Consider the following 230686-nt stretch of genomic DNA (forward strand, 5'->3'; position numbering starts at 1 on the left):
CCGTTTGATGGTTGGGATACGGTCGACGCATTTATGGCCGAACCTGCCATTGTTGGCGTGAGTGCCGAAGTCAGCAAGAAAGCGAAAGCATATTTAACTGTAGATAGCGCCTATTTTGAGCTAGATGCAGAGGTATTAGTTGAGCAGTCACGTGTACGTATACGGACGCTTTTCTATAGTAGTAATCGAGAAACAGTGACGGTAGTACGCCGTCGTTTTGGAGGAATCAGTGAGCGAGTTTCTGACCGTTCGACTGAGTAGCGAACCACAAAGCCCTGTGCAGTGGTTAGTTTGGTCGACAAGCCAACAAGAAGTGATAGCAAGTGGCGAACTGTCTAGCTGGGAACAGCTTGACGAGTTAACGCCTTACGCTGAAAAGCGCAGCTGTATCGCTTTATTGCCGGGAAATGAATGCTTAATTAAGCGTGTTGAGATCCCGAAAGGTGCTGCTCGCCAGTTCGACTCTATGTTGCCGTTTTTGTTAGAAGACGAAGTGGCACAAGATATCGAAGACTTACATCTGACTATTTTAGATAAAGACGCGAGTCACGCTACCGTGTGTGGTGTGGATCGTGAATGGCTAAAACACGCTTTAGAGCTGTTTCGCGAAGCCAATATTATCTTCCGTAAGGTGCTGCCAGATACACTAGCCGTGCCTTTTGAAGAACAGGGCATCAGTGCGTTGCAGATAGACCAGCATTGGTTATTGCGCCAAGGTCACTATCAAGCCGTATCGATTAGCGAAGCATGGTTACCGATGTTCCTGCAAAGTGACTGGGTTGTTGCTGGTGAGGAAGAGCAAGCGACGACAATTTTCAGCTACACCGCGATGCCGAGCGACGACGTTCAACAACAAAGTGGTGTGGAGTGGCAAGCTAAGCCTGCTGAATTGGTGATGTCTTTATTGAGTCAGCAAGCGATCACAAGCAGCGTGAATTTACTGACTGGCACCTTTAAAACCAAATCTTCATTCAGTAAATATTGGCGTGTTTGGCAGAAAGTGGCGATTGCTGCTTGTTTGCTGGTGGCCGTGATTGTGACTCAACAAGTATTGAAGGTTCAGCAGTATGAAGCGCAAGCCGAAGCTTACAGAGCCGAGAGTGAACGTATTTTTAGAGCTGTGCTGCCAGGTAAACAACGAATTCCGACAATAAGCTACCTTAAGCGTCAGATGAATGATGAAGCTAAGAAATACGGTGGCTCAGGCGAGGGTGACTCCTTACTCGGTTGGCTAGCATTGTTGCCTGAAACCTTAGGGCAAGTGAAGTCGATCGAAATTGAAAGCATTCGTTATGATGGTAACCGTTCTGAGGTTCGACTTCAGGCGAAAAGCTCTGACTTCCAACACTTTGAGACCGTAAGGGTGAAACTCGAAGAGAAGTTTGTCGTTGAGCAAGGGCCATTGAATCGCAATGGCGATGCCGTATTTGGCAGCTTTACTCTTAAACCCCATCAATAACCTGCGTAAGGAGATCAGTGATGAGAAATATGATTGAACCACTCCAAGCGTGGTGGACTTCAATAAGTCAAAGAGAGCAACGATTAGTTGTTGGTTGCTCAGTTTTATTGGTGTTGGGTGTCGTTTATTGGGGGTTATTACAGCCACTCAGTCAGCGAGCTGAACTTGCACAAAGTCGTATTCAAAGTGAGAAGCAGCTTCTTGCTTGGGTAACGGACAAAGCCAATCAAGTGGTTGAACTACGAGGCAGCGGTGGCATCAGTGCCAGTCAGCCTTTAAACCAATCAGTGCCTGCTTCTATGCGTCGGTTTAACATCGAGCTGATACGCGTGCAACCACGTGGTGAGATGCTGCAAGTATGGATTAAGCCTGTGCCATTTAATAAGTTCGTTGACTGGCTGACATACCTGAAAGAAAAGCAGGGTGTTGAGGTTGAGTTTATGGATATTGATCGCTCTGATAGCCCTGGGGTTATTGAGATCAACCGACTACAGTTTAAACGAGGTTAATGTGAAACGCGGTTTATCTTTCAAATATGGCCTGTTATTCAGCGTCATTTTTATCGTTTTTTTCTCGGTAAGCTTGTTGTTGCATTTGCCTGCCGCTTTTGCTCTCAAGCATGCGCCCGTCGTGCGTGGTTTAAGCATTGAAGGTGTTGAGGGTACAGTTTGGCAAGGTCGCGCTAACAATATTGCGTGGCAGCGTGTCAATTACGGCTCAGTGCAGTGGGACTTCCAGTTCTCTAAATTATTCCAAGCCAAAGCTGAGCTTGCGGTTCGCTTTGGCCGTAATAGCGACATGAATTTATCAGGTAAAGGACGCGTCGGGTACAGCATGAGCGGTGCTTACGCGGAAAACTTAGTCGCATCCATGCCAGCAAGAAACGTGATGAAATATGCGCCGGCTATCCCAGTGCCAGTGTCTATTGCAGGACAAGTTGAACTGACGATCAAACACGCAGTTCATGCTCAGCCTTGGTGCCAATCGGGCGAAGGTACGCTTGCTTGGTCTGGTGCAGCTGTCGACTCGCCAGTGGGTTCATTAGACCTCGGCCCTGTGATTGCGGATATTACCTGTGAAGACAACACTATTGCAGCTAAAGGCATCCAGAAGAGTGAGCAAGTGGACAGTGAGTTCTCTGCGAGCGTAACGCCAAATCAAAGCTACACCTCGGCGGCATGGTTTAAGCCAGGCGCTGAATTCCCATCAGCGATGCAGAGCCAGCTTAAGTGGTTGGGCAACCCTGACAGCCAGGGTAAATATCAGTTTACTTACCAAGGTCGTTTTTAACCCGGTATCGACTTCTGAGCTAGCATCCGCTGGTTATCAAATAACGAGATATAAAAAATGGGCACCTCAATGAGGTGCCCATTTTGTTTGAATGCTTAACTGGTTAACCACGATCAAAGCCGTCGAGTTTAGTCTTTACCTTGTAAGATATCTGCCCACGGCAAGTCGGCATCACCAAGAACAATGAAGTTTGGATTCTCTAGAGTATCCCTTTCATTGTAAGAGAGCGGCTCTAATTGAGTGCTCAGAATTCGACCGCCAGCTTCTTCAACAATGCACTGGGTTGCGGCGGTATCCCACTCTCCGGTTGGTCCAATACGTAGATAACAATCCACAGCGCCTTCTGCGACTAAACATGCCTTAAGCGCTGCTGAGCCAAGAGGAACCAAGTCGTAGTTCCAAGCAGAGCTCATACGACTAGTGATGCGGTTGATGTCTTGGCGACGGCTGATCGCCATTGCGATTGACTGGTTTGGCAGCTCGTGACGATGCGTTTTGATTTTCACGCTGTCATTAAGATCTGGGATCTTCCAAGCGCCTTTGCCACTGTAAGCATAATAGCTCACGCCTGAAACGGGTGCGTACACGACGCCCATTACCGGCTTGTTATGCTCAATTAAGGCAATAATTGTCGCGAAATCACCACTTCTTGCAATGAACTCCTGCGTACCATCCAGCGGGTCAACCAACCAGTAACGATCCCATTGAGAGCGTTGCTCTAGGCTGATGTCAGCGTCTTCTTCAGATAATACGGGAATATCAGGCGTCAATTCACTGAGTTTTTTTAATATCAGCTTATGTGCTGCAAGGTCAGCACTGGTTACGGGAGTGTCATCACTCTTGGTGAACTCTTCGTAATCCTTTTTCTCATAGATCTCTAAGATGAGCTGTCCAGCCGATCGAGCGATCTCAATGACTGGAGGGAGGAGGTGAGACAAATCTTTTGTTATTGGCATAAATATTCTCTTACTCTTCGAGCGAGCCTGAATGTTCTAATTATTGTTTAATACACGAAGGGCTAATAGTAGAGCTGTAATACTGCGAGCCTCACAGAAGTCGAGATGCGTTAACAGTTCTTCGGCTTGAGCAAGTGGCCAGCGGACAATGTCTAGTGGCTCTGGCTCATCACCTTCTAGCTTCTCTGGATAGAGTTCTTCTGCGATAAACAGCGTCATTTTGCTAGAGAAATAAGAGGGGGCGAGAATCACTTCTTTTAAAGGCGTGAGTTTATTAGCGCCAAAGCCAATCTCTTCTTTTAGTTCACGAACCGCGGCTTCATTTGGCTGTTCGCCGGGATCAATCAGTCCTTTTGGGAAGCCGAGCTCATAGCGTTCAGTACCCGCTGCGTATTCACGCACCAACAGAATATCGCCCTGCTCAGTAATCGGAACCATCATTACTGCGTTGCGGCCGCTAGGCTTCATGCGTTCGTAGGTACGCTCTACACCGTTGGAAAAGCGTAAATCGAGAGACTCGATAGAGAATAGTTTTGATTGAGCGACAGTTTGTTGAGCCAAAATTTCTGGCTTGGTCCTTTTTGTCATTGCGCTCGCTCCTTAGCTCATTGGAATTCTTTCTTATAAAGTCATTCTAATATAGGGGAAATAGAGTTGAGTTCCTAGATCCTAGTTTTCATATCCTGAAATTATTGAATCAGGAACCGATTGCGATCACTTGAATACCTTACTGCAAATGGTAACGGCTCGTTATTATTGGCATTGAATGAGAAATAGACGGTTCGGAAGTACTCTTGTTGTTTTAAACACAAAAAAAGGTTGATGCTTGCGCATCAACCTTTTCATTAAATCTTTAACTTTCTACTGGCTAAGACTGTATGAGTGCTTAGTCGTAAGGTGCTTAGTAGTAAGAATGCTCACCGCGATCGTGCTCAGTTGCATCACGAACGGCAGTCAATTCACCTTCGAATTGTTGAAGAAGTTCTTTCTCGATGCCTTCTTTAAGCGTTACATCAACCATAGAACAACCGTTACAACCGCCGCCGAATGCAACGATAGCTGCACCTTCTTCAGTGATCTCTACTAGGCTAACGTGACCGCCGTGGCCAGCAAGCTGTGGGTTCACTTGTGTTTGGATTGCATACTCAACACGTTCTATCAACGTTGCATCGTCTGATACTTTACGCATCTTCGCGTTTGGTGCTTTAAGTGTAAGTTGAGAGCCCATTTTGTCTGTAACGAAGTCAATTTCAGCTTCATCCAGGAATGGTAGGCTTAGCTCATCTACGTACGCAGAGAAAGCTTCAAAAGAAAGCTTTGTGTCAGACGCTTCGATAGCATCTGTTGGGCAGTAAGAAACACCACACTCAGCGTTTTGCGTACCTGGGTTTACCACGAACACACGAATGTTTGTACCTTCAGGCTGCTGTGACAGCAGATTGGCAAAATGAGTTTGAGCGGTTTCTGTAATAGTAATATTTGACACGACGAATACCTGAGTAGATTTGTAGGTTATTAGCGCCATTCTACTCCTGTCAGATTTGTAATTCAGCCCTTTTTTGTTGGATTGCTGTACAAGTAGTGATTCACACTATTTATCCAGAGGGCTCAGGAGTGCGGCAGATACAGTAAATATCAATCCTTTTCACGCCCACTTCAAGTAGTAATTGGCATAATTGATACACTGTACTGCCTGTGGTTACAACATCATCAATTATTGCAATATGAGGATAATCAGTCGCTTCAAAGTCGCGGTGAAGAAGCGTGAAAGCTCCGTTCAGGTTACGCAACCTTATAGATTTGGTTAACCCTTGTTGAGAAAGCGTGGCGCGATTTCGCCGAAACAATACATCACTTTTCACTCCTAATTCTTGAGCGGTATAGTTCGCCAATAACTGGCTTTGGTTAAAGCTGCGTTGAATGTATCGAGTCCAATGTAAAGGGACGCTGGCAATCAGCGGGGCTGGATGGTCAATGCGTGAGGCTAACAACTTCGACAGATCGCGAGCAAACCAAAACTTATCGGAATACTTCATCTGCTGAATATAGCGCGCGGTTGGGAAGGTGTAATCGCCCACACAATAAAGACGATGCCACGGTGGAGGTTTAGATAAACACTGACCACATTGTTCGACGGTAGTGAGAGTTTTTAAGCCACACCGCTGACAGCGCGGCACTGGCTCGAAGAGATTAAGACAATCATTACACCATCGCGGATGAGCATCATTGGGGGATTTATCCAATTTACACAGGTGACATTGAGGTGTGACCAGCCGTGGTGTGTGTTTTTGTAGCCAATCAGATAACATAGCTCGCAGTGCTTTTGGGTTGTGGTGTTCTTTTTACTCACCATACTGAAACGTACCCTTGATGGTGGATGAAATAAGTAGGGAATATTGAGAATGAGTGACACGTTATATTGGCATGTTTCAGGGCAAGGACCTGATTTGGTACTGGTTCACGGCTGGGGAATGAACGGTGCGGTATGGCAACAAACCGTGAATGCACTAGAAGCTGATTTTCGAGTACATGTGGTGGATTTGCCGGGGTATGGGCATAGCGCGCATTGTCACGCTCAAGATCTTGAAGATATTGCCCAACAACTTATCGCTGACGCACCTAAGCAGGCGATTTGGGTGGGTTGGTCGCTGGGGGGCTTGGTCGCGACACACATGGCTCTGCATCATTCCGATTACGTGAGCAAACTGGTGACTGTCGCCAGCTCCCCTAAATTCGCGGCCGAAAAAGAACCCGTATTATGGCGAGGTATTCAGCCAAACGTGTTAACCGCATTCACCGAGCAACTGGTTGAAGATTTTCAGACCACCATCGAACGCTTTATGGCGCTGCAAGCCATGGGCAGTCCTTCTGCAAGGCAAGATGTTAAACAACTCAAGCAAGCAGTGCTGTCTCGTCCGTTGCCGAACCCTGATTCTTTATTGGCTGGCTTAAAGATGCTGTCTGATGTCGACCTACGTGAACAATTACCGCAGATTTCAGTACCGATACTGCGTTTGTATGGTCGACTGGATGGTTTAGTGCCAATAAAAGTTGCCAAAGATTTGGGTGCTGCACTGCCTCATACCGAGCAATACATCTTTACTCAGTCCTCGCATGCGCCATTTATGACCGAAGCGGATGCCTTCTACAGTGAGTTGATTAGCTTCGCACAAAAATAATCGCTAAATTTATCGCTGACTTGGTCGATATATAACCTAATACCAATCACAGTAAGTAAGTGTTCAAAGATAGCGTAGGAAAAAGGTTTGAGAACAAGGCAGAGCTTTTTGATAAGTAGTTATTCTACAATCAAAAATTCTAACGCCGTTATCGAGCATTTTAACAAGCTAGGATGAGCAGTTATTTACTACGATTGGTATAACCAAAGCGTTGCATGATACTCAGACCTCACTCTCTCCTGAGCTGATTGCGGTAAGTTTTGGTCTATGCCTGTTGTGTAACTCAGCACAGCAGTGTTATGGCAATAGTGATGGGCGATTCTTGAGGAGAGTTCGCGATGATTGTGTCACCTGCAACTGCAGTAAGTGTGCCACTGATCGCCCCATCCGTTAATGTGCAAACAGAGCAAGTTGCGCGTGATAATAGAGTTCGAGAGCCTGTCGCTCCCGCAGTAGCATTGGCAAAAACCAATGCAGAACGAAAGGTAAAACCGGACGATAAACGAAGGCAGCAGTCGGCTTGGGATCCTTCAGACCATCCTGGTTATGAAATGGATAATGAGTCAGAAGCCAATTCGATTAGCCATGAAGAACCTCAAGATCCTTTTGATAGGTTATTCAGCTTGTTGGCACTGAAGACATACAGTGCCGACCAAGGAAAAGGCTATACCATGCGTTTTCGCCTGCCAAAGCATGTTTTAGATGCGGCGATCCAGGAGGGACAGATGGAGAAACGACGTAAGGTCATAAAATACCATTATGGTCATGCTGTTGCGCCTCATGCTCCATCAGAAATGCTGATTGTGTTGTAATTATACTCTTCATACTTGAAGCTGCAGCGTTGTTAAGTGCGTAAGTTCCCCCTAATCACATAGAACCCCTATGCTCATAGGGCTGAACTTACTTGTTGCCTAGCTGCAACTCCAATTATTTTGAGTATAAAATACTCAGAATACAGCTAAGCTTCGATGTCTCTTTTGAACACATAATAAAAAAACCTGCATACCCTAAGGGATGCAGGTTTTTTGTTTTAGGCGAATCAGTTTGCCAGATGCGCTAACGGATTATTTCTTCGCTTTAGCAAAGGCAGCAGCGAAAGCACCCCCCATCGCAGCGTTTTGTTGCGGCTCCTCACGACGGCGTTGTCCACCTTGTGAGTTTTGATTTGGTCGGTTTTGCGTACGAGGTGCACTTGAACGTTGCGCTCGATTATCTTGTCCAGGTTCATCTTTCATGCGCATGCTTAGTGCAATACGTTTACGCTGAACATCCACTTCCATCACTTTCACTTTCACGATATCACCGGCTTTCACCACTTCACGTGGGTCAGCGACAAAGCGATCGGTCAGTGCTGAAATGTGTACCAAGCCGTCTTGGTGAACACCAATATCTACGAACGCACCAAAGTTAGCCACGTTTGAAACCACACCTTCTAAGATCATGCCAGGTTCTAAGTCAGACATGCTATTTACGCCATCGGCGAACGTCGCAGTCTTGAACTCAGGACGAGGATCTCGACCCGGCTTATCCAGCTCTTTGATGATGTCGGTTACCGTCGGTACACCGAAGTTCTCATTGGTGTAATCAACCGCATGTAAACCACGTAAGAAGTCTGTATTGCCTACCAGAGACTTGATGTCTTTCTGGTTTTTCTCTGCGATGGTTTTTACCAATGGGTAAGCTTCTGGGTGAACCGATGATGCGTCTAGCGGGTTCTTACCATCCATGATACGCAGGAAGCCAGCACACTGTTCAAAGGCTTTTGGCCCTAAACGAGCGACTTTCTTCAAGGTAGTACGGGCTTCAAAGCGACCGTTTTCATCACGGAAATCCACGATGTTCTGAGCGATGGTGCTAGAAAGGCCTGCTACGCGAGTAAGTAGCGCGGCAGACGCGGTGTTCACATCAACACCTACGGCGTTTACACAGTCTTCGACAATCGCATCTAGGCGCTTAGCGAGCATAGTTTGGCTAACGTCGTGTTGGTATTGGCCCACACCGATCGATTTAGGGTCTATCTTCACTAGTTCTGCCAGTGGATCTTGTAGACGACGCGCAATAGACACCGCACCACGAATCGAGACATCCATATTCGGGAATTCTTTTGCCGCTAGCTCAGAAGCAGAATAAACCGATGCGCCCGCTTCGCTAACAATGATTTTCTGTGCTGTTAGGTTGCCACGCTTAATCACATCAGCAACAAAGCTGTCGGTTTCGCGTGAAGCCGTACCATTACCAATCGCAATCAAATCAACATTGAACTGGCGAACCATCTGCTCAACAACGTGTGCCGATTTGTCGTATTGCTTTTGAGGTGGGTGAGGGTAAATGGTCTCTGTTGCCAGAACCTTACCGGTTGAATCCACCACGGCGATTTTCGAACCAGTACGTAAACCTGGGTCCAAGCCCAAAGTTGCACGAGGACCAGCGGGTGCCGCCATCAGCAGGTCTTTAAGGTTGGTTGCGAACACTTCAATCGCTTCGATTTCACCGCGTTCTTTCATCGCGCCCATCAGCTCAGTTTCCATGTGCATAGAAACCTTGATACGCCACGCCCAGCTAATCACTTGCTTACGCCATGCATCTGCAGGTGCGCTGCTTAGGGTAATACCGTAGTGATCAGAGATGATGTTTTCGCAGTATGAACCGCGTACACCTTCTTCTTGTTCAGGGTCTGCATTCATTGCCAACGTTAAGAAGCCTTCATTACGGCCGCGCAACATGGCAAGGGCACGGTGAGAAGGCACTTTGTTGAGTGTTTCGTTGTGTTCGAAATAGTCTTTGAATTTCTCGCCTGCTTGCTCTTTTCCTGTCACGACACGTGAAACGAGTTCTGAGTTACGCGTTAGATGTTGGCGAATCTTTTCAAGTAGGTTTGCGTCTTCTGCAATACGCTCCATCACGATTGCACGTGCCCCATCGAGTGCGGCTTTAGTATCAGCAATGCCTTTATCGCTGCTGATGAAGTTAGCGGCTTCGGTTTCAGGATCGTGCTGTGGTTCATTCCATAGTGTATCGGCAAGTGGCTCTAAGCCTGCTTCGATTGCGATTTGACCTTTGGTACGACGCTTTGGTTTGTATGGCAGGTATAAATCTTCAAGGCGCGTCTTGCTGTCGGCTTGAGTGATATCACGCTCCAGTTCTGGCGTTAGCTTGCCTTGGTCTTGAATCGATTTCAGGATCGTTTGGCGACGATCGTCTAGTTCGCGAAGGTATGAAAGGCGACTATCAAGATTACGTAGTTGGGTATCGTCTAAGCCACCCGTGACTTCTTTACGGTAGCGGGCAATAAAGGGAACGGTATTACCGTCGTCAATTAGGTTTACTGCGGCGGTGACTTGCTCTGAACGAACATTCAGTTCTTCAGCAATCAGTCGACAGATAGCTTGGCTCATCCGATGAATCTCTTATTTAATATCATGACAAATACATGGGGGTGAGCGTACGCTTTTTCTAGCTTTGACTGTGTAATTATCCTGTCAGAAGTCCAATTTCCGTTTCTGATACCCACTTTGTGCGAGATCTCTCACACGTGGTGTGCGACTAAGTCACTTTAAATCGATGAAATCGTCTTAAAATAAACCTAAGTTGCTGATTTTATTTGGTTGTGTGTTTGTGGGCGTATTTCTTACCTGAAATGTTTTTTGAGACTGTCTAGGAAACCTGCCCAAATACCGTAATATTTAACTTGTCGACAGGGAGTTGGCAGGAACAGGAAAAGCCTAACGGACTAGGTATCTTCAGGATGAAGATTTGATTACTTAGGATGAGTGGTCAGCAAGGAAGTGATAATCTCTGGATGAGATTCGCCAGTCAGGATGACAGGCTAGAATGGACACCGCTAGGATGGCGATGAACAAAAAGGAAATTGGTTAAAGGATTTAGCCACTATCAAGGAAAGATGCAGGGAGCACCTTATCTCGAAGAGATAAACAGTAGCCGGATTGCTGCGATAGAGACTTAACCCCGTCAGGCGAAAGCCTAGCGGGGTTTTCTTTTATCTGGCGTTTGGTTTTGCTTGAACACTCAGCTCATCGCTAAGTGTTTATTAGGTTTGATTATTCGTCGTCTGCGTAGCGAATAGAGTTAATGAACCACTCTTTGTCGCCTTCCGGTGTGGTTACCGTAAACTCGTCATCTACTTCTTTCTTGAGCAGAGCTCTAGCCATTGGTGAGTCGATAGAGATATAGCCTTTGGCATCGCCGTAGATCTCTTCAGGGCCGACAATTCGAAACTTCTTTATTTCCCCATCATCATTCTCAATTTCGACCCAAGCACCGAAAAATACCTTACCTTCTTGTTGTGGCGAGTAATCCACGATAGTGACATCTGGTAGGAATTTGCGTAGGAAACGCACTCGGCGATCAATCTGACGAAGCAAACGCTTATTGAAGGTGTAATCTGCGTTTTCTGAACGATCTCCAAGGCTTGCAGCCCAAGTGACTATCTTAGTGATTTCAGGACGCTTCTCGTGCCATAAGTGGTCATGTTCTGCTTTGAGCTTGTTATAACCTTCACGGGTGATAAGTTTGGTTTTCATAAATCTGACTTAATGAAATGATGATCTAAGATAGAATATATAGAAAGGCAACATACGTTAACAATTATTTAGGCGACTTTTCCCTCAATAATGTTACATTTTTAATGTCTTATACCAATATACAATTTACCAAGAATGCTTAACCTTAGGTTTAAGCTTTAATAGGTGGAACCATTACATGCAAGAAAACTACAAAATTTTAGTGGTCGATGACGATGCTCGTTTACGTGCACTGCTAGAACGCTATCTGTCAGAGCAAGGCTTTCAAGTGCGTAGCGTGGCAAACAGTGAGCAGATGGACCGCCTGTTAACCCGTGAAAACTTTCACTTGATGGTATTGGATTTAATGTTGCCGGGCGAAGACGGTCTTTCTATCTGTCGTCGTCTACGAAACGCAAACAACTCGCTACCAATCCTGATGCTTACAGCAAAGGGTGACGAAGTGGATCGCATTGTGGGTTTGGAAGTGGGTGCTGATGATTACCTGCCAAAACCATTTAACCCACGTGAACTGCTTGCTCGTATCAAAGCGGTAATGCGTCGCCAAGTGATTGAAGCACCGGGCGCGCCAAGCACAGAAGAGTCTGTGGTTGAGTTTGGTGAGTTCCGCCTAAACCTAGGTACACGTGAAATGTTCCGCGGTGAAGAGCCTATGCCTCTTACCTCAGGTGAATTTGCGGTTCTGAAATCACTGGTCACTAACGCTCGTGAGCCAATGTCTCGCGATAAGCTGATGAACATGGCTCGTGGTCGTGAATATTCAGCAATGGAACGTTCTATCGATGTTCAGATTTCACGTCTGCGTCGTCTTGTTGAAGAAGATCCAAGCAAACCCCGTTATATCCAAACGGTGTGGGGCTTGGGTTATGTATTCGTTCCAGATGGCAAAGCTGTGTAATCTAGCTTTGCTTGTTCTGTGATTCAGAATTCTTTATTTACGGGTCATCTCATTAATATGCGATGGCCCGTTTTGTATTCAGCACAATGGTTTACAGCTATAGTTCCCACTATATCCCTTTATCATCCCTCACTTTAGGTCTCCTATGCGCATACGTAGCTCCTTTACTCAGTCGATAGTGCTCTTCTTAACCCTGTTGGTTGCTAGCCAAGTTTTTTCTTATTACGCCGTATTCAACTATGCCTTGATGCCGAGTTTGCAGCAGTTCAATAAGATTCTGGCTCACGAGTTAAACCTAGTATTGGATCAAGGCAGTGATATTGAAATCGATGCGCCACTGCGTCAGCGTGTGCTTGAGCAACTTGGGGTGACCGTTCACGCCAAAGACAGTGAAGCATCGGGCGAGTATTACCATGCGATGGCGATTGACCTAATGAGTGAGGAAATGACCAAAGAGCTAGGTTCTGAAACGGAAGTTCGGCTAATTCTAGGTAAAGAGAGTTACGTGCTGTGGATGGACATCGCTCAGTTACCTAACTCATTGATTCGCATACCTCTATCAGAACTTCAAGAAGAAGACTTCGCACCTCTATTTCGTAATAGCTTGATCATGGCGATGTTGATTGTTGCTGGTGGTTGGCTGTTTATCCGATTGCAAAATCGCCCGCTGATAGCGTTAGAAACAGCAGCTCAAGGCGTAGGGCGAGGTGATATTCCACCGCCACTGCCAGTGCAGGGGGCGCAAGAGATTCGCTCGGTGACTCGAGCCTTTAATCAGATGTCGAAAGGCATTCAAGAACTGGAAGAAGATAGAGCCCTGCTGATGGCGGGTATCAGTCATGACCTACGTACGCCACTGACCCGCATTCGCTTGGCCACTGAAATGATGTCGCCCGAAGACAGCTATTTAGCGGAAGGGATCATTAGTGATACTGAAGAGTGTAACGAGATCATCAGTCAGTTTATGGACTACCTAAAGCCCGTTGATCGAGAGTCATTCCAAGCGGTATTTGTCGATGATATTGCCCGTGAAGTGTCCAGTTCAGAAGGTGGCTACGAGATACAGATTGAAACCGACATTCCGGAAGCAATGAAACCCGCATTAGGTAACCCGATTGCGATGAAGCGTGCCGTGAGTAACTTGGTGGTGAATGCACTGCGTTACGGCAATGGTTGGGTGAAGGTTTCGACGGGGATGACGGCCGATAATAAACTGGCTTGGGTGACCGTTGAAGATAATGGCCCAGGGATCCCGCAAGACCAAGTGGGTAAGTTGTTTGAACCGTTTACGCGTGGTGATACTGCTCGTGGTAGTGAAGGTACTGGCTTAGGTTTAGCGATCGTCAAACGTATTGTCAGTCAGCACCAAGGTGCTGTTGTGGTCAATAACCGCAGTGAGGGTGGCTTAAAAGCGCAGATCAGTTTCCCTGTTAAGCTGTAAGCTAAGTTTAATGGTTTGGCGAGTCGGTTGGGTTTCGGCTTAGAGATCCCCGACTCGGTCATTCCTCCCTCTCGAGGATGACGGCGTTAAGGGCATTCTGAGTCATTCACCAAACAAATTGTGTTTACTCTCGAATTTGCTTCCTGTCATGCAGAAACAGAAACAGAAACAGAAACAGAAACAGAAACAGAAACAGAGGGTGGTGGCAGTAGTAGAGTGGCTCGAACACCCCTACCATCTTCCGTCATTCCCTATAGTGAGGAACGAACGAGTAGGGAATCTCGCTCTTGCTTGATGAAAGTTACGCACATTAAAAAGGCTTCCTTTAGAGAAGCCTTTTTACGTTTTGGATGACGTTAATTTTGCTCATTAAGCCTTAGAGTAAACATCGCGCTCACCCAACCAGCGGTTGATGATCGCCTTGGCATTGTCTGGGTAGCTATCGTGAATATGACGCGCAATACGCTGCACTTCAGGTATCAAACGTTGGTCTCGTACCAAATCAGCAATCTTGAAGTCAGCCAAGCCTGTTTGTTTGGTACCAAGTAGTTCACCGGGGCCACGAATCTCTAAATCACGCTGAGCAATAACAAAGCCATCGTTACTTTCACGAAGTACCCCTAAGCGCTTCTGAGCCGTTTTAGACAGCGGAGAGTGATACAGCAGTACACAATGGCTCGCGACCGAACCACGGCCAACACGGCCACGCAGTTGGTGCAGTTGCGCTAGACCAAGACGCTCTGGGTTCTCGATGATCATTAAGCTCGAATTCGGTACATCCACACCGACTTCAATCACGGTTGTAGCAACTAACAGGTGCAGTTTGTTCTCTTTGAATTCCTGCATCACCGCTTGTTTCTCAGCGGGTTTCATTCGGCCATGTACGAGACCAATCTTTACGTCGGGCAGTTTGCGTTGCAGCTCTTCTGCCGTATCCGCTGCAGCTTGAGCTTCCAGTACTTCCGATTCATCAATCAACGTACACACCCAATAGGCTTGTTTACCTTCATTGAGACACGCATTTTTCACACGTTCAACAATGTCATCGCGCTTGGTATCAGGAATCGCGACGGTTTGAATTGGTGTTCGCCCCGGTGGTAGTTCATCAATAATTGAGGTTTCGAGGTCGGCATAGGCCGTCATCGCCAGCGTTCGTGGAATCGGTGTTGCCGTCATCACCAGTTGGTGAGGGTAATAACCTTGCTTCGCGCCTTTTTCACGCAGCTCTAGTCGCTGGTGGACACCAAACCGGTGTTGCTCATCAATGATCACTAAACCAAGATTTTTGAACTCGACATGCTCTTGAAATAGCGCATGAGTTCCCACCACCATTTTTGCTTCGCCGCTGGCAATTCGTGCCAGTTCGGTTTCACGAGCCTTACCTTTGAGTTTACCTGCCAGCCAACCGACTTGAATGCCCATCGCCTCAAACCAGTTGGCAAAGTTAATCGCGTGTTGTTCTGCGAGTAGTTCGGTTGGTGCCATCAGTGCCACTTGCTGACCGTGTTCGAGTGCGCGAACAGCCGCGAGTGCAGCCACTAAGGTTTTACCAGAGCCCACATCACCTTGCACTAAACGCATCATAGGGTGCGGCTTTTCAAGGTCAGCTTCGATCTCTTTGGTTACTCGTGCTTGTGCGTTGGTTGGCGAGAATGGCAGCTGAGCTAACAGTTTATCTTTGAGGGTGTTCACCGGAGGAAAGGGCATTGCCTTGTCTTGCTGCCCTTTGCTACGAACAGACAACATCGACAGGTTTTGAGCCAGTAACTCTTCCATAATCAGGCGCAGTTGCGCAGGGTGTTTTCCTTCATCAAACAGCTCTAGGTCGATTCCTGGAGGAGGTCTGTGAATGGTGTGCAGTGCTTGTGCGAGGGTAATTTGGTGGTCGTATAAACCTGATGGGAGAAGCTCGTTAACTGCGGCCTTGTCGATTAGCTCTAAGGCTTGATCGGTAAGGTTACGCAGCGTGACTTGTCTTAGCCCTTCAGTGGTTGGGTACACCGGAGTTAGGTTGGCTTCAACGTCTGGTTGCTGCCTTGGTGCAAAGAATTTGTAATCCGGATGGACGATCTCAAGCCCCATATTACCGCGCTTGATCTCACCATAGGCGTGGACTTGTTTGCCTTCGGCAAAGTTATTCTTCATACCTGCGGTGAAGTTGAAAAAGCGTAGGGTAATGGTGCCGTTACCATCACTGATTTTTACCGCCAACATCTTACGTTTACCAAAAATAGTATCGACGTGCATTACCTTGCCTTGCACCGCAGCCCAAAGGCCAGCGTGCAGCTTTACGATTGGATAGATTCGAGTTCGATCTTCATAGCGCAAAGGCAGGTGAAACAGCAGGTCTTGTACATTGTTAAGCCCAACCTTTTCCAGTTTCTCTGCGACTTTTGCGCCGACTCCAGATAAAGAGTTGAGAGGGATAGCAGATAAAAGCTGTGACATAACAAGGCTCATAAACGTAAGAGAGATAATCTATTCAAGCATTTTACTGGATTTTTGTACAGGGTAAAGCTTAGAAGCAGATACGGGATGAGAGTGAACGAGATGCGAGAGATAAGAGCAGATACGGGATGCGAGTAAACGAGATGCGAAGGGATGAAGAGCAGATGCGGGATGAGAGTAAACGAGATGCGAAGGGATGAAGAGCAGGTGCGGGATGAGAGTAAACGAGATGCGAAGGGATGAAGAGCAGGTGCGGGATGCGGGTAAACGAGATTCGAAGAGATTAAGAGCAGATGCGAGATACGGGTAAACGAGATTCGAAAAGATTAAGGGCAGATGCAGGATATGGGTGAGCGAGCTAAGAAAAGAACAGAGCGGCACAAAAAATTAAAGCAGACTCGAAATACGAAGAGTTGAGTAGTGAAAAGCTTGTGCTCTTCGCATCTCGAGACTCGTATCTCTCATCTGCTTTATCTGTCTGCTTTTAGATCTAGTTCTTGCGACGTCTTACTTTCAGTGCGTGTGGCATCACACGTAGCTTTTTCATAATACTTGCAAGGTGAACACGATCTTTAGTGGTCAGCAAGATAGTCACTGTGTACAGGCGTCCGTCACGTTCTTCGGTTGAAATACCGTGAATGTTAGAGCCAGTCTTTGAGATAACGTTCGTTAACTCAGCCAGTGCACCTTGATGGTTCTGCAGTTCGACCTGAAGTTCAGCTGTGAACTCTTGGTCGTAATCGTCAGACCATTCAACCGCCATGTATTTGTCTGGTTCTTTCTGGTAACCACGAACGTTTGGACACGTTTCACGGTGAACCACAAGACCACGACCTGGAGATACATGGGCAATGATGTGATCGTCTGGAATCGGGTGACAACAGTTCGCGAATGTCAGTAGTAGACCTTCAGCACCACGGATAGGCAATTTCTTCCTCGGTGTGTCGCTGTTGTGTTCTACTTCCGTCAGTTCGTCTGCATCACCTAATAGGCGACGTGCAATCACGATACTCATCAGTTCACCAAGGCCAATCGATGCGAGTAAGTCTTCAACGCTGTTTAAGCGTAGGTCTGACAGTACATGCTCGAGATTTTCTTGGCCGATATCGGCAATAGAGTGTTCACCAAGTGCGTGATTCAGTAGACGGCGACCCAGCGTAATCGACTCTTCGCGGCGCATTGTTTTCAGAACCTGACGGATCTTAGTACGTGCGCGTGAGGTCACTACGTAGTTGAGCCATGCAGCATTCGGACGTGCGCCCGGAGCACTGATGATCTCAATCGTTTGACCGTTCTTAAGCGACTTGCTGAGTGGGTAAGGGTTCATGTCGACACGAGCACCTACACACATGTTGCCGACATCGGTATGTACCGCGTAAGCAAAATCGACCGCTGTTGCACCCGCAGGAAGTTCGACGATGCGACCTTTTGGCGTGAACACGAAGATCTCATCTGGGAACAGATCAGATTTAACGTTTTCAATGAATTCGAATGAGTTACCCGCGCTTTGTTGAAGCTCAAGTAAGCTCTGCATCCAACGCTGTGCTTTAACCTGTGCGGTTGTCCCATTGCTACTGCGTGAGCCACTGCCTTTATAAGACCAGTGCGCCGCGACACCTTTGTCGGCCATTTGCTCCATATCTTCGGTACGGATCTGAACCTCTACAGGTACCCCGTGAGGGCCGATCATTGACGTATGAAGAGATTGGTAGCCGTTGGCTTTTGGTACCGCAATGTAATCTTTCATGCGGCCCGGGCGTGGCTTGTACAAGCTGTGAGCCTGACCAAGTGCTCGATAACAAGTGTCTGGGGTATCAACCACTACGCGGAAAGCGTAGATGTCCATAATGGTGTGAAAGCGCTGTTCTTTGGTTTTCATCTTGTTATAGATTGAGAACAAGTTCTTTTCACGACCCACGACGCGAGCAGACAAACCGACTTCTTCGAGACGGCCTTCAATTTCGCTATGGATACGTTGGATCATTTCCTTACGGTTACCACGAGCAGCTTTCACTACATTTCTGAGTACGCGATAACGGTTAGGATAAAGGGCTTCAAAGCCCAACTCTTCTAGCTCAGTCTTGATGTTATGAATACCAAGGCGATGAGCGAGCGGAGAATAGATCTCTAGGGTTTCACGAGCGATACGACGCTTTTTATCAGGACGAAGTGCCCCAAGCGTACGCATGTTGTGAGTACGGTCAGCTAATTTGATCAAGATAACGCGGATGTCTTGCACCATGGCGAGAACCATCTTACGGAAGTTCTCTGCTTGCGCTTCTTTGCGATCACGAAATTTAAGCTTATCCAGCTTAGATACACCATCAACCAATTCAGCAACGGTATTGCCGAACTTTTCCTCGAGATCTTCTTTAGTGACATCACAATCTTCGATGACATCATGAAGCAAGGCTGCTTGTAGGGTTTCGATATCCAGACGCATTTCTGCCAGGATTCTTGAAACAGCTACAGGGTGGATAATGTATGGTTCACCGCTTGAACGGGTTTGCCCTTCATGGGCGTCTCTCGCTACCACATAAGATTGACGCAGAGCCTCTATTTGAGGCTCTGTTAGGTATTCTTGGGCAACGTCTTTGAGGCTATCGAATAGATACAAATTAAAGGCCCGGAAGGTTAATTAGTTCGAATGACGCTATTAGCGACGAATATGAGCTAACGAGTGTGAGCGATGCTGCTTACTGCTGCAAGTTCAGCCGCTTCTTGCTCTTGTTGCTCTTGACGCTCACGAGCATCTAGTACGTCTTTAGTGATAAGACCTTCTTCGATTTCGCGAAGAGCGATAACCGTTGGCTTATCGTTTTCTTCAGGCACTAGTGAATCTTTGCCGCCAGTTTGCATTTGACGTGCGCGGCGAGCCGCAATAAGAACTAGGTCGAAACGGTTGCCAACTTTTTCAACAGCGTCTTGAACAGTTACGCGTGCCATGAGGACTCCAAATAGTAATTAACTAATAAATTTTAGATGACGAGAAAGTATACAAGTTTAACTAGAGACTTTCTAGCTCACCGTATACTTATCTCAATGGAAAATCTAGTTCTAGATTATTCCGCTAGTAGTGCTGTAAGCATGCCGCTGTATTTAGCTGCTTGCTTATCTTCTTTTAAGCGCTCCGCACGAATGATTGCTCTGAAGTCCATTAAGGCTGCATCAAAGTCATCATTCACGATCACATAATCGTATTCTGCATAGTGAGAAATCTCAGATTTTGCTTCGCTCATGCGTTTCGCAATAACTTCGTCGCTATCTTGACCGCGAACATTCAAACGACGCTCTAGCTCACCATTTGATGGTGGAAGAATGAAGACACTCTTCGCTTGAGGCATTTGTTCACGGATCTGACGAGCACCTTGCCAGTCGATATCTAGGAATACATCGATACCGCGGTTTAGGTTTTCTTCAATCCAAACACGTGAAGTGCCGTAGTAGTTGCCGAATACTTCAGCATACTCTAGGAACTCACTCTTCTTGATGAGATCTTCAAAGTGATGTTTCTCTACAAAGTGGTAGTGAACACCATTTTCTTCACCAGGGCGCATACCGCGAGTGGTGTGTGAAACAGATACCTTCATTGCGTAGGTTGGATTGGTTTCCAGCATTGCTGAGATCAAGCTCGATTTACCTGCGCCACTAGGTGCAGATACGATGTAAAGAGTACCTATGCCCATCTGTATATTTCCACTGTTGGTTGGATTGAGTGAGGGCGATAAACCGACACTATAAAAGATAGCACTGACTCTAATTTTTGTTCCGATGGTTGCATCTATTAAGGGATAACAAGTAAAACTAATAGAGATAACTGGTGAAAATTAGGTCAGAAAAATGGAGGCGAAGAGTAGCATATTTAGATGATTGAGAACAACTGGCTTGATCGTTATTTATTCTCAAATGATCCTTTGTCTGATCTTCATATAAATGTAATGACCTATCATGTTCAGTTTTTTATGTGATCTGAACAAAATTTGTTGAAGTTTTAATCTCAACCCTTACAATCCGCGCAAACGATTAAATGCTGTATATATCTAGTGATATGGACTAGATGTTTCTACTACCGAGCCTACCTTGGTGACTACAGTTTTTAGTGTAGAGACCCCTCTATTCTCACAGCATTTGAATCTCAAATTTCTTAATTTATTACATAGGTTTTGTTGTGAATACCGACTCCACCCTGAAAGCCCAGAAAACGTCTGGCTCGCTTGACACCCTGTTCAAACTCTCAGAGAGAAAGACCACGATCAGCACTGAGCTATACGCAGGTTTTATCACCTTCTTAGCGATGAGTTATATCTTGGCGGTTAACCCAGCAATTTTGGGTGGTGTCCCGGGAATGGACAAAGGAGCTGTATTTACGGCAACCGCTCTTTCTGCGGCTATCGCAACGCTTATCATGGGCATTTGGGGTAACTATCCAGTGATGCTAGCACCTGGCATGAGCATGAACGGCTTCTTCAAAGGCTTACTGTTAAGTGGTTCGGTCGCAGTACTTTGGAATGAAGCGTTATTCGGCATCTTCCTATCGGGTATCCTTTATCTTGCTTTCTCATTGACTAATATTCGTAAGTCGATGATTGAATCTATTCCTGAAGATTTGAAGCTGGCGATTACTGTATCTCTCGGCTTATTCATTGCTTTCCTAGGCCTAAAGAATGCGGGCATCATCGTGTCTAACCCGTTCGTATTGGTTGGCTTAGGTGACATCTCCGATCCACAAGTGGTTATCGCTTATGTGAGTATCTTCATCGCACTGGGCTGTATGGTTCGTGACATTAAGCTGGCAACGTTTATCTCGTTTGTTTCGGCGATTGCATTGACGATTTTGGCTGATGTGTTCTTAGGTACATCAAACGCACCAATCCCAGACCAATTCATTTCTATGCCACCAAGCATGGCGGGCAGCTTCGGCGCGATCTTTGATTTCTCAGCTTTCACCCCTGAGAAAATGTTCGATCTATTGTTCATCGTCCTTATTTTTCTGATTGTCGACTTCTTCGACGGCTTAAGCACGATTGTTGGTGTAGGTCGTGATGCGGGTATCATCGACAAAGACGGTAAGGTGCCAAACGCAAAATCGGCGCTAGTGGCTGATGCGGGCGGTACGGTGATTGGTTCTATTTTAGGTACTACATCGATTACCGCTTTCTCTGAGTCGGGTATTGCTTCTTCTCAAGGTGCGAAAACGGGCTTGGCAGCAGTCATGGTGGCTGGCTTATTCCTAATTTCGCTCTTCCTATACCCAATCTTCTCTATCTTCTCGGCGGCAATGGTTGCGCCGGCGATGGTCGTGGTAGGTATCTACATGGTTGGCCGTCTTGGTCAGATTAACTGGGAAAAGAAAGAGTCACGCATTGCAGCTTTCTTCACCATCATGTTCACCGTTTTAAGCTTCTCACCAGCAAACGGCATGGCGATGGGCTTCATCAGCTACGCATTTACTATGGTTGTGGCAGGTAAGCGCAAAGAAGTTCACCCTCTTATCTACGGCCTGTGTGTGGTGTTCTTAACTTATCTGATTCTGCTATAAGCTTGATTAGTGGATTAAGTAGTCAGTAAGTAAAAGACAGATGGCTCTGCAGTGATTGTGGGGCCATTTTTGTCTCTGTTGCTTGGTTGGCTCACGTTTAATTGATGGCGCTATCTTAAACTTGAGAGTGCGCGACTTATATTGATGCATGCTATTGTAGAGATTGGATTAATTATTTTTGAAGAGTGACTATGCCTTCTCACTTACCTAAGTCTTTTAGTAAGCCTTTCCTTAAGGTTTTCCACATTCTTGAAGCCGTTCTATTGGTGGCGATCACACTGGCGACACTGTTTGCCATGATGGAAGAGTTTATGCACGTCTTTGCGGAACGTCGAGTGCAACTGACCGACATTCTTTTGATGTTCATTTACTTGGAAGTATTGGCGATGGTTCAGCAGTTCGTGATGAACGGTAAGATCCCGGTACGATACCCGATCTACATTGCGATGATGGCGATTGCTCGTTACATCACCTTAGGTATGAAAGAGTTAGATGCAGTACTTATCGTTTGGTTGTCTGTTGCTGCATTTATCTTAGCTGCAGCCACACTGCTGATTCGAGTAGGGCATCATTACTGGCCATATGTCGATCTTCGAACTAAGCAGCCGGATGAGTAACTCAATCAGGTAATAAGCTATTAAGAGCCCAGCCATGTTGCTGGGTTTTTTATTCTTCAAATTTGAGTTAATTAGACTCTAATGTGTCTTTTGTTGTGTGAGAGATTAAGTGTCAATATGACTATTAATGTTGTTTTTTCCTTGCTGAATAAGGGTTTGAGTCTTGGCATGAATGTTGATTGGTAAGTATTAGACTCATATAAGGAACACGCTATGCATTTTGAAAGCACTCATTATAAACCTGAAATTTTCTCCGAAAAGGTTGCACTTCTTGTTACTCGACTTCTCAAAAAAACACTTAACTTGTTTTATGGAAAACACTTAGCCAAACGAGCGATGTTGTTGGAAACCATAGCTGCTGTGCCGGGTATGGTGGCAGGAGTGTTCAATCACCTCAAAGCTCTGCGCCGCATGAAAGATGACGGTGGCTGGATCAAAGAGCTATTGGACGAAGCAGATAATGAACGGATGCATTTGATGATTTTCCTTACTGTTACTAAGCCGTCCATTATAGAACGTATTTTAGTGATGTTATTACAGTTCATCTTTCTACTTATCTATGGCGTGATCTATTTAGTCTCATCTAAAACGGCACATAGGATCGTTGGTTATTTTGAAGAGGAAGCTTGTAATAGTTATTCAGAATATATCTCGAAAATTCAAGATGGCACGTTGCCCAATCATCCTGCGCCTGAGATTGCGATTAAATACTATCGTTTACCCGAGAATGCCATGTTTTTGGATGTGCTTTTCTGCATAAGAGAAGATGAAGCTAAACATAGAGACAAGAACCACGACATTGCCAATCTCTATAAAACCCAGGACTTACCCGATCACCAGTGCTAATCATCAAAAGACCGATTTATGATAAATAAAGCTCAGCAACCAGAAAATAAAGTCGTCTTCATTGCCTTCAAACTCTGGGGTGTGGTTGAGCTTTTCTATGGACCCGAGAAATACGGTCTTACCTGATGGTGAGCGCTTTTGGGTGCGTATGATGAGTAAATTTTTTGAGATCAAAGTCTTATAAATTAAGCTCTGTGGCATAGCAGAGCTTTAATAAAAGCTAACCGAACAAAAAAACATCAATTTTTTCAAATAAAGCTTTACAACCCGGCCCAGATCACCAAGAATGGCGTCGCTCTGTTTTCAGAGTTATTAAATGAAACATCAGTTGTAAAGTAAAACCCTTAGTATTGCTTCATTGTTATTCTCAGTGTTTCCCTTGGCTTCATAGATACATTAAATAATTCAAGCTTTCAGCGCATCGCACTTTTGGCGATTAATTTTTTATTTTTATATAAGGGACACATCATGTCTAACAAAACAAACGGCGTAGTAAAATGGTTTAACGAAGAGAAAGGTTTCGGTTTCCTAACTCAAGACAACGGCGGCGCTGACGTATTCGTACACTTCCGTGCAATCGCTTCTGAAGGTTTCAAGACTCTTAAAGAAGGCCAACAAGTGTCTTTCGAAGTAGAGCAAGGCCAAAAAGGTCTTCAAGCTGCAAACGTTGTAGCTCTATAAGATTTTAAGTCGACGCAGGTTGCATTAGCAACTTGCGTCACTTTCTCCCTTAAATCTTTCCCCTCAGTTCCACCTGTAATATCCCCTCAAAATATTCTAAAATCCTTTGTTACATCCGCTTCTCTGTTTTATCTATAGCTGTATCTATCTCTTGCTCCAAACAAACCTCTTGCGTAACAACTTACTCATCCTGATTGGCATTATTGTATCCATAAAAAAAGCCCCTAAAACTAGGAGCTTGTCTTTAAGTTAATCAACACTGATTCAGCTAATGGCTATTCAGCGTGCTACTGACAAACTGTTATTCAATGTTCTGAATTTGCTCACGCATCTGTTCGATAAGAACTTTAAGCTCTACGCCTGATGCAGTGATGTCTGTGCTGATCGACTTAGATGCTAGCGTGTTTGATTCACGGTTGAATTCTTGCATCATGAAGTCAAGTTTACGGCCACAAGCGCCACCTTTCTTCAAGACTACATTCGCTTCTTTCACATGAGAGTCTAGGCGGTCTAGTTCTTCTGCTACGTCTGACTTCTGAGCCAGTAGGATAAGTTCTTGCTCAACACGAGAACCTTCAAGTTCAATTTTAGCATCTTCAAATTTGGTAAGAAGACGCTCACGTTGCCATTCTAAGATCTCAGGCATGCGTGCACGAACTTTAACTACTTCTTCAGTGATCGCATCTAAACGCTGAACGATTAGCGCTTTCATGTTTTCGCCTTCACGAGCACGAGCGTCAATGAACTCTGCGATTGCATCGTTGAATGCTTCAAGTAAATCTTTGTTGATGGCATCCATATCTTGCTCTGGCGTTTCCATCACGCCAGGCCAGTTCATGACTTGGAATGGGTTCAGACGGCTGTCTTCTCCTGTCATGGTCATAACTTGGTTAGCGGCATTGATCACTTGCTGAGCCAAACCTTCGTTAATGCTTAGCTCGCCTTTCGCGGCTGGGTTTGCTTCGAAGCGTAGGTTACATTCAACCTTGCCGCGAGCTAGACGTTTACGGAAACGCTCACGTAGGATTGGTTCTAAACCACGGAACTGTTCAGGCATACGGAAGTAAGTTTCTAGGTAGCGTTGGTTTACACTACGGATTTCCCATACTGCTGTACCCCAATCGCCTTTTACTTCTTTGCGTGCGTACGCGGTCATACTATAAATCATCGAATTTTCCTGTCTTTTATCATTCTGAAAATAACGCGCACGCATAGTATCACGATATGGTGTGCTCCCGAAGCTTGTGGCTTTTCACTATAAATAGCCTTTCATGATAAATAGCTTTGAACGGTAAATAGATTTGAAAGATAAACTGCTATATAATCTTGCCCCAATCAAAACTGTCTCACCCCTTTCTTAGGTGATGCACTCTTTCGATAGTAAATCACTTCAGACTGTTAATAAGGTAGATACCAATGCGTCCAAATGACCGCGCTGTAGATCAAATTCGTCCAATTAAAATTACTCGTAACTACACAGCTTATGCTGAAGGTTCTGTATTAGTTGAGTTCGGCAACACTAAAGTTCTATGTAATGCGACGGTAGAAGAAAACGTACCGCGTTGGTTAAAAGGCCAAGGAAAGGGTTGGGTAACGGCTGAATACGGCATGCTTCCACGTGCAACGCACACTCGTAACCGTCGTGAAGCGGCGAGCGGTAAGCAAGGTGGTCGTACGATGGAAATCCAACGTCTGATCGCGCGTAGCCTACGTGCTGTTGTTGATCTTAAAGTAATGGGTGAAATCATGATCACTGTCGATTGTGATGTTATCCAAGCAGACGGCGGTACTCGTACTGCTTCTATTTCAGGTGCAAGCGTTGCAATGGCGGATGCTATCAACAGCCTACTAGCAAGCGGTAAACTGAAAAAGAACCCGATGAAAGGCCATGTAGCGGCAGTTTCAGTGGGCATCGTGGGTGCACAAGCACTGTGTGACCTTGAGTACGTTGAAGACTCAGCAGCAGATACCGATATGAACGTTGTAATGACGGAAGACGGTAAGATGATTGAGATTCAGGGCACCGCAGAAGGCGAACCGTTCAGCCACGAAGAGCTGATGCAGCTTTTAGCTCTGGCGAATAAGGGCATTACCGATATCGTCGAAGCGCAGAAAGCTGCGTTGGCCGATTAGTTTCTAGATAGCTCCCAATTTGGGGGCTATTTTTTTGTCTGTAAAACTCGAAAGGGTAGTGCAGAGCGTAAGTTAAGTTTTATTGAATAAACGTAGAGGAAAAACATGAAAGCATATCAACGTGAATTTATTGAATTTGCACTAGAGAAAGAAGTACTTAAGTTTGGTGAGTTTACTTTAAAGTCTGGCCGTAAGAGCCCTTACTTCTTCAATGCTGGATTGTTTAATACAGGTCGTGATCTAGCGCGTTTAGGTCGCTTCTACGCAGCAGCCTTGGCAGATTCAGGTATTGAGTTCGATGTACTATTTGGCCCTGCATACAAAGGTATCCCAATCGCAACAACAACAGCGGTTGCACTAGCGGATCACCACGATGTGGACACGCCTTACTGTTTCAACCGTAAAGAAGCGAAGAACCACGGTGAAGGTGGCAACCTAGTGGGTAGCGAACTTGAAGGCCGCATCATGTTAGTTGATGACGTGATCACTGCAGGTACTGCGATCCGTGAATCGATGGAAATCATCCAAGCAAACGGCGCTGACTTAGCGGGTGTTCTTGTAGCAATTGACCGCCAAGAGAAGGGCAAAGGTGAGTTGTCTGCGATTCAAGAAGTAGAGCGTGACTTCGGTTGTGCGATTATCTCAATCGTTAGCCTGACTGACCTGGTGACTTTCCTTGAAGAGAAAGGCACCGACGCAGCACACCTAGAGTCAGTAAAAGCGTACCGCGCTCAATATGGTATCTAATGCCTGAAGTTCTGAACCTGATGGTTTAGATCCCTAGGTTTAGAATTTCAAAAACAGAAAGGCCCGAAAGATGAAATTCTTTCGGGCCTTTTTTGCTTTTTTATTGAGGTGAGCTGCTGTCTTATCTGAAGATAGGCGCTCTATTTGTAACGGCTACTCTATTTATAACGGCTACTTTATTTGTAACGAATGCCGCGTTCAACTTCTGGATCTTCCATAGTTTTGAAGCGTTTGTGCAGCCACATCCATTGCTCTGGCGCTCGTAAGATGATCTTCTCAAGGTAGCTGTTCATGTAGGCCGCGGCCGCTTTCTCATCTTTCTGCGGATAGTTTTCTTCGATTGACTCATCAGCCATAATCACATACTTACCATCGGCATTTCTAAAGCCTGAACCCGGAACAAGTGCACATCGGCTAGTGTATGCCAGAATACTAGTGCCTGTTGTGGTACACGCATCTTCTACTGCGAAGAAAGGTACAAACACCGACTTGTTACGGCCGTAATCATGATCCGGCAGGTAAAAAAGGATCTCACCCTGACGCAGGATTCGAATCATACGCTTCACGTCTTTACGGTGGATTAGACGGTTGCCGTTTTGAGTACGACCACGGTATTGAATGAATTCATAAGCTGGATTGTTGTGCGGGCGATAAACACCTAAACCTGAAATACCAAGTACCGCCATTGCTCGTGCGGTGATCTCTAGGTTCAAGGCATGTACACAACATAGAAGAACGCCTTTACCGTTGGCTTTGTGTGTACGTAGCGTTTGGGTATCTTTATCCACTAGGATTCTTTTGAAACGCCACGTCGGCCAAAACCAGGTAATACCGGTTTCGATCAGCGCCATACCAGTATTCTTAAAGTTTTCACTGACCATAGCCGCGACTTCGTCTGCAGGCTTATCTGGGAAGGCAAGTTCCAAGTTACGTGTTGCCACAGCGACACGCTTTTTGCCATAACGAGCGCCAAGAGAACCTAATGAACGGCCTAACAGCAGTAATACACGGTAAGGTAGAACGTTAACGAGAAACGCCAGTAACCCAAAACCGAACCAAACTCCCCAATGTTTAGGGTGGAGCAAAGCCAAGGTAAAAGGTGGCTTAGTAAGAACGTGTTGTGCGGTGCTGTTTTCCGGAGATGTTTTCGTCGTCATAACCATCACTTAAGGTTGGGTTTACTTAATTTGAGCGCTCAGTAGTGCCCAGTAAGCATCAAAATTTTCGGTTGGTTGATATTTGAAATCAGAGCGAACAAACCGATTCAGACTGCCTTCAACCTGACCGAGCAGTTGAGCCGCTAAGATTTTTTCGTCAACCGGGAACGATTTGCCTTCACGAAGTTTTCTTTCACGCAGGATTTGACGAAGCTGAGTTTCAATACGCTCAAAAAGCTGATTGATTCGTTCACGCAGGCGCTCATTTTCAAACATTAGAGCATGACCCGATAAAATACGAGTCAATCCAGGGTTACGCTCAGAAAAGACCAAAATAAGCTGCATGACTAAGCGGATACGCTCAAGTGTGTCTTTCTCTTCATCTAGAATGCGGTTGATTCGAGACATCAACGCTTCTTCAATGAACTCGATTAGGCCTTCAAACATGCGTGCTTTGCTTGGGAAGTGGCGGTAGAGCGCCGCTTCAGATACGCCGACTTGCTTGGCCAACTTTACCGTTGTGATACGAGAAGCACCTTCGGTCGATTCCAACATTTGTGCCAGTGCTTGCAGGATTTCTTCACGACGGTTTGATTTTCGAGTACCAGCCATCTATTTACTTCCTTTCCTAAAGATGAGGATTGAGTGAAGCAGGATTATAAACACCATTCAATTCTGTTCCTAGTTTTGTAAGACCTAGGTCAACAGAATCGAGAGGTGTCAGCACATTGTCAGCGCGAAATCGTGTATTTATTCGACAATAAGTTGTTGGATCTGATCGAGGATCTGGAAGCCAAGGGTATCTTTGCTATCAAGTGGCAAAGATTTATCACCGCCTTTCCAATAAAGGTGCAATTCATTGCTACTGCTATTGAAGCCTTGGCCTTCGACAGAAACGTCATTGGCGCAAATCATGTCGAGGTTCTTTCTTTCCAGTTTGCCACGAGCATATTTCTCAACATCTTGAGTTTCAGCTGCGAAGCCTACGGTAAATGGACGGCCTTCCGTCATTGAGGCAACAGAAGCGACAATGTCTGGGTTCTTAACCATTTGAATGGTCATGTCATCTTTACCATCCACTTTTTTAAGCTTCTGGTCTGCAATGGTCTCAGGGCGGTAATCGGCAACCGCAGCGCAGCTGATGAAAATATCGTGCTGAGCGGCGTTAGCGCTAACGGCATTAAACATCTGTTGTGCGCTGTCGACATCAATACGATTAACCTTGTTTGGCGTTGATAGTGATACAGGGCCGCTGATTAGAGTTACCGTTGCGCCTTGTTTAGCGGCCGCTTCAGCCAGTGCATAGCCCATCTTGCCTGAGCTGTGGTTGGTAATGTAACGGACAGGGTCGATGGCTTCACGAGTTGGACCTGCCGTAATCAATACAGAACGGCCAGTAAGCGGTTTAGGTTGGAAGAAGTCTTCACAACGGTGCACAAGTTGCATTGGCTCTAGCATGCGACCCATACCGACATCACCACAGGCTTGTTCGCCAGCAGCGGGCCCCCAGATCTCACAACCACGACGTTTTAGTGTGGCGATGTTCTCTTGAGTTGCAGGGTTGCTGTACATTTGTTGGTTCATTGCAGGAGATACCGCAACTGGCGCATCGGTTGCTAAAACCAAAGTGGTCAGTAGGTCGTTACCCATGCCTGCGGTCATGCGCGCAATAAGATCAGCGGTTGCGGGTGCTAATAAGACTAGGTCAGCCCATTTCGCCAGTTCGATGTGCCCCATGGAAGCTTCAGCAGCAGGATCAAGCAAACTATCAGACACTGGCCTTCCAGAGACGGCTTGCATGGTGAGAGGAGTAATGAACTCCTTGGCTGCATTCGTCATCACGACTTGTACCTGCGCCCCTCGTTCAATTAAGCGTCGAGTCAGTTCGGCACATTTATACGCAGCAATACCACCACTAATGCCAAGGAGGATTTTTTTTCCAGCTAGGCCTTGTTGGTCAGCGTTACTCAGTTGATTAACCAATGTTTGCATGATTCTGTTCCTTAATTTCTCTGGGACTTACGATATCAGAACAAAGGATTAGTGCCTAGAAGCAGAATTCGAACAGACTTGATGCTCATCAAATTGGTGTTATCAAACTTATCAATTGCACGGTTTTGCTAGCGACTCGTTTCCTTTTCTCTTTATCAAAGGATCTCTGGTGGCAAGCTCATTAAGCTGACGGGTCGTATTCATGATCCTAAATAGCCTTTATATGCCTATAAGTAAGATGCCTGTTGAGTCGATGCCAAGAGAAAAGCTACTGAGTCGAGGGCCTGACTCTTTAAGTGATGCGGAGTTGTTAGCGATATTTCTTCGAACCGGCACACAAGGGATGAACGTTTTAGAGTTATCTGACAAGTTGATCAAAGATTTTGGTTCGTTGCGCCAACTTTTTTCTGCAACCGAAACCGAGTTCTGTGCTCATAAAGGGATGGGACAGGCCAAATATGTCCAATTACAGGCAGTTTTGGAGATGACGCAACGTTATTTAGCAGAGACTTTATCTCGAGGGGACGCATTAACCAGCCCAAGCCATACCAAGTTGTATCTTTCGAGTATATTGCGCGACCGCCAGCGAGAAGCCTTCTATATATTGTTCCTAGATAATCAAAATAGGGTAATAAAGGATGAAGTTATGTTTGAAGGAACCATTGATGCAGCATCGGTATACCCGAGAGAAGTGGTTAAACGGGCACTCCATCATAATGCAGCCGCATTAATCCTAGCGCACAACCATCCTTCTGGTGTCGCAGAGCCAAGCCAAGCAGATAGGCGAATTACACGTAGATTAACCGATGCATTGTCGCTAGTAGACATCCGAATTCTCGACCATTTTGTCGTTGGAGATGGCGAAGTTATCTCTTTTGCAGAGCGTGGATGGATTTGAATCACATTTTAGGTTGTTAGTTGCGTTAAATCTGCTATCATTCCGCCCACATTTTAGAACCTTAAATCAGCTCTGATTACTCAAATAGCTGCCCTGTTCAAAAAAAGATCACGAAATCCTTAAAAAGGATCTGTTCGGGTCTTGAGCAATGCATGTCAAGTTAGTATAATACGCGACCTTTGATAGCCTTGAATGGATTTTCCATTATGGTTTTTACCTCTATTTTCAGAATTGATAGAGAGGTTCGGCCACCAAGGTTGATATCGAGCTGAAACGATTTGGAGAGACATTCATGTCCCGAGTATGTCAAGTAACTGGTAAGCGTCCAGTAACGGGTAACAACCGTTCACACGCACGCAATGCTACCAAGCGTCGTTTTCTGCCGAACCTACAAACTCACCGTTTCTGGGTAGAGAGCGAAAAACGTTTTGTTAAACTACGTCTAACTGCTAAAGGCATGCGTATTATTGATAAGAAAGGCATCGATGCTGTTCTTGTTGATATCCGTGCACGTGGCGAAAACGTTTAAGAGGAATTAAGCAATGGCTAAAGGCATTCGTGAGAAAATCCGTCTAGTATCTTCTGCTGGAACTGGTCACTTCTACACAACTGACAAGAACAAGCGTAACATGCCAGGCAAATTTGAGATCAAAAAGTTTGATCCAGTAGTTCGCCAGCACGTTATGTACAAAGAAGCTAAAATCAAGTAATTGATAGCCCCTTTGTCTCTTCTTTTATAGAAGAATAAATTAAAAACCCAGCTTATAGCTGGGTTTTTTTATGCCAAAAATTTAGGAAGCCCCAGTATTTTGAGAAGCTTAAGCTTTTTCGAGAAGACTCAGTGTTTTTGATAGACGTAAGTTTCATTGGCTCAATTTGGCACCTACTGCACAGACGTTACACTTGCCGATGGGCTTATGTGATAGAAAACCGCGCAACATAGAAAGTATCGCCTTTTTCACGATATACTGAACACTCAATAGGTTAGATGAGCAGAATCAGATGAGATATCGTGGACGTCGATGGAACAACATACTCATGTTAAGCGTAATCGCTTTTATTGGGGTGCTAAACCTTCCAACATTGATCAAAACGTACCTTATCGAACCTGAGCCTGAACTTCAGACAAGCAGCCCTTATCCTTACCTCTTAAACCCAACAGCAAAACTTCAAGCCTTACACTTCGCTAAGTGGTCGGTAGTACAAGAAGACGGTCATTGGGTTTATCAAATGAAAGAGTTTGCATCAGAGCAAAGTGTGAGTGCCCAAGAGTTATCGCAACGCTGGCAACAGCTAGTAGGCACGGAAGTCGACGCTAAAACTTATACCGACCTGACTCCCCAGCTTAATACGCCGCACACCATTGAAGTTTGGTATCAAGACCAAGAAGAGCCCCAGCGTATTACCTATTATCAACTTGCTGAGTTTTGGTTGCTAAAAAACTGGAATGATCAGTGGCTGGCGGTGTCTATTGAAGAGAGCTACTTGTTTCCAAGCTTGGGCTCAGAAGATGCATTTAAGTCAGACAAGCCATCTATATCAGACAAACCACCTAAATCGGACGACTAACTATGCCTGAATTACCCGAAGTTGAAGTAAGCCGCATGGGGATCTCGCCTCATTTAGTTGGCGAAACCATTAAAACCCTTACTTTTCGCACGCCTAAGCTACGTTGGGATATCCCACAAGAGCTTAAGCGATTAGAAGGGCAGGTGATTCGCTCTATTTCACGCCGAGCTAAGTACCTATTGATAGAAACCGATACCGGAACAGCCATTGTTCACCTTGGGATGTCTGGCTCACTGCGCGTGTTAGACGCAGATTTCCCGCCAGCAAAACACGATCACGTGGATCTTAAGTTAACCAATGGCAAGATATTGCGTTACAACGATCCGCGTCGCTTTGGTGCGTGGTTATGGTCGGCGCCTAATGAAATACATACAGTATTACTGGGTTCTGGTCCTGAGCCACTAACTGACGACTTCAACGCAGATTACATTGCTGAGAAAGCAGAAAAGCGTAAGGTTGCCGTCAAACAGTTCATTATGGACAACAAAGTAGTGGTCGGTGTGGGTAATATCTACGCCAATGAAGCGTTGTTTTCTTCACGAATTCATCCACTTCGCCCAGCAAGCAAAGTGACAAAAGAAGAGTGGGTCTTGTTAACCAAAGAGATCAAACAAGTACTCGCTACCGCCATCAAACAAGGCGGAACCACACTCAAAGACTTCGCCCAAGCGGATGGTAAGCCCGGATACTTCGCTCAAGAACTGCAAGTTTATGGGAAAGCCGGTGAAGAGTGCCCGAGTTGTGGTGAGAAACTTGAAGAGCAAAAAATCGGACAAAGGAATACGTTTTTTTGCTCTCAATGTCAGGTATAGAAAAACTGAACCTATGTTCACTTTTTTAAGCTAGTAGATATGCGGTCTAGTAGCTACAATTGCAATAATTATATGAATTGAGAATAGTAGAATGAAATATTTAGTAACTGGCGTTGCTGGCTTTATTGGCTCTGCGGTTTCAGAGCGACTATGTGCGGCAGGACATGAAGTTATCGGGATTGATAACTTAAATGACTACTACGAAGTCTCTTTAAAGCATGACCGTCTGAAACGTATCGAGCATGAAAACCTGACTTTTATCGAGCTGGATCTTGCTGATAGAGAAGGCATGGCGAAGCTGTTTGCTGAGCAAAAGTTTGACCGTGTCATTCATTTAGCAGCGCAGGCTGGCGTTCGTTACTCAATTGATAACCCAATGGCGTATGCCGATAGCAATCTTGTCGGTCACTTAGCTATTCTTGAGGGTTGTCGCCATAACAAGGTTGAACACCTCGTTTATGCATCATCAAGCTCTGTTTATGGCTTGAATCAAAAAATGCCATTCCATACAGCAGACAGTGTTGATCACCCGATCTCACTATACGCTGCGACCAAGAAGTCGAATGAGTTGATGGCGCATACCTATTCTCATTTATATGACGTACCAACGACCGGTCTACGTTTCTTTACGGTTTACGGCCCTTGGAGTCGCCCTGATATGGCAATGTTCAAGTTTGCGAACTTAATCGTAGCAGGCAAAGAAATCGACATTTATAACAACGGCGACATGATGCGCGACTTCACTTATATCGATGATATTGTTGAAGGTATTATTCGTGTTCAAGATCGTATTCCAGCTAAGCAGCCAGATTGGACTGTGGAGCAAGGCTCACCAGCAACCAGTTCAGCACCATATCGCGTATTTAACATTGGTCATGGTAGTCCGGTTAAATTAATGGACTACATTGAAGCATTAGAAGGTGCTTTAGGTATTGAAGCGAAAAAGAACTTCATGCCAATGCAGCCAGGTGATGTGTACGCGACTTACGCTGATACTGACGATCTGTTTGAAGCGGTTGGCTACAAGCCTCAAGTTAAGATCCAAGAGGGAGCGAAAGCTTTCGCAGATTGGTATCGTAGTTATTATCAAATTAGAGTGATTGATTAAAATATGAAAATCGTAGAGTCAATAGAGAGCTTTGATACAGACCACAAAGGGCGCTCCTTCATGTCCCTTTGGCTTCTAGCATTAAAGCAATGCTGTAGGCGCGGTTATGTGCTTTTTAAAGGTGTTGATGGTAATGATATATCTATTAAAAAGTTAACCTCTAAATCAAAGATATTGCTCGATATAAGGAAGCGTTCAAAAGGTAATAAAGTAATCTTTGAAGCAGGTTTTTCTGGAAGAGTAGATATAAAAATATCGGGTAACAATAATACACTCTATGTTGGCAAGAACACTATCTTAGATAACGTGAAGGTGGAAATCTTATCCAATAATGCGGTTATGGCCATCGGTGAGGACGTTACTATGGGGAAAGGGCGTTTAAATATTTCTGATGCGTCCGGACAGTTCTCTTCGATTGTTAGTGGCAAGGCTGACGTTCGTTCGGAAAACATGCCCAAGTCTGAGAGAATCAATTTGACCATCGGAGATGGTTCAATGATTGCTGAAGGTGTTACGATGATGACCGCTGATGGTCATCCAATTTTAAATTCTGACGGCATTAAAATCAGTAGCTATGGTGATATCAGATTGGGTAAGCACGTCTGGGTCGGTTCTAATGCAACGATATTGAAAGGTGTAACTGTAGGTCGTGGTTCGGTGATTGGTTTAAATAGTGTTGTGACGAAGCCAATACCTGACAATACGATAGCAGTTGGTATCCCTTGTAAGCCAATTAAGCAAGATTTTGGCTTTTGGGCAAGAAGTGTCTCTACTTCGAATATAGAAATTGCAAAGCAGAGACTCGATATTAGTTGATGTTTCGATGTGCCATGAGTAAAGCAACTTTGGGTGGCACAAACTGACTGATATCCCCACCGTGGATCGCGACTTCACGAACAATAGTTGAAGAGAGAAAAGCATACTCTTCTGAAGGGGTTAGAAATACGCTTTCAAGGCCGGGTAGGAGTTTGCGATACATGCTAGTTAGTCCAAACTCGTACTCGAAATCCATTGTTGTTCTCAGGCCACGCACCAACACGTTAGCTTTCTGTTGCTTCGCAAAATCGACCAGCAACCCAGAAAATCCTTTAACAGACACGTTAGATAAGTGAGACACGGCATCATGCAACAACTCTACTCGTTCATCTAATTCAAACATGGTCTTTTTACTTGGGCTCGCCGCTACTCCTACAGTGATGTGGTCAAACATGCTTGCAGCACGGACGATAATATCGAGGTGCCCATTGGTGACCGGATCGAAAGTTCCTGGGTAGATAACGTGTGTGGTCATATTAGCTGTCCTTGCTTAGTGTTTTAATGGAGCTTAAGGCTTTGTCGAGTTTCTGCTTTACCATCTCGATGGTGATGTCCTTCATCAGATCATCGCCTTTTGCGCGAGTTCCCCATGGAAGGTCTTCGACTGGCTTACCTTGTTGAGCTTCTACATGCTGTTGATAAACACTCACTACGATATCGATATCGTTGTAAGGGCCTGTTCTACGAGGGTCGCTGTGTGCGTACAAGCCGATTACAGGCGTTGACTGCGTAGTTGCCAAGTGGGCTGGGCCAGTATCAGGTGCCAATACCACCGTTGCATGTTTCAGTACGGCAGTCAGTTGCTTCAAGTTCGTTTTGCCAATCAAGTTGGTTACTGGCGACTGGCATAATTTTTCGATGTCGCTACCTAGGTTAACTTCTCTTGGTGCCGGAGAACCACATAACACCACTTGCATGCCTTGTTCGACAGCATAATCAGCAATAGCTGCATATCGCTCAGTTAACCAATTGCGTGAATCTTTGCTTGCAGCTGGGGAGATAACCAAGGTTGGCTTATCTACCATGGTGCTAATTGCTAGTTGTTCGTCTTCCGGCGTTAAAGGGATATCCCATTGAGGCTTATCGAAGGGTACACCAATGTAGCGAGCGAATTCGGCAAAGTTATCCAATACATGAAACTTGTCTGAAATAGGCAGATGGCGATTAGTAAAGAGTGATTGCATTTCACGAGTACGGTTTTTTCCAAATCCCACTTTGCACTTCGCCTTTATCCCCCATGATAGTAAGCTGGCTCTGAGTGCGGCTTGCATATGCAGAAGAGCATCAAATTTACGATCAGATAGCTGACGCCATAATTCACGCATTCCTTTGAAGCCTTGTTTCTTATCGAAAACAATAACCTCAATACCGGGTAGATCGCCGATCAGCATGGCTTCTATTTTGCCCGTTATCCAAGTGATTTTCGTTTCAGGCCACTGCTTCTGTATGGCTTGAACCACAGAAATAGCATGGCAAACATCGCCAATCGCGGAGAGGCGAAGTATGCAAAGAGATTGAGGTGCAGTTGAGAACAGTGACATAAAGTGCCCGAAAAAAGTGAATAACATCAGAATTATGCAGATACTCGCATTAGTTGTAAAATAGCAATGACGAAAAGCGACCCAAAGGCCTCATAGATGGAAACGATTAACGCTAAGAACCAAACAATTTGGTATGACCCTGAACTTCTGGCTCAAGTGCCGGAGGATGAAATGGTTCAGATCTTTGAGGCACAATACTGGCAGCAACAAGACGCCATTTCAGGCAGTGCTCAAGGACGTGGTACCACATGGTTCATTCAGCTTGATGGAATACAGGCCGCATTGCGCCATTATCGCCGTGGCGGATTGTTTGGGAAGCTAGTCGAAGATCAATATCGTTTTTCTGATTGGGAGAGTACACGCTGTGCGATGGAGCTTAATGTTCTCAAGGCATTGGCAAACGCAGGCGTGAATGTACCGAAGCCCATTGCTGCTAGAGCCATTAAAAGCGGACTACTTTATCGAGCGGACTTAATGTCTGAACGAATTCCCAATGCCAAAGATCTGGTTGATGTCTTGGTCAATGGCCCGATAGATGCGGATATTTATCGTCGAATTGGCCAAGAGGTACGCAAGATGCATGATGCTGGGGTTAATCATACCGATCTCAACATTCATAATATCCTGCTTGATGATTCGCAAAATGTTTGGATTATTGACTTTGATAAGTGTGGTCAGCAAGCGGGTGATGACTGGAAAGAAGGTAACTTGAATCGCTTAAAGCGCTCGTTCCTAAAAGAAGTGAACAAGCGCCAGATTGAATGGCAAGAGTCGGATTGGGAGCCGATGTTAAAGGGCTACCAAGGCTAATTTGGTCAAATAGTTGTTAGCTAAGAATGTATTCCAAGGTTTTATCCAACGCCCCTCGGTTCTGTTCAACTACTTGATAAGCCGCTAAGCCTTTATCTTTACGTAATTTAGGTTGGGTGAATAGCTCTCTGAGTTGGCTTGCAATGTCACTGCTATCTTGACAAATAACCACGGCATTGGCCTCCAGTAGCTTGTCTGTGATCTCGCTGAAGTTAAAATAGCTAGGGCCATTGAGTAAAGGTAACTGCAGGGCCGCCGGCTCTAGAAGATTGTGGCCACCTACCTTATCGCCCACAAGACTTCCTCCCATAAAGCACACATCAGATCCGCCGAGTAATACCAACATTTCTCCCATCGTATCCGCAATATATACTTCAACATCAGAGGTGATTGGTTGTTGACTCGTTCGAGTGAGGGTGTTGAATTCGTGTTGTCTAGCCAGTTCCGTCACTTGGTTAAATCGTTCTGGGTGACGAGGCACAATCATCAGCAAGGTATTAGGATTATCTTTAAGGAGCTGTTTATGAGCGTCTAAGACAATTTCATCTTCGCCTTGATGAGTGCTGGCTGCTATCCACACACAACGTTCAAAGCCAATTTGTTCACGTAACGCTTTGCCTTTTGATACTTGTTCAGCTGAAACTTCAATATCAAACTTGATCGACCCAGTCACATGCACAGATGCTTTATCTAACCCTAATCGTATAAAACGCTCAGCATCACTTGGGTATTGGCAAAGTACTTGAGAGAGATTTTTGGCTAAGAGGTCAAAAACGGCTTGGAATTTAGCATAACGCTGGCACGAGCGTTCAGATAGGCGAGCGTTAAGTACCGAAATTGGGATCCCAGCTTTTGCGACGCAGTGCAGTGTGTTTGGCCATAACTCGGTTTCCATGATTAACATCTGTTTAGGCTGAACAGTCTTCAAAAAACCTCTAATACACCAAGAAAAATCAATCGGCATGTAGCGATGCTCGACTAAATCACCGAGTTTTTCTATCTGCTCTGCACCCGTGCTGGTCGTTGTGGTAACGATTATGGCTTGGTTTGGATTTCGTCGTTTCAGTTGCTTGATGATCGGTACGGCGGCAATAGATTCACCCACCGAGACTGCGTGAATCCAGATAGGATTTTCACCTTGAGTCTTTGGTGTGATGCCGAAATGTTCTTTCCAACGCTGACCAAAACTTGGCTTTCCGGGTTTGCTCTTATAAAGCCCATACAGCAGTAGCGGAGAAGCCAATGACAATATGAGAGTATAGATAAGTCGTATAAGCATAAGAACAGTGACACCAGAAGGTAAAATCAATATTCAGAAGAGTATTTTCTTCAATCTCGAAAGTAAAGAGCGTTATAATTAAATGCTTAGTTGCGCTTTCAAACGGACATGGTGAATTTTATCTCATCGCTTATGCAAACCGATCAAACCTATCGTTTCTTGCTCTATGTCGAGCAAAATTATTCATTTGCTATTCTTCGCCCATTCTATGATTACGCGAAGCAACTCGGTCATGAGGTTAAGTGGCTGCTTGTTGGTGACGACGCTTCTGAACATCTATTACTGGATCAAGAGCAGAGCGTCTCTTTGACAGAAGCTGTTGCCTTTAATCCTTCAGCTGTTCTAGTGCCCGGCGATCGTGTTCCAGCGTTTATTCCAGGGTTGAAGGTGCAAGTGTTTCACGGTTTGAATGAGAGCAAACGAGGGAACTTATACCCTGAGCGTGGTCTATTTGATTTGTATTGCACTGAAGGCCATGAAAGAACGAGCTCATTGGAACCACTAGCTAAGCAGCGCGGCTATTTTCAAGTAAAAGAGACCGGGTGGCTGAAGCTCGATAGCTTGTTTAATTATCAAGCTAGTGAGAATCGTCATGAGAGACCTCAAATTCTGTTCGCTTCCACTTTTTCGCCAAGCTTATCGTGTGCAGAGTTGGTTTATGAAGAGCTTAAGCGCCTCAGTCAACTGAGCCAGTGGCAATGGTTAGTGACTCTTCATCCGAAAATGAATCAAGAGACACGAACGAAATATCAAGCATTGGAAGGGGATAACCTTCTCTTTTTCGATAATGACCGAGTGATTGAAATGCAACATCGAGCTGATGTTATGGTGTGTGACAACTCATCGATATTTCAGGAATTCTTGCTGCTCAATAAGCCTGTTGTCACGGTAAATAATCGAGACCCTCAAGCAAGTTTTATTAATATTGCTCAGGCTGAACAGTTAGAATCAGCTATTGAGCAAGCAATGCTAGCTGATGGAGCTAGAGATAACGCTATCGCTAATTACGGCCCGTCAATTACTCCATATCTAGATGGGCAATCGTCGGCTAGGGTCCTGAACGCTATTACCGATGTGTTGGAAAGCGGCTGGCAAGATAACAAGCCAAAAAATTGGATTCGTAACTTTAAAATCCGTAAATCATTAAACTATTGGAAATTCTAGGGCTGAATAATGAAAATCTTAGTTTGTGCATCGTATCTACATGCTTGGAATAGTATTCGCCCTGAAGCGGAAATATTTGTAGAACTTGCAAATCAAGGTCACTCCGTGACTGTGATGACCCAAGGGGAGTCTGAGTACGTCGACAGGCTTCGAAAAAGTGGTATCAAGGTTATCGATTGCTACCCCAAAAGAAAGATTTGCTTTGATACGATTAAGAGAATTAGAAGCGAACTAAAGAGTGGGGCATATGACATATGTTACGCCTTTAACTCAAAGACTATACCTAATGCCGCATTTGCATGTATTGGTCTCAAGGTGAAGCTGATTGCGTACCGAGGAACAACTGGCGGCTTGTATAGACATGATCCAAGTGCTTATCTGACGCAACTGCACCCTCGCGTAGATGGCGTAGTCTGTGTGTCGGAGGCTGTTCGACAGGATGTCATCAAGCGAGTTTGGAAAAACAAAGATAATGTTGTGACTATTTATAAAGGCCATCAATTAGAGTGGTATCAAGTCGACCCAACTTCTAGGGAGTCGCTTGAGTTGAATCAGACAGATGTTGTTGCCTTTTGTGCTGCACACGTTCGCCCTAGTAAGGGTATTTCTACCCTCCTCGAGGCGACTAAGTATATTACAACCCCCAATTTTCACCTAGTGCTTGCAGGCAGTGGCTATGAGCCTCACTTTGATGAGATGAAAAATAGCCCGATCTCAGATAGAATTCACTATATTGGTCATCGAAAAGACATTCCGTCATTAATGGCCATGGCTGATATTCAGGTACAGCCATCCGTTAGTGGGGAGGGGCTGCCTCGTACAATTATTGAAGCGATGGCTAATGGAACAGCATCAGTTGTTACCACTACAGGCGGAGCACCAGAGCTTGTCGATGATGGAAAAACAGGTTTTATTGTTCCCACTGCTGATGCTCAGGCGCTAGGTGAAGCGATTAATAAAATCGCTCAGGATAAACAACAATGCTCAGATATGGGGCTTGCTGCTAAAGAGAGACTAGCACGCTACTTTAGCTCTAAAGTGACAGTGGCTGAACACTTAAAGTATTTTGAACGTTTACTAGGCCATTCAAACTAGCTCAATGAAAAAGGTATATTGATTCAATGAGAACATTATCAGCGTTAATTATTTGTAAAAACGAAGAAGACCGCATTCGACCTTGTTTCGAATCGCTAAAAGGTTTTGCTGATGAAATAATTGTTTATGATTCTGGTAGTACGGACAAAACAGTTGAAATAGCACGAGAATACACAGATAAAATCTGGGTTACAGAAGATTGGCCTGGAGATGGTTATCAAAAAGCTAGGGCTTTTGAGCAGGCTACGTGTGATTGGGCTTTAATAATCGATGCTGATGAGTACTTAGATGAAGAGATGAAATCAGAGATAACGCATCAATTAAGTGATCCCAAACTAGAAGAAGTTGCTTTTAAACTCCCTTGGGGCAATCTGATTCTAGGGAAACAAATGCGCTTTGGTCGATCGTCTAGAGCTCCTAAACGTCTTTTTAAGTGTGATGGAGCTTCGATCACTAAAGTGGTTGTGCATGCCAATGTAGAAACTGAAGGGAAGGTATCTACACTGAAAAAAGGCTTTTTGATGCATAACTCGTTACGCGGCTTTGATCATTTGATGGAGAAAAGTCGAGTATATGGTTGGGAAACTACGAAAAAATATTACAGTAAAGGTAAGCCAAGTTTAGGGATTCCCATCGCTATTGTACGATCAGTTTGGACATTTTTCCTAATTTATATTATCCGATTAGGATTTTTAGACGGTAGTCGTGGTCTATTGATGGCAATGAACTTTGCCCAATCGTCATTTAACAAATATGCGGGCCTGTGGTACTTAGAGCAAGAAGCTAAGCTTAAAGAAACCAGAAAATAAATGAATATCTACCTTTGCTCTACACTGCGACATTTTTTGTTTGCAACACTAAAATCTTTGAGTGTTCGGGATGAATTGAGTCATATTATTGTTATTACAGATCAACAAGGACTTGACCCGAATCGCTTCGAATTATCTGTTTTGCCAAGCACTATTTCTGTGAAGTTTGTAGAACGAAAACAAATTTTGGATAATGTGTATGGTGGGAAGTTAGGTTTTGTTCATAAGTTATTCGCCACTGCAAATATATCGAGTAAGTTTTTCCAAGAGAGAACATTAAAGAAACTTGATGAATGTGACTTGTTGAGTTCAGAATATGGTTTAAAGGGCACCACTTTATATTTGTTTAATGACCGTAACAGGTTAGCTAGGCTCATGCGCCTAGCCTTTATTGAGTACGAAGTCATCGAAGATGGGTTGTCTAATTATACAGGTTCAGAACTGAGCCTTGCAGAGCGGTATGTCTTAAGTAAAAAAGGCCGTCGCTTTATTGGTGATGATAAACGTTGTAGTGCTATTCATTTGCTGACTCCTAAGCTAGCTGCTAGCCAGCTTGCCCCCAAAGTTAAGCCAATAAATTTCATTAGCTACATCAATGTGAATTCATTTATTTACCCGTTATTTAAAGTGGATAAATCTAAGGTTTCTATTCCTGAGGTCATAATAGCTACACAGCCTATATCTATCGGTAACATGATTGAGTCTGAGTGTGATATTGCTGTTTTTCAAAAGATAGTCGATTATCTTAAATTTAAAGATTATTCATACGCCTTCAAAGTTCACCCACGTGAAAATGAAATGAAATACAGGATAGAATTTCCAGATACAGACTTTATTGAAAGTAAAATACCATTAGAGTTACTAGCTTTCTCTTCATGTGAATCTCCAATAGTACTATCAATATACTCTAGCGCAGGTATGGGCTTTGAGGAACATTGTCGTAGAGCCACTTTAATCAAAGATGAGGAGGCAGAGTATCAAGCTGATATTTATGCTCAATGGCAAAAAGATCTTATAGATGTAGATAAAAGATTAGAGAGAATATTATGATTAAGAAAATGGTTTTTGTAATATCAGCACTAAGAGGTGGTGGGGCAGAGAAATTTGTTCTAAATCTCTATAAAGCTATGGAGAAATATCAAGGATATGAGTGCCATATTGTTTCAATTGAAAAAGCTGTAGATCATAAAATTTCAGGATATCGAGTACATTTTGTAAGTGATTTTTGTAATGTATCTAAAAAAGGTATACGCCGCCTTTGGTACAAGAAAAATGTAGCTAGTGCTATTGATAAGTTTGTGAAAGATAACATTAGTAAAGATGCATTGATATTATCTAATATGCTGCTTGCTGATAAAATAATGTCTGAAAGTAAGCTTAAAACTTTTCATGTTATCCATAGTCCATATAATGATGTATTTCTTCATGGAGTTTCGAAAATTAAGAAAGCACTAATTAAGAGAAAGGTGAATGGTTGGTATCAGAACCACCCTTTAATTTTTGTTTCTGAACATGCAAAAGATAGTTTTGATTTGTCATTTAACATATGTAAAGAAAGTTATGTCATACATAATCCAGTTAATGTGGTTATTGATAGTTCAGATAATTTAGATATTACTGATGATTATATTATTCATGTTGGGAGGTTTAATCGAGAGAAAAGACATGATCGATTAATTGAGATATTTAGCAAGATAAAAGATACTAAAGTCAAGTTATTGTTGATTGGTGATGGTAAATTAAAATCGGCGATAGAGGCTGATGTAGAAAGAAGAGGTCTAAAAGATAGAGTTGTTTTTTACGGTTTTAAATGTAACCCTTATCAATATATTAGAAAATCAAAAGGCCTTTTACTCACGTCTGATTTCGAAGGACTATCGATGGTTCTTTTGGAGGCGATAAGTCTTGGGGTTCCTGTATTATCAACAGATTGTAGTCAAGCCATTAGAAATGTTGTAATTGATAATGAATCTAGCTTAGTTCCGCTTGATGATACGAATTTGTTCGCTAAAAAAGTTGATGAGTTATTGATTTCACCAGAAAGATTTATTTCTAAAGAAAATGAAATATTTCATCCTAAATTTGTAGCTCAACAATATCATAGTTTGTTCAAGCGCCAATAAGTTTCTGTTTTGTAGAAGGTTACTTGTTTCTAAACTGTATATGTATTTCAATTGTTATTTCCCCACTTCGATTGGAGCACGTAGCTGAAAATAATTCAGTATTAGAAATGGGAATAAGAAAAAGCTCTGATTCATAGGTACTTCTGTTAATGAGCATATTGTTACGCTCATTGCCAAAGAAGTGATTATTATTCGACTTTCTTTACTAATGAAGTTTCTTTTTTTCCAGCATTGGTATAAAGGAAAGTAAATCGTAAGAAGACACAAAATCAAACCTATTATTCCGCTTCTTACAGCTTTGTCTATATATTGATTGTGAAAATGACTAGGTGAAAAACTTGCGATTGTTTTAAAGAAAGAATCTCTCTTGCTGATTTTATTTAACTCATTCTTAAATTTATTACCTACACCAAAAAAAGGTTTTTCCGCTATAATATATGGAGCTGACATCCACATTTGTAAACGAAGACCTATTGAGGTTTTGTAATTACCAGTACTTAGCGTGGTTATTTCATTTCTAGTTGACTCTATTCGTTCAATTAAAGGCTTATGAGTGAAAGTCGTAATGGCTAAGATGAATGTTATTATTAGTAGAAATGTTTTTCTGATGTTTTTTTGTGTCAATGTCGTCATTGCGATCAATAGTAACGATGTAATTAAAAGTGAAAGAATTGGTCCCCTAGACTCTGTTAGGAAAATCGATATAGTAAATAAAAAATAGGAAAAAATATAAATGTAACGTTTGGTTTTTAGGCCATAATATAAACTGTATGAAGCAAAAAGACATAATGACATTGAGTAAGTTATTGGGTTAAAAGGCCATGTCGCTCTATCGATGTTTAAAAAGTATTTTGAATAAATTACAAATAAAAAAGAGGCAATAGAAGCGATAACTATCAATGCGGGGAATGAAGATACGGTTATTTTATCTTTTGGAAAAAAAAGGAAAAACAAGCAACAGGCGATGAGAGTTCTTATTTCACCAGAACCGTAACCAATAGTTTTGTATAATACTGAACCATATAATGTTGATAGTATTAAAATAACTATATATGGGTCTTTAATATTTTCTCTTATGGCGTGTGTCTTATATTTGAAAATGCAAGAAATAATCGAAATTAAGAATAAAGAAATAACAGCCTTATCCCAGCCAAAATAAAATAAACCAACACTAAAGATGCTAAAAATAGGTAGATAAATGAGAAATGTGAAAAAGTTATCTGAGGTAGAGTTGGTCATTTTAGATCTTATAAGGGTTTATATTGCTGTCCGGACGAGTCTTAAGCAGCCTTAAGATCCACATATATTGCTCAGGCTTTTTGCTTACGTAGTCTTCAATGCATTGATTCATCATACGCGCGTCCTCCTCTTCACTGCCTGTTGGGAAAGGTAGGGCAGGATAAAAATCCAACGTGTATTGACCAGTATTACTATCGTATTGAGCAAACAAGGGCACAATTTTAGCTTTGCTTAGTTTTGATAGGCGACCAAGGCCTGAGATAGTTGCTTTTTGAGTCGCGAAAAAGTCAACGAAGACACTGTGCTCACGGCCAAGATCTTCATCAGGGAGATAGTAACCCAGGTACCCATCACGCACTGACTTGATGAAAGGTTTGATACCACCACTGCGATCATAAACACGACCACCATATTGCACGCGCTGTCGGTGCATCAACCAGTCACTGAGTTTGTTTTTCTGAGCTTTCGCCATCGCAGATACCGGAAGGTCACGTGATGCTAATAATACCGCTGGGATATCGATAGCCCATGTGTGTGGTACCAGCAAGATCACATTCTCGCCGCTGTCCGTAATATCGGTTAGGTTACTCAGGCCGTTTATCGAAGTGTTGTTCTCTAGCCAAGTTTTACTCTTGAGTGTCAGTGAAGCAAATCCCATCAAAAATGAGATGGAAGTAACGTATGACTGATAGAGAGTTTCTTCGCGCTGTTCTACAGACTGTTCCGGGAAACACATCTCAAGGTTTACGCGAGCTCGGCGGTTAGCCTTATTCTTGATTTTTACAGCTTGTTTAGCCATAAACTTAGCGAGTGCTAAACGAATGCTATTAGGTAAGAAGCAGACTAAAGACGATAACAGAACAGCAATCCAAGTGCCCCAGTATTTAGGTGCTAGAAATCCCCATTCAAACTCAGGATTGTAAGCTTTTGGATCAAAATCATTACGTTGTGTGGTCATTCGTTCACTACATTATTTAAATCAGAGAGTTAACTTTATATCGGTCACTCAGGGAATGATTATGTTTACTAGATTCTCCAATAATTCCCCCTAAAAGTAGGGGCACTATTAGTCTTAATCTGAAATATAAAGCTTACAACTATGCGTTTACGAGCTTCATGTACTCAGCGACACCATCTGCCACTGTTCTAAACTCGATATCGCAACCAGTACTGCGAAGTTTCGTTAAGTCAGCTTGAGTGAATTCTTGGTAAGCGCCTTTCAAATGCTCAGGGAAAGGAATCGTTTCGATTTCTCCTTTACCATGGTGCTTGATTACGGCTTTTGCGACTTCTTCAAAAGACTCTGCGTTGCCTGTACCTAGGTTGAAAATACCTGAAACACCGTTTTCTAGGAACCATAGGTTTACTGCTGCTACATCACCGACATACACAAAATCACGCTTGAAGGTTTCGCTGCCTGCGAACAACTTAGGGTTTTCACCGGCATTCATTTGGTTGTTTAAGTGAAATGCTACTGAGGCCATGCTGCCTTTGTGTTGCTCGCGTGGACCATAAACATTGAAGTAACGGAAGCCAACGATTTGTGGAAGCGTTTCGTTATGCGCTACGGCATCCGCGGTTAGGCGACGAACGTAGTTATCAAACTGCTGTTTTGAGTAGCCGTAGATATTTAATGCACCTTCATATTCTCGCTCTTCAATGAAAGTATCGGTTTCACCATAAGTCGCAGCTGAAGAGGCATACAAGAAAGGAATTTCACGCTCAACACAGTAATGAAGTAGCTCTTTTGAGTATTCATAGTTGTTGAGCATCATGTATTTGCCATCCCACTCAGTGGTAGCAGAGCATGCTCCTTCATGGAAAACAGCTTCAATATGACCAAAATCATCACCGGCCATAACTTGAGTTAGGAAGTCATCACGATCCATGTAATCCGTAATGTCTAGGTCTACAAGGTTCTTAAATTTCTTACCATCTTTTAAGTTGTCGACGACCAGGATATCGTTGTGGCCCGCTTCATTTAGCGCCTTAACAATATTGCTGCCAATCATGCCAGCACCACCCGTTACGATAATCATAATTTCTAACTCTTTTGAATACAAAACTGTCACGAGTATAGCAAGGAATGGATAAAGCGGGCTAGTGGAATAATTCCCCAACCAGAGTATGATACGGCAAGCTAAGTTATAAATTATGTTGAGTTAATGACTCAAAACTATAGGTATTATCATGAAGATTGCAGTAGCCGGTACTGGGTATGTGGGTCTATCAAACGCAATGCTGTTAGCACAACATCATGAAGTAGTCGCGGTAGATATCATTGATGAAAAAGTGACAATGCTGAATAATAAGCAGTCACCGATTGTAGATAATGAGATTGAGCACTTTCTATCAAATAAGACTCTGAATTTCAGGGCGACAACAGATAAGTCGGCTTACAAAGATGCTGAGTTTGTCATTATTGCTACTCCAACTGATTATGATCCAAAAAACAATTATTTTGATACCAGCTCTGTAGAATCGGTCATTAAAGACGTCATGGATATCAATCCAAATGCCGTCATGGTGATCAAATCAACGGTGCCTGTTGGTTATACTGAGCGCGTTAAGCAAGAGCTGAACTGTGAAAACGTTATGTTCTCACCAGAGTTTTTACGTGAAGGTAAGGCTCTGTACGATAACCTACACCCATCACGAATTATCGTAGGTGAGTGTTCTGAGCGAGCTAAAGTGTTTGCTAATCTCCTAGTTGAAGGCGCTGAAAAAGAAAATATAGATGTGCTATTTACTCACTCAACAGAAGCAGAAGCAGTAAAGTTATTCTCAAATACTTATCTAGCGATGCGAGTTTCTTATTTCAATGAGCTTGATTCTTACGCCGAAGCGCACGGCTTGGATTCTCGTCAGATCATCGAAGGCGTTGGTTTAGACCCTCGTATTGGTAATCACTATAACAACCCTTCATTTGGTTACGGTGGTTACTGCTTACCTAAAGACACCAAACAGCTGTTAGCTAACTATCAAGATGTACCAAACAACATTGTTGGTGCTATTGTCGATGCTAACCGCACTCGTAAGGACTTCATTGCGGATTCAATTATTAAGCGCTCGCCTAAAATTGTAGGTATTTATCGTTTGATCATGAAGGCCGGGTCGGACAACTTCCGTGCGTCGTCGATTCAAGGGATTATGAAGCGCTTGAAAGCTAAAGGTATTGAAGTGGTCGTATTCGAACCTGTGTTAGAGGAAGAGCATTTCTTTAACTCGAAGGTTTATTCTGACCTAGAAGAATTCAAAGCCGTATCAGATGTGATTGTTTCTAACAGAATGGTAGAAGAGATCGCAGACGTTGCAGATAAGGTGTACACGCGAGACCTCTTTGGCAGTGATTGATCTAGTTTTATTTTAGCTAATGCTAATTAGACCAGATGTTAACAGCTCGATCTATCCGTTTAGTGGCGATATACTGAACCACTAAACGGATAGGGATACTAATAACTAATGAAAACACGTGACAAGATTGTTTACGCTGCTCTAGAGCTTTTTAATGAGCACGGTGAGCGCAGTATTACGACCAATCATATTGCCGAGCATATCGAGATTAGCCCTGGTAACCTCTACTATCACTTCCGTAACAAACAAGAAATTGTCCGTGACATCTTTACTCTCTATTCAACAGAGTTGCTTGAAAGGTTCACGCCGATTCAAGGCCAACAAGAAAGCCTGACGCTACTAAAGACCTACTTAGATTCTATCTTCACACTGATGTGGAAGTACCGATTCTTCTATGCGAATCTGCCTGAAATATTGTCACGCGATGAAAAACTGCACCTTGATTACATGGCTGTGCAAGAAAGATTGCAAACGAACCTTGTTGATATCATGAGAGCCTTTGTTGAGTTGAACTTGCTAAAAGCAACGGATGCGGAAATGAAGTCGATGGTTACTTCCCTTCACTTGATCGCATCGGGTTGGTTAGCTTATCAGTCTGCGATGTCTCCAAAAGCCCAAATTACAGAGCAAGTGGTACATCAAGGGATGCTACAGATGATAGCGACTGTGAAGCCTATTGCGACTGCCCAAGGTTTTGAGCAGCTGACATTATTGGAAGATGGTGTGAGAGCGTTGAACTCTAAGTAGAAAGAGACGAGTAAACGAAAAGCAGGATATAGCGGCGACTAGGCTAGCGTTTTTCATGCAACGTTTTACTCTAACGTTGCATCTGCTTTTAAGCTCTTCGCATTTCGTTTACTCGAATCCCTCATCTGCCCTTATCTGACTAACCAACTCTTTGGATTCTGAGCTTGGCTGTTTCTGCGAATCTCAAAATACAGTGATGGGCGCGTTTGGCCGCCAGTGTCACCAGCAAGCGCGATGGCTTCACCTGCTTTAACCTTATCACCTTCCTTCTTCAATAGTGCTTGGTTAAAGCCATAGAGCGTCATGTCGCCTTTGCCGTGGTCAAGTAGTACCACTAATCCATAACCTCGTAAGTACTCGGCAAAAACTACCGTTCCTGAGTAAACCGATTTTACCTGCTGACCGTACTTAGCGTTGATCACCATGCCTTTCCAGTTAATTTGGCCCGTTTGGCGTGAGCCGTAGTTATGCAGAACTTTGTCTTTGATTGGCCAAGGCAGCTTGCCTTTGCGCTTGGCTAACCCATCCATAGGGACGGCATTACGTCTTTCTCGAGCCGCTTTCTCTGCTTTCGCTATTTCAGCTTTTAGGCGAGTTTCATTGCGTTGAAGCTCCGCCAAGTAATTCTTATCACCCGAGATGTTTTTCTTGATGCTGCCAACGGTTTTCTTACGCTGCGTTTGAGTCTGAGATAACTTATCGCGCTTGGTGGTTTGCTGTTTTAGCAGGGTCGTAATTTGTTCCTGCTCGAGTTGACGCTGTTTATGGCTCTCTTCTAATTCAAGTTGTGTCTGTTCAATCGTTTTGATTGTTGCGGAGCGAGCTTTGGCAAGGTGTTGGTAGTAGTGACTGATACGATCTTCTTCCACACCTGTATTGAGGATGTGAGAAGACGCTTTAGCTCGACTTGTCATGTAGTAAGTCTGAATCAGTTGTTCTAATTTGTCGGTGTGGACTTTTTTCTGAGCAGTAAGCGCTTTAATCTTGGTGTCTAAGTTGGCAATATTTGCATTGGCCGTATTGAGTTGCTTTTTACTGTCTAGAATCGCTTTTTCAAGCGAAGCGATGGATAGCTCTTGTTTCTTGAGGTTTGCTTGTAAGCTGTCGAGTTTTTTCTGCTGTGAGGACAGGTTTTTTTGTTGGCGAGATATTTCGCTCGATACGCCTCTCAGTTCCCCCTGAGAGGCGGCAAATGACGATGTAGATAAAAGAGCAGCACAAAGGCTGGTAGATATCAGAAGAGTCCGGCTAATGGCTCGAATTTGTTTCATCATTATCGTCATTTAGTTGTATTCATCTGCTCTTAATTTTTCGAATTTCGCTGAATCGAATCCCGCATCTGCTTTTAAGCTCTTCGCATCTCGATACTCGTATCCCGTTACTGCTGTTTTATATCCCATCACCATGGATGAAGTTTTGCGAGCGACCATTGAACCCTTGGTCCATATCTAAAGATGGTTTGTCTGTTTTCGGTTTTCCCACAATTTTTGCAGGAACGCCAGCGACTGTTGTGTGAGGGGGTACGGCTTGTAGCACAACAGAGCAAGAACCGATCTTAGCGCCTTCGCCCACTTCGATGTTGCCAAGGATTTTAGCGCCAGCACCAATCATTACGCCTTCGCGGATCTTAGGATGACGATCGCCGCCTTCTTTACCGGTACCACCAAGGGTCACGTCTTGAAGGATAGATACATCATTTTCAACGACGGCTGTTTCACCGATCACAATGCCTGTTGCGTGGTCGAGCATGATTGCTTTGCCGATGCGTGCTGCTGGGTGAATATCAACTTGGCAAGCAACCGAGATTTGGTTTTGTAGGTAAGTGGCAAGTGCAATACGACCTTGTTTCCACAGCCAATTAGCCACTCGGTAGCCTTGTAGAGCATGGTAGCCTTTCAGATAAAGCAGAGGCATCGAGTACATCTCGACCGCAGGATCTCGATTTACCGTCGCGCAAATATCACAAGCGGCCGCATCGATAATAGATTGATCTTGCTTAAATGCTTGTTCAACCACTTCACGCACTGCCATTGCAGGCATTGAAGCCGTCTTTAGCTTGTTTGCTAGGATGTAGCTAAGGGCTGCGCCTAAACTTTCATGGTTGATAATGGTGGCATGATAAAAACTCGCAAGCATAGGTTCTTGCTCCGACTGCTGTCGAGCTTCCTTCACAATGCATTGCCAAACTTTTTGTTGTTCACAGTGTTTCATTTTACCATCCATTATTTTTAAGGGGCAGATGCGAGTGAGCTTAGAAGAACAGATTAGAGTCGCGAGATGCGAGTAACGAAAAGCATATCCGTCGAACTTTGAATGTGCTCTTAATCTTTCGTATCTCGTTTATCCGAATCTCTCTACTGTTCTTGCGTTACCCATATCCCGTATCTGCTCTTATTATCTTTCTGACTTTTTGTCTCGAGCAAGTAAGTCTTGTGCTGCTAAGTGTGCATCTTTCCCTTGATACAGCACTTGATAAATTTGTTCAACAATTGGCATCTCGACGCCCATGCGTTCTGATAATAACCAAACTTCTTTGGTGTTGCGATAACCTTCAACGACTTGGCCAATTTCTTCTTGTGCGGTATCTACATCTTTGCCTGCGCCAAGCGCCAAACCAAAGCGACGGTTACGTGATTGGTTATCAGTACACGTTAGTACTAGGTCGCCTAATCCAGCCATACCCATGAAGGTTTCTGGTTGCGCGCCAAGAGCAGCACCTAATCGGCTCATTTCAGCCAAGCCGCGAGTGATAAGTGCGGTACGAGCATTAGCACCAAAGCCAATACCATCCGACATGCCTGCGCCAATTGCGATAACATTCTTCACTGCGCCGCCAAGCTGCATACCAATGAAATCTGAGTTTGCATACACGCGGAATGTTTTACCGCAGTGGATTTTTTCTTGAAGCTCTTCTAGGAAAACTTCATCAGGTGAAGCTACAGAGATAGCCGTTGGCATGCCCATCGCTAACTCTTTGGCGAAGGTCGGCCCTGATAGAACCGCTAACGAGTACCCATCACCAAGCACATCGTGCGCGACATCTTTAAGCAGGCGACCTGTTTCTGGCTCTAGGCCTTTGGTCGCCCAACAGATGCGAGAGTCTGAGGCTAAGTAAGGTTTAACGCTGTTAAGCACGACGCCGAATACGTGGCTCGGTACAACAAGCAAAAGGTCTCGGCTTGAAGTTATTGCTTTTTCTAAGTCAGATTCAATGATCAGACTTTCTGGGAATTCTATATTTGGTAGAAACTCGTTGTTCGCACGCTCTGATTCAAGGCGATTCATATGAACAGGATCATGTCCCCAAAGAACAACATTGGCACCGTTACGCGCTAGAGATATCGCTAAAGATGTCCCGTAAGAGCCTGCGCCAATTACAGTCATAGTGATCTCTTTGCCGTAAGCGCTGTCTTTACCGTAAGCATCTGTCGTGTTCGTCGGGCGAGTTGTTTCTGTCATGCTTCCACCTAAAAATAATGAGGGAAATCGAAGAGTTCTGAAAAAGCTATCCACTAAAATAGGAAGAGCTTTCAATCTTAGTACAGTGTAAAGAAAAAATGCACATCGCAGAAGTTACGATGTGCATTTAAAAGCTAACTAGCGCTTGAAACGTTAGAGTTAAGTTCTACTTTGAGACTTAAGCCTGTTCGCCTTCAGCTTGTTGAGCTTGGTTTTGTAGGTAGTTCATGAACAAAGCATCGAAGTTTACTGGAGCTAGGTTCAGTTGTGGGAACGTACCTTTAACTACTAGGCTAGAAATTGTTTCACGAGCGTATGGGAACAGGATGTTCGGGCAGAATGCGCCTAGGCAATGAGCCAGTTGACCAGCTTCCATTTCGCTTGCAGAGAAGATGCCGCCTTGTTGAACTTCACAAAGGAATGCAGTGTCTTCTGCGTTCTTAACCGTAACCGTTAGACGTAGGATTACTTCGTAAACGCCTTCGCCAAGTTCACGGCTTTGAGTGTCTAGGTCCAGTTTTACATCTGGGTTCCACTCTTTCTGAAACATGTCTGGAGAGTTTGGCGCTTCGAAAGATACGTCTTTTAGGAAGATCCGTTGGATTGCGAAGTTTTGTTGTGCGTCTTGTTGTGCTGCTTCAGCCATTTTCTTGTCCTTAAAAATTTATAATTAGGTTTTGTTCGCCATATCTGCCGGACAAAACCTTAAAGTCATATTCGTGTAATCAGGTCAGTCTGCTTCTTGTCTTTAATGGTTTGTTACCTTTAACGACTTCTTACCTTTAACCTATTTTTTACCTTTAACCAAAGGTAGGTTAGCTTCGTTCCAAGCTACTAAGCCGCTTTTCAGTATGCTTACGTTTTCGAAACCTGCTTTAACCAGCAAGTTCGCGCTTTCTTGAGCTGTTTGACCTGTCTTGCATACTACGATGATTGGGTCTGCTTTGTGGCTTTCAAGGCTACCAAAGCTATTTGCTTTGATATCTGATGGCAAAATGTGAACTGCGTCCGTAATATGACCCTTTTTGAACTCATCTTTAGTACGAATATCAACCACAACACCGTTTTCACGGTTAATCATGTGTGTGGTTTGCGCTGCCGTGATCTCTTTGTAGGCTGCGTTTGATGTCTTGATAACGTTCGCAATGATGGCAACAACCAAGCCGATCCATACGATGGCTAAAATCATATTCTCTTGAACAAATGGAACTAACTCTTGCATATCTTGAACTCTTATTCGTTATTGGGCGAAAATTTATAGGCAAAGAGTATAGCGAGAAAGGGTCGGAGAATACAGAGGAAGGCGTTGTGGAACTCAGTGTTACCTCTCTTTCTTAGTACATCGCGTCTCGTTCACTCGAATCCCACATTCACACTTCAAATTATTCAACAATCCTAGCTTTTGGTTCTCCCCCTTAAACACCGGACTATAGTGAGTGGTGATGTCAATAAAAGGGGGAGTTAGAGGGGGTTGCTAGCGATGCTTAACCAACCCTTCCCAGCCTCCCCTTATATTGATATTTTTTGCCAAGTAACAGTCGTGATAAAAGGGAGGAGCTAAAAGCACCGCTCGTATCTGCTTCTAGCTCTTCGCATCCCGTTTACTTGTATCTTATCTCTTCACCTAATAGTAAAAAATAACGGCGTCATTCCCTACAGTGAGGCTCGAGCGTGATAGGGAATCTCTTTTCGTCGTGAGTACCAAACATGTAAATTGGACGTGACATTGAGATTCCAGATATTTCGTCCCTCAATTCTGGAATGACGGAGTTTAATAGAGGGGCGAATCCCGCTTACCCGTTACTCGTATCTGCTCTTGAACACCCGCATCTACTTCTTCACCACGCCACCCGTTAAATACAATCCAATCGCTGCTAACACTGGATAACCAAACGCTTCATTGGTCATTTCCCCCCAAGGGTTTCCAATCGTAGCCGTGCATGCAGCCCAAAATCACCATCACATGCAGTGCCACATAAGGAATGGTGAACAACAACACGATGTAGCGCTGTACCAACTTAAAAGGTTCATACGCTTTAAGCAATGCCAGCTTGTGCTTCGCTTTTTCTTCATCAGTAAAAAACATCGCATCTCCTGTGTTGGTGATTGCATCTAACGCTTTGCTAATGGAAGACTGGCTCCCAAATATTCTTCCGAACAATGTCATACTGCTCCTTGGTTTATTGATTGGCTTGGGCCGCATGTATACTTTGACTGTATAACTTTCTGATTCGACAACCTTAGCGAGACCTCTCCTCCGCCATTTGTGCGTTGAATTAGATTCCCTATCACGTTCGTCCCTCACTGTAGGGAATGACGACTTTTTGATTTAATTAATACCCTCTAGCAGCATCGTTTAACTTACCCATACCACCATATTGTCATTCCAGAACTGAGGAACGAAGTATCTGGAATCTGCTTTTAGTCTCTTCGCTACTCGTTCTCGCGCCACCCTCACCTGCTCCTCTAGCTTTTCGCATCCCGCATCTGCCTCTAGGCTCTTAAAGCCATAACCGGACACGCCTTATTCACACCCCAATCTTTATGCCCCTTAACATTCTCATCTGAAATCAAAAACTGCTCTTGTAGCGCAGCCATCAAATCAAACAATGCCTTACGCTGAGCAAGCGTGAAGTTATCTTCTGGTTGCAGCTCGGCATTACAGCCACCGACCATACAAACCCCAATATTGCCTTTGTTGTGGCCTTTCACATGCGCGCCAGTTTGCGACAACGGCCTGCCCACTTGGACATCCCCATTGCGACGAATCACAAAGTGATACCCCACATCACGCCAGCCTCTCTTTTTATGCCATCGGCGAATCTCGGCTACGTCTAAATCTTGCTTTGCCGGCGTGGCGCTGCAATGCACCGTAATAAAAGAGTAGGGCGGGCAATGAGGTAGGCGGAGTAAAACCGAAACCAGACTGAAAGCATACGGAGTTAACAGAAAAGGGGGATGCTGATGGTAAACAAGGCTCTAACGAAGGGATGAGCTCTACCTGGCTAGCCTGTTCTTGCGAACAATCCCGCTCTTGTAAAACAGAAGCCTCTAAAGGCTGGTGTGGAACTCGATCAGTTGCTGGTGGAGTGTTTGACAAAATAAATCCTCTTGTTGTTGTAACCAGGTGACTAAAGGCGTAGATAACGATTCTTTTAAATTAGGGTGCAATGCGATGTGTTGTCGCAAACTGGTGGCTACGGTTTTGGCATAACAAGAGTGGTGGCTGACATAACGTAAATACATCACGCAATAACCCAGTGGCTGCCTGCGCCGTGCTCGGCTGATCATCCAACAAATATCGTCATAGCTAGGATGTTCAAAGCGAGTATCTTCAAAGAGCAGATTTTTACAACGAGCACCTTCAAAATCAGGCTCTTCGAAGCGCTGGTCTTCGAAATGCTTACCTTCATAGCACTTGTCCTCATAAGCCTTTTCCTTATAAACCCCAGCCTCACTGCTCTCGAAGCCATATTGGTCATCACATAACAATGTGTGGTGTGACTGAGTGAGGGAGTTAGCACGGCACTCGATGCTCGCCATTCCGGGTTGGTACGCTAAAATAAAAAGAGAAACTATCGCCTTCATTAAGCACCTTATTGCTGCATGGAGAGGGCAATGTACTTCAAGATTTGTGATTGGGGTTGGCGGTAATGACGCGAAAACGGAGGAACACAAAAAAGTGAGAGGTGCTTCGAAGGCTATCAGTCTAGATGGCTGTGTTGTTGCATATCGATGAGAGCAAGCAGGATAAACACTTTTTGTTACTTTTTATCTCGCCTTACCTTTGCCCCTAATACTTAAAAAAGTGGTGTTAATAACTTGTTATGCAAACGAATGGCTCTAGCCAGATCAAAGGTAATAGTTAGACCAAGACAAGCGCTAGACCAAGGCCAATATCAACTAACAACGAGCGTTAATCATGTGTGTTTCTCTTATTCTTTCTTGTATCCCATTAAAAACCGGCTCGCCCATCAGCAAGTTGGTGTTATTAAAATTAGCCGACAATGCAGACGCGCGCGGCGTGTGTTTTCCTTCCCTAAATTACTTAGCGCAATATTGCGAAGTGTCGGTAAGAACCGTGAAACGACACGTTAACGAGCTCGAAAAACAAGGCTTTGTGAAGCGAATAAAGCGCTTTGATGATTCAGGACGCCAGCGCAGCAATATCTATCAGCTGCGCCTACCCAGCGACAGCCACATTCAACAGGCCGATTTAAACCAAGCAGATAGAGGTTTAGACCAAACCGACCATTCAGACACTCCCCTGGGTGACTCAAGATCCAACACGGAGAGTGATCATCCTGCACACATAATCTTTCATAAAGAACATAAAACAGAGTTGAGCTTGAAAAGCGATATCTTAGATGACACCGATGTGCTTGATCTCCCAAGCGGTTCTGAACAACATGAGCTATCGACACCTAAAACCAAAAATGAAGCCGTGATTCACCTGCTCACCAAAGAGGGCAGCGCGCCATTTATCATGAGTTCACCACCATACTAGAGCGCACCTACCCAAAGTTAGATGTGCTGCAAGAACTGCATGCCATGCAAGCGTGGTTGTACATCAACCCGGATAAGCGCAAACCCTTTGAGCACATTGGCCACTTTGTGAATGGCTGGCTAAGAAGAAGCGCCCAAGCCAAAACGAAGCAGAGCTCGTCATCATTTTTCCATCAAACAAGAGCGGCTAAGCAAACAAAAGCGGTGAAACCCTCAAAGAAAGCTAAATCAATAAAAGCCGTAGGATCAAGAAAAGCAGATGCGCCCTCAACAGCTTCAAACCAAGCGCAGCCAGTCAAAAGCAATCAAGTCGAAAGCAAATCTCAAAACCCTACACCTGTCTCTCAGGCCCTAGCGGACTACAACGCCAAAAGCACCACCAACCCGTTCGAAGCTCGAATCAAGGCTCTAGTTCAATCCAAATCGGCGAGCACAGACTCCAAGCAGTGACCATTCGATGATTCACAGACTAAGCGCTTATTCACATAGCCAAAAGCTAAGGAAAACCAAAGGCTAAGGCAGACCAAATGCGAGTGCAGACAAAAACGGCAAGAAACAAAAAGTAGAATTAGGGAGAGGGCAAATGGACGAGAGCAGCCTAAGAAAACTGACAACGGAAGAAAAAGTCACCATTTTAGAAAAAGAGATAGCGCGAGTGGAAGGACGTATTGGAGAGTTCTTGAAACTGCTGGTTAACCACTACCCACAAGGGCTAACACGCACCGAGATCAAAGCGTTATTGGTTGTGAACAACAACCCAAGCTTCGTGTCTCTGTACCGAAAGGGCAATATTTTCATTGATATAGAAAAGCGCTACTGCGATGCTGCACAAGAAAACCGCTACCACATAGGAACCCAGTACCTGCAAGACGTACAATGCTGCCGGTGGTTAAATACGTGGTAACAAGCTGACTAATCAAGGTATTATTTTCACTAGTTAATATACGCCTGTTTTGCTAGAATTCTCGCTAATTAGAACCGTGTGAACTCCATAGAAGTGGTTTACCTTGCCTTTAGGAGCCAAACCTAAGGGCGGTAGCGTATCTAAAGTAGAATGGGTCTCAACGAAATAGCACTAAAAGCTGTTGAGTGACAGGGTAGGGAGAAATCATCAACATGCCCTTGTTTTAAGGCTTCGTGGCTTGTTAGGCACTCTATTTTTCAATATGGTTAGCTAGTACCATCACATAATTGACAATTAACCGATGATCAATTTGTAGATCATTTTCAGTGTTTTCTAATACCTCCATAGAAAAATTGGAGGTCCAACAGTGAGTAACCAACACCCATTTATGCATTTTGATGTCATCCCAGATTACCGCCAACAAGGCAAAGTCGAACTGATATTATTTTGTTAACAATTTGCGCCGTACTTGCCGGTCAAGATGATTGGAAAGCCATTCATCTTTACGGCTAAGCACAGTTAGCTTTTTTAAAGCGGTTTGGTGATTTTAGTCATGGTGTACCTTCTACATCGACAATAGCAAGAGCGATGGGAATGATTAATGCCACTCGCCTACAGAAGTGTTTTATCGAATGGATGAAGGATTGTACTGAGCTGACTAAGGGTGAAGTGATTGCCATTGATGGTAAAACCGTTAGGGGCTCTTATGATGACTCTCGCGGTCTTGGTGCTATTCACATGGTAAACGCTTTTGCGACTGAAAATGGTGTTAGTCTCGGACAACATAAAGTTTACGAGAAATCGAACGAGATCACTGCTATCCCAGAGTTACTCGAACTGCTTGATATATCAGGTTGTTTGGTCACTATTGATGCAATGGGATGCCAAAAGAAAATTGCTCAGAAAATACTTAATAAGAATGCCGATTACTTACTGGCGGTTAAAGGTAATCAGGGGCGTTTAGAGCAAGCGTTTAATGATTATTTCGATATGAGTATGCTGCAAAATCATGATGGTGATTCGTATAGCACGCAGGAAAAGTCTCGTGGCCGCCAGGAAACAAGACTGGCCTTAACGAATACTGATTTGAGTGTTTTAGGTGATGTTGGACTTGAATGGCCAGAGCTAAAAACAATGGGTATCGTTGTTTCTTTGCGACAAAAGGAAGAGGTCGCGAAAGAGTCAGAATTCACGGTTAGATACTACATTAGCTCGAAGGAATTAAGTGCTAAAGAATTGTTAAATGCCATACGTTCACATTGGTTGGTTGAGTCGATGCACTGGTCGTTAGATACCGCTTTCGGTGAAGATGCCAGCCGAAAACGAGTAGATGAAGGTGCAGAAAATTTTGCAAGGATCAGGCAAATGTGCTTAAACATGCTGAAGAGTGAAACGACTCTCAAAGCGAGTATTAAACACAAAAGAGCCATGTGTGCGATGAATTGTGAGTATCTTTTAAAGGTTCTGGCAAGCCTTTATTGACGGGAATGTTCATGATTTTTCCGTGCGTTAAATACTGAGTTCCGAGAGAGAGTTTTGTTTGGGATTTAAGGTGTTTTAATAAATTTGCAACTCATGCGGGAACCCTGAGGGTTCTGGCAAGCCTTTATTGACGGGGATGTATATGATTTTTCCGTGTACAAGGGACTGTCAAAAATAGGCTGTCTCAAAATGAATAAAAAGTGTCTCAGCATGTTTTTATGACTGAGGTTGAAGTGTCGAAAATTTCATAAATAGAACTTAAAATATGCAATATAATATCGAAATTCAGCCAGCAGGCGTTAAGTATACAAGTAAAGATAACCTACTTGATGATGCTTTATTACAATCAATACCACTAGAACATAGCTGTAAAACAGGCGACTGTGGTGCTTGTAGCGCTGAAATAATTACAGGAAATGTGGAAAATGAGCATGGTAACATAGTTACCCAAGGTGAAATTCTCACTTGCCAATCCAAAGCAAAATCAGATGTTGTTCTAAAAGCTAATTATTATCCAGAGCTTGTTCATATAAAACAGCAGACAATACCATGTAAAGTTGCAAGTTTTGAATATGTTACTGAAGATATTATATCGATTAAGTTCCGATTTCCACCAACAGCCAAATTTGATTACTTGCCAGGTCAATATGTGGATTTAAGTTTTAAAGGTGTTAAGCGAAGCTACTCAATCGCAAATGCTAAATCTGAATCAAAAGAGCTAGAGCTTCATATTCGAAAAGTACCAAATGGACAAATGTCAGAATTATTGTTTGGCGAGCTGAAAGAAAATCAATTAATGCGTATAGAAGGGCCGAAAGGAACTTTCTTTGTGAAAGATAATGTTAAGCCATTAATTTTAATAGCGACAGGTACCGGTATTGCCCCAATACAAGCTATAGTAGAAGAACTCATAGCAAAAGAAGATAAGCGTGATGTTCATATTTACTGGGGAATGCAATATCAGAAAGAATTATATTGCAATGAGTTAGTTGTATTAGCTAATCAAAATCAGAACATATCATTTACAGCAGTATTATCGCGCGAACTTGAACCATTACCTAATTATAAACAAGGTTATGTTCAAAATGCAGTTGTTCGAGATTTTGATTCATTAGTAAATGTCGAAGTTTATGCGTGCGGTTCTATTCGTATGATAGAAGACTCAAAAACTTTGTTCTTACAATATCAATTACCGGTTGATGCATTTTTTTCAGATGCATTTACACCGGCAAAATAATTTAAAAGTTAGTTGGAGTATATAATGAAAGCAGTCATCTTAGCTGGTGGTTTAGGAACACGCTTAAGTGAAGAAACATCAGTAAAGCCAAAACCAATGGTGGAAATCGGTGGTAAACCTATTTTATGGCATATAATGAAGCAATACTCAGCGCATGGTGTAAATGATTTCATTATTTGTTGTGGTTATAAAGGCTATGTAATTAAAGAATACTTCGCTAACTATTTCTTGCACATGTCAGATGTAACATTTGATATGAAAAATAACGAAATGAAGGTACACAGAAAACGGGCTGAGCCATGGACAGTAACGTTAGTAGACACTGGTGATAACTCGATGACTGGTGGCCGCTTAGGGCGTGTTGCTGATTACTTAAAAGATGAAGAAGCATTTTGCTTTACTTATGGTGATGGCGTAGGTGATGTAGATATTACAAAAACGATCGAATTCCATAAGTCTCACGGTAAAAACGCAACATTAACAGCAACGTTCCCTCCTGGTCGATTCGGTGCGTTAGATATTACTGCTGGTCAAGTAAAAAGTTTCAAAGAAAAGCCTAAAGGTGATGGAGCAATGATCAATGGTGGCTTCTTTGTATTGTCGCCAGAAGTGTTAGATCTGATTGACGGTGATAGCTGTACTTGGGAGCAATACCCGCTAAACAAATTAGCAGAAGATGGCGAATTGATGGCGTATGAGCACCATGGCTTCTGGCAACCAATGGATACGTTAAGAGATAAAGTGTATTTAGAAGAGCTTTGGCAAGATGGCAAGGCACCTTGGAAAATTTGGGAGTAAATGATGAATCCTAGTTTTTGGCAGGGAAAAAAAGTATTTATTACCGGACATACTGGGTTTAAAGGTGGCTGGTTGTCATTGTGGCTTCAGGAAATGGGAGCAATAGTAAAAGGGTATTCATTACCTGCACCAACTACACCTAGCTTGTTTGAAGAAGCAAAAGTGTGGTCTGGTATGTCGACTGAAGAAGGTGATATTCGAGATTTCCCACACCTTAGAGAAGTGATTTCTGAATTTAAACCTGAAATAGTGTTCCACATGGCAGCACAACCATTAGTACGTTTATCTTATGATGAACCGATGGAAACTTATTCGACTAACGTGATGGGAACTGTTTATTTGCTTGAGGCTGTGAAACAAGTTGGTGGTGTTAAAGCAGTTGTAAATATTACTTCAGATAAATGCTATGAAAATAGAGAATGGGTTTGGGGTTACCGTGAAGATGAAGCTATGGGGGGGTATGACCCATACAGTAACAGTAAAGGCTGTGCTGAGTTAGTTGCTTCTTCATACCGACAATCTTTCTTTAATAAAGATAAATATGAACAGCATGGTTGTGCGTTAGCTTCAGTTCGTGCAGGTAACGTTATTGGCGGTGGTGATTGGGCTGACGATAGACTGATTCCTGATATGCTGAATGCTTTTTCTAATAATGAAAAAGTAGAAATCCGCAGCCCTCACGCAATTAGACCTTGGCAACATGTTTTAGAACCGCTTTCTGGTTATATAACCATAGCTGAGCATCTATATGAGAAAGGTCCTGATTTTGCAGAAGGTTGGAACTTTGGGCCAAAAGAAGAAGATGCAAAACCTGTTGAATGGATTGTTGAGCGATTAACTCAACAATGGGGAGAAGGTGCTGAGTGGTATTTAAGTGAGGGAGAGCACCCTCATGAGGCTCATTACTTGAAACTCGATTGTTCAAAAGCAAAAATGCGTTTGGATTGGCAACCCGTTTGGGACTTAAGTACCACATTAGATAAAATCGTTAATTGGCAAAAAGCATGGCTTAATAAAGAAGACATGAAACAATATACGATTAACGAAATTAACGAATATATGACAGCAAGAGTAGGTAAATAAAATGTCTAAAGAGCAACTAAGAAGTCAAATAGCTGAACTTGTTGAGCAATATGCAGCGTTAGAGTACGCACCAAAAGAATTTGTTGGTGGTAAGAGTATTGTACCGCCGTCAGGAAAAGTATTAGGAGCGAAAGAGCTTCAGTTAATGGTTGAAGCGTCTTTAGATGGTTGGCTAACTACAGGTCGTTTTAATGATGCATTTGAAAAGCGTCTAGGTGAATACCTTGGCGTACCGTATGTATTAACGACAACGTCAGGCTCTTCAGCAAACCTTTTGGCATTAACAGCACTAACATCACCAAAACTTGGTGATCGCCAGTTAAAACCCGGTGACGAGGTGATTACGGTAGCCGCTGGTTTCCCAACGACTGTAAACCCAACTATTCAAAATGGTTTAATTCCAGTGTTTGTAGATGTTGATATCCCTACATACCAGATTAAATCAGAAATGATCGAAGCAGCTGTAACTGATAAAACTAAAGCTATTATGGTTGCTCATACACTTGGCAATGTCTTTGACTTAACCGAGGCTCGCCGTGTAGCGGATAAGTATAACTTATGGTTAATTGAAGATTGCTGTGATGCATTAGGTTCGACTTACAACGGTCAAATGGTTGGTACATTTGGTGATATTTCGACACTTAGCTTTTATCCTGCTCACCATATCACAATGGGTGAGGGAGGCGCTGTATTTACGAAAGATAAAGAACTTCGTAAATTAATTGAATCATTCCGTGATTGGGGCCGTGATTGTTATTGCGCTCCAGGTTGTGATAATACATGTAAGAAACGGTTTGATATGCAGCTAGGTTCTCTACCTCAAGGTTACGATCATAAATACACTTACTCACATTTAGGCTACAACTTAAAAATTACAGATATGCAAGCTGCTTGTGGATTAGCTCAAATGGATCGAGTTGAAGATCTAGTACAAGCACGTAAAGATAATTACACATATCTAAAAGAAGGATTAGCTTCTTGTGAAGAGTTTATTATTCTTCCAGAAGCAACCGATAATTCTGATCCATCTTGGTTTGGTTTCCCTATCACTATTAAACCTGAAAGTGGTATTGACCGTGTTGAATTATTGAAATTCATGGATCAGCACAAAATTGGTACGCGTTTACTATTTGCAGGCAACTTAACGCGTCAACCTTACTTTAAAGATGTTGACTATCGTGTTGTTGGTGAATTAACTAATACTGATTTAATTATGAATAATACGTTCTGGATTGGAGTGTATCCTGGTTTAACCAATGATCATTTAGATTTTATTATTGAAAAGTTTGAAGAGTTTTTTGGTTTAAGTTTCTAATATAAAGAAGGAAGGCTAACGCAGATGTTAGCCTTTAATACGCATGAATATTAAAGAATTAGAAATACCTGGCTGCTATCAGATCACTCCGAACATATTTACTGATGATCGAGGTTTATTTATCAAGACCTTTCACAGTGAAACGCTCTGTGAATATGGGCTTGATTTAAATCTGAAAGAAGAGTTTTATTCAATATCAAAAAAAAATGTTCTGCGTGGGCTTCACTTTCAAACTCCACCGTCAGCACACAATAAGTTGGTGTATTGTCCCAAAGGTGCTGTATTAGACTTTTTTGTTGATGTACGTATTGGTTCTCCCACTTATGGTCAGCATTTGTCTATTGAATTAAATGAAAAAAATGGAGTGATTCTATATTTACCTGTCGGTATTGCTCATGGTTTCTTAAGTTTAGAAGATGATTCATTAATGGTATACAAAACCGACAGCAGTTATGATCCTGAGGCTGACGGCGGGTTATTGTTTAGCTCATGTAATATAAAGCTCCCTCTTAATGCTCAGCAACTCATCACTTCAGAAAGAGACCTTAATCTGGCTTCTTTCCATGAATACAAAAGTGAGTTTGTATATGAGTAAAGTAGTTATTACGGGGGCAAATGGCTTCCTAGGGCGAAATTTAGTTCAGAATTTTTTAAATTTAGGCGATGAAGTTGTTTCAATTGTCAGAGTAAATGGATCTAGAGAGCATTTAGTTAATTTAAATACTCAAATTATTGAGTATGATGGAACCATAGCTTCCCTTGAGTGCTGTCTTGATGAAGAATCAATTGTTATACACACAGCTGCTTATTATGTTGCAGAGCATCAGATAAAAGACTTGCCAATATTAATTCAATCTAATCTAGAATATGGTTTAAATTTGCTAGAAGCTATGCGAATAACTGGTGCGCATAAAATAATTAATATTGGAACTGCATGGCAAGGTTATAAAGGTGATAAACGAAGAGCTGTAAATTTGTATGCTGCAACGAAGCAGGCTTTTGAAGATTTTATAGCATATTATTGCGATGCAGAAGGATTTTCTTCGATTTCACTAAGGTTAAATGATACCTATGGCGAAGAAGATGAGCGAATGAAATTAGTGAAACTGCTGATTAATGCAGGAGTTACAAAAACAGCGCTTAACATGAGCGCTGGAGATCAAAAAGTAAATTTAACGCATATTAGTGATGTATGTGCCGCCATCTTAGTTTCAGTATCTAATTTACCTAGCGCTAACAAACTGGATGTTTATAACTTAATTAATCAAGATGAATATTCCCTAAAAGAGTTAGTTAAAATTATTGAAGATGAACTAAACATGACTATTCCGGTTAATTTTGGCGTAAGAGAATATAGATCTAGAGAGGTGATGGAGCCAATAAAATCAAACAATTTTAACTTTTATTCTCCAGTGGTCACGCTTCGATCAGGAATTAAAAAAATATATAATCAATCAAATGATAAATAAAGCATCGAAAAAAGATATAATTTGGGGTTATTTAGCTCAGTTTTTGAATATTGGTTCAGGCATAATAATACTACCAGTAGCCATTAAACTTCTTAGTGCAGAAGATATGGGGCTCTGGTATTTGTTTATGGCGATTGCAGGTTTTGTGCAATTGCTTGAGTTTGGTATTCAGCCAACAATTAGTAGAATGACGTCCTATATATATGCTGGTGCACTAGAGTTACTATCGGAAGGCTTACCTAAAATATCAAATAATATTGATTATCAATTGTTGTACGACCTAATTTCCGCAGCAAAGAAAATGTATCTATACGTGTCAGTTGTTGCTGCTTTTATTTTATTGTTATTAGGGACTTTATATTTAGACTCGTTTAAAGAATTTAAGCAGTCACAAATGATCGCATGGTGTATTTTCTCATCATCAACTGTAATAAATTTGTATTTTACATACTTTAACGGCTTGCTCTCTGGGAGAGGAAACCAGACAGATAGTTATAGGATAATAGCGATTTCAAAATTGCTTATGTTAATTATAACAATTCCTTTGCTGTGGTTTGACTGGGGACTGTTATCGATGTCTGTAGGCACTCTTGCATCAGTGGTTTTATCTAGAATTTTATACCATCGTACTTTTTATAATAGTGACCGTGATGACATCAGGGAGTTAAATAAACTTAAAGGTGTAGCTGAAAATTTAGTAAATACAATATGGTTGTCCGCTTGGAAGTTGGGTGTCACTAGCTTTGGTGGATTTATGATTTTAAAGGTTAATACATTTGTAGCATCAAGTTATCTCGGCTTAAAAGTTGCGGCAAGCTATGGGTTGACGATTCAGGTTGTTGGTTTAATCTATGCAGTTAGTAATATGTTATTTGTGTTGAGCTTACCAAAGATGAACGTTCTTCAAAGCCAAAATAAAAAAAGTGAATTAAAACGTTTTTTTGTTAAGATAAACATATATACCCAGGTAATGTTTTTAGTTGGAAGCCTTTTATTACTAACTTTTGGAAGTTATTTTTTAAGTATACTCTCTCCAAATATAACTTTACTAGCAACCCCTATTCTATTATTGATTTTAGCTACATATCAATTGGAGTTGAACCATGCAGTATGTGCTACATATTTAACTACGCTTAATAAAGTGCCATTTTTGAATGCATCTTTAATTTCTGGTTTTTCGATTTTCGGATCGAGTGTATATTTAATGAATAATACCAATTTAGGTATTCTTGGGTTGGTTGTGTCACAATTTCTCGTACAAGCTTTATATAATAACTGGTATTGGCCTAGAGAGGTGTATAAGAGTCTTTATGGTAAATGATAGATTTGAAAAGTATAGCCACGTTGTATCTCATCTAATTCTCGATTTCTCTGTCGGATTTCAGGAGCCTGAAATTTCAATAATGATTCCAACATATAAAAGGCATCATTTATTAAATCGCGCTATTAATTCCATATCAAATCAAGTTACAGGAGTTAATTATGAAATAGTCATTGTTGACAATGATGGTGATGGCGAGTTTAATACTGAGTTGATGGAAGTGATTTCAGGATTTAATAATGAAAACATTAAGTATTACAGGAATGCCGAGAATATAGGAATGTTTGGCAATTGGAATAGGTGTATTCAATTAGCTAGAGGTAATTTAATTTGCATACTCAACGATGATGATTATTTAAAACCTGACTTTATTGAAAGTGCTTGTAATATAATTTATTCCAAGCAGGTCCGGTGTGTCAGTTTTGATATTGACTATAATGATTTGAGGCTTGGAAATGAGCATGTGTCAAATAATGATGTTGTAGAAAAAATCAATGCCAATAAAATTTTGACTAAAAATCATTTGTTTTTCAAGAACTATATCAATGGTAGCTTAGGTGTTGTTTTCGAAAAAAATATTGCGGTTGAATTGGGTGGTTTTGACGAGGAACTTTTTCCAATATCCGATTGGGATTTCTGGTTTCGTTGGGTGGCCAAGGGGAATCTAATTTTAAAAATTAATCAAATTGGTGCGACTTACACAATAGGATTTAATGAAAGCTTGAAGCCAGAAGTTATATCGAAATTTTCAACGATGGCGACTAAATGCAGAAAGACATGGGTGTTAGAAAGACAAGTTTCAAACTTATATGGCCTACTTGTAAAACCGATGGGTTTTTTTGATAATTATTCGGCACATAATTCTTTTGACCAGAATTTTAAGGTTAAAAAGTTAGATAAAGCTAGAGTGATGTGTATGTACTTTTTTATTAATTATATACTCAATCCAATATTTGATATTATGTCAAGAGTAAGAAAATGACGATCTTATACGCAATTTTACTTTTCTTATGTGGTTTTTTACCTAATGGTTTAATTTTTGGCATACCGTTAATGAAAATTGTTTTGTTATTAGCGGTACTGACGATTGCGATAAGATTTTTTATTTATAGAGAACGATTGAACGCTAATGTTGTATTGATGACATTATTTATTTTGATTGTAATGTTATTCTCGTATTTAAAAGGGATTTCTTTTAATCAAGAACAAGCTTCATTTCAGTTTAATAATATACTAATGTTTGTTGTTTTTTATTTTTGTTTGTTTTCAATTGTTCGTTCGAATGCAGGTTATAACTCAAGTTGGATTTTTAGAGGGTATTTTCTGTTGATTGCTTTCAAGTTGGTATTTTTTTCTTTTATTTTTTTTGATTTTGTTTCAATAAAGGAATTTCAAGATTTTTCAGTTAAATTTTTCGGTGTTGAACCGATTATGATGATTATCTCAGATGGTATGGTGAGAATTCAATATCAAGTCGATATATTAATCATCCCATCAATGTATTTTGTATGGTGTAGATTAAGAGAAAAGATTGGAATGGCACAAGTGATGATGGCACTTATGCTTGTTGTAAACATATGTATCACTTATAGTAAATTTTATTTCATTTTTGCTTTGTTTTTTGTTTTTGTAGCTTTTTGTTTTACTAGTGTTAGGGGGGCGGGGATTTGTTTTTCTCTGGTTTTCTTGTTTTTATTTTTATTTTCAGGTGAGGTTGAGGGTTTCTTATATAATAGATTCTTTAGTCCGGAGAATTCTTATTCTGACGCTGTTAGATATGAACAGTTTAGTTATTTATTAGACCATGTTGCTATAAATCCATTATTCGGTCAAGGATTAGGGTATTACATTTCAAATTACTTACGGTCAAATGTTGAAATGTATTCATATGAAATACAGTGGTTGTCTTTGATTATGCAAGTTGGATTTGTTGGTATCGTTGTGTTTGTATTTTTTATTTTATCTGGACTTGTGTCAAATGTTAGGCTTAAGTTTACTAAAAATAGTTTGTTGTGGGCGTTTGCTGTGTTTTTTTTAATGTTGGTATCATTTACAAATCCAATGTTAACAACGCCTGCAATGGCTGCGTCGTTATATAGTTTTAAGGTTGTTACTGATGGAAAAAAATGTTGATGTGGTGCTCGCTTCTTATAATGGTTCTAGTTTTATTCAAGAACAAATTAGAAGCATGATTGAAAGTGATGGTTTTCATCGCTATGTCAATAGACTTATTGTTTCAGATGATAATTCGACGGACAATACGGTTTCATTGATTAATTCATTTAACTCTGAAGTGGTTGATTTGTACTCTAACGAGCATGATGGTGGTGTGATCGGAAATTTTGAATCTGCATTATCAAAATCAAAATCAGATTATATTATATTATCAGACCAGGATGATGTTTGGTGTCACAATAAAATTAATGTATTATTGAATGGTATTAAAAAAACTGAAGTCAACCGTGAGACGCCAGCATTGTTTTTTACAGATTTGAAAGTGGTTGATGAAAATCTAAATGTGATAAATGAATCTTTTTGGAATCATCAACAAATTAATCCAGAGCTAGGTTTGTCATTGAAAGGTGTTTTAATGCAAAACGTATCTCCCGGATGCGCAATGATAATTAATAGAGCTTTGCTTTTGAAAGCTCTTCCATTCGGCGGTGATATCTTGATGCATGATTGGTGGTTGTTGTTAATTGCAAATGAATTCGGAAACGTGGGGTATTCTCGAGATGCTACATTTTTATATCGACAACATGGTGCTAATGTTGTTGGTGCTGGTTCCATGACATTCAGAGAAAAGGTAACTAGGTTTATAAATGGCAAATCAGACACGTTTAATCGTGTTTTGATTCAATCTAAAAAGCTATATAATCTGTTACCTAAAGATTCTTCGAATAGAGGAATCGTTCGGTCTCTTATTGAAGTCAATGATATGACAATATGGGCTAGAGTTGGGTTAGCTCTTTCTCTCTATGATTCAAGACGTTGCTTTCAACGCAATTTGGCGATAATTATTAGAATTATCTTTTTCAAAAAGGATTAGTTATGCATATTTTGGTCACTGGTGGAGCAGGTTTTATTGGTTCAGCAGTTGTTCGTAACATTATAAATAACACAAATAATAGTGTTATTAATTTAGATAAATTAACTTATGCGGGTAATTTAGAATCATTATTGGATATTGAATCGAATGAACGCTATGCGTTCGAGCAAGTTGATATTTGTGATAGGGTTGAGCTAGAAAGGGTGTTTTTAGAACATAAACCAGAAGCGGTAATGCATCTAGCGGCAGAGTCCCATGTTGACCGCTCAATTGATGGTCCTGCAGACTTTATGCAAACTAACATTATGGGGACATTCACTCTATTAGAAGCAGCGCGTACTTATTGGTCTACTTTACCTGAAGACAAAAAGCAAGCTTTCCGCTTCCATCACATTAGTACCGATGAGGTGTACGGTGATTTGGAAGGAACTGATGACTTATTTACGGAAGAAACATCTTATGAGCCAAGCTCTCCATATTCGGCTTCTAAAGCATCAAGCGATCATTTAGTGAGGGCATGGAATCGTACCTACGGTCTGCCAGTGATTGTGACAAACTGCTCAAATAATTATGGCCCTTATCACTTTCCTGAGAAGTTAATACCGCATGTTATTTTAAATGCACTAGATGCTAAACCTTTGCCTATTTATGGTGATGGTAGCCAAATTCGGGATTGGCTATATGTAGAAGACCATGCACGTGCACTTTATAAAGTGGTAATAGAAGGTGTTGTGGGTGAAACCTACAACATTGGTGGGCACAATGAAAAGAAAAATATCGAAGTGGTAGAAACGCTTTGTACTATTCTTGATGAATTAAAGCCTATCTCTGATAACCCTGCTTTTTCTTCATCGAAAATAACTAATTACAAAGAACTCATTACCTTTGTTAAAGACCGACCAGGTCACGATGTCCGCTATGCAATCGACGCATCAAAAATTGAAAAAGAGCTAGGTTGGGTACCTAAAGAAAGTTTCGAAACAGGTATTAGAAAGACAGTTGAATGGTATTTAAATAATGAAAACTGGTGGAAGCGTGTATTAAACGGTGAATACCAACTTGAACGTATCGGAGATAAGTAATTATGACTAACGCTTCAGTTTCAAAGTATAAAGGTATTATTTTAGCTGGTGGTTCAGGCAGTCGTTTGCATCCTATTACGTTAGGCACTTCTAAACAGTTATTACCTATCTATGACAAACCAATGATTTTCTACCCGCTTTCAGTTTTAATGCTCGCGGGTATTAAAGAGATTCTTATTATCTCAACACCAGAAGATTTACCTAATTTTGAGCGTATGTTGGGTAATGGTAGTCAATTTGGTGTTCAAATCAGCTACAAAGAGCAACCAACTCCTGATGGGTTAGCACAGGCATTTATTCTCGGTGAAGAGTTTATTGGTGATGCTAATGTTGCTTTAGTATTAGGTGATAACATCTTCTATGGTCAACACTTTTCAGACAAACTATTAGCTGCTGCACAAGTTGAAAAAGGTGCCTCAGTATTTGGCTATCATGTTTCTGACCCCGAGCGTTTCGGTGTGGTTGAGTTTGATAAAAGAGGTAAGGCGTTAAGTCTTGAAGAGAAGCCTGAGCACCCTAAATCTAACTATGCAGTCACTGGTTTATATTTCTATGATAATGATGTGGTTGAAATTGCTAAAAACATTAAACCATCACATCGTGGTGAGTTAGAAATTACCGATGTGAATATTGCTTACTTAGAGCGTGGTGATTTGAATGTTGAGTTATTAGGCCGTGGTTTTGCTTGGCTTGATACAGGTACGCATGACTCATTACTTGAAGCGAGTCAATTTGTACAAACCGTTGAAAATCGTCAAGGCTTTAAGGTCGCTTGTTTAGAAGAGATTGCTTATATGCAAGGCTGGTTATCTAAAGATGAACTGCTTGATCAGGCAGAAAAACTGAAGAAAACAGGATACGGTCAGTACTTATTTAATATCGCTAATGGAATGATTTAATGAAATTTATTGATACTGCTATTTCTGATGTAAAAATTGTTGAAGTCAATGTCTTTGGCGATGAACGCGGTTTCTTTATGGAAACTTTTCGTGCAGATGAGTTTATGAAACAAACAGGTGCTAAACCATTTGTTCAAGACAACCACAGTAAGTCAACGAAAGGTACTTTGCGAGGTCTGCATTTCCAGGAAGAACAAACACAGGGTAAGTTAGTGCGCGTTACCTCGGGTGCTGTTTACGATGTTGCTGTAGATATGCGCCAATCTTCGCCAACGTTTGGTAATGCAGTAGGGGTGGAACTTTCGGCTGAAAATAAGCGTCAATTGTGGGTGCCAGAAGGTTTTGCACACGGTTTCTATGTAATGACTGATTCTGCTGAATTTGTTTATAAGTGTACGGATTATTATCACCCTGAATCTGAAGTGTCTGTTCGTTGGGATGATATTGAACTTGCTATTGAATGGCCATTAGTTGATGGCGAATTGCCTAAGCTGTCTGCAAAAGACGCAGATGGTTTTTCTTTTCAAGATGCTCCAAAATTTGATTAATAGGTAAAAGTCAGTATGAAAGTTGTTATTACAGGGAAAGGCGGTCAGCTTGCTTGGGAATTAGATCAGCTAGCACCACAAGGTGTTGAAGTTATTAGTGTCGGTATTAATGAGCTTGATATTACCAATGAGATATTGGTTACTGAGTTTCTAACCAACACTAAACCTGATTTAGTAATTAATGCAGCGGCTTATACTGCGGTAGATAAGGCTGAAGAAGATACAGAGATTGCTTATGCAGTGAATGAGTTTGGTACTAAATACTTAGCTAATACCTGTAAGCAAATTAATGCGCGTATCTTACACGTATCTACTGACTTTGTATTTGATGGCTCTAGTACTACGCCTTATAAAACGGATTCAAAGCCTAACCCTATCAATGTTTATGGTGCTTCAAAGCTTGCTGGAGATATAGCTTTACAAGAGATATTACCTGATGCGAGTGTTATTGTACGAACTGCTTGGGTATATTCAGTAAACGGTAACAATTTCGTTAAAAGCATGCTTCGCTTGATGCAAGAGAAGCCACAGCTTGGTATTATCTGTGACCAAGTGGGTACGCCTACTTGGGCTAAAGGTCTCGCGCAATGGTTGTGGGCTATCGCAGATAAACCTGAAGTAACTGGTACCTATCACTGGACCGACGCTGGTGTTGCTTCATGGTATGATTTTGCTATTGCGATTCAAGAGTTAGGTATTGAGAAAGGGCTACTAAAAGAGACAATTCCTATTTTACCTATCTCAACTTCAGCATACCCAACCCCCGCTAAACGTCCAGCTTTCTCTGTGATTGATAAATCAAGTTCAGAAGAAGTATCTGACATAAAAACAACACACTGGCGTAAGCAATTATCAGAAATGATGGATAGTTTGTAATTATATAGTTGCTCGACACTCTGAAGTATAAGATATAAATAGCATTCTAGTAGTATAGGAGAAATTTTGAAACATAATAAACCTTCAGTTGTAGTGTTGTTAGCTGCATATAATGGAGAGCAATATATTGCAGAACAGCTAAACACCATAATAGCGCAGAAAGGTGTAAAACTGTCCATACTAATTAGTGTAGATAAGAGTACGGACTCTACGCTGATGATTGCTCAAGATTATGAGTCTAAATATCCTGATATTGTAACAGTATTGCCCTATGGCGATAAGTATGGTTCTGCGGGGCAAAATTTTACACGGTTATTATGTGATGTTGATTTTAGTGGCTATCAATATATTTCATTTGCAGACCAAGATGATATATGGCTTCCTGATAAGTTACAGAGAGCTATTGTTGAACTGGAGTTTAACGGTGTAGATGGTTACTCTGCAAATGTTACGGCATTTTGGGAAACCGGCAGGGAAGCATTAATAAAGAAAGATTACAAACAAGTTGAATTTGATTATTTATTTGAATCCCCAGGCCCAGGGTGTACCTTTGTATTTAATCGACGGTTAGCTTTATCATTAAAAAAACACTTACTCTCTAAAAAAGATGATCTTAACAAGTTGTGGTTACATGATTGGTACTGCTACTCTTTTGCTCGTTTTAATGAGTTTAAATGGTTCATTGATAGTGTCCCATTGATGAAGTACAGGCAGCATAGTAGTAATGAAGTTGGAGCTAATGACGGTTGGGCAAGCTTTAAAAATCGATTAAAAGTTATCCTGAGCGGTGACGGTTTTTCAAAGGTACTAACTCAAGCATATTTTATTGGGCAGTCGGAATTAGAGCCAATTAAGTTAATAAAGAACAGAAGTCGCTTTTCAATGTTTAGGTTATTGTTTGTGTCTTGGAAGTGTCGCCGTCAATTTTCACATAAAATGATGCTATCAGTAGCATGTTTATTATTTATTATTATAGGTTGCTCTTATCGTGACTCAGAATAAACGAGTATTAGTTACAGGGGCTAGTGGTTTCATTGGTAGTAATGTTTTAGCTTCACTATCAACTAAATACTGTATGATTTCCCAATATCGTAAAAGTGCTTCTATTGTAAGCGAGCCTAATCGACACTTTAAATTGGATATTAACATTCATACAAATTGGTCTAATCACTTGAAAAATATAGACACGATCGTTCATTTAGCAGCAGTTGCCCATAATAACTCCACTGATTCTAACTATATTGATGAGGTGAATGTTCATGGCACTGTTAACCTTGCACAGCAAGCGATTGATCATGGAGTAAAGCGATTTGTGTTTATTAGCTCGATTGGAGTCTTGGGTAATAGTACAACTAAGGGAAAAGTTTTTAATGAGGATTCTGAACCGGCACCTCATTCACAATACGCCCAATCAAAACTTGATGCAGAAAATGCATTATTGAAAATCGCAGAAGAAACAGGTCTCGAAGTCGTTATTCTTCGTCCTGTACTTGTTTATGGTGTGGGAGCTCCTGGTAATTTCGGTAAATTAGTTAATTTGGTTAGCAAAGTGCCTATGCTACCTTTCGCTTTATGTGGTAATAAACGCAGTTTTATTTCGGTTGAAAATTTAGCTAATTTTATCTCTGTGTGTATTGAACATCCAAAAGCTAAGAATGAGATATTCTGTATTTCAGATGGCGTGGATGTTTCTATCAAAGAGTTTACGAATGGTATTGCTAAAGGATTAGGAAAACCTTTAATTCAGCTTCCTATACCAAATTTTATTTTTTTTATATTGGGAAAATTGACAGGCAGGCATGAGCAGATTGAACAGTTAACAGGAAACTTACAGGTTAACTCTAATAAAGCTAGAGAACGGTTAGGTTGGAAACCACCATATACGATGGCTGATACATTTGACCGTTTAATAAATAAACAAGGTAAAAGGTAACATGATCCGTTTAATTGACTTTCTAGCTGCTTTCTTTGGTTTACTATTTTTATGGCCGATATTATTAATTGTTACGATTATTGGCTTATTTGATACAGGCTCTCCAATCTTCATTCAAGAACGATTAGGAAGGCATAAAAAGCCATTTAAATTGATTAAGTTCCGTACCATGTCAATTGAAACTAAATCAGTGGCTAGTCACTTAGCGAGTAATGCTTCAATTACAAGGTTAGGTAACTTTCTACGTAAAACTAAAATTGATGAACTGCCACAACTAATTAATGTTGTTAAAGGTGAAATGAGCTTAGTTGGTCCGCGTCCAAATTTATTCAATCAAGAAGAGTTGATCCAAGAACGTGATGCATTAGGGGTTTACGATGTATTACCGGGTGTTACGGGTTTGGCTCAGGTGCAAAACATCGATATGTCAACGCCTGCTTTATTAGCTAAAACTGACAAGCAGATGATTGATACCTTAACCATTAAAGATTACTTTAAGTATATTCTGATGACTGCGACGGGCAGTGGTTCGGGCGATGCTGTCAAAAAGTAAGACTAATAGTCTAGGGGAAAATCATCAACATGCTCATGTTTAAAGGTTTGGTGGCTTATTAGGTACTCGATTTTTCAATATGGTTAGCTCGTACTATCACATAATTGACAATTAACTGATGACCAATTTGTAGATCATTTCCAGTGTGTTTCCTAATACCTTCAAGAAAAAATACAGGACATCCATGTAATTGACAGGTTTAAAATCGCCGATTAGCCTTACTTTATCTCTTTAGATTTTGTTCGCTGGTTTTCAGGACAACTCAAGCACGTTCAACTCAGTTTCCCTCATGGCAAGATCATGAAAGTCCCTTATGAAATAAGGGATGACGTGAAGTAGTGCTTTCATTAATTAGTACACCGAAATCACAATAATCTTAATACATCCAAGATCGATTTGATTTAGGTGTGATCATATACTTTTTTTAACAGCAGATATTTAGCCTAGGGTTCCCGCATGTTATTTGTCAGCTCAATGAACTCAACCCCTCAACGTTTTATGCTAAGCGCCAGCAACTCAAAAAGGCGGATGTCTCTCAAGGCTTTGTACGAGCAGAGGTCGTCGAAAAGACAACGAAATATCAAGCTCAAATAGCCACGGCTAACATGACACTTCTCATCAATGATGTGGAGCTGAGTATTCCTCAAGGCACGCCCGCTGCCTACCTGGCAGAACTCATTGGAGCGTTGTCATGAAACGCATGCTCAGCGCACCAGAGATTTATCTGTATCGTGAGAGTGTCGACTTTAGGAAGTCCATCAATGGCCTCGCAGCGATTATCGAAAGTGACACCGATTTACCTCTAGGAAGTGGTGCACTGTTCCTGTTCACCAATAAACAGGCCAAGATCATGAAAACCCCTTATGGAATAAGGGATGACGTGAAGTAATATTTTCACTAATTAGACACTGAAGTCACAATAATCTCAATACATCCAAGCTCGATTTGATGATCAGCTTTAGGTGTGATCATATACTGTTTTTTAGCAGCAGATATTTAGCCTAATGAACGGATTAAGCCTTTTGGACTAGGGAGAAATCATCAACATGCCCATGTTTTAAGGCTTCGTGGCTTGTTAGGCACTCTATTTTTCAATATGGTTAGCTATTACCATCACATAATTGACAATTAACCGATGATCAATTTGTAGATCATTTTCAGTGTTTTCTAATACCTCCATAGAAAAATTGGAGGTCCAACAGTGAGTAACCAACACCCATTTATGCATTTTGATGTCATCCCAGATTACCGCCAACAAGGCAAAGTCGAACATAAGTTAACTGATATCATTTTGTTAACAATTTGCGCCGTACTTGCCGGTCAAGATGATTGGAAAGCCATTCATCTTTACGGCTAAGCACAGTTAGCTTTTTAAAGCGGTTTGGTGATTTTAGTCATGGTGTACCTTCTACATCGACAATAGCAAGAGCGATGGGAATGATTAATGCCACTCGCCTACAGAAGTGTTTTATCGAATAGATGAAGGATTGTACTGAGCTGACTAAGGGTGAAGTGATTGCCATTGATGGTAAAACCGTTAGGGGCTCTTATGATGACTCTCGCGGTCTTGGTGCTATTCACATGGTAAACGCTTTTGCGACTGAAAATGGTGTTAGTCTCGGACAACATAAAGTTTACGAGAAATCGAACGAGATCACTGCCATCCCAGAGTTACTCGAACTGCCTGATATATCAGGTTGTTTGGTCACTATTGATGCAATGGGATGCCAAAAGAAAATTGCTCAGAAAATACTTGATAAGAATGCCGATTACTTACTGGCGGTTAAAGGTAATCAGGGGCGTTTAGAGCAAGCGTTTAATGATTATTTCGATATGAGTATGCTGCAAAATCATGATGGTGATTCGTATAGCACGCAGGAAAAGTCTCGTGGCCGCCAGGAAACAAGACTGGCCTTAACGAATACTGATTTGAGTGTTTTAGGTGATGTTGGACTTGAATGGCCAGAGCTAAAAACAATGGGTATCGTTGTTTCTTTGCGACAAAAGGAAGAGGTCGCGAAAGAGTCAGAATTCACGGTTAGATACTACATTAGCTCGAAGGAATTAAGTGCTAAAGAATTGTTAAATGCCATACGTTCACATTGGTTGGTTGAGTCGATGCACTGGTCGTTAGATACCGCTTTCGGTGAAGATGCCAGCCGAAAACGAGTAGATGAAGGTCAGAAAATTTTGCAAGGATCAGGCAAATGTGCTTAAACATGCTGAAGAGTGAAACGACTCTCAAAGCGAGTATTAAACACAAAAGAGCCATGTGTGCGATGAATTGTGAGTATCTTTTAAAGGTTCTGGCAAGCCTTTATTGACGGGGATGTTCATGATTTTTCCGTGCGTTAAATACTGAGTTCCGAGAGAGAGTTTTGTTTGGGATTTAAGGTGTTTTAATAAATTTGCAACTCATGCGGGAACCCTGGTGGGTAAACCTATCGGTTTACTTCAAATATCCTGAATATGTTCGAAAGGCAATTTACACAACAAATGCTATTGAGGCCGTTCATCGTCAGTTCCGCAAACTGACCAAAACGAAAGGTGGGTTCCTGAATGAAAATAGCTTGCTAAAACTCTTATATGCGGGGATATTGAATTCTTCTAAGAAATGGACAATACCAATCCAGAACTGGAATATGACATTATCTCAATTAGCGATTCACTATGAAGGTCGGTTGGATGACTTCTTAGATACCTAGCTAAAATTAGCTGACACAGAATTCTGAACGCCCTCTGATTTTTCCGTGAGTGTCAAAACTAGTAATAGCCCATTTCTTTGATATATGCCTCAATATTTTTCACTGGCTTTATAAATAACTATTAATAATAAGAATCATTTTATGCAACGTCTAAACTTTATATGGCAACTCTCTCGTGTGAAAAAGCGGGTGATCAGTGTACTGATCGATACTTTGTTCATCTTGATGGCTTTGCATGCGGCATTGTGGACAAGGCTGGGTGAAGTCAAATTGTTGGTTAACAATGATGATTTTTTTTTCGTGGGATTAGTTGTTTTATCGACGATTTTAATTTTTACCAAAATGGGGCTTTATCGAGCGATTCTTCGCTATTTAACCTTCCATGCCCTCTTTGTTTTGTCTGTAGGGACGTTCCTCTCTGCACTGGCGTTGGCGGTATTTGCGTATTATTTTCAAGAGCCTATCCCTCGTACAGTGCCGTTTATCTATTGTTCTTATCTCGTGCTCCTTTGTGGTGGCAGTCGTCTTATAGTGAGGAACCTAGTGGCGGTTATTAACAAGGAATCTCGTCAGCAAGTATTGATTTATGGTGCAGGCTCGGGAGGGAGGCAGCTTGCTGTGGCGTTACGTGCCTCTGAAATATATCAAGTTAGAGCATTTATTGACGATGATAAAACCTTAACCGACACCTTGATTTTAGGGTTGCCTGTCATAAAAGTTGAGCAAGCCGAGGCGCTTATTCAAAAATACGCTGTAAGCAAAATATTTTTAGCCGTCCCAAGTGCTTCTCGCTCTCGTCGTAAACAAATCTTAGGCTTATTGGCCCCTCTTCCGGTAGAGATTCAAACGGTACCCGATATGGCGGATATCGTATCAGGTAAAGCAAAGATCGATGAGCTTATCGATGTGCCTATCGAAGATTTGCTCGGTCGTGATGCGGTTGCGCCTCAGCAAGTACTGATGGAAGCCAATATCAAAGGTAAAGTGGTGATGGTGACCGGTGCTGGTGGCTCTATTGGCTCTGAGTTGTGTCGTCAAATATTAAAACAACAACCTAAAGCCTTAGTGCTGCTTGAGGTCTCCGAGTTTGGCTTGTATCAAATTGACCGTGAGCTTTCCCTAGTAAAAGAAACGAACGGTTACGATGTTGAAATCGTGCCGTTATTAGGCTCCGTTCAGCGCTCACATCGCTTGTTGACCTCAATGCAGTCTTTTGGTGTCCAAACGGTTTATCATGCAGCAGCTTATAAGCATGTTCCTCTTGTTGAATACAATGTAGTGGAAGGCGTACGTAATAACGTATACGGCACTTACTATACGGCTAAGGCGGCGATTGAAGCCGGTGTTGAATCATTTGTACTGATCTCAACAGACAAAGCGGTGCGCCCTACTAACGTGATGGGCACCACCAAGCGCATGGCGGAATTAGGATTACAAGCCTTAGCGCAGCAAGAAAACCAAAAAGAGAACGGTACTCGTTTTTGTATGGTGCGCTTTGGCAACGTACTTGGTTCTTCAGGTTCCGTAATTCCATTGTTTAAGAAGCAAATTAAAGCCGGTGGGCCGCTTACTGTGACTCACCCAGATATCACCCGCTTCTTTATGACGATTCCTGAGGCTGCTCAACTGGTGATTCAAGCTGGTGCGATGGGCAAGGGCGGAGATGTTTTCGTACTTGATATGGGTGAGTCGGTGAAAATTACCGACCTTGCGGAAAACTTGATTAAGTTATCCGGCCTGTCAGTTAAGAACGAAGAGAATCAGCATGGGGATATCGAGATTCAATTCTCAGGCTTACGTCCGGGAGAAAAGCTGTATGAAGAACTATTGATTGGCGATAATGTTGCGCGTACTGCTCACGAACGTATCATGACTGCGCAAGAGGTGTTCTTACCAATTGATGAGTATGACACGCTGATCGAGTCTTTAGATTTTGCTTGTCACAACTTAAAGCATGATACTATTCGACAATTGCTTCTTGATGCACCAACCGGTTTTAATCCAACCGATGGAATTGGGGATTTAGTTTGGAATGCGAGTCAAGTGCAAGAAGCGCCAAATTCAGCCAGTGCTTAGTGTGAAGCCAATGCTTAGTGAAAGCCAGTGTATAGCGAAAGGCGATGATAACGGTGAAAGTTAATAGTTAATAAAGAGCCTCGTAATGTGATTACGGGGCTCTTTTTGATTGTGTCGAATGCGTAGCGAGTACTTAATCTTCTAAGTGATTAGAACAGTCAGCTAAAGACAAAATGACATTTTTTTTCACATCCGATCCGCCTACCTACGACGTTTCTTGATCTTCCACTACAGTTTTGACTGTAAACTGTAGTAAAATTACGCTAATTTGTTTTTATACCGATTTATTTTGAATTGAACGAGGTCAGTCCTATGTCAGCTAAGAAGCCAATGGCTCTAGTGATCCTTGACGGTTACGGTTACCGTGAAGACAACCAAGACAACGCTATCGCGAACGCTAATACACCTGTATTAGACGGTCTTATTGCTAACCAACCTAACACGCTAATCTCGGCTTCTGGCTTAGATGTAGGCCTACCAGATGGTCAAATGGGTAACTCAGAAGTGGGTCACACCAACATCGGTGCGGGTCGCGTGGTATACCAAGATTTAACGCGCATTACTAAATCAATCGCAGACGGTGAGTTCGGTCAAACGGAAGCGCTAGTGAATGCTGTTGATAAAGCGGTTAAAGCAGACAAAGCGGTTCACATCATGGGCCTTATGTCTCCAGGTGGCGTTCACTCTCATGAAGATCACATCTACGCGGCTGTTGAAATGGCAGCAGAGCGTGGCGCAGAGAAAATCTACCTACACGCATTCCTAGACGGCCGTGATACGCCGCCACGTAGCGCTGAAAACACACTTGCACGCTTCCAAGCGTTGTTCGCTAAGCTAGGTAAAGGCCGTGTGGCTTCGCTTATTGGTCGTTATTACGCAATGGACCGTGATAACAACTGGGATCGCGTTCAAGAATCTTACGACCTGCTGACTGAAGCAAAAGCGGAATTCACATTCGACACGGCGGTTGCAGGCCTAGAAGCGGCTTACGCTCGTGACGAAAACGATGAGTTCGTGAAAGCGACTGAAATTAAAGCAGAAGGCGAAGAGTCTGCCGCTATCGTTGATGGCGATGCGGTTATCTTCATGAACTACCGTGCTGACCGTGCTCGTGAAATCACACGCGCATTCGTGCCTGATTTCGACGGCTTTGCTCGTAACGTATTTCCAGCAATCGATTTCGTGATGCTAACTCAATACGCAGCAGACATTCCACTGCTATGTGCATTCCCACCGGCTTCTCTAGAGAACACCTACGGCGAATGGTTATCGAAAGAAGGCAAAACGCAGCTACGTATCTCTGAAACAGAGAAATACGCGCACGTGACGTTCTTCTTCAACGGCGGTAAAGAAGACGAGTTTGAAGGCGAAGAGCGTCAGCTTGTTGCGTCTCCAAAAGTAGCGACTTACGACCTACAGCCAGAAATGAGCGCACCAGAGCTAACTGAAAAGCTCGTTGCTGCAATCAAAGGCGGCAAATACGACGCGATCGTTTGTAACTTTCCTAACTGTGACATGGTTGGCCACACTGGTGTTTACGATGCAGCGGTTAAAGCAGTCGAATCGTTAGACGAATGTCTTGGCAAAGTGGTTGAAGCAATCAAAGAAGCCGATGGCCAACTGCTTATCACTGCTGACCACGGTAACGCGGAAATGATGGTAAACCCAGAAACGGGCGGCATCCACACAGCGCACACTAACCTACCGGTTCCACTTATCTACGTAGGCAGTAAAGACGTTGAGTTCAAAGAAGGCGGTAAGCTGTCTGACCTAGCACCAACGATGCTTTCTCTATCTGGTATTGATATCCCAGCTGAAATGTCAGGTGACGTGATCGTTAAGTAATCACTTTACTTTCATCGAATACTAGAACGGCTGCACGCGAGTGTAGCCTTTTTTGTATCTGGAGTAAGGGGAATAGATGCGAGTAAACGAGATACGAAGAGCTTTAAGGGCAGGTACGGGATGCGAGTAAACGGGATGCGAAGAGCTTAAGTGCAGATACGGGATACGAAGAGCTTAAGGGCTGGTGCATGATGCGAGTAAGCGAGTCACGAACAGCACGAGAGCTGTTACATATTTTCGCATCTCGAATCTCGTTACTCTCATCTGCTCTAGACTGTCATTCCAGAATTGAGGAACGAAATATCTGGAATATCATGCCATGTATTACTTGTCATATTCGGTGCTCTACATAAAGAGAGATTCCCTATCACGCTCGTGCCTCGCTGTAGGGAATGACGTAATGATAAAGGGTAGGTACATCATTCGAGCAATGTGCTTTACGCATCTCGTTACTCGCTCTCATCCTTCTCTATAGCCGAAAGCTCAAAATCCAACAACCACTTTTTGCGGTTCATACCGCCGGTGTAGCCGGTTAATGTTCCATTCGCACCGATGACTCTATGGCAGGGAACAACGACGCTAAACGGGTTCTTGCCGTTCGCACCACCTACCGCTCTTACGGCTTTTGGGTTATCCATTCTCTTTGCTTGTTCGCCATAACTGATGGTTTCGCCATAAGGAATGGTTGTTAAAGCCTGCCAAGCTGCTTTTTGAAAGTCCGTGCCTTTTATCACTCTTAATGGCAAATCGAATTTTGTTCGTTGACCTGCGAAGTACTCATCTAACTGTTTTGCCGCCAGTTGGCATAGCTGATCTGGGTTGCTAGTCATTAGCTCTTCGTGATTTATATGGTCAATTTCAATAATAGATATACCATTACTCACAATGATCATCTTGCCAATCGGTGCGTTATAGAGCATTTTGTAAGTACTGTCTTCCATGTCTTCTTCCTTCTTTCTAGTCTTTAGTATCTCGTACCTGCTTTTCAAGCTCTTCGCATCTCGATACTCGTATCTCGCATCTGATTTTTAGGCTCTTCGCATCTCGTTTACTCTCATCTCGCATCTTTTTTTATGCGAAGCGCAAAGCAATACCCTGAAATACCGCCCATGATGTTCCCCAAGGCTAAGCCGATAAACAACCCTTCAACACCATCAATTTGGCTACCTATCCAAGCGAAAGGCAATGTGAATATAAACAAGCGCATGAAGCTCCACTGGAAGGCTTTGAGTGGTTGATGCATCGCATTCATCGCACTAATCAGCATCATCACAATACCTTGGAATCCATAGCTAAATGGGACTACTAATAGGTAATGCCACAATATGCCTCGCACAGACTCTTCTTGAGAAAATAGGGCGGCTAGAGGGATGCTCAATGGCACCATCATTAAGAAAATCAAGCCCTGAAATAGCACAGCAAAACGCATGCTTAAGAACAGCGCTTTGAAACTGCGCTGCGGGTTATCAGCGCCAAAGTTTTGCGCCATGAAAGGCGTAAGGGCAGAAGTTAAAGACATCAACACGATGATCAAAATCGATTCAATACGCTGGGCAGCTCCGTAAGCCGCCACGGCTTCTGTCCCTTGTTTGGCTAGCATCATCATGATAATGGCGCCAGCTAGTGGGTTCAGGGCATTGGAGAGTGCAGCGGGTGTGCCGATGGATAAGATCTGTTTCCAGTCATCGATGATGTTTTTTAGTTTGGGCGGAGCCAGCAGCTTTTCTCGTAGGATTAATACATACAGTGAGCCACATAACGCACCAAACCAACTGAATCCACTAGCAATCGCAGCGCCTTGAATCCCTAGCTCAGGGAAAGGCCCATAACCGAAGATCAGCAGTGGGTCGAGAATGCCGTTAATCAGGCCAGCCAGCATCATGATCTTGGCGGGTGTTTTTGTATCGCCACTCGCTCGTATTGCGCTGTTGCCTGCCATTGGAATCACAAGTAGTGGTATCGCTAAATACCAGACCGACATGTATTCGGATATCAGTGGCAGTAACTCAGGTTCTGCGCCTAACAGAGTAAACATGGGTTCTAGCGTTACGAGCCCCAGTGTTGATGCAAAACCAACAAGAAGCACCGCAAGTAATAAACCGTGGCAGGTAAAGCGAGCTGCATTTTGCGCGCAGCCTTGGCCAAGTAACCGCCCGATACACGTCGACAAGCCAATGCCTATGCCCATGGTAATGCAATTGATGGCGAAGGTGACAGGGAAGGTAAAACTTACCGCTGCAAGGGCTTGCGTGCCGAGCAATGAGATAAAGAATGTATCGACAAGGTTAAACATCAAGATCGCCACCATGCCGAATATTGTCGGTATGGTCATAGTGCGTAAAGTCTGTGCTATCGGGGCAGTGAGAAGCCCATGCTTATCTTGCATGTAAAACGCCGTTGGAACTAGAATATGAGTAGAATACAGTGAATTGTGAGTAGTCTGAAGATCGCTTTCATAAAGTTTACAAATCACACAATACTAACAGCATACGGTGTGATAGCATTCTGCCGTTATTAATTTAGATGTTTTGAGAGAATTACAGTGAAGCAGCAGAACCAAACGCAACCATATTCCCAAGAAAATCCGCCAAGATTCCACTCAAGTGACGAAATTGATCTGCGAGAGCTTATTAGAGCTCTATGGGACGGTAAACTAATCATTATATTGGTCACAGCTTTATTTATCATTGGCAGTATTGGTTTTGCATTGTTAGCTCAAGAATGGTGGTCATCTGAAGCGAAAGTTACAAAAGCACAATCACAAGATATTGCTGCATATCAGCAGCAAGTGAGACAGTTTCAACCAGTTTTTGATATTTATCAAGAAGATGGTACTGTTCTTGTTAGCAAGGAGTTGAATCATTTGGTGAGTTCTGATGTGTTATTTCAACGTTTTGTGAATAAATTTAATTCAACTAATAACAAAAGAGAGTTCTTAGATAATAGTGTTGAGTTTCAAGAATATAAAGATTCTGCATTTAGCAGTAATGTTGACATGACTGCTGACGAAGTCAGAGTTTTATCTACTAAGTGGTTTAATAGAATCTCCGCTACTAAAGTTGATAACAAGGATGCAAGCTTATCGTATACCGTTAGCTTTCAGACAACGACCAAGGATAGTAGCTTTGACTTACTATCCGCGTATATTAAGGCTACTGAGTTCAGTGTTCACCAAGATGCATTTAACAACTTACGAGCTGTAGTTGATGGCAAGAGAAATGAACTTATTCAGCAAAAAAGAATTTTAGAGAGCCAGGCAATTAATCAATTATTAGTTGAAACTGAGCGAACAAAATACGCAGCTCAAATTGCTAATTCTGCAGGCGTAGATAGACCGATTCAAACAGGTAATGAAAAAGAGTTGTTTAGTATACATTTAGGCTCTAAGGGGTTAGAAGCTAAAGTTAAAGCTTTAGAATCTGTTAAAAACTTAAGCGTTATAGAGCCACGTCTTCAACAAATAAATGCAAAGCTGCAAATGCTTGATGATCTCGAGATAGATAGAGCAGTTCGGTTTCAAACCTTTCGTTTCCTAGAAAATGTTGAACAACCAATAACTCGTGATAAACCTAAGCGTGCTTTGATTGTCGTCCTAGGCGCATTGTTAGGTGGAGCGCTAGGTTTTGTGATAGTTCTAATTCGTTTTGTGTTTAGAAAAGAAGATTAAGTTTAAATGGCCAGTGTGATTCACTGGCCATTCTTCTTTCTACAGATGTGTTGTTTGAGTTTCCTCACAAAAAGTATCTCTTCCCCCTTGGGATCTTTCACTTCGCCCCAACATACTGATTAACCCATGCCAATCGTGGCAACTATCATATTAAATGGAAATTATCAGGAGATACGACCGATGAATATCCGTCCTCTACACGACCGAGTTATCGTTGAGCGCCAAGAAGTTGAATCTAAATCTGCTGGTGGCATCGTTCTAACTGGTTCTGCCGCTGAAAAATCAACGCGCGGTACTATTCTAGCTGTTGGCAAAGGCCGCATTCTAGAAAATGGTTCAGTACAACCATTGGACGTTAAAGTTGGCGATACCGTTATCTTCTCTGAAGGCTACGGCACTAAAACTGAAAAGATCGACGGCAAAGAAGTTCTGATCATGTCTGAAAACGACATCATGGCGATCGTTGAGTAATCCGACCCATAAAATTGAACTGATTGAACAAAGAATTTAAAGGAAATAAAGATGGCTGCTAAAGACGTTAAATTTGGTAACGACGCACGTATTAAAATGCTAGAAGGTGTAAACGTTCTGGCTGACGCAGTAAAAGTAACGCTAGGTCCTAAAGGCCGTAACGTTGTTCTAGATAAATCATTTGGCGCACCAACGATCACTAAAGATGGTGTTTCAGTTGCACGTGAAATCGAACTTGAAGACAAGTTCCAAAACATGGGCGCACAAATGGTTAAAGAAGTGGCTTCGCAAGCGAATGACGCGGCGGGCGACGGAACAACAACAGCTACAGTATTGGCTCAGTCTATTATCGCTGAAGGCCTAAAAGCGGTTGCTGCTGGCATGAACCCAATGGATCTTAAGCGCGGCATCGACAAAGCGGTTATCGCGGCTGTTGAAGAGCTGAAGAACCTTTCTGTTCCTTGTTCAGACACGAAAGCTATCGCGCAAGTAGGTACTATCTCTGCGAACTCTGATTCGACAGTAGGTAACATCATTGCTGAAGCGATGGAAAAAGTAGGTCGTGATGGCGTAATCACGGTTGAAGAAGGTCAGGCTCTGCAAGACGAGTTAGACGTAGTGGAAGGTATGCAGTTCGACCGCGGTTACCTATCTCCTTACTTCATCAACAACCAAGAAGCAGGTTCTGTTGATCTAGAAAGCCCATTCATTCTTCTTATCGACAAGAAAGTTTCGAACATCCGTGAACTTCTTCCGACTCTAGAAGCAGTTGCTAAGGCATCTCGTCCACTTCTTATCATCGCTGAAGACGTAGAAGGCGAAGCGCTAGCAACTCTTGTTGTGAACAACATGCGTGGCATCGTTAAAGTGGCTGCGGTTAAAGCACCTGGTTTCGGCGACCGTCGTAAATCTATGCTGCAAGACATCGCTATCCTAACGGGCGGCACGGTAATCTCTGAAGAGATCGGCTTAGACCTTGAGAAAGTAACGCTAGAAGACCTAGGTCAAGCTAAGCGCATTACGATCACTAAAGAAAACTCAACCATCATCGATGGTGCGGGTAATGAAGAGATGATTAAAGGTCGCGTTTCTCAAATTCGTCAACAAATCGAAGATGCAACGTCTGACTACGATAAAGAAAAACTTCAAGAGCGCGTAGCTAAGCTAGCTGGCGGTGTTGCAGTAATCAAAGTAGGCGCAGCAACTGAAGTTGAGATGAAAGAGAAGAAAGACCGCGTTGAAGATGCACTTCACGCAACTCGCGCTGCTGTTGAAGAAGGTGTGGTTGCTGGTGGTGGTGTTGCACTTATCCGCGCTGCGTCTAAAGTTGCTGGCCTTGAAGGCGACAACGAAGAGCAAAATGTAGGTATCCGCGTTGCATTACGTGCAATGGAAGCTCCTATTCGTCAAATCACTAAGAACGCAGGTGATGAAGAGTCTGTTGTTGCTAACAACGTTCGTGCTGGCGAAGGTAACTACGGTTACAACGCGGCTACGGGTGAATACGGTGACATGATTGCAATGGGTATCCTAGATCCAACTAAGGTAACTCGTTCTGCACTTCAGTTCGCAGCATCAGTTGCTGGTCTTATGATCACAACAGAAGCTATGATCACTGACAAGCCACAAGATTCTGGCCCTGCAATGCCTGATATGGGTGGCATGGGCGGTATGGGTGGCATGGGCGGCATGATGTAATCATCCCCCTTTCTCGTAACAGAGAAAGCCATACATAAGCTTTAGAACGGAGACCTCGGTCTCCGTTTTTGTTTTTGAAGAGCAGATACTTAAGAGCAGATACTTAAGAGCAGATACGAGATGCGAGTAATCGGGATACGAAGAGCTTTAAAGACAGATGATAGGTGCGAGTAAGCGAAATTTGAGAAGATAAAAGCATAGAATCTGAACTATCTCTAACTTGGTTCTTTATTAATACTTTTCTACGATGTTCTTTTGAGATGATTAGGTTTTCGGTCTTTAGGTAGAAATTGTGCTTTACAGAAAACTTGATGTTTGGCAGCGCAGTCGTCTGCTGTCGATCTCTGTTTACAGGGAAATGGTTCTATGTTGTGATTTTGGTTTTAAAGATCAGATTACTCGCAGTGCTTTATCTGTACCTAGTAATATCGCTGAAGGTTGTGAGCGAAAGTCTCTTAAAGAGCGTAAGCACTTCTTTGCAATCGCTAAGGGCTCAATCGGTGAGTTTGCAACACAAGCTGACATAGGCTCTGAGGTTGGGTTCATTTCCAAGAACGTTGGTGATAAATGGCAATCTGAAGCACTTCAAATCTCACGCATGTTAGGAGCTTTAATCAAGTCACTAGAACAGTAAACCTCTTTGCCTTTCGCATCCCGTGCACTCGAATCCCACATCTGCTTTTATCTCAGCTCTTTGCTTTTCGTATCTCGTTCACTCGAATCCCGCATCTGCTCTTAAGCTTCTCGCATCTCGTTCACTCGAATCCCACATCTGCTCTTAAGCTTTTCGCATCTCGTTTACTCGCATCCCGTATCTGCTCTTAACCATTGCTCTTTATGACTTAGCGGCTTATATTCAACAGTACAGTTATGACATCAATTTAACATGGCTAACTGTTTAATTAAGGATAATAAATGCTTGATTGAAAATGGATTATCAAGTTAACAATAAGTCAGTGGAGACTTCCCCAATGAAAAAATTACTTTCAGTACTTGCTGTGTCTGCAGCAGTAATGGCACCGGCTGCATTCGCTTCTTCGCCTGTTATGTTCTCAACCATTAACGGCTTCAACGCACCTGACTCAGATGCGGTTGGCGGTGTGCGCTTGGCTCTGCTTCACGGACAAGTGAACGACCTTAAAGGCCTTGATCTTGCTGTTGTTGGTATGTCAGAGACGCAAACCACGACGGGTGTAAACTTGGGCATTTTTGGTGCATCAAAAGTAAATCAAGAGATGACTGGTGCTTCACTTGGTTTCTTCAACTGGAATACAGGTAAAACGACGGGTCTAAACCTAGGTGCTGTAAACATTACTAATGATGTGAAAGGCGTGAACGTGAGCTTCGTAAACTACTCTGAAGGCGACACCATGGTTGATGTTGGCGCAGCTAACCTTTCTGAAGTATCAACGGTTCAAGTAGGCATCTTCAACAAAACAACGAAGATCGAAGGCGTACAGATTGGCTTGATCAACTGTGCTGATAACGGTTTCTTCCCGTGCTTCCCTATTGTGAACTTTGCTAAGTAAATTGTAGTGAGCCTTTCAACTCCCTATTGGCGAGTTACTTTTTTTAGTAAGGCTTAAAGCTTTCAATGTTTAAACCTATTAACGCCTAAGCCCTTGAGCTTAGGCGTCATTGCTTTCCATTCCTAACGCACATATCTCAAATGACTCAATAAGCATTCTGTTTTATATTTGCTATTGCAGTATTTTTACTTATAAGTACAATGTGCGATAAATTTCCAACGATGATTTATATGCTTTGATTAATACCCATACCGTCGATTTTAAAAAGGCTTTTTTAAGTCTGACCGCCAGTTTTTTAGTAGTTTTGGGCTTGTTGCTCGTTGATTCAGCGGAAGAATCAGATAAACAGTATGGAATCGAAAACCAAGGCGTGACACGCTCTTTAGCGGAGCTCACACAGATCATAAATGCGCTTGAGTACAACATTACGGCGCTCTATCCACTGCATGGGGATACCTATGTATTCTCGCATGAGAAAAAGATCGAAGATGAAACGTGCTATTTCACCAGTGAAGAGCAGCATGCCCCTCGCTTTGACTTTATGTTCTCTGGCCCTAGCGAGATGTGCGACCCTAAGTCGGATCTTCATACCGAAGCCGGTAAGCGTCTGTTTATCGCGCCAACCATGGCTTATTTCGCCAATACCATAGAGACCATCTCTGCGATCTACTTTATTTCAAAAGAGAAGTTTATTATCTCTTCCCCCTCCGATATTGCCCAATATATGAAAGGCGATACGTTCGACTCTGTCGTAAATAGCCGACCATATTGGATTAATACGATTCGCTTTGGCTTAGCTCAAGGCCAAGGGCAAGACCAAGTGGTGTACACCGGTCAATACGATGACTATTTAACGGGTAAGAAAGTCGTGACTCTCACCAAGGGCATCTACGTTAATGGTAAGTTTAAAGGTGTATTGGGTGTCGATGGTTATGTCTCTAACCTAGTATCGAACCCTACCCATGGCTATAAAGTCACGAGTACTCGAGGCGTAAACAAGTACGGGTTTATGGACTTTACCTATTCCAAGCCTCTGTATGTTGATGGCATTAATACCCAGCTATACCTGAGTATTGAAGAAGATAAGATCGAGCACTTTCTACATGTTTTGGAGATGGAAAGAGTCCAGCTTGTCATCTTATTAGTGTTGTATTTCATCTTATCTTTATGGCTGTGGCGTGTATATGTCAAACAAGAGCACAAGCGGTTGAATGATTTAGCGATGCTTGACCCCATGACGGGGCTAATGAATCGACGCGGCTTTGAAGCTAAATTGTTAGCACAAGAAGAAGCATCGATTATTGGCTTCGGTGTGTTCGATATTGACGACTTTAAAAAGGTGAATGATCAATATGGGCACAAAGTCGGAGACGAAGTAATTTGCCATGTTGCTCAGTTGATGATGAACAGCATTAGACAGCAAGATATTGTCGCCAGATTTGGCGGGGAGGAGTTTGTCGTGGCTATTACTGGCGAATCATCGGAGTTGCTTACGTCGATTTTTGAGCGCATACAAAACGACATTAGTTTACAAAGTTACCGTTGTGCGAATGGTGACAAGATTGATATATCGGTTTCAGGGGGAGCGACGCTTTATTCGTTGTATAAGTTCGATAGTGTCGGGCACTTGTGGGAAAACCAGAGTATTCGCGCTTCCGACGAGCAGCTTTATAAGGCTAAAGCTTCGGGCAAGAATCAGGTGCTGATTCACGTTTACTAAGAGTTGTGCTTTGGTTTGGAATACGTTTCTAAACGAATAAGTGAACAAGCGAGTAGCCTAGTTGTTTTCCAACTAGGCTTTTTGATTTGATTTGATTTGATTTGATGAAGAGGGGGAGTTGTTACTTTTTCATTCGCCCTTTGTTCATCCATTTCTGGTGAACACCACGGCGTAAACTTTGGAAGCTGTTCTCGACCTTGTCGACCCCAAGTAGAATCACTAGAGCCATTAGCGTGATAATGACCGACTGCGAAAGGTGCCCTAACGCAATCATCATCCCCAACGCCGCCAACACCCAAATAATGGCCGCTGACGTGACACCATGAATCTTTCCATCCAATGTCATCATTACACCGGCACCAAGAAAACCCACCCCAGTAATGATCTGGCCAAGCACACGAGCTTGATCGAGAGTGTTGGGGGATAGGCTAATCGCCATGGTGAGGAAGAAATAGGTACCGCTGATGATCAGAATCGACGTTCGGATTCCGACGGGTTTACCGCGTGTTTGTCTTTCGATTCCGATTAAAGAACCACATAACATGCATGCTGCAAGGCCTGCCCAGCTAAAGGGGGCAAGGTTGAGAGTTTGTTCTATAAATTGTGACATATCACCCCTCCTAAGAATTTAGAATAGAGCCGAGTATGCTAATAATAGACCGGACGATCGAACAAAAAATTTTTGTCTTAACGGTTGGTGCTAATGATGAAGCGCTAGCAGCCTGTCGTGGTTAGAGTGAATACTGGTGTTGTCGTCTCGGTCGCTTCTTGATACTCAAGATAGCAGTTATCCCCTACCTTTTTACGATTTGCTGGAGCGTAGATAATTTTTCCATCTTTGTCATTACTGTTCGTAAAGTACCAATCTGCATTACCGACTCCCCACTCAGCATCAAGAAAGGTTGATTCGATGAGCATTGACCAAGCGTCGCTGTTGATTGCTGCTGGGTAGCCGTAGACGACTGAGATATCGTCGCCCTCAACATTAACGGATGCGCTAGCTGCTTTATCTAAGCCTAATGCTGATGTCTTACCATAAAGCATAGCACTTGCACCTTCCATTCCGCCCTTCAGGCCATTTAATGTTGAGATGCGAGCATCGGTTTGAAGGTTGAGGAACTTAGAAGCTGCAGTCACCGAAACAATACCCAGAATCACGATGACCACAACCAGTTCGATAATGGTGAAGCCTTTCTGTTGAGTCTGTGATTGTGAGCAAGCGCTTAAGGCATTGGGATTCATTGATACAACTTCTTTATTCAATGTGTAGATCGAGTGGCGTCTTGCTGCTGCGGCCGCCAATCTCGCGAGTGAGTTTTGGTACTAGGTAGCCAGAAACTTCAGAGATCAGACCTTTGAAGTGGTACTTGGCCTCTTCATCAGAAATATAGAAATGAGCGGCGCCCTGAACTTTATCAAGCACATGCATATAGTAAGGTAAAACACCGGCGTCGAATAGCTTCTCACTCAATTCTTTCAATGAGTTAGCGCTATCATTGACCCCTTTTAGCATCACGCCTTGATTAAGCAGAGTTGCACCACTTAGTTTCAATTTATGGAAGGCTTGTTTGAGCTCTAAGTTGATTTCATTGGCATGATTAATATGGCTGACCATCACCACGTTTAGACGAGTATTAGCCAATGTTTGGCACAGTTCGTCAGTCACGCGAGCGGGGATTACAACCGGTAAACGGCTATGGATTCGAACGGTTTTCACATGCGGAATCTGTTCGATGGCATTGATCAGCCAATCTAGTTCGCTGTCCTTTGCCATCAGTGGGTCACCTCCCGACAAGATTACTTCGTTGATCTCAGGGTGTTGAGCTACATACTCTAAGCTGAATTGCCAAACTGACTTTGAGCCTTTGTTGTCTTGATAAGGGAAGTGACGGCGGAAGCAGTAGCGACAGTTGATAGCGCAACCGCCTTTTACGATCATTAGCGCGCGACTTTTATATTTATGCAGCAACCCTGGGATCGCGTTGTCTTGTTCTTCCAGTGGATCAGCCGAATAACCTTGGTGTACTTCGAACTCTTCGCTTAAAGGTAATACCTGACGCAGTAATGGATCGTGAGGGTTGCCTTTTTCCATTCGCTCGACAAAGCTAAGAGGTACCCGAAGTGCAAATAACTCACGAGCAGCGAAGCCTGCTTGCCAAGGTGTTGGGTCTATTTCCAATGCTTCAAGCAGTTTTGTCGGGTCAGAGATCGCATTCGATAGTTGTTTGAGCCAGTTTTGCTCAACAGATTCGACTTTTCGGGTTATGATATGCGGCATTGAAATTAACTCAAAGATGTGGAAGAGAAAATCATGGCGTCAGTAAGCACCAATGAATTCAAAGGCGGTTTAAAATTCATGTTAGATAACGAGCCTTGCGCAATTATCGACAATGAATACGTTAAGCCAGGTAAAGGCCAAGCGTTTAACCGTGTAAAACTTCGTAAACTGCTGTCAGGCAAAGTGTTAGAGAAAACATTCAAGTCAGGCGAAAGCTTCGAGCTTGCAGATGTTGTTGACGTTGAACTAGGCTACCTATACAACGATGGCGAATTCTACCACTTCATGAACAACGAAACATTTGAGCAAATCGCAGCAGACGTAAAAGCAGTCGCTGATTCAGCAAAATGGTTAGTTGAAAATGACGTTTGTACTCTAACGTTGTGGAATGATAACCCTATCACTGTTACTCCGCCAAACTTTGTTGAGATCGAAGTAACTGAAACTGATCCTGGCCTGAAAGGCGATACACAGGGTACGGGTGGTAAACCTGCAACTCTAGCAACTGGCGCGGTAGTTCGTGTTCCTCTATTCATCGCTATCGGTGAAGTTGTTAAAGTTGATACTCGTACTGGCGAATACGTTGGTCGTGTAAAATAATTTGATTGTACCCATCTTGTTTAGGATGGCTCAGTGAAATAGAAAAGGTCGCTTGTGAGCGGCCTTTTTTGTATCTGGCGATCAGGAAAAGCAGAAGGGCAGATGCGAGTATACGGGATGCGAGATACGAAGAGCGGTAAGGGCAGATTAGAGTAAGCGAGATACGGGATACGAAAAGCAGGAAGAGCAAGAGTGAGTGAGCTAGATGTGTGATATTCGACAAACAATAAAAAAGCAGAGCTGGATAACCTAGCTCTGCTTTTGTTTTTCTGCTCTTAAGCTCTTCGATACTCGTTTACTCGAATCCCGAATCTGCTCTTAACTGTTAAATCATGAAGATAAAGATAACAGACAATGCGCTGATTAGGCCGGCAACGAAGTAGCACCCCACTTTACCTGCAACGCCGACGTGGAACTTAAGGTCGTGCATGCCGTGGTGAAGGCGGTGCATTGCGTGCCACATTGGCAGTGCTAGCGTACCGATGATGAATAGCGCACCGATAATGCTGGTGGCGAATTCAGAGACACGCTCGTAGCTCATTGCATCTGCATCAATAATGCCCATTGGCACTAAGATACCCAGCACTAAGATAGTGATTGGTGTGATCATCGCGAACCAAGTACCGCCAGCGCCGAATAGGCCCCACCAGATTGGCTCATCAGAACGTTGCGGATTGTGGTTAACATTGTAATTTGTGTTCATAACGAAGCTCCTTACACCACCATCAGAACGATTAAAGAAATAAATGCCACCGCTGCCCACTGGGTCAGTACGATGATTCTTTTATCTACCAATTTACCTTTAAGACGGATTGGCATTACTTGAGGCATCATGCTGAAGAAGGTCTGAGCGTGCAGTAAGCTGCCTAGCAGTGCCACGATGTTGATACCAACAACGATAGGGTTAGCCATAAAGCTCAACCAACCAGCCCAAGCTTCAGGACCTTTCACTAGTGCACCCAAACCAAAGGTTAGGAACAGAGTGAATAGAATCAAAGGCAGTACAGTCGCTTCACGTAGCATGTAGAAGCGGTAGAACGGATGGTTGCTCCACCACGTTCTCTTCATCTCACGAACATAAGGCTTACGATTGCTCATATTATGCCTCCTCTGCTGTTTTTACTTGCGATCCATCAGGCTTGAACATCGAGATAACGAAGTCCATTGAAGACTCAACTTTGCCTTGGTTAACTGCCGCTGCTGGGTCTACTTTCTTCGGACATACGTCAGAACAGTAACCTACAAACGTACAGCCCCAAGCGCCGTTGTCGCCATTGATAAGCTTCATACGTTCAGCTTTACCATTGTCACGGCTATCTAGGTTGTAGCGGTGAGCAAGAGCAAGTGCCGCAGGGCCAATGAACTCAGGGTTTAGACCAAACTGAGGACACGCTGCGTAACACAAACCACAGTTGATGCAGCCAGCGAACTGTTTGTACTTCGCCATTTGCTCTGGAGTTTGGATGTTAGTGCCGTCTTCTGGCTTGCGATCATTACCGATGATGTAAGGCTTGATTGCTTCAAGGCGCTCGATGAACGGCGTCATGTCGACAATCAAATCTTTCTCGATTGGGAAGTTAGCCAAAGGCTCAATCTTGAAGCCATTCGGGTAATCACGTAAGAAGCTCTTACACGCCAGTTTTGGCACGCCATCAACCATGATGCCGCAAGAACCACAAATCGCCATACGACAAGACCAACGGTAAGACAGGTCTTTATCTAGGTTATCTTTGATGTAACCGATCGCATCAAGTACTGACATGGTTTCATCAAACGGAACTTCAAAGGTTTGAAAGTGAGGTTCTGCATCGTGCTCAGGGTCATAACGCAGAATTTCAATTTTTTGGATTCGATTCGCTGACATTATGCTTGCTCCTCTTCGCTCTTCTTCGCATTCTCTTCTGCTGCTTTTTCAGCGGCAGCGGCTTTCTCGGCTGCTTCACCGTATAGACGAGCTTTAGGTTGAGATTTAGTAATCTTAACGCCGCTGTAGTCGATGGTTGGTGCTGCATCTTCGTTGTAGAAAGAGAGAGAGTGTTTCAGGAAGTTCACATCATCACGTTCTGTGCAGTTGTCGTCTAGACGTTGGTGTGCACCGCGAGATTCCTTACGAAGGATCGCTGAGTGAACCATCGCTTCGGCAACTTCAAGGCCGTAACCTACTTCGATAGCGTAAAGTAGGTCAGTGTTGAACACTTTGCCTTTGTCTTTAATGCTGATCTTCTTGTAGCGAGCTTTCAGTTCTGTGATTTTGTTGATGGTTTCTTGCATCAAGTCTTCTTGACGGTAGATACCACAACCCGCTTCCATGGTGTGACCCATTTCAGTGCGGATGTCAGCCCAGTTCTCATCGCCTTCTTGAGCTAAGATGCCTGCGATGCGATCTTCAACCGCTTTAATTTGCTTAGCGATGGCGTCTTCATTCCAGCCTTTGAATTCAGCAGCGCGTTTCACGGCTTGCTCACCGGCTACGCGGCCAAATACCACGAACTCAGCCAGAGAGTTAGAACCTAGGCGGTTTGCACCGTGTAGGCCAACTGAAGCACATTCACCAACGGCGAATAGGCCTTTAATGCGAGTTTCACACGTACCGTTAGTTTCAATACCACCCATGGTGTAGTGAACGGTTGGACGAATTGGGATTGGCTCTTTTGCTGGGTCAACGTTTACGTACGCTTTTGCAAGCTCACAGATGAACGGTAGACGTTCTTGCAGGTACTCTTCACCAAGGTGGCGAAGGTCAAGGTGTACTACATCACCAAGTGGGTGCTTGATGGTGTTGCCTTTCTGCTGCTCGTGCCAGAATGCTTGAGAAACTTTGTCACGAGGACCCAGTTCCATGTATTTGTTTTTCGGCTCGCCCACTGGAGTTTCAGGGCCCATGCCGTAATCTTGCAGGTAACGGTAGCCGTTCTTGTTGACGATGATACCGCCTTCACCACGACAACCTTCGGTCATCAAGATGCCAGTGCCCGGTAGGCCTGTTGGGTGGTATTGAACGAACTCCATGTCACGCAGTGGTACACCGTGGCGATAAGCCATTGCCATACCGTCGCCAGTTACGATGCCGCCGTTGGTATTACAGTGGTAAACACGACCTGCGCCACCGGTTGCTAACACAACAGATTTCGCTTTAATCGTAACAAGCTCACCTTCAGACATATGAATCGCGATTAGGCCTTGTACTTCGCCATCTTCAACGATCAAATCCACCACAAAGTACTCATCAAATCGTTTGATTGTGTCGTACTTCATCGAAGTCTGGAACAGAGTATGAAGCATGTGGAAGCCGGTTTTATCCGCTGCGAACCACGTTCTTTCTACCTTCATACCGCCGAATCGGCGTACGTTTACTTCACCGTTTTCTTTACGACTCCATGGGCAGCCCCATTGTTCCATTTGGATCATTTCGCGAGTCGAGTTTTCAACAAAGTATTCAACAACATCCTGTTCACATAGCCAGTCGCCACCGCCAACAGTATCGTTGAAGTGGTTATCTAGGCTATCTTCGTCTTTAATTACTGCTGCTGAACCGCCTTCTGCCGCTACCGTGTGCGAACGCATTGGGTAAACTTTAGAAATCAGTGCTACTTCCAATTCAGGATTAGCTTCAGCCGCAGCGATAGCTGTACGAAGACCAGCGCCGCCTGCGCCGATGACTGCGATATCTGTGGTAATTGTCTTCACAGTTATTCTCCAGTGTGATGCGGAGTATTCCGCTTGTTATTATAAAAAGTTAGAGAGCAGTAAACGGCATCAACCGATCATCACCCCTAAGCCTTAAGTGGTAGGTTCAGTGTAAGAGAGGAGGGCGTTTCAAAAATTGATGTATTTAGGTTTTTGCTCCAGTAATGCATATGGAGGCATAGAATTTATAGGTTATGTGACTGCAATCACGGCAATCAATTGTTGATAACGATTAACCCACAGGACTGGTGTTAACGGCTTGTTGAGTATGATTTTCGTTATCAATGTTGATGCGGAAGCTGTATTGATAATTGTATTGTAGAACGTAATTTTCTGGCTTCATTAAAACAACATTTTGCTTTCATCAATAGACAGATAGATGCTTACAAAAGAGACGAAAGGTGGTAATTTTCGTCGCCTAGAATTCAGTGATATGGAACTTGATAATGCACTCCACATGGCAACCCGCCGCAACCATTAAGCAGTTAAAGCAACGTGCTGATATCCTTAATCAAATTCGCCAGTTCTTTACAGAGCGAAACGTGTTGGAAGTGGATACACCAGCCATGAGTCATGCCACGGTGACGGATGTGCATTTGCATACGTTCAAAACTGAATTCGTAGGGCCGGGTTATGCGCACGGCCAGCCATTGTTCTTTATGACGAGCCCAGAGTTTCATATGAAACGGCTGTTAGCGGCGGGCAGTGGCTGTATTTACCAAATTTGTAAGTCTTTTCGTAATGAAGAAAACGGCCGTTACCATAACCCTGAGTTCACCATGTTGGAGTGGTATCGCGTTGGATTTGATCATCATGACCTGATGGATGAAATGGATTTGCTGTTACAGCAGGCTCTAAAATCCGGTGTTGCGGAGCGAATGACTTACCAGCAAGCCTTTATTGATGTACTGGGTGTGTGTCCATTAGAAGATTCGATGGATACCTTAAAGCAGGCTGCCGCGAAACTAGGGCTCAGAGACATTGCAGATCCAGAACAAGATCGCGATACCTTATTGCAACTCCTGTTTAGTATTGGTGTTGAGGCGAAAATAGGCCAGCAGGTGCCTGCGTTTGTGTATGACTTCCCAGCATCACAAGCGGCGTTAGCCAAGATCAATCCAAACGATTCACGGGTCGCCGATCGCTTTGAGGTGTATTTCAAAGGTATCGAGCTAGCTAACGGCTTTCATGAGTTAGATAAACCACAAGAACAACTGCAGCGTTTTGAAGATGATAATGCCAAGCGTATTGAGATGGGATTATCACCTCAACCGATTGATCATCATTTGATTGAGGCATTAAAAGCGGGCTTACCAGACTGTGCCGGTGTTGCTTTAGGTATCGACCGTCTGATCATGCTAGCGTTAGGTTATGACCATATTGATGATGTGATGGCTTTCCCGTTTCCGCGTTCTTAGTTTATTGCTTTTGTTTTTACTGAGAGTTAGTGGTCCTTAGCTATTCACGGTTAACTATTAACTCTCAGTTTCCAATCAGCTTCCAGTTTACTTCACTAGCTAGCTGACCAAGATACCGGTGCCCAACACAGCAACAATGGCACCTATCCAAGCGTAGGAATTTGGTCTCTGCTTGGTATAAAGCCAGAGTATTGGTAACAACATGATTGGCGTGGTTGAAGATAACAGAGCGACCATGCCGACATTGCCTTCCTGCAACGCATACAAGATCAGCGTCATTCCCACCGCCATTGCTAAAAAGCCGTTAACTGCGGTAATCGCGAATATCTGCTTATTCATTGGGTTAAGTGCGCGTGAAAGTTTAGCGCCCGTTAAGCGAAACAGTGAGTGAGCCACAAAGGCGGTGATCATTCGAATGGCTGAGGCGGCTATTGGGTCAATGCTGGTTTGCATCACGGGTTTGGCAATAATGCCGCCCAATGCTTGGCAAATCGCCGCTGTGATTCCCAGAGCAACACCAATCCACACTGTGCCTTTGATGGTTTCAAGTTGGTTATTCGATTGCCCTCGACGGCCAAAGAATATCGCAGTTAATACACCACTAAATACCAATGCAGAACCGATCAGCTCCACCGAAGTCATGCTTTCGCTAAACAGGAAATAACCGAGAATCGCCGAGAACACGGCATGGCAAGAGAACAGTAAGCCAGCTTGGCGCGGTCCCATGCGATTCAAACAAGCAAATAGGGCAGTATCACCAATGAAGATACCAATCAGGCCTGACAGCATCATAGGCGTCACCAGATCGGCTTCCACACTTGACCAACCACCAGTAAACCAAGCCATGCTCGATAAGATGATCGCGGTACAACCCATTCTCCAACGACTATAGGCGAAAGAACCTAAGTGTTGAGCAGGCTTTACTGACATTAGGCTCGCAATCGCCCAAAGAAAAGCGGCAGCAAGAGCCAACCATTCGAATCCCATCTGAATAACATCCTTGTGTCTGGGATAAATTAGCTCATCAATATGCATCAAACCGAACCGAGAACAAAGTGATTCTTAATAAAAGCACCGCTTTGCTGCTCAGTTACCGCCTTGATCCTCAGTTACTGTTTTGTTCCGGTTATCCGTTTCGCTTGTCTGACTAGCGAGGCTTTATACTTTAAAGCGTTCCACATCTTGGCGCATCGATTCAGCAGCGCTGCTCATTTCATTTGAGCTATTGCGACTGCTTTCCGCCTGTTGTGCCAAATCGTCAGAGGCATCTTTGATTCCTTGCGTATTACGGCTGATGTCTTCGCTCACCGCGCGTTGCTCTTCTGCAGCGCTGGCTATTTGCAGCGCCATGTCGTTGATTTCAGTGATCGCTTGCGTGATTTTAGTCAGGCTGCCATGGGCTTGCTCAGCGAAGCCAACACTGTTCTCTGCCAGTTGAGTGCTGGTGGTCATGCTTTCAACAGCATGTTCGGTATTTTTCTGCAGCGTATCAATCATCACGCGAATTTCTTCGGTCGAGCCATGCGTTCTCTGACTTAACACGCGCACTTCATCGGCCACAACCGCAAATCCACGACCTTGTTCACCTGCTCGAGCGGCTTCAATCGCAGCATTTAATGCCAACAGGTTGGTCTGTTCGGCAATGCCTTGAATGGTGGAGAGGATCTGGTTAATGCTTTGAGCATTGCTCTCTAATTCACGAATAACATTGGCTGCATCTTCAACTTGTGTTGCTAGGCCAGTAATCGCATCGCGGTTTTGTTGGATTACCTCTTGGCCTTCGTTACAAGCGGTAGCGGATGCCTGAGAAGCGGATGCCGTTAATTCGGCATGGCTAGCCACTTCGGCTGCGGTGGCGGACATCTCATGAATCGCGGTCGCAATTTGGTTGATATCGTTTTGTTGATTCTCAACGCTAATCGAAGATTGGGTCGCCAGCTGATTGGCTTTCTCTGCATGATTGTTGAGATCGTGGCTGTGTTCTATCACGCCCTTCAACATGCTTTGCATTTGGCTTAAGAACTGGTTCACAAGCTCGGCAAGTTTACCAATCTCATCCATACGTGTGATATCAATACGCTGAGTGAGATCGCCTCTGCCTTGAGCCAATTGAGTCAGCGCTGTAGACAGTGTTTGTAATGGAGAAAGCAGGCGGTTGATCACCATTGTGCTCGCAATTGAAATGATGATGTACAAAACCAAAGAGGTCAGCGTGATGAATTGAATGGCATCGGATACTGCAGAAAACGCCATCTCTTTATCGATAACAATGCCTAGCGACCAATCGGTATTCGGAACATTGGCAATATAGACCAGCTTATCGCCTTGACCAGGCCAAGTGAGAGTGGTGATCATCTGGTCTTGGAGTAGTTGTGAAACCTTGTTGGTTGTTAGCTCTGGATTCAAACTGGTCAATGGTTTTTGACTCAGTTCTTCATCACTGTAGGCAACGATGTTGTTGTTGCCATCGACTAAAAACGCAAAGCCATCGTTATCCAGTTTTACATTGAGCACGGTATCAATAATGCTGGTTACGGTTAGATCGGCCGCGAGAACACCTTGTCTATCGCCACTGAATGCTTTCGCAAAGCTGATGACAATGCTGCCGTCAAAGTCTTGATAAGGTTCGGTAATGATGAGGTCTGATGTTGCGTTGGCGTCCTTATACCAAGGGCGAGTGCGTGGGTCATAGCCTGCTGGCCAATCTTCACCTTTGTCGCCATAGGCGATAGTGCCATCGCTGAATCCTGCATAAACAGATAGGAATTGCCCGGCTTGTTTGGTGATCAATAACTCGCGATCAGAGTTACTATTGCTTGAAATAGTCGATTCATTGGCAAGCATCATATCGCTGCGGATAGAGAGCCAATCGGCAATGTAATTGGTGGTGCCAACACTGACATTTTTCATTTCTTGGTTGATCGCGACTTCAGTCTCTTGAGTTAGCTGATTGACCGATATCCAAGCTTGAGCGCCACTTACGACGGCAATAATGACCGCAATTGCGATCTGAATTTTAAACTTAATAGTATGTCTCAAGGTCCATTCCTCTCTTATTAGACAAAAACCTAACTACGGTGACGTACTTGATATTGAAGTGGTGTGTTTCTTATGGGGGTATATTGCCGTTGTCTTAGGCAGAATGAATGTGTTTAAAATCATAAATTCTAAATATATTTACTCTGATTTTTGTAAAACAGTGAAGTAAAGTCACAGTTATTTATTGAGTTAAATTTCAATCACTTGTTGTGGTCATTGTGCGTGAGATAGCGTTAATAGGCGCTAAATTTACATTTAGCGCCTTAGTCGGAATAAAAGTGATCGTTGAACGTCTATTAGGTGATGATGAACAACGCGAGGTAGACCATTAACAAGCCGACAATACCTAAGATGATGCCCATCTTCGCCATGTCTTTGCTTTCGATGAGGCCAGTTGAGTAAGCCAGTGAGTTGGGTGGTGTCGATACTGGAAGAATCATACCGAGTGATGCGGAGAAGGCGACCACAACTAACAAGCCTTGTAAGCCGCCAATCGCGACCAAACTTTCCATGGACGCGCCAATTGCAGCGGCTATCGGCATCAACAAGTTGGCAGTCGCGGTGTTCGACATGAAGTTCGCCATTAACCAACACACGATAGATAGAGTTAGTACCACAGCAGCAGGAGAGAGCGATTCATAATCAATCGCGTGCGCTAATGCGGCAGCTAGTCCTGTTTTGTCTAAGCCAATACCAATCGCAATACCACCCGCGACTAACCACAACACATCCCAGTTAATCAGCTTGAGCTCTTCTTTGCCCATGATGCCGGTCAGAGTGAACACCGCCAGTGGAATGATCGAGACCACATAAGTGTTCATGCCGTGCAGTTTGGTGGTCATCCACAACAGGATAGTGGCAGCGAAGGTGACGTAAACGACAATCGCTCTCCAACTTTTTCTAAATTGACCATCAAGCTTGAGAACCATGTTTCTTTCTTTAGAAGGGAAGAGTTTTTGTAGAAGGAACCAAGCGATGGTCAGTTGGATGATCACAAAGGGTAAGCCCATCATCATCCAGCTAAGGAAGTCGATACTGTTCTCGCCAGTTAGGTATTGCAGTGCGATCGCATTGGGTGGCGTACCGATTGGTGTCGCGATACCGCCAGTATTGGCAGCAATTGGAATACATAACACGAGCGCTTTAATCCCCATGTCGCCTTTTGGCGCAGAGGCTACGATCGGACCTAGCAGCGCAAGCATCATTACCGTTGTGGCGGTATTCGACATGAACATCGAGAACACTGCAGTGATCAGCATTAAACCGAGCATGATGAAGCGCGGCTCTGTGCCAAACGGCTTAAGCAGCACTCGAGCTAGGTTGTTGTCGAGTTCGTACTTAGATGCGGAGATGGCGAGAGCAAAACCACCCATGAAAAGGATGATGATTGGTGACGAAAATGCACCGAAGATGTCGGTATATTTGATTAACTCACCGAGATCGTGTCCCGCTGGTGGATTTCTAAATAAGTGTAGGCCTTTGTCGGAGATCATCACCAGTTCAAGTGCAATGATCAGAATTGAGGTGGCGAATACCGGAACGGGCTCTAGTACCCAAAGCAGTGCAGCTAAGAGGAATATGGCCAGTAAGCGGTGTTGAATCAGCGTGAGATCATCGATTGGTATTGAATCTATCGGCATGAATAACACGCCTAAGGGAATCGCAAAACAAATCAACAGCTTGACCAGAACGCCAATATTGAGTTTAGGCATGTACAAAGACCCTATAAAAAATATCTTCAAATAGAGTAAGTTATCTGGATTTTTGGTACTTGGAGACGGGTTGTAAAATCGAAAAGTTGTTTAAGGTTTCGACAGTTGTTTTGTTTTTGGTCAATCTTTTGTCTGGGCAATTCGACGTCCTGCTCGTTGGGAGTAAGGTTGTCGGTAGTTAGACTTGTTGAAATCTTGGAGGGAAGTGTCTGGAGCTAGATAAGAAAAAGGCGCGTTCTTCTCTAAATATAGAAAAATAACGCGCCTTTAAAACTAAATGAGCTAACTCAAACCGTTAAGCTTGGTCAGTGTTCTCTGCTGAATCAACAGCTTCAGTCTCAACTTCTTTACCCGCAATGTGCGCGAAAGGGGTGCCTAGAACGGTCTTCTCACCATTCTGCATCGTTTCGTCAAACTTGATTGCATCTTTAGCAAATAGGTTGATAACCGTTGAACCAAGCTTGAAGCGACCCATCTCTTCGCCTTTCTTCAAGATGATAGATTTATCACCTTGTGCCGGGTAATCCCACTTGTAAACTGAGTTACCGCGAGGTGGCGTGATGGTGCCAGCCCATACTTGCTCGATGCTACCTACGATAGTTGCACCAACCAGCACTTGTGCCATTGGGCCAAATTCAGTATCAAAGATACAAACCACACGCTCGTTACGTGCGAATAGGTTTGGAACGTTCTCTGCCGTTAGCGGGTTTACTGAGAAAAGGTCTCCTGGAACGTAGATCATCTGACGCAGTGTGCCATCGCATGGCATGTGCACGCGGTGATAATCACTTGGCGACAAGTAAAGCGTTGCGAATTCGCCGTCTTTAAATTCATCGGCTAGAGCAGCATCACCACCCAATAGCTCACGAGCTGAGTAGTTATGGTTTTTAGCTTGAATCAGTTGACCATCAGTAATTGGGCCAAATTGGCTTACGCGAGCATCAGCAGGGTGAACAATAACAGAGTCACCTTCTGCGATAGGGCGCATGCCTTCTTTCAATTCACGTACGAAGAATTCATTGAATGTTTTAAAGTGTTTTGGATCGCTATGCAGAGCTTCATCCATGTTTACTTTGTATTGCTTGATGAACCAGTTGATGATCGCTGTCGTTAAACCACCCGCTTTAGCAGACGCCAGTTTACCAACTAAACGAGTCAGGCCATGTTGTGGGATCCAGTACTGCAATCCAACTTTAATCTTATCCATTGTATTAATTTTCCAATGCTAATTGTTTTTCAATTAAATCTGTCGATGACGGTTTAGGGCGCGAGATGTTACTTAAATTCGCGCCAATTGTCAGTAAATGCACACATTTGTTCACAAAAACGCGATTAGAGATCGGCTTTCTTGCTTCGTGAGTACTGACGGTTATCTTTGTTGTCAGCCATTGTTTCAATAATACGGTGGTAGCTAGCAAAGCGTAAGCGGCTAATTTTTCCGTCTTCAACGGCTTCACGCAGAAGACATCCTGGGTCGTCATTGTGTTTACAATCGCGGAACTTACAGCCACCTAGGTATGGCTTGAATTCAATGAAAGCATCTGTGACTTCATCGGGTTCTAAATGCCATAGGCCGAATTCACGTACCCCAGGGGAATCGATAAGATCACCACCAGAAGGGAAGTGATACAAACGCGCTGCTGTGGTGGTGTGTTGACCCAGCCCTGAGTTTTCAGAAACTGCACCTTCTTCAATGTCCAGTGTTGGCATCAGTGCATTCACTACGCTGGATTTACCTACGCCAGATTGACCAACGAAAATGTTGATACGATCTTTCAGTTCAGCTTCTAACTCTTTGATGCCGTAACCCGACTCTTTACTCACGAACATGACTTTATAGCCGATTTTCTCGTATATCTTCAGTGTTTCGCGGTATTCGCTAATTTGTTGCTCTGTCAGCAAGTCGACTTTATTGAGTACAACTAAAGGAGCAATATTCACCGTTTCAGAGGCGATCAAGTAACGGTCGATGATATTAAGTGATAGCTCTGGTAGTACAGCTGAAACGATAACCATTTGGTCTACGTTTGCGGCAACCGGTTTTAGGCCGTCATAGTAGTCAGGACGAGTTAGCATTGATGTTCTAGGCTCAACGGCTTCGACAACACCAGAGATGCCAGCCATTGATTCAAGCCCTGCGCGCCAAGTTACTTTGTCTCCGGAAACTAACGTTTCGATACTACGACGTAAGTTACAACGGTGAACTTCGTTGGTTTCAAGATCTTCGATATCAGCATGTTGACCAAAGCGCGTAATCACGAGTCCGCTTTTTGTTCCGCCAAGCATGTTCTCATCCCACTGGATAGAATCTTCTTTCTTGAGTCGCTTGTTCTGGTTGCTACGTACGCGACGTACCTGACCTTTGGTTAACTTCTTTTTTTTAGCCACAATTTTTCACTTAACACATCTAACTTGATGATTGAGGACTCAAACAGGATGTTATTGGTGCCACTGATTTCGATGGCCCTAAAGCTAGTTTGAGTATAGTTATTTGGGTATAGTACCTCTTTTACACATAAACAAATAGGCGACGCCTTATGTCCTTTAGCGATCAGAACCTTATTTGGGTTGATCTAGAGATGACAGGACTTGATCCTGAAACTCATAAAATTATTGAAATTGCTTCTATCGTTACAGATAGTGAGCTCAACATTCTGGCTGAAGGGCCTGTTTTGGCCATTCACCAACCTCAGAGTGAACTGGATAAGATGGATGAGTGGTGTACGACGACTCATACTGGCAGCGGTTTAGTAAAGAGAATTCAAGAAAGCACCGTTTCAGAGCAAGACGCAATCAAACAAACGATTGAGTTTCTTGAAAAGTGGGTACCGAAAGGTAAATCGCCTATTTGTGGTAACAGCATTGGCCAAGATCGCCGTTTCCTATACAAGCACATGCCAGAGTTGGAAGAGTACTTCCACTACCGCTATGTCGACGTAAGCACTTTGAAAGAGCTTGCGCGTCGTTGGAAACCTGAAGTACTCGATGGTTTTTCTAAATCAGGAAGCCACCTTGCATTAGACGATATTCGAGAGTCGATTGCAGAGCTACAGTACTACCGAAAAACAATCATTAGCATCTAATCTGATTGAATGATCACGTTTATCTAACTTTTCAGGTACATACAGGGCATTTTTTTTGCAAATTTGTGTGCTTTTTCAGCAGTTGAGTAAAAACTTGCTGATTTTTGCATTAAGGACTTGCATCACAAAAAAATGCTCTTATAATTCGCAGCCCTGAACGGCGAAAGACGTTTTCAGATTGCGATACTAGCTCAGTTGGTAGAGCGCAACCTTGCCAAGGTTGAGGTCATCGGTTCGAACCCGATGTATCGCTCCAAATTCTCTCTTTTTTAGAGAACAGTTTCATTGTCTTAAACAATGCATCCGGACGCGGGATGGAGCAGTTTGGTAGCTCGTCGGGCTCATAACCCGAAGGTCGTCGGTTCAAATCCGGCTCCCGCAACCACATTACAGTTGAACGTTGGTTTGATGCTTCTTAGCAGACAAGATGAACGGTTAGCTTATGCGATACTAGCTCAGTTGGTAGAGCGCAACCTTGCCAAGGTTGAGGTCATCGGTTCGAACCCGATGTATCGCTCCAAATTCTCTCTTTTTAGAGAACAGTTTCATTGTCTTAAACAATGCATCCGGACGCGGGATGGAGCAGTTTGGTAGCTCGTCGGGCTCATAACCCGAAGGTCGTCGGTTCAAATCCGGCTCCCGCAACCACATTACAGTTGAACGTTGATTTGAAGCTTCTTAGCAGAAAGATGGACGGTTAGCTTATGCGATACTAGCTCAGTTGGTAGAGCGCAACCTTGCCAAGGTTGAGGTCATCGGTTCGAACCCGATGTATCGCTCCAAATTCTATTCTTAGAAGCTGTCTCTTTGAGAAAGTGCTCAGAATGAAAATGGTTTAGTCTCATTGTCTTAAACAATGCATCCGGACGCGGGATGGAGCAGTTTGGTAGCTCGTCGGGCTCATAACCCGAAGGTCGTCGGTTCAAATCCGGCTCCCGCAACCACATTACAGTTAAACGTTGGTTTGATGCTTCTTAGCAGACAAGATGAACGGTTAGCTTATGCGATACTAGCTCAGTTGGTAGAGCGCAACCTTGCCAAGGTTGAGGTCATCGGTTCGAACCCGATGTATCGCTCCAATTTAAAGCCTCATTGTCTTAAACAATGCATCCGGACGCGGGATGGAGCAGTTTGGTAGCTCGTCGGGCTCATAACCCGAAGGTCGTCGGTTCAAATCCGGCTCCCGCAACCACATTACAGTTGAACGTTGATTTGATGCTTCTTAGCAGACAAGATGGACGGTTAGCTTATGCGATACTAGCTCAGTTGGTAGAGCGCAACCTTGCCAAGGTTGAGGTCATCGGTTCGAACCCGATGTATCGCTCCAAATTCTATTCTTAGAGCCTTGCTCAGAATGAAAATGGTTTAGTCTCATTGTCTTAAACAATGCATCCGGACGCGGGATGGAGCAGTTTGGTAGCTCGTCGGGCTCATAACCCGAAGGTCGTCGGTTCAAATCCGGCTCCCGCAACCACATTACAGTTAAACGTTGATTTGATGCTTCTTAGCAGACAAGATGAACGGTTAGCTCATGCGATACTAGCTCAGTTGGTAGAGCGCAACCTTGCCAAGGTTGAGGTCATCGGTTCGAACCCGATGTATCGCTCCAAATTCTCTCTTTTTAGAGAACAGTTTCATTGTCTTAAACAATGCATCCGGACGCGGGATGGAGCAGTTTGGTAGCTCGTCGGGCTCATAACCCGAAGGTCGTCGGTTCAAATCCGGCTCCCGCAACCACATTACAGTTGAACGTTGATTTGATGCTTCTTAGCAGACAAGATGGACGGTTAGCTTATGCGATACTAGCTCAGTTGGTAGAGCGCAACCTTGCCAAGGTTGAGGTCATCGGTTCGAACCCGATGTATCGCTCCAAATTCTATTGTTAGAGCCTTGCTCAGAATGAAAATGGTTTAGTCTCATTGTCTTAAACGGTAATGATGCGAAAAGAGAAACATCCGGACGCGGGATGGAGCAGTTTGGTAGCTCGTCGGGCTCATAACCCGAAGGTCGTCGGTTCAAATCCGGCTCCCGCAACCACATTACAGTTAAACGTTAATTTGCTGCTTCTTAGCAGAAAAGATGAACGGTTAGCTTATGCGATACTAGCTCAGTTGGTAGAGCGCAACCTTGCCAAGGTTGAGGTCATCGGTTCGAACCCGATGTATCGCTCCAGTTTACTCTTCATGGTAAACAAAACTCTTTAAACCACAGCGTTTAAAGACGACCTTACCGGTCACGCTCTTTCTTTAATGCTGCGAAGCATAATCCCCCAAAAAAGAAAATAATCCTCCATCATGGTGGATATTTTTTTGTCTTAAATTTTTCTTAGCAACTGGAATGCTAGCAAACATCAGGTCTCTGAAGCAGATACTTGAGGTTTTTCACATCTATAAACAGACTTATCCACAAAGTGTTAGGTGTGGATAACTTGGTTGATAAAGTTATTTCAGACTTAATTCTTTACATATCTCAAAAAGATCTTTCTTTATTTCAATGCGTTAGCAAAACGCAACTCTCTGTAACTTGTTGTTTTATATTGGATTGTCACTTGGCTTGTGATTGAGCTAAAGATCGTTAACTTGTTGTTTTTTGATCTTAATCATTTATGGGCTTTGTGTTTAACTTTATGCGGGTGTTGGAAGTTTACGAAATATTTTAATTTTTTCCACATTGCCAAAATTGAGAACAAGGTCAAACATTGTTCTAATATTATGTGCAACGGGTTGTCTTAAATATTGGACTATTTAGGCAGGTTAATTAGCCAATCGTTGGTGCTTAAAGGGCTAGGCGTCTCTTGGCAGGCCTTTCTCAACAATGCGTATTAGTCGGTGCTTTTTGGTGGAGATTTTGCTGCTATTTTTTTGCACGCCATTAGCGTTGGGTAACTGTTGTAGTTGTTTATTCAAAGCCCACTCAATATGCACATCCAACATGTCGTTTTTGCCTTGATGAGATTCTAGTGTTTCAATAATGCGTTGTTGAAATGGCGCATTGCCCATAGCAACAAAGATATTGCGCAACCATTGGGTGTGTCCGATACGCCTTATTGCTGAGCCTTCCATTTTCTTTAGGAAGGTGGCTTCGTCCCAACTTGAAAGTGAAACGAGATCGGCCTCTTGGAAATCTTCTCTACGATGAAAGTCTGTTTGCTCTGTGAGTTCGGCATGACGATTCCACGGGCAAACTAACTGACAGTCATCACAACCATAAATACGGTTACCAATTGCGTCTCTAAATTCTTCCGGGATCACACCATCGTATTCAATGGTTAAGTACGAAATACACTTACGCGCATCGACAACACCGTCGGCGATAATGGCACCCGTTGGGCAGGATGTGATACATGCGGTACATTTCCCACACTCATCGACACTCGGTGTATCGACTGGCAGAGGAATGTTAACCAACAGTTCGCCTAGGAAGAACCAAGACCCTGCGTCTTTATCCAGAATTAACGAGTGTTTACCAGTCCAGCCTAATCCAGCTTTTTGAGCTAATGGCCTTTCTAAAATAGGCGCTGAATCCACAAAAGGACGTGAGTCAAATCCCTCAACTTCTTTTTCAATTCTTTGTCCCAGCTTTTTCAACTGGTTACGGAACAATTTGTGATAATCGCGGCCTAAAGAATAACGGCTGATATAGCCCTGAGTGGTATCGTTTAGGTTGGATGCAAACTGAGCTTCTGGTGGTAGGTAATTCATTCTAGCGCTGATTACTCGAATGGTCCCTGGGTGAAGTTCATCTGGACGCGCACGCATCATTCCATGCCGAGCCATCCAATCCATCTCGCCGTGATTGCCAGCATCTAGCCATGCTTGAAGAGGGGCTTCGTGTTCACTCAAATCGACATCGCAGATGCCAACTTTTTGAAAGCCGAGCTCTTTTCCCCAGATTTTAATTTGTTCAGCAAGATGGTCTAGATTCATGGCTTAATTCTTATTTTCTCTGTTTTACAATTAGAGATAAGGCTAATTAAAATTAGGTTCGGCAAAAATGGGGGCGGATCTTAACGGATCTTTACGATATTAACCAGAACAGACGTGTTTTGAGCAGTATTTTTCATAGAACTTACACTTGAGTGCTTGTCTCCCAAAAGCATCACGGTTTACTATTCTTGTTCTTTTGATTTTTATATAGTCAACGATCGATTTTTAGAGAACGTATTCATGAGCACGAAACAATTTACTTTGAAAGATGAACAAGCAACGATTCAACTAGGAACGGAGCTTTCTAATCTTTGCTCACAGCAGACGACTATTTATCTGCATGGTGATCTTGGCGCAGGAAAAACGACGTTCAGTCGTGGCTTTGTAAAAGCACTTGGCCATCAAGGAAATGTAAAGAGCCCAACGTATACTCTAGTTGAACCTTATCAACTTGCAGATTGGCAGGTGTACCACTTTGACCTTTATCGTTTGGCCGATCCTGAAGAGTTAGAGTTCATGGGTATCCGTGATTACTTTACTCCAGACGCTATTTGTTTGGTTGAATGGCCTGAGAAAGGTTATGGGATGCTACCTGAAGCAGATTTGGATATTGATATTCGTTACCAAGACGATCACCGTATTGTTTCTTTAACCGCTAATAGTGAATACGGACAGCGCTTACTTAGTCAGTTGGAGTTATGTTGATTTCTAAACGCCTTTTATCATCAGTAGCCGTAATGGCTGCTGTTTTTTCTTTACTGTTTTCTTCACTTGTTTCTGCAAACTCACTGAAAGGGTTGAGGGTTTGGCCTTCACCTGAAGAAACTCGTGTGGTTATCGACCTTAAATCAGAAGCGGATTTTAGCTATTTTACTTTGAGTAGCCCAAGTCGTTTAGTTGTCGATTTAAAACATACCAATCTTGCGACCAAGTTACCTGTTGTGGTGAAGGATAGCCCCGTTCTGTCGAAAGTTCGTAAGAGCTCCCCGCCAGACAAAAATACCTATCGCTTGGTTTTCGAGTTGAAGAAATCCTCTAAAGCCGATTTGTTTAAATTGAGCCCGACTCCTGGTGGTCAGTATGGGCATCGTTTGGTGATTGACTTCCCTCATGGTGCGACAAGTAAGGGAGCAACATCGAAGCCGAGTAAGCCAACAGTTAGCAAAAATATTAATCAGGTTAAACGTCAGAAAGACATTCTGATTGTGATAGACCCTGGTCATGGTGGTGAAGATCCTGGCTCTATTGGTCCAAGTCGTAAGTATGAAAAGAATGCGACTCTGAGTATTTCTCGCAAGCTTGCTGCACAGTTGAATGCGGTCCCGGGGATCAAAACTCGCATGACTCGCAATGCCGACTACTTTGTAAACCTTAACCGACGTGTTGCGATTGCTCGTGAAAATGAAGCTCACTTGTTTATCTCTATTCACGCGGATGCGTTTACGACTCCTCAACCACGAGGTGGTTCGGTGTTTGTGTTGAATACTCGACGCGCCAATACGGAGATCTCGCGCTGGATCGAGAACAAAGAGAAACAGTCTGAATTGCTCGGTGGTAGCGGTGCAGCTTTCACTGGCAACATTGATGATAAAAACGTAAACCAAACTCTGCTTGATTTGCAGTTCAGCCACTCTCAAAAAGAGGGCTATAAGCTTGCAACAACGATTCTGTCTGAGATGGGTAAGGTCGCTAAGCTTCATAACAGCAAACCAATCAATACCAGTTTGGCGGTATTGCGTTCACCACAGATACCATCGGTATTGGTAGAAACAGGCTTTATTTCAAACCCGACGGAAGAGAAGCTTCTTTTCCAACGCTCGCATCAAGATAAATTAGCACGAGCAGTGACTAAAGCGGTCGTTAAGTATTTGAAGGCTAACCCGCCTGAAGGGATTATCTTGTCTAATGCAACGTCATCAACCGGTGGTGTGAGCCAACATAAAGTCTCTCGTGGCGAGTCTTTATCGGTGATTGCGAGTAAATATGGCACGTCGACGCAGACCTTGATGAAACTCAACAATCTGAAATCGAGCAGCCTAGCGATCGGTCAAGTACTTAAGATCCCAAGTAGTGCTTCAGGTTCGTCATCAAGCAGTGCAGTGAAAACTAAGACCATCACTCACACGGTTAAGTCTGGAGAGTATCTAGGCAAGATAGCCAGCCGTTATAAAGTTCGAGTTGCAGATATCAAACGTGAGAACCGCTTGAAGTCTGAAACCGTGAGAGTCGGCCAGAAGCTACGCATTACGATTGAAGTTAAAGATGTCCCTCTGCGCAAACATAAAGTCGCAAGAGGTGACTACCTAGGTAAGATTGCTTCTAAATACGGCGTGAGCGTCAACAGCATTCGCCAAGCGAATAAGCTACGATCTGACAGCCTAGCAGTGGGTCAGGTGTTGATTATTCCGCACAAATAAGCTTTTAACGCAGACATGTTTCCATCAGTGGCAGTAAGGTAGCTATAAATATGACGATCAAAATACTGCCAGCTCGGTTAGCGAACCAAATCGCAGCGGGTGAAGTGGTAGAAAGACCAGCTTCTGTTGTGAAAGAGTTGGTTGAGAACAGTTTGGATTCAGGTGCCACACGTATCGATATTGATATCGAGAAAGGTGGCGCCAAGATGATCCGCGTTCGTGACAACGGCAAGGGCATCGTTAAAGATGAGCTTGCCTTGGCGCTGAGTCGTCATGCTACCTCCAAGATCCATACCCTTGATGACCTTGAGGCGATCGTCAGCCTTGGTTTTCGTGGTGAAGCGCTCGCGAGTATCAGCTCTGTTGCGCGCTTAACCATGACTTCACGCCCTGCGACTCAAGATCAAGCTTGGGCAGCACACAGTGAAGGCCGTGATATGCAGGTGAAATTGCAGCCTGCCGCGCATCCTATTGGTACTTCGGTTGAAGTGTTGGACCTGTTCTTCAACACACCAGCACGCCGCAAGTTTTTGCGTACTGAGAAAACCGAATTCACGCATATTGATGAGCTGCTTAAACGTATCGCATTGAGTCGCTTTGATGTGACGATCAACCTTCGTCATAACGGTAAGATGATTCGTCAGTACCGCGCTGCAAAAACACAAGTTCAAGCAGAAAAGCGTATCGCTGCGGTATGCGGCAATCCTTTTGTTCGTCATATGCTTAAGATTGAGCTAGAACATCAAGGTCTAAAACTTCATGGTTGGATCACCACGCCTGAAGGGGCAAGACAACAAAGCGATCTACAATACTGCTATGTGAACGGTCGTATGATGCGAGACAAGCTGATCAATCATGCGATTCGTCAAAGCTATGAGACCAGCCTGCGCCCAGATCAGTTTGCAACTTATGTGTTGTTCATTGAGCTAGACCCGCATCAAGTCGATGTGAATGTTCACCCTGCCAAACATGAAGTGCGCTTCCATCAAGCCCGCCTTGTGCACGACTTTATTTACCAAGCATTGAGTGATGGCTTAGCACAAAGTAAACAAATTGATGCTGCGCCAATCAATCAATCGGCTTTTCATCAGTCAGAAGCCCCTAATTATCAGCAAGATAGTTCGATGTCTGAAACGGGGGATGTTGCGAGTTTTTCTGAGCCAGAAAGTATAACGCCGACTCATTCGGATCAAACACAGATCTCTGAGAGGCTGCGACACGCCATTGAGCAGACGCCAGCCTACCCAAGAAAAGCCGAATCTGAGCAGGTTTATGATAACCCTCAGCACAGCGTTAATGATGCTGGGCAGCACTATAGCTCACCAGAAAACAGAGGTTCATCGTCTAGCAGAGGCTCTTCAACCAACTTAGATTCGTCAACTAACATGAGTTCAGCTAGCACAGGCTCGTCGGCTCGTGAAACCAGCTTTACAGGTTCTCCTCGTCAAGAGTGGATAGAGTCTCGACCTGCTCCGAGAAAAGAAAAAGAACCCAACCAACATCATGCTGAGCCCGCGCCTTCAAAGCGCGAAGTGAAAGCCTATAAAGAGCTGTTGAAAACGCCAGATTTTGATGATCAAGTTGTACAGCCTTCACTTTCTCAAGAGCATGTAGCACCAGTAGAAACCAGAGACAACATAGAAAACAAAGAAGCTAAGCCTGCTCAACAGAATCCTGTTCATTTAAAGCCAAGAGCACCTGTGACGGACTTAGGCAAAGCAGTCTCGGTAGTGGAACGTCAGTATCTTGTGATGGGGAACAAAAACGGCAGCGTATTGGTGTCTCTAGCCAAAGCGGAATTGCTACGTGTGATTGGCCAACTTGACACTCGAGAAGGGGCGTTAAAAAGCCAGCCGCTGTTGGTGCCTTTATCAATCAAATTAGGTGCTGATTTAGTCGGTGTCGCTAAGGCGCTAAGCCCAATGCTGTCCGTGCTTGGTATCGAGCTTAAAGCTAGGAATAACGAAGCGATAATGGTGATGGGAGTGCCTTCTCCTTTGAGGCAGCAAAACTTACAAATTTTGATCCCAGATCTGTTATCGTACGCGGCTTCAATAAACGCTCAGGCCTCGGAGATTCAAGGTCACAGCTTTTCTAACGATACGTTGCTATTACTGGTTAACTGGATCGGGATTCAGACAGCACAAGTAAAAAACGACTACACTTTATCTGAAGCGGTTCAACTAGTTGGGGAACTTGAGCAACTTTGGCATGGTCTACTTCCATTAGATGATCCCGAATTTGTTAATCCTATCGACTTTTCAGCGACCATCGCAGCTTTTATGGCTTAGTTGTTTATCGATTTAAAGACTCAAGTTTATTGACGGTTTAACTTTTTGCGACGACATTTATCTTCGCAACGATACGTATTTTTGCGACAAGAAAGCCCTTTGCTATAAAGCGCTATAACAGAGAAACCAATACAAAATATCATGACTGAAAAATTACCTTTAGCGTTGTTTTTAATGGGCCCAACGGCATCAGGAAAAACAGACTTAGCTATCCGCTTACGTCAGAAGTATCCGGTAGAGATCATCAGTGTCGATTCGGCATTGATCTATAAAGACATGGATATCGGCACCGCTAAACCGGATGCAGAAGAGCTTGCGCTCGCGCCTCATCGCTTGATTGATATTCTTGATCCAAGCGAAGCGTATTCTGCGGCAGATTTTCGTCGTGATGCGATCAATGAAATGAATGCCATTGTAGCGGAAGGTAAAATCCCGTTACTTGTTGGTGGCACAATGCTTTACTACAAGGCATTGTTGGAAGGTTTATCGCCACTACCAGCAGCGGATCAAGAGATTCGTAAGCAGATTGAAGCGGAGTCTATTGAACAGGGTTGGCAGGCATTGCACGATCAATTAAGAGAGATAGATCCCGTATCCGCTGAAAGAATACACCCAAATGATCCACAAAGGCTTTCAAGGGCATTGGAAGTTTATCGAATTTCGGGTAAAACATTAACAGAGCTAACTCAAACGAAAGGCGATAGCCTGCCATTTCGTGTAAAACAATTTGCAATAGCTCCCAAGGAAAGGAAAGAACTCCATCGCCGCATTGAGCTGCGTTTCGAGAAGATGATAGAAGCGGGTTTTGAAGATGAAATGAAGGCGTTGTACGCCAGAGAAGATCTTCATCCTGAACTGCCATCGATTCGATGCGTTGGTTATAGGCAGATGTGGGATTATTTAGATGGGAATTGTGATTTAGACGAAGCGGTTTTCCGTGGTGTCTGTGCAACCCGTCAATTGGCCAAGCGACAAATCACCTGGTTACGCAGTTGGGATGATTTAACTTGGTTAGATAGCGAAAACATTGAACACGCGTTAGAAACTCTTTCAGATGCAATAGCATCTGATTAGTATTGCTGTGTATAATGTGATCGCTTTTGCGTGAATATACTCTGGAAAGGATCAGTTATTGAGGCTTTTAAAAATCACAGCCTTTCAATAACAACGGAGTTTTTTTATTCGTTTAGCTCAGATGCAAAGGCCGCACCTTTTTGTGCACCACTAGCTAAATAATTACAACAAAATATAAATAAGGAAAATAAAATGGCTAAGGGGCAATCGCTACAAGACCCATTCCTAAATGCACTCCGTCGTGAGCGCATTCCAGTCTCTATCTATTTTGTTAACGGCATTAAGCTGCAAGGTCAGATCGAGTCTTTCGATCAATTCGTGATCTTATTGAAGAACACAGTAAACCAAATGGTTTACAAGCATGCGATTTCTACTGTGGTTCCTGCTCGTGCAGTTAGTCACCACAGCGGCGAGCAACGTGCGCCATCTGATCGTCCAGAGAAGACTGAAGATTAATCGTTCAAATAATACAGCTTGCGCTGTAATAAGGAGTTGGTTGCTTGTTTGACCGTTATGAATCCGGCGAGCGAGCCGTACTTGTTCATATCAACTTCACGCAAGAGGGAGAATGGGAAGACCTGAGCGAATGTGAAATGCTGGTCTCCTCAGCGGGGGTAGAAACGCTACAAGTGATTACTGGTAGCCGACAATCCCCACTCCCTAAATACTACGTTGGAGAAGGTAAAGCCCTAGAAATCGCACAAGCTGTTCAGCTAACCGGTGCTGAAATTGTGATTTTTAACCACTCCCTCTCTCCTGCCCAAGAGCGCAACCTCGAGCAATTGTGTAAATGTCGTGTGATTGATCGCACGGGTTTGATCTTAGATATCTTTGCACAACGTGCGCGAACTCATGAAGGTAAGCTACAAGTTGAGCTCGCTCAGCTTCGTCATATCTCTACTCGATTGATTCGTGGTTGGACTCACCTTGAAAGGCAGAAAGGTGGTATTGGTCTTCGTGGTCCAGGTGAAACTCAACTGGAAACCGATCGACGTTTGTTGCGTGACCGTATAAAAGCGATATTACGTCGTTTAGCGAAAGTGGCTAAGCAGCGTGAACAAGGACGACGTGCTCGTAATCGAGCTGAAATCCCAACAATTTCTTTGGTTGGTTATACCAACGCAGGGAAATCAACACTTTTCAATCGAATCACTAGTGCAGGTGTTTATGCAGCAGACCAACTGTTTGCAACCCTAGACCCAACACTACGTAAGATTGAATTGGCAGATGTCGGGCCTGCAATTCTCGCAGATACCGTAGGTTTTATCCGTCATCTACCGCACGATCTGGTCGCTGCGTTCAAGGCTACGTTACAAGAGACGCAGGAAGCTGACATTTTGTTACATGTTGTTGATGCCAGTGATGACCGCTTTCGTGAGAACATTCAGGCTGTTCATGAAGTATTAGAAGAAATCGATGCTCATGAAGTGCCAACCCTTGTAGTCATGAACAAAATTGACTGCATGGAAGACCAAAAACCTCGAATTGAAAGAGACGAAGAGGGCGCACCTCGCGCTGTTTGGGTTTCTGCAATGGAAGGAGAAGGTATTGAACTGCTGTTTGAAGCTTTAACTGAGCGTTTAGCGAGTCAGATGGTTCAATTCCGGTTGTGTATTCCACATCAACATCAGGGCCGTATTCGCAGCTTATTCTTCGAGATGAAATGTATTCAACAGGAAGAGTATGATGAAAATGGTAACTTGTTGATAGATATCCGAATGCAACAAATAGATTGGTCTAAACTTGAAAAAAGAGAAGGGGCGCTCTTAGGTGACTTTATCGTTACCAAAGAGACTGCTACAGTATAACGTCATATCAAATGATGGAGCTTTCTAATGGCGTGGAATGAGCCTGGAAATAACAACAACGGCGATAATAACGGCCGCGATAATGACCCTTGGGGTAAGAACAATAATCGCGGCGGCCGAGATCAAGGACCGCCAGACTTAGACGAAGTGTTTAGTAAACTAAGTCAAAAGTTAGGTGGCAAGTTTGGTAAAAAAGGTGGCAACGGTAACGGGCCATCTATCGGTGGTGGCGGTGCGATTGGCTTTGGTGTCATTGCTGTCATTGCGATTGCTATCTGGTTCTTCGCTGGTTTCTACACCGTTGGCGAAGCAGAAAGAGCAGTAGTACTTCGATTGGGTCAGTTCGACCGTATCGAAGAGCCTGGTCTTAACTGGCACCCACGCTTCATCGATGAAATCAAAGATGAGCAACTAGTAAACGTTCAAGCGATTCGTTCTCTACGTGCTGCTGGCACGATGCTAACGAAAGATGAAAACGTTGTGACCGTTGAAATGGGTGTTCAATACCGTGTTTCTGACCCATACAAGTACTTGTATCGTGTAACGAATGCAGACGACAGTTTACGCCAAGCAACCGATTCTGCGCTTCGTGCGGTAATTGGTGACTCTCTAATGGATAGTATCCTAACAAGTGGTCGTCAGCAGATTCGTCAAAGCACTCAAGAAACGTTGAACCGTATTATTGATAGCTACGACATGGGTATTCTGATTGTTGACGTGAACTTCCAGTCAGCACGTCCACCTGAGCAAGTGAAAGATGCATTTGATGATGCTATCGCGGCTCGTGAGGATGAAGAGCGTTTCGAGCGTGAAGCTGAAGCTTACCGAAATGACATTCTTCCAAAAGCAACAGGTCGTGCTGAGCGTTTGAAGAAAGAAGCGGTGGGTTACTCAGAGCGCACAGTTAATGGTGCTCTAGGTCAAGTGGCTCAGTTCGAGAAACTGCTACCTGAATACCAAGCAGCTCCTGAAGTAACACGTAACCGTATGTACCTTGATACAATGGAAAAAGTGTATTCAAGCACATCGAAAGTCCTGATTGATTCTGAATCAAGCGGTAATTTGCTATACCTACCAATTGATAAGCTAGGCGCACAAGGTGGTTCTCAGTCGGGCACTCGCCCTGCAAAAGCATCATCAACTTACGATCAAATTGAGTTAGAAACTCAAGCGGATCCTAAGCCTAGCACTCAAACTCGTTCAGACAGTTCACGCCAAGGGAGATACTAATAATGCGTAAATTAATGATCCCTGTATTAGTTGTGACGATTGCCCTTCTATTGATGTCACTGTTTGTGATTCAAGAAGGCGAACGTGGCATGGTAATTCGTTTTGGTCGAGTTCTCGATGACAACGGCGTATCACGAATCTATGAACCAGGCCTGCACTTTAAACTGCCTATGTTTGATCGCGTAAAAGTACTTGATGCTCGTATTCAAACGATGGATGGTCGTTCTGACCGTTTCGTAACATCAGAGAAAAAAGACGTTCTAATTGATACCTACGCAAAATGGCGTATTGCTGATTTTGGACGTTTTTACCTGAGTACCGGCGGCGGTAATATCATGACGGCAGAAGCACTTCTTGAGCGTAAAGTGACAGATGTTCTTCGTTCTGAAATTGGTTCTCGTGAAATTAAGCAGATCGTGTCAGGCCCTCGTAATAAGGACATCCTGCCAGACTCTGCTGATAGCGAAGTTGTCACAACGGTAGCGGCTGCAGAAGCACTAGAAGTTGATGGCGAACGCGATAAGATCATGGAAAACGTTTTGTCTGGAACGGCAGAAAGTGCGATGGCTGATTTAGGTGTTGAAGTTGTTGATTTCCGAATGAAGAAGATTAACCTTCCTGACGAAATCAGTGAATCTATCTACCGCCGTATGCGTGCAGAACGTGAGTCGGTTGCTCGTAGACACCGTTCACAAGGTCGTGAGAAAGCGGAAGTTATCCGTGCTCAAGCTGAGCTAGAAGTGGCAACAGTTCTTGCTGAAGCTGACCGTACAGCTCGAATCACTCGTGGTGATGCTGATGCAGAAGCAGCGAAGATCTACTCTGATGCATTTAGCAAAGACCCTGAGTTTTATGGCTTCATGCGTTCATTGCAAGCTTATGAGACATCATTTAGCGATAAGAGCGACATTCTAGTTCTGGATCCGAAGACTGACTTCTTCCAATACATGAATCAAGCAAGTGGCGCTCCAGCAAAATAATCTGATGCGTTAGCGAATGCTTAGCTCAATAAGCAAAATACGTTAAAATTTAAAAGGCTCCCATTGTGGGAGCCTTTTTGTTTTCTATGACTTATTTCAGGAGGAGACATGTTTGTGGATTCACTATTGGGCGCGAGGGAAGGCACTTAATAGCATTCTACTTACAGAAACCTAGCGGTAGGTCATGAAAGCGATAACCGCGCCAGCCACCACAAGACAGCCTCCAATGCGGCGCAGTTGCGTGTCTGGTTGCTCGCTCAGTTGCGCGACCATGTTTCTCCAGCCATTGGGTGCAATCAAGGGGCCGAGCCCTTCAACAATAAGTACGAGCCCAATAGCGAGCCAAATTGATTGAGACATGGTTCTGCCTTTTATCTGTAAAAAAGCAATGATATCAGTATCTTTACACATCTGCCCCCAGTTATGGCTGGTTTATTTTTGTACAGCGTTAACGTTTATGAACAAAAAGTGACTGCAAGAAGTGTGATTCAGTGCTAGAATCCATTTTTAATTAGCAACAGAAATTGGAAAGATGGGAAATAACGTAGTCGTTCTAGGCACCCAATGGGGTGATGAAGGTAAAGGTAAAATCGTTGACCTTTTAACTGAAGATGCAAAATACGTGGTTCGCTACCAAGGCGGTCACAATGCAGGTCACACACTTGTAATTGACGGTGAAAAAACCGTTCTTCACTTAATTCCATCAGGTATCCTACGCAATAACGTTAAATGTGTTATTGGTAATGGTGTAGTATTATCGCCTGACGCACTTCTTAAAGAAATGAAACCTCTTGAAGATCGCGGTATCCCAGTACGTGAGCGTCTTTTCATCTCTGAAGCTTGTCCTCTAATTCTTCCGTACCACATTGCAATCGACAACGCGCGTGAAATCGCTCGTGGCGCTAAAGCTATCGGTACAACGGGTCGTGGTATCGGTCCTGCTTACGAAGATAAAGTTGCTCGTCGCGGTCTACGCGTTGGTGACCTTTTCGATAAAGAAGCATTTGCTGAGAAGCTAAAAGAAGTTATGGAATTCCACAACTTCCAACTAGAGCACTTCTACAAAGCTGAAACAGTAAGCTACGAAGAAGTTCTTGAGCAAGCGATGAGCTACGCAGACATGTTAACTGCGATGGTTATCGACGTAACTGACGAACTAGACGCAGCACGTAAGCGCGGCGACAAGATCATGTTCGAAGGTGCTCAAGGTACGCTACTAGATATCGACCACGGTACTTACCCATACGTAACGTCTTCTAACACGACTGCTGGTGGTGTTGCTGCAGGTTCTGGTTTCGGTCCTCGTCATATCGGTTACATCCTTGGTATTACTAAGGCTTACTGTACTCGTGTTGGTTCAGGTCCATTCCCAACTGAGCTATACGATGGCCTTGAGAAGCAAGACCCAGTTGGTAAGCACCTAGGCGATGTTGGTCACGAGTTTGGCGCAACAACTGGTCGTCTACGTCGTACTGGTTGGTTCGATGCTGTCGCTATGCGTCGTGCAATCCAAATCAACTCTCTATCAGGTATCTGTCTAACTAAACTAGACGTTCTAGATGGCCTAGAAGAACTAAAAATCTGTACTGGTTACAAGATGAAAGATGGTTCTATCCTAGAAGTTTCTCCAATGGCTGCTGAGTCATTCGAAGAAGCGACGCCAATCTACGAAACAATGCCTGGTTGGTCTGAAAACACATTTGGTGCTAAATCTATCGACGCGCTTCCACAAGCTGCTCTAGATTACATCAAGCGTATCGAAGACCTAACTGGTGTTCCAATTGATATCGTATCAACTGGCCCAGATCGTAACGAAACTATCATCAAGGTTCACCCATACGGCGCATAATGCCTACTGAGTGATTACCACAGCACTAACAGTGCTTTGATAATTAAATCGTTTCTAAAAGCCGACTTTCTTAAGTCGGCTTTTTAATACCTGCAATTTAGCCACTCACTCTTTGATGGTGATCTTTTAAGCGTCATCAGGCAAAATATTGCCCATTAGCGGCAAGTTTTGTCTAAAGCCATCAAGGTTGTTGCCGATACAGATATCATGGAAAGTGAAGTTCACCCTATTTTTGGTCGTCTACCTCGGTAGCCAATAAAAAATAGATAACTTTAGCGACAGATAATTGAGTGCAGGTATGAAGCTACGAATTGTGGCAGCTTCATTAATAATGGCGCTGAGCTCACCCTTGAGTCATGCAAATTTGGCTGATGTGGGAGAGCCCGTTCCAATATATACAGAAGCTGAACTGATTAAATTAATCGAAAATAATCGACATCTAGAGCGTGTGAAAGCGGATAAGTGCCAGCTGGTAGAAGATATCGTTGCTCGTGCAACGCGTATTAGCTTGCCTTCTTATGAGTTTTTATACGGTGATATGCTGGCGTGGGGTGTGTGTGTTCCACAAGATGTAGAGCTTGGTCTTTACTATATGGAAAACGCAGCGCATCAAGGTTTACCCGCAGCACTAGAGCAACTGGGTCGTTATTATTCTCGTGGAACCTTGGTTCAACAAGACAAAGAGCGTGCAATTCCGTACCTACGTGAAGCGGCCTCTATGGGTAACCTAAGTGCAAGCATTCACTTAGCCGAACTTTTACTTCGTGATTACGGTAGCCCGTTAGATTATGAAGATGCTTACCGCTGGTTATACAACTCGGTGACAGCAGATGATAGGCAACACAAACGTATTACTGTGCTTCGAAGCGGTTTGGAGCGGAGAATGCCAGACAATATTATTGCTCGAGCAAAACGCCGAGATGTGTTCTGGTAATTACGAATGTAAATTAAGGTTGATGGCTAACGACTGCACTCGTTAATCATCTATCTTGAACTAGAAAGATATCGATATGAAAAGGCCTCGTAGGTAAATACCTATGAGGCCTTTTTTGATCTGAACGGAAAACCGTTTATCTCATTCGGTGACGTTATTGAACAACTTCACCAGATTCAATTACCGTTTTACGAACGACTTTGGTGAAATCGAGTGCTTCTTGACGAATCTTGTCTTCATCGACGGTTAGCATGTCGCGATCTTGCATGATGACCTTACCATCGACGATGGTGTGGCGAACGTTACCAGAGTTAGCTGAGTAAACTAAAGCTGAGTATGGGTTGTAGACCGGAATCATGTTTGGCGCTTTAGTATCGATCACTATGATGTCGGCAAGCTTGCCTGCCTCAAGAGAACCGATCTTATCTTCCATGTGTAGCGCTTTTGCTGCGCCCATTGTCGCCATGTCGATCACTTTGATCGGTGGCATTGCTGCACGATCTTTGTGGACTAGCTTGTGAACTTTAGCCACTTGGTTGAATTCATCAATGGTGCTCAGGGTGTTACCAGACATTGGGCCATCGGTACCTAAACCAATACGAACGTTTTCGTCGTACATCTTAAGCGCAGGGGATACGCCTTTCGCGGATTTGATATTGGCACTCATGTTATGCGCTACGCCCATATCTGACTTTTTCACCAGTTCGATATCATGATCGTCTACTAGGATCATGTGTGCACCCACCAAGTTTTTGTTTAATGCACCGATGCTGTCCATGTATTGAACTGGAGAAAGTCCTTCTGAACGCTCTGCGATTTTCTCTTCTTCACGGTGTGATTCTGCAAGGTGAATCATTACTGGTACATCTAACTCTAGAGAGAGCTTAGATATTTTCTGCAGGACTTCAGTGGTATTGGTGTAAGGCGCATGTGGGGCAAACGCAGGTGTGATTCGCGGGTGATCTTTGTATTCTTCAATGAAGTTCAATGCGTACTTAATGCCTTCTTCGGCGTTAGCTGCATCGGCTACAGGGAACTTAATCACTGTTTCACCTAAGATGGCACGCATGCCGATCTTATCGACGGTTTTCGCTACTTCATCTTCGAAATAGTACATGTCGGCGTAAGTGGTCACACCGCCTTTTACCATTTCGACGTTACCTAGGTTGGCACCAATACGTACCATGTCTCGTGACACCAACTTCTTCTCTAGAGGGAAGATATAACGGTGAAGTCGGTCTGGCACATCATCGGCTAATGAACGAAACACCGTCATCGATACGTGAGTGTGAGTATTGATGAGACCCGGCATCACGATATCACCATCAACATCTAAAACTTGCTTAGCTTGGTATTGCTTCTCTAGTGAAGCATCACCAACCGCAATGATTTTGTTGTCTTTGACGACAACAGTACCGCTTTCATAAACCGTTTTGTCTTGGTTCATGGTCAGAACCATCGCATCGGTAATCATCAGGTCAGCTTTTTCCATTGCCGAGCTAGCAAATGGAAATAGAGCTAGGCTTGCCATTGCTGAAGCCAATAAGGTGCGTTTTAGTTTCATATCATACTCAGAACAGGAGTTGGTAAAGTGCGTGGATAATAGTGTATTTCATTCATGGCGCAAACGTTTGTTTTATCGTTTGCTTAAAATTTTGATGATAGTCCACGTCTATGAAGCGATGTTTCACAAAGTGAAGATATGTATCAATCTGAGGTTATTTGAGGGTTTTCCAAAGCATATCTGTAGGTTACCCCTAGCATCAGATATACTAGGGGTATATACCTTCCTTGCTTAAGCAGGCCCGCCTATGTCAAAAAACACACCAACGTCAGAAAACACGACAGCGACAACCACTGTTGATCCTTTTGCCGACCGAGAGTCGAAAAATTACGAAAACCCAGTACCAAGCCGAGAGTTCATTATTTCGTTTCTAACTGAAGCGAATATTCCAATGAACCGTAACGATCTATTCGAAGCTTTGGGTCTGGCTGGAGAGGAACAATACGAAGGGCTGCGTCGTCGTTTACGTGCAATGGAGCGTGATGGACAGCTTATCTTTACTCGTCGTCAGTGCTACGCATTGCCTGAGAAGATGGAACTGATTAAAGGCTATGTGATTGGTCATAAAGACGGTCATGGTTGGGTTCGCCCAGATGGAAGCGTTGGTAAAGATAACGATATCTTGTTGCCACACCATCAGATGAAAACCATCATGCACGGTGATTACGTACTGGCTCAGCCTACTGACAACAGTAAGCGTGGTCGTCGTGAAGGTCGTTTGGTTCGTGTTCTTGAAGAGCGCACAACCCCACTTGTTGGTCGTTTCTTCTTAGAATATGGCCATTCTTACGTGGTTGCTGATGATTCGCGTATTAGTCACGACATCCAGATCCCTACTGAGCATAAAGGCGGTGCTCGAATGGGTAATGTGGTTGTGATTGAAATTACGGATCGCGGTGGTCGTTCTCGTAACATGATGGGTAAAGTGACCGAAGTTCTTGGTGAAAACATGGCTCCGGGTATGGAAACGCAGATTGCTATCCGTACTCACCAGATCCCACAAGAGTGGCCTGAAGCGGTAGATAAGCAAATCGAAAATCTTGGTGAACATGTTCCTGAAGAAGCAAAAGAAGGACGTGTTGATCTACGCAAACTGCCATTGGTTACGATTGATGGCGAAGATGCGCGTGACTTCGATGATGCGGTTTATTGTGAAGCGAAGAAAGGCGGTGGCTGGCGTTTATGGGTAGCGATCGCTGACGTAAGTTACTACGTTCGCCCAGATACGGCGCTAGACAAAGAAGCGATTAACCGTGGTAACTCGGTATACTTCCCGTCACAAGTTGTCCCAATGCTGCCAGAAGTACTTTCAAATGGTTTGTGTTCATTGAACCCTCAAGTCGACCGTTTGTGTATGGTGTGTGAGATGACTATCTCAGACAAAGGTAAACTGTCGGGTTACAAGCACTACGAAGCGGTAATGAATTCTCATGCTCGTCTTACTTATAACAAAGTAGGCGCGATCTTAGATGGCAATGAAGAATTACGTGAACGTTACGAACCAGAAGTACCACATCTTGAAGAGCTTCATAAGATGTACAAGGTGCTTAAGAAAACGCGTGACGAACGTGGTGCGATTGAATTTGAAACGGTAGAAACTAAGTTTATCTTCAATGCGGATCGTAAGATTGACCGTATTGAGCCAGTAATTCGTAACGATGCACACAAGATCATCGAAGAATGTATGATTCTTGCGAATATCGCATCGGCATCTTACGTAGAAAAAGCCAAAGAGCCTGCGCTGTACCGTGTTCACGATACTCCGGGTGAAGAGCGCTTAATGGGCTTTAAGAGCTTCTTAAGTGAATTAGGTTTAACGCTAGAAGGTGGCTTGTCGCCATCTCCGGTAGATTATGCACAACTGATGCAACAGATTAACGAACGTGAAGATCGTGAATTAATCCAAACTATGCTGTTGCGCTCAATGAAGCAAGCGGTATACAACGCGGATAACGCGGGTCACTTTGGTCTAGCTCTTAAACGCTATGCTCACTTTACCTCGCCAATTCGTCGTTACCCAGATTTGCTATTGCACCGTGCGATTAAGTACCTTATTGCGAAAGAAGAAGGCCGTAACAGCGAACGTTGGACGCCAACTGGTGGTTACCACTACACTTTCGATGATATGGACTTCTACGGCGAGCAGTGTTCAATGACTGAGCGTCGTGCTGATGATGCTACACGTGAAGTGAACGACTGGCTGAAATGTGAATACATGCAAGACCATGTCGGTGAAGTGATGGATGGCGTGATTGCCAACGTGACTGGCTTCGGTTTCTTTGTGCGTCTAACTGAACTGCACATCGATGGTCTGGTACATATTTCTGCGCTAGCGAATGACTACTATCAATTTGATGCTGTTGGTCAGCGTTTGGTTGGTGAAAGCTCTGGTAATATCTACCGCTTGGGTGATTCGGTTAAAGTGAAGGTTTCGGCGGTTAACTTAGAAACTCGTCAAATCGACTTTGATTTAGAAGACACCGACCGTCAGCCGCGTGGTAAAGGTAAAACAGCCAAGAAGCGTGCAGCTGAAGCGATGAAAAAGGCGAAAAGCAAGAAGCGTTCAGCGGTGAAGAGCAATAAGCCGGGCGTACCTGCAACGCCTTTGGTTGAACCAACTAAACGACCAGATGGAAGTAGCGAAAGCTCAGCTAAGAAGAAAAAGCCAGCGAATAAAACCGGTGCTGCTAAAGCTCGTGCTAAGAAAAAGCGCGCAGCAAGCCGTAAGCCAAAGGCTGATAAGTCTTAAGCTATCGTCATCACAGTGACTAGTAGGGCTTAAACGTCTAACGAATTTAAATGCGAGAGTATCAGGCGGAAGATGCATGCTCTCGAAATAAACAACACAGAGATGGGTGCATCGGGTTTGATGCCTTCACCTCTGAGCAATAAGAGTAACCAGAGACAATGAGTAACGAATTTATTTACGGTATTCACGCGGTGAAAGCCGTACTAGAAAAAGATCCAGCGCGCTTTATTGAAGCGTACGTGCTTAAAGGTCGTCAAGACGATCGCCTTCTTCCATTATTGAATCAACTGCAGCAATTTGGCGTGTCGATTCAACAAATGGGCCGCAAGCCACTTGATGAAAAAGCACAAGGTGCAAATCACCAAGGTCTTATTGCTAAGGTGAAGCCTGCTAAGCAGCTTAATGAAACCCACCTAGACGATATCCTTGCGCAGCACGAACAGCCTCTGCTGTTGGTTCTAGACGGCGTAACAGACCCTCACAACCTAGGTGCTTGCTTACGTAATGCAGATGCCGCAGGTGTGGCCGCTGTTATCGTTCCTAAAGACCGCTCTTCGCCGCTAACGGCAACAGTAAGTAAGGTTGCTTGTGGCGCTGCAGAAACGGTTCCGCTAGTACGAGTGACTAACCTGGCTCGCACAATGCGAGCACTGCAAGAGCAAGGTGTATGGTTTGTCGGTACCGCAGGTGAAGCAACGCATGATATCTATCAAGCGAAGTTGACTGGTCCGCTTGCTGTTGTGATGGGTGCTGAAGGTGACGGCATGCGTCGTTTAACGCGTGAAACGTGTGATGACCTGATTAAGATTCCAATGTCAGGCAGCGTGTCGAGCCTAAACGTTTCAGTGGCTTCTGGTATTTGTTTATTTGAAGCGGTACGTCAGCGTCTAGCTCAGTAACGTTCGACTTAACAAAGCCTAAACGACTTAAGTCTATGAATTTATTAACGCTCACTACTTGCTGTTGGGCGTTTCTTTTTAGGTAATTATGACGGAGCCTATTGGTTTGTCAGATGGCTAGATGGCGAAAGAAAAACTGTTTCATTATTCACCAAATACCACTTGCCAATACCGGGTTCTTTCTATAATATTTGCCGTCCTTAAAACTCGGTCATTTTTCTTTAGTTCCTTGCTTCCCTTGGACGACCGAGCCTTTCGTGGAAGCTAATAATCCGTAAGGAGCAACCAAATGCGTCATTATGAAATCGTATTCATGGTTCACCCTGATCAAAGCGAGCAAGTTGCTGGCATGATCGAGCGTTACACTGGTTCAATCACTGAAGCTGGTGGTACTATCCACCGTCTAGAAGACTGGGGCCGCCGTCAAATGGCTTACCCAATCAACAAACTTCACAAAGCTCACTACGTTCTTATGAACGTTGAAGCTGGCCAAGAAGTGATGGACGAGCTAGAAACTGCTTTCCGTTTTAACGATGCAGTTCTACGTAACATGATCATGCGCACTAAAGGCGCTGTGACTGAGCAATCTATCATGCTTAAGCAAAAAGAAGAGCGTGCAGAGCGTGCTCCTCGTCGTGATGACCGTGAAGAACGTGCACCACGTCGTGAAGAAGAAGCTAAGCCAGAAGCTGCTGCTGAGTAATTCTTTTTTGGCCTTTTAGGTCATTAAATTTTATTCAACTCGTTTAGGTATTTCCACTACAAGCATTTGCTTACGCTTATTTATAAGCCTGTGTGAATACCGCATTATTAAATTTAGATCAGGAGATAGCCCATGGCTCGTTTCTTCCGTCGTCGTAAATTCTGCCGTTTTACTGCAGAAGGCGTACAAGAGATTGACTACAAAGACGTAGCAACTCTAAAAAACTACATCACTGAAGCTGGTAAAATTGTACCTAGCCGTATCACTGGTACAAGTGCTAAATACCAACGTCAGCTAGCTCGCGCTATCAAGCGTTCTCGTTACCTAGCTCTACTACCGTACACTGACAAGCATCAGTAATCGGTAATAGTTAATAATAGTTTAAGAGGACTAAGATAATGCAAGTTATTCTACTTGATAAAATCGGTAACCTAGGTGGCCTTGGCGACCAAGTAAACGTTAAATCTGGTTACGCTCGTAACTTCCTTATCCCACAGGGTAAAGTAGTTATGGCAACTAAAGAAAACGTTGCTATGTTCGAAACTCGTCGTGCTGAACTAGAAGCTAAAGTTGCTGAGCAACTAGCTGCTTGTGAAGCTCGTGCAGAGACAGTTAACACTCTAGAAGGCGTTACAATCGCTTCTAAAGCTGGTGACGAAGGCAAACTATTCGGTTCTATCGGTACTCGTGACATCGCTGACGCTATTACAGCGGCAGGTGTTGCAGTAGCTAAGAGCGAAGTACGCCTACCTGAAGGCGCTCTACGTAACATCGGTGAATTCGAAGTAAGCATCCAACTTCACTCTGAAGTTTTTGCTACTGCGAAAATCACGATCGTTGCTGAGTAATTTCAGTACCAAGACGAATTCTTTCTTTTGAAAGTTTTAAACACCAGCTTCGGCTGGTGTTTTTTTATGTCTGAAATATAGGAAAACATAAGGGATGGTTGCAGTAGGTAAAAAGCTTACAGTGATCCATAAGCTCTTATTGCTGAACAGGTCGTTCTCAAGGTTAGAAGTGGCCTTAAGATTAGAACTGCTCCTGAGACTAGAATTGAAAGAGCAGGTTAATCGACAGCACAGAGTCTTCTTTGCTTAATCCATTAGGTACCTTATCGTGGTACTGACGAGAATGAGCAATCTTCAGTGCAATATTGTCAGTAATATCGTTGATCGCTTCTAATTCAGTATCAAATTTCAGGTTACTGTGACCAGATACTAACGTCACATCGGCTTTGAGCTGTAAATTCTTCAATACTTGCCATGATGTGTTCACATTGCCACGGAAAATGGCTTCCTCAACAATCTCAGGAAAGATGATGTCATCGTCGTCTAATTCATCGAGATTCGGTTCTTGGTAACGAAAACCAGGGCCCACTTCGACTTCCAACACAAATTCTTCTGTATTTGAAAATTGGTAACCCAAACCACTAGAAACGGTATAGTCCTTAAAATAAGCGCTATAACGTGAGTCGACACCTTTGAAGCTGCCGTAGAGGTAGGTTTTTGGACTTAACTTATAGTCACTCTGAGCCGAGTAAGTCGATTGCCTTTTGTCTTCTTCACCATCTTTGTAGAGGTTGTAGTATTTCCATTCGCCACTGGTTCTATGACGGCCAGTCGTATACTCACCATTTAGGCGGGCATTTAACGATCGAGAATCAGAATTACCAGTATGCGACTGATATCCAAATTCGACTTCAGTCTTTAACGGGTTAGGCAGTTCTGTGTCACTCGTATCACTCGGTGCGATATCCATATCTTTTTCAGGTGTCGGTGCAACAACGATCGGCTCAGCAGCAGGTTCTGGTACTACTATCGAGTCGAGGATTGCATCAACAGAGGCTTTAGCATCATCCGCTAAGGCCAAAGGAGTGCTCAAGAGACCAATACTTAAAATACCAGTGCTCAGAGCCAATGATTTGGACACACATACCTCTAGTTATACAGTGAATGAATGGAAGGATCGTAATGCTACCCTTGGTTAATTCCGTCAGCAATAGGTAAATTCTTACTGAAGAATAAAACAATCCCCGAGGATTGCATTACAAATGCATGTTCTTGGGTATAATGAACGATCATTATTAGTTATTGAGTGTAGTCATAGTGGATACCAGAAGTCAGAAATCAGCCAACGATCAGGTGGACGCCATCAAAGTCCCACCACATTCATTAGAAGCTGAGCAATCTGTTATCGGCGGTTTGTTGCTGGACAACGAACGCTGGGATACGGTTTCAGAAAAAGTCGTGAGCAAGGACTTTTACAGTCGCCCTCACCGTCTGATCTTCGAAGCAGTAAAAGATATCCTTGAAGAAAGTTCTCCTCTGGATCTTATTACACTCTCTGAACATTTAGAGTTGCGTGAGCAGCTCGAAGAAGTTGGCGGTTTTGCATACCTTGCCGACCTTGCTAAAAATACCCCAAGTGCGGCGAATATAAACGCTTACGCAGATATCGTGGCGCAACGTGCATTGGTACGTAGCCTGATTGGTGTGGCGAATGAGATTGCCGATTCAGGGTACGATCCTCAAGGCCGTACATCGGAAGAGCTTGTTGATCTGGCTGAGAGTAAGGTCTTTGCGATTGCAGAAGGCCGAGCAAGTGAAAACGAAGGTCCACAAAACGTTGATAGCATTCTAGAGAAGACTCTGGAACGTATCGAAATCCTATATAAAACGCCACAAGATGGTGTGACTGGTGTCGATACTGGCTTCAACGACCTCAACAAGAAAACGGCAGGCCTACAGGGTTCTGACTTAATTATTGTTGCTGCGCGTCCATCGATGGGTAAAACCACCTTTGCGATGAACTTATGTGAAAACGCGGCGATGAAACAAGACAAGCCGGTTCTGATCTTCTCTCTTGAGATGCCAGCCGAACAGCTGATGATGCGTATGCTTGCGTCACTTTCTCGTGTCGACCAAACCAAGATTCGTACTGGTCAATTGGATGATGAAGATTGGGCGCGTATTTCATCGAGTATGGGTATTCTGATGGATAAGAAGAATATGTATATCGATGATAGCTCAGGCTTAACACCTACAGAGGTGCGTTCGCGTGCTCGACGTATCGCTCGTGAGCATGATGGTATCTCTATGATCATGATAGATTACCTTCAATTGATGCGTGTACCTTCACTATCTGAAAACCGTACCTTAGAGATCGCTGAAATTTCGCGTTCCCTAAAAGCCCTTGCGAAAGAGTTGAACGTGCCGGTTGTAGCACTTTCTCAGCTTAACCGTTCCCTAGAGCAACGTGCTGATAAGCGCCCAGTAAACTCGGATTTGCGTGAATCAGGTTCTATCGAGCAAGATGCCGATTTGATCATGTTTATCTATCGTGATGAGGTTTATAACCCAGACAGTTCACTGAAAGGCATCGCAGAGATCATCCTTGGTAAGCAACGTAACGGTCCTATCGGTTCGGTTCGTTTGACATTCCAAGGTCAACACTCCCGATTTGATAACTATGCAGGACCTGCATTTGATGATGAGTAAGTTAATGACTTATATGAAAGCAGCGACAGCGAGCATTGATCTCGGTGCATTGGAACACAACCTTCAACTGATTAAGTCAAAAGCACCTAACTGTAAAGTTATGTCGGTTGTGAAGGCGAATGGCTACGGCCATGGTTTATTGCACATCGCCAAGCACTCGAAAAACTCAGATGCCTTCGGTGTTGCTCGTATTGAAGAAGCATTGCAACTTCGTGCTGGTGGCATAGTTAAACCTATTCTATTGTTGGAAGGTTTTTACTCGTCAGGTGATTTACCAATATTAGTGACCAATAACATCCAAACTGTGGTGCATTGTGAAGAGCAATTAAGTGCGTTAGAGAATGCGGAATTAGAAACACCAGTCGTGGTATGGCTAAAAGTAGACAGCGGCATGCATCGTTTAGGTGCCCGTCCTGAGCAATACCAAAACTTTGTTGAGCGTTTGCATCAATGTGCGAATGTAGCGAAACCTCTTCGTTACATGAGCCACTTTGGTTGCGCTGATGAACTGGATAGAACAACCACCGTTGAACAGACTGAGCTTTTCTTATCTCTCACTGACGGTTGTGAAGGTGAGCGCTCACTTGCTGCCTCTGCTGGTCTATTAGCTTGGCCTGACAGCCACCTTGATTGGGTTCGTCCGGGAATCATCTCTTACGGTGTTTCGCCTTTTGCTGATAAATCAGCAAAAGATCTAGGCTTTAAGCCTGTGATGACCCTGACGTCACACCTGATTGCTGTTCGTGATGTCAAAGCCGGTGAGAGCGTTGGCTATGGCGGAAACTGGACCAGTGAGCGTGATACCAAGGTTGGTGTTATCGCTATCGGGTACGGTGATGGCTATCCACGCATGGCCCCTAATGGAACGCCAGTGTTTGTAAATGGTAGAAAAGCACCGATTGCAGGCCGTGTTTCCATGGACATGCTAACGGTTGACCTAGGCCCTGATGCTGTAGATCAAGTCGGTGATGAAGCGACTCTGTGGGGGAAAGGTTTACCTTCAGAAGAAGTGGCGGAACATATCGGCACTATTGCGTATGAGCTGGTCACTAAGCTGACTTCGCGCGTTGCGATGGAGTATGTGAAGTAGCTATGGACCTTGTAAAGTAAATGGTGTTCATGCGAACGACACGACGCTGGCTAATTTCAGCTATGGCATTGCTCGGTGTCAGCTTTTCTTCTTACGCGGTGAGTGAAGAAAAAGATACGGCCTTTGTCCCTTTCTATTTCAGCACCGAAACCATGGGTAACACCTTTGGGGTTGCTGGTGTCGCAAGGGGTGTTTGGCAACCTCAAGCCGCGCTGTTTGGGATGGCACTCTATTCGGATAAAGACAGCTATGTTGGCTTTTTGTCCGCTTTCAACTTTGCACTTTCTGAGAATGTTCTATTCAGTACTCAGATGTACCAAGCACGCTTCAACGACAATCCTTACTACATTGGCTCTCAAGGCGATAACGATTCATCCATTGATGATAAAACCATTGCCGATGGTTTAGAGCAAAATTATCAGTTTGAATTTAAGTATTTGCTACCTTGGGGCAATGTTGTAGAACATGGCTTGTTAGGGGCTTTTCAGCCAATTAAGGATGTTAGCTTTGCCTCACCTGTTGATTCGGGTGTCAGCTCGATTATCTTCACACCTTTTTATACCGCTCGTGAGCTAGAAGGTTTAAACAACGCGGAAGAGGCGACAGGCTTTAGTCTGGCTTTGGATTGGGATAACCGTGATAGCACACGTAACCCAACTAAAGGTTCTCATACTAACCTTGAGTTCACTACCGGTGCCGATAGTTGGTCTAACGATGACTTGTGGTTGAAGTGGACGTTCCAAAACAGTCAGTATTTCGCATTAGGCCCTTTAGGCGACTTGTTTGACCAACAAGTCGTGGCACTCGATTTCTATACCGCTGATACACCAACTTGGGATAACTGTTCTGGGCAGGATTGCGCGCGTCCACCCGAGACAGAACAAGCTCGACTTGGTGGATTGTATCGATTGAGAGGCTATACCGGTGGGCGTTACCACGGGCGTTCTGCAGTTCATTATTCAGCGGAATATCGAGTCATCCCTGATTGGCAACCGCTAGGTGATATTCCTTTAATTAACTACTACGATTTGCCTTGGTGGCAATGGGTGGCGTTTGCTGAAGTAGGGCGTGTTGCGGACGAGTACGATATCAAAACACTGCACACAGACATGAAATGGAGCCTCGGTGGCGCGGTTCGTTTCCAAGTGGAAGGCATTGTTGTTCGTGCAGAATTAGCCCGAGGCGGTGATGAAGGGACCTTTCGGGTTATGATAAACCAGCCTTTCTAAAGCTTTCGGCCTATGGTAGGCCAAATGCTATTTTTATAAGAGTGGTCGTGGAAACACACCACTCTTTTTTATTAAGAAGAGACTGTTTTTATTAAAAAGATCTAGCTTTCAAGCCGTCTACTCACCTTGAATCGTAGCAATCACAGTTCTACTACCACCACAATCTCGGTGCTCACCTAAGTAAATGCCCTGCCATGTTCCCAAAGTTAGACGACCATTAGTGATGGGTATTGTCACACTGGAGCCAAGTGTTGATGCTTTAATGTGAGCCGGCATATCATCATCACCTTCATAAGTGTGTCTGTAGTAGGGCGCTCGCTCGGGTACAAACTTATTAAAGTGCGATTCCATATCGGAACGAACGGTAGGATCCGCGTTCTCATTTAACGTGAGACTGGCTGAGGTATGTTGAATAAAGAGATGTAATAAACCAACAGATAGAGAGTTGATACCGTGTATCTGTTGTTCAATTTCATCAGTAATGAGATGGAATCCACGCTTTCGTGCATTTAGGTGTATAGTCTTCTGAATCCACATACGCCATCCTTTATAATGTATTTGGAAAAAAAGTGGTTTAACGCTATCTTTTGAACTTGAATTTATCAGGTATCGCTCACATTTAATTATGTTAGAGCTAGAGTCTGTACCGATTCTGCTATCAGGAAATCTAATCCTGATTTATCTCAAGGTACAGCTCTTCATATACGGCATAATACGTCGTGAAAAAAAATTACAAAGAATCTTTCAGTGCTGACGCGGTTTGGTCATCACAGAAAAATATAAACTTTCGCCTAATCGGGGGTTCTATTCATCACTTAAGTGACGTTTAGAATAAAACCTACAGTAACATCGGGATAGATACCATGTTGAAAAATATCAACCCAACGCAAACACAAGCGTGGAAAGCGCTAACGGCACATTTTGAGTCTGCTCAAGATATGGATATGAAAGAGCTGTTTGCTCAAGATGCAAAGCGTTTCGAGAGCTTTTCTACTCGTTTCGGTTCTGACATCTTAGTGGATTACTCTAAGAACCTAGTTGACGCTGAAACTATGCAGCACCTATTTGCTCTTGCAAACGAGACTGAAGTTAAGTCTGCAATTGAAGCGATGTTCGGTGGTGATGCAATCAACAAAACTGAAGGTCGTTCAGTTCTTCACACGGCTCTACGTAACCGTAGCGACAACCCAGTAATGGTTGATGGCAAAGACGTAATGCCTGCTGTTAACGCTGTACTAGCAAAAATGGAACTGTTCACACACCGCATCGTTTCTGGTGAGTGGAAAGGTTACACAGGTAAAGAGATCACTGATGTAGTCAACATCGGTATCGGCGGTTCGGACCTTGGTCCATACATGGTGACTGAAGCTTTAACACCATACAAAACTCGCCTAAATATGCACTTTGTTTCTAACGTAGATGGCACTCACATTGTTGAGACGCTTAAGCCGTTGAACCCAGAAACTACGTTGTTCCTAGTGGCATCTAAAACATTCACCACTCAAGAAACAATGACGAATGCACACTCTGCACGTGATTGGTTCTTGGCTGAAGCGGGTGATTCTGCACACGTTGCTAAACACTTCGCAGCACTATCAACAAACGCAGCTTCAGTGGCTGAGTTTGGTATTGATACTGACAACATGTTTGAATTCTGGGATTGGGTTGGTGGTCGTTACTCACTATGGTCTGCGATCGGCCTTTCTATCTCACTGTCTGTTGGCTTCGATAACTTCGTAGAGCTATTAGATGGCGCTCACGAGATGGATAACCACTTTGCTTCAACTGAGTTTGAAAGCAACATCCCAGTTATCCTTGCGCTTATCGGCATTTGGTACAATAACTTCCACGGTGCTGAGTCAGAAGCAATCCTACCTTACGATCAATACATGCACCGTTTTGCTGCTTACTTCCAGCAAGGTAACATGGAATCGAACGGTAAGTTTGTAGACCGCGAAGGCAACCCGGTAGAGTACCAAACAGGTCCTATCATCTGGGGTGAACCTGGTACAAACGGCCAGCACGCTTTCTACCAACTGATTCACCAAGGCACTAAGCTGATCCCATCAGACTTCATCGCGCCTGCAATCAGCCATAACCCAGCATCTGATCACCACCAGAAGCTGATGTCTAACTTCTTTGCTCAAACTGAAGCATTAGCATTCGGTAAGACAAAAGAGACAGTAGAAGCTGAATTCCTAGCGGCTGGTAAAACAGCAGAAGAAGCAGCGGAACTTGCTCCTTTCAAAGTATTTGAAGGCAACCGTCCAACGAACTCAATTCTTGTTAAGCAAATGACTCCTCGCACTTTAGGTAACCTAATCGCGATGTACGAGCACAAGATTTTTGTTCAAGGCGTTATCTGGAACATCTTCAGTTTCGACCAATGGGGCGTAGAACTTGGTAAGCAACTAGCAAACCAAATTCTTCCTGAGCTTGCTGATGATGCTCAAGTAACATCTCACGACAGCTCAACTAACGGTCTAATCAACGCATTTAAAGCGCTGAAAGCTTAAGACTGTTTAAGTAATAACTGTAAACGCCAACCTTTCGGTTGGCGTTTTTTATGTCCGTTGATTTTACGGCAATAAAAAAGGCTGACGTATGTACGTCAGCCTTTCGTTTTTTTATTTACTCGATTGTCTCTATTCGAAACAGATCTCGATGAAGGCATTACCCCATTGAGATGAGAAAGGCATGATGATGATTGCTCCGTCACACTTGTGACGAATAGTGTGGCCTTTACCTGAAACAACGATAGGCGTTGCCATATCGAAATCAAATCCGCTTTCTGCAAGAATACGTTTTGCGCCGCCAGTCACCATGTTAGTGATTTCACCCACCATATCGGTCACTTCTTCGTTCAAGCCGTTCGGGCGCTCACCCAGCATGTTTTCCATGATTTCTAGGGCAAGACCTTCATCAAAGGTGATCGACATTGAACCACGAGATTGTGTACCCACCATACCAATCAGGCCGGATACATCACCACGAGCTATTTCGTCTTTCTTAACTCTCGGTTTTTGTGGCTTCAATTCTAGAGAAGCCATCGTTTTTAATACATTCATTAAAGAAGCTAAAAACGGGTTTACAAATTCAGCGCGCATAATGTTCTTCTATAATCTTATTCTTTCATATCAGAGGAGCAAGTTTGGCATACACCATGAGATTCAATAACATGATTCGTTAATTGAAAACCGTGCTTCTCCGCGTTGTTAGCGAGTTGAGTGATAAGAGCATCGTCTTGTAGCTCTATTACTGTCCCACATTTATCGCAGATTAATAGCTGCGAAAAGTGTTGGTTTGCATTGCATGAACAGCAACATATGAAGCTGTTGGTTGACTCAACTCGATGAATGAAACCTTGTTCCAACAAAAAATCTAAAGCGCGATAAACTGTAGGAGGTTTGGCTTGCGGTTCACTCTGCTTTAATTGCTCTAACAATTCATAAGCACTGGAGGCTTTTTTATTAGAGAGGATGAGCTCAAACACACGCTTTCGTTGGGGAGTTAGTCTAACTCCTCGTGATGCGCATATCCCTTCAACTTGCTCTATCAATGTGTGGTCCAAATTTTTCACCATTCAATCGGACATCCCTAATCAAACACTATTTCTAGGTTACTTTATTTTGGGAGCCAATGATTTCTATTAAAGTCAGGTACAGAGCGTATTGTGACCCACGACTTTGAATAAGACAAGGTAACTCAAAATGACATTGTGACTCAAGGCATAACTGATTAATGAGGCTGAATTAGAGATCTGGTGAATAGGTTTATAAAAAAGTGTGAGGTAAAGTTCATATAGCACAAACAAGGCATAGCATTTACAATAGCCGACCTTGCTTTTGCTGGGTATTCCAGCATATTTTTTTGACTCGCTACTAGGGTACTTTGCCATGACACATTCATGTAGGTTGTCCGTCGCTCCAATGCTCGATTGGACTCACTTTTAAGTAATAGCAGTGGTTAAAAGCAAGTCATACGTACTATATCCGTACTACTCCGGTCTCCATTTCTGATTTAACTCTATTATTAATCACATTTACTCGACTTAAAGCGTAGTTAATTAATTCCTTTCTCGATAAATTATGACGAGTTTCTATCTCAAGGTCGTCATTTAGAGACGATACTTTTAAAAGGGTTGATGCATCAATCGAGGTTATTACTCGTCCATCACGTAAAGGGAGGATCGTTAGGCTACTTACTTCAAAGTAATGGTGGATAGCACTACCTGCGTACGAACTATCAAACTTCGCACATTGAGAGAAGACTTCTAAAACAATCTGTGCTCGATATAGAATGTCTATTATCTTGTATGCATAACAAGCGCTCCTCAAATTTTTTAGGTTATTGTTCTCACTTGCCTGTAGGTTGTGATATGTATCAGCGTCCTTAGATTTTTCGTTGTATTGTATCGTGGTGAATTGACTCATAGACAATTCATTATCAGCGAGAAGATCAAGTAGCTGACCATAATAAGTCTCAGCATGGGCCATTATTGTGAGCATTGTTTGGTCAGTATCCACACCAGAAACAATACCAGAGCACGCTTTTTCTAGGGATAGTATGAATTGTTGATCGACAAAGTAGTCACCACTTTCAATCAAGTTTGGAAATAAAACTTTATGGAGATGACGAATGTTTAGGTTGTAGATAGTTGATTGCCTATCATGTTGAGCTGCTATATTAGTAATTTGCTCTTTTGCATACTTTTCAAACTCCTCTAGATGTTTGTAATAGTTGGTAAAGAGGTTTTGTTTGTTAGTTAGCACTATTTGCTTTTTTGTTTGTTCGGAACGATGGTTTGCCGCAAATACGGCACCAGTAGGAATTGATAGAGCTAGAAAGCCTAAAGGCACCTTGAAGTATTCGAGAAAGTTGTTGAACCCTACGTACGTCCAGTCCCAATCTCCCAATAGTTTAGAGTTATGAATGATCACAAAGCACATAATCAAAAAGGTAACAATAAAGCCAAAGGCTGTGAACCTAACGATTTTTAGTCCAAAGAAACTAGTATCCGGATCGAAGTAAGTCTTTTGCTCTTTCATTTACATTCTCTGCCCTGACCAAACCACCTCACCGATGATCTCGAAGTCGTTGCCTTTAATCTCTTCTTTTCCTAGTTCCCATGCTTCATACGCACTATTGTCACTGACTACCTTGATACCGTTTGGTAGGAATTGAAGTCTCTTCACCATCAATCGATTGTCATATCTGAATACGTAAATCCCATCAGTAGAAAAACCATCAACACGGTTCACCATTACAACGCTTTGATTCTTAAGAGTTGGGATCATGCTGTCACCGCGAACGGGCATCAGGAAGATATTGTTTGGGTTAAAGCCAAGCTCTTGCCTAATGAACTTCTCACTAAAAACCATTGCGCTAGATTCTTCTTCTTTCTCAACAAGCGCACCTTGTCCTGCACTCACTTCGATATCGAAAAACTTCAACGCAATGTAGCCAGTCGGCAAACTGACGGCTTTTTGTGATAGCTGTCTAGCTTTGAGGAATATTTTTTCAGGGATATTCTGACGCTCTCTCCATGTGTAAATAGTCTTCGGAGATATCTCCAAAACCTTTGCTAGCTCTGCGTTCGTAGAGGTATTTGTAACCTCTTTAAGCTTCCTCAAACTTAACTCAAATTCGCTCATTGTTGCCTCGATTCTTCAAAAATGTGTTGAAATCCAAAAGTAATGCCTCATAATTGACTCAAATCGACTTTGAGGAGTTATGAGGAATTGTGAATTAGTTGCAATTACCTCAAGTGTACTACATGGAGGAATTATGAACACAAGATTTGCTTTGCTTGCGCGATTTGAAAACCCAACTGTTGAACTTAAACAAATCAGCCAAGAGTTTTTTGGCATCACTCCCAAGACGGCAGAACAGAAAGCCAAAGGCTGTGATTTTCCCGTTCCTACTTTTAAGTTGCGCGATTCAGAGCGCAGCCCCTCGTTGGTCAAGATTGAAGACTTGGCGGCATACATCGATAAGCGTCATGCAGAGGCTAAGCAAGATTGGCTATCAGTAAACGGATAAGAGGATTGAATATGAATAACGTAACGACACCGGTTCATAGCATTAACGTAGATTTTTCTCATTCAAGTGAAGCTAAAGAGCTTTTCATGATTGTTAAAGGTCGTTTGTCTTGGTTAAGCCCATCCTCACCTGAATTTGAGTTTCTACACCCGATTTATGATCAGCTAGTCGAAGCTGCAACTTTATTGGAAAGTTTGGAGGAATAGGCATGCAGGTATCTGACCCTATCCACTTACCTTGTCCCGATATGCTTGGCATGGTTGACCCAAAACCGGAACTACGTGAGCGCTCTATTCATTTGATAGAGCAACTACGTGAGAAGCACGGTTTGGCGAAGCGTTCAAAGCGCAAAGCTAGACCGATGAATTACCAATGTTCAACAAGTCGTTGTTCAGGGTGGTAACTGAATGAATCACTTATATGAGCCGCAAGGCGATCGTGAAATAACGAATATCTTGAGCCCACACGATGTGGGCTATGTAACTGCCTTGGCGCAAGATGTTGCGACAACTGAAAAAAATATAGCCGCTATCGAGAGCGGTTTTTTTAGTGCTCCAAATTCTGATTGGATGGAAAGTGAGCAAAACAAGCTGCATGCAATGGAGCAAGTTCATTTTCATAGAACGAAAGAATCAGCGGAAACTTGGCAGTTAGTTCAAGACGGGAAACTAACGTTAATCACCCCTGAGTATTTCAAGAAAACTAAGCGCGGAGCGCACGCCGTAGGCGTGGAAACACTAGGCTTGTCAAAGGGCGGCAAAGTCCGACACGACAAAAGACGCCACTTGGATCGCTTTACTACCCGCTCACGCCGCCTAAAACCGCGCTCAAAGAGCCAAAGTGTTCATGTTGAGTCACAGCACTACGGAATTGAACAAAACGCGCCACAAGTCGGATGGGTGCGAGATAAAGACCGAAATTGTCTTGATTACATCCCCAAAGGGCAAAGTCGAGCTTACTTGCTTAAGCGAGAGTGGGCTCAACAGGTGAAACTGCAAGTCACTTACCACCCAAGCCCAAGCGATGCGCCGCAATCACCAACTGGTGAGCGTTTCACTGAAAAGTTGAGTTCAAACGCAGTTAAGAAAATCTTTGAGGCGGGTGCGTATGTCGCTACTTGCCATGGCGGTTTTACTACGTTTCTGACCTTAACTTTTACCGAAGAACAGCGAAAGCATTTGTTCGGCGGTGAAGCGCTGACCGATGAGGGTTTAGCGTATTGCCCCATTCAAACCACCATAGGCAAAGAAGTATCTCGTTTTCTAGATGGCCTTAAAAAAATGTATCAGCGAGGTTTTGAATATCAACCATCAGAGGTGGGTGAGCTTTCACTTACTGACAAAGTGGTTGTGCAGGGTAATCAAGGGCGACCATTGAAAGCTATCTGGAGAACGAAAGACGAAAACAAGCAGATTCGAACGCATACCCAAGAGCTACACGGAGCAACTAAAAAGCCTTTCGACTTTCATTATGTTTGGGTTGCTGAATGCCCCGCGAATGAAAACGGTGAGCCGAATCCACACGTTCATATTTTATTGAATTACCACGTACCAAAAGAACATTTTCAAGGGTGGGCAAAACGTGTTGAACGGCTTTGGGGTCATGGCATGGCAAATCTTCAACGCATTCAGCATAAAGACGCGGCGGCGGGTTACCTGATCAAGGCGATCGGTTATGCCGCGAAAGGTAGCAACGCTGACCAAGGTTTAATTAAAGGTAATCGCTATAACATCGCCCGTTGTAGTCGCGCCCCTGAGTGGGAGGCTCTAGCGAGTTTCGATGTTTCTAACATGACGGGAATTATCAAAGAGTGCGGGTATCGATTAGAGCAATGGAAAGCACCGATTAAGCGGGATATTGCTCGAAAGCAACTCAAATTAAATGAGGCTAAAAAGGCCGCAGATATAAATAAAAAACAACGCAAGTTTGATGCCGTTGGCAAGCTCAATCGGTTAATGAAAAAACTCGGTAGCGAAGTTAGACAAGAGAAAGAGCGCTTGAGCAGTCGCGGCGTATTTGCCAGTTCGGATAATCAATTTTCTATCAGTTTTGAGGGGGAGACTTGTGAGCAAAAGGCCAATCAATTTTTAGAGTGGGCGGCAGGGGCTCGCGGTTGGAGTATGACGACCGAGGATGCGTATTTAGATGATATACGCCTTGAAGCAAAAGACCGCTACCGCCAAGCCTTTCAACGTTGGCAAGTCAATCAGGCCAATTGGTTAAGTCTGCTTAATCAGGATTTGCCACCAATACCACCTTACGAAATTCAACAAGAGCTACTCGGTCAGGCCATGAACGAAGTAGAGCAATATTATCAACAACAGGTAATCCAATGACGGAAAAAACACTGCAAAGCGAAACAACCCGTTTGCTTAATGAAATGGATTCGGAATCGCAAGCATATAAGCCCCCAATGGGATTTGGTTTTATCAAACCTTGGTTAGTGAAAACTATCTGGCTTTTTAAAGCCTTTAATCAACGTCTAGACGCATTAGAAAAGGAAAACGGCTAATGGAAAATGAAACCCAAATATTAGGTTATGTGCAATGCCGAACTTGCTCACAACCAAAAGCGATTAAGCAAGGCAAAGGAAAACGAGCTGCGTTTGTTCATGGCCGTTGTGAATGTGGGCCTGATACGCGAACAGGTAAAGCGGCTCAAGCCGAAATGAAAGCGTTTAAATCCTTGGAAGAGGTTCAAGCAGATATCGAAACAATCAATAACCCAGTTGTGGAAGCACAACCAATGGCAATTGAACCGGAAAAAGAAAAGGAATCTAAACCAAAAAATGAGAGTGAGCCAAAGCCAATCACAACCGTTAAATGCGTTGGTATTGGTGCAGTGCTTGGCTTGTTCTTCGGTGGTGTAATCAAAACAATCAAAGTGGTGGCGTAAATGGAACAAACAGAACAACTAGACCAAATCGAAATTGAAGAACTAGAGCAGCATGACGAAAGTGAAGAGCTTGCTTTGTTGGCCGAACTTGGCGAAGAAGATTTCGACCCTTCCCAATCCGAACAAAAAAACGATGCTAAACAAGCAGCACTGTTGGCAGGTGAAGCAACAGCGAGTGCGGTTCTTGGCGTGACAGAGCAAATGCTAAAACAATTCGGTCACCAAGAATTTGCTTTTGATGCTGAACAAGCTCAAAGCGTTGCAAGTGCAGCCGCGCCGTTGTTCGTTAAATATGGTGGTGAACTTCCACCGTGGTTGGCTCATTACAAAGAAGAACTGTCATTTGTGATCGCAGCTGGTGCACTCGGTTTTACTTCGTTTAACCAAATCCGAACCCTTAAAGCGATTGATGAAGCGAAAGAGGTAAACCCTCAAGAGACGGAATCAGAGGGAAAAGAGGAAGTGCAATAAATGCAACCAATTAACCCAAATAATGCCCTTAAGAATGGTCACGTGTTTGCGGTTGGTATGAGCGGCAGCGGTAAAACCTCTGCCGCTAAAAAGCTGTTTATCAAATCTACCGACCAAGTAGCCATGTTTGATCCAATGGGCGACTACAGCGGAAAACTAGCAGGGCGAGTGGTGCGCGGTTACTCCAGTATTAAGGAGTTTGCCGCCGCACTGATTGCAGGGCGTAAAACAAAGCAGGGCTTTAAGATTGCGTATCAACCGACTCATGAAACCACATCAAAGGACTTCGATAGGTTTTGTCAGGTCGTTTGGGCTATGGGGAACGGAAAGCATACCAAACCATTAAAAATTATTTGTGAAGAGGTAGCCGAGCACAGTGAAAATGCGGGTAAAGCGGTTGGCTACCATGGGAAAATATTGCGCTTAGGCAGGAAATTTAACCTACACACTATCAACCTGTTTCAACGTGGTCAGGAAGTATCGAAGACCATTATTGATAACTGTCAGCATGCTTGTGTGATGATGCAAAAGACCAAAGCCAGTGCGACCTATTTGGAAAAAATGACCGGAATCTCTGCTGATGCGATCGAGCAACTCGACCCGCTTGAGTATCTACTTCAAGACGGGAAAGCATTCAAAAAGGGCGTTATCCGGTGGTAGTTTGTGATTCAAGTCTCATTTAAACCAAACCTAAACCAAATAAGTATTAGGAATCCAAACCAAATCATTTGTTTAAGTAAAGGCCGTCCAATGTTGGGCGGTCTTTTTTATAGGAAAACAAATGGCAGGTTTTACACCAAAAAAATTAGCAGTCATTGCTGTGCTAGCAGGCATTGTGGCAGCGGGTGTTGTTTGGGCTTCAAACAACGTTGATGCTGTTGAAGACCAAATCGGTTAAGGGAGTTAGTTATTATGTCTACTCCAACCAAACTGAACTCTTTTACGGGTACGGGCTACGGTGAGAAAGCTACGTTAACCATTCCGATTGGTCCTACGTACGATGAGATTTTTCTCGAAACCAATCTAAGTGCGGCTCAACTTCGACGCGTAACCATCAGCTTGAATGCGGATGAAATTATCGTTCTTGATGGTGAGCTGATTAAAAAGATTGAAGCGTACAAAGGTCTTGCTCAAACGGATGGTTTTTTCACTATTCCATTAGCTGATATTTCTGCAAAAACTAAGAACGGGGTTCGTTACACGGGTCTTGTGACTGAAGCAGGTGACAATATCACTCTGGAAGTTGAGATTGCAGATTCTGCTCAAGACAACGCGCCTGCTATCAAGCTTCAAGCGTGGGCAACAGTGTCAGCGCGTCAGCCTGCTCGTGTTGTTATCCCACAAATCAAAAAGCAGACGATGCAAGCAAGCTCAACAGAAAATGAGTTTCTTGATCTCGTTTCTGGCCCTCTTCATTTAGTGCGCCGCATGCACTTCATGAGTGATCAAATCCACTCTCTACAAATCTATCGTGATTTCGTGAAAGTGCATGATTCAAGCCGTGCGCTTGAAGATATGCGCGCCAAACGAAACCGCCGTTTTTGGCAGTCGGGTTGTTACCACTTTGACCCAATCATGCGCGGCTTTTATATCGATGAGCTGTTTCCTACGGCGCACGGTTCAGAGCTGAAATTCACCGTGAAAACTCATAAGCCTGTTGGCTCAATTCCAATCATTGTTGAGTCGGTGCTCGTTGTTCGCCCTGACTTAGTGTAGGGGGTGACTATTGGCTTTTTGGGATGACTTAACGGACTTCGGTTCTGGTCTGCTTGATGACGTTGGCGAGGGGATGGGCAACTTGATTGATGTCGCGACCAAAGACGACTCATCGAAAAATGCAGCCACAACGCAACAGCCACAACAAACAGTGAAAGATAACCACGGCAACGCGGTTACGGGTTCCTCTTTACAGAGTAACGACAAAACCCTTTTGTATGTGGGAGGTGGTATTGGTGCTGCGGTGCTTTTACTTGGTCTTATCGTTGTTTTGAAAAACTAACAGGGGGAAGAGTTATGCCATTAATCGTGGTTCTTCCTCTATTAGCGGGTGGTCTTGGTTTTGGTGCGGGTTTCTGGTCTGGAAGTAGCGCAACCAAGCTATTAAAAATCGGTGCCGTTGGTGGCGGTTGCTATGTGACTTATCGAGTCATTAAGGGGAACAAATGATACCAGGTATCGGTGGTGGCTTGAGTGCAGGCGGTTCTATGCCAATCAGTGCCGGAGGCGGCGCAGCAGGACCAAGTGAAGCAACGGGCACCAATTCAATTGGCGGTATTCGAAATGGAGCGATCAACTTTGGTGGTAGTGCGGGGCAAAAGCTCGCGCAAAACATACCGTTTGTGTTGTTAGCTGTTGGAATTGCGTGGGTGGCATTTAAGAAATGAATTTTATGTTGATTAGACCCACTCGCGCAGATATTGCCGCTCAATTTTCGCTAATTAAATCCGCATTCAATGGAGTGTCACAAGCTAAGGCTGAATTTGATTTTTGCTGTGATGCGGTGAAAACCAAACGAGCCAGTTTTTATCACTTGAAAGGGGGAGGCGTTTCGGTTCGCTTTGTGGGCTTTGTCACCAGTGACAATGATTATTTGATTCTAGCAATGACAGGTAAGGGGCTTGTGAAAGCAGCGCCTTGCATCATTGAAGCTGTGAAATCCCAAGGGTATCGCTCAATCAAATATCACACGGTTCGCCGTGGCATGGTGCGAATACTTGAGCGTTTCGGTTTTTCGGTTTCGGGTAAATCAGGCCGCGAGTCTGTTTTATCCCTTGTTTTGGAGAATGACTAATGGGCGGAGGTGGTAGCAGTTCAAGTAAGAACGTAACCAACACCACGAACACGAGCGGCACCAGTGCCATTAGTGGGGATAACCTTGGTGTCGTTCTCTCTGGCATAAATGGCAACGTTGGCAATATCTCTATGACTGATCACGGCTCAGTAAAAGCCGCGTCAGAAATAGCGAAACGGGCGATGGATAGCAATAGTGCCGCAATGGATAAAGCAGCGCGTTTAGGTTCGGATGCACTCCGCGCCAATGAACATGCGGTAGATGAGTCGTTTGATTTTGGTCGTGATGCGATCAAGTCAAACGAGAACGTCAGCAAAGAGGCTCTTAAACTAAACGGCCAAATTGCTTCTGATTCGATTAAGGCAAATAAAGACTCATTAAGAGCGGCACTAGATAACGGTCAGGAATCAATATCTAAGGCATTCGTATTTGGTGAGAAAGCGTTAGAAAACAGCCGCCGAACTAGTGAAAAGGCGTTAGACAATATGCGCTCGAACAGCGCGGATACAACGTCAGCTATTAAGTCTATGGCAGCACAATCGGGAGAAAACGCCCGAGCTGCTTTGGCCATGGCAGAAAACACCGCATCACGCAGTCAAACGGGTAGCTCTGGTGATATCAGTAAGGTGGCAATTGCTGTTGCCATTTCTTTTGCTATCGCAGGCGTTGCTCTTGCGTTCAAGGGGGACTAGATGAAAGCGATAACTTTAGAACCTAGTGCAGTAAAGCGCTTTGGTGTCGGTTCGGCTCGTTTACTGATCGTCCGTGAAGCTCAGGAATATTTGTATGTCCGAAGCGATAACGGCGAAAAAATCCGTGTAGATGCAGGCGATACGTTAGACGTTTCAAGCTTTAAAGAGCTAGAGATATCTAACCCACATGCCGCATCTATTCGTGTTGTGTATCAGCTTACTAAGCAGAACCTGAAAACAACGCCGCCTGCTAACGTGAAATTTGCTGAGTCTATGGCTATCAGTGAAGTGCGCTCGGTTGTCACGACCCGACAAGAGATTGCACAGCGCTTTATTAGTCGCGACCACATTCTGATTCAGCCAAACAACAAAGTTCGTTTAGTTAATGCTTCGGTTACACGACTAGAAGCGATTATTCAGAACATTAGTGATGCAGAAGCCGAGGCGATGCTCGGTGACTCGCATGTTTCTGCTGTAGTGGGTTTACCCGTTTTGGGTGACCGCACAGCACCCGCAGGAATCACACTGACGGGAGGCGGCGAACTGTGGGCGTATAACAACAGCAATACACCATTAAAACTGGCACTGATGGAGGTTCACCGATGAGCCACTTCATGCCACGCCGAGCGGTCGTGAAATACGACCCGCTCACCGAACACTTAAAGAACCTACAACCTGAACAGGTAGACGCGTTGGAAATGATGCGCGGCGTATACAGCAATCAGGTATCACTAAGCTCGGCGGTAGTTTCATTACAACGCCACGCTTTCAATTCAGATAATGACGTTCACGAACTGGCCGACAGTGTCGCAGCTAATACGTTGCCACGACTACAGGACGTAGCGGAAGAAATGGAGAAAGAACTCAATGAGTGATTTTACGGCAATCGGGCAATTGGTGACCGAAGCCCGAAACCTACTAGATAGCATCAAGGGTGGTGCTATCCGAACCATGCAAACGCAGTTTGATGCGTTGAAGCAAGTGATTACGACTGATGGTGCAAAGGTTGTTTCTGATGTTGATTCACTTGGGCGCAGTAAGTTGCAACAGCTTGATTCTGAGCTCGCCCGAGTTAAACAAGGTGTTGATATTCAAACGCTAGGAGGCCAAGGACGTTACGTCACTGAAATTACAGTGAATGGCGATAAGGATACTTTCTACCCTGTTAGTTTTCGAATGGACAAAAACGGTGAAACTGAGATCCAGATTTATCGTAATTACGCTTGGAACCGCAAAGGTTCATCAGATGAAAGTGACTTTAATACGAGCCATGTAGCTGGTGTTTTAGTTTCTTTACGTGGTCAAACTTATGCATGGGATGGGAACGCAAACTACCTTCGAACTGTTGTTAACTATCAACGTTATCGTCAATGCGTTGCAGCGGTCGGCTTTCAAGCTTATTGCCAAGCTGAAAAGTTAGATCCTTTAGGGCCTGACACTGCCTATAACAAAGCGGGTTTGGGATATGTGGCTAAGATTGATTCTGGTTTTATGTTGCGTGGCGGTAAGCTGAAATATCAAATTATTTCAAACAAACCAATCCAATTTTCTTTGTTGAGTGACGGGGATGTTATAGCGAGCAGCGCAGCATCAAATACCAATGTTAAGTGGGTAGCAAAAACATTACCACTAGCCTCTGCAGAGACTGGTGATCGATCAAACAAACACTCAACAACTTATATAGGCTACGACAAACCAGAGGTTAGCGCATGATTAAACAGTTAATTGTTAACTCCGAAACCCTTATTAACGTTCCTGCTGATAAAGCGATCCTTATTGAGCTTGGCTTATCAGAGTTGGAAGCCGACAGCGTATTAGCAGAGCATGAAAGTGCTCAGGAGTTAGTTGCTATTCGAGAGCATCGTGCCCCGCTATTGGTTGAAGCCGATCACTTAGTCAACCTTGCATTGGATAGTGAAGTCGAGATCACACCATTTCGCCAGTATCGCCAACAACTTCGCGATATTACTCAAACCTACAAGACGCTTAAGGATGTGGTATGGCCTCAAAAACCATCATTGCCGCAAGCGTCTGCATAATTGGGGGGCTAGCTTACATGACATATAGAAAAACTCTGCCGCGTGGTGTGCGTAACAACAACCCGCTAAATATTCGTGAGTCCAAAGGTGATCGCACTCAGTGGGATGGTGAGCATCTACTCGACCTCGATAAAAGCTTCGAAGAGTTCAAGCATCCGGTTTATGGCTTTCGAGCAGGGGCGCGTGTTCTTCGTAGCTACTCACGACAAGGCTTTCAAACCTTAAGCGAAATGATAAACCGCTTCGCTCCGTCAGTGGAGAACGACACCGAGCTATACATTAAACACGTTAGCGAGTGGACGGGCATCGGTCGTAATCAGGTTGTCGATGTGAACAACAACGAACAACTAGCAAAGCTATTACATGCAATGAGTCGTAAAGAAGTCGGGAGTTATTACGGTTTAAGCATGGCGCGTGAAGGAGTTGCCATGGCATGACCAAAGAAGACTACAAAAAAATAGCTATTACCGTAGTAGGTGGCGTACTCGCCGCCTACACCATTAAGTATTTACGACAGAGCAAATTACTATGAAAAGCTTACTAGAAAAAATCGGTATCGACCTTGACCAACCATCGACTAAAAAGGGTTTAGCGCTACTTGGCGCGGGAGCTGCTTTGGTATCCGGTCACCCTGAACTTATCACCGCTAGCGTATCGGCAGACGGTGTTCAATTCGGTGGCATTATTGGGGCAAGTGCTCCAATAGTATTTGGCCTATGGGAAACCCTACGCAATGAGTTTAAATGATGGAAGTATATCAAGCTCTAATTATTGCTGCTGTGACTGGTGGTATATCAAGTGTCGCAACAGTAGCTGCAATCAAAGTAGATATTACTTGGATTAAAGAAAAGCAGAGGGAACACTCACAAAGAATTATTAAGTTGGAAAGTATATCGACCAAATTACACCTGTAGGCAAGTGCCTACAGGCTGTTAGAGAATTTTTTGAAATCTCTCCAAGTCATAAAAAACTCTTTGAAGGCAATAATTAGGACGCCGACTCCAACCTGAGCAATGATACAGGCATATAAATACTCTTTTTTATCGCTCTCTTCGCCATAACTGAAAGTTAAGCTGTCGGGGATAAACATCGTTATAAGGAATATCACACAAACACCCAATAACCACCCCATGGTGCTATGAAGGTTGGATGTGAGTACTTTTAGGTATCCAGTTCTCTTTGTGTTTTCAATCAAAGTGTGGGACGACGATGTAAGTAAAGTAATAGAGCCCATAGCAAAGCCGAATAAAATGCCAGCGAATGTCGAAACAGTCGATGCTATTGGCTGTAAGTGAGCCATTTTTAACTGACTGATCACGGGCCAAGTTAGATACATAATAAAAAGCGTAAGAGGGTACGCACTTAAATTGATTAAGTGTTTAATGTTTACCCCTCTTGTTGTTGCTTTTTTATCTATCATCTCTACGCTAATCTATTGTTGGGTTCACCAAAAAAGCTTAAAAGCTCTGCATTTTTAGCTTCTCTAGCATCTTCTAGTTTAGTCCACATATCGAACCCGTTCGGATATCTTCCATTCATATCTACACTGTCGTAGTGCGTTACTCGATCAGTAACCATATCAATAGGGTGTTCGATGCCGGTTTGGTCATGCTCTGTTAATAAGTCTAACTTTTTAACCTCTAAAGTTTCTTGTAACTCTCTGAATGCTCTCTTTAAGCTATTGTCTAAGTATCTTTCTTGGGGATCATCTGAGCGAGCATCACCTCGAAAAACAAGATTCATACTTGCTGATCTTGTTCCGTTGAGAGCTGCAATTATTGAATTGTTAAAGTCGTGATTAACATTCCTAAGTAGCTCAGGGTTAAGTGGTCTTGCAATAGTGATCTTCGCTGACCTTACTTGTACGTGGCCATTGGCAAGCCACTCTAGATTAGCGGGTTCAATTATAGGATTAAGTGCGGTTACGTAGTTTGTTGGTGATAAGTAACCCCCTAAATTTTGCCAGTTTACACACAATCTATTTCTTTGAAGTATTAGAAGAGAGTAGTCGCTATAGTAAACGAAGTGCGTTTTTTCTAATAGGTTTTCGTTTTCTTCTAAAGGCAGTTCTCTTTCTTCGCCTCCCGCAATTGCTGCGTGCGGTAGGTTATTTTTCCTGTGTCTACCTATAACACCGCGGAAACCGTAGGCTGTTTCCCTAATATCTCGCAGTTCCATAAGGTGTTTCCCAACAGTTCTCACTGTATTTTGTCGTCCAGCTTGATACTGCTCAAAGAGACCTCTGAATACACTGGTTGTGTCTAGAGGTAGAGCATTTGCTTGTGAGGACTGAGTTTCACATGCATAGAAATCAAAAAGAAATTTTTAGTTGCCATTAATAACCTACTAAAGAGCTGAAGCAAATATTGCTTGTTTGGCTTATATTACATCGCATATGAATGTCTGTGAATTGCTTGTGATTGATTATTGTGACGTTAAGTTTTTTTGGTGTGTAGTTTGTGTGGAAATAGCTGAGTATAAACCTGCCATAAGATATTCAAGTTCCTATGACCGGTAACTTGAGCCACCTCTTCAATCGAATATCCTTTTTCAAATAACCGACTGGCTCCCTCTCTTCGTAAGTCGTGATACCTTAAATCCTCAATACCTAATTCGTTTCTCACTCTTTGAAACCCTGCGCTAACACTTCGTGAGTTGTATGGGAAAATGAGTTCGCCTTTGTTCGGTTGTTTCAGTGCGATCTCAAATGACTCACCAAGTAGTGGAACAATCATGTGGTTACCTTCTTTTTTCCTTGGGTCTTTTCTGTCTCTGACAAGAATTGTTTTATGTTCTTGGTTGAGGTCTTCCCAACGAAGCTTGCAGACTTCGCCAATTCGCATGCAAGTGAGAATGCTAAACTCAAGAATGTCGGTGAACGGGATTCGAGTTTTGCCGTTTGGCCGGAAAGACTCACGTTGTTCTAATCCAAGCTTTAAGCGTTTTAGTTCTTCGGAAGTTGGGCGGCGTGTTCGTTTCTGGCTTTTACCTATTAGTGCCATATCAATGAGAACCGGAATTGCTTCATCAAATATCTGAAAGTTGGCCGCGATATTGAACACAGGCTTTGCTTTTTTCATCACAGAACGGAGATAAGCAACATCGTGATAGACCGTTGCACCGCCAGCTCCTCCACCTTTTCTATTTTTACAGTGTTGGATTAAGTCGCTAGTTCTTAGCTTGTCGCTTTCAATCTTGGATATGTCACAGTCACGAAGAAGCTTAATTACGTATTGCTTCGTTCGTCCTGTTTTATCCCATAAATCAGGCTCTTCCATAAACTTGTCCAGAAGTACGTACAACGGTACGGATTTCTGTCCGGATTCGTCAGGGTTTTCTAGCTCAAGAACCCGCTTGTTTGCATAGGTTCTAGCGAGTTCTTTTTTCCTGAATGTTTTCGATTCCCTGTGTATAATCGCCGAATTCTTTTTGACTACAATGTCCACTGTGAAGCGTGATTCACCGCTTTTTAGTGTTCTTTTTTTAATGCTAAATGATGCCATTCGTCCTACTCCATCGATACGTACTATATGCGTACTGAAAGGGTGAGTTTGGGGCAACTCTAGCAAACTGCTGTATATATATACAGTATATAGATTTCGAGTAACACCTTATGAAACCTGACAATACTAGTAAATACGCGGCTAACCGCTTATCCGTTGCACCCATGCTCGATTGGACTGACCGCCACTGTCGTTACTTTCACCGTTTGCTTTCTCAGCAGACTCTTCTGTACACGGAAATGGTAACCACAGGTGCGATCTTACATGGTAAGGGTGACTTTCTAGAATATAACGAGCAAGAACATCCTCTTGCTCTTCAACTTGGCGGCTCAAACCCTGTTGATTTAGCAGCTTGTGCCAAGCTTGCTGGTGAGCGTGGCTATGATGAAGTAAACCTAAATGTAGGTTGTCCTTCAGACCGAGTTCAGAATGGTCGTTTTGGTGCATGCTTGATGGCTGAACCTGAGCTGGTGGCAGATTGCGTATCGGCGATGAAAGAAGTGACTGATATTCCAATTACTGTGAAAACGCGAATTGGTATCGATGACCAAGACTCTTATGAGTTTCTGACTAAGTTTGTTTCGACGGTTTCTGAAAAAGGTGGCTGTGAGCAATTTACTATTCATGCTCGTAAAGCATGGTTGAGTGGCCTTAGCCCGAAAGAGAACCGCGAGATCCCACCGCTAGATTACGATCGTGCATACCAAATCAAGAAAGACTTCTCTGATCTGGTGATTGCTGTGAATGGTGGCATTACTACTCTTGAGCAAACTAAAGAGCACTTGCAACACCTTGATGGTGTGATGATCGGTCGTGAGGCTTATCATAGCCCGTTTATCTTGGCTGAAGTTGATCAACAGATTTTTGGTTTGGATACGCCAATTAAGAAGCGCTCACAAGTAGTTGAAGAGATGTATCCGTACATCGAACGTGAACTTTCAAACGGTGCAAGCCTAGGGCACATCTCTCGTCATATGCTTGGTTTATTCCAAAGCATGCCGGGCGCAAGACAATGGCGTCGTTACATCAGTGAGAATGCGCATAAGAAAGGCGCGGGCATTGAGGTGGTGCAGACAGCATTGGCTAAGATCCCTAAAGAGCTAAACGTATAACCTCCCTCTAGGTTAAAAGTTCGAGCTTAAAAGCCCAAGATTTAAATCTAAGGTTAAATTCGCCATTAGAGGCTAAATTTACCATTGATGGTTTCTTTAAAAGCCACGCATTAAGATGTGTGGCTTTTTATTTACCTGATAAATAAGGGTTTTATTGTTTTTACTAACTTGGTATGGAAGCTGCAATGTTAGAAAGTAGGAAAGATAGGTCATTAACTCATTAGGGAGACCATTATGTTTGAATTAATCTTTGTTCTTATTTTCGTCGCAACTCTACTTGTCACTGGTATCACGTTTATGACGGTATTGGCTGCAACCGGAGTCGCGTTAGCAGTCATGTTGGTTTTAGGTATGATGGGCGTCGTGTTTAAGTTGCTGCCTTGGTTAATCGTAATTGCATTGGGTATCTGGTTTTTCAAAAACTTTGTACACAGTTCTAACCAAAGACGTTACTAAGGTCATGGTGTCGTCAAATCTTTGAACGTCAGCGGTTTATCGTTTGAGAATTTAAGATGTGTGATAGAATTTTCCCCAATAATCTATGAATGTGCATACAATTAGCACAACGATATGGAATTGGAGCTATCTCAAATGAATAAAATGCCATTAATTGCTTTAGTGGGAATGCTATCTTTAAGCTCGGCAGTATCTGCTGAAGAAGAGTTTTCTTACACGGCTAAAGTCGGTGCCGATATGTGGTGGGGAAGTACAAAGCTAAACGAAGTTAGACAAGATGATGATTCTAACTCTCCTTCGTTGTATTTCGCATTTGAGCATAATGCCCCGATGCTACCAAACGCTAGTTTTCGCTATACTTCTGTCGATGCGGATTCATTGGCCTTCGATAAGTACGACTACACCTTCTATTACACATTGTTAGATCACAAGCTGATGAACTTTGATGCAGGTGTGACGTTTACTCAGTATTCAAACTCGAATTACATCGAACCGAAAACAGGTGGCGCTCAAACAAGCTTTGATGAATTTACTTGGAGCTTCTACGGTAACGCAGAGATCAACGTTCCTGACACCAACTTCGATATCATTGGTACGATGGAGTTTGGTGATAGCAGTGGTATTAAGAGCACTGACTTGATGGCGGGTGTTCAGTACCGAATTCCAGTATCAGAATCTGAAATTGCCCTGCGTGGTGGTTACCGTGTTATCGATCTAGATTCGGATGAGTTCTTTAGCTCTGATCTAGGCAAGAGCTTTGTCATGGTAGATGGTTGGTTTGCTGGCGCTGAAGTGCGCTTCTAGGCTATTCAAGTTCATTTAGAACAAATTTTAAGAACGCCACTTTATTAAGTGGCGTTTTTTATATCTATTGATTATATCTTTCTGGAATTAGTTAGCACATTCATCACTTTCGACCATCCTTAATACAGAGAGCTAATTAGCGTCTATTCTTAAAAGGGCTATGTTGTGAGGTCAAAGCAAGGGATGGAATATGACACTCAATGAATTACGAAATTTATATCGAGAAAATCTGTTGGTTGAAGCGATCATAGAGCCCTCAATTCAAGAGGGGTCTTGGGTTGTGGAGTTTCGCCATATGGGAGGCGGCTTTGTTTTGCTTACTGATGTTCATGGTGAAGAGTGTCATTACGCGGATTTAGACCTAGCATCTAAGTCGGCAATGGCGGTTGGCTTTCAACAAGTTCGTATTGAAAACCAGTAACTCAATTGACGTTTCAATCGGTTTTTACTTCCAAAAAGTTATAAAACATACTTTTCTATTCTTTCTTGTTATTAAAAGGAGTGGTTAATCTATCGTCACGCAATGATTAGGGATGTCGTGACCATGTCTTTAAATAAGAAAGAGTCTTCACAAAATAATAATGCACAGTCTGGGGCTAATGAGTTACCTGGGCTAGCAGCACCACTTAATGACCAACAATTGGGTCATCTTCAGCAAACTGTTTCTGAATTATCTTCTCAACAACTGGCATGGGTCAGTGGTTACCTTTGGGGTGTGAGCCAAACTCAGCCTGTGGGTGCCGCCGCGCCAATCGCTCAAGCAGCCGCTGCAGTAGCCGCAAAACCTGCGGGTAAGCTCAGCATTATCTTCGCATCCCAAACCGGTAATGCGAAAGGTGTCGCTGAATCGCTTGAGGCAGAAGCGAAAGCCTTAGGGATTGCTGTCGAGCTTTTCGATGCAAGTGATTATAAAGGTAAGAACCTAGCCAAAGAGACACACGTCATTTTTGTGGCTTCAACCAATGGTGAGGGCGAAGCCCCTGATAACGCTATTGAGTTGCATGAATTCCTTCAATCGAAGAAAGCGCCAAAATTATCAAACCTACAATACGGTGTGATCGGTTTAGGTGACTCAAGCTATGAGTTCTTCTGCCAAACGGCTAAAGACTTCGATAACTTCCTCGCTAAGCTTGGTGCTAAATCGTTTGTCGACCGTCTTGATTGTGATGTTGATTACGAAGAGTCAGCAACGGAATGGCGCGCTAAAGCATTAGAGCAAGTAAAAGAGACGCTATCGACAGGTACTGAAGCCGATGTGGTTCAATTACCAGTAGGTCAAGCGGCTGCCGGTCATTCGCAATACACCAAACAAAACCCATACACCGCGACATTATTGACGAGCCAAAAGATCACCGGTCGTGATTCGGGTAAAGATGTTCGTCATATCGAGATTGATCTTGATGAGTCGGGTATTACTTACCAACCAGGTGATGCGCTAGGCGTATGGTTTGAAAACAGTTCAGAACTCGCAAATCAGATTCTTTCTAAGGTTGGGTTGTCTGGTATCGAAAGTGTCGATGTCGATGGTGACAACTTATCTGTCCACAGTGCACTCGTCAGTAAATTCGAGATTACATCTTCAAACCCTCAACTTGTGACTAAGTTTGCTGAGCTATCGGGCAGCAAGAAGTTAATCAAGCTAGTGGAAGATAAAGACAAGCTTCGTGAATACGCGGGTAATACTCAAGTTGTCGATGTTTTAGCTGAGAAGAAAACTAAGCTATCGGCTGATGAATTGATTGGTCTACTACGTAAGCTGACTCCGCGCCTTTACTCTATTGCATCAAGCCAAGCAGAAGTGGATGAAGAAGTTCACTTAACGGTTGGTCTGGTTGAATACCAAAAGGGCGATGAATCTCGTTTAGGCGGAGCTTCTAGCTTCTTAGCTCAACGACTTGAAGAAGGTGGTGAAGTGAAGGTGTTCGTTGAGAACAACAATAACTTCAAACTACCACAAGACGATAATACGCCAATCATCATGGTCGGCCCGGGTACCGGTATCGCACCATTCCGCAGTTTTGTTCAAGAGCGTGAAAACAATGACGCTCAAGGTAAGAGCTGGCTGTTCTTTGGTGACCGAACCTTTACGCAAGATTTCTTATATCAAGTTGAATGGCAGAAGTACCTTAAATCTGGTGCGCTAACCAAGCTTGATGTTGCCTTTAGTCGTGACCAAAAAGAAAAGGTTTATGTTCAAGATCGCTTAATCGAACAAGCAGAGCAGGTTTGGCAATGGCTGCAAGAGGGCGCGTACCTCTATGTATGTGGCGATGCAACTCGAATGGCAAAAGATGTTCATGAAGCGTTAGTTACGATAGCGGAAAAACATGGCAATCAGAGCCGCGAACAAGCTGAACAATATATTAATGATTTACGTAAAGCGAAACGTTACCAAAGGGATGTGTACTAATGAGCAAGCAAGTAATAGAGCAAGAAGTGCTAGGTCAAGTACTGGGACCTTTGGCTGACAATGAACGTCTGAAGCGTGAAAGTAAAAATCTTCGCGGTACAATTGAACAAGATCTTCAAGACCGTATCACTGGTGGTTTTACCGCAGATAACTTTCAACTGATCCGTTTCCACGGTATGTACCAGCAAGATGACCGTGATATTCGTAACGAACGTACCAAGCAAAAGTTAGAACCTTTACATAATGTAATGCTGCGTGCTCGTATGCCAGGCGGCATCATCACTCCGAAGCAATGGTTAGCGATTGATAAATTCGCAGATGAAAGCACCTCTTATGGTTCTATCCGTCTCACAACTCGTCAAACTTTCCAGTTTCACGGTGTGTTGAAGCCGAACATTAAGTTAATGCACCAAACACTAAACAGTATTGGTATTGATTCAATCGCGACTGCGGGTGACGTAAACCGAAATGTTCTATGTACGACAAACCCAGTTGAGTCTGAGCTTCACCAAGAAGCTTACGAGTGGGCGAAAAAGATCAGTGAGCATCTATTACCTAAGACACGTGCTTATGCTGAGATCTGGTTAGATGGTGAAAAGCTAGCAACAACGGATGAAGAACCTATCTTAGGTAGCAACTACCTACCGCGTAAGTTCAAGACTACGGTTGTCATTCCTCCGCAAAATGACGTAGATGTTCATGCTAACGATCTTAACTTTATCGCGATTGCTAAAGACGGAAAGCTGGTGGGCTTTAACGTATTAGTTGGCGGTGGTCTTGCAATGACGCACGGCGATACTTCTACTTATGCACGTAAAGCTGACGACTTTGGTTTTGTTCCATTGGAAAAAACGTTAGATGTCGCCGCAGCGGTGGTAACGACTCAGCGTGATTGGGGTAACCGTTCGAACCGTAAGAACGCCAAAACCAAATACACACTCGATCGTGTTGGTATTGATGTATTCAAAGCAGAAGTAGAAAAACGTGCAGGCGTTGAGTTTTCTGAAAGTCGTCCTTATGAGTTTACTGGCCGTGGCGACCGTATCGGTTGGGCGGAAGGCATTGATGGTAAGCACCACTTAGCGTTATTCATCGAGAATGGTCGTTTACTTGATTTCCCGGATAAAGCCCTGAAAACAGGTGTTGCTGAAATAGCGAAGATCCACAAAGGTGACTTCCGCATGACAGCGAACCAAAACCTAATTGTTGCAGGTGTACCTAAGAGCCAAAAGGCAAAAATTGAAAAGCTGGCACGTCAATACGGGCTGATGGATGATGCCGTTTCCGAGCAGCGCAAGAACTCAATGGCCTGTGTGGCATTCCCAACATGTCCTTTAGCAATGGCAGAAGCTGAGCGTTTTCTTCCCGAGTTTGTAACGGATGTTGAAGACATTCTGAAGAAACATGGATTACCAGAAGAAGACAACATCATCCTTCGTATCACGGGTTGTCCAAACGGTTGTGGTCGTGCAATGTTGGCTGAACTGGGTTTAGTCGGCAAGGCACCGGGGCGTTACAACATGCACTTAGGTGGCAACAAAGCCGGAACTCGTATCCCGAAGATGTATAAAGAGAACATCACGTCAGCTCAGATTTTAGAAGAGATTGATTCGCTGGTGGGACGTTGGGCTACGGAACGTAACGACAATGAAGGGTTTGGTGATTTTACTATCCGAGCTGGCATCATCGAAGAGGTGATCATTTCAAAGAGGGATCTGCATGCATAATTCTGTCGCTTCAAAATTGAAGTTAGCAGAACTACTCGCATTGACTAAGACGGAGCAGATACTTCGTCTTGGACAAATTAATGCTGAGTTAGAACAGCTAACTGCATTAGAAAGAGTGAAGTGGGCTCTAGAAAACTTAGAAGGAACACATGTGGTGTCTTCTAGTTTCGGAATCCAAGCGGCGTTGATGCTGCACTTAGTGACTCAAGCAAAACCCGATATTCCAGTTATTCTTACGGACACTGGGTATCTATTCCCGGAAACGTATCGATTTATCGATGAGTTGAGTCAGAAGTTGACTCTAAACCTTCAAGTCTTTCGTTCTCAGCAGAGCCCTAATTGGCAAGAAGCGCAATATGGCAAACTTTGGGATCAAGGTATAGAAGGGATAGAGAAGTACAACAAGCTTAATAAAGTTGAACCGATGAGAAGAGCGCTGGATGAGCTCGAGGCTGGCACTTGGTTTTCTGGGTTGAGAAGAGAGCAATCTCAATCGCGTGCAAACTTACCGATCTTATCTATCCAAAATGGTGTGTTTAAGTTCTTGCCAGTAATTGATTGGACAAATAAAGACGTTCATTATTACTTAGAAGAGCATGGTCTCAGTTACCACCCACTTCGCGAGCAGGGGTACCTTTCTGTTGGAGATACTCATACGACTAAGAAATGGGAACCGGGTATGACCGAAGAAGAAACCCGTTTCAATGGTCTAAAACGAGAATGTGGTCTCCATGAAGACGATGGAGAGCAATATGGCTCTGGGATTTAGACTCATTGCCATTTAAAAAGCTGCCATAAGGCAGCTTTTTTAGTTTCTAGGGGATGAAATTAAAGTAATTGTGGATAAGTCTGTGGTTATTTTGTAGGTACTTTGTAGTTAAACTTGCATAAATAAGGCTTTGGGTGTTTATTCATCACCTAATTGTTATTTTTGCAACTTTTGCTAATAAACACTTGCCAATGTGAGGAACATCTCTATAATGCCGCCTCACTGACACGGTAGATGCCACAAGGCTTCAGCGAAGAATGTTAGTAAGGCAACTAGCTTTAAGCGATAATTCGCTTCTACTTTTAGAAAGTAGAAATTAATTTTCAAAAGTGTTTGACACTGAGAATTAAAACGCTAGAATAGCCGCCTGTTCCGAAGTGATGTAAGTCACAACGAAGAGAAGCTCTTTAACAATTTAAACCTATCAATCTGTGTGGGCACTCGTTGATGAATATCAAAACGTTATTGGTTCTTTTTCGAAAGAGCGTAATAACAGTTACTTCGGTAACAAACTTGATTTCAATGAACTGAGTGACCAATACGTTTAACTACTTGTAGTTATTCGGCACAGTCAATTCATTACCATTCTGTTGGAATGGTAATAGCTTTAGAATTACATGTTCATTTTCGAATGAATATTAGTTTTGAAGTCAGTATTCGTTGAGTCACAAAATCTTAAATTGAAGAGTTTGATCATGGCTCAGATTGAACGCTGGCGGCAGGCCTAACACATGCAAGTCGAGCGGAAACGACAACATTGAATCTTCGGAGGATTTGTTGGGCGTCGAGCGGCGGACGGGTGAGTAATGCCTAGGAAATTGCCTTGATGTGGGGGATAACCATTGGAAACGATGGCTAATACCGCATAATGCCTACGGGCCAAAGAGGGGGACCTTCGGGCCTCTCGCGTCAAGATATGCCTAGGTGGGATTAGCTAGTTGGTGAGGTAATGGCTCACCAAGGCGACGATCCCTAGCTGGTCTGAGAGGATGATCAGCCACACTGGAACTGAGACACGGTCCAGACTCCTACGGGAGGCAGCAGTGGGGAATATTGCACAATGGGCGAAAGCCTGATGCAGCCATGCCGCGTGTATGAAGAAGGCCTTCGGGTTGTAAAGTACTTTCAGTTGTGAGGAAGGGTGTGTAGTTAATAGCTGCGCATCTTGACGTTAGCAACAGAAGAAGCACCGGCTAACTCCGTGCCAGCAGCCGCGGTAATACGGAGGGTGCGAGCGTTAATCGGAATTACTGGGCGTAAAGCGCATGCAGGTGGTTCATTAAGTCAGATGTGAAAGCCCGGGGCTCAACCTCGGAACTGCATTTGAAACTGGTGAACTAGAGTGCTGTAGAGGGGGGTAGAATTTCAGGTGTAGCGGTGAAATGCGTAGAGATCTGAAGGAATACCAGTGGCGAAGGCGGCCCCCTGGACAGACACTGACACTCAGATGCGAAAGCGTGGGGAGCAAACAGGATTAGATACCCTGGTAGTCCACGCCGTAAACGATGTCTACTTGGAGGTTGTGGCCTTGAGCCGTGGCTTTCGGAGCTAACGCGTTAAGTAGACCGCCTGGGGAGTACGGTCGCAAGATTAAAACTCAAATGAATTGACGGGGGCCCGCACAAGCGGTGGAGCATGTGGTTTAATTCGATGCAACGCGAAGAACCTTACCTACTCTTGACATCCAGAGAAGCCAGCGGAGACGCAGGTGTGCCTTCGGGAGCTCTGAGACAGGTGCTGCATGGCTGTCGTCAGCTCGTGTTGTGAAATGTTGGGTTAAGTCCCGCAACGAGCGCAACCCTTATCCTTGTTTGCCAGCGAGTAATGTCGGGAACTCCAGGGAGACTGCCGGTGATAAACCGGAGGAAGGTGGGGACGACGTCAAGTCATCATGGCCCTTACGAGTAGGGCTACACACGTGCTACAATGGCGCATACAGAGGGCAGCAAGCTAGCGATAGTGAGCGAATCCCAAAAAGTGCGTCGTAGTCCGGATTGGAGTCTGCAACTCGACTCCATGAAGTCGGAATCGCTAGTAATCGTGAATCAGAATGTCACGGTGAATACGTTCCCGGGCCTTGTACACACCGCCCGTCACACCATGGGAGTGGGCTGCAAAAGAAGTGGGTAGTTTAACCTTTCGGGGAGGACGCTCACCACTTTGTGGTTCATGACTGGGGTGAAGTCGTAACAAGGTAGCCCTAGGGGAACCTGGGGCTGGATCACCTCCTTATACGAAGATAGTCACGATGAGTGTCCACACAGATTGATGGTTTAGATTTAGTTAAAGCCAGAGCTTTAATTAATAACGTAAGTTATTGATTAAAGCTTTTTGCTTTATGCTCTTTAACAATTTGGAAAGCTGACTGATTGATTTACTTACGAGTAATTCAATCAAATTTAAAAGTTCTCAATGTTTATCTTTATTGATAAACACAACAAACACATTCAAGTGTCTTGTATTCGAATCAAACGTTAGTTTGATTCACAATTGAGTCCGGCAAACAGTTATCAAGAATTAACCCTTCTTGATGACAACCAAAAACCTTGGTTAGTTGCCATACACTAAGACCCTTTCGGGTTGTATGGTTAAGTGACTAAGCGTACACGGTGGATGCCTTGGCAGTCAGAGGCGATGAAAGACGTAATAACTTGCGATAAGCCCAGATTAGGTAGTAATAACCTTTTGAGTCTGGGATTTCTGAATGGGGAAACCCACGTGCATAAGCACGTATCCTGTTGTGAATACATAGCAACAGGAGGCAAACCGGGGGAACTGAAACATCTAAGTACCCCGAGGAAGAGAAATCAACCGAGATTCCGAAAGTAGCGGCGAGCGAAATTGGATTAGCCCTTAAGCTTTTAATGATGCAGGTGAAGAGTCTGGAAAGTCTCGCAATAAAGGGTGATAGCCCCGTAACCGACACATCATAATCAGTGAAATCGAGTAGGGCGGGACACGTGATATCCTGTCTGAATATGGGGGGACCATCCTCCAAGGCTAAATACTACTGACTGACCGATAGTGAACCAGTACCGTGAGGGAAAGGCGAAAAGAACCCCTGTGAGGGGAGTGAAATAGAACCTGAAACCGTGTACGTACAAGCAGTAGGAGCACCTTCGTGGTGTGACTGCGTACCTTTTGTATAATGGGTCAGCGACTTAATTTTAGTAGCAAGGTTAACCGTTTAGGGGAGCCGTAGGGAAACCGAGTCTTAACTGGGCGTACAGTTGCTAGGATTAGACCCGAAACCAGGTGATCTAGCCATGGGCAGGTTGAAGGTTGAGTAACATCAACTGGAGGACCGAACCGACTAATGTTGAAAAATTAGCGGATGACTTGTGGCTAGGGGTGAAAGGCCAATCAAACCTGGAGATAGCTGGTTCTCCCCGAAAGCTATTTAGGTAGCGCCTCGGACGAATACTACTGGGGGTAGAGCACTGTTAAGGCTAGGGGGTCATCCCGACTTACCAACCCTTTGCAAACTCCGAATACCAGTAAGTACTATCCGGGAGACACACGGCGGGTGCTAACGTCCGTCGTGGAGAGGGAAACAACCCAGACCGCCAGCTAAGGTCCCAAAGTATAGCTAAGTGGGAAACGATGTGGGAAGGCTCAGACAGCCAGGATGTTGGCTTAGAAGCAGCCATCATTTAAAGAAAGCGTAATAGCTCACTGGTCGAGTCGGCCTGCGCGGAAGATGTAACGGGGCTAAGCTATACACCGAAGCTGCGGCTACGTACCTTAGGGTATGTGGGGTAGGGGAGCGTTCTGTAAGCCGTTGAAGGTGGTCTGTAAGGGCTGCTGGAGGTATCAGAAGTGCGAATGCTGACATGAGTAACGATAAAGGGAGTGAAAAACTCCCTCGCCGGAAGACCAAGGGTTCCTGTCCAACGTTAATCGGGGCAGGGTAAGTCGACTCCTAAGGCGAGGCCGAAAGGCGTAGTCGATGGGAAACGGGTTAATATTCCCGTACTTCTTACAATTGCGATGGGGGGACGGAGAAGGCTAGGTGGGCCTGGCGACGGTTGTCCAGGTTCAAGTATGTAGGCGGAAAGTTTAGGTAAATCCGGACTTTCTTAACGCTGAGATACGATGTCGAGCTACTACGGTAGTGAAGTCATTGATGCCATGCTTCCAGGAAAAGCCTCTAAGCTTCAGATTGTAAGGAATCGTACCCCAAACCGACACAGGTGGTCGGGTAGAGAATACCAAGGCGCTTGAGAGAACTCGGGTGAAGGAACTAGGCAAAATGGTACCGTAACTTCGGGAGAAGGTACGCTCTTATCAGTGAAGTCCCTTGCGGATGGAGCAGACGAGAGTCGCAGATACCAGGTGGCTGCAACTGTTTATTAAAAACACAGCACTGTGCAAAATCGTAAGATGACGTATACGGTGTGACGCCTGCCCGGTGCCGGAAGGTTAATTGATGGGGTTAGACTTCGGTCGAAGCTCTTGATCGAAGCCCCGGTAAACGGCGGCCGTAACTATAACGGTCCTAAGGTAGCGAAATTCCTTGTCGGGTAAGTTCCGACCTGCACGAATGGCGTAATGATGGCCACGCTGTCTCCACCCGAGACTCAGTGAAATTGAAATCGCTGTGAAGATGCAGTGTACCCGCGGCTAGACGGAAAGACCCCGTGAACCTTTACTACAGCTTGGCACTGAACATTGAACCTACATGTGTAGGATAGGTGGGAGACTATGAAACCGCGTCGCTAGATGTGGTGGAGTCGTCCTTGAAATACCACCCTTGTAGTTTTGATGTTCTAACGTTGGTCCCTGAATCGGGATTACGGACAGTGCCTGGTGGGTAGTTTGACTGGGGCGGTCTCCTCCCAAAGAGTAACGGAGGAGCACGAAGGTGGGCTAAACACGGTTGGACATCGTGTGGTTAGTGCAATGGCATAAGCCCGCTTGACTGCGAGAATGACAATTCGAGCAGGTGCGAAAGCAGGTCATAGTGATCCGGTGGTTCTGAATGGAAGGGCCATCGCTCAACGGATAAAAGGTACTCCGGGGATAACAGGCTGATACCGCCCAAGAGTTCATATCGACGGCGGTGTTTGGCACCTCGATGTCGGCTCATCACATCCTGGGGCTGAAGTCGGTCCCAAGGGTATGGCTGTTCGCCATTTAAAGTGGTACGCGAGCTGGGTTTAGAACGTCGTGAGACAGTTCGGTCCCTATCTGCCGTGGGCGTTGGAAAATTGAAAGGGGCTGCTCCTAGTACGAGAGGACCGGAGTGGACGAACCTCTGGTGTTCGGGTTGTCATGCCAATGGCATTGCCCGGTAGCTAAGTTCGGAATCGATAACCGCTGAAAGCATCTAAGCGGGAAGCGAGCCTTGAGATGAGTTTTCCCTGGCGCTATAAGCGTCCTAAAGGGTTGTCGTAGACTACGACGTTGATAGGCAGGGTGTGTAAGTGCTGCGAGGCATTGAGCTAACCTGTACTAATTGCCCGTGAGGCTTAACCATACAACACCCAAGGGGTTTTGTGGACTCAAAGAAATACCAAACGCTTGAATGAGTTTGAAGAGATACTTTTAAATCAGTTTTCCGAATTTTAAAATTTGCTTGGCGACCATAGCATTGTGGACCCACCTGATTCCATGCCGAACTCAGAAGTGAAACACAATAGCGCCGATGGTAGTGTGGGGCTTCCCCATGTGAGAGTAGGACATCGCCAGGCTTTAATTTCGACTTTGTCTATTTAATAGACAAGTCACCATAGAGTTCTAAGTTTTCTTAGAGTTTTATGTTGACTTTCAAAGTGGAAAGCGTATTATACGCGTCCTGCTTACGTGCTAAGGCACTGAAAGCAAAGCTCTTTAACAATTTAAACCTATCAATCTGTGTGGGCACTCGTTGATGAATATCAAAACGTTATTACTTAGGTAATAGCAGTTACTTCGGTAACACAATGATTTCAATGAACTGAGTGACCAATACGTTTAACTACTTGTAGTTATTCGGCACAGTCAATTCATTACCATTCTGTTGGAATGGTAATAGCTTTAGAATTACATGTTTACTTCGGTAAATATTAGTTTTGAAGTCAGTATTCGTTGAGTCACAAAATCTTAAATTGAAGAGTTTGATCATGGCTCAGATTGAACGCTGGCGGCAGGCCTAACACATGCAAGTCGAGCGGAAACGACATTATTGATTCTTCGGAGGATTTAATGGGCGTCGAGCGGCGGACGGGTGAGTAATGCCTAGGAAATTGCCTTGATGTGGGGGATAACCATTGGAAACGATGGCTAATACCGCATAATGCCTACGGGCCAAAGAGGGGGATCTTCGGACCTCTCGCGTCAAGATATGCCTAGGTGGGATTAGCTAGTTGGTGAGGTAATGGCTCACCAAGGCGACGATCCCTAGCTGGTCTGAGAGGATGATCAGCCACACTGGAACTGAGACACGGTCCAGACTCCTACGGGAGGCAGCAGTGGGGAATATTGCACAATGGGCGAAAGCCTGATGCAGCCATGCCGCGTGTATGAAGAAGGCCTTCGGGTTGTAAAGTACTTTCAGTTGTGAGGAAGGGTGTGTAGTTAATAGCTGCATATCTTGACGTTAGCAACAGAAGAAGCACCGGCTAACTCCGTGCCAGCAGCCGCGGTAATACGGAGGGTGCGAGCGTTAATCGGAATTACTGGGCGTAAAGCGCATGCAGGTGGTTCATTAAGTCAGATGTGAAAGCCCGGGGCTCAACCTCGGAACTGCATTTGAAACTGGTGAACTAGAGTGCTGTAGAGGGGGGTAGAATTTCAGGTGTAGCGGTGAAATGCGTAGAGATCTGAAGGAATACCAGTGGCGAAGGCGGCCCCCTGGACAGACACTGACACTCAGATGCGAAAGCGTGGGGAGCAAACAGGATTAGATACCCTGGTAGTCCACGCCGTAAACGATGTCTACTTGGAGGTTGTGGCCTTGAGCCGTGGCTTTCGGAGCTAACGCGTTAAGTAGACCGCCTGGGGAGTACGGTCGCAAGATTAAAACTCAAATGAATTGACGGGGGCCCGCACAAGCGGTGGAGCATGTGGTTTAATTCGATGCAACGCGAAGAACCTTACCTACTCTTGACATCCAGAGAAGCCAGCGGAGACGCAGGTGTGCCTTCGGGAGCTCTGAGACAGGTGCTGCATGGCTGTCGTCAGCTCGTGTTGTGAAATGTTGGGTTAAGTCCCGCAACGAGCGCAACCCTTATCCTTGTTTGCCAGCGAGTAATGTCGGGAACTCCAGGGAGACTGCCGGTGATAAACCGGAGGAAGGTGGGGACGACGTCAAGTCATCATGGCCCTTACGAGTAGGGCTACACACGTGCTACAATGGCGCATACAGAGGGCAGCAAGCTAGCGATAGTGAGCGAATCCCAAAAAGTGCGTCGTAGTCCGGATTGGAGTCTGCAACTCGACTCCATGAAGTCGGAATCGCTAGTAATCGTGAATCAGAATGTCACGGTGAATACGTTCCCGGGCCTTGTACACACCGCCCGTCACACCATGGGAGTGGGCTGCAAAAGAAGTGGGTAGTTTAACCTTTCGGGGAGGACGCTCACCACTTTGTGGTTCATGACTGGGGTGAAGTCGTAACAAGGTAGCCCTAGGGGAACCTGGGGCTGGATCACCTCCTTATACGAAGATAGTCACGATGAGTGTCCACACAGATTGATGGTTTAGAAAAGTTAAGAGATACTAGTGTCCCGTTCGTCTAGAGGCCTAGGACACCGCCCTTTCACGGCGGTAACAGGGGTTCGACTCCCCTACGGGATACCATCTTTAAGTATTCTCTTCTATCAGAGTATTTAAAAATGGTTCATTAGTTTGAATCAAGCTCTTTAACAATTTGGAAAGCTGACTGATTTGATTACTTACGAGTAATTCAAATCAAATTTAAAAGTTCTCAATGTTTATCTTTATTGATAAACACAACAAACACATTCAAGTGTCTTGTATTCGAATCAATGTTTACATTGATTCACAATTGAGTCCGGCAAACAGTCATCAGGAATTAACCCTTCTTGATGACAACCAAAAACCTTGGTTAGTTGCCATACACTAAGACCCTTTCGGGTTGTATGGTTAAGTGACTAAGCGTACACGGTGGATGCCTTGGCAGTCAGAGGCGATGAAAGACGTAATAACTTGCGATAAGCCCAGATTAGGTAGTAATAACCTTTTGAGTCTGGGATTTCTGAATGGGGAAACCCACGTGCATAAGCACGTATCCTGTTGTGAATACATAGCAACAGGAGGCAAACCGGGGGAACTGAAACATCTAAGTACCCCGAGGAAGAGAAATCAACCGAGATTCCGAAAGTAGCGGCGAGCGAAATTGGATTAGCCCTTAAGCTTTTAATGATGCAGGTGAAGAGTCTGGAAAGTCTCGCAATAAAGGGTGATAGCCCCGTAACCGACACATCATAATCAGTGAAATCGAGTAGGGCGGGACACGTGATATCCTGTCTGAATATGGGGGGACCATCCTCCAAGGCTAAATACTACTGACTGACCGATAGTGAACCAGTACCGTGAGGGAAAGGCGAAAAGAACCCCTGTGAGGGGAGTGAAATAGAACCTGAAACCGTGTACGTACAAGCAGTAGGAGCACCTTCGTGGTGTGACTGCGTACCTTTTGTATAATGGGTCAGCGACTTAATTTTAGTAGCAAGGTTAACCGTTTAGGGGAGCCGTAGGGAAACCGAGTCTTAACTGGGCGTACAGTTGCTAGGATTAGACCCGAAACCAGGTGATCTAGCCATGGGCAGGTTGAAGGTTGAGTAACATCAACTGGAGGACCGAACCGACTAATGTTGAAAAATTAGCGGATGACTTGTGGCTAGGGGTGAAAGGCCAATCAAACCTGGAGATAGCTGGTTCTCCCCGAAAGCTATTTAGGTAGCGCCTCGGACGAATACTACTGGGGGTAGAGCACTGTTAAGGCTAGGGGGTCATCCCGACTTACCAACCCTTTGCAAACTCCGAATACCAGTAAGTACTATCCGGGAGACACACGGCGGGTGCTAACGTCCGTCGTGGAGAGGGAAACAACCCAGACCGCCAGCTAAGGTCCCAAAGTATAGCTAAGTGGGAAACGATGTGGGAAGGCTCAGACAGCCAGGATGTTGGCTTAGAAGCAGCCATCATTTAAAGAAAGCGTAATAGCTCACTGGTCGAGTCGGCCTGCGCGGAAGATGTAACGGGGCTAAGCTATACACCGAAGCTGCGGCTACGTACCTTAGGGTATGTGGGGTAGGGGAGCGTTCTGTAAGCCGTTGAAGGTGGTCTGTAAGGGCTGCTGGAGGTATCAGAAGTGCGAATGCTGACATGAGTAACGATAAAGGGAGTGAAAAACTCCCTCGCCGGAAGACCAAGGGTTCCTGTCCAACGTTAATCGGGGCAGGGTAAGTCGACTCCTAAGGCGAGGCCGAAAGGCGTAGTCGATGGGAAACGGGTTAATATTCCCGTACTTCTTACAATTGCGATGGGGGGACGGAGAAGGCTAGGTGGGCCTGGCGACGGTTGTCCAGGTTCAAGTATGTAGGCGGAAAGTTTAGGTAAATCCGGACTTTCTTAACGCTGAGATACGATGTCGAGCTACTACGGTAGTGAAGTCATTGATGCCATGCTTCCAGGAAAAGCCTCTAAGCTTCAGATTGTAAGGAATCGTACCCCAAACCGACACAGGTGGTCGGGTAGAGAATACCAAGGCGCTTGAGAGAACTCGGGTGAAGGAACTAGGCAAAATGGTACCGTAACTTCGGGAGAAGGTACGCTCTTATCAGTGAAGTCCCTTGCGGATGGAGCAGACGAGAGTCGCAGATACCAGGTGGCTGCAACTGTTTATTAAAAACACAGCACTGTGCAAAATCGTAAGATGACGTATACGGTGTGACGCCTGCCCGGTGCCGGAAGGTTAATTGATGGGGTTAGACTTCGGTCGAAGCTCTTGATCGAAGCCCCGGTAAACGGCGGCCGTAACTATAACGGTCCTAAGGTAGCGAAATTCCTTGTCGGGTAAGTTCCGACCTGCACGAATGGCGTAATGATGGCCACGCTGTCTCCACCCGAGACTCAGTGAAATTGAAATCGCTGTGAAGATGCAGTGTACCCGCGGCTAGACGGAAAGACCCCGTGAACCTTTACTACAGCTTGGCACTGAACATTGAACCTACATGTGTAGGATAGGTGGGAGACTATGAAACCGCGTCGCTAGATGTGGTGGAGTCGTCCTTGAAATACCACCCTTGTAGTTTTGATGTTCTAACGTTGGTCCCTGAATCGGGATTACGGACAGTGCCTGGTGGGTAGTTTGACTGGGGCGGTCTCCTCCCAAAGAGTAACGGAGGAGCACGAAGGTGGGCTAAACACGGTTGGACATCGTGTGGTTAGTGCAATGGCATAAGCCCGCTTGACTGCGAGAATGACAATTCGAGCAGGTGCGAAAGCAGGTCATAGTGATCCGGTGGTTCTGAATGGAAGGGCCATCGCTCAACGGATAAAAGGTACTCCGGGGATAACAGGCTGATACCGCCCAAGAGTTCATATCGACGGCGGTGTTTGGCACCTCGATGTCGGCTCATCACATCCTGGGGCTGAAGTCGGTCCCAAGGGTATGGCTGTTCGCCATTTAAAGTGGTACGCGAGCTGGGTTTAGAACGTCGTGAGACAGTTCGGTCCCTATCTGCCGTGGGCGTTGGAAAATTGAAAGGGGCTGCTCCTAGTACGAGAGGACCGGAGTGGACGAACCTCTGGTGTTCGGGTTGTCATGCCAATGGCATTGCCCGGTAGCTAAGTTCGGAATCGATAACCGCTGAAAGCATCTAAGCGGGAAGCGAGCCTTGAGATGAGTTTTCCCTGGCGCTATAAGCGTCCTAAAGGGTTGTCGTAGACTACGACGTTGATAGGCAGGGTGTGTAAGTGCTGCGAGGCATTGAGCTAACCTGTACTAATTGCCCGTGAGGCTTAACCATACAACACCCAAGGGGTTTTGTGGACTCAAAGAAATACCAAACGCTTGAATGAGTTTGAAGAGATACTTTTAAATCAGTTTTCCGAATTTTAAAATTTGCTTGGCGACCATAGCATTGTGGACCCACCTGATTCCATGCCGAACTCAGAAGTGAAACACAATAGCGCCGATGGTAGTGTGGGGCTTCCCCATGTGAGAGTAGGACATCGCCAGGCTTTAAATTAAATCTTTAGGTTGACCGACCTGGAGATATGGACGCTCACTTAGTGAGTTGACCACTGCGGAGTGGTAGTTCAGTTGGTTAGAATACCGGCCTGTCACGCCGGGGGTCGCGGGTTCGAGTCCCGTCCACTCCGCCACTTATTCGATAACCTCGCCTAGTGCGAGGTTTTTTCGAATCTGAAGTAGTAAAAATTTTAGGGGTGTAGCTCCAATTGGCAGAGCAGCGGATTCCAAATCCGCGTGTTGGGAGTTCGAATCTCTCCACCCCTGCCATCTTCAAAGTGCATTTTTATGCATGAAAAAAAGGCCACTCATTGAGTGGCCTTTTTGCTATCTGCAATTTATTTTATCGACGTTTTTTTCGCTTCTTGGTGATGCTTTTTGCTTTCACAACACGCCCACCTTTGGCGAAGCGGTACCCCTTTTTTAACGTGCCGTTTCTTTTGACCCCTGTTTTAGCCATTCTTTTTACCCTCTAAAATTGTTTCAATGATGGTCAAGCGTTTATCTTGCTTCCATAACACAACGAGTAACGCTATCCAGGTCGGCGATAAGCCCATGCTGTTCAGTGAGACGAGTAGCTCCATTACTTACCCCTGAATTTAAATGAAAAGAACTCCAGTAAGTAACGCACCATAGAGCGAAAACCAAACGTGTCGATGACCACTGCGCCCACTATGTACCAATAGTATTCGGGCACAAATTCCAACGCTTTGAAGCCTTCTTGCACATGCTCGGCATAGTCTGGAATAAACGACAAGATGAGAGGAACAAACACCACTAAGAGAATGAACTCATCTTTAAGGCCGCGATCTTTGAGGCTCACCCTATCTAAATCGGCGGCCTTTTCATCACCAGACTGTAAACGCTTCACTTGAGCTTGGTGACGCTCTTGTTCGAGCTCATCTTGTCGCTTGAGAGCGTTCGCTTTATTGAGGCCATGCTGCTTATAGGCATCAATACCGCCGGTAATGAGGTTTGCGATGGCGCCTATCATGCGTAAACCCGTTTATCGAGTTCCACATGAGGCCCGTCTTTAAAGCTGACCCAATCCCCACCCCAGACAATAGGGACATTCAGCTCTTGCGCCGCTTGTTTAAACGCCCAACTGACTTGCTCGTAATAACTAAAGCCCCATGTGACTTTGTTGTTTTCGTCATACACGACAAAATCGATGGCATGCCCCGTTTGGTGCCGGCTTTTTTTGCTGTAGCCGTCTAATTGGCTGGCGCCTTTTTTGAAGAGGGCGTTTTGCTCTTCGGCCGTTCGCTTTCCCGAGGTAATCCCAAAATCAAAAGGGGTTAACTCTATCGCCCTGCGAACCACGCGCTTGAGATCGCCATGAACCCCAATCATGCGTGACTCACTTCTTGCTGATAACGCAAACTGACTAAGTGCCTTATCCACGGTTTTTTTGTTCATGAAATACACTCCTAGTAAAGTGAAGAGCACAGCGAGCGCACTCAACTTTTTAATGGCCATTATTCGAAGTCCGGTAACTGGGTCACCAGTAGCGCTCTGGCTGTTGCTCGCTTGGAGAGAACCTCTTGAGGCACGTCAGCACCGGTTTCTACTTGGCGTACTAAATAAAAATCGGTGGCTTCAAGATAGTGCTTTGCGAGCTGTTGGCGAGCGTAGCTCATGTTTTCCCATACAAGAGCCTCGTTAAGCACCACCTCTCCGTCTTGAACAAGGTAGTCATCCAAATTGCTTAATACGTTGTCGGTTAACTCAATATCAAGCGTCTCACAATCCTCTCTAGGTTGCGGTGCATTAACGGAGACAATGAGTCCCATGCGATTAACTTGTACTTTCATTGAATGAAGCCTCACTCTCTTTCATTACCCTTAAATCGACGCCTGAGCCCATTCGAACTTTTATTTTTGTTGCTCCTTTGGGGACAACAATCGTGTGTATTGGGGAGGTTATGGCGTCTCTAGTGGTTGATTCACCTAACTGATAAGTGCATTGCTGATTCATTAGAATGTCATTCTCATCATTGAGAGCCTCAATGTTATACCTTAGATAGGTTCTAAACGTCTCAATCGTAGATCGTCTTGAAGTTTCAACGTTTAGAGTGACTAATGAAAGCTCACAGGGTTGCAAAGGAAACTCCACACTATGGATTTGCAAAGCACTGTCTGTGTATGCCACTGAAAGAGTGCCATCTACATCAACAGATAGACCTTTGCCGCCGAGCGATGGGTTATAAGTTGGGTTATAAACGCTAATCATACGAACTCACCTAGGCGAACCTTGTCACCTGCCAGACCTTCTAGCATCACGGCCTTGTTACTTTTAATCAGCACATGACCGCCGGCGACAACCTCAATAAACCCTTGAACCAAAACAGAGCGATCATTATCTTGAGAGGCTTGAATAAAGAGTCCTTTTCGCTCTTCATTTCCCGCAATGCTTTGCTCGTCTCCCGTCAAATCCAGATGACCCGTATCGACCTTTTGCAAGGTGTAAAGGTCAGCGAGCTTCTCCACGGTTAGCGTGTCATTTTGAATGCGCGTCTTCACTTCTGCTTGAACGGCACTGACAGTGATGGGAGTTAAGATTTCGCTAATCGCGACGGAATTATTAATGTCGATTTTTTGAGATTTGGTGATGATGGGAATGTCTGCCACTTGATATTCAACTGTGACGGATTCCGCCTGATGGTTAAAAAGTTCAAGCTCATCAAAACGAGTGATATCCACCGTATCGCCCCGCCCGATTTCTGTAGGACGTAACGCGTCTCCGCGAAGCATCAGGGAATGACTGGCTTCACGAAGGATGAGGTATTTACCTGCCTGACCCGCGTTAAACTGAATGCTTTCGCCAGCGCTTAAGGTATGGAGTTGTTTCATTTCTTACGCCCCGATACTAAATAGGCCATGGTCATTAACGTACCGAGAATACCCACCATAAGAGACACGTTTTTCAACAGCTCATTATTGCTTTCGTTCTCACCCGTCTGCTCTCTTGCTTTGGATGCATTCGCCATGGCAATGGCGGCTTTGGTGGTTTCCGTTTGTTGACCTGCCATGGATTTAATCGAATCTATCGCGTGCTCACTCAGGTTCGTGTTTGCCCCTATCGCGTATTCACTCAGATCAGCGTTGGCCCCTAATGCACTCTCACCAAAACTAAACGCGCCATCCAGTGCGCTTTCACCAAAATTTAGCGACGCATCCACGCTATCTGACGCCAAATCTAAGGCGTTATGACCAAAGTTAAACGCCTCTTCTGCGGTCTTACCCGCCACTGCCATGGCACCGTGGTCAGTCATGCTTAAATTAATGTCAGAGTTTTCTATCCCTGACAGAGCAAAGCCGTTGTTATCACCACCAATACCCAGACTGTTGTTCTTGTTGGTGGTCGTGGTGATGGTTTTCGCATTGCTCTTTGATTTACTCCGTCCACCCATGTCATCAAACCTTATTTGTAATACGTGCTCATTCTTGTGGGTCTCAATCTCTCGCACGGGCAATTGCAATTTACGCTGAATATAGCGATAAGCGCCGCGCTGATTAAAGTGAGCGCGAATAGAATCAAACCCATTCGCCACTCCGTGATTGAGAGCACTGAGCGTCCCGATGGCCATGTCACCCGCTAAAGCCACCACAACCAACTCCTTAGCGCCAGAGGGGGATTGCTCGCCGCGTAACAACATGAACGTGTCTTCGACTCGATAGAGGGACTCTCGCCCCGCTTTCACTTCAATTTCAGCTTGCTTGAGGTAGTCACCAAGCGCTTTACTTAACTTCGGCTTGGCGTTTCCCCACGTTTCAGGAATTAAGTTACTTTCGAGTGAAAACATACAGCGCAAGAAGCGCTACGAGCGCTATTCCCCACCACGGTATGCCGTTATGACTGCCAAAGTTCATTGCGCCGGCCGTAAAGCCGCTGTTATTGGTGGTGTTGGAGGTGTTCCCAGACGTTGCGGGTCCCGAAGACCCGCCCGTCAAACCACCGCCACCCGTTAAAGAAGTCAATGAACCTAGCATTAGCGAAATACTCCCAATTTATAGGCAAGGTAGAGCAAAGCCATCACCGCAGTCGCGGTTAGGGTTTTGTTGAGCCCCTGGCTCACACCAAATCCGAGTGCTGTTCCAAGCCCAAGACCGCCTAAACCGATAAAAAGTAATGGCATGCGCTAATCCTTGAATAGAACAATGAGAAGAACCACCACCAAGAGCGCCGCTATCCCGCCACCGATATAAAGCAAGGTGTTATCTTTCACTACGGCAGAGCTACCTTGTGGGCTCGTCACGGCATTGCCGTTATTGTCGACCACTGGGGTGTTTGGCTGCTGCGTGGTGTTGGGATTAGACGAATTTGCGTTGTGACCAAATAACCAATCGGCATTTTCTCCCACGCTATCGAGTGCCCCTTCACCAAACTCCAACAGGTCATCAAAAAAGCTCATGCGTGCTCCTTAGTATTTACCTGCGAGCATTTCAGGGCGAACCACTTTGACCGATTCAACCAAAATAGGAATTGAGCCGGCGACGTCACTCGTGGTCACTGAAAACTTCAGATTAGAGCTGTGCTGTGTTGGGAAGAGCTCATCAATAGAAAAGCCACGCACAATCGGATCAAAATGAAAATAGCCCGCTTGTGGCGTACGTTCGTTCCGTTTGGCGTTCGCATTATTGATGAACTTGTTGGCTTCGTACTCTTTCACAAAGTCACGTTCAATTTCGAGCTTGGTGATCCCCGCGTGCATAAAGTGTGCACGGCGCAAACTGATTAACGGACTTGATACTAAGCTCGTAAACTCGTTTACCCCTGCGGCGTTCGCTGGCATGGTTTCACGCTTTATCATTGGAACCAAGATACGGGCAGGTTGCGCATTGGTGACCCAAGCATGAACCTGGATAGACAATGGCTCACCGCTGGCTTTCGCTTTGAACTGAATATCCAAATGAATGTTATCGCCCGCCTCCGTCACGAGTCCTGTGTAGCGAACCCCATTTTTAGTGCGAGCGGTAATGTCACTGAATGGGATCACGTAATGGCCATTCGTATGAGCACGTTGCTTGTAGCGCTCTAACATCAGGATTTCACTGCCCGTTAAGACATAGATTTCCTCTGCATTCAGCGTAATCGACAAGCGTTCAATCTCGGCGGCCTCGGCATTCGTCTCTAGCACTAACTCATGGTAAGTCGGCCCAACAGGAATAGGCAGCGTGCCTTTTTGTCCCCAAGCGGCCCCGACCATGGAATTCAGTTTGATTGGTTTTACTGACATGTTTGTCTCCCCTTAAAACCAGCCACGTTTGCCGTTGATGAGTTGTTTGACTGCTTCTAACGTTGAGACGTTATTAATGATGGCAATCATCAGTAAGGTCAGTACAACAGCAATCAAGATGTTTTTATGCTGAGCTTTCATACACTCCCCTGTCTCTCGACGTTGGATTTCGAACAGATACATTGAGTCTTTATAGAAGTGGAGTTACGTTTAAAAAGAAAGGGGAGTTAACCTATAGGTTGGACGGGTAACCTATAGGTTAAAAAGGTCGGTTATCGGTAGTTCAAATTGAGTCTTGAGCCTGACTGACAGTTCAGCGCCTTATGCTCAATATTACCGATACCATCACGGATCAAGAGGTATTCCGCGATTGGTTTTCCAATACGTTGCTTGTTGACCTTAGCGGATTTCAACGTCGCAATGGTATTCACATCCAACCCGCGTTTATCCGCGATCCATTGAGCATCACTCATAGAATTCACCGCGCCCACCCACCAAATGCTGGATTGCTCGGTCACGGTTTTCGGTACCTCTTGACCTCGTTGAAATATGGAGTGCACCACAAGGCCATACTGACGCCCGCCACGAAACAGCTCACCCGCACGACCTCGAAGTTTGCCAGAGGTTTCTACGCAGGAGGCTAACTCTTCAATCACCGTATAGAGCCGGCTTGCTCGGCCGTTACCGACCGACCACACCACTGACGCGAAAAATTCTAACTCTTCATAGGTTGCCCCATTGGCTGGAACGTACGCCAACTTAAACGAGCCGCCACGACGACGCGCTATCACCAGCGATTTCACAAACGCTAGACGTGACTTCGTGCCATGGCACATTTGCCCTTGAAATTTACTCCCCGCGTAGTTGGTGTAGGGGTCAAAAAAGACCGCTTGTGCGGTTTTAGGGATTAACCCTAAATACTTAACGGCTGAGGTTTTTCCTCCTCCCGTTCCCGCTACATAGAGGGTGTGTTCAGCATCAAAGGATGGGTTAGCGTTAATGGGATTCGGTAGGGCTAGGGGGGTTGGTTTGTTCACTCTCGACCTCCTTGGCCTGCATCAATACGGTCATTTGTTGTTTAGACGAGTAGATCAAGCCCAAAACAGCAAGCAGTAGCGTGGCCTCTTCAATATAGTCCCCAAACACTCCCATCAAGGTTGAACCATGCTTTGCAAAGACCGGTTGCGCGGCATCAATGACGGCTTGTTTACCTTTACCGTCAAATTCAAACTCAACCCCTGAAATAATGGACGTGGCTTGTTCGGTCAAGGCGAACACAATATCCAGTAACCCCGCCATGGCTTCGGTTTTATCTTCAGTGACGGTTTCGGTTGAATCGGTTAGGTTAACCGAATCGGTCTCGCCTTGTTCTTGTTGTTCAAGCTGATCAATGACCGCCCCAAAATCCCCCCAATCATCCACCGCCGCAGGCTCATCCAACAAGACCTCATTCGTTTGCTCCATGCTCCCCTCCTTGCGCTGGTTCGGTTGTGGCTTTCGGTTTGGGTAGCAGTTGAGAAAATGCCCAGATGAGGAAGATAACTGATACCAACGCTGTTATGACTCGTTTAAAGGAAAACGTGCTTTGGGTGTTTTCAGCTTCTTCATCGTCGGCGGTTTCGGTTACCTCTCGGTTGGAAACCGCGTCTTTACTGGTTTCCTGTGTTTCTTCCTGTTCGGTTAACCCCTCGGTTAGTTCGGTTACCTCTGTTCGGTTAGGTTCGGTTATCAAAACCGGATCAACCACCGACAGTTTTTCGGTGACCGTCGGTTGAAGTTCGGTTGAGTCAGCGACAAGATTCGCTTTAATGAACTTGGTCACTTCATGGCTATGTGAGCTGTTACCGCACTTTGGGCAACGGTAATACATCAACCCGATGTTGCGGCTGTTTTTAGGCGGCTCCCCTGTAGCAATCAGTTTCCCTTCACCCACTTGATGGGCGCTGGCGACCGACTGACAAACTGGACAAGATATATACCCACGGGTTGGGTTTTTATGTTCAGCCATGATCTACCTCTGCACTTTCAATCTCATCAAGCTGCTGCTTTTGAACCTCTACGACTGAGCGGTATTTCAGGCGAGCCACCCCATTGAGCTTTTCGAGGTGTTCAAGCTGCTCAAACAAGTTAACGGGAAGGCCTAACGCCTCCAGTGAAAGGTTGCCACTCATCAACATTCCCATGGCTTTTTTCATGAGTGCGCCGGTGTCCATTTCTTTAAAACGGTCAATTTCCACTTTTAGGCTGGCTGTCAGCTTATCAGCCGCATCGAGGGCTGCTAAATCTCGTTGACACTCCTCAAGCGATAGTCTTTTCATTGTCTTCCTCTGTCTCTCGACGTTGGTATTGGATAAAAGGCCCCTGATTCACATCGTTGGCGTGGGTTAAGTCACTCCCAACCGTCCATTTATCAGGCTGAGAGTGGTGTGCTTATCAATGGGAATTTTCGCCCCCATCGATAACGGTTTAAGCAAGCATTGAACCCCTTTTACGCTCCAACCCGTCACGTCCATCAAGGCTTTTTCGAGCGGGGATATCTCCATTTCCGGCGGTGGGTTACACTTATTTTCAGTGCTCCAAGGGACAGCGCTCCGCGCTTTTTTCCACGCGTCCACATCGCACTTCGCCACCACAGAAAAGTGATCGCGGCAGGTCTCGATCACGTGACCTAACCATTCCAACCCGATCACCCGCTTGGTGGTTTCGCCATACTGGTTAATCTGCGTTTCATGGGCGAGTCGTAAATCCCCAATGTGCTGAGTAAATTCTTTCCATCGTGATTTATCTGCATGCTCATGTAGGTCGATTAACGCTTCATCAATCGCCACATCGGCTTTGTTCGCGCGCCTGAGTTGTCGCCATAGACCCACCGCTGGGGAGCCCGATTGAGAGAACTGTTTGATGCCCCACGCACTGGCCCAAGCGCGGACAGAAAGAGCCTTACTGGCCGCGTTACCCTCTGGGAGATGCGCCCCGTTGATGTTCTTAGAGATGTATTTAATGATGTAGCCAGTAGCGCTGCCTTTCTTAGGGTGGCAAGGTTTCGCGTGAAAACGGGCTTTGCGTTTCTTTTTGTTGTAGAGCTCGTCGGCATCTTCACTTCGGGAAATCTTTGCACAAATACGCATGAGTTCGACTTTGTATTCTGCAGGGCAATAGACAAAGGCATGAAGATGAGGTGTGCCGTCTTTGTGGGGCTCGGCCACCCGTAGGCCAAACCAAGGAATGTCTTGTTTGGCGAAGTGGGCGCGGGCCAGTCTCCATTGCTCCATGAGGTTTTGATGCGCTTCTTTGACGGTGCAGCCGTTCCACTTAGGCGAATTACGGTGATATTGGGAGGGCAACGTCCAAGTGATGAAGACCCCTTCGAATCCCATATCGATCGCCCGCTCTTCATCCCCGCGACTGCGAACCACCAACTCAATGTATCGATTTTCTGGATTGGCGGTCGTGCGAGAGGCCACCTCATCGAGATTGAATTCTTGCAGGGTGTCGTGGTTGATGACCACCATGCTTTTCATGAAGGCTTCGGATTCGCGTAATTGCTGCTTGAAGTTGGAGAGAGTCAGGCGCGACACATTGCAATGTTGGCTGGGTTTGTCCCCGACATTGCCAAGGGTGACTTGAGCATGTTCAATGTAGCGCTTGCGAAGGCGTTTGAATTTACGCACTAAGTTTTTAGGGTCTATACAACGACGAATCGCGCACTCTAATAAGATCTCAGCGTCACGAACCGTGAGCGTTTGACCGATATCACGCGTGTCGGCACTCGGAGGCTCGATGAAGACCTTGAGCATCAAATCTCGGATTTGTTCAAAGGCATAGTGCAGGGCGTGATAGTAATCGGTGGGGCTCTCAGGAATGCCATCAATACGCGCTTCGGTGTCGGTCACGGCAATATCATTGATGATATCGACAAAGGCCACAGTGAGTTGAATGGCGAAATTTTTAAGCGCATCATCGCTCATCAAGATGTCGTGAGTCAGTTCGAGCGGTTTGGGCTCATGGCTGACGAAACCAAACGGGAATTTTTGGGTAAAGTGGTGGACGACGTTATCCACAAAGCTCACGCGTTCGGTGATGAATAAGGCGAGATTACGGTCGGTCGGATTGCTGCGCTTTTTCCTCAGCCCTAATTTAAGTTCCAGATCTTGACGCATCATCACCGGCAGGTGCGCTGTGAGATTGGAGACATACTGACTTAACGACAGATTGATGTTGGGTTGATGGAATCGTTTGTAGGTACTCATAGTCCAACCTTAAGTTTTTCCTTTACTCACTGTTCCCCAAGGCTCGATACAACCTCGTTCGGTGCAGTTGTAATTCAAGGGTTTAGGCGTCGGTTTAACGCGCTTTTTAATGCCGTGCTTTTCTCTTAGCTTCGATATTAAGAAACACGCTCTCTCGGTTTTTTCTGGGTCAAAGTCTTTGAGCCCTTCCATATCGGGGCAGGGCTTGTGTATGGGGTCGGTGATAGGCAGCTCTGCGATAGACACTGCCTCTTTGTAAGTAACGTCACTCATACTTATTTTTCTAAGTGCTTTAGTACATTCATGGCTTCAAGCGATTGATTGCGAACATGCACCCAAAAGCTTTGATTTGCTTGCTTTTCAAGAGACAAGCAAGCGTTAACTTTTGGCGTGACTCTTCGTGTAGCGTAATCAAAAAGCTCTTTAGCTTCTTCGTAGGTGTTAACGTCGATATTGATAGAGTAAATTTGTGTTTCCATGACTCCCCCTGCACAACAATGCGCAAATCACCTTCAAGCGGGATGATGGCAAGATGGTAAGTCAGGCCATGGACTGCCTGAATTCATGATGCGATAAACATCCGCTTCATTCTCTTTTTCATCAAGAGAGTCGGCATAGAATCCCCAGTAACGCTTAACCCTTTCCGCTTTGCCGTCTAAGCCAGTATCGAGGCATTGAATGAACGCAAATCCGCGCCCGTGGGTTCGGGCAAAGTGGAGCTGGCATTTTGGGTGATTGCTGTCATAGACAAGGTTGTTCTCGGTTTGGACTTTCATTGGGCTAACTCCTTGCAGGGTGCTTCGTTGAACAAGTACATTTTTGTGCAAGCGTTATCGATGGATTGGGCTAAGCGGTGTTCGCCGCTGGTTTCGGCGTAAACGCGCACTTCATGTAAACGCTCAAGAATCGATTCATGAATGAGCTCAGACTGCGCTTGAGTCACCAAGCTTGATGGGGCGCTTTCTTTTAGGCAGTGCATATCTTGGTGATACGCCTCCACCCAAAAACGGTAAAGGTGTTGAGTGACGTCGGCGTGAGTCATGGGCTTATCCTTGTACGACTATGCGCAAATCACCCTCAAGCGGGAGATGGCAAGATTGGTGGCCATGAACGACGCAGGGTGACCGGCTCGCTCTTCCATTTCTGACACGGCATACGAGAAATTCGAGGAGTGCTCATTGGCTGGCACGACTTCCACCGGTAGGCATTTTTGGTTTGAGAAGATTAGAATGAGAGGGGTCATGATTTCTTCCTCAATATCGACAGTTTGAATTGTCCCGCTTCCATGCGGGCGGCGAGTTCAACGAGGTCGACATACCGTTTTCCTGCATCGAGTTCTTTTTCTATTTCGGGTAAATCAGCGTTATCAAGACGATCGAGTACCTGTCTTTCACTCATTCCGTGAGAACGTGCAAATAAAGGCACAGACATGAATAACGCGGGCAGCATTGGCATGTGATATCCTCCTAGGTTTGATGATTTTCGTGAAATACACGGAAATAGAGTTACTTATTTCTGCTACGCCATTTGTAGTAGTTGGCATTTAAGCTACGTCATATGTAGTAGTGAGGTCAAGTGTGGAATTAGGAAAAAAAATCAAAGCGATACGAATTGCGGAGAGGTTAAGTCAGGAAGAAATGTCACAACTTATTGATATATCAGTAGGAGCTCAGCGAAATTACGAACAAGAAAGAAGAGAACCAAAAGGTGATTTTTTGATGAAGATCACAAAGCATGAGCGCTTCAAAAAGTATACCTATTGGTTGATGACCGATGAAGTTCTCCCTGAGTCGGGCCAGATTAGTCCCGACTTCTCTATACTATCAGAGCTCGGAATTGTCGAAAAAACAACCAGCAACAAGAAACTTGCCTAACGGTTTGCTTGCTTAAATACTATCGTTGGGGGAAGAATGATTTTAAAGAAGAATGCGAATTATTATTCAAGTCTGGCCCCTAATCAGGTGTTTGAGAGTGAACGAAAGGCCATGCAACTTGATAAGCGGTTAGCTTTAAAACTTGAGCGAGAATGTGCGGGTAAGGACTTTAGGACGCTGGATGAATTGATCACGCTTTGGTATCGAATGCACGGTAAGACGCTACGCGATCATATTAGGTTGAGAAAGAGTCTTTATCGAATATCAGAGCGTTTGGGTAACCCCATTGCGAGCGATTTCACCAGTAAAGATTTTGCGCATTACCGAGAGCAACGCAGTATCGAAGTGACGACGACCACCATAAACCGAGAGCATGCCTATCTTAGGGCGATGTTTAACGAGTTGGAGAGGTTAGGGGTGATTGAGTTTGATAATCCGCTGACTAAAATTCGTCAGTTTAAAGAGCGTGAAAAAGAGTTGAGGTATTTGGAGCATGATGAGATCGCAAGGCTCTTGGATTCTTGTCAAACGTTCAGTAACCGGTCTTTGGTGTTCATCGTGAAAATTTGCTTAGCAACGGGGGCTAGGTGGGGGGAAGCGGAAGCGCTTAAGCCCTCACAAATGAAAAATAATCAGATCACGTTTTTGAATACCAAATCATCTAAGAATCGCACCGTGCCGATTAATCAAATACTGTATGGTGAATTAAGCGCTCTTGAGCCTATCAGTGAAGAGCGCATGTTTTTGAATAGCTTATCGACTTTTCGAAAGGCGGTTGCAGAGGCCAATATTGATTTACCGAAAGGACAAATGACTCACGTTCTACGTCATACCTTTGCGAGTCATTATGTGATGAACGGCGGCAATATTGTGAAGTTAAGGGATGTTCTTGGCCATACTGAGATCACAACGACCATGCGTTATGCGCATTTGGCTCCTGAACATTTAGAAGAAACTTTGACGCTGAATCCTTTGAATCAACATCAAGATAATATCCTCTTAGGATAAAAGTTTATTTATCCCATCCATTGAATTTGAGCTTCGCTTGAAGTTTCAAAAGCCCTTCTTGTTGTAATTGTCTTACCCTTTCTCTAGATAAGCCGTACATTTTTCCCAAGTCCTCAAGAGTTAAGGTGTCTTTATTAAAAAGCCCAAATCGATGGGCAATGATACGTTGGTGTTTTACTGGTAGTGAAAGGACGACTGTTTCCAAGCTTTTTAGTAGTTCTTTGTTTTGGTATGCCTTGTCCGGTTCTGGGAATGTTTTTGAGATACATGTTTCAAGGTTGCCATATTCTCTGTTGGTAATATCGACAGAGAAATTTGACTGAATATATCCACTTATTTGAAGAAGTTCGCTGACATGTTTATGGGTACTTTCCGTTTGTTCGGTAATTTCTTTAACAGAGGGAGGTCGGTTTAAGCTAGACAGCATTTTATCAGTTTGTCGAGATAGTCGGTTTATTTCTTTTATAATGTGGATAGGAACCCGTACTGTTCGTTCTGTATTCATTAGAGAGGATTCTATACTTTCTCGAATCCACCAAACTGCATAGGTACTAAAACGAAAACCTTTCTTGTGGTCAAATTTTTCTACAGCTTTGATTAATCCTAGATTCCCTTCTGCTATTAAATCCAAGAGAGTATGGTTATGTAGCCTTTTCTTGGTATATTTTTGGGCGATTTTAACCACTAGCCTCAAATTGGCCTCAATCAAGACATCCCTAGCTAGTTTGTCTCCTTGATGAACAAGCGTCATATAATGATACTCTTGCTCTGGTGTAAGTCGTTCGACCTCCACAATGTCTTTGATATATAGAGAGTAACAATCAGTATTTAAGCTATTTTCTGTTATCAAAAAACTATCCCTCATCGTTTAGTGCCCAAGCAACTTAGTGTGTCTTGGACTTATTCCTTTGAATTACACCGGAAATGTTAGTCGTTTTCCTGTTATGCATCAAACATCATAGTCTTGTTTTTTGATTCTTCTTAAAAATTTAATTTTAAAGTGGGGTAGTTTGTCGAAGCAAGGAATACAGAAATAGCAGGAAATACCTGTATTTCTATTTTTCTTCTTTGGTAAGGGTATGATTTTTATATTGGTTTTTAGAATTCCAAATCCGCGTGTTGGGAGTTCGAATCTCTCCACCCCTGCCATATTTAAGGCTCTAGCAGAAATGCTGGAGCCTTTTTGCTTTCTGAATCTAATTACACTATTGGCAGGCAGTGGATTCCCCGACTTACCAAAACAGCGCGTAAACCTTTACTCATGCCATATTTAAGGCTCTAGACTTCGCTCCCCGGTAGAAAGACTAGAGTCTTTTTGTTTTCTATCAGTCTTACATCAACTCGTACTCGTCAATTGCTTAAGTTCTATCTTGAAATATTAGTACGAAATATTTCTAAGCTTTCTTCTACGAAGTAGGTTTACACAAGCACTGTTATTTTACCTCCTCTTTTTGCTACTACATCAGTTGTTCTATCGAGAAGTTTCGGATCTAGGACGTTAGTGTGCAAAGCTTTGACTCTAATCAGAATGCTTCTTCGATCGTTGTTCTCTTTCTACACTTTATTATGCTTTCAATACTTAACTTGAACAGAAGGACATGTAGAAATACGGCTATTAAACCTAATCAGCTAAATATGGCGATGTCTCTTTACTTAATTTATTTCCGTAAATGCTTTGTGTTTCTCTTCGCTTGAGCATACTAGAACTGGTGGTTGTTTGTTGGGAGGGCTAGGTACGACAAAGAGTCATGATTGCCGATAACAATCATGACTAAAGTGATGGTCAGAGATAAGGGGGGGAACTTTTAAAGTTAAGGACGACCTTTATCGATTAGGTACAGGCACAAAAAAGGCCGCTTATACTAAGCGACCTTCGTTTATATTTTTTCGGTGTTAATCCAATTCTTTCTCAGCTTGTTTCGCTTTCTCTATCATAGGAGTAATTGTCGAACCTTGAACTAATATTGAGAACACAACAACTGCGTATGTCATAACAAGGATTATCTCTTTAACGTCGATTGACTTGTCTTCAATAACCCAAATGCCTGAAGGGATTGAAAGTGCCATTGCTAGAGCTAGACCACCACGCAAGCCACCCCAAGTTAGAATCTTAATCGACCATGGGTTGTAAGTTCTAAAACGTTTAAATCCAATATAAGACAAGAAAACACTTAGGTAGCGTGCACTTAGTACTAGAGGGACTGCGAATGCCATTAAAATCCAGTCTTCTTGGTGGAATTTGAATAGCAGCATAGACATACCAATCAATAAGAAGAGAACGCCATTTAAGAATTCGTCTATGAGTTCCCAGAAATGATCTAGGTGATCTTCACTCTCTTTTGAGAATCCGATAAAGCGAGTCCAGTTACCGATCATGATACCTGATACCACCATTGCCAATGGACCTGATACATGTAGAACTTCAGCAAACGCATAACCAGCAGTTGGGATGCCGATGGTTAATAGCAACTCCATAGAGTGGTCATCGGTGTTGCTGATTAGGTAATGGAATATTAAACCTAGAACAAAGCCATAGACGATGCCGCCAATCGCCTCTTGGACAAATAACATTGTCACACTACCAACCGTCGGAGCCTCTGTACCGAATGCAATGGTGAAGAGTGTTACGAATATAACTAAGCCAAAACCATCATTAAATAATGACTCACCTTCGATTTGAGTAGAGATTCGTCTGGGAGCATCGAGTTTTTTTACTATTGCTAACACGGCAATTGGATCGGTTGGAGAGATTAGAGAACCAAACAGTAAACAATAAATTAGATCAAATTGAATGCCGATGAACTGACAAAACCCATAGAGCACAAATCCAATAAAGAAGGTTGAAAACAGTGTTGCACCTAATGCGAGTACAGTTATTTCCCACTTTTGATCTTTTAAGTTTGGTAGCTTAATCCCCAAGCCGCCCGCGAAGAGTAAGAAACCTAATATTCCTTTCAGGAGGAAATCTTCAAAGTTGATACTAGCAACGGTCTCTGAGGCGATGTCTGCCAACTGGAACCAATTGTTTTGTCCCGCAATGATAATCAATAGAGATAGCATCATTGAGCCAGCTGTAATGGCGATGGTTGTCTGCATTTTACCAATTTTGGTATTCACGAAAGCAATAAGCATGGCTGCAGCGGACAAGAAGCATAAGGTGTAATAGACCGACATTGGGATTCCAATATGTAACAAAGTATGAAAATTAATTTTCGTTGTCTCATGCTTAAATAGCAAACACTTTTTGTCATAGCTTAGTAATCAATTTCCTTTTTTAGACGTCTAGACTCCTTTTTAATGTGTGATAGGATGGAGAGATAATTAAAGGAATGAGGCTGTACCGTGGGAAGTAATGTAAGGCAAAAGATTGAGGCTCTGTTAAAGCAACGAATTTTACTGATTGATGGTGGCATGGGTACCATGATTCAGGATTATAAATTGGAAGAGCAGGACTATCGTGGTGAGCGCTTTGCTGATTGGCATAGTGACTTAAAAGGTAACAATGACCTTTTGGTACTTACACAACCTAAGCTTATCAAAGGTATCCACACGGAGTATTTGGAAGCAGGTGCAGATATCCTTGAAACCAATACCTTTAATGCAACAACCATTGCTATGGCCGACTACGATATGGAAAGTCTTAGCGAAGAAATTAACTATGCTGCTGCTAAACTGGCTCGAGAAGCGGCAGATGAATGGACAGTGAAGACGCCAGAGAAACCTCGTTTCGTAGCGGGTGTTTTAGGTCCAACTAACCGAACTTGTTCTCTCTCCCCAGATGTTAATGATCCGGGCTATCGTAATGTGAGTTTTGATGAACTTGTAGTGGCGTATTCTGAGTCGACTCGTGCTCTTATCAAAGGCGGGTCAGACCTGATTCTTATCGAGACTATCTTCGATACACTCAACGCGAAGGCATGCTCTTTTGCCGTTGAGTCTGTCTTTGAAGAAATGGGTATCACTTTACCAGTTATGATCTCCGGTACTATCACCGATGCATCTGGTCGAACGCTTTCCGGACAAACTACGGAAGCATTCTACAACGCTCTTCGTCATGTAAAGCCAATCTCGTTCGGTTTGAACTGTGCATTAGGTCCCGATGAACTGCGCGAATATGTCGGTGAGATGTCTCGTATCTCCGAGTGTCATGTTTCTGCTCACCCTAACGCGGGTTTACCTAATGCATTTGGTGAGTATGACCTTTCTCCCGAAGATATGGCTGAACACGTTAAGGAATGGGCTGAAAGTGGCTTCTTGAACTTAATTGGTGGTTGTTGTGGTACGACGCCAGAACATATACGCCAAATGGCAGAAGCTGTTGAGGGTGTAACACCGCGCCAACTACCAGATTTACCCGTCTCTTGTCGTCTCTCTGGTTTAGAGCCATTGACGATATCCAAGGAATCTCTATTTGTTAACGTGGGTGAGAGAACTAACGTTACGGGCTCTGCTCGCTTTAAGCGCCTTATCAAAGAAGAGCTATATGATGAAGCTTTGAGTGTGGCTCGAGAGCAAGTTGAGAACGGCGCTCAAATTATCGATATAAACATGGATGAAGGGATGCTAGACGCTGAGGCGTGTATGGTTAAATTCCTTAATCTATGTGCATCTGAGCCTGAGATCTCGAAAGTGCCAGTCATGGTCGACTCTTCAAAATGGGAAGTTATTGAAGCGGGTCTGAAATGTATTCAGGGTAAAGGCATCGTCAACTCTATCTCATTGAAGGAAGGGAAAGAGAAGTTTGTCGAACAAGCTAAACTGGTTCGCCGATATGGTGCAGCCGTTATTGTGATGGCGTTCGATGAAGTTGGCCAAGCTGATACTCGAGAGCGTAAGGTTGAGATTTGTACTAATGCCTACAATATTCTGGTTGATGAAGTGGGCTTCCCACCTGAAGATATTATTTTTGACCCGAACATTTTTGCTGTGGCGACGGGTATTGATGAGCATAACAACTATGCGGTCGATTTCATTGAAGCAGTCGGAGATATCAAACGCGATCTCCCTCATGCGATGATCTCTGGTGGTGTCTCGAATGTTTCGTTCTCATTCCGAGGCAATAACTACGTTCGTGAGGCTATCCACGCAGTATTCCTATATCACTGTTTTAAAAACGGTATGGATATGGGCATCGTAAATGCTGGGCAATTAGAGATTTACGATAATGTGCCTGAGGATTTACGTGAAGCAGTTGAAGATGTGGTTCTAAACCGCCGAGATGATTCCACTGAGCGCTTGCTAGATATCGCGACTGAATATCTAGAACGTGCAGTGGGGAAAGTTGAAGATAAATCTGCTTTAGAGTGGCGTACCTGGCCAGTAGAAAAGCGCTTAGAGCATTCCTTAGTGAAAGGTATTACCGACTTTATTGTTGAAGATACCGAAGAAGCTCGTGTTAATGCCTCCCGCCCTATCGAGGTGATTGAAGGCCCGTTAATGGATGGCATGAACGTGGTTGGTGACCTCTTTGGTGAAGGTAAGATGTTCCTTCCTCAAGTAGTGAAATCTGCACGTGTTATGAAGCAAGCGGTAGCCCATCTAGAACCATTTATTAATGCAACCAAAGACGTTGGTGCGACTAACGGGAAAATCTTACTTGCGACCGTAAAAGGCGATGTTCACGATATTGGTAAAAACATTGTAGGCGTTGTCTTGCAGTGTAATAACTACGAAATTATCGATTTAGGCGTGATGGTTTCATGTGAAAAAATCCTTAAGGTCGCTAAAGAAGAGAACGTCGACATTATAGGCTTATCCGGGCTAATTACTCCTTCTCTTGATGAAATGGTACATGTGGCCAAAGAGATGGAGAGACAAGGCTTTAAACTGCCTCTTCTGATCGGTGGAGCAACCACATCTAAAGCGCATACAGCCGTTAAGATTGAACAGAACTACTCTGAACCTGTGGTCTACGTAAACAATGCTTCACGTGCGGTGGGTGTATGTACCTCATTGCTATCTAAAGAGTTGAAGCCCGCCTTTGTTGAGAAGTTGGATATTGATTACGACCGTGTGCGAGATCAGCACAATCGTAAGAAACCACGTACTAAGCCTGTTACGCTTGAGCGCGCTCGAGCTAATAAAGTGGCGATTGATTGGAGAGCTTATACGCCGCCGGCACCCGCTAAGCCTGGAGTACACATCTTCAATGATTTTGATGTTGCGACTTTACGTCAGTACATCGACTGGACTCCATTCTTTATGACATGGTCGCTAGTCGGAAAGTACCCTGCAATTCTTGATCATGAAGAAGTGGGCGAGGAAGCGAAACGCTTATTCAAAGATGCGAATGATTTATTGGATCGAGTGCAGAAAGAGAAGCTACTTGAAGCTCGTGGGATGTGTGCGATGTTCCCAGCGAACAGTGTTGGCGATGATATCGAGGTATATACCGATGAATCTCGTACTGAAGTGTTAAAGGTTTTGCACAACCTTCGTCAACAAACCGAGAAGCCAAAAGGTTTTAACTACTGTTTGTCTGATTACATTGCACCTAAAGATAGCGGCAAATCGGACTGGATTGGTGGCTTTGCGGTGACTGGTGGTATCGGTGAGCGAGAGCTTGCTGATGAATACAAAGCCAACGGTGATGACTACAACGCGATTATGATTCAGGCGGTTGCTGACCGATTGGCTGAAGCGTTCGCTGAATACTTGCATAAAGAAGTGAGAAAGGACATTTGGGGCTACTCGCCGGATGAGGATTTGTCTAACGACGATTTGATTCGAGAGAAGTACCAAGGTATTCGTCCAGCTCCGGGTTATCCTGCTTGCCCAGAACATACAGAAAAAGGCACGTTGTGGGAGTTGATGGACGTTGAAAAAGCAATCGACATGTCACTAACGACGAGTTACGCAATGTGGCCAGGTGCTTCAGTGTCTGGTATGTATTTTTCACATCCTGATGCCCGATACTTTGCGATTGCACAGATTCAACAGGATCAAGTGGACAGCTATGCCGACCGTAAAGGTTGGGACATGCTGGAAGCTGAGAAGTGGTTAGGTCCAAACATTAACTAGTACGAGCTTTGATTCGTAAAGTAAAAAAGAGAAAGGGTTGCTTAATAGCAACCCTTTTTGTGTCTGTAATTTAGTTATTTATCTGTCGATGATAAACGGACTATCTATTCAAATAACTCTTGATGAAGTTTTTGAATCGCCAACTTAGACACAGATTCATCTAGCAAGAAGCATAGGTTGTGTGGGCTTGCTCCGTAACAAATCATACGTAGGTTGAAATCTTCTAGAGTGCCGAATACCTGCTTTGCATAGCCTTTGCTTTCGCTCATGTTGTTACCAATAAGAGCAACAAGGCATAGGTCGTGTTCAATATCCACGGAACATAGTTCTTCAAGCTCAAAGCGAGCGGCTTCAGGTAACTCAGGAGCACCACCAGAGGTATCGGTTTGATCGAGAGTCAGTGAGACACTGATCTCTGAGGTAGTGATAAGATCGACAGAGATCTTATGTTTAGCCAAGATCTCGAACACTTTTGCTAGGAAGCCATAAGCATGGAACATATTAGCGCTACGTAGCGTAACCATGGTTTGGTTGCAGCGTAGGGCAAGCGCTCGAAATAGAGGGGAGCTTTCAACTTGTTGACGAATCCACGTTCCACCAAGCTCTGGCGCTTTTGATGAGCCGACAAAAACCGGGATTTGATGGCGTAGGGCAGGAACCAGAGTTGAAGGGTGTAATATCTTCGCGCCAAAGTTTGCCATCTCAGAGGCTTCGCTGAAGCTGATTTCTGGGATTGGAGAAGCTTTCGGTGCGATGCGTGGATCGGTAGTGTAGATCCCCGGAACATCAGTCCAAATTTCTAAGCCAATCGCTTGTACCGACTCCGCAATCAGTGCAGCTGAATAATCACTGCCGCCACGACCTAACGTTGTGGTGTTACCTTCGCTATCGGCACCGATAAAACCTTGGGTAACGACAACTTGTTCTTCGCAAAGTGGAATCAGTTTCTGCTGTGCAAGGGCTGCAATATCTTCCAGCTGTGGTTCTGCTTTACCGAAATCATCATTGGTACGCATCACTTCTCTGATGTCAAAACGAACCGCTGGTGTACCACGTTCGCGAATGATTTGAGCGAGGATATGTGTCGACATCAGTTCGCCACATGCGACAAGGTGGTCAGTCAGCTTTGTGCTTACTTGGAATGATGCTGCTTCGGCTGCACTCGCAATATCATCGAGAATGCTATGAACCTCTTTCTCGATAATGATAGGATCGGCTAACTGAGCAAGAATCGTATTATGAATATCGGTTAACTGTGTGACTAGTTCTTGGCGACGAGTTTTATCTTGCACACCATTCGCGAGTTCAACAAGTAGGTTAGTAACGCCTGAGCATGCGCTGCTCACGACCAGTTTCGTATTCGAGTTATTTTCAATAATGGCAGCACAACGGCTCATTGCTTCAAAGTTGGCAACACTTGTTCCACCAAACTTAGCGACATTAAAAGAACCAGCTACATTAGATGCACTCACGATATATCTCCCACGACTTCCTAAAATAAAATTACGATTGGGTAATCCAACGTCCGATGTTTTTCGAAGAGAGTATTTAGAGCAAAAAGAGAGGAATTATTAGAATAGTAACCTCAGAAGCTCCTCACCATATAGAAATGGCGACAGTTGCCGGGATTCAGCCCGCCCAACCGATAATAAAGGTCCTGCATCCTTTTATTATCTCGGCACTGCTCCCCCTTAATGTTTTGTATTGGAAATGCGGTTCCACAAAACATCTGCCTGGGCAGTGCTCCTCTTCTGCTAGATAGCCATTTCATTGAACGTGTTTGCGGTAACAATGTCAATCCGTAACTGGAGATATTTAAAAAATAATTTTAACAATTATGTGACACTGGTGTGACCTCAATACTTATGGCTAATTGCTGAGGTAATCAATTTGCTTTAGGGTGGATTGTTCACAACATTAACGTAAGGGATGTACATGTCTAATTTAACACTCACTACTGCTATTGATAGCTTTTATCCGCCGCACCGAACGTTAATGGGACCGGGGCCCTCAGACATTTCGCCTCAAGTTCTACAGGCCTTGAGCCGCCCAACCATTGGTCACCTCGATCCGTTGTTTATCGCGATGATGGATGAATTGAAACAACTTCTTAAGTATGCATTCCAAACAGAGAATGAGTTTACGATTGCCGTTTCTGCTCCAGGCAGTGCGGGTATGGAAACGTGTTTTGTTAACTTGATTGAGCCTGGCGAGAAGGTGATTGTTTGTCGCAACGGTGTTTTCGGTGAACGTATGCGAGAGAATGTTGTGCGTTGTGGTGGTGAAGCGATCCTTGTTGATGACGAGTGGGGCAAACCAGTCTCTGTGGAAAAGGTAGAAAAGGCATTGGCAGAAAACCCTGATGCTGTTGCTGTCGCATTTGTGCATGCAGAAACGTCTACTGGCGCGTTATCGGATGCTCAAGCGATTTCCGCAGTCGCTCTTCAATTTGATGCGTTGTCGATTGTGGATGCGGTGACATCATTAGGTGGTGTACCATTGTTGGTTGATGAATGGCAACTCGATGCGGTTTATTCAGGAAGTCAAAAGTGTCTATCTTGCGTTCCTGGACTGTCTCCAGTGACTTTCTCTCAACGTGCGGTTGAGAAGATGAAGGCTCGCCAAACTCCGGTACAAAGCTGGTTCCTAGATCAAAGCTTAGTACTGAGTTACTGGAGTGGAGAAGGTAAGCGTAGTTACCACCATACTGCACCCGTCAATAGCCTCTATGCTCTGCATGAGTCGTTGGTTCTATTGAAAAATGAAGGCCTAGACAATGCTTGGTCACGTCACTATGCGATGCACCAAGAACTCAAAGCTGGCGTAGAAGCTTTAGGATTAAAATTTGTGGTTGATGAAGAGAGTCGCCTACCTCAATTGAATGCGCTTTACTTCCCTGAAGGGATTGATGAAGCCAAAATAAGAACGCAGCTGTTAGAAGAATATAATCTTGAAATCGGTGCAGGCCTTGGCTCTTTAGCTGGGAAGGCTTGGCGTATTGGTTTAATGGGTTATGGCGCTCGAAAAGAGAATGTCGCTTTGTGCTTAAAAGCGTTACAAGACGTTCTAAAATAGTAGCTATAAACTGAAGTTCAAAAGAAAAGCGCACGAGAGATCGTGCGCTTTTTTGTGTCTAGGCTAAACGTCATTACAGCAAAATGATTCTAGATTCCTTGGCATCATTTAGCTGAAGAAATGTTGTTTTCTGCTTCTGATATCTTCTTATACTGAACCTTTGAAAAGTCTCGATTTGGGAACAAGAAGCTCGCTTCACTACGAATTTGTTCTGCTTTACTGTGATCGCCCAATCCTTGATACGCGAGAATCAGGTTACTGTAGAAAGCAGGTCTTGGTTTACTCTTTATGATCTCTAGCGACCAATCTATATAAGGCTGGATCAGGCTAGGATCGGCTTTGTAGAGACCGATATTTAGATAGGTACTGTACACGTCCCAATCATAGCGATCTTTCCATACTACGGGGTTCGTTACCTGCTTAAGAATGTCCGGGTTTTTCGGCTTAGACAGTTCAAATTTAGTGAGTACATAATTGGTATGTAAGGCACTCAGCATGTAAAAACTCACCAAGATAGGAACGACTAAGCTCGACACTCTAAATAGGGTTTTACTGACGATACTAAACGGCTGCTGATAGTGGCGAGAAGTCCGTTGATCGACCCAGTAAATCAAAATGATAAAGGTTATCCAGTGAATCGCCGAGTGGTAAAAAGGATACTCAAGCTGAGAATGTAAGAGTATCGGTATGAACAGCGCAAGTAGTGCTAGACGTGTTCCTTTCGCTGAGTTAGCTATGCGTGACATCACCAATACCGCAGCAATCAAGATACCGATAATTGGTACAATTCCACCTTCTACTCCCCAAAACAGGAACTCATTATGTGGGTGATCCATTGAGGGAAGGCCGGGATGATAATTTGAGTTAAGTTGATGTTGGCGAGCCGTGTATAGCGTGTATTCGGATTCGAATTTTCCGTAGCCATAACCGGTAAATGGCTTTTCGATCATCATATCGAGCGCTTGTGGGAAGGTATAGGCTCGTGGACTTTCTAAGTTTGCTTTTTTACTGGCGAAACTATCAGTTGCGCTGAGGCTGATCACCGAAAAAGCGACGACGATACCGACTACCACTGATGCGCACCATCCGTAGAAGCGTTTCTTAGTAGAGAACTTGTATAGATAAGGCAGAATGCAGACAAACCCGATTACGGCAGCCAACCATCCTGTACGTGATGCGATGATGATCAGCAAAGGTACGGTTAAGGTTGGTGTTAGGTAGAGTAAGAACGACTCGCTAATTTTGTGATTATATTTAGCTGGCTGTCTTGCTAAAAGATACGCTGAAAGCACAAAACCTGTAGCAAGAAAGCTTGCCATGACATTCGGTTGTTGGAATATCCCATAAGGTCTATTGGCCGCAGTGTTGTAACCAAATAGGTTGCCAGGTTCCAATAAGAAATATTGCACATAGCCAAAAAGTGCTTGCATAACAACAGCAAGAACAATGAACCACAACATGCGTTGTTTGTGTTTGTTACTGAATTTAAATTGCTGAAGCACCACGAACAAAGCGAAGCCCGCCCACAATCCTAGTAGTCGGCCAGATGCGGCTTGAGGAGAGGCGTTGCTGTAAAGAATGGGTAACGTCAGTATTACGCAGCTTATCAGCAAGCCAACGGTTAACTTTGAATATTTGAGTACTCGGTTAGTGGCAAGCTGGTATAAGCCAATCGCCAACGTAAAACTAAGAGCTAACCAAGTGGTCGGATTAAAGGATAAAGCAAGGCCTGAGCCGCCAGGGTTAGGCATGAAAAAATGCATGGCTAATAAGAATACAACAGCTAAAGAGGCAAGAAATGCCTTGTTAAGCGGGAGCCGAGTTCTCTGATTTTCTAGCTGGGTACCGCTAGTGTGTATTGTTGCCATAAATCCCTAACCTTATAAAAACAGAGCTTGTTCCTTCTGAAACAAGCTCTGTTACTTTAACATTTTTCTGTCTGCTCGCAGGGAGCTATTTTACACCTACTTTAAATTTAACATAGGCTTAAGGAAGCGAGCTGTGTGCGAACCTTCGACTAACGCCACATCTTCAGGTGTACCTTCTGCAACAATTTCACCGCCTCCTTGTCCACCTTCAGGGCCAAGATCTAGGATCCAGTCCGCTGTTTTGACGACGTCTAGGTTATGCTCAATCACGACAACCGTATTACCGTGATCACGTAATCTATGCAGTACCGTTAACAGTTGCTGGATATCGTGGAAATGTAGGCCTGTTGTTGGCTCATCGAGAATGTATAAGGTTTTCCCCGTGTCTCGTTTAGATAACTCTCTTGCCAACTTAACACGTTGTGCTTCACCGCCAGACAAGGTTGTTGCCGCTTGCCCAAGGCGAATGTAGGAAAGGCCAACGTCCATTAGGGTTTGCAGCTTACGAGCAATAACAGGCACTGGGTTGAAGTATTCACGAGCATCTTCCACAGTCATCTCTAGAACTTCGTCAATGGTTTTACCCTTGTAGCGGACCTCTAGAGTCTCACGGTTATAACGCTTACCTTTACACACATCACACGGAACATACACATCTGGCAAGAAATGCATCTCTACTTTGATGACACCGTCTCCCTGACACGCTTCACAGCGACCACCACGAACGTTAAAACTGAATCGACCTGGCTTGTAGCCACGAGATCGTGATTCTTGGGTACCTGCAAATAACTCACGAATTGGCGTGAAAATACCAGTGTAGGTTGCAGGGTTTGATCTAGGGGTGCGACCGATAGGGCTTTGATCAATATCGATCACTTTGTCGAAATGCTCTAAGCCTTTTATCTTTTTGTGCTGCGCTGGAACTGCGGTTGTTGCACCGTTTAATTGAGTGTGGGCAACTTTAAAGAAGGTGTCATTGATTAGTGTAGATTTACCTGACCCCGATACCCCCGTAATACAGCTGAACAAGCCTACAGGGATCGTCGCAGTGACATTCTTTAGGTTGTTCCCAGTCGCGCCAACGATCTCGACCACCTTTTTCTTGTCGATAGGCGTTCTTTGTTTTGGTATCGCAATTTCTTTGGCGCCGCTCAGGTATTGCCCAGTTAAAGAGTTCGGGTTTTCGATGATGTCTTGCATGGTGCCTTCAGCGACCACGTGACCACCGTGAACTCCCGCGCCTGGGCCGATATCGATAACATGGTCTGCACAACGAATCGCATCTTCGTCATGCTCAACAACAAGCACGGTATTTCCTAAGTCTCTTAGGTGAACCAGAGTTTGTAGTAGACGTTCATTATCACGCTGGTGGAGGCCAATCGATGGCTCATCCAGCACATACATAACACCAACTAAACCAGCACCAATTTGACTTGCTAGACGAATCCTTTGCGCTTCACCACCAGACAGTGTTTCTGCACTGCGTGATAGGTTCAGGTAATTCAAACCAACGTTCACCAAGAAACGCAGACGATCATTGATCTCTTTCATCACTTTATCGGCAATTTGCCCACGTTGGCCGCTGAGCGACAAGTTTTGGAAAAACTCTAGCGCATCAGCAATGCTGAGCTGAACGATTTCTGGCAGTGTGGTATCGCCAATAAAGACATTTCGAGCTTCTAACCTTAAGCGCGTACCATCACAGCTAGAACATGATTTCGTTGATATGTACTTGGCAAGATCTTCACGCACTGCGCTAGATTCAGTATCGCGGTAACGGCGCTCTAGCGTATTTAAAATACCTTCAAATGGATGACGCTTAACTCGGATATCACCGCGATCATTGATGTATTTGAATTCAACTTCAGTTCTACCTGAGCCCTTGAGGATGATCTCTTGAGTTTTCTTTGGTAATGAGTTGAACGGAGCATAAAGGTCAAAACCATAATGATCTGACAGAGATGTCAGCATTTGAAAATAATAATAATTTTTCTGATCCCAGCCTTTAATCGCACCTTCAGCAATACTTAGGTTCTCATCTAAAATCACTCTACTTGGGTCAAAATACTGTTGAACCCCAAGTCCATCACACGTACCACAAGCACCTGCCGGGTTATTGAATGAGAACAGGCGAGGCTCGAGTTCTTGCATGCTATAGCCACACTTTGGACAAGCGAAGTTTGCAGAGAATACGATCTCTTCTTGTTCTTTATCATCCATCCAACCGACTACGGCGATGCCACCAGAGAGCTCTAATGTTGTCTCAAACGATTCAGCTAAACGCTGTTGAAGATCTGGGCGAACCTTAAAGCGATCAACGACAACTTCAATGGTGTGCTTCTTGTGCAGTTCCAATGTGGGTGGATCGGACAAATCACAGGTCTCGCCATCAATACGGGCACGGATAAAGCCTTGAGCCGCTAGGTTCTCAAGCGTTTTAACGTGCTCACCTTTACGTTCTTTGACTATCGGAGCCAACAGCATCATCTTTGAACCAGCAGGCAGTTCTAAGACTTTATCGACCATTTGACTGATGGTTTGTGCTGCAAGAGGGGTATTGTGATCAGGACAGCGCGGTTCACCGACACGAGCATAAAGTAGTCTTAGGTAATCATAGACTTCAGTGATGGTGCCAACAGTTGAACGAGGATTGTGAGAAGTTGATTTCTGTTCGATGGAGATGGCTGGAGATAAACCTTCGATGTGGTCGACATCAGGCTTTTCCATGAGAGATAGAAATTGACGAGCGTAGGCCGACAAAGACTCAACATAACGACGTTGACCTTCTGCGTAGAGGGTATCAAACGCAAGTGACGACTTTCCTGAACCTGATAACCCGGTGATAACCGTCAGCTTATCACGAGGTATGGTTAGGTTAATGTCTTTGAGGTTATGCGTACGAGCGCCTCTAATTTCTATTTTATCCATCTCAACAGACCATGTAATTTTAAGTGGCTAAAGTATTACATAGAGTGAGATTTGTGCAAAGTTTTACTGGATAAAAAAACAGTAATAAAAAAGGGCGACTCTTTTGAGTCACCCTTGGAATCGTTTAATGTGCTGCTAACCAACCGCTAATTGCTATCAGTTAAATAACTAAATAGTTAAACAACTCAACAGCTAAACAGCGAGTAAGCCAAAATTAGCGATTAAGCTTCTTTTGTTGTTGAGTGCTTACCTAGTTCGATTTGTTGTTGGTCTTTTTTGTATAGGTTTTCAAAGCAGTAATTTGTTGCTTCGATGTAGCCTTCAACACTACCGCAGTCAAAACGTTGGCCTTTAAATTTGTAAGCCAATACACAGCCTGCTTTTGCTTGTTTTAGTAATGCATCAGTGATCTGGATTTCGCCACCTTTGCCAGGTTCAGTCTGCTCGATAAGCTCAAAGATATCTGGAGTCAGAATGTAACGGCCAATGATTGCTAGATTGCTTGGTGCAGTACCTGGCTCTGGTTTTTCTACCATGTCATCGACACGGAAAAGATCGTCTTTGATCATCTCGCCCGAGATAACACCGTATTTATGTGTTTCGTTTTCAGGCACTTCTTGTACTGCAACGATTGAGCAACGGAACTGTTTGTATAGTGCCACCATTTGAGCCAGAACGCCTTGCTGCTCGTTCACACAAAGGTCATCAGCAAGCACAACGGCAAAAGGTTCATCACCCACAAGTTCACGACCAGTCAAGATAGCATGACCTAGACCTTTCATTTCGCGTTGACGAATGTAGGTGAAGTTTGCTGCTTCAATCGTCTCACGAATATTGATCAGCAAGTCTTCTTTATTAGTGCCGCTGATCTGGTGTTCAAGCTCGTAGTTCTTATCAAAGTGATCCATGATTGAGTGCTTACCACGGCCAGTCACGATGCACATTCCATCCATACCGGCTTCAATTGCTTCTTCAACGCCGTATTCAATTAGAGGTTTGTTTACAACGGGCATCATTTCTTTTGGCATTGACTTGGTTGCAGGTAAGAAGCGAGTACCGTAGCCAGCTGCCGGGAAAAGGCACTTTTTGATCATGATAAGACCCTTTATCTATAATAATTATGGATTCAACCTGAGTGGTTGATATTTCTGAGGGCAACTCTAGCATAAGTTATGTCGAAAATTCAGCAACAATCCGTATGGTTCACTAGAGCTTCCCTCAAAATTATCGTCAGTTTAAGAGGCCGATCAATTATGCAAGTAGATTCTGGTTTGCCCATGCAATGGCTTGGACTCTATTTTTAACGGCTAGCTTACGGAATATCTGATAAAGGTGAGATTTGACCGTGAATTCGCTAATAAACAAATCATCGGCTATTTGAGTGTTTGATGAGCCAGATTGAAGGCAACGAATGACTTGCAGCTCTCTAATGGTTAAGTCAACATTGGTGGGGGTTGTATTGGTGCTCACGATGTTTCGATAGTAGAACAGTAATTGGCTTGCCACCTTTCTAGGTAGCCAATTGTCTCCATTGATCACCTCTTCAAGTCCCTTCGCTATTTTGGCTTTCTCTTCAGTGTTGTAAAACAGACCTTTTAATACGCCAAATGTAATTAACTCCGATGTAGGGAGTGCCTTGGGGACGTTGAATAGAATGATCTCATGATTTTTCCACATCACGGGTAGATTTGGATGAAGGTTCGTTAATTGAGGTACCTCTTTGTAATCAACGAGCAAAATTCGGTTGCTCTGCTTTCGGTCAAATAACATCAAATCATCTGGTGTCATCTTGAAAAGGGTTAGAGATGAAAATTTTTCTATCTCTTTAACATGCAAATAGGTGTTACTCGGATCGATACAGATAAAATGCAAAGTGCGAGCATATCGAGACTTTCTCATTGAAACTCCTTGTTGAATTGGGATTAGATTTCACGTTGTCATGCATGCTTTCGCTTCTCTAGAGCGTTTCTTGTGACTTGCGTTGAATATCAACTTGGAAAGTAAATGAGAGGTTTGTAAGTGGAGAAAAAAGCAACATCGATCTGAATATCATGATTTGTTACGTTTTTATTCTTTGTAGTGAGGCGAGAATAGGAATGCGATTTATCACTGCAGAAAAGCATGCTATTCTTGTGCGCTAAAATTTTCTGAGACTATGAATTTAGACGGAGCAAATCATGGCTAGCCGTGGAGTTAACAAAGTTATATTAGTGGGTAACCTAGGTAATGACCCTGAAATTCGTTACATGCCAAATGGCGGCGCAGTAGCGAACATTACCATTGCAACGTCAGAGTCATGGCGTGACAAAGCAACTGGCGAACAGCGTGAAAAAACAGAATGGCACCGTGTTGCTCTGTTTGGCAAGCTGGCGGAAGTTGCTGGTGAGTACCTACGTAAAGGTTCCCAAGTTTACATTGAAGGTCAACTTCAAACTCGTAAATGGCAAGATCAAAGCGGTCAAGACCGTTACACTACAGAAGTGGTTGTTCAAGGCTTCAACGGTGTAATGCAAATGCTTGGTGGCCGTGCTCAAGGTGGTGCTCCTGCTCAAGGCGGTATGGGTAACAACAACCAACAGCAAGGTGGTTGGGGTCAGCCACAGCAGCCACAACAGCAGCAACAATACAGTGCTCCAGCTCAACAGCAGCCAAAAGCACCTCAACAAGCTCCACAACAGGCTCAACCTCAATATAATGAGCCACCGATGGATTTTGATGATGACATCCCATTTTAGGCTGGAATCTTTGAAAAGTGTAAAGACGATTTGTTGAATTATTACTTAAAGCCCTGCATCTGCAGGGCTTTTTTTGTCTTTTTTTTGAAAGTAGGTTGTCGTATTTGATAGTTCATACTAATTTAGTTTCATTCGGGTTAAAAATGACAAGACAAGGTGGACGGAGATGAGCTATCAAGTGAGTGTTTGGCGCATCGATGATAACGGTGAGCGAGCAGTTGTTGTAGTTGATGACCAGGGCATACCACACGATCAGGTGTCGCGCTATTTACTGGGCAAACGGAATAATCGAGCAACCAAGACGGTTTTGAATCTCGGCAAAAATGTTTGTCAGCTCTATCGCTGGTCGGAAGAATTAGGTATAGACATTGAAGATCGCATTAAATCTGGTCAGATTTTCGGAATCACGGAAATTGACTCCCTAGTTGCTTACCTGTCTATGAACCAACGCCAGCTTAAAAAGCAAAATGAAGAGCAAGGAAACGACGACTGTGTTCTATCGTTTGCAGGATATGTTACTGCGAGTGTGCTGGCACAAAAAATTGACGTGGCGAAGGATTACTTCAAGTGGTTAGGTAACCTAGCGATTGAAGGACGCTTGGTCACTGACCCTTATTACGCAGCTATTGGCCCTGCGATCAAAGACCTCAATGATGCACTGGACGCCCGAAAAGTAACGGGAACCAAAAAAGCTCGCATCGGGCTTACAGTAGAAGAACAACAGTTTTTGTTGTCGGTTACTCACCCTGAACATTCACAAAACCCATTCGAATCTCGCACTCGTATTCGTAACCACTTAATATTTAAGCTTCTAATGCTTTGTGGTGTAAGACTAGGGGAGCTATTGGCATTAGGCACCATTAATTGCCACCTGTTAGGAGACGACCCATATCTCCGCTTTGGTCAGAACTTAACAAAAGAGGTAGACCCTCGCTCTATTCCGCCAGAGGCAAAAACCTTGCCACGTAACATTTATTTGACTGCGGAGTTGGCGGCGGAGGTAGACAGCTACATTATGAATGAGCGTAAAGCGCGGGGACGCATTGCCCGTAAAGCGCCTCCCTATGTGTTTCTTAACACCCTCAAGGAGCCAGCCCCCATGACTGAGGGGTCTATCTACCACATGTGTCAGCTTTTGCGCGAAAAATTCCCCAAACAGCTCGCAAACCTTCATCCACATCGCCTAAGACACTCATTTAATGACAATTTGGCACTGATGTTCGCTGACTCAGCAGGCGACGAGGAATTCCTAAAATTACAGCGTTGGTTAAATGGTTGGAGCAATAGCAGCAAAGAAGGACAAACTTATACCTTGCGCTCAACTGAAATTCGTGGACAGCGTTGTTTGCAGATGCTTCAGGAAAACATCCTGAAAGGGAATTATCATGAACAGGATTACGCGCACCCTGAGCCCAAATACGACGAAGATATCGATATGTAACACTCGGAGGCAACAATGAACGATCAAGACGATACCTCGGTAGATGAGCATGTGGTCAATGACAATGATGGTCAGGATCCGTATTTACCGTTGTTTACTGATTTAAAGATCAAGAGTCGCTTACGTGTCGTCGACACGTCAACGGAGGAATGGGATATCGGCGAGTCAGAAGCTATGTTACTTAACTTCAATCTGCTGGAGACTGACAATGCGGCGTTGCGCGATCAAGTGAAATACACTATTTCATGGTTCATCAAAGGAAAAAGTCCAGGGCATGCCAGGTCTATCTTCAGGGCAGTAAAGGACTTCCTGAATAGCTGTGAGCACTTTGATGAGTCAGGCGCAGAACTTGCGGAGGCCTTGGCGGATGAGCTCCTTTATTACTTCGCCAATAAGCGTAAGTCCTCTGGTGAGGATGCTCTGTCCTTAGTTCGGTTATGGTATCAGCGTGGCGTAGCATTGAAGGTTCCCATATTTCAAAAGAATGTGGGAGACGCGCTTGAGCAATTAAAGCTGAAAGGGCGCACTAAGGGCCTAGATATCCTCGTTAACATCCCTGGAAAAAGTCCGCTGACCTCTAACAAATTGGCAGATTTACGACTGTCGCTGCAACGCTACGCTGATCGATTTGAGGTTGGAACAGCAGCTTATTGGCGACTGGCAGCTACTTGGTTGTTTATTACCCTAGGGATTCGCCCTAAACAACTTCGCCTGCTGATGGTTTGTGATTTCGCGGTTAACATTGATAGTGCGACTAAGCGAAAGGTTTATTTGTTGAATGTCCCCTCTGTTAAAAAACGACTTGAGGCTCCACGCAGTCGGTTTAAGTCTCGGTCTATCCCTGTATTTCTAGGGGAACAGCTTGAGAAGTTGATAGCGTTCAACCTGTATTGGTTGGAGGAACGAAATATTCAGTATAGTGAAACAGAGTTGCCGCTGTTTTTTTCTGAACCGACATTAGCCCCCCATTTGGGACGTAAAGAAGGTGCTAAAACCGAACAGTTTAAGCTTACTTTCGGTTCCCTCGCTATCAGTACTTCCACTCAAAAGACAATTGATCTTCTCAATAAATATCACTTTGCTTCAGGCCTCCCCACGTTTGATGAACCGATTACGCCACGACGTTTGCGTAAAACCTTTGCAACACACGCCGCTGCGTGCGGCACTTCTGCAATGATGCTGATGGAACTACTCGATCACGAGGATTTGCAGCATGTGATGATTTACTACAAGTTGGGGGCCAACTTCGCAATTAAGATTGACCAGCTATATCGAGAGCAATTTGGCACGATGTTTGACTATTTCCAAGGCAACATTACGTTGGAGGCGTTTTCCTCTGCGAATAAAAACAAACAAGTTTTTGGCCCAGATAATTTACGGCGTTTGGTTGGTATTGGTTTCTGTGGAAAAAATGGGCGTTGTAGGAAAGTACCACCTTACTCCTGCTATACCTGTATTAAGTTCGAAGCATGCAATGATAAACAGGTACATAATGAGGTGTTAGAAGGCATGCTTGAAGATGTGGGAGAACTGTTTAAGTACGAGGTTGCGCCTGGTAAGTATGAAATGGAGCACATTAATGCTTGTCGTTCATTGATTGAGCGTTTAGATACGGAGAATAGTTAATGGATGAGGATAAGGTTGTAGCTCCAAACCTAAACGGCGTGAGAACTACGTTTCCAGAAAAAACTAAGCTCAAAACACGCCGAAAACAGGATGTAATTACTCTCTTTATACCTACTGATAATTGCCTTAATAACATGAAAAGCTTTATTGATAGAGCTAAAAAGCTCCATGAACCGTTGTTTGACTATAAAGTTCACTGGGACAAATCCACTTGGAATATTGCTGGCTTTGAATCGACAATAACGACCCGTTCTGTTACGCATGCGGCGAATATTCTTTTTACTGCGGATAACGAAAAAGCTAAAAAGGTCAAGACTTCTAAAGAAGCTGAAGTGCCATTTAAGGAGCCATTTGCTTCTGAGGTTAAGGCATTTATCACCCATAAGCACAACGAAAAGCGAGTTAAGCATGAAACGCATATGGTTGTGATTGGAGTATTTCGGTTGCTATACATGGGATTAGAAAATCAAGTAACCCCCTCGCTAACCGAGCTAAGGCCTGAGCATTTCGATTCGGCCATTCGTCATGCAATGACGGTAAAAAAATTGGCCCGTACAACTTTATCTCCTTGGGGTGAAAGGCTAGCCATGATTGCAAGCATATTGGATAAGCATCGCCTAACACCTGTACTACTTGAATGGGAAAATCCGATCCCACGACAAGGCTCTCGCGGTGGTTCAGAGCAGGCTGCACGTGGTGACAAAAAGGCAAAAAAAGAACGTGCGGAGAAGTTGCCTAAAACAGAAGTTCTCGTTTATTTGGCTGCGCTCTGGGTAAATTACGAGCACATTGAAGAAAAAGACAAGTCATTGTTGTGTATGGCAATCATTCTATTGTTGGCTGGCTTTCGCATGGACGAATTTGTAGGTTTAGATATTAACTGCATCCCAACTCGTGAAGAGTATGAGCAAGCAGAGTTGGAACTCGATCCTCAAACTGGGGTGTATATTAAACCATTGCGAATACGTGCTTGGGCGAAGAAGAAAGCGGAGTGGGACGAAAAAATCGTGCCTCCTGCTGCTGTAGACACCGTATATAAAGTGGTTGAGCGTTTAAAAGCATTGAGTGCCCCCCATCGATACACAACCAAACTGCTACTTGAGGAAGGGAAATGGGATAAATTCGCTGAGTTTGATGATGATGACTTGTTGACTGCTAAGCAAATCCAAACCCTCTTAGGAATTTCTGGGCATTCCACGTCAAACACGATAACAGCGATTAAGCGGTTAGGAGTCGAGAAAGCAACTGAGTCGTCAAACCGTAATACCCTGTTTCGGGTAGGTGATATTCACGAGGCTGCCTCAGACGCTTACCGAGAGCGGGTTGCCCTTATCAAAGATGGACTTGGGCATGAGGGATTAGCAATTCCAATTTGGCGGTTTCTGACATTGCGTTATCACAACCAATACACGCCGAAAGAGCGGCTAAATGTATTTGTAGAACCGCTTAGTGGAACCCAGATTCAGGATTTCTTTCGGGGACGTGATTACATAACTCGTATTCAGAAATCGGGAGTCGGTGGTGAGCAAAGGCGGGTCGAAAGTGTCTTTGAACGGTATAGCTTCACTGAACTAGAAGGGATGACAGAGACGGTTCGAACACACCAATTTCGCCATCTACTTAATACGATGATGCAAGAGTCAGATATGTTTTCGCAGGAAGACATCGCTAAGAATTTTTTGCGCACTAATACTCAAGATAATGACAGTTACAATCATCAAGTTGAACCAAAAAAATATGCAGAAAGGAATAGGCACATCCAGGAGAGCGTCCTGAAGAAACTAAATATTGATGCTGAACAGGCTAAAAAGGTAGTACAGCGATTCCCATTATTGTCCAAAGAAGAATTGCAGCATGATCTGGATGAATCAGGCTCATATCATTTTATGGACATTGGCCGTTGTCGGCACGACTACACGCAATCACCCTGTGGTATGCATTATTCGTGTTTACGTAACTGCATCAACTACAAACGTGAAAAGGGCAATACAACTGAAATTGATAAAATCACCGCACGGCTTGAGCGAACCGAACAGCAAATGGTATTAGCTAATGAAGATGCTGATGATGATTTTACTGGAGCAAACAATTGGTACTTGAACCACAAAGAGCTAGTTGAAGGATGCAAAGCGGCACTTGCTATTGAAGATGATCCAAGCTTTGCAGTTGGTGAGATTATTCAAGTTTTCCCAGATGGTATAGATAACTGTGAAGAGGAACGGGATGAATAGATATATCACTGCCGAAGCAGAAGAAGACATAAAAACTTACCTAGCGGAATGGGAAACGGGTAGGTATGGAAAGAAACTAACCTGGGCCATAGTCGCGAAGGCTTTTACCTATTCTCGCCAGGCATTAAGTGGCAACACCAACATTAAAGATGCTTTCGACAAGGCAAAAAAAGTACTGCGTGAAGCAGATACTCAAGTAGACAATTTTAAGGATCTGGAAAAGGAAAATCAGCACCTTAAAAAAGAGCTAGAGAGATTAGCCAAAGAGAATCACGCGTATCAACAAAAATACCTGAGGTGGCAGATCAATGCACAACTTAGAGGAATAAGTGTTGCTGCGCTGAGTAAGCCCATCAACCCCAGTATTAAAGAAGAGTTGCGTAAGCTCTCAGAAGAAGACCAAGGGTGAGATTAAATTATGGCAACAAGTGCTGAACTGGAAGTGTTAAAGGTAGAGATCAGGAAGTTGCCAGCCAGCCCCAAGCGTGGTGATGCTGTGTATAAAGCGCTTCAGGTATGGATTCCATTACAAACTGATGAAGACTGGGTGCGGCTGGTAAATGAGAAGAGCAAAAAACTCAATCAACGGGAAATTGCCGCTGAACTATGCGCCTCAGACAATATTTGGAAAAAGGAACGGTTCCGTACGCTCCTTGAGCAAATGAATAAAAATGTCGTCGAAAAAGGTCTGCTAGAGGTGGCAATCCCCTACGTTAGTCGTGATAGTGCCTCTCCCAAAAAAACAGAACCAGTGCCTGATGCTGAAAACCCAATTAAAAAACTTCAGGATGCCAAACTCAAAGCTGATCTACGGCGAACAGAGGGGAAACTACAACAGGCCAACCTGCGTATCCGACGACTCGAAGCTGAGCTGAAGAAGTACACAGACCTATCAGAGTTGAATCGTGCACTTGAGCAACTGACTAGACAACGACGCTAACGGGGAACCTATGGGCAACACTGCACCTAAACACCATGAAGAGTTGAAAGAATTCACTGGATTGTTGCGCGTAGTTCGCGTCGACAGTAAGGGGGCTGGCTTGTTTCGGGCGACCTGTACATTGACGGACGACATAGGAGAAATACTGGATCGCGAGGGGCTTTATTATCTAGATTCTTCATATCATCTGATGGGCCACTTCGTGGAGGTAGGACAGGTATGGCTGATTGAGCGGGGGGTGAGGTGGTCAAGTTCCCTTACGACTCAGAATGGCTATGTCAGACCTGCTCACACTATTGAACCCAGTTTGGTGGTGATGTGCCGTCCCAGTGGTAAGCATTTGATTTGGCACTTTACAAACTACCAATGGTATCCAGGTATAGGGGAGAAAAAGGCCGAATCGTTAATTGATACTCTGAGCGACGGCTCGGGATACGTACCGTTATACGATGCGTTAGACAATCAACAAATAGACAGGTTGGCTAGCGCTCCATTGATTACAGAGTGGGATGCTGAGGTGTTAATCGAGGGCTGGGAACGGTATGGCAGCACCGATGTGCTGGCGTGGCTCGAAGACAAACAAATCGAACCAGATCTGGCATGGAGGTTTTTCTCTTTCCATGGCAAGAAAACTATCGAAGCTATCGAGGCTGATCCTTATTGCCTGACATCGTTTAACATGCAATGGCGGGAGGTCGATGAGTTGGCGCAGTTTAAGTTCGAGATCGCTCGTAATGACGAACGCCGCTTGCAGGCTGCTGTGACAGAGGTCTTATGGGGAGCATTCAATGATCACGGACACACCAAAGTTGAATTACCTTACTTTCTGGACAACATGAAGCGCTATGTCGGTGATGATCTAGAGAAGTGGGTGTCGGCGCATACAGGGATGATTGATCAGTCCAGGGGGCTAGTACGTGGTGAGTATATCCATGCCTTTGAGCCTGCTGTAATGGAAATGATGGTAGCTAATCGTATCGCAGACCTACTGAATACCAACTACCAACCGCCACTATCAATCGACACTATCCTTTCTGTTATTAGTGAATTCGAAGTTCAACAAGGCTTCAGGCTCACCAAAGAGCAAAAAGAGGCCGTTTCGACATCTGTTTCTACTCCTTTTTCCATTATCACAGGGGGGGCTGGCGTAGGGAAAACCACCGTACTAAAAGCTTTGTATGCATTATATGACGCAGCGAGTTTTGAACGCGTACAGCTCGCACTGGCTGGCCGTGCAGCGCAACGCATGAGTGAAGCGACAGGAGAGGATGCAACAACCATAGCGGGTCACTTGTATCACTTTGACTGGGGACAGGTCGATGATGCCGATTTAAAACGAATGGTCGTTGTGGTTGATGAGGCCTCGATGGTTGATATCCACACAATGTATCGCTTGGTTGACAGAATCCCACCTCAGGTACACCTGATTTTGATCGGTGACCCATATCAACTTCCTCCAGTCGGTGCGGGATTGGTCTTACATGAATTAGTCGAACGCCCCTATTTGCCTGTATCTCGCTTGAGCGTGGTTAAGCGAACGACGGCTGATAGCTCGATCCCATTGGTTGCTGGAGATGTGCGAAATGGTCGGGTGTCGAATGAGCTGGGAGATAATGTTGAATTTCATAAAGTGGACTTGAAACAAATTGCAAATAGAGCTATCAACGAGTATATGAAGGACACCGAATCATCTCAGATCCTCTGCTCTACCAATGCGATGGTAGACTGCGTGAACACCACAGCGCAGAAGCGATTAAACCCCAATGGGGTAATCTTGCCTTATATCATTGAAGGTAAGATATATGACTCAGAAGTTCGTCTCAATGATCCTGTCATTTGTACAGCCAATCTCTATCGTCAGGAATACGACTTACGCAACGGAACTATGGGGCGCATTATCGAGGTATACAATGAGCCGAGAACCTTTGAGGTTAAACCCTCAAATAAATCCAAAAAAACAAAGTTGATGACCTCATACGGTCGTGCCTGGTGGGATAATGATTCTGATACTGGATTTGAAACCGAGTTACCGATAGAGGTGATTGAGAAGCTTCATCTCGCCTATGGTATAACGGTGCATAAAGCACAGGGTTCACAGTTCAGGCATGTTATTTTTGTCGCCGTTGATGGTCAGAGTCTTGATAGAACTCTGGTGTACACAGCTATTACTCGTGCGAGCCATCACGCTGTAGTTATGGGGGATATTAACGCTGTTAATAAAGCAATTAGTAGACCACCGAGTGCCGCTAACAGGCTTGTTGGACTAGGGCAGTTTTTGGACGAAATTGTAGAAGAACTATAAGGGTTCGTGATGAATATTAAAATTTCATACTGGAAATCGATATGATGTTATTTGTAAATTGAAAATGTATAGAGGTGTATCTGAACTAATCACGGAAAACTAAGCTTTGTAACATTGTGTGTGGGCACCAGTTTTTTGACCAACATTTTGTAATGTTCTCGATTGTGCTGATAGTCGAATTTGAGTTTACTTTACATGCAACAACAACTCATGCACTTTCATGTTTGAAAGTGCTGGCTGTATCGGTTCTGGACAAAAGTGAGTCAGTGACTTTCCTAAATTAGCAAAAGCGGATTAATTCAGGTATGGAACACTTGGTCAGGTAAAAAGCAAGACGCGACCCCAAGATTTCTCTTTCCTAGGTGTGACCCTGTTTAAGTTACTAAAACCCTTGTTCTAGGTAAGAGGCAATATTTTGATATCTATTAGGTTTTAAAGTCTAATAAGTGCTAGATTATGCTCATAATCTCATACAGCCGGAAAATCTACATCATGGCCACTCGGATGTTAAAAGTTGAAGTCGAGAGTGACTTCTTAAGTAAAGTATCAAATGCCTCATCTTATGTTGCCATATCTGAGCTTATATGGAATGCACTAGATGCTGATGCAAACAAAGTCACGGTTAAGTTGAACGAAGACACGTTGTATGGTGGGTTAACAAATATTGAAATCACGGATGATGGATTCGGTATCACTGATGAAATTGCGGATAAGCACTTCAGTAAGCTCGGTGGTTCATGGAAAAAATTCAAACATAAGACTGACTCTGGACGCTTCTTACATGGTCAGGAAGGGCAAGGACGATTTAAACCTTTTTCTCTAGGAAAAGTGATTGATTGGGATACGGTATATTCTGATGAACAAGAAAGTGCTTTAAAAACTTTTACAATAACCGGGATGGCCGATGATATTGGTAATTTCAGAGTTACCGATTCCGAACACACTAAAAGTATGCATTGCGGTACAACTGTTCGCATCTCAGAGTTAAGTAAGAAAGGTCTCACTATCTCTGAAAAGGGGCTTTCTAATTATGTATCCTGTGCATTTGCTATTTACTTATCTAAGTACCCTGATGTTCAGCTATATGTAAATGACATTAAGATCGATCCTTCTGAGCAGATTCTACATCAAGAAACACTTGAGCTTGATCCAGTAACATTTGAAGGGGAGTCTTTTAACTACTCTATGAAAGTTATTGAATGGAAATGTGATACTAAAAACGAGCTTCATTTTTGCGATTCAAATGGTTTCCCTTTACATTCTCATGATAAACAGATCCGAGGTACTAGCGAATTCGAGTTTACAGCGTATTTAGTATCTGAACATATTAGTAAGCTATCTTCTAAAGGTGTTCTTGAATTAGGCGGCTTAGAACCTTCTTTATCTGCACCTCTGCAAGATGCTATTGATAAGCTGAAACATCACTTATTCCTTCGTAAGTTGGCCAAATCAGCCAACATTATCCAAAAATGGAAAGATGAAGAAATATACCCTTATGAAGGGGGATATAGTGATGCGATAGATGAAGTCGAGAGACAAATGTTCGATGTTCTAGCTGTAAATATTAGTCAAGAGTTACCCGAGTTTGAAAAGGCTCCAGTTAAAGTAAAACGCCTTCAATTTCGGTTGCTTAAGCAGATAGTGTCTTCAAACCCTAATGATCTACAGGTCATTTTTGAAGAAGTTCTGAGCTTGTCGTTAAAGAAGCAAAAAGAGCTTGCTGAGCTGCTTGAAGATATTAGCCTTACATCGATAATTAATGCCTCTAAAACTATATCAGACCGATTAAAGTTTATCGTTGGCTTAGAGCACATCATATTTGACCCTGAAAAGAGAAAGGTCCTTAAGGAACGCTGTCAACTACACAAGATCCTTGCAGAGAATACTTGGGTCTTTGGTGATGCGTTCACAATGTCTGTAAATGATCAATCCCTTACTGAAGTTCTTAAGAAGCACCTAAAAGCTATGAGGGTAGACTTGATTCCGGATGAACCTGTGACGAGGGTAGATAAATCAAGAGGAATTGTTGATTTGATGCTTACTCAATCGGTTCCCAAAAACCATGCAGATCAGTTAGAGCATCTGGTGATAGAGCTAAAAGCCCCTAAGGTTCCTATTGGGCCTAAAGAGATACAGCAGATTGAATCTTACGCATTTGCTGTCGCAAGTGATGAGAGGTTTAACAAGTTGGATGTAAAGTGGAATTTTTGGATTGTTTCAAACGATACAACTGAGTATACCGATCATAAACTAAAAGCAGATAGAACGGGACAAGGTATTATTCATCAGACCGATAACATGGTTATTCAAGTTAAAACTTGGGGACAACTAATTAAGGAATGCAAACATAGATTAGAGTTCGTCCGCTCTCATTTGGATCTTGATGTAACTACAACCGAGGGGCTACAATTTCTAAAGTCTCACTATGCTGATTTTACCAAGGATGTCATCTTTGAAGATGAGCTTGTTTCAGAGCAATAAGAAGAATATTCACCGACATAGTGTAAGCATAATGCTTACACTATGTTTGTATCACTTTGTTGAAGCTTAAGTTTTACCACCTACCTATACAGTATCGATTCTGTATTAAGAATACTAACTCCCTAAAGTCATTATCAATATCGTTTTGTGTCACACCAATGTAACGTTACACCCTCAGAGCTGTGGCAAAGTCGTGCAATATTTTTGGTACTTTTGTCGAGGTGATAGCCTCTGGCCTTTCTCATTGCGTGTTTTCACCAATCGATGAGAAAGCTTGGCTAACAGCCCGACGACTCAATGTGTTAGCTGCTTTTTTGATCCGAGGGATGATTTCTAAACTTCTTGGATTTAGTGCTATTTGTGCCACTTTGCCCACCTTTGACTCGCGGATGGTTAAGCGGTCTTCTTCTATATCACTGAACTTAATCGCTACTAAATCAGAAATCCGTAAAGCGAGATTGATACCAACGCTCCAGATGTCCGCCATTAACTTACTATGCAGTATTTCTAATAAGTGGCTATTAAAAATACCTGAATAGTCACCAAAAAAGGTTCGATACATTCAACAACAAGTTCGCATTTTAGTATCGACTTTACTATTTTCGATTGTAGATAGAGTAGTATAGTAGCTACATGATTTTGATAAGTAAGTTCTATAGTTGTGTAGAACTTTCCCTTTATAACGAATAATTGTGGTTTTAATATGGATCAAGACAGTATTGCACGGCAGTTAAGGCACTGGTTAACGCGGAGTTTACCTAGTAACTCTAGCCGAACTGTTAGTGAGCTAGGTATATCCCTCGCTTCTGATGTTGGTTTGAAAAGAACAGAGAATCAGGACAAAGTTGTTTTACTTAGAGCGCAAGTTACACCAGTAAAATCTTTTGTCGTTGGTGTTTTATGTGATGGAATGGGTGGGATGGTTGACGGTGAGGCGTGCGCTTCTCTTGCTATATCTTCTTTTATTTCAAGCTGTATTCGAAATCGCTCATTTGGTGTTGACCAACGTTTGATGAATGCAGTAGAGCATGCTAACCAAGAGGTTTTTAACGAATATAGGGGTAATGGAGGAGCGACTCTTTCTGCATTTATTATTGATAGTGATGGAAAATCTAGCGCTTTAAATGTTGGTGATAGTCGTATTTATATCGCTAGTGACACTGAGGTAACTCAATTATCTACAGACGATACTATCGAAGGCCAACTCAATCGAGAAGTGGAAAATTCTCCAATGAGCGGTAAGTTACTTCAGTTTGTCGGTATTGGTAATGAGTTAGAGGCTCATCAATTAGAGCTACCAAAGTTAACATCGATCTCCAAACTTGTCATGACAAGTGATGGTGTCCATTACATCAACAAAAGTACATTTAGATCTCTGCTGTTACAAGATGTCAAATCGTCAGATCTTTCAAATAGACTAATTGATGTAGCTAAATGGTGTGGGGGACATGACAATGCCACAGCTTTGGTTCTATCGCAGCCTTCTTCCATTTTTTCCAAATCCTTGTCAGCTTTGACTGGTACAGTGCAGCTATGGGACTACAACGGTGATGTTTGTTTTATTGGCATTGATAAAGCTTCATCCAGGAAACTAGAAGCTGTTGAGTTAAGTAGTTCAATCGAAAATGAACCTAGTTTAGATAGTGGCGTGAAATTATCATCAGCCCGAACTGATAATGAAATCAAGGGTGCTTCAGAAAAGAACAAAAGACAAAAAAAACAGTATAAAAAAACGACAAAAGTTCATGAGGTTGAGAAAAATAAAACTGAAGAAACTAAAGATGTCCCACAGTTAAGGATTGATTTTGATGACTAATATACCTTTATCCGGTATTCCTGCTAGATATACACCTCTTGACTCTCACGGTAGTGGGGGCATGAGTGATGTATTTTTCTTCTATGATACTAATTTAGAAAGAAATGTCGCAATTAAATCTATCAGAGATATGAGCCAGATTGATCGGCTGACCGATGAAATTAATGCATTGATGCAACTGCGTTCAAAACATGTTGTGCAAGTTTATGATGTTACTCCTCGCGTTAATGACTCATTTGGAATTGTGATGGAGCATGTAAATGGTAGTGATTTAGTTGACATACCAGCTCACCTTAAACAACCTGAAAATCTACTAAAATTGTTGTGGCAGATTGCTTCTGGGATAAGTGATATACATGCTTCAGGTATCATTCATCGTGATATTAAGCCCAACAATATGAAGCTGGACGAAGAAGGTATACTGAAAATATTTGATTTTGGTCTAGCTAGAAATCAAGGACTAGATGCTCAAACAGTCGGTTTTAAAGGAACTTACTATTTTTCTGCGCCAGAGCAATATCAAGGTGGGAATGTTAACTTTACTACTGCTGTTGATGTTTATGCTTTCGGTGTGACAGCCTTGTACCTAATTACTGAAAATCTCCCCCCTGAACTGTTAAGCATTCCTCCTACTCCTATTACTGGAAATGTATATGACGGTACTTTTTTATCCTCCTATCCACGTTTAGTTGAACTTTTTGAACAGTGCCTTAGCCAAGTCCCTGACGATAGACCTAAAATGATCGAGGTTGTTAACGAAATAGGTAAGCATCTATTATTTAATAAACACCAAGCTCTAACTGTACATAATGGCAATTCACATACATTAAATTCAGTATCGCGAAACGTTCAACTCTCATTGGGGACTATTGGCTCTTGTCATCTTGAATATGATGGTCTGAACTTTACCATGACTAACGTTATTGGTGAGGTATATGTTAATAACGGACTAATTACACAAAACCGTCAAATGAAAGGAGCTTGTGTAATTGCAATTGGCGGTGCACATAGACATGCATATGAACGTAATTACATCACTTTCGATATTTCAAATCCCGAGGTTACATTATGATTGGCCCACATGAGTTAGGTGATATTGTCGTATCTAGGTATAGAATCGATGGGTTTGTTGGCGAAGGAGGTATGCAATATGTCTATTGTGCTTATGATCAATTACTTGGCCGAACCGTTGCACTAAAGACCCCTAAAAACTCATCAGCTGAAAAACGATTCCGTCGAAGTGCGATTGTCTCTGCAAAAGTAAACCACCCTAATGTAGCGAAAACTCTTGATTATGCAGAAGAATTCGATCGATTCTATTTGGTTGAAGAACTAATTGACGGTGATGACTTAGAAGGGGCATTACTGAAGCATGTCGAATATTTAGACCCTTTTTTAATAGCTAGAGTTTTACACTATCTAGCTAAAGGTTTAGCAGCCTCTCACCATGTTGGTGTAATTCATCGTGATTTGAAGCCAACAAATATTATGATTGAAGGTGGTTTTCAAGTAGGTGCCATCAAAATTACTGATTTTGGTATTGCTAAAATGGCAGAAGGAGAGATGACAGAAGCTGCTGAAGGTGGCACTGGCACTCTGAGCACTTCTGCCACAGCTGTGGGGGCACTGCCTTATATGGCACCAGAAGCTATTGAGACACCAAAAGAAGTCGGCTTGAAAGCTGATATTTGGTCGTTAGGAGCTATGACATATGAGTTATTAACTGGCAATAAACCTTTTGGTTCAGGGCTAAGGGCTGTCAGTAAGATATTAAGTGTAGATTACCCTGACTTCCCTCCCTTTGTAACTTCCAACCCACAGTTCCGTTATTTGTCTAGTGAACTTATAAGCATTGTAGAATCATGTTTAAAACTAAATCCTTTGGAACGACCATCAGCAGATGAAATCGTAGAAAAATGCAGCAAACTTTGCTATCCAATTAGCGAGCGTTTTTTCGGAAACATTAGTGAAATACGTTATAACTCCTTTGGTTACATCAGGTTAGAAGATGCTTCACGTGTTTTTTATCACGTTAACTGTGTGTATGGAGATCGACCTGCTATGGGGGAGAGAGTACTACTATCTAAATATCAAGGTGAAGGTTCTGATAGAGCACTCCCTGTAATTAAGGTAAAACAACAATAAAGATTTTGTACAGTTTAGCTGGATAAATTATTAGCCTAAAAAGGGAGCTAATGCTCCCTTCTATGCCACCAGCTTAAATGTACCTACTTCGCACAGTCATACCATCCATCACCACACTCATACTTGAACGTCCCATTAGGATAGGAAACAAACCGATAGTGCATTGCCATATCGCCATTGGGCATTTCAGTTGGCACATTAGTTCGGTGCTCAAATACGTTGTTCTCACCTTCCTCATAACGCTTTGTATGCTCCCACCAATCTGCTCCTACAGAATCTTGGGAACCATAAGTTTGAATGATGAGGGTCAGGTCTTACTTTTTGAATCGACTAGTTTAAGTATCGTAAATATTGATATTCAAGAACTAGCTTTAGGTCGCATTAACTTGCAATGGGGCAAATCTGAGCTAGATAGCACTTTTGAGCAAAATGCCACGAGTAAAACCTCATGTCTACGAAGCTTCTGGACAAAACCTTGCCAGTGCTTTTGCTAAATTAGAAAATCATCAATAACTACAGGTATGGCAAATTTACTTGTGAAGAGCTAGTGCGATGAGTAACATCACACTAGCAAAAGTATTGGTTTATGTTAGGTGCGTACTAAGTGACGTTACGTTAAATTAAGTTCCTCACATTAAGCGACATGCAGCCATCTAACATTCAAAAATCGGTTTAAGTCTTTGATTTCAAATTGACCATGAAAGATTAAATAGGCATAAATAAACGTGTAAATACGGCCGTTCGCCGTAGAGAAAGCGTTAGGATTCCGAGAGGTTTTTGGTATGACTACTGAAATAATATTACTAAGAGGTTTATTTCGAGGAAGTTATCATTGGGGTAATTTCACGGAGCGTTTATCCACTATTTTTCCTGATTGCCCAATTAGTTGTATTGATATTCCCGGCAATGGCTATTTGTCTTCGGAAATATCTCCAAATACCATTTCAGGAATGGTAGAAAGTGTTAGAAATCAACGCAATCGTCAAGGGAAAGTTCTTATCTTAGCTGTTTCAATGGGAGGGATGGTAGGTCTTAAATGGGCAGAATTATACCCACAGGAGGTCGAGTCAGTCATTTGCGTTAATACAACGGCAAAGGACTTTAGCCCTTTTTACGAAAGACTATTGCCACGAAACTATTTAAGAATTGTGAAAGCTTTGTTTTCGTCGTCGTTGAGTCGAGAAGGTGCGATTTATCAGATGGTTTCGAACCAACCATTTAATCGAAAGACAGTCAACGAGTGGGCGAACCACGGTCAAAAATATCCGATAAGTGTTGCAAATTTTTGGCGACAATTGAGAGCTGCTACTGGGTTCGTAGTCTCGAGGCCACAATGTGAACTACATTTTGTTGCTTCGTTAAATGATGGGCTTGTGAATTCTAATGCCACTCAAGCGATGGCTAAGAAGTGGGGTGCTCGGGTAATAGTTAATGAAATAGATGGGCATGATGTAGCGTTAGACAACCCTGAGTGGTTGCTGAAAGTTGTAGGGTCCATTTGGCTCAAAGCCAAACAAATTGTTCAAGAGTGATTCGCAACGCGTGCCTACAAAAGTCGGTGTTTATTATTCCTATTATGTAAAATCTGTGGGTTTGCTATCAGAAACAGCCCTTAAAGCACGTCAAACGCTCTTAGCGAAGATTTTAGACGCTTAATCAAGCGATATAATTCCATACTGTCTTAAAAATTTATAACGATTTCAGAGCGATTTATAGGGCAAAAATCAGCGTGTTCATTTGGGTCAAGAACAGCACAATGACCCCCATTTTTCGTACTTTGTGAGTTTTGGGTGTCAGATTAGTTATATTTGGTCAAAATTCACTCGACCGATAACGTAGGCTTTTTTGGCGAAACCAATAATGGGGCAAAGGTTAGTCAAGTTAGAACAACGCTCGCGTATACGGAAACGCCCAAAGTTATTAGCTTTGGGCGTTTCTTCTAACAAACTTGGTTACGACAAACCGAGCTTTAAAGTGTCATATGCAGAATTGGAAAAGGTTTTTCCATATCATCAAATGGCGAGCGCGAAACGACTTTGAAGCCCATATGCTCGTAGAAACCTACTGCCTGTGGGTTTTGTTCGTTTACATCGACTTTGGTTGCGCCTAACTGCTCTATTGCGTATTGCAGCAGCACCTTGCCAATTCCTTGCCCTCTGGCCTCGTTTAAGATGAAAAGCATTTCAACCTTAGAATCATGGATACCCACGAAGCCTATAATTGAGCCATCATTACTTTTAATACATCTTAACGTGACAGCAGGAAAAGCCTTCTCAATGATAATTGGTTTAAAAAACTCAATATCTTCTTCTGTTATGAAGTCATGAGTTGCTCGGACTGAGTTTTCCCAAACATTCAGCATTTCTGCGTAATCTTCAGGAAGCACACTTTCTACAATCATTGTGTTTTCTCTATAGTTGACTGAAATTCATGTGCAGCCGCGAGCGTGTATTCTATTCGCAAATCATTAAGTAGTCTAATGATGTAAGCAAAGAGTTCTGGCTTGGAATGGGGCAATTCTGCGTTACGATGATCTACACCGTCACTGATGATCTACACCGTCACTGTGTCCCAGAGTTACGAAGTGTCCCGCTGTGAAGGTTCTGTCGAGTAGACGACACTTGTTACCAAGTGCCGCCCCTCTAAGAACCGTACGTGCAACTTTCACTGCATACGGCTCAAGCCTCCACTAAGGCATCATTGATACCCAGCAACTTATAACGCAGTCGGGACAGGTTCTTTCCAAGAGTTGCGGGCTAGCCTTTTGGGTTTTCTCTTCGCCAAGTATTCTTGGTATTGAGGATCAAAAGGGGTCGCTGCACTCCTGATTTTTACGTGTCGCTCGATGGGCACTTTCGCTATTTGGAACAGATTGAAGTGACAGTCCATGTTCATGATTTTCTGCCAACCGTGAAATTGCCACTGGCCTTTACGATTAAGAAAATACTTGTGAACAATCCAGTCTTTGGACTTAGTTGGATGACGTCTAACTGCCCAGTGCCATAGCGCTTGGAATACTTTGTGGCCGACATACCCGAATACTTGTTTGGCAACACAGTGGCGATAGTAACTCGCCCATCCTCTGAGTTTCGGATTTATCAATTTGATAAGGTCATTAACAGGGATGGTTGCGTGCTTTTTAATGAGTTCTCTTAGATTTCTCAAGAATAACAACGTGTTGGATTTACTCGGTTTAATGAGCAATTTCCCTTTGTACTTCCTATGATTGAAGCCCAGAAAGTCAAAGCCATCATCAATATGAGTGATCTTCGTTTTCTCTTCGGAGAGGGTTAACCCTCTTTCTGCCAGAAAGTCAGCAATCAACGGTTTGATATCATTCACTAGCACCTCCTTTGAAGAGCAGGTGACCACGAAATCATCCGCGTAACCGATAAAGTTGGCCCTAGCACCCTTTTTCAGGGCTGTAGATTTTATTTGTTGCTCTATTCCCGCGAGAGTTATTAGCATCAAAGTTGGAGAGATTATTCCACCTTGAGGTGTACCCTCATCGGTATCGTAGAACAGTCCCTTATCCACATAGCCAGACTTTAACCATTGCTCTAACATACGTTTATCTACCGTGATATTGTTCATAAGCCATTCATGCCCGATTTTGTCGAAGCAAGCTTTAATATCTCCCTCAAGAACCCATTTCGCTGATCGCTTTAGAGCCAAACATTTGAAGCACTGACTGACCGCGTCAGCCGTGCTGCGATTTGGCCTAAACCCATAGCTATTGAGGTCGGCAAACGTTTCGGACACAGGCTCTAATGCAAGAAGGTATAGAGCTTGTTGCGCTCTATCAATCATGCATGGAATGCCTAATGGCCTGAGCTTACCGTTCTTTTTGGGAATGTAGATACGTTTGAGTGGTTTTGCAGAGTAAGCCTTGCGACTCAGTTGATTGACTGCTTTCATACGGCGTGCATCTGTGTTCCAGATAACACCGTCTATTCCAGACGTTTTACTGCCTTTATTCTGAGAGACTCGTTTAACCGCAAGAAGCTTGGCTGAACGAGAATGAGTCAAGAGCCACTGTAAAGACTTCACCTTACCGTATTTCTTTTCTCTAGTTGCTTTTGCGATACGCATTTGAAGCTTTAATACGTGCGCTTCAACGGATTTCCAGTCGATGGACTGCCATTGAGCGCCGTCAGAAGATGCACTAATCTCTTTCGAGACCATCATTTGCTTTTCTCCTTGAATAAAGTTCTTCAAATTCTCTCGCAATGGGAGACCAGTCGGAAGTGGGCTCACTTTCGTGATCAGACATAAGTCTGTATCTGCATCATTACAATGTAGCTTTCGCTTTTTCCGACCTCCTATACCTGCATCACTATCGGCCACAAAGGCTTTCCCAAAGGGAGTGATACAGGCTTACCCTGTTCCGTATGTCGCGCAATGTCAGGTTAGATGCCCACTATAGTGCGGAGAGTGCGGCGACCACGAAAAAGTACTGTCCAACCTCTTTCCAACTCTCATTGCCTTTTGGCCACAGCGTATTAACCACTTCCGCTGCTTCATCATATAACGCACCTTGAATGGATTCACATACGTTCATCATACTGACTCCCTAGCACTTACCTGAATTGTGGTTTTCAGGAGGAACGTCCTCTCACGATTCTTTTCCCACTCAGCCCAACGGCCAAGTTTCGTTACATTGTCCGAGCCGCTGCTTTATTCAGGCTCGTAGGTTCATCTGGTGATACAGACGGTTCACTCGTTAAGCGGTGAACAACGCTTCATACGACTTCAGGTCGCACGGACACTTCTGAGTTAAGTTTCCTCGCCGGCAAGAACCTGGACATTAGCGTGTTTGGGCCTTACGAAACCACAAAAGCAGAAATAACTCTCTGCCTAAACGCCCCAAGCCTTAGTTCATCAAACGCGCAAAGTGCGACATCAATATTCTCAGTGTTCCTTGTCGTGCTATTCCATATCAGCTTAGAGCTAAGTCCTCCTCGCTCTTCTAGCAACCCCTTTTCGCTCAGACGGTTGCGCGTAGTATCTGGCTCGGCTTCTGCAAACTTTTTCCACTTTGCATATATACATGACTCAGGAATATCTTGTTCAATCCTTTCTGCATAGTCAATCAAGCTTTGTTCAGCAAAGGTGAATAACCACGCTTGTTGATTTGTCACGCCGTTCACACGAAGAATTCTCCCGAGCACCTGTCTGAAGTACAATTCGGTTTTGACTGAACTCATGTGACAACAAACTTGAAGGCGCGGAATATCGGTTCCCTCACTAATCATTCCAACGCTAACAATCCATTGAGTATCGCTTCGTCTATAACGTTCAATCTCTGCTAAAGGCTCTTCATGCCGATAGGTCACTATTGAGACCGATTGAGCATACTTTTCAAAAAGTACCTTTTTAATTGTTTGTGCGTGCTGAACTGATGCAGCAACAATTAACCCTCCAGCCCTCGGGGATCTAGAACGGATTTCTGCAAGCTTTTTGCAACCCAATCCAAGTAAGTACTCCATTGCATCGTCATTATAAATGATGCTTTGATATGAGGCCTTAGTCTGCTTAATCATTTCCAATATTGAAGAAAAAGACTCCACCGTTTCATCGTTCGTCACAGTCAAATGTTCATTATCAACCAAAACAATCTTAGGGGCTCTGCAAACCTTATCGCCGATTGCTTGTTTTAACGTGTATTGATAATCAACTAAAAGTATTCCGTCAGGATCGCTGTACTCTCCCAATACTATCGGCAAAGAATCTGAACGCCACGGAGTCCCTGAAAGAGCAAGGGTATACGTTGCGAGTCCTTGAATCTTTGCAAGGACTTGTTGCCCCCAAAAGTTCGCATTTTCAATCTCTGTACCAGAGCAGTGGTGTATCTCATCAAAGACCACAAAAACTCGATGATTTCTTAGCGTTAGCCAAAAGTCTTCATTTAGAAACTGAATCGACTGATAAGTAAGAGATCGTCCAATAGAACCTAATCCTCCGTTAAAGGTACAATTAAGAATCTGTGAAAAGGTTTTCTTTATTCCGCTTGAAACCGTTAAAGAAGGTGAGAAACATAATACAAGGTCGACCTTGTCCTCTTGAATCAACCTTGAAGCGACTGTCGCAGCCAGTACCGTTTTCCCAGCCCCTGGCGTTGCTTGGCAGAAGAAGTGCTGCTGGTTTGAGCTGTATTTCTGTAATGCCTTCTCTGAGCATTCAGCCTGCCATGGCCTTAGCACGACTGGTTGTCCTCACAAAGTGTTTTGAGAACACTGGTGAGTACGTTCACTCTTCCTAACAACTGCGCTGAATGCTCTCTTGCTTGCTCAAGAAGTGGAAGCAACCTCGGCTCGAGTTCAGGAAATCGGCTACAGAGAGATTGATACTCATTAATCTCCCCAAAAACAATCTCTAGTTCACCTTTGTACTGATTGCGTTCGTATCTTAATACCGAGTAATCAGACGAGGTGGAAAAAGTAACCTTAGTTTTGTCTGATGCAGTATCGGTTTGAAGGCCTTTAAATAAGTCTGTTTGAAAGTATCGTTTCTGCTGCCCCGTCCCTTCAACTCGAAGCCAATTGTTCTTCACCAAACGAAGAAGCTGTCGATAAACCTTACGGCGAGCATCATCCAAATCAACATAGGAGTCATCAATCGAAACAAATGCATCTCTTAGCTCAACAACTAAAAAACCATCCATCTCTCTTTCAATCAATAGGTTGTGCATTTCATCACTGATTTTCAAAGAACGCTTCATGTACCGCATATACCATTAAAATACTAAGGATTGCTTAGTATACAGAAATTAGTAAAACTAAGAAAATCTTAGTCACCGTGAGATCAGAGAAATGAAACTTAAGTGCCATTCGAAAACCCAATTCCAGTGCGGCTCAAAGAAGCCCGCAAAAAAGCAAACCTCTCTCAAAAAGCATTGGGAGTACGTATAGGTATGGATGAAAGCTCTGCTAGCCCAAGAATGAATCAATACGAGAAGGGTAAACACACCCCAGACGTACAAACCTTAAAGCTATTGGCCGATGAGCTAGGTGTGCCTTTAAGTTACTTTTTCTGTGAAGATGCAAGCGCCGCAGAACTAGCATGTATTGTTTCCCAAATGACAGAAAGTGAGAGGAAAGAATTAATTTCATCATTGCTAGCCAACAGTAAACGTGAAGTCTAGTTGCACTACTCAGACTTAGATTAAATAGGTACTATTTAGGAACTTCCTTTACTGTTTCTTGTTGGCAGAATCCAAAGTCGCTTGGTAATTAAGGTGCGACAGAATCGCTTGGTGATCACACACGTATGATAATTCAGATTGTCACGTTTTTGGACAATTCCATTTTAGTGTGATAGCTAATTTAGCAAAGCATAAATTACCCAAGGTATGGGAAAAGTCGTATATGCTTGTGTCTAGTATCAGTGGATCAAAACCGACTAGGAAGTTTAAGTGTATCCATACTTTAGCTAATTAAAGTTTGCCATTTCCAAAATCGAGTTACAGCAAGCATGATACTCAATATCACTTAGATTCAGGTACAATAGTGATCTTGAGCATGGATCTTTATTTAGGTTCATATTGAATTTGATATAATAGAGCTTGGCCTACATACTGGTTTTGTATGAGACATTATTTCTTTTCCATCGAAATATTCGATAAAAAATGTAAAGACAAGCTTTCGCACGGTGCTTGAGTTTACAAAAACGAAGAAGTTCGATTAAAAAAAGATTTATACAGCATTTGTAAGGCTCAAAACCCAGTGAATGCGGGGTAGATAAACGAACGAACGAGCTTGACGCCTTTCAAACCGTAAGTCTTCCCTTCTAAGCCCTGTTTTTAATATATTATAAAGACAGTATTAAATTGGAAAAAGCCGCGTTTATCGCGGCTTTTTGTTACCTAGAATTCTTAACGCTTTATTTACAACGTCAATTTATAGTATAAGTAGCAATACGGTATAATGTGAGTTGAAAAGGATTTCGTTATTCATGAGATATACCCCCACACTAAAATTGAGCACTCGCTTAGTCGCCTTTGTCACCGTGAGTGTGATCAGCGCGATGTTCATTCTTTTTATCGGCGGGACACTTTCTTTTAAGCGTATCGGGCAAGAATATTTAGACCATTATTTGGTGGGTATTGTCGACGTTGTAGATAAAGAGATGGAAGATCCTGACGCCGCGTATTCAATGCAGCGTTGGATGCCTAAGATGTTGCAGGCGAGCAATATTGTTGAGATGAAACTCTCGAACAAAACCGGTATTGTGTATCGCTTCAAAGATACCTCTCCTCAGATTGATCCTAATCGACTTTATGAAAAAAGCTTTGTCCTTGAGCGCAATGAAGGTTATCGAATCGAGTTTAAGGCTCTTCCTCCTTATATAGGCTATAGCTATTCGCTTGAAGCCATGTGGTCAATTACTTTAGCGGTTGCTCTCATTATTTTCTGCTTAGCTCGTGGCGTTCGATGGCTCAAAGAGCAGTTGATGGGGTCAGAAATGCTAGAGGAACGAGGAAGAATGCTTCTTGCTGGGCAAGTTGAAGCTCATGCTAAAGGGGATGAGCGGGAATGGCCCTATACGGCAAGTGAAGCGCTTGATGTGTTAATTGAAGAGCTACAAGATGCTCGTCAAGAAAGAAGCCGGTTTGATACCTTTATTCGCACCCATACCTTCTTAGATAAGCTGACAGGTACAGCCAATCGCGTTCTATTTGATAACAAGCTCGAATCGGCATTGCATGAAAGTGGTGCTCGGGGCGGCGTTTTACTGATACGTATTGATGAATGGGGTCAGGTTCGTGATGTGAACGACAAGCAAATCACCGATGGCTTTATTATTGAAGTCGGTGAAGTATTGTCGAATATTGTTCAGCGCTACCCCGATGTTATTTTCTCTCGTTATTATGAAGCGGACTTCGCTGTATTTATCCCACATCAGGGAGCAAAAGATATTGCGACGTTGGCGGCTCAATGCTTAAGGCAGTTAGATAAGTTAACCCCGCCGGAACCTCTGGAATCGGATAACTGGTGCCATATTGGTGTGACCATGTACACGGAAGGTGAGCGCCATAGCCAGATCATGGATGAAACGGAAACCGCGCTAAAAAGTGCTCAGTTAGAGCGCATCAATAACTGGAGCCGCTACCCTAAATCAAATAAAAATGAGCTTGATCGCGGCAGTGTTCGTTGGAGAACATTACTCGATAAAGCTTTGCTCCCAGAAAATTTAGTAATCTTTGCTCAGCGATGTTACCTTATGCCGGAATCTGGTCAAGCTAATGAATTACATAGAGAAATATTCACTAGAATTCAGGACCCTGAAAAGGGTTTATTGAAATCATCTCGCTTTATGCCAGCTGTCGAGCAAGTCGGTTATCAAGCTCAAATGGATCAATCGGTTCTGAAGGTGATGTTGAAGTTGGTGAAAGAATCCACTCAACCTATACATTATTCGATTAATTTGAATGTGACTCCATTTGCTAATAAGCAGCACTTTAAATGGTTTAGAAGTGAGTTGTTACAGCTCTCTGCCTTGCATCGCTCTCTGCTTGCATTCGAATTTCCTGAAGGGCATTTGATTGCTCATTTAGATTATATGAGACCGGTGGCAAAGATGTTGTCGGGGTTAGGGTGTACAGTGATTGTTGGTCAAGCAGGGCGAACCATTGTTAGCACTCACTATATAAAAGATTTAAAGGTCAATTATATTAAGCTTCATCGAAGTCTTATTAAGAAAATAGACCAAAGACATGAGAACCAACTGTTTGTTCGTAGCTTGATTGGGGCGTGTGGTGATTCACCAACCCAAGTGATTGCTGTTGGGGTTGAGACAAAACAAGAAAAGAACACCTTGATAGAGTTAGGCATCAATGGTTATCAAGGTCGATATTTTGAAGAAGAGCAACAAATCATTCCTTTGCCTCATCAAGGCGAAAAGGCAGTAAAAACCGAATCCGTAGTAAAAGTCGGTCGAAGAAATCGATGGCGTAAGAGTAGTAATTAAGCATGAATTTCAAAGCGATTTTAGACAAGGTAAGGCCAACGAGTAATAAAGGCAGCGCTCAAGTTGTTATGTTGGCCAATGATGCCATTTACATTTCACCGACAGAGCAATCCCCTCAAATTACTCGTATCTCATTGGTTAATGGGGATTGGGAAAGTGCGCTGAAACAGTCTCTCAATAGTGAGGCGTTTACTAGTGGCAGCCTTCAGCTGATCGTATGTGCCAATTATTACCAAACCTACCAAATAGATAAGCCGGATATTCCAGAGAACGAATGGTCGGTTGCGCTGCCATTCTTATTGAAAGATCTTGTTTCTGAGCGAGTGACGGATATTACCGCGAGCGCTGTGGCATTACCGACCTCGAACAAACTGCAAGTTTATGTTTTACCTAAAAAGCTATTAGATAAGCTCCTTAATGTGACCAATTCGGTGCAGGTTGAGCTTAAAGGTGTTGTCCCTGAAGATGAAATCTGGGGCTACAGTGCGGGTGAACTGTCTAACTTTATTCTTCTTCAACGTAGTCAGAACGCACACTTTAAGTTAGGTGCTTTTGTTGAGCATACGGTTTGTTTCCAAAGAACGATTCGAAGTGTGGTTCCACCATTAACTGGAGTGGCTTCAAGTGCCTTACAGCTTGATGGTTTAGCGTTAGAGTTACAGCGTTCGATTGATTACCTTTCCTCTCAAATTAAAGGCACTCAACTTCACCAGCTCAAAATTTGCTGTGATGAAGAGGATGAAGCTGAACTGCAAAGCGTCTTAAACGACACGTTAAGCTCGAGTGTTTCTTTGTTAGTAGACAAGGATCGTGAAAATTCAGAAAGCTTGCTGGTTCAATTTGCGGCAGAGAAAGATGATTTTAACGTTAACCTTTACCCTGAACATCTAAAGCCCCAAAAAGAGTATTTTACTCTCGCGAATGTTGTCGCGAGTTGGGCGATCATCAGTGCGCTGCTTCTCGGCAGTTATTTTGTGATGCAATATCAAGTATCCAACCTGGACGCAGAATTAACCACTTTGCAACATGACTCCAAACAGCTTAACAAGCAAGTTAACCAGTTGAATAGTCAACTAACTCGACATAAACCTTCATCAGAGAAAGTGGCTGCCGTTGCGCGTCTCAAACGTGAGACACAAGCAAAAAAAGAAGCGTTGAAGGCGGTAGGGCAATACGACGAATCACAGCAAGTCGGGTATTCTGGCGTCATGAATGCCTTAGCTAAATTAGGGCGAAATGATATCTCACTTTCGAACATCTATATGACTCACGATACCTTAGATTTGAGTGGCTTTGCACGTAACGCAAATGTCGTTCCAAACTGGATTGGCCAATTTCAAAGCGAACTGAATTTGGTTGGACGAACGTTCGAAAAATTAAAAATCGGTCGCAATGATCAAGACGTGGTGACTTTTGAATTGAGTACTCGTAGGGAGAGCAAATAGTGCAACAGTGGAATCAGCTTAGCGATAAGTTTCTTGCATTAAGTCAAAGAGAAAAATGGCTGCTTTTCGTATGTGGTTTTATTGGTCTAGCTATGTTGCTTTTTACGCTGTTGGTTGAACCTGCGTATCTCGATTTACAAGCTAAAAAAGCTAAGTCGATGAGCTTGACTCAGTCAAACCAAAGACAACAGGGTGAGCTGCTGGTGATTCAAGCCAAGCTGAACAAAGACCCGGATAAAGAGATTAATCTTGAGTACAAAAAACTGCTGGTGGAGAGCCAAGACCTTTCTGTTCAGTTATCAGAAATCATTGATGGGCTGATCTCGCCGTCTCAAATGTCACAGTTGTTAGAAAGTGTGCTTAACGCTGGCAGTGGATTAAAGCTTGAATCTTTAGAGTCATTAAAACCAGAACCGATTTCGAATAATAAAGAAACCAGTGAGTACTCTGGCTACTTTCTTCATCCGGTAAGAATGGAGCTGACGGGGAGCTACTTTAGTATTTCAGCTTACCTTCAAGCGCTTGAGTCTCTGCCTGTGAGTTATTACTGGCGCACATTTAAATACTCGGTAGAAGAGTACCCAAATGCTCGACTTGTGTTTGAGGTTTATACGCTAGGTACCAGACAGGAGTTTATCGGTGGTTAGAATTACCCTGTTGTCCCTACTTTTTTGTGGACAAGTAGCATGGGCTGAACAAGATCCCACGGCGCCATTAGGCTGGTTAACGCCACAGCAAGCTGTGCCAGCTAAAAAAGCGCCGACTCAGTATCGTCTACCGTCATTAGAGAGCATTGTTTGTAAAGGTGATACACCTTGTTATGCGATTCTAAATGGTCAAATTCTCGCTCAAGGAGAAACGGTCAGAGGGTATCGAGTTAAGAATATCGATCCAGAATACGTCACTCTGCAGAGAAACTCTAAGCAATGGAAATTAGAGATGTTCTCTTTAGATATTAAGAATAATTAAGGTTTGAGTGAAGACATGCGTAAACTTGTAGTAGCAATTCTAGTGTCATCTTTAGTCGGTTGTTCGATGGGGCATCGTGACCCTGTTGAGATAAAAGAGTCTTTGAACGAATCCATTAATGAAGCCAATAGCAAAGCGCTTCATGAGCTTCCTTCATCGGTTCAAGACGACCTCATGCCACAACTTGATTCAGACTCTATGTCTCCGAGTATGGAAACGGTTAAGCGCTTTCGTATTCAGGCGAACGGTGTCGCAGCAAGAACCTTCTTTGCTAGCTTAGTTAAAGGTACTGAATACAGTGCTGCTATTCATCCAAGCGTGGCTGGGAACCTTACGTTAAATCTAACCGATGTGACGCTAGATGAAGTGTTGGCTGTTGCTCAAGATATGTATGGCTACGATATTGAGAAGCGTGGCAAAGTGATTCAGGTTTACCCTGCCGGCCTTCGAACGGTAACGATTCCTGTCGATTACTTACAAGTGAAGCGTTCTGGTCGCTCATTAACGACGATTACTACCGGCACGATCTCTAACTCAGACTCTAACTCTTCAAGCTCTTCAAATTCGAACTCAAACTCGTCGAATTCATCTAACTCTTCTAATTCGTCCAATTCATCGAATTCGACGTCGAATGGCGGAACAGAAATTGAAACGACATCTGAAAGTGATTTTTGGCCACAGCTTGAGGCTGCAGTTGCTCACTTAATTGGATCTGGTGAAGGACAAAGTGTCGTGGTTACCCCACAAGCCAGTGTCATTACGGTACGCGCTTATCCTGATGAAATTCGTGAAGTTCGAGAGTTTTTAGGTATTTCTCAGAAACGTTTGCAGCGCCAAGTT

General features: G+C 43.8%; 216 protein-coding genes, 18 tRNA genes, 6 rRNA genes, 7 pseudogenes and 2 riboswitches (2 of these 249 cut by a window edge). Of the genes and pseudogenes, 158 read left to right on the top strand and 89 right to left on the bottom strand.

Going from position 1 to position 230686, the window contains the following annotated elements; translation table 11 throughout:
• The 4 genes in view from gspK to QWZ07_RS22835 are tightly spaced (at most 20 nt apart) and all read left to right on the top strand, a layout consistent with a single transcriptional unit that may run on beyond the window.
• On the top strand, positions 1-261 hold the 3' portion of the coding sequence (gene gspK / locus QWZ07_RS22820; protein ID WP_192853257.1) for a type II secretion system minor pseudopilin GspK. It extends 789 nt beyond the left edge of the window; the window shows 261 of its 1050 coding nt (coding positions 790-1050); the start codon falls outside the window, past its left edge; the stop codon is at positions 259-261.
• The gene (gene gspL, locus QWZ07_RS22825) at positions 230-1459 is read left to right on the top strand and encodes a type II secretion system protein GspL (protein ID WP_192853258.1); all 1230 of its coding nucleotides are present in this window, start codon (positions 230-232) and stop codon (positions 1457-1459) included. Before gspK ends, gspL begins: the two co-directional genes overlap by 32 nt.
• A 20-nt stretch (positions 1460-1479) precedes the next feature.
• Positions 1480-1968: a type II secretion system protein M gene (locus QWZ07_RS22830; protein WP_017086954.1), complete on the top strand. Its 489-nt coding sequence runs from the start codon at positions 1480-1482 to the stop codon at positions 1966-1968.
• Between the two features lies 1 nt (position 1969).
• The gene (locus QWZ07_RS22835) at positions 1970-2749 is read left to right on the top strand and encodes a type II secretion system protein N (RefSeq protein WP_102291904.1); all 780 of its coding nucleotides are present in this window, start codon (positions 1970-1972) and stop codon (positions 2747-2749) included.
• A gap of 128 nt (positions 2750-2877) precedes the next feature.
• Here the strand turns inward: QWZ07_RS22835 and cysQ are convergent, their stop codons facing one another.
• The 4 genes from cysQ to QWZ07_RS22855 all read right to left on the bottom strand — a co-directional run bounded on the left by cysQ (position 2878) and on the right by QWZ07_RS22855 (position 6014).
• Positions 2878-3705: a 3'(2'),5'-bisphosphate nucleotidase CysQ gene (gene cysQ / locus QWZ07_RS22840; RefSeq protein WP_192853259.1), complete on the bottom strand. Its 828-nt coding sequence runs from the start codon at positions 3703-3705 to the stop codon at positions 2878-2880.
• Positions 3706-3741: 36 nt separating this feature from the next.
• A complete protein-coding gene (gene nudE, locus QWZ07_RS22845; protein WP_065106065.1) occupies positions 3742-4293 on the bottom strand; it encodes an ADP compounds hydrolase NudE in 552 nt (183 codons plus the stop codon).
• Positions 4294-4606: 313 nt separating this feature from the next.
• Positions 4607-5191 (bottom strand): Fe-S biogenesis protein NfuA, encoded by a 585-nt coding sequence (gene nfuA / locus QWZ07_RS22850; protein ID WP_009848013.1) that lies wholly within the window; start codon positions 5189-5191, stop codon positions 4607-4609.
• A 109-nt stretch (positions 5192-5300) separates the two neighbouring features.
• Complete coding sequence (locus tag QWZ07_RS22855) at positions 5301-6014, bottom strand: ComF family protein (protein WP_192853260.1); 714 nt, start codon at positions 6012-6014, stop codon at positions 5301-5303.
• 93 nt (positions 6015-6107) lie between these two features.
• Between QWZ07_RS22855 and bioH the strand changes: the two genes are divergently transcribed.
• Both bioH and QWZ07_RS22865 read left to right on the top strand, forming a co-directional pair.
• A complete protein-coding gene (bioH, locus tag QWZ07_RS22860; protein ID WP_192853261.1) occupies positions 6108-6884 on the top strand; it encodes a pimeloyl-ACP methyl ester esterase BioH in 777 nt (258 codons plus the stop codon).
• Positions 6885-7222: 338 nt separating this feature from the next.
• Positions 7223-7696 (top strand): hypothetical protein, encoded by a 474-nt coding sequence (locus QWZ07_RS22865; protein WP_017107878.1) that lies wholly within the window; start codon positions 7223-7225, stop codon positions 7694-7696.
• Between the two features lie 252 nt (positions 7697-7948).
• On the opposite strand, the gene QWZ07_RS22870 is transcribed toward QWZ07_RS22865, so the two are convergent.
• Both QWZ07_RS22870 and greB read right to left on the bottom strand, forming a co-directional pair.
• Positions 7949-10279, bottom strand: a complete 2331-nt coding sequence (locus QWZ07_RS22870) for a Tex family protein (RefSeq protein WP_192853262.1) — start codon at positions 10277-10279, stop codon at positions 7949-7951.
• A gap of 663 nt (positions 10280-10942) precedes the next feature.
• Entirely contained in the window at positions 10943-11425 is a 483-nt protein-coding gene (gene greB / locus QWZ07_RS22875) for a transcription elongation factor GreB (protein WP_012603019.1), read from the bottom strand.
• A gap of 178 nt (positions 11426-11603) precedes the next feature.
• Between greB and ompR the strand changes: the two genes are divergently transcribed.
• The gene (gene ompR, locus QWZ07_RS22880; RefSeq protein ID WP_009848007.1) at positions 11604-12323 is read left to right on the top strand and encodes an osmolarity response regulator transcription factor OmpR; all 720 of its coding nucleotides are present in this window, start codon (positions 11604-11606) and stop codon (positions 12321-12323) included.
• Positions 12324-12468: 145 nt separating this feature from the next.
• Positions 12469-13764: a two-component system sensor histidine kinase EnvZ gene (envZ, locus tag QWZ07_RS22885; protein WP_102306698.1), complete on the top strand. Its 1296-nt coding sequence runs from the start codon at positions 12469-12471 to the stop codon at positions 13762-13764.
• A gap of 369 nt (positions 13765-14133) precedes the next feature.
• Here the strand turns inward: envZ and recG are convergent, their stop codons facing one another.
• The 4 genes from recG to gmk form a co-directional block, all read right to left on the bottom strand.
• Positions 14134-16212, bottom strand: a complete 2079-nt coding sequence (recG, locus tag QWZ07_RS22890; protein ID WP_192853263.1) for an ATP-dependent DNA helicase RecG — start codon at positions 16210-16212, stop codon at positions 14134-14136.
• Between the two features lie 490 nt (positions 16213-16702).
• The gene (gene spoT, locus QWZ07_RS22895) at positions 16703-18829 is read right to left on the bottom strand and encodes a bifunctional GTP diphosphokinase/guanosine-3',5'-bis pyrophosphate 3'-pyrophosphohydrolase (RefSeq protein WP_017104991.1); all 2127 of its coding nucleotides are present in this window, start codon (positions 18827-18829) and stop codon (positions 16703-16705) included.
• A gap of 56 nt (positions 18830-18885) precedes the next feature.
• Positions 18886-19158 carry a DNA-directed RNA polymerase subunit omega gene (rpoZ, locus tag QWZ07_RS22900; protein WP_009848003.1) on the bottom strand — a complete coding sequence of 91 codons (273 nt, stop codon included), beginning with the start codon at positions 19156-19158 and terminating at the stop codon, positions 18886-18888.
• 116 nt (positions 19159-19274) lie between these two features.
• Positions 19275-19898, bottom strand: coding sequence for a guanylate kinase (gmk, locus tag QWZ07_RS22905; RefSeq protein ID WP_017109197.1), 624 nt, complete (start codon positions 19896-19898; stop codon positions 19275-19277).
• A 324-nt stretch (positions 19899-20222) separates the two neighbouring features.
• Positions 20223-20322: riboswitch (purine riboswitch) on the top strand.
• Between the two features lie 58 nt (positions 20323-20380).
• On the opposite strand from gmk, the gene QWZ07_RS22910 reads away from it, so the two are divergent.
• The 4 genes from QWZ07_RS22910 to cspE all read left to right on the top strand — a co-directional run bounded on the left by QWZ07_RS22910 (position 20381) and on the right by cspE (position 23895).
• Positions 20381-21751 (top strand): NCS2 family permease, encoded by a 1371-nt coding sequence (locus QWZ07_RS22910; RefSeq protein ID WP_192853264.1) that lies wholly within the window; start codon positions 20381-20383, stop codon positions 21749-21751.
• Between the two features lie 191 nt (positions 21752-21942).
• Positions 21943-22368 carry a phosphate-starvation-inducible protein PsiE gene (locus QWZ07_RS22915; protein WP_017109195.1) on the top strand — a complete coding sequence of 142 codons (426 nt, stop codon included), beginning with the start codon at positions 21943-21945 and terminating at the stop codon, positions 22366-22368.
• A gap of 213 nt (positions 22369-22581) precedes the next feature.
• Positions 22582-23214: an alternative oxidase gene (locus tag QWZ07_RS22920; RefSeq protein ID WP_017109194.1), complete on the top strand. Its 633-nt coding sequence runs from the start codon at positions 22582-22584 to the stop codon at positions 23212-23214.
• Between the two features lie 468 nt (positions 23215-23682).
• A complete protein-coding gene (gene cspE, locus QWZ07_RS22925; protein ID WP_004735656.1) occupies positions 23683-23895 on the top strand; it encodes a transcription antiterminator/RNA stability regulator CspE in 213 nt (70 codons plus the stop codon).
• Between the two features lie 301 nt (positions 23896-24196).
• On the opposite strand, the gene QWZ07_RS22930 is transcribed toward cspE, so the two are convergent.
• Positions 24197-25063: a YicC/YloC family endoribonuclease gene (locus QWZ07_RS22930; protein WP_004735725.1), complete on the bottom strand. Its 867-nt coding sequence runs from the start codon at positions 25061-25063 to the stop codon at positions 24197-24199.
• A gap of 248 nt (positions 25064-25311) precedes the next feature.
• Between QWZ07_RS22930 and rph the strand changes: the two genes are divergently transcribed.
• Both rph and pyrE read left to right on the top strand, forming a co-directional pair.
• Complete coding sequence (gene rph / locus QWZ07_RS22935; protein ID WP_004735726.1) at positions 25312-26028, top strand: ribonuclease PH; 717 nt, start codon at positions 25312-25314, stop codon at positions 26026-26028.
• 105 nt (positions 26029-26133) lie between these two features.
• A complete protein-coding gene (gene pyrE / locus QWZ07_RS22940) occupies positions 26134-26775 on the top strand; it encodes an orotate phosphoribosyltransferase (protein WP_004735727.1) in 642 nt (213 codons plus the stop codon).
• Between the two features lie 176 nt (positions 26776-26951).
• Here pyrE and lpxL read toward each other — a convergent pair whose 3' ends face one another.
• From lpxL to coaBC, 3 genes are all read right to left on the bottom strand, one after another.
• Positions 26952-27932: an LpxL/LpxP family Kdo(2)-lipid IV(A) lauroyl/palmitoleoyl acyltransferase gene (gene lpxL / locus QWZ07_RS22945; protein WP_192853265.1), complete on the bottom strand. Its 981-nt coding sequence runs from the start codon at positions 27930-27932 to the stop codon at positions 26952-26954.
• A 21-nt stretch (positions 27933-27953) separates the two neighbouring features.
• A complete protein-coding gene (gene slmA, locus QWZ07_RS22950) occupies positions 27954-28544 on the bottom strand; it encodes a nucleoid occlusion factor SlmA (RefSeq protein WP_016768952.1) in 591 nt (196 codons plus the stop codon).
• Between the two features lie 138 nt (positions 28545-28682).
• Complete coding sequence (coaBC, locus tag QWZ07_RS22955) at positions 28683-29924, bottom strand: bifunctional phosphopantothenoylcysteine decarboxylase/phosphopantothenate--cysteine ligase CoaBC (RefSeq protein ID WP_192853266.1); 1242 nt, start codon at positions 29922-29924, stop codon at positions 28683-28685.
• Between the two features lie 223 nt (positions 29925-30147).
• Here coaBC and radC point away from each other — a divergent pair, with 223 nt between their 5' ends.
• The 7 genes from radC to QWZ07_RS22990 all read left to right on the top strand — a co-directional run bounded on the left by radC (position 30148) and on the right by QWZ07_RS22990 (position 35127).
• The gene (radC, locus tag QWZ07_RS22960) at positions 30148-30822 is read left to right on the top strand and encodes a RadC family protein (RefSeq protein WP_192853267.1); all 675 of its coding nucleotides are present in this window, start codon (positions 30148-30150) and stop codon (positions 30820-30822) included.
• A gap of 292 nt (positions 30823-31114) precedes the next feature.
• The gene (rpmB, locus tag QWZ07_RS22965) at positions 31115-31351 is read left to right on the top strand and encodes a 50S ribosomal protein L28 (protein ID WP_004728407.1); all 237 of its coding nucleotides are present in this window, start codon (positions 31115-31117) and stop codon (positions 31349-31351) included.
• A 13-nt stretch (positions 31352-31364) separates the two neighbouring features.
• Entirely contained in the window at positions 31365-31532 is a 168-nt protein-coding gene (gene rpmG / locus QWZ07_RS22970; protein WP_002535344.1) for a 50S ribosomal protein L33, read from the top strand.
• A 292-nt stretch (positions 31533-31824) separates the two neighbouring features.
• Complete coding sequence (locus tag QWZ07_RS22975; RefSeq protein ID WP_192853268.1) at positions 31825-32391, top strand: hypothetical protein; 567 nt, start codon at positions 31825-31827, stop codon at positions 32389-32391.
• A gap of 2 nt (positions 32392-32393) precedes the next feature.
• A complete protein-coding gene (mutM, locus tag QWZ07_RS22980; RefSeq protein ID WP_192853269.1) occupies positions 32394-33203 on the top strand; it encodes a bifunctional DNA-formamidopyrimidine glycosylase/DNA-(apurinic or apyrimidinic site) lyase in 810 nt (269 codons plus the stop codon).
• 91 nt (positions 33204-33294) lie between these two features.
• Complete coding sequence (locus QWZ07_RS22985; protein WP_192853270.1) at positions 33295-34311, top strand: NAD-dependent epimerase; 1017 nt, start codon at positions 33295-33297, stop codon at positions 34309-34311.
• 3 nt (positions 34312-34314) lie between these two features.
• A complete protein-coding gene (locus QWZ07_RS22990; RefSeq protein ID WP_102352407.1) occupies positions 34315-35127 on the top strand; it encodes an acyltransferase in 813 nt (270 codons plus the stop codon).
• On the opposite strand, the gene coaD is transcribed toward QWZ07_RS22990, so the two are convergent.
• Both coaD and QWZ07_RS23000 read right to left on the bottom strand, forming a co-directional pair.
• Positions 35120-35602: a pantetheine-phosphate adenylyltransferase gene (gene coaD, locus QWZ07_RS22995; protein WP_192853271.1), complete on the bottom strand. Its 483-nt coding sequence runs from the start codon at positions 35600-35602 to the stop codon at positions 35120-35122. The two genes, QWZ07_RS22990 and coaD, sit on opposite strands and share 8 nt — an antisense overlap.
• Before the next feature lies 1 nt (position 35603).
• Entirely contained in the window at positions 35604-36668 is a 1065-nt protein-coding gene (locus tag QWZ07_RS23000; protein WP_192853272.1) for a glycosyltransferase family 9 protein, read from the bottom strand.
• Between the two features lie 96 nt (positions 36669-36764).
• Between QWZ07_RS23000 and QWZ07_RS23005 the strand changes: the two genes are divergently transcribed.
• Positions 36765-37478: a 3-deoxy-D-manno-octulosonic acid kinase gene (locus tag QWZ07_RS23005; protein WP_192853273.1), complete on the top strand. Its 714-nt coding sequence runs from the start codon at positions 36765-36767 to the stop codon at positions 37476-37478.
• A gap of 16 nt (positions 37479-37494) precedes the next feature.
• Here QWZ07_RS23005 and waaA read toward each other — a convergent pair whose 3' ends face one another.
• Positions 37495-38757, bottom strand: coding sequence for a lipid IV(A) 3-deoxy-D-manno-octulosonic acid transferase (gene waaA, locus QWZ07_RS23010; protein ID WP_192853274.1), 1263 nt, complete (start codon positions 38755-38757; stop codon positions 37495-37497).
• 132 nt (positions 38758-38889) lie between these two features.
• Between waaA and QWZ07_RS23015 the strand changes: the two genes are divergently transcribed.
• From QWZ07_RS23015 to QWZ07_RS23035, 5 genes are read left to right on the top strand one after another with little or no spacing between them, the layout of a single operon-like run.
• Positions 38890-39921 (top strand): UDP-N-acetylglucosamine 2-epimerase, encoded by a 1032-nt coding sequence (locus QWZ07_RS23015; protein ID WP_192853320.1) that lies wholly within the window; start codon positions 38890-38892, stop codon positions 39919-39921.
• Between the two features lie 9 nt (positions 39922-39930).
• Positions 39931-41016, top strand: a complete 1086-nt coding sequence (locus QWZ07_RS23020) for a glycosyltransferase family 4 protein (protein ID WP_192853275.1) — start codon at positions 39931-39933, stop codon at positions 41014-41016.
• A 26-nt stretch (positions 41017-41042) separates the two neighbouring features.
• Positions 41043-41825, top strand: coding sequence for a glycosyltransferase family 2 protein (locus tag QWZ07_RS23025; protein WP_192853276.1), 783 nt, complete (start codon positions 41043-41045; stop codon positions 41823-41825).
• Complete coding sequence (locus QWZ07_RS23030) at positions 41826-42875, top strand: glycosyltransferase family 52 (protein ID WP_192853277.1); 1050 nt, start codon at positions 41826-41828, stop codon at positions 42873-42875.
• The gene (locus QWZ07_RS23035) at positions 42872-43948 is read left to right on the top strand and encodes a glycosyltransferase (RefSeq protein WP_192853278.1); all 1077 of its coding nucleotides are present in this window, start codon (positions 42872-42874) and stop codon (positions 43946-43948) included. The genes QWZ07_RS23030 and QWZ07_RS23035 overlap by 4 nt, the downstream gene beginning before the upstream one ends.
• Positions 43949-44002: 54 nt before the next feature.
• On the opposite strand, the gene QWZ07_RS23040 is transcribed toward QWZ07_RS23035, so the two are convergent.
• The 3 genes from QWZ07_RS23040 to rfaD all read right to left on the bottom strand — a co-directional run bounded on the left by QWZ07_RS23040 (position 44003) and on the right by rfaD (position 47226).
• Positions 44003-45187 carry an O-antigen ligase family protein gene (locus tag QWZ07_RS23040; protein WP_192853279.1) on the bottom strand — a complete coding sequence of 395 codons (1185 nt, stop codon included), beginning with the start codon at positions 45185-45187 and terminating at the stop codon, positions 44003-44005.
• A gap of 1 nt (position 45188) precedes the next feature.
• A complete protein-coding gene (lpxM, locus tag QWZ07_RS23045; protein WP_192853280.1) occupies positions 45189-46145 on the bottom strand; it encodes a lauroyl-Kdo(2)-lipid IV(A) myristoyltransferase in 957 nt (318 codons plus the stop codon).
• A 139-nt stretch (positions 46146-46284) separates the two neighbouring features.
• Positions 46285-47226, bottom strand: a complete 942-nt coding sequence (gene rfaD, locus QWZ07_RS23050) for an ADP-glyceromanno-heptose 6-epimerase (RefSeq protein WP_192853281.1) — start codon at positions 47224-47226, stop codon at positions 46285-46287.
• Between the two features lie 151 nt (positions 47227-47377).
• On the opposite strand from rfaD, the gene QWZ07_RS23055 reads away from it, so the two are divergent.
• Positions 47378-48541, top strand: coding sequence for a nucleotide sugar dehydrogenase (locus QWZ07_RS23055; RefSeq protein WP_192853282.1), 1164 nt, complete (start codon positions 47378-47380; stop codon positions 48539-48541).
• Between the two features lie 108 nt (positions 48542-48649).
• Entirely contained in the window at positions 48650-49288 is a 639-nt protein-coding gene (locus tag QWZ07_RS23060; RefSeq protein WP_065106098.1) for a TetR/AcrR family transcriptional regulator, read from the top strand.
• A gap of 131 nt (positions 49289-49419) precedes the next feature.
• Here QWZ07_RS23060 and QWZ07_RS23065 read toward each other — a convergent pair whose 3' ends face one another.
• The 8 genes and pseudogenes from QWZ07_RS23065 to QWZ07_RS23100 all read right to left on the bottom strand — a co-directional run bounded on the left by QWZ07_RS23065 (position 49420) and on the right by QWZ07_RS23100 (position 56335).
• A complete protein-coding gene (locus QWZ07_RS23065; RefSeq protein ID WP_192853283.1) occupies positions 49420-50571 on the bottom strand; it encodes a murein hydrolase activator EnvC family protein in 1152 nt (383 codons plus the stop codon).
• 106 nt (positions 50572-50677) lie between these two features.
• The gene (gene cysE / locus QWZ07_RS23070) at positions 50678-51499 is read right to left on the bottom strand and encodes a serine O-acetyltransferase (protein ID WP_009847961.1); all 822 of its coding nucleotides are present in this window, start codon (positions 51497-51499) and stop codon (positions 50678-50680) included.
• Between the two features lie 183 nt (positions 51500-51682).
• The gene (gpsA, locus tag QWZ07_RS23075) at positions 51683-52747 is read right to left on the bottom strand and encodes an NAD(P)H-dependent glycerol-3-phosphate dehydrogenase (protein ID WP_192853284.1); all 1065 of its coding nucleotides are present in this window, start codon (positions 52745-52747) and stop codon (positions 51683-51685) included.
• 178 nt (positions 52748-52925) lie between these two features.
• Positions 52926-53393, bottom strand: a complete 468-nt coding sequence (secB, locus tag QWZ07_RS23080; RefSeq protein WP_009847959.1) for a protein-export chaperone SecB — start codon at positions 53391-53393, stop codon at positions 52926-52928.
• 141 nt (positions 53394-53534) lie between these two features.
• Positions 53535-53969, bottom strand: a complete 435-nt coding sequence (locus QWZ07_RS23085) for a rhodanese-like domain-containing protein (RefSeq protein WP_192853285.1) — start codon at positions 53967-53969, stop codon at positions 53535-53537.
• 608 nt (positions 53970-54577) lie between these two features.
• Positions 54578-54914, bottom strand: a pseudogene (locus QWZ07_RS23090) (hypothetical protein).
• Between the two features lie 326 nt (positions 54915-55240).
• Positions 55241-55847, bottom strand: a pseudogene (locus QWZ07_RS23095) (N-acetylmuramoyl-L-alanine amidase).
• Positions 55799-56335 carry a hypothetical protein gene (locus tag QWZ07_RS23100; RefSeq protein WP_192853286.1) on the bottom strand — a complete coding sequence of 179 codons (537 nt, stop codon included), beginning with the start codon at positions 56333-56335 and terminating at the stop codon, positions 55799-55801. The pseudogene QWZ07_RS23095 and the gene QWZ07_RS23100 overlap by 49 nt, the downstream one beginning before the upstream one ends.
• A gap of 334 nt (positions 56336-56669) precedes the next feature.
• Here QWZ07_RS23100 and QWZ07_RS23105 point away from each other — a divergent pair.
• From QWZ07_RS23105 to gpmM, 26 genes and pseudogenes are all read left to right on the top strand, one after another.
• Positions 56670-57703 (top strand): annotated as a pseudogene (locus QWZ07_RS23105) (helix-turn-helix domain-containing protein).
• A gap of 133 nt (positions 57704-57836) precedes the next feature.
• A complete protein-coding gene (locus tag QWZ07_RS23110) occupies positions 57837-58157 on the top strand; it encodes a hypothetical protein (protein WP_192853287.1) in 321 nt (106 codons plus the stop codon).
• Positions 58158-58545: 388 nt separating this feature from the next.
• A pseudogene (locus QWZ07_RS23115) lies at positions 58546-59639 on the top strand (ISAs1 family transposase).
• Positions 59640-59904: 265 nt separating this feature from the next.
• Complete coding sequence (locus tag QWZ07_RS23120; RefSeq protein WP_192853288.1) at positions 59905-60876, top strand: FAD-binding oxidoreductase; 972 nt, start codon at positions 59905-59907, stop codon at positions 60874-60876.
• Between the two features lie 24 nt (positions 60877-60900).
• Positions 60901-61674, top strand: a complete 774-nt coding sequence (rfbF, locus tag QWZ07_RS23125; protein WP_192853289.1) for a glucose-1-phosphate cytidylyltransferase — start codon at positions 60901-60903, stop codon at positions 61672-61674.
• Between the two features lie 3 nt (positions 61675-61677).
• Complete coding sequence (gene rfbG / locus QWZ07_RS23130) at positions 61678-62757, top strand: CDP-glucose 4,6-dehydratase (protein WP_225998465.1); 1080 nt, start codon at positions 61678-61680, stop codon at positions 62755-62757.
• 1 nt (position 62758) lies between these two features.
• Positions 62759-64072, top strand: coding sequence for a lipopolysaccharide biosynthesis protein RfbH (gene rfbH / locus QWZ07_RS23135; protein WP_192853291.1), 1314 nt, complete (start codon positions 62759-62761; stop codon positions 64070-64072).
• A 43-nt stretch (positions 64073-64115) separates the two neighbouring features.
• Positions 64116-64667 carry a dTDP-4-dehydrorhamnose 3,5-epimerase family protein gene (locus QWZ07_RS23140; protein ID WP_192853292.1) on the top strand — a complete coding sequence of 184 codons (552 nt, stop codon included), beginning with the start codon at positions 64116-64118 and terminating at the stop codon, positions 64665-64667.
• A complete protein-coding gene (locus tag QWZ07_RS23145) occupies positions 64660-65541 on the top strand; it encodes an NAD-dependent epimerase/dehydratase family protein (protein WP_192853293.1) in 882 nt (293 codons plus the stop codon). Before QWZ07_RS23140 ends, QWZ07_RS23145 begins: the two co-directional genes overlap by 8 nt.
• Positions 65531-66862 carry an O-unit flippase-like protein gene (gene wzx, locus QWZ07_RS23150; RefSeq protein WP_192853294.1) on the top strand — a complete coding sequence of 444 codons (1332 nt, stop codon included), beginning with the start codon at positions 65531-65533 and terminating at the stop codon, positions 66860-66862. Before QWZ07_RS23145 ends, wzx begins: the two co-directional genes overlap by 11 nt.
• Entirely contained in the window at positions 66852-67844 is a 993-nt protein-coding gene (locus QWZ07_RS23155; protein ID WP_192853295.1) for a glycosyltransferase family 2 protein, read from the top strand. Before wzx ends, QWZ07_RS23155 begins: the two co-directional genes overlap by 11 nt.
• Positions 67841-68995 (top strand): hypothetical protein, encoded by a 1155-nt coding sequence (locus tag QWZ07_RS23160; protein WP_192853296.1) that lies wholly within the window; start codon positions 67841-67843, stop codon positions 68993-68995. Before QWZ07_RS23155 ends, QWZ07_RS23160 begins: the two co-directional genes overlap by 4 nt.
• Positions 68979-69911: a glycosyltransferase family 2 protein gene (locus tag QWZ07_RS23165; protein WP_192853297.1), complete on the top strand. Its 933-nt coding sequence runs from the start codon at positions 68979-68981 to the stop codon at positions 69909-69911. The genes QWZ07_RS23160 and QWZ07_RS23165 overlap by 17 nt, the downstream gene beginning before the upstream one ends.
• A gap of 2 nt (positions 69912-69913) precedes the next feature.
• Positions 69914-70993 (top strand): dTDP-glucose 4,6-dehydratase, encoded by a 1080-nt coding sequence (rfbB, locus tag QWZ07_RS23170; RefSeq protein WP_192853298.1) that lies wholly within the window; start codon positions 69914-69916, stop codon positions 70991-70993.
• 2 nt (positions 70994-70995) lie between these two features.
• Positions 70996-71892, top strand: a complete 897-nt coding sequence (gene rfbA, locus QWZ07_RS23175; RefSeq protein ID WP_192853299.1) for a glucose-1-phosphate thymidylyltransferase RfbA — start codon at positions 70996-70998, stop codon at positions 71890-71892.
• The gene (gene rfbC, locus QWZ07_RS23180; protein ID WP_192853300.1) at positions 71892-72440 is read left to right on the top strand and encodes a dTDP-4-dehydrorhamnose 3,5-epimerase; all 549 of its coding nucleotides are present in this window, start codon (positions 71892-71894) and stop codon (positions 72438-72440) included. Before rfbA ends, rfbC begins: the two co-directional genes overlap by 1 nt.
• 15 nt (positions 72441-72455) lie before the next feature.
• Positions 72456-73316, top strand: coding sequence for a dTDP-4-dehydrorhamnose reductase (rfbD, locus tag QWZ07_RS23185; protein WP_192853301.1), 861 nt, complete (start codon positions 72456-72458; stop codon positions 73314-73316).
• A 66-nt stretch (positions 73317-73382) separates the two neighbouring features.
• Complete coding sequence (locus QWZ07_RS23190) at positions 73383-74318, top strand: glycosyltransferase (protein ID WP_192853302.1); 936 nt, start codon at positions 73383-73385, stop codon at positions 74316-74318.
• Positions 74305-75249: an NAD-dependent epimerase/dehydratase family protein gene (locus QWZ07_RS23195; RefSeq protein WP_192853303.1), complete on the top strand. Its 945-nt coding sequence runs from the start codon at positions 74305-74307 to the stop codon at positions 75247-75249. The genes QWZ07_RS23190 and QWZ07_RS23195 overlap by 14 nt, the downstream gene beginning before the upstream one ends.
• A gap of 1 nt (position 75250) precedes the next feature.
• Entirely contained in the window at positions 75251-75802 is a 552-nt protein-coding gene (locus QWZ07_RS23200; RefSeq protein WP_192853304.1) for a sugar transferase, read from the top strand.
• Positions 75803-76281: 479 nt separating this feature from the next.
• Positions 76282-76497, top strand: a pseudogene (locus QWZ07_RS23205) (IS66 family insertion sequence element accessory protein TnpA); the annotation flags it as partial.
• Positions 76494-76691, top strand: coding sequence for an IS66 family insertion sequence element accessory protein TnpB (gene tnpB / locus QWZ07_RS23210; protein WP_192853305.1), 198 nt, complete (start codon positions 76494-76496; stop codon positions 76689-76691). The pseudogene QWZ07_RS23205 and the gene tnpB, both read left to right, overlap by 4 nt.
• A gap of 333 nt (positions 76692-77024) precedes the next feature.
• Positions 77025-78126: pseudogene (locus tag QWZ07_RS23215) on the top strand (ISAs1 family transposase).
• A 108-nt stretch (positions 78127-78234) separates the two neighbouring features.
• Positions 78235-78507: pseudogene (locus QWZ07_RS23220) on the top strand (transposase); the annotation flags it as partial.
• A 141-nt stretch (positions 78508-78648) separates the two neighbouring features.
• A complete protein-coding gene (locus tag QWZ07_RS23225) occupies positions 78649-80583 on the top strand; it encodes a polysaccharide biosynthesis protein (protein ID WP_192853306.1) in 1935 nt (644 codons plus the stop codon).
• 312 nt (positions 80584-80895) lie between these two features.
• Positions 80896-82428 (top strand): 2,3-bisphosphoglycerate-independent phosphoglycerate mutase, encoded by a 1533-nt coding sequence (gene gpmM, locus QWZ07_RS23230; RefSeq protein WP_192853307.1) that lies wholly within the window; start codon positions 80896-80898, stop codon positions 82426-82428.
• A gap of 449 nt (positions 82429-82877) precedes the next feature.
• Here gpmM and QWZ07_RS23235 read toward each other — a convergent pair whose 3' ends face one another.
• Both QWZ07_RS23235 and QWZ07_RS23240 read right to left on the bottom strand, forming a co-directional pair.
• The gene (locus QWZ07_RS23235; protein ID WP_192853308.1) at positions 82878-83369 is read right to left on the bottom strand and encodes a methylated-DNA--[protein]-cysteine S-methyltransferase; all 492 of its coding nucleotides are present in this window, start codon (positions 83367-83369) and stop codon (positions 82878-82880) included.
• 113 nt (positions 83370-83482) lie between these two features.
• Complete coding sequence (locus QWZ07_RS23240) at positions 83483-84814, bottom strand: MATE family efflux transporter (protein WP_192853309.1); 1332 nt, start codon at positions 84812-84814, stop codon at positions 83483-83485.
• Between the two features lie 156 nt (positions 84815-84970).
• Between QWZ07_RS23240 and QWZ07_RS23245 the strand changes: the two genes are divergently transcribed.
• From QWZ07_RS23245 to QWZ07_RS23270, 6 genes are all read left to right on the top strand, one after another.
• Positions 84971-86095 carry an LPS O-antigen chain length determinant protein WzzB gene (locus QWZ07_RS23245; RefSeq protein ID WP_192853310.1) on the top strand — a complete coding sequence of 375 codons (1125 nt, stop codon included), beginning with the start codon at positions 84971-84973 and terminating at the stop codon, positions 86093-86095.
• 180 nt (positions 86096-86275) lie between these two features.
• The gene (locus QWZ07_RS23250; protein ID WP_004733324.1) at positions 86276-86566 is read left to right on the top strand and encodes a co-chaperone GroES; all 291 of its coding nucleotides are present in this window, start codon (positions 86276-86278) and stop codon (positions 86564-86566) included.
• Between the two features lie 51 nt (positions 86567-86617).
• Positions 86618-88264, top strand: a complete 1647-nt coding sequence (gene groL, locus QWZ07_RS23255; protein ID WP_017081617.1) for a chaperonin GroEL — start codon at positions 86618-86620, stop codon at positions 88262-88264.
• A gap of 292 nt (positions 88265-88556) precedes the next feature.
• On the top strand, positions 88557-88898 hold the full coding sequence (locus QWZ07_RS23260; protein WP_192853311.1) for a four helix bundle protein: 342 nt from the start codon (positions 88557-88559) through the stop codon (positions 88896-88898).
• Positions 88899-89235: 337 nt separating this feature from the next.
• Positions 89236-89793: a VC2662 family protein gene (locus QWZ07_RS23265; protein WP_192853312.1), complete on the top strand. Its 558-nt coding sequence runs from the start codon at positions 89236-89238 to the stop codon at positions 89791-89793.
• Between the two features lie 235 nt (positions 89794-90028).
• The gene (locus tag QWZ07_RS23270) at positions 90029-91513 is read left to right on the top strand and encodes a sensor domain-containing diguanylate cyclase (protein ID WP_192853313.1); all 1485 of its coding nucleotides are present in this window, start codon (positions 90029-90031) and stop codon (positions 91511-91513) included.
• Between the two features lie 121 nt (positions 91514-91634).
• Here QWZ07_RS23270 and QWZ07_RS23275 read toward each other — a convergent pair whose 3' ends face one another.
• From QWZ07_RS23275 to epmB, 3 genes are all read right to left on the bottom strand, one after another.
• On the bottom strand, positions 91635-92123 hold the full coding sequence (locus QWZ07_RS23275; RefSeq protein ID WP_017108670.1) for an MgtC/SapB family protein: 489 nt from the start codon (positions 92121-92123) through the stop codon (positions 91635-91637).
• Between the two features lie 104 nt (positions 92124-92227).
• Positions 92228-92755 (bottom strand): prepilin-type N-terminal cleavage/methylation domain-containing protein, encoded by a 528-nt coding sequence (locus tag QWZ07_RS23280; RefSeq protein WP_192853314.1) that lies wholly within the window; start codon positions 92753-92755, stop codon positions 92228-92230.
• A 13-nt stretch (positions 92756-92768) separates the two neighbouring features.
• The gene (gene epmB, locus QWZ07_RS23285; RefSeq protein WP_192853315.1) at positions 92769-93791 is read right to left on the bottom strand and encodes an EF-P beta-lysylation protein EpmB; all 1023 of its coding nucleotides are present in this window, start codon (positions 93789-93791) and stop codon (positions 92769-92771) included.
• Positions 93792-93824: 33 nt separating this feature from the next.
• Here epmB and efp point away from each other — a divergent pair, with 33 nt between their 5' ends.
• Positions 93825-94391: an elongation factor P gene (gene efp / locus QWZ07_RS23290; protein ID WP_009847919.1), complete on the top strand. Its 567-nt coding sequence runs from the start codon at positions 93825-93827 to the stop codon at positions 94389-94391.
• A gap of 325 nt (positions 94392-94716) precedes the next feature.
• On the opposite strand, the gene frdD is transcribed toward efp, so the two are convergent.
• From frdD to frdA, 4 genes are read right to left on the bottom strand one after another with little or no spacing between them, the layout of a single operon-like run.
• Positions 94717-95094 (bottom strand): fumarate reductase subunit FrdD, encoded by a 378-nt coding sequence (gene frdD / locus QWZ07_RS23295; RefSeq protein WP_102248960.1) that lies wholly within the window; start codon positions 95092-95094, stop codon positions 94717-94719.
• An 11-nt stretch (positions 95095-95105) separates the two neighbouring features.
• Positions 95106-95489, bottom strand: a complete 384-nt coding sequence (gene frdC, locus QWZ07_RS23300) for a fumarate reductase subunit FrdC (RefSeq protein WP_061019340.1) — start codon at positions 95487-95489, stop codon at positions 95106-95108.
• Between the two features lies 1 nt (position 95490).
• Positions 95491-96255 carry a succinate dehydrogenase/fumarate reductase iron-sulfur subunit gene (locus QWZ07_RS23305; protein WP_009847917.1) on the bottom strand — a complete coding sequence of 255 codons (765 nt, stop codon included), beginning with the start codon at positions 96253-96255 and terminating at the stop codon, positions 95491-95493.
• The gene (frdA, locus tag QWZ07_RS23310) at positions 96255-98078 is read right to left on the bottom strand and encodes a fumarate reductase (quinol) flavoprotein subunit (RefSeq protein ID WP_017108666.1); all 1824 of its coding nucleotides are present in this window, start codon (positions 98076-98078) and stop codon (positions 96255-96257) included. The genes QWZ07_RS23305 and frdA overlap by 1 nt, the downstream gene beginning before the upstream one ends.
• Before the next feature lie 446 nt (positions 98079-98524).
• Between frdA and epmA the strand changes: the two genes are divergently transcribed.
• A complete protein-coding gene (gene epmA / locus QWZ07_RS23315; RefSeq protein ID WP_192853316.1) occupies positions 98525-99496 on the top strand; it encodes an elongation factor P--(R)-beta-lysine ligase in 972 nt (323 codons plus the stop codon).
• 99 nt (positions 99497-99595) lie between these two features.
• Here the strand turns inward: epmA and QWZ07_RS23320 are convergent, their stop codons facing one another.
• The 5 genes from QWZ07_RS23320 to rsgA all read right to left on the bottom strand — a co-directional run bounded on the left by QWZ07_RS23320 (position 99596) and on the right by rsgA (position 106635).
• A complete protein-coding gene (locus QWZ07_RS23320; RefSeq protein WP_192853317.1) occupies positions 99596-100483 on the bottom strand; it encodes a DMT family transporter in 888 nt (295 codons plus the stop codon).
• 171 nt (positions 100484-100654) lie between these two features.
• Complete coding sequence (locus QWZ07_RS23325; RefSeq protein ID WP_017108662.1) at positions 100655-102535, bottom strand: methyl-accepting chemotaxis protein; 1881 nt, start codon at positions 102533-102535, stop codon at positions 100655-100657.
• A 296-nt stretch (positions 102536-102831) separates the two neighbouring features.
• A complete protein-coding gene (locus QWZ07_RS23330) occupies positions 102832-104247 on the bottom strand; it encodes an SLC13 family permease (RefSeq protein ID WP_029225941.1) in 1416 nt (471 codons plus the stop codon).
• A gap of 295 nt (positions 104248-104542) precedes the next feature.
• Complete coding sequence (asd, locus tag QWZ07_RS23335) at positions 104543-105454, bottom strand: archaetidylserine decarboxylase (RefSeq protein WP_102485578.1); 912 nt, start codon at positions 105452-105454, stop codon at positions 104543-104545.
• Positions 105455-105579: 125 nt separating this feature from the next.
• A complete protein-coding gene (gene rsgA, locus QWZ07_RS23340; RefSeq protein WP_017107428.1) occupies positions 105580-106635 on the bottom strand; it encodes a small ribosomal subunit biogenesis GTPase RsgA in 1056 nt (351 codons plus the stop codon).
• Positions 106636-106784: 149 nt separating this feature from the next.
• Here rsgA and orn point away from each other — a divergent pair, with 149 nt between their 5' ends.
• The 16 genes from orn to QWZ07_RS23420 all read left to right on the top strand — a co-directional run bounded on the left by orn (position 106785) and on the right by QWZ07_RS23420 (position 109502).
• A complete protein-coding gene (gene orn, locus QWZ07_RS23345) occupies positions 106785-107330 on the top strand; it encodes an oligoribonuclease (RefSeq protein ID WP_017107429.1) in 546 nt (181 codons plus the stop codon).
• 180 nt (positions 107331-107510) lie between these two features.
• Positions 107511-107586 (top strand) — tRNA-Gly (locus QWZ07_RS23350).
• 52 nt (positions 107587-107638) lie between these two features.
• Positions 107639-107715, top strand: a tRNA-Met gene (locus QWZ07_RS23355).
• 59 nt (positions 107716-107774) lie between these two features.
• Positions 107775-107850, top strand: a tRNA-Gly gene (locus QWZ07_RS23360).
• 51 nt (positions 107851-107901) lie between these two features.
• Positions 107902-107978: transfer RNA gene (locus QWZ07_RS23365), tRNA-Met, on the top strand.
• A 58-nt stretch (positions 107979-108036) separates the two neighbouring features.
• Positions 108037-108112 (top strand) — tRNA-Gly (locus QWZ07_RS23370).
• Between the two features lie 85 nt (positions 108113-108197).
• Positions 108198-108274: transfer RNA gene (locus QWZ07_RS23375), tRNA-Met, on the top strand.
• A 59-nt stretch (positions 108275-108333) separates the two neighbouring features.
• Positions 108334-108409: transfer RNA gene (locus QWZ07_RS23380), tRNA-Gly, on the top strand.
• A gap of 36 nt (positions 108410-108445) precedes the next feature.
• Positions 108446-108522 (top strand) — tRNA-Met (locus tag QWZ07_RS23385).
• Positions 108523-108581: 59 nt separating this feature from the next.
• A tRNA-Gly gene (locus QWZ07_RS23390) sits at positions 108582-108657 on the top strand.
• Between the two features lie 70 nt (positions 108658-108727).
• Positions 108728-108804: transfer RNA gene (locus tag QWZ07_RS23395), tRNA-Met, on the top strand.
• Between the two features lie 59 nt (positions 108805-108863).
• Positions 108864-108939 (top strand) — tRNA-Gly (locus QWZ07_RS23400).
• A 51-nt stretch (positions 108940-108990) separates the two neighbouring features.
• Positions 108991-109067 (top strand) — tRNA-Met (locus QWZ07_RS23405).
• A gap of 59 nt (positions 109068-109126) precedes the next feature.
• Positions 109127-109202: transfer RNA gene (locus tag QWZ07_RS23410), tRNA-Gly, on the top strand.
• 88 nt (positions 109203-109290) lie between these two features.
• A tRNA-Met gene (locus tag QWZ07_RS23415) sits at positions 109291-109367 on the top strand.
• Positions 109368-109426: 59 nt separating this feature from the next.
• Positions 109427-109502: transfer RNA gene (locus QWZ07_RS23420), tRNA-Gly, on the top strand.
• 611 nt (positions 109503-110113) lie between these two features.
• On the opposite strand, the gene queG is transcribed toward QWZ07_RS23420, so the two are convergent.
• A complete protein-coding gene (gene queG, locus QWZ07_RS23425; protein ID WP_192854050.1) occupies positions 110114-111256 on the bottom strand; it encodes a tRNA epoxyqueuosine(34) reductase QueG in 1143 nt (380 codons plus the stop codon).
• 240 nt (positions 111257-111496) lie between these two features.
• On the opposite strand from queG, the gene tsaE reads away from it, so the two are divergent.
• The 8 genes from tsaE to hflC all read left to right on the top strand — a co-directional run bounded on the left by tsaE (position 111497) and on the right by hflC (position 121056).
• Positions 111497-111961, top strand: coding sequence for a tRNA (adenosine(37)-N6)-threonylcarbamoyltransferase complex ATPase subunit type 1 TsaE (gene tsaE / locus QWZ07_RS23430; protein ID WP_004735870.1), 465 nt, complete (start codon positions 111497-111499; stop codon positions 111959-111961).
• The gene (locus QWZ07_RS23435; RefSeq protein ID WP_192854051.1) at positions 111955-113673 is read left to right on the top strand and encodes an N-acetylmuramoyl-L-alanine amidase; all 1719 of its coding nucleotides are present in this window, start codon (positions 111955-111957) and stop codon (positions 113671-113673) included. The genes tsaE and QWZ07_RS23435 overlap by 7 nt, the downstream gene beginning before the upstream one ends.
• A 50-nt stretch (positions 113674-113723) precedes the next feature.
• Positions 113724-115964 carry a DNA mismatch repair endonuclease MutL gene (gene mutL / locus QWZ07_RS23440; protein ID WP_192854052.1) on the top strand — a complete coding sequence of 747 codons (2241 nt, stop codon included), beginning with the start codon at positions 113724-113726 and terminating at the stop codon, positions 115962-115964.
• A 141-nt stretch (positions 115965-116105) separates the two neighbouring features.
• Complete coding sequence (gene miaA, locus QWZ07_RS23445; RefSeq protein ID WP_102279161.1) at positions 116106-117038, top strand: tRNA (adenosine(37)-N6)-dimethylallyltransferase MiaA; 933 nt, start codon at positions 116106-116108, stop codon at positions 117036-117038.
• A gap of 192 nt (positions 117039-117230) precedes the next feature.
• Positions 117231-117494, top strand: a complete 264-nt coding sequence (gene hfq / locus QWZ07_RS23450; RefSeq protein ID WP_192854053.1) for an RNA chaperone Hfq — start codon at positions 117231-117233, stop codon at positions 117492-117494.
• A 44-nt stretch (positions 117495-117538) separates the two neighbouring features.
• On the top strand, positions 117539-118846 hold the full coding sequence (gene hflX, locus QWZ07_RS23455) for a ribosome rescue GTPase HflX (protein ID WP_017107433.1): 1308 nt from the start codon (positions 117539-117541) through the stop codon (positions 118844-118846).
• Positions 118847-118873: 27 nt separating this feature from the next.
• On the top strand, positions 118874-120076 hold the full coding sequence (hflK, locus tag QWZ07_RS23460; protein ID WP_017107434.1) for an FtsH protease activity modulator HflK: 1203 nt from the start codon (positions 118874-118876) through the stop codon (positions 120074-120076).
• A 2-nt stretch (positions 120077-120078) separates the two neighbouring features.
• Complete coding sequence (gene hflC / locus QWZ07_RS23465) at positions 120079-121056, top strand: protease modulator HflC (protein WP_010434102.1); 978 nt, start codon at positions 120079-120081, stop codon at positions 121054-121056.
• A gap of 171 nt (positions 121057-121227) precedes the next feature.
• Here the strand turns inward: hflC and QWZ07_RS23470 are convergent, their stop codons facing one another.
• Entirely contained in the window at positions 121228-121416 is a 189-nt protein-coding gene (locus QWZ07_RS23470) for a DUF2065 domain-containing protein (RefSeq protein ID WP_010434105.1), read from the bottom strand.
• A gap of 172 nt (positions 121417-121588) precedes the next feature.
• Between QWZ07_RS23470 and QWZ07_RS23475 the strand changes: the two genes are divergently transcribed.
• A complete protein-coding gene (locus tag QWZ07_RS23475; protein ID WP_017078237.1) occupies positions 121589-122905 on the top strand; it encodes an adenylosuccinate synthase in 1317 nt (438 codons plus the stop codon).
• A gap of 298 nt (positions 122906-123203) precedes the next feature.
• Positions 123204-123839: a flagellar protein MotX gene (gene motX, locus QWZ07_RS23480; RefSeq protein ID WP_017107437.1), complete on the top strand. Its 636-nt coding sequence runs from the start codon at positions 123204-123206 to the stop codon at positions 123837-123839.
• 154 nt (positions 123840-123993) lie between these two features.
• On the opposite strand, the gene QWZ07_RS23485 is transcribed toward motX, so the two are convergent.
• The gene (locus QWZ07_RS23485; RefSeq protein ID WP_192854054.1) at positions 123994-125403 is read right to left on the bottom strand and encodes an amidohydrolase; all 1410 of its coding nucleotides are present in this window, start codon (positions 125401-125403) and stop codon (positions 123994-123996) included.
• Between the two features lie 247 nt (positions 125404-125650).
• Between QWZ07_RS23485 and rnr the strand changes: the two genes are divergently transcribed.
• The 5 genes from rnr (at position 125651) to rplI (ending at position 130602) form a co-directional block, all read left to right on the top strand.
• Positions 125651-128152, top strand: coding sequence for a ribonuclease R (gene rnr, locus QWZ07_RS23490; protein ID WP_017107438.1), 2502 nt, complete (start codon positions 125651-125653; stop codon positions 128150-128152).
• A 158-nt stretch (positions 128153-128310) separates the two neighbouring features.
• The gene (rlmB, locus tag QWZ07_RS23495) at positions 128311-129051 is read left to right on the top strand and encodes a 23S rRNA (guanosine(2251)-2'-O)-methyltransferase RlmB (protein WP_004735856.1); all 741 of its coding nucleotides are present in this window, start codon (positions 128311-128313) and stop codon (positions 129049-129051) included.
• Between the two features lie 289 nt (positions 129052-129340).
• Positions 129341-129754, top strand: coding sequence for a 30S ribosomal protein S6 (gene rpsF / locus QWZ07_RS23500; RefSeq protein WP_004735855.1), 414 nt, complete (start codon positions 129341-129343; stop codon positions 129752-129754).
• A 132-nt stretch (positions 129755-129886) separates the two neighbouring features.
• Positions 129887-130114, top strand: a complete 228-nt coding sequence (rpsR, locus tag QWZ07_RS23505; protein WP_000090472.1) for a 30S ribosomal protein S18 — start codon at positions 129887-129889, stop codon at positions 130112-130114.
• Between the two features lie 38 nt (positions 130115-130152).
• Complete coding sequence (rplI, locus tag QWZ07_RS23510) at positions 130153-130602, top strand: 50S ribosomal protein L9 (RefSeq protein WP_017107439.1); 450 nt, start codon at positions 130153-130155, stop codon at positions 130600-130602.
• A 199-nt stretch (positions 130603-130801) separates the two neighbouring features.
• On the opposite strand, the gene QWZ07_RS23515 is transcribed toward rplI, so the two are convergent.
• Positions 130802-131683, bottom strand: coding sequence for a DUF481 domain-containing protein (locus QWZ07_RS23515; protein ID WP_065104317.1), 882 nt, complete (start codon positions 131681-131683; stop codon positions 130802-130804).
• 176 nt (positions 131684-131859) lie between these two features.
• Between QWZ07_RS23515 and QWZ07_RS23520 the strand changes: the two genes are divergently transcribed.
• From QWZ07_RS23520 to QWZ07_RS23530, 3 genes are read left to right on the top strand one after another with little or no spacing between them, the layout of a single operon-like run.
• Positions 131860-133251 carry a replicative DNA helicase gene (locus tag QWZ07_RS23520; RefSeq protein ID WP_017107440.1) on the top strand — a complete coding sequence of 464 codons (1392 nt, stop codon included), beginning with the start codon at positions 131860-131862 and terminating at the stop codon, positions 133249-133251.
• 4 nt (positions 133252-133255) lie between these two features.
• Positions 133256-134341, top strand: a complete 1086-nt coding sequence (alr, locus tag QWZ07_RS23525) for an alanine racemase (protein WP_192854055.1) — start codon at positions 133256-133258, stop codon at positions 134339-134341.
• Between the two features lie 20 nt (positions 134342-134361).
• Positions 134362-135570, top strand: a complete 1209-nt coding sequence (locus QWZ07_RS23530; protein WP_192854056.1) for a BamA/TamA family outer membrane protein — start codon at positions 134362-134364, stop codon at positions 135568-135570.
• Positions 135571-135687: 117 nt separating this feature from the next.
• On the opposite strand, the gene QWZ07_RS23535 is transcribed toward QWZ07_RS23530, so the two are convergent.
• Positions 135688-136107, bottom strand: a complete 420-nt coding sequence (locus tag QWZ07_RS23535; protein ID WP_192854057.1) for a secondary thiamine-phosphate synthase enzyme YjbQ — start codon at positions 136105-136107, stop codon at positions 135688-135690.
• Between the two features lie 326 nt (positions 136108-136433).
• Here QWZ07_RS23535 and pgi point away from each other — a divergent pair, with 326 nt between their 5' ends.
• Positions 136434-138086, top strand: coding sequence for a glucose-6-phosphate isomerase (gene pgi, locus QWZ07_RS23540; RefSeq protein ID WP_102307970.1), 1653 nt, complete (start codon positions 136434-136436; stop codon positions 138084-138086).
• A gap of 129 nt (positions 138087-138215) precedes the next feature.
• Here the strand turns inward: pgi and QWZ07_RS23545 are convergent, their stop codons facing one another.
• From QWZ07_RS23545 to QWZ07_RS23560, 4 genes are all read right to left on the bottom strand, one after another.
• Positions 138216-138677, bottom strand: coding sequence for a chemotaxis protein CheX (locus QWZ07_RS23545; RefSeq protein ID WP_017059940.1), 462 nt, complete (start codon positions 138675-138677; stop codon positions 138216-138218).
• Positions 138678-138694: 17 nt separating this feature from the next.
• Positions 138695-139153 carry a zinc uptake transcriptional repressor Zur gene (zur, locus tag QWZ07_RS23550; RefSeq protein ID WP_017107163.1) on the bottom strand — a complete coding sequence of 153 codons (459 nt, stop codon included), beginning with the start codon at positions 139151-139153 and terminating at the stop codon, positions 138695-138697.
• Between the two features lie 403 nt (positions 139154-139556).
• Complete coding sequence (locus QWZ07_RS23555) at positions 139557-140618, bottom strand: hypothetical protein (RefSeq protein WP_192854058.1); 1062 nt, start codon at positions 140616-140618, stop codon at positions 139557-139559.
• Positions 140619-141224 (bottom strand): S24 family peptidase, encoded by a 606-nt coding sequence (locus tag QWZ07_RS23560; protein WP_016783607.1) that lies wholly within the window; start codon positions 141222-141224, stop codon positions 140619-140621. It abuts the gene before it with no gap.
• 133 nt (positions 141225-141357) lie between these two features.
• Between QWZ07_RS23560 and QWZ07_RS23565 the strand changes: the two genes are divergently transcribed.
• The 21 genes from QWZ07_RS23565 to QWZ07_RS23665 all read left to right on the top strand — a co-directional run bounded on the left by QWZ07_RS23565 (position 141358) and on the right by QWZ07_RS23665 (position 151414).
• Positions 141358-141612 (top strand): pyocin activator PrtN family protein, encoded by a 255-nt coding sequence (locus QWZ07_RS23565; protein WP_016783608.1) that lies wholly within the window; start codon positions 141358-141360, stop codon positions 141610-141612.
• 11 nt (positions 141613-141623) lie between these two features.
• The gene (locus QWZ07_RS23570; RefSeq protein WP_016783609.1) at positions 141624-141818 is read left to right on the top strand and encodes a hypothetical protein; all 195 of its coding nucleotides are present in this window, start codon (positions 141624-141626) and stop codon (positions 141816-141818) included.
• 2 nt (positions 141819-141820) lie between these two features.
• A complete protein-coding gene (locus QWZ07_RS23575) occupies positions 141821-142015 on the top strand; it encodes a hypothetical protein (RefSeq protein ID WP_171351256.1) in 195 nt (64 codons plus the stop codon).
• 4 nt (positions 142016-142019) lie between these two features.
• The gene (locus QWZ07_RS23580) at positions 142020-143948 is read left to right on the top strand and encodes a rolling circle replication-associated protein (protein ID WP_192854059.1); all 1929 of its coding nucleotides are present in this window, start codon (positions 142020-142022) and stop codon (positions 143946-143948) included.
• Positions 143945-144124, top strand: coding sequence for a hypothetical protein (locus QWZ07_RS23585; RefSeq protein WP_016783612.1), 180 nt, complete (start codon positions 143945-143947; stop codon positions 144122-144124). The genes QWZ07_RS23580 and QWZ07_RS23585 overlap by 4 nt, the downstream gene beginning before the upstream one ends.
• Positions 144124-144507, top strand: coding sequence for a hypothetical protein (locus QWZ07_RS23590; protein WP_192854060.1), 384 nt, complete (start codon positions 144124-144126; stop codon positions 144505-144507). Before QWZ07_RS23585 ends, QWZ07_RS23590 begins: the two co-directional genes overlap by 1 nt.
• Positions 144508-144978, top strand: coding sequence for a hypothetical protein (locus QWZ07_RS23595; RefSeq protein WP_102290721.1), 471 nt, complete (start codon positions 144508-144510; stop codon positions 144976-144978). It abuts the gene before it with no gap.
• Positions 144979-145638 carry an ATP-binding protein gene (locus QWZ07_RS23600; protein ID WP_136994235.1) on the top strand — a complete coding sequence of 220 codons (660 nt, stop codon included), beginning with the start codon at positions 144979-144981 and terminating at the stop codon, positions 145636-145638.
• Positions 145639-145890: 252 nt separating this feature from the next.
• Positions 145891-146694, top strand: a complete 804-nt coding sequence (locus QWZ07_RS23605) for a major capsid protein P2 (RefSeq protein WP_136994236.1) — start codon at positions 145891-145893, stop codon at positions 146692-146694.
• Between the two features lie 10 nt (positions 146695-146704).
• Positions 146705-146977: a hypothetical protein gene (locus tag QWZ07_RS23610; protein ID WP_019820789.1), complete on the top strand. Its 273-nt coding sequence runs from the start codon at positions 146705-146707 to the stop codon at positions 146975-146977.
• Positions 146978-146991: 14 nt separating this feature from the next.
• Complete coding sequence (locus tag QWZ07_RS23615; RefSeq protein WP_016787880.1) at positions 146992-147144, top strand: hypothetical protein; 153 nt, start codon at positions 146992-146994, stop codon at positions 147142-147144.
• Positions 147141-147362, top strand: coding sequence for a hypothetical protein (locus QWZ07_RS23620; protein ID WP_016783620.1), 222 nt, complete (start codon positions 147141-147143; stop codon positions 147360-147362). Before QWZ07_RS23615 ends, QWZ07_RS23620 begins: the two co-directional genes overlap by 4 nt.
• A gap of 5 nt (positions 147363-147367) precedes the next feature.
• Complete coding sequence (locus tag QWZ07_RS23625; protein WP_102460987.1) at positions 147368-147769, top strand: hypothetical protein; 402 nt, start codon at positions 147368-147370, stop codon at positions 147767-147769.
• A complete protein-coding gene (locus QWZ07_RS23630; RefSeq protein ID WP_102265315.1) occupies positions 147769-148461 on the top strand; it encodes a hypothetical protein in 693 nt (230 codons plus the stop codon). Before QWZ07_RS23625 ends, QWZ07_RS23630 begins: the two co-directional genes overlap by 1 nt.
• Complete coding sequence (locus QWZ07_RS23635) at positions 148462-149067, top strand: hypothetical protein (protein ID WP_192854061.1); 606 nt, start codon at positions 148462-148464, stop codon at positions 149065-149067.
• Positions 149064-149336: a hypothetical protein gene (locus QWZ07_RS23640; protein ID WP_192854062.1), complete on the top strand. Its 273-nt coding sequence runs from the start codon at positions 149064-149066 to the stop codon at positions 149334-149336. Before QWZ07_RS23635 ends, QWZ07_RS23640 begins: the two co-directional genes overlap by 4 nt.
• Positions 149329-150174, top strand: a complete 846-nt coding sequence (locus tag QWZ07_RS23645) for a hypothetical protein (RefSeq protein ID WP_192854069.1) — start codon at positions 149329-149331, stop codon at positions 150172-150174. Before QWZ07_RS23640 ends, QWZ07_RS23645 begins: the two co-directional genes overlap by 8 nt.
• A gap of 83 nt (positions 150175-150257) precedes the next feature.
• Positions 150258-150500, top strand: coding sequence for a phage tail assembly chaperone (locus tag QWZ07_RS23650; protein WP_192854068.1), 243 nt, complete (start codon positions 150258-150260; stop codon positions 150498-150500).
• 17 nt (positions 150501-150517) lie between these two features.
• Positions 150518-150937 carry a virion protein gene (locus tag QWZ07_RS23655; RefSeq protein ID WP_016787872.1) on the top strand — a complete coding sequence of 140 codons (420 nt, stop codon included), beginning with the start codon at positions 150518-150520 and terminating at the stop codon, positions 150935-150937.
• A 91-nt stretch (positions 150938-151028) separates the two neighbouring features.
• Positions 151029-151247: a hypothetical protein gene (locus tag QWZ07_RS23660; RefSeq protein ID WP_016783629.1), complete on the top strand. Its 219-nt coding sequence runs from the start codon at positions 151029-151031 to the stop codon at positions 151245-151247.
• Positions 151244-151414: a hypothetical protein gene (locus QWZ07_RS23665; protein WP_192854070.1), complete on the top strand. Its 171-nt coding sequence runs from the start codon at positions 151244-151246 to the stop codon at positions 151412-151414. The genes QWZ07_RS23660 and QWZ07_RS23665 overlap by 4 nt, the downstream gene beginning before the upstream one ends.
• A gap of 8 nt (positions 151415-151422) precedes the next feature.
• On the opposite strand, the gene QWZ07_RS23670 is transcribed toward QWZ07_RS23665, so the two are convergent.
• The 3 genes from QWZ07_RS23670 to QWZ07_RS23680 all read right to left on the bottom strand — a co-directional run bounded on the left by QWZ07_RS23670 (position 151423) and on the right by QWZ07_RS23680 (position 154003).
• Complete coding sequence (locus QWZ07_RS23670) at positions 151423-151920, bottom strand: hypothetical protein (RefSeq protein WP_192854063.1); 498 nt, start codon at positions 151918-151920, stop codon at positions 151423-151425.
• Positions 151921-151922: 2 nt separating this feature from the next.
• Complete coding sequence (locus QWZ07_RS23675) at positions 151923-152678, bottom strand: DUF6731 family protein (RefSeq protein WP_290256369.1); 756 nt, start codon at positions 152676-152678, stop codon at positions 151923-151925.
• A 257-nt stretch (positions 152679-152935) separates the two neighbouring features.
• Positions 152936-154003 carry a site-specific integrase gene (locus QWZ07_RS23680; RefSeq protein WP_192854065.1) on the bottom strand — a complete coding sequence of 356 codons (1068 nt, stop codon included), beginning with the start codon at positions 154001-154003 and terminating at the stop codon, positions 152936-152938.
• A 110-nt stretch (positions 154004-154113) separates the two neighbouring features.
• Here QWZ07_RS23680 and dusA point away from each other — a divergent pair, with 110 nt between their 5' ends.
• The 17 genes from dusA to QWZ07_RS23765 all read left to right on the top strand — a co-directional run bounded on the left by dusA (position 154114) and on the right by QWZ07_RS23765 (position 172754).
• On the top strand, positions 154114-155115 hold the full coding sequence (gene dusA / locus QWZ07_RS23685) for a tRNA dihydrouridine(20/20a) synthase DusA (RefSeq protein WP_017108631.1): 1002 nt from the start codon (positions 154114-154116) through the stop codon (positions 155113-155115).
• Between the two features lie 234 nt (positions 155116-155349).
• Positions 155350-155571: an envelope stress response protein PspG gene (pspG, locus tag QWZ07_RS23690; RefSeq protein ID WP_017108630.1), complete on the top strand. Its 222-nt coding sequence runs from the start codon at positions 155350-155352 to the stop codon at positions 155569-155571.
• A gap of 135 nt (positions 155572-155706) precedes the next feature.
• Entirely contained in the window at positions 155707-156375 is a 669-nt protein-coding gene (locus QWZ07_RS23695; protein WP_065104300.1) for a TIGR04219 family outer membrane beta-barrel protein, read from the top strand.
• Between the two features lie 190 nt (positions 156376-156565).
• Complete coding sequence (locus tag QWZ07_RS23700; RefSeq protein ID WP_004735813.1) at positions 156566-156796, top strand: hypothetical protein; 231 nt, start codon at positions 156566-156568, stop codon at positions 156794-156796.
• 123 nt (positions 156797-156919) lie between these two features.
• Positions 156920-158785 carry an assimilatory sulfite reductase (NADPH) flavoprotein subunit gene (locus tag QWZ07_RS23705; protein WP_102300388.1) on the top strand — a complete coding sequence of 622 codons (1866 nt, stop codon included), beginning with the start codon at positions 156920-156922 and terminating at the stop codon, positions 158783-158785.
• Positions 158785-160512 (top strand): assimilatory sulfite reductase (NADPH) hemoprotein subunit, encoded by a 1728-nt coding sequence (gene cysI, locus QWZ07_RS23710; protein ID WP_192854067.1) that lies wholly within the window; start codon positions 158785-158787, stop codon positions 160510-160512. Before QWZ07_RS23705 ends, cysI begins: the two co-directional genes overlap by 1 nt.
• Positions 160505-161281 (top strand): phosphoadenylyl-sulfate reductase, encoded by a 777-nt coding sequence (locus tag QWZ07_RS23715; RefSeq protein ID WP_102542874.1) that lies wholly within the window; start codon positions 160505-160507, stop codon positions 161279-161281. The genes cysI and QWZ07_RS23715 overlap by 8 nt, the downstream gene beginning before the upstream one ends.
• 677 nt (positions 161282-161958) lie before the next feature.
• Positions 161959-163513, top strand: a 16S ribosomal RNA gene (locus tag QWZ07_RS23720).
• A gap of 354 nt (positions 163514-163867) precedes the next feature.
• Positions 163868-166760: ribosomal RNA gene (locus tag QWZ07_RS23725) — 23S ribosomal RNA — on the top strand.
• Between the two features lie 98 nt (positions 166761-166858).
• Positions 166859-166974, top strand: a 5S ribosomal RNA gene (gene rrf / locus QWZ07_RS23730).
• Between the two features lie 393 nt (positions 166975-167367).
• Positions 167368-168922, top strand: a 16S ribosomal RNA gene (locus QWZ07_RS23735).
• Positions 168923-168987: 65 nt separating this feature from the next.
• Positions 168988-169063 (top strand) — tRNA-Glu (locus QWZ07_RS23740).
• A gap of 130 nt (positions 169064-169193) precedes the next feature.
• Positions 169194-169349 carry a hypothetical protein gene (locus QWZ07_RS23745; RefSeq protein ID WP_226980825.1) on the top strand — a complete coding sequence of 52 codons (156 nt, stop codon included), beginning with the start codon at positions 169194-169196 and terminating at the stop codon, positions 169347-169349.
• Positions 169350-169367: 18 nt separating this feature from the next.
• Positions 169368-172260 (top strand): 23S ribosomal RNA (locus QWZ07_RS23750).
• Positions 172261-172358: 98 nt separating this feature from the next.
• Positions 172359-172474 (top strand): 5S ribosomal RNA (gene rrf, locus QWZ07_RS23755).
• Together the 16S, 23S and 5S rRNA genes with 3 tRNA genes alongside form the textbook arrangement of a ribosomal RNA operon.
• Before the next feature lie 67 nt (positions 172475-172541).
• Positions 172542-172618: transfer RNA gene (locus QWZ07_RS23760), tRNA-Asp, on the top strand.
• A gap of 59 nt (positions 172619-172677) precedes the next feature.
• Positions 172678-172754 (top strand) — tRNA-Trp (locus tag QWZ07_RS23765).
• A gap of 182 nt (positions 172755-172936) precedes the next feature.
• Here QWZ07_RS23765 and QWZ07_RS23770 read toward each other — a convergent pair.
• The 22 genes from QWZ07_RS23770 to QWZ07_RS23875 form a co-directional block, all read right to left on the bottom strand.
• Positions 172937-173068, bottom strand: a complete 132-nt coding sequence (locus QWZ07_RS23770) for a hypothetical protein (RefSeq protein WP_258166914.1) — start codon at positions 173066-173068, stop codon at positions 172937-172939.
• Positions 173068-173478, bottom strand: coding sequence for a hypothetical protein (locus tag QWZ07_RS23775; protein WP_192854173.1), 411 nt, complete (start codon positions 173476-173478; stop codon positions 173068-173070). The genes QWZ07_RS23770 and QWZ07_RS23775 overlap by 1 nt, the downstream gene beginning before the upstream one ends.
• Positions 173475-173903, bottom strand: a complete 429-nt coding sequence (locus tag QWZ07_RS23780; protein ID WP_048666341.1) for a M15 family metallopeptidase — start codon at positions 173901-173903, stop codon at positions 173475-173477. The genes QWZ07_RS23775 and QWZ07_RS23780 overlap by 4 nt, the downstream gene beginning before the upstream one ends.
• 59 nt (positions 173904-173962) lie before the next feature.
• Positions 173963-174298 carry a hypothetical protein gene (locus QWZ07_RS23785; RefSeq protein ID WP_192854172.1) on the bottom strand — a complete coding sequence of 112 codons (336 nt, stop codon included), beginning with the start codon at positions 174296-174298 and terminating at the stop codon, positions 173963-173965.
• A complete protein-coding gene (locus QWZ07_RS23790) occupies positions 174282-174716 on the bottom strand; it encodes a hypothetical protein (RefSeq protein WP_192854171.1) in 435 nt (144 codons plus the stop codon). The genes QWZ07_RS23785 and QWZ07_RS23790 overlap by 17 nt, the downstream gene beginning before the upstream one ends.
• Positions 174713-175336 carry a hypothetical protein gene (locus QWZ07_RS23795; RefSeq protein WP_048669407.1) on the bottom strand — a complete coding sequence of 208 codons (624 nt, stop codon included), beginning with the start codon at positions 175334-175336 and terminating at the stop codon, positions 174713-174715. Before QWZ07_RS23795 ends, QWZ07_RS23790 begins: the two co-directional genes overlap by 4 nt.
• On the bottom strand, positions 175333-176289 hold the full coding sequence (locus tag QWZ07_RS23800; RefSeq protein ID WP_192854170.1) for a hypothetical protein: 957 nt from the start codon (positions 176287-176289) through the stop codon (positions 175333-175335). The genes QWZ07_RS23795 and QWZ07_RS23800 overlap by 4 nt, the downstream gene beginning before the upstream one ends.
• The gene (locus tag QWZ07_RS23805) at positions 176270-176476 is read right to left on the bottom strand and encodes a hypothetical protein (RefSeq protein ID WP_048669409.1); all 207 of its coding nucleotides are present in this window, start codon (positions 176474-176476) and stop codon (positions 176270-176272) included. The genes QWZ07_RS23800 and QWZ07_RS23805 overlap by 20 nt, the downstream gene beginning before the upstream one ends.
• On the bottom strand, positions 176476-176622 hold the full coding sequence (locus QWZ07_RS23810; protein ID WP_165919940.1) for a hypothetical protein: 147 nt from the start codon (positions 176620-176622) through the stop codon (positions 176476-176478). The genes QWZ07_RS23805 and QWZ07_RS23810 overlap by 1 nt, the downstream gene beginning before the upstream one ends.
• A gap of 3 nt (positions 176623-176625) precedes the next feature.
• Positions 176626-176898, bottom strand: a complete 273-nt coding sequence (locus QWZ07_RS23815; RefSeq protein ID WP_132715530.1) for a hypothetical protein — start codon at positions 176896-176898, stop codon at positions 176626-176628.
• Between the two features lie 9 nt (positions 176899-176907).
• Positions 176908-177723 carry a major capsid protein P2 gene (locus QWZ07_RS23820; RefSeq protein WP_192854169.1) on the bottom strand — a complete coding sequence of 272 codons (816 nt, stop codon included), beginning with the start codon at positions 177721-177723 and terminating at the stop codon, positions 176908-176910.
• 12 nt (positions 177724-177735) lie between these two features.
• Positions 177736-177864 (bottom strand): hypothetical protein, encoded by a 129-nt coding sequence (locus QWZ07_RS23825; protein ID WP_017081565.1) that lies wholly within the window; start codon positions 177862-177864, stop codon positions 177736-177738.
• A 131-nt stretch (positions 177865-177995) separates the two neighbouring features.
• Positions 177996-178760 carry a hypothetical protein gene (locus QWZ07_RS23830; RefSeq protein WP_192854168.1) on the bottom strand — a complete coding sequence of 255 codons (765 nt, stop codon included), beginning with the start codon at positions 178758-178760 and terminating at the stop codon, positions 177996-177998.
• The gene (locus tag QWZ07_RS23835; RefSeq protein WP_192854167.1) at positions 178720-179187 is read right to left on the bottom strand and encodes a hypothetical protein; all 468 of its coding nucleotides are present in this window, start codon (positions 179185-179187) and stop codon (positions 178720-178722) included. Before QWZ07_RS23835 ends, QWZ07_RS23830 begins: the two co-directional genes overlap by 41 nt.
• A complete protein-coding gene (locus QWZ07_RS23840; protein ID WP_192854166.1) occupies positions 179171-179731 on the bottom strand; it encodes a hypothetical protein in 561 nt (186 codons plus the stop codon). The genes QWZ07_RS23835 and QWZ07_RS23840 overlap by 17 nt, the downstream gene beginning before the upstream one ends.
• Complete coding sequence (locus QWZ07_RS23845) at positions 179724-180041, bottom strand: hypothetical protein (protein WP_192854165.1); 318 nt, start codon at positions 180039-180041, stop codon at positions 179724-179726. Before QWZ07_RS23845 ends, QWZ07_RS23840 begins: the two co-directional genes overlap by 8 nt.
• 66 nt (positions 180042-180107) lie before the next feature.
• Positions 180108-181973 (bottom strand): replication endonuclease, encoded by a 1866-nt coding sequence (locus QWZ07_RS23850; RefSeq protein WP_192854164.1) that lies wholly within the window; start codon positions 181971-181973, stop codon positions 180108-180110.
• A 9-nt stretch (positions 181974-181982) separates the two neighbouring features.
• Positions 181983-182246, bottom strand: a complete 264-nt coding sequence (locus tag QWZ07_RS23855; protein WP_132715524.1) for a hypothetical protein — start codon at positions 182244-182246, stop codon at positions 181983-181985.
• Between the two features lie 2 nt (positions 182247-182248).
• Positions 182249-182452, bottom strand: a complete 204-nt coding sequence (locus QWZ07_RS23860; RefSeq protein WP_048657929.1) for a hypothetical protein — start codon at positions 182450-182452, stop codon at positions 182249-182251.
• 33 nt (positions 182453-182485) lie between these two features.
• The gene (locus tag QWZ07_RS23865) at positions 182486-182749 is read right to left on the bottom strand and encodes a hypothetical protein (RefSeq protein WP_048657930.1); all 264 of its coding nucleotides are present in this window, start codon (positions 182747-182749) and stop codon (positions 182486-182488) included.
• Complete coding sequence (locus QWZ07_RS23870) at positions 182746-183015, bottom strand: hypothetical protein (RefSeq protein WP_102560483.1); 270 nt, start codon at positions 183013-183015, stop codon at positions 182746-182748. The genes QWZ07_RS23865 and QWZ07_RS23870 overlap by 4 nt, the downstream gene beginning before the upstream one ends.
• A gap of 197 nt (positions 183016-183212) precedes the next feature.
• On the bottom strand, positions 183213-183428 hold the full coding sequence (locus QWZ07_RS23875) for a hypothetical protein (protein WP_192854163.1): 216 nt from the start codon (positions 183426-183428) through the stop codon (positions 183213-183215).
• A 122-nt stretch (positions 183429-183550) separates the two neighbouring features.
• On the opposite strand from QWZ07_RS23875, the gene QWZ07_RS23880 reads away from it, so the two are divergent.
• Positions 183551-183847, top strand: a complete 297-nt coding sequence (locus QWZ07_RS23880; protein ID WP_048669588.1) for a helix-turn-helix domain-containing protein — start codon at positions 183551-183553, stop codon at positions 183845-183847.
• 36 nt (positions 183848-183883) lie between these two features.
• Positions 183884-184855 carry a phage integrase gene (locus QWZ07_RS23885; RefSeq protein ID WP_192854162.1) on the top strand — a complete coding sequence of 324 codons (972 nt, stop codon included), beginning with the start codon at positions 183884-183886 and terminating at the stop codon, positions 184853-184855.
• Between the two features lie 4 nt (positions 184856-184859).
• Here the strand turns inward: QWZ07_RS23885 and QWZ07_RS23890 are convergent, their stop codons facing one another.
• Positions 184860-185705: a sigma-70 family RNA polymerase sigma factor gene (locus tag QWZ07_RS23890; RefSeq protein ID WP_225998558.1), complete on the bottom strand. Its 846-nt coding sequence runs from the start codon at positions 185703-185705 to the stop codon at positions 184860-184862.
• A gap of 1043 nt (positions 185706-186748) precedes the next feature.
• Positions 186749-188029 carry a cation:proton antiporter gene (locus QWZ07_RS23895; RefSeq protein ID WP_102513575.1) on the bottom strand — a complete coding sequence of 427 codons (1281 nt, stop codon included), beginning with the start codon at positions 188027-188029 and terminating at the stop codon, positions 186749-186751.
• Between the two features lie 168 nt (positions 188030-188197).
• Between QWZ07_RS23895 and metH the strand changes: the two genes are divergently transcribed.
• The gene (metH, locus tag QWZ07_RS23900; RefSeq protein WP_192854160.1) at positions 188198-191875 is read left to right on the top strand and encodes a methionine synthase; all 3678 of its coding nucleotides are present in this window, start codon (positions 188198-188200) and stop codon (positions 191873-191875) included.
• Positions 191876-191979: 104 nt separating this feature from the next.
• Here metH and lysC read toward each other — a convergent pair whose 3' ends face one another.
• Positions 191980-193347, bottom strand: coding sequence for a lysine-sensitive aspartokinase 3 (gene lysC, locus QWZ07_RS23905; RefSeq protein WP_192854159.1), 1368 nt, complete (start codon positions 193345-193347; stop codon positions 191980-191982).
• A gap of 109 nt (positions 193348-193456) precedes the next feature.
• Positions 193457-193634: riboswitch (Lysine riboswitch) on the bottom strand.
• Between the two features lie 176 nt (positions 193635-193810).
• Here lysC and QWZ07_RS23910 point away from each other — a divergent pair.
• Positions 193811-194950 (top strand): pyridoxal-phosphate-dependent aminotransferase family protein, encoded by a 1140-nt coding sequence (locus QWZ07_RS23910; RefSeq protein WP_192854158.1) that lies wholly within the window; start codon positions 193811-193813, stop codon positions 194948-194950.
• 104 nt (positions 194951-195054) lie between these two features.
• On the opposite strand, the gene QWZ07_RS23915 is transcribed toward QWZ07_RS23910, so the two are convergent.
• From QWZ07_RS23915 to QWZ07_RS23930, 4 genes are all read right to left on the bottom strand, one after another.
• Complete coding sequence (locus QWZ07_RS23915) at positions 195055-196818, bottom strand: PglL family O-oligosaccharyltransferase (protein ID WP_192854157.1); 1764 nt, start codon at positions 196816-196818, stop codon at positions 195055-195057.
• A 96-nt stretch (positions 196819-196914) separates the two neighbouring features.
• Complete coding sequence (gene uvrA, locus QWZ07_RS23920) at positions 196915-199746, bottom strand: excinuclease ABC subunit UvrA (RefSeq protein ID WP_102306657.1); 2832 nt, start codon at positions 199744-199746, stop codon at positions 196915-196917.
• 221 nt (positions 199747-199967) lie between these two features.
• On the bottom strand, positions 199968-200840 hold the full coding sequence (gene galU / locus QWZ07_RS23925) for a UTP--glucose-1-phosphate uridylyltransferase GalU (RefSeq protein WP_102306656.1): 873 nt from the start codon (positions 200838-200840) through the stop codon (positions 199968-199970).
• Between the two features lie 157 nt (positions 200841-200997).
• Complete coding sequence (locus QWZ07_RS23930) at positions 200998-201645, bottom strand: LuxR C-terminal-related transcriptional regulator (protein WP_192854156.1); 648 nt, start codon at positions 201643-201645, stop codon at positions 200998-201000.
• A 278-nt stretch (positions 201646-201923) separates the two neighbouring features.
• On the opposite strand from QWZ07_RS23930, the gene QWZ07_RS23935 reads away from it, so the two are divergent.
• The 8 genes from QWZ07_RS23935 (at position 201924) to QWZ07_RS23970 (ending at position 213502) form a co-directional block, all read left to right on the top strand.
• Positions 201924-202481: a single-stranded DNA-binding protein gene (locus QWZ07_RS23935; protein WP_102281886.1), complete on the top strand. Its 558-nt coding sequence runs from the start codon at positions 201924-201926 to the stop codon at positions 202479-202481.
• Between the two features lie 166 nt (positions 202482-202647).
• Complete coding sequence (locus QWZ07_RS23940) at positions 202648-203922, top strand: site-specific integrase (protein WP_192854155.1); 1275 nt, start codon at positions 202648-202650, stop codon at positions 203920-203922.
• Positions 203923-203937: 15 nt separating this feature from the next.
• Positions 203938-205548, top strand: a complete 1611-nt coding sequence (locus QWZ07_RS23945) for a tyrosine-type recombinase/integrase (RefSeq protein ID WP_225998557.1) — start codon at positions 203938-203940, stop codon at positions 205546-205548.
• Positions 205548-207779 (top strand): hypothetical protein, encoded by a 2232-nt coding sequence (locus QWZ07_RS23950; protein WP_192854154.1) that lies wholly within the window; start codon positions 205548-205550, stop codon positions 207777-207779. Before QWZ07_RS23945 ends, QWZ07_RS23950 begins: the two co-directional genes overlap by 1 nt.
• Entirely contained in the window at positions 207772-208188 is a 417-nt protein-coding gene (locus QWZ07_RS23955) for a hypothetical protein (RefSeq protein WP_102553093.1), read from the top strand. Before QWZ07_RS23950 ends, QWZ07_RS23955 begins: the two co-directional genes overlap by 8 nt.
• Positions 208189-208197: 9 nt before the next feature.
• Positions 208198-208719 carry a hypothetical protein gene (locus tag QWZ07_RS23960; protein ID WP_102553092.1) on the top strand — a complete coding sequence of 174 codons (522 nt, stop codon included), beginning with the start codon at positions 208198-208200 and terminating at the stop codon, positions 208717-208719.
• A gap of 10 nt (positions 208720-208729) precedes the next feature.
• Complete coding sequence (locus QWZ07_RS23965) at positions 208730-211021, top strand: AAA family ATPase (RefSeq protein ID WP_192854153.1); 2292 nt, start codon at positions 208730-208732, stop codon at positions 211019-211021.
• Between the two features lie 504 nt (positions 211022-211525).
• Positions 211526-213502, top strand: coding sequence for an ATP-binding protein (locus QWZ07_RS23970; protein ID WP_225998556.1), 1977 nt, complete (start codon positions 211526-211528; stop codon positions 213500-213502).
• A 241-nt stretch (positions 213503-213743) separates the two neighbouring features.
• Here QWZ07_RS23970 and QWZ07_RS23975 read toward each other — a convergent pair whose 3' ends face one another.
• The gene (locus QWZ07_RS23975) at positions 213744-214064 is read right to left on the bottom strand and encodes a site-specific integrase (RefSeq protein WP_225998555.1); all 321 of its coding nucleotides are present in this window, start codon (positions 214062-214064) and stop codon (positions 213744-213746) included.
• Positions 214065-214205: 141 nt separating this feature from the next.
• Here QWZ07_RS23975 and QWZ07_RS23980 point away from each other — a divergent pair, with 141 nt between their 5' ends.
• From QWZ07_RS23980 to QWZ07_RS23995, 4 genes are all read left to right on the top strand, one after another.
• A complete protein-coding gene (locus QWZ07_RS23980; RefSeq protein ID WP_192854151.1) occupies positions 214206-215318 on the top strand; it encodes a PP2C family protein-serine/threonine phosphatase in 1113 nt (370 codons plus the stop codon).
• A complete protein-coding gene (locus tag QWZ07_RS23985; protein ID WP_192854150.1) occupies positions 215311-216390 on the top strand; it encodes a serine/threonine-protein kinase in 1080 nt (359 codons plus the stop codon). The genes QWZ07_RS23980 and QWZ07_RS23985 overlap by 8 nt, the downstream gene beginning before the upstream one ends.
• Positions 216387-217463: a serine/threonine-protein kinase gene (locus QWZ07_RS23990; protein WP_192854149.1), complete on the top strand. Its 1077-nt coding sequence runs from the start codon at positions 216387-216389 to the stop codon at positions 217461-217463. The genes QWZ07_RS23985 and QWZ07_RS23990 overlap by 4 nt, the downstream gene beginning before the upstream one ends.
• A gap of 782 nt (positions 217464-218245) precedes the next feature.
• On the top strand, positions 218246-218995 hold the full coding sequence (locus tag QWZ07_RS23995; RefSeq protein ID WP_192854761.1) for an alpha/beta fold hydrolase: 750 nt from the start codon (positions 218246-218248) through the stop codon (positions 218993-218995).
• Positions 218996-219432: 437 nt separating this feature from the next.
• On the opposite strand, the gene QWZ07_RS24000 is transcribed toward QWZ07_RS23995, so the two are convergent.
• From QWZ07_RS24000 to QWZ07_RS24020, 5 genes are all read right to left on the bottom strand, one after another.
• Complete coding sequence (locus QWZ07_RS24000; protein WP_192854763.1) at positions 219433-219864, bottom strand: GNAT family N-acetyltransferase; 432 nt, start codon at positions 219862-219864, stop codon at positions 219433-219435.
• A 314-nt stretch (positions 219865-220178) separates the two neighbouring features.
• Positions 220179-221651 carry a group II intron reverse transcriptase/maturase gene (ltrA, locus tag QWZ07_RS24005; protein ID WP_192854744.1) on the bottom strand — a complete coding sequence of 491 codons (1473 nt, stop codon included), beginning with the start codon at positions 221649-221651 and terminating at the stop codon, positions 220179-220181.
• 232 nt (positions 221652-221883) lie between these two features.
• Positions 221884-222027 carry a hypothetical protein gene (locus tag QWZ07_RS24010; RefSeq protein ID WP_192854745.1) on the bottom strand — a complete coding sequence of 48 codons (144 nt, stop codon included), beginning with the start codon at positions 222025-222027 and terminating at the stop codon, positions 221884-221886.
• A 259-nt stretch (positions 222028-222286) separates the two neighbouring features.
• Positions 222287-223666 carry a DEAD/DEAH box helicase gene (locus QWZ07_RS24015; protein WP_192854084.1) on the bottom strand — a complete coding sequence of 460 codons (1380 nt, stop codon included), beginning with the start codon at positions 223664-223666 and terminating at the stop codon, positions 222287-222289.
• Positions 223660-224184: a VspR family transcription factor gene (locus tag QWZ07_RS24020; RefSeq protein ID WP_192854085.1), complete on the bottom strand. Its 525-nt coding sequence runs from the start codon at positions 224182-224184 to the stop codon at positions 223660-223662. Before QWZ07_RS24020 ends, QWZ07_RS24015 begins: the two co-directional genes overlap by 7 nt.
• 102 nt (positions 224185-224286) lie before the next feature.
• On the opposite strand from QWZ07_RS24020, the gene QWZ07_RS24025 reads away from it, so the two are divergent.
• From QWZ07_RS24025 to mshL, 6 genes are all read left to right on the top strand, one after another.
• A complete protein-coding gene (locus QWZ07_RS24025) occupies positions 224287-224607 on the top strand; it encodes a helix-turn-helix domain-containing protein (protein WP_065612735.1) in 321 nt (106 codons plus the stop codon).
• 809 nt (positions 224608-225416) lie between these two features.
• Positions 225417-227432 carry an RNase E specificity factor CsrD gene (gene csrD, locus QWZ07_RS24030; protein WP_065113111.1) on the top strand — a complete coding sequence of 672 codons (2016 nt, stop codon included), beginning with the start codon at positions 225417-225419 and terminating at the stop codon, positions 227430-227432.
• A gap of 2 nt (positions 227433-227434) precedes the next feature.
• Positions 227435-228877, top strand: a complete 1443-nt coding sequence (locus tag QWZ07_RS24035; protein WP_192854086.1) for an MSHA biogenesis protein MshI — start codon at positions 227435-227437, stop codon at positions 228875-228877.
• Positions 228877-229524, top strand: a complete 648-nt coding sequence (locus tag QWZ07_RS24040; protein ID WP_102344549.1) for a type IV pilus inner membrane component PilO — start codon at positions 228877-228879, stop codon at positions 229522-229524. The genes QWZ07_RS24035 and QWZ07_RS24040 overlap by 1 nt, the downstream gene beginning before the upstream one ends.
• A complete protein-coding gene (locus tag QWZ07_RS24045) occupies positions 229517-229846 on the top strand; it encodes an MSHA biogenesis protein MshK (protein WP_192854087.1) in 330 nt (109 codons plus the stop codon). Before QWZ07_RS24040 ends, QWZ07_RS24045 begins: the two co-directional genes overlap by 8 nt.
• Before the next feature lie 15 nt (positions 229847-229861).
• Positions 229862-230686: the 5' portion of a pilus (MSHA type) biogenesis protein MshL gene (mshL, locus tag QWZ07_RS24050; protein ID WP_192854088.1), read on the top strand. Its footprint extends 822 nt past the window's final position; 825 of the gene's 1647 nt are visible here — the first part of the coding sequence; the start codon lies at positions 229862-229864; its stop codon lies off the right edge, out of view.

Source organism: Vibrio lentus (assembly GCF_030409755.1).
Taxonomy (GTDB): domain Bacteria; phylum Pseudomonadota; class Gammaproteobacteria; order Enterobacterales; family Vibrionaceae; genus Vibrio; species Vibrio lentus.

Excerpts from the sequence above, each read along its gene's own strand:
- QWZ07_RS23910 (WP_192854158.1), top strand. The coding sequence starts at position 193,811 with ATGTCTAATTTAACACTCACTACTGCTATTGATAGCTTTTATCCGCCG.
- QWZ07_RS23860 (WP_048657929.1), bottom strand. The coding sequence starts at position 182,452 with ATGGAAACACAAATTTACTCTATCAATATCGACGTTAACACCTACGAA.
- QWZ07_RS23475 (WP_017078237.1), top strand. The coding sequence starts at position 121,589 with ATGGGAAATAACGTAGTCGTTCTAGGCACCCAATGGGGTGATGAAGGT.
- rfbB (WP_192853298.1), top strand. The coding sequence starts at position 69,914 with ATGCATATTTTGGTCACTGGTGGAGCAGGTTTTATTGGTTCAGCAGTT.
- mutL (WP_192854052.1), top strand. The coding sequence starts at position 113,724 with ATGACGATCAAAATACTGCCAGCTCGGTTAGCGAACCAAATCGCAGCG.
- QWZ07_RS23065 (WP_192853283.1), bottom strand. The coding sequence starts at position 50,571 with ATGACGATAATGATGAAACAAATTCGAGCCATTAGCCGGACTCTTCTG.
- QWZ07_RS23670 (WP_192854063.1), bottom strand. The coding sequence starts at position 151,920 with ATGATAGATAAAAAAGCAACAACAAGAGGGGTAAACATTAAACACTTA.
- QWZ07_RS23615 (WP_016787880.1), top strand. The coding sequence starts at position 146,992 with ATGCCATTAATCGTGGTTCTTCCTCTATTAGCGGGTGGTCTTGGTTTT.
- QWZ07_RS22990 (WP_102352407.1), top strand. The coding sequence starts at position 34,315 with ATGAAAATCGTAGAGTCAATAGAGAGCTTTGATACAGACCACAAAGGG.
- QWZ07_RS23835 (WP_192854167.1), bottom strand. The coding sequence starts at position 179,187 with ATGGAGCAAACGAATGAGGTCTTGTTGGATGAGCCTGCGGCGGTGGAT.
- QWZ07_RS23645 (WP_192854069.1), top strand. The coding sequence starts at position 149,329 with ATGAGTGATTTTACGGCAATCGGGCAATTGGTGACCGAAGCCCGAAAC.
- alr (WP_192854055.1), top strand. The coding sequence starts at position 133,256 with ATGACTTATATGAAAGCAGCGACAGCGAGCATTGATCTCGGTGCATTG.
- QWZ07_RS23675 (WP_290256369.1), bottom strand. The coding sequence starts at position 152,678 with ATGGAACTGCGAGATATTAGGGAAACAGCCTACGGTTTCCGCGGTGTT.
- pgi (WP_102307970.1), top strand. The coding sequence starts at position 136,434 with ATGTTGAAAAATATCAACCCAACGCAAACACAAGCGTGGAAAGCGCTA.
- QWZ07_RS23530 (WP_192854056.1), top strand. The coding sequence starts at position 134,362 with ATGGTGTTCATGCGAACGACACGACGCTGGCTAATTTCAGCTATGGCA.
- QWZ07_RS23580 (WP_192854059.1), top strand. The coding sequence starts at position 142,020 with ATGAATCACTTATATGAGCCGCAAGGCGATCGTGAAATAACGAATATC.
- QWZ07_RS23040 (WP_192853279.1), bottom strand. The coding sequence starts at position 45,187 with ATGACCAACTCTACCTCAGATAACTTTTTCACATTTCTCATTTATCTA.
- QWZ07_RS23965 (WP_192854153.1), top strand. The coding sequence starts at position 208,730 with ATGGGCAACACTGCACCTAAACACCATGAAGAGTTGAAAGAATTCACT.
- QWZ07_RS23595 (WP_102290721.1), top strand. The coding sequence starts at position 144,508 with ATGGAACAAACAGAACAACTAGACCAAATCGAAATTGAAGAACTAGAG.
- QWZ07_RS23885 (WP_192854162.1), top strand. The coding sequence starts at position 183,884 with ATGATTTTAAAGAAGAATGCGAATTATTATTCAAGTCTGGCCCCTAAT.
- QWZ07_RS23970 (WP_225998556.1), top strand. The coding sequence starts at position 211,526 with ATGTTAAAAGTTGAAGTCGAGAGTGACTTCTTAAGTAAAGTATCAAAT.
- QWZ07_RS23570 (WP_016783609.1), top strand. The coding sequence starts at position 141,624 with ATGAATAACGTAACGACACCGGTTCATAGCATTAACGTAGATTTTTCT.
- hflC (WP_010434102.1), top strand. The coding sequence starts at position 120,079 with ATGCGTAAATTAATGATCCCTGTATTAGTTGTGACGATTGCCCTTCTA.
- QWZ07_RS23225 (WP_192853306.1), top strand. The coding sequence starts at position 78,649 with ATGCAACGTCTAAACTTTATATGGCAACTCTCTCGTGTGAAAAAGCGG.
- QWZ07_RS24035 (WP_192854086.1), top strand. The coding sequence starts at position 227,435 with ATGAATTTCAAAGCGATTTTAGACAAGGTAAGGCCAACGAGTAATAAA.
- QWZ07_RS23585 (WP_016783612.1), top strand. The coding sequence starts at position 143,945 with ATGACGGAAAAAACACTGCAAAGCGAAACAACCCGTTTGCTTAATGAA.
- QWZ07_RS23020 (WP_192853275.1), top strand. The coding sequence starts at position 39,931 with ATGAAAATCTTAGTTTGTGCATCGTATCTACATGCTTGGAATAGTATT.
- QWZ07_RS23875 (WP_192854163.1), bottom strand. The coding sequence starts at position 183,428 with ATGCCAATGCTGCCCGCGTTATTCATGTCTGTGCCTTTATTTGCACGT.
- QWZ07_RS23940 (WP_192854155.1), top strand. The coding sequence starts at position 202,648 with ATGAGCTATCAAGTGAGTGTTTGGCGCATCGATGATAACGGTGAGCGA.
- tnpB (WP_192853305.1), top strand. The coding sequence starts at position 76,494 with ATGAAACGCATGCTCAGCGCACCAGAGATTTATCTGTATCGTGAGAGT.
- QWZ07_RS23785 (WP_192854172.1), bottom strand. The coding sequence starts at position 174,298 with ATGAAAGTACAAGTTAATCGCATGGGACTCATTGTCTCCGTTAATGCA.
- efp (WP_009847919.1), top strand. The coding sequence starts at position 93,825 with ATGGCGTCAGTAAGCACCAATGAATTCAAAGGCGGTTTAAAATTCATG.
- mutM (WP_192853269.1), top strand. The coding sequence starts at position 32,394 with ATGCCTGAATTACCCGAAGTTGAAGTAAGCCGCATGGGGATCTCGCCT.
- rpoZ (WP_009848003.1), bottom strand. The coding sequence starts at position 19,158 with ATGGCACGCGTAACTGTTCAAGACGCTGTTGAAAAAGTTGGCAACCGT.
- QWZ07_RS23960 (WP_102553092.1), top strand. The coding sequence starts at position 208,198 with ATGGCAACAAGTGCTGAACTGGAAGTGTTAAAGGTAGAGATCAGGAAG.
- rpsR (WP_000090472.1), top strand. The coding sequence starts at position 129,887 with ATGGCTCGTTTCTTCCGTCGTCGTAAATTCTGCCGTTTTACTGCAGAA.
- ompR (WP_009848007.1), top strand. The coding sequence starts at position 11,604 with ATGCAAGAAAACTACAAAATTTTAGTGGTCGATGACGATGCTCGTTTA.
- rfbA (WP_192853299.1), top strand. The coding sequence starts at position 70,996 with ATGACTAACGCTTCAGTTTCAAAGTATAAAGGTATTATTTTAGCTGGT.
- ltrA (WP_192854744.1), bottom strand. The coding sequence starts at position 221,651 with ATGATGGTCTCGAAAGAGATTAGTGCATCTTCTGACGGCGCTCAATGG.
- cysE (WP_009847961.1), bottom strand. The coding sequence starts at position 51,499 with ATGAAACACTGTGAACAACAAAAAGTTTGGCAATGCATTGTGAAGGAA.
- QWZ07_RS23160 (WP_192853296.1), top strand. The coding sequence starts at position 67,841 with ATGACGATCTTATACGCAATTTTACTTTTCTTATGTGGTTTTTTACCT.
- rph (WP_004735726.1), top strand. The coding sequence starts at position 25,312 with ATGCGTCCAAATGACCGCGCTGTAGATCAAATTCGTCCAATTAAAATT.
- QWZ07_RS22830 (WP_017086954.1), top strand. The coding sequence starts at position 1,480 with ATGAGAAATATGATTGAACCACTCCAAGCGTGGTGGACTTCAATAAGT.
- QWZ07_RS23110 (WP_192853287.1), top strand. The coding sequence starts at position 57,837 with ATGGACGAGAGCAGCCTAAGAAAACTGACAACGGAAGAAAAAGTCACC.
- QWZ07_RS24010 (WP_192854745.1), bottom strand. The coding sequence starts at position 222,027 with ATGATGAACGTATGTGAATCCATTCAAGGTGCGTTATATGATGAAGCA.
- QWZ07_RS23280 (WP_192853314.1), bottom strand. The coding sequence starts at position 92,755 with ATGAATCCCAATGCCTTAAGCGCTTGCTCACAATCACAGACTCAACAG.
- QWZ07_RS23025 (WP_192853276.1), top strand. The coding sequence starts at position 41,043 with ATGAGAACATTATCAGCGTTAATTATTTGTAAAAACGAAGAAGACCGC.
- QWZ07_RS23625 (WP_102460987.1), top strand. The coding sequence starts at position 147,368 with ATGTTGATTAGACCCACTCGCGCAGATATTGCCGCTCAATTTTCGCTA.
- pspG (WP_017108630.1), top strand. The coding sequence starts at position 155,350 with ATGTTTGAATTAATCTTTGTTCTTATTTTCGTCGCAACTCTACTTGTC.
- QWZ07_RS23745 (WP_226980825.1), top strand. The coding sequence starts at position 169,194 with ATGTTTATCTTTATTGATAAACACAACAAACACATTCAAGTGTCTTGT.
- zur (WP_017107163.1), bottom strand. The coding sequence starts at position 139,153 with ATGGTGAAAAATTTGGACCACACATTGATAGAGCAAGTTGAAGGGATA.
- galU (WP_102306656.1), bottom strand. The coding sequence starts at position 200,840 with ATGATCAAAAAGTGCCTTTTCCCGGCAGCTGGCTACGGTACTCGCTTC.
- epmA (WP_192853316.1), top strand. The coding sequence starts at position 98,525 with ATGCACTCCACATGGCAACCCGCCGCAACCATTAAGCAGTTAAAGCAA.
- QWZ07_RS23620 (WP_016783620.1), top strand. The coding sequence starts at position 147,141 with ATGATACCAGGTATCGGTGGTGGCTTGAGTGCAGGCGGTTCTATGCCA.
- QWZ07_RS23250 (WP_004733324.1), top strand. The coding sequence starts at position 86,276 with ATGAATATCCGTCCTCTACACGACCGAGTTATCGTTGAGCGCCAAGAA.
- QWZ07_RS23820 (WP_192854169.1), bottom strand. The coding sequence starts at position 177,723 with ATGTCAGTAAAACCAATCAAACTGAATTCCATGGTCGGGGCCGCTTGG.
- rfbG (WP_225998465.1), top strand. The coding sequence starts at position 61,678 with ATGAATCCTAGTTTTTGGCAGGGAAAAAAAGTATTTATTACCGGACAT.
- QWZ07_RS23715 (WP_102542874.1), top strand. The coding sequence starts at position 160,505 with ATGCATAATTCTGTCGCTTCAAAATTGAAGTTAGCAGAACTACTCGCA.
- gpsA (WP_192853284.1), bottom strand. The coding sequence starts at position 52,747 with ATGACAGAAACAACTCGCCCGACGAACACGACAGATGCTTACGGTAAA.
- QWZ07_RS23145 (WP_192853293.1), top strand. The coding sequence starts at position 64,660 with ATGAGTAAAGTAGTTATTACGGGGGCAAATGGCTTCCTAGGGCGAAAT.
- rplI (WP_017107439.1), top strand. The coding sequence starts at position 130,153 with ATGCAAGTTATTCTACTTGATAAAATCGGTAACCTAGGTGGCCTTGGC.
- QWZ07_RS23800 (WP_192854170.1), bottom strand. The coding sequence starts at position 176,289 with ATGTTTTCACTCGAAAGTAACTTAATTCCTGAAACGTGGGGAAACGCC.
- rfaD (WP_192853281.1), bottom strand. The coding sequence starts at position 47,226 with ATGATTATCGTAACGGGTGGTGCTGGCATGATTGGCAGCAATATTGTT.
- QWZ07_RS23990 (WP_192854149.1), top strand. The coding sequence starts at position 216,387 with ATGATTGGCCCACATGAGTTAGGTGATATTGTCGTATCTAGGTATAGA.
- bioH (WP_192853261.1), top strand. The coding sequence starts at position 6,108 with ATGAGTGACACGTTATATTGGCATGTTTCAGGGCAAGGACCTGATTTG.
- rnr (WP_017107438.1), top strand. The coding sequence starts at position 125,651 with ATGTCAAAAAACACACCAACGTCAGAAAACACGACAGCGACAACCACT.
- QWZ07_RS23030 (WP_192853277.1), top strand. The coding sequence starts at position 41,826 with ATGAATATCTACCTTTGCTCTACACTGCGACATTTTTTGTTTGCAACA.
- QWZ07_RS23865 (WP_048657930.1), bottom strand. The coding sequence starts at position 182,749 with ATGAAAGTCCAAACCGAGAACAACCTTGTCTATGACAGCAATCACCCA.
- QWZ07_RS23945 (WP_225998557.1), top strand. The coding sequence starts at position 203,938 with ATGAACGATCAAGACGATACCTCGGTAGATGAGCATGTGGTCAATGAC.
- envZ (WP_102306698.1), top strand. The coding sequence starts at position 12,469 with ATGCGCATACGTAGCTCCTTTACTCAGTCGATAGTGCTCTTCTTAACC.
- dusA (WP_017108631.1), top strand. The coding sequence starts at position 154,114 with ATGAAACCTGACAATACTAGTAAATACGCGGCTAACCGCTTATCCGTT.
- rpmB (WP_004728407.1), top strand. The coding sequence starts at position 31,115 with ATGTCCCGAGTATGTCAAGTAACTGGTAAGCGTCCAGTAACGGGTAAC.
- wzx (WP_192853294.1), top strand. The coding sequence starts at position 65,531 with ATGATAAATAAAGCATCGAAAAAAGATATAATTTGGGGTTATTTAGCT.
- QWZ07_RS23845 (WP_192854165.1), bottom strand. The coding sequence starts at position 180,041 with ATGAAAAGACTATCGCTTGAGGAGTGTCAACGAGATTTAGCAGCCCTC.
- QWZ07_RS23275 (WP_017108670.1), bottom strand. The coding sequence starts at position 92,123 with ATGTCACAATTTATAGAACAAACTCTCAACCTTGCCCCCTTTAGCTGG.
- greB (WP_012603019.1), bottom strand. The coding sequence starts at position 11,425 with ATGAAAACCAAACTTATCACCCGTGAAGGTTATAACAAGCTCAAAGCA.
- QWZ07_RS23545 (WP_017059940.1), bottom strand. The coding sequence starts at position 138,677 with ATGCGCGCTGAATTTGTAAACCCGTTTTTAGCTTCTTTAATGAATGTA.
- QWZ07_RS23560 (WP_016783607.1), bottom strand. The coding sequence starts at position 141,224 with ATGAGCGAATTTGAGTTAAGTTTGAGGAAGCTTAAAGAGGTTACAAAT.
- QWZ07_RS23435 (WP_192854051.1), top strand. The coding sequence starts at position 111,955 with ATGTTGATTTCTAAACGCCTTTTATCATCAGTAGCCGTAATGGCTGCT.
- QWZ07_RS23870 (WP_102560483.1), bottom strand. The coding sequence starts at position 183,015 with ATGACTCACGCCGACGTCACTCAACACCTTTACCGTTTTTGGGTGGAG.
- QWZ07_RS23000 (WP_192853272.1), bottom strand. The coding sequence starts at position 36,668 with ATGTCACTGTTCTCAACTGCACCTCAATCTCTTTGCATACTTCGCCTC.
- miaA (WP_102279161.1), top strand. The coding sequence starts at position 116,106 with ATGACTGAAAAATTACCTTTAGCGTTGTTTTTAATGGGCCCAACGGCA.
- QWZ07_RS23575 (WP_171351256.1), top strand. The coding sequence starts at position 141,821 with ATGCAGGTATCTGACCCTATCCACTTACCTTGTCCCGATATGCTTGGC.
- QWZ07_RS23915 (WP_192854157.1), bottom strand. The coding sequence starts at position 196,818 with ATGGCAACAATACACACTAGCGGTACCCAGCTAGAAAATCAGAGAACT.
- tsaE (WP_004735870.1), top strand. The coding sequence starts at position 111,497 with ATGAGCACGAAACAATTTACTTTGAAAGATGAACAAGCAACGATTCAA.
- QWZ07_RS23555 (WP_192854058.1), bottom strand. The coding sequence starts at position 140,618 with ATGAAAGAGCAAAAGACTTACTTCGATCCGGATACTAGTTTCTTTGGA.
- rpsF (WP_004735855.1), top strand. The coding sequence starts at position 129,341 with ATGCGTCATTATGAAATCGTATTCATGGTTCACCCTGATCAAAGCGAG.
- QWZ07_RS22975 (WP_192853268.1), top strand. The coding sequence starts at position 31,825 with ATGAGATATCGTGGACGTCGATGGAACAACATACTCATGTTAAGCGTA.
- QWZ07_RS22930 (WP_004735725.1), bottom strand. The coding sequence starts at position 25,063 with ATGATTTATAGTATGACCGCGTACGCACGCAAAGAAGTAAAAGGCGAT.
- QWZ07_RS23330 (WP_029225941.1), bottom strand. The coding sequence starts at position 104,247 with ATGCCTAAACTCAATATTGGCGTTCTGGTCAAGCTGTTGATTTGTTTT.
- frdD (WP_102248960.1), bottom strand. The coding sequence starts at position 95,094 with ATGAACACAAATTACAATGTTAACCACAATCCGCAACGTTCTGATGAG.
- QWZ07_RS23140 (WP_192853292.1), top strand. The coding sequence starts at position 64,116 with ATGAATATTAAAGAATTAGAAATACCTGGCTGCTATCAGATCACTCCG.
- radC (WP_192853267.1), top strand. The coding sequence starts at position 30,148 with ATGCCTATAAGTAAGATGCCTGTTGAGTCGATGCCAAGAGAAAAGCTA.
- QWZ07_RS23780 (WP_048666341.1), bottom strand. The coding sequence starts at position 173,903 with ATGAACAAAAAAACCGTGGATAAGGCACTTAGTCAGTTTGCGTTATCA.
- orn (WP_017107429.1), top strand. The coding sequence starts at position 106,785 with ATGTCCTTTAGCGATCAGAACCTTATTTGGGTTGATCTAGAGATGACA.
- QWZ07_RS23035 (WP_192853278.1), top strand. The coding sequence starts at position 42,872 with ATGATTAAGAAAATGGTTTTTGTAATATCAGCACTAAGAGGTGGTGGG.
- QWZ07_RS23935 (WP_102281886.1), top strand. The coding sequence starts at position 201,924 with ATGGCTAGCCGTGGAGTTAACAAAGTTATATTAGTGGGTAACCTAGGT.
- csrD (WP_065113111.1), top strand. The coding sequence starts at position 225,417 with ATGAGATATACCCCCACACTAAAATTGAGCACTCGCTTAGTCGCCTTT.
- QWZ07_RS23855 (WP_132715524.1), bottom strand. The coding sequence starts at position 182,246 with ATGAGTGACGTTACTTACAAAGAGGCAGTGTCTATCGCAGAGCTGCCT.
- QWZ07_RS23810 (WP_165919940.1), bottom strand. The coding sequence starts at position 176,622 with ATGCCATTACTTTTTATCGGTTTAGGCGGTCTTGGGCTTGGAACAGCA.
- QWZ07_RS23005 (WP_192853273.1), top strand. The coding sequence starts at position 36,765 with ATGGAAACGATTAACGCTAAGAACCAAACAATTTGGTATGACCCTGAA.
- QWZ07_RS23705 (WP_102300388.1), top strand. The coding sequence starts at position 156,920 with ATGTCTTTAAATAAGAAAGAGTCTTCACAAAATAATAATGCACAGTCT.
- QWZ07_RS23985 (WP_192854150.1), top strand. The coding sequence starts at position 215,311 with ATGACTAATATACCTTTATCCGGTATTCCTGCTAGATATACACCTCTT.
- QWZ07_RS23535 (WP_192854057.1), bottom strand. The coding sequence starts at position 136,107 with ATGTGGATTCAGAAGACTATACACCTAAATGCACGAAAGCGTGGATTC.
- QWZ07_RS23930 (WP_192854156.1), bottom strand. The coding sequence starts at position 201,645 with ATGAGAAAGTCTCGATATGCTCGCACTTTGCATTTTATCTGTATCGAT.
- QWZ07_RS23975 (WP_225998555.1), bottom strand. The coding sequence starts at position 214,064 with ATGTATCGAACCTTTTTTGGTGACTATTCAGGTATTTTTAATAGCCAC.
- QWZ07_RS23055 (WP_192853282.1), top strand. The coding sequence starts at position 47,378 with ATGAAGATTGCAGTAGCCGGTACTGGGTATGTGGGTCTATCAAACGCA.
- QWZ07_RS23485 (WP_192854054.1), bottom strand. The coding sequence starts at position 125,403 with ATGAAACTAAAACGCACCTTATTGGCTTCAGCAATGGCAAGCCTAGCT.
- recG (WP_192853263.1), bottom strand. The coding sequence starts at position 16,212 with ATGTCACAGCTTTTATCTGCTATCCCTCTCAACTCTTTATCTGGAGTC.
- QWZ07_RS23060 (WP_065106098.1), top strand. The coding sequence starts at position 48,650 with ATGAAAACACGTGACAAGATTGTTTACGCTGCTCTAGAGCTTTTTAAT.
- cspE (WP_004735656.1), top strand. The coding sequence starts at position 23,683 with ATGTCTAACAAAACAAACGGCGTAGTAAAATGGTTTAACGAAGAGAAA.
- queG (WP_192854050.1), bottom strand. The coding sequence starts at position 111,256 with ATGAATCTAGACCATCTTGCTGAACAAATTAAAATCTGGGGAAAAGAG.
- QWZ07_RS23590 (WP_192854060.1), top strand. The coding sequence starts at position 144,124 with ATGGAAAATGAAACCCAAATATTAGGTTATGTGCAATGCCGAACTTGC.
- QWZ07_RS23825 (WP_017081565.1), bottom strand. The coding sequence starts at position 177,864 with ATGAAAGCTCAGCATAAAAACATCTTGATTGCTGTTGTACTGACCTTA.
- QWZ07_RS23995 (WP_192854761.1), top strand. The coding sequence starts at position 218,246 with ATGACTACTGAAATAATATTACTAAGAGGTTTATTTCGAGGAAGTTAT.
- secB (WP_009847959.1), bottom strand. The coding sequence starts at position 53,393 with ATGGCTGAAGCAGCACAACAAGACGCACAACAAAACTTCGCAATCCAA.
- QWZ07_RS23770 (WP_258166914.1), bottom strand. The coding sequence starts at position 173,068 with ATGGAGCTACTCGTCTCACTGAACAGCATGGGCTTATCGCCGACCTGG.
- QWZ07_RS23980 (WP_192854151.1), top strand. The coding sequence starts at position 214,206 with ATGGATCAAGACAGTATTGCACGGCAGTTAAGGCACTGGTTAACGCGG.
- QWZ07_RS24020 (WP_192854085.1), bottom strand. The coding sequence starts at position 224,184 with ATGAAGCGTTCTTTGAAAATCAGTGATGAAATGCACAACCTATTGATT.
- QWZ07_RS23815 (WP_132715530.1), bottom strand. The coding sequence starts at position 176,898 with ATGAGCTTTTTTGATGACCTGTTGGAGTTTGGTGAAGGGGCACTCGAT.
- QWZ07_RS23605 (WP_136994236.1), top strand. The coding sequence starts at position 145,891 with ATGTCTACTCCAACCAAACTGAACTCTTTTACGGGTACGGGCTACGGT.
- QWZ07_RS23470 (WP_010434105.1), bottom strand. The coding sequence starts at position 121,416 with ATGTCTCAATCAATTTGGCTCGCTATTGGGCTCGTACTTATTGTTGAA.
- QWZ07_RS23790 (WP_192854171.1), bottom strand. The coding sequence starts at position 174,716 with ATGATTAGCGTTTATAACCCAACTTATAACCCATCGCTCGGCGGCAAA.
- QWZ07_RS23240 (WP_192853309.1), bottom strand. The coding sequence starts at position 84,814 with ATGCAAGATAAGCATGGGCTTCTCACTGCCCCGATAGCACAGACTTTA.
- waaA (WP_192853274.1), bottom strand. The coding sequence starts at position 38,757 with ATGCTTATACGACTTATCTATACTCTCATATTGTCATTGGCTTCTCCG.
- rfbF (WP_192853289.1), top strand. The coding sequence starts at position 60,901 with ATGAAAGCAGTCATCTTAGCTGGTGGTTTAGGAACACGCTTAAGTGAA.
- QWZ07_RS23265 (WP_192853312.1), top strand. The coding sequence starts at position 89,236 with ATGAAAAAATTACTTTCAGTACTTGCTGTGTCTGCAGCAGTAATGGCA.
- QWZ07_RS23305 (WP_009847917.1), bottom strand. The coding sequence starts at position 96,255 with ATGTCAGCGAATCGAATCCAAAAAATTGAAATTCTGCGTTATGACCCT.
- QWZ07_RS22915 (WP_017109195.1), top strand. The coding sequence starts at position 21,943 with ATGCCTTCTCACTTACCTAAGTCTTTTAGTAAGCCTTTCCTTAAGGTT.
- QWZ07_RS23950 (WP_192854154.1), top strand. The coding sequence starts at position 205,548 with ATGGATGAGGATAAGGTTGTAGCTCCAAACCTAAACGGCGTGAGAACT.
- rfbD (WP_192853301.1), top strand. The coding sequence starts at position 72,456 with ATGAAAGTTGTTATTACAGGGAAAGGCGGTCAGCTTGCTTGGGAATTA.
- QWZ07_RS23655 (WP_016787872.1), top strand. The coding sequence starts at position 150,518 with ATGACATATAGAAAAACTCTGCCGCGTGGTGTGCGTAACAACAACCCG.
- QWZ07_RS23635 (WP_192854061.1), top strand. The coding sequence starts at position 148,462 with ATGAAAGCGATAACTTTAGAACCTAGTGCAGTAAAGCGCTTTGGTGTC.
- QWZ07_RS23600 (WP_136994235.1), top strand. The coding sequence starts at position 144,979 with ATGCAACCAATTAACCCAAATAATGCCCTTAAGAATGGTCACGTGTTT.
- QWZ07_RS23695 (WP_065104300.1), top strand. The coding sequence starts at position 155,707 with ATGAATAAAATGCCATTAATTGCTTTAGTGGGAATGCTATCTTTAAGC.
- rfbH (WP_192853291.1), top strand. The coding sequence starts at position 62,759 with ATGTCTAAAGAGCAACTAAGAAGTCAAATAGCTGAACTTGTTGAGCAA.
- QWZ07_RS23640 (WP_192854062.1), top strand. The coding sequence starts at position 149,064 with ATGAGCCACTTCATGCCACGCCGAGCGGTCGTGAAATACGACCCGCTC.
- asd (WP_102485578.1), bottom strand. The coding sequence starts at position 105,454 with ATGGATAAGATTAAAGTTGGATTGCAGTACTGGATCCCACAACATGGC.
- QWZ07_RS23100 (WP_192853286.1), bottom strand. The coding sequence starts at position 56,335 with ATGAAGGCGATAGTTTCTCTTTTTATTTTAGCGTACCAACCCGGAATG.
- QWZ07_RS23660 (WP_016783629.1), top strand. The coding sequence starts at position 151,029 with ATGAAAAGCTTACTAGAAAAAATCGGTATCGACCTTGACCAACCATCG.
- nudE (WP_065106065.1), bottom strand. The coding sequence starts at position 4,293 with ATGACAAAAAGGACCAAGCCAGAAATTTTGGCTCAACAAACTGTCGCT.
- QWZ07_RS23120 (WP_192853288.1), top strand. The coding sequence starts at position 59,905 with ATGCAATATAATATCGAAATTCAGCCAGCAGGCGTTAAGTATACAAGT.
- rfbC (WP_192853300.1), top strand. The coding sequence starts at position 71,892 with ATGAAATTTATTGATACTGCTATTTCTGATGTAAAAATTGTTGAAGTC.
- gmk (WP_017109197.1), bottom strand. The coding sequence starts at position 19,898 with ATGGGCATAGGTACTCTTTACATCGTATCTGCACCTAGTGGCGCAGGT.
- QWZ07_RS23795 (WP_048669407.1), bottom strand. The coding sequence starts at position 175,336 with ATGAAACAACTCCATACCTTAAGCGCTGGCGAAAGCATTCAGTTTAAC.
- coaBC (WP_192853266.1), bottom strand. The coding sequence starts at position 29,924 with ATGCAAACATTGGTTAATCAACTGAGTAACGCTGACCAACAAGGCCTA.
- rlmB (WP_004735856.1), top strand. The coding sequence starts at position 128,311 with ATGAGTAACGAATTTATTTACGGTATTCACGCGGTGAAAGCCGTACTA.
- QWZ07_RS22985 (WP_192853270.1), top strand. The coding sequence starts at position 33,295 with ATGAAATATTTAGTAACTGGCGTTGCTGGCTTTATTGGCTCTGCGGTT.
- cysI (WP_192854067.1), top strand. The coding sequence starts at position 158,785 with ATGAGCAAGCAAGTAATAGAGCAAGAAGTGCTAGGTCAAGTACTGGGA.
- motX (WP_017107437.1), top strand. The coding sequence starts at position 123,204 with ATGAAGCTACGAATTGTGGCAGCTTCATTAATAATGGCGCTGAGCTCA.
- QWZ07_RS24000 (WP_192854763.1), bottom strand. The coding sequence starts at position 219,864 with ATGATTGTAGAAAGTGTGCTTCCTGAAGATTACGCAGAAATGCTGAAT.
- QWZ07_RS23200 (WP_192853304.1), top strand. The coding sequence starts at position 75,251 with ATGATCCGTTTAATTGACTTTCTAGCTGCTTTCTTTGGTTTACTATTT.
- QWZ07_RS23085 (WP_192853285.1), bottom strand. The coding sequence starts at position 53,969 with ATGCAAGAGTTAGTTCCATTTGTTCAAGAGAATATGATTTTAGCCATC.
- QWZ07_RS23165 (WP_192853297.1), top strand. The coding sequence starts at position 68,979 with ATGGAAAAAAATGTTGATGTGGTGCTCGCTTCTTATAATGGTTCTAGT.
- QWZ07_RS23630 (WP_102265315.1), top strand. The coding sequence starts at position 147,769 with ATGGGCGGAGGTGGTAGCAGTTCAAGTAAGAACGTAACCAACACCACG.
- QWZ07_RS23805 (WP_048669409.1), bottom strand. The coding sequence starts at position 176,476 with ATGCTAGGTTCATTGACTTCTTTAACGGGTGGCGGTGGTTTGACGGGC.
- QWZ07_RS23955 (WP_102553093.1), top strand. The coding sequence starts at position 207,772 with ATGAATAGATATATCACTGCCGAAGCAGAAGAAGACATAAAAACTTAC.
- QWZ07_RS23775 (WP_192854173.1), bottom strand. The coding sequence starts at position 173,478 with ATGATAGGCGCCATCGCAAACCTCATTACCGGCGGTATTGATGCCTAT.
- QWZ07_RS23665 (WP_192854070.1), top strand. The coding sequence starts at position 151,244 with ATGATGGAAGTATATCAAGCTCTAATTATTGCTGCTGTGACTGGTGGT.
- QWZ07_RS22865 (WP_017107878.1), top strand. The coding sequence starts at position 7,223 with ATGATTGTGTCACCTGCAACTGCAGTAAGTGTGCCACTGATCGCCCCA.
- hfq (WP_192854053.1), top strand. The coding sequence starts at position 117,231 with ATGGCTAAGGGGCAATCGCTACAAGACCCATTCCTAAATGCACTCCGT.
- QWZ07_RS23700 (WP_004735813.1), top strand. The coding sequence starts at position 156,566 with ATGACACTCAATGAATTACGAAATTTATATCGAGAAAATCTGTTGGTT.
- uvrA (WP_102306657.1), bottom strand. The coding sequence starts at position 199,746 with ATGGATAAAATAGAAATTAGAGGCGCTCGTACGCATAACCTCAAAGAC.
- QWZ07_RS23680 (WP_192854065.1), bottom strand. The coding sequence starts at position 154,003 with ATGGCATCATTTAGCATTAAAAAAAGAACACTAAAAAGCGGTGAATCA.
- frdC (WP_061019340.1), bottom strand. The coding sequence starts at position 95,489 with ATGAGCAATCGTAAGCCTTATGTTCGTGAGATGAAGAGAACGTGGTGG.
- lpxL (WP_192853265.1), bottom strand. The coding sequence starts at position 27,932 with ATGACGACGAAAACATCTCCGGAAAACAGCACCGCACAACACGTTCTT.
- QWZ07_RS22870 (WP_192853262.1), bottom strand. The coding sequence starts at position 10,279 with ATGAGCCAAGCTATCTGTCGACTGATTGCTGAAGAACTGAATGTTCGT.
- QWZ07_RS23015 (WP_192853320.1), top strand. The coding sequence starts at position 38,890 with ATGCAAACCGATCAAACCTATCGTTTCTTGCTCTATGTCGAGCAAAAT.
- epmB (WP_192853315.1), bottom strand. The coding sequence starts at position 93,791 with ATGCCGCATATCATAACCCGAAAAGTCGAATCTGTTGAGCAAAACTGG.
- slmA (WP_016768952.1), bottom strand. The coding sequence starts at position 28,544 with ATGGCTGGTACTCGAAAATCAAACCGTCGTGAAGAAATCCTGCAAGCA.
- QWZ07_RS23850 (WP_192854164.1), bottom strand. The coding sequence starts at position 181,973 with ATGAGTACCTACAAACGATTCCATCAACCCAACATCAATCTGTCGTTA.
- QWZ07_RS23895 (WP_102513575.1), bottom strand. The coding sequence starts at position 188,029 with ATGTCGGTCTATTACACCTTATGCTTCTTGTCCGCTGCAGCCATGCTT.
- rpmG (WP_002535344.1), top strand. The coding sequence starts at position 31,365 with ATGGCTAAAGGCATTCGTGAGAAAATCCGTCTAGTATCTTCTGCTGGA.
- coaD (WP_192853271.1), bottom strand. The coding sequence starts at position 35,602 with ATGACCACACACGTTATCTACCCAGGAACTTTCGATCCGGTCACCAAT.
- QWZ07_RS22855 (WP_192853260.1), bottom strand. The coding sequence starts at position 6,014 with ATGTTATCTGATTGGCTACAAAAACACACACCACGGCTGGTCACACCT.
- QWZ07_RS23320 (WP_192853317.1), bottom strand. The coding sequence starts at position 100,483 with ATGGGATTCGAATGGTTGGCTCTTGCTGCCGCTTTTCTTTGGGCGATT.
- QWZ07_RS23155 (WP_192853295.1), top strand. The coding sequence starts at position 66,852 with ATGGTAAATGATAGATTTGAAAAGTATAGCCACGTTGTATCTCATCTA.
- groL (WP_017081617.1), top strand. The coding sequence starts at position 86,618 with ATGGCTGCTAAAGACGTTAAATTTGGTAACGACGCACGTATTAAAATG.
- lpxM (WP_192853280.1), bottom strand. The coding sequence starts at position 46,145 with ATGACCACACAACGTAATGATTTTGATCCAAAAGCTTACAATCCTGAG.
- QWZ07_RS23840 (WP_192854166.1), bottom strand. The coding sequence starts at position 179,731 with ATGGCTGAACATAAAAACCCAACCCGTGGGTATATATCTTGTCCAGTT.
- QWZ07_RS22920 (WP_017109194.1), top strand. The coding sequence starts at position 22,582 with ATGCATTTTGAAAGCACTCATTATAAACCTGAAATTTTCTCCGAAAAG.
- QWZ07_RS23235 (WP_192853308.1), bottom strand. The coding sequence starts at position 83,369 with ATGGAAGACAGTACTTACAAAATGCTCTATAACGCACCGATTGGCAAG.
- cysQ (WP_192853259.1), bottom strand. The coding sequence starts at position 3,705 with ATGCCAATAACAAAAGATTTGTCTCACCTCCTCCCTCCAGTCATTGAG.
- QWZ07_RS23565 (WP_016783608.1), top strand. The coding sequence starts at position 141,358 with ATGAACACAAGATTTGCTTTGCTTGCGCGATTTGAAAACCCAACTGTT.
- gpmM (WP_192853307.1), top strand. The coding sequence starts at position 80,896 with ATGTCAGCTAAGAAGCCAATGGCTCTAGTGATCCTTGACGGTTACGGT.
- hflK (WP_017107434.1), top strand. The coding sequence starts at position 118,874 with ATGGCGTGGAATGAGCCTGGAAATAACAACAACGGCGATAATAACGGC.
- pyrE (WP_004735727.1), top strand. The coding sequence starts at position 26,134 with ATGAAAGCATATCAACGTGAATTTATTGAATTTGCACTAGAGAAAGAA.